Origin of the sequence: Nocardia sp. NPDC050712 (assembly GCF_040654295.1) — a bacterium.
Classification (GTDB): Bacteria; Actinomycetota; Actinomycetes; order Mycobacteriales; family Mycobacteriaceae; genus Nocardia.
This window is the reverse complement of record NZ_JBFAHT010000002.1, coordinates 1,297,113-1,522,060: the sequence shown is the minus strand read 5'-3', so window position 1 is coordinate 1,522,060 and position 224,948 is coordinate 1,297,113. Positions and strand designations below refer to the sequence as shown.

Below are 224,948 nucleotides of genomic sequence, written 5' to 3'. Positions count from 1 at the left end.
GCCGGGACCAGCCAGTTCAGCAGGGCGTCCACGGTCGCGCTGATCGCCGCGCCCAGCACACCGGCCAGATCGAACACCGCCAGCAGTGCTTCGCGCACGGTGTCGAAGATCGCCGAGAGCATCGCATCGACGGTGGACTGCAGGATCGCCAGCACCCCGGCGGCGGTGCGCGCGACCATGGCGAAGGTGTCGAACATGGTCACGAACACCAGCCCGCGCAGCAGCAATGCTTGGCGCAGCAGGAATTTCAGGGTTTCGGCCACGGCCAGGCGGATGTCGGGCAGGCGCGCGAGCAGCCACGAGATCGACCCGATCACCTCCGGCAGCGCCAGGATCAGCCCGTCCACCAGCCGTGACAGCGCGGTCAGGGTGGCGGTGGCGCTGTCGAGCAGACGCAGCCAGGCACCGCCCTCGACGGTGCCGGGCAGCACCGAGGTCTGCGCGGCCTGTTCGGGGCGACCGGCGGCGACGAAGAACAGGCCGGCCAGCGCCTCGATCGCCTTGGTGATCGCGCCGAGTTGCGTGGTCAGGGTGCTGCCGCCGACCGGTTGACCGCGCGCGCCCGCGGTGGCGTCCTCGATCCGGTCGCCGCCGCGCAGGTTGAGCAGGCCCAGGATGTTCTCCACCCGCACCGCGATGTCGTGGATGGTGGGCAGTGCGGAAATGATCGACAGCGACCCCAGGGTGCCTCCGATCAGGCCGCCGGGAATGTTGCCGATCAACCGGCCGACACCGCCGAGCAGGCCCTCGAGGAAGTCACCGAAGCCGCCGCCGGGGGCCAGGTCGGAGAGGTTGACCACGTGCACCTTCAGCGCGCCGTCGAACAGCGGCGGTTCCCCGAAGCGGGGCCCGGCCGCGATCACCGAGGTGAAGGTGAACGTCGCGTACTGCGAGGTCGAACGCTCGATGTCCTCCAAAGCCCGTCGCGCGAAACGGGTTTGGGTGAGCAGCAGCCCCATTTGGGTGAGCAGGGTCTCCTCGTTCATCGCCCGCCTCCCGCCGTGGCCAGTTCGCGCACGCGCTGGTGGCCGGTCCGGTAGGCGGCCAGGACCGCGCCGCCGAACTGCTCGGCGATCTCCTCGGCGAGCGCGGCGTCCAGCGGGGTGCCCGCCGCGGCGCGCAGGGTCAGGCGCGGCATCCGCACCCGGCCCAGCAGTGCGCGTTTGCGCAGGAGGTGCGGGGAGGTCGGGGTGAGCTCGAAGGTGAGTTCGCTGCCCTGGGCCAGCTGGGCCCGGTAGGTGGCGGCCAGGTGCCCGACGTAGGCGGGGATGGCCTCGCCGACGAGCAGGAAACCGCCCGTGGCGAGCCAGGTTTCGAACGCCTTGGCCAAAGCCTCCTGCGGGTGCCGGGCGACGGCGCGGCGCTGCTCGTCGACCTCGGGGCCGTAGAACGCCTCGGCCAGCGCATCGGCTTGCGGGCCCAGCGCGGCCAGGCGGCCCTTCTCGTCTACCTTCGCCGCACGAGCGGCCTCCCCCGCGAACTGATCGGACAGGGTGTTCAGATTGCGGAAGGTGCGCCGGAAGACCTTCGCGCCCGCGAGCCGTGCGGCGTGCTCGATCCGGGTGACGCCGTCGAGGAGCTGTTGCTTGCGCCCGCCGCCGAACACGGTCTCGGCCAGGTCGGGGAATTCCGAACGGAAGTTCAGCGGCGCGGCCTCGGCCATGATCGGCAGCGCGGTGCCGGATCCGCCGCTGGTGAACAGGGCGTCCACCAGCCGCCGGGTGCGCCCGATCTGGCGTTCGCCGTATTCGAGTTTGTCGGTGAGCAGGTCGATGCCCGGCACCGTGCGGCGCAGGTCGTCGATCGCGCCCTGGGCGGCGTTGAGCATGTCGTGCAGTTCGTCGCGTTTGCCGGTGTCGACCGCGGTGCCGGTGTCGTCGAGCAGATCGTCGAGGCTCAGCGCCGGCACCAGCACCGCCCAGCCGCCGAGTTTGGCGCGCAGCAGATCGCCGAGCCCGATCGCGGTGATCGCGCCCAGCAGCACCGGAATCCCGCGCAGCAGCCGCAGCACGTCACGCAGGAACAGGCCGAGCTCGACCACGAATTCGCGCACGCCCCCGGCGAAGCCGGTGCCGTAGGCGCGGTAGAACTTCAGCTGGAACTCGAGGTGCGCGCCGAGCACCGCGCCCAGCGCCCCCACCAGGGCGACCCCGCGGGCGGCCAGGCGGGTGCCGCCACCGAACGCGAACTCGAACACCGCCCCGCGCAGGTGATACACGTGATGTTCGGCGCGCCGGAAGCCGTCGAGCACCGATTTACGCAGTGCCAGCGCGCCTTCGGTGAGCAGCCATTCGATCAGCTTGGGCAGCGACCCGACGAGCACCAGCGCGCCCAGGGTTTCGCGGGCCAGCGCGTCGGCGGTCTCGGCCAGGGTGCGCCCGACCGGGGGCGCGTCCACCGCCACCGGACCGAGCACCCGGGTGATCCTGTCCGGCACCGCAATACCGAGTGCCGCCAAAGTTCCCCGCAACTGCCCGGCCAGCCGCCGCACCGCGCCGCTGGTGGTCGCGGCCTCGGCCAGCACTTGGAACGCCAGCGCCATCAGGCCCGCCAGATCACCGGCGGTGCGGGCGCGCGGATCGAACATCGCCGGCGTCGGTACCCGGAATCGGCGCACCGAGGCCTGTAGGTCGGCGAGCGCACGGTTCGCGGCCGTGGCGAAACGCGCGATCGCGGTCTCCTGGCTGCCGGCGCGCAGCGGATCGATCGCCCGCCCCAGCCCGTCCAGGAACCCCAGCCCTCCCGCCCCGAGATGATCCAGCAGGGACCGCTGCGGTGTCGCCGGGGCCAGCGTCCCCCGCTGCCCCGGCGGCAGCCACAGCGACAACGCCCCGTTGTAGAACCGCACGATCGGAAACCCCTCGGTCGCCCGATCCACCAGCCGCGCCGCCTCCAACCGCCGCGTCAACGCCGCCTCGATCGCCCGCTGCGCCGGGCCCACCCGCAGTTGCGCGGCGAACGCGGCAGCGAATTTGCTGGCGACAGAAGCGAAGTCGATGGGCATGTCACTGCCCTCCCGCTGGTATCGCATAGGAGCGCTGTCGCAGCCGTTCCAGCACGAGGTCCTGAAAATTGCGGACCTCGGTGAGGTTCGCGCCGGGCACGCGCAGGCGCAGGGTGTGCACGATCGGGCGCAGGTCTTCGGAATCGGGAAGGTCGAGGACCGGTAGTTCTTCGGGGTCGACCAGGCCCGGGATGGTGAGCCCGCGCAGTTCCGGCGGAAGTACGCGGCCGATGATCAGGGCGAAGGCTTCGCGGAAGCGGGTGATCTGGGTGGGGTCCAGGTCCCACAGGGCGTTCGCGCCGAGCAGGCCGGTGGCCAGTTCGGCGCGTTCGGGGTCGAAGATGCTGGGGCGCTTGCGGGTGGCGGCGAGCGCGGCGCGGGCGCCGGGGCCCAGCGCCAGGGGTGCGTCGTCGCCGGGGAGTCGGGCGAGTTCGTCGGCTTCGGCTTGCAGGGCGGGCCAGGTGAGCGCGGGCAGGGTGTCGCCGCCGTACTTCTGTTTCAGCGTCTTCTTGTCCGGCGCGGACGGCAGCGGCGGGAAGGGCCGCAGCGGGCGCGGGAGGGGCAGGGCGGGGATCGAGAGAGCCGGCGGTTTGGGTGGGCCGATCTTGCGGGGTGCGGCGAACGCGAGCTCGACCAGCGCCAGTTCCTTGCCCAGTGCGGCGAAGACCCGCACGATCGGATGCTCCAGGAACAACTTGCCGACGAATTCGCCTGCCGTGTCCAGGAATTCGCTGCCCTGGACACTGACCGCGGCGGCGATCCCGGTCACCGCGGCCACCAGCACGCTCAGCTGCGCGTCCACCGTGCGCCCGACCCGGCGCAGTTGCCCGCGCACCACCGTCATCGTGTGCTCCACGATCCGCACCAGCGACCCCTCCCCGGTGCTCAGCTCCTCGCCCTGGCGCACCATGCCCGCGACGACTTCCCCGAGCGCGGCGAACACCGCGGCCCCCAGCCGCGCGATCCCGGCCATCATCCGCGCCGCCGGTTCGAGCACCGGCGCGATCTTGACCACCAGCACCGCCACCGCCCCCAGCAATTGCGCGAGCAACCCGGCCAACCGGTCACCGAGGTCGAGTATTTTGGCCAGCAACGGGTTTCGCACCTCGCCGCGTGGCCCGCCCAGCTGTTCCAGCAGCGCCACCGACCCGTTCATCAACCGGGCCAGCGCCCCGAACAGGTCGAACACCGCGCGGATCTCGCGCCGGTCACCCAGCGCCGCCGCCAGCGCGAAACCGGCACCGGCCGCCAGCAATCCGCCGCCGACGAGGATCCCGGTCCCGACCGGCGCGGCGCGCATCCCGAACCCGAGCAGAAACGGCAGCACGATCCAGGCCAGCGCCGCCAGCAACACACTGAGACTGAACGCACTGAACCGCAGCAGCACACTGACACCGGCGATCATGCCCGCCGGGCTGAGCAGCATCCCGCCGATCATCCCGGCCACCCCGGCCAGCGGTTCGGTCAGATTCGGGCCGCCCCGCGATACCGGCACCGCGCGCTGCGCGGCCAGGAACTGGGTGTTCAACGCCCCGAAATTGGTGATGTGCGCGCGCAAGGCCAGCCCCTGCATCGGCAGCCGCCGCCCGAACCAGTGCAGCAGGAACGCGCTGCGGGCGCGCTCCACGATCAGCGTCTCGCGCCCGGCGATGTCGGCCCACGGCGCCAGCGCCGCCGCCGTCGCGCGCAGCGCGGCGGTGACCTTCTGCAGCAGCAAACCCAGCGGCATCCGCGGTTCCTCCTTCCCTCAGTCGGTGCGGGCGGCTTCGATGCGGGCGTTCTCCCGTTCGATCTGCGCGATCAGCAACTCCACGTAGGCGCGGCGCTCGTCGGTGGACATCCCCATCAGCTCCGACCAAGCCCAGTGCAGGTGGTAGCCGAGGAAGAACACCTCCTGGCGCAGCCCCTCCAGGCTCAGTCCATGGCTAAAAAATTGGTCAGGTCCAAGGTGGCGCGCAGTTCGTGCCCGCAGGCCGGGCAGTCCAGTTCCCGGATCAGGTCGATACCGGGTGCGTTGTCGTTGAACGCCTTGTCGATCAGGCGCCGATCGGTCAGCGTCAGATCGGCCAGGATCTTCGGGCCCATCGCCTCGAGGCGATGCTTGGGCAGATCACCCAGCGACCGCAGGCACCGCGAGAGCAACGCGTTCTTGCCCAGGGAGGCGTTCTTACGCATCTGCGGGGCGGCCGCGGTCTCGTCCTCCCCGCGCGCCATGCGCATGGTCAGCGCGGTGTGCACGCTGCCGTCGCGATCGAGGTAGCCGTCGAGCAGTTCCACCACGATGTCCTCGGGCGGTTCCTCGCCCGGCACCCTCCGCACCGGCAGTGCGTCCAGATCCTCGAGCTGTTCGAAGCGGTCCCCGCACGCCGGGCAGGTGTAGGAGGCGGGCAGTTCCGGGCCGAAGGTGAAGCTGCGCAACCGGATCAGCAGGAAGTTGCGATCCACCGAATACATCGCCTCGATATCGGCGCGCCGCACCGGATTCAGCTCACCGAGCCCGGTCAGGCAGCTGTGCAGCAGCGCGGTGACCAGCCGGCCGCCGTTGCGCTGATTGGCCGGATCGGCCAGCAGCGCCTCGTCGCGCCCGGTCATCTTGCGCAGCGTCGCGGTCCGGTGCACCCGGCCCTGATCGTCGAGGTAGCCGACCGGCAGCGTCACCTCGATCTCGCGCACCCCGCTCCGGCCCGGGGCCGGTCCGATCTCCATGGTTGTCATCGGGTTCTCCTTCCGCGGGTCAGCCGACCCGCTCCAGTCCCTCGTGCTCGAGCACGATCGTCTGCAGCAGCAAATTGGTCGACCCCGCCTCCAGATCGGAGAACTTCGACGACTTCACCCACGCGTTGTAGAAGGCGAAGGTCAGCACGTCCTCCCCGAAATGACGTTTGATGATCATCCCGTTCTTGCGGATCGCCGAACCGCCCTGCTGCCGGGCGCTCAGGTTGAACGTCGCCCGGAACCACTCCCGGAACTTCTTGTCCTCCGGGCTGCCGTCGACGCGGCGCTCGATGGTCAGCGGCTCGAATTTCACCTTCGAGGCGGCCAGCTTGTAGACGTGCATGGTGCCGCCGTCGGGCTGCTCGATGGTGTCGATCTCGCCCTCGCTGAGCCCGGAAACCTTACTGACGCCCGGACTTTCCTTCCCGTCGATGACGAAGACGAACTCGTTGGCCCGATAGCCCTCGTAGAAATCACCCACTTGCGGCATGGCTGCTGCTCCTCACTCTCATGCTTCGCTGACGGTCGCGCCGCTGGGCTGCTGGCCACAGACGAGCACGATGGTCTCCGCGGGCCGCGACGGATAGAAATAGACCTCGACGGTCAACTTGCCCTGCTCGACCTGGTCGGGCGGATTGTTGTTGGCGTCGACGATCACCGTGAAGGTCTGCTCCGGGGAGCCGGTGCCGAACGCGCCTTGGCGCCACAAACCCATCAGGAACGGGCTCACGGTGCCGAATTTCACTGTGGTCCACAGTGATTCACGATTCGGCTCCTGGCGCACCGAACGCAGGCTCGCGCGCAGGCTGGACTTGACGTAGTTGAACAGCAGCCGCACGTTGACATAGCGCCAGCGCGGATCGTCGGACAGGGTGCGCGAGGAATCGATCACGATGCCCGCGCGCGGGATCGGGCGGATGCCGTTGACGCCGCCCTCGACCGCCAGCTGGGTGTGATCGGCGTCGGAATAGTGGGTTTCGGTGTCGAGCACCCCGAGCAGATTCGCCTCGTCCCCGGCCGGCGCCTTCCACACCCCGCGCGTGTTCTCGGTGCGCGCGAACACCCCGAGCACATGCCCGACCGGCGGAATACTGATCCGTGGATTGCCGCCCAGCCCGATCGGATCCGGCACGACCAGCCACGGGTGATACAGCGCCCCATAGGATTTCTTGGTCTTCAGCTTCTGCCCGAACGCGATCGCGTCCTCGCCGCGCGGCACCGCGCCGACGTACATGGCATCACCGCGCTGCTCGCAATAGGCCAGCCCCGCCAGCGCCACCACCACCTCGGTGCTCTCGGTGCACAGCAGCTGAATGTCGTAGGGGGAGAACGCCGAGAGCCCGGTGCCCTTGGCTTCCTCGCCCTTGAAATCACCGGCCTTCGGTTTGCCGTCCGAGCCCCCGGCCAGCGGATACCACTTCTCGGCGGGGCGTTTACGGTTGGCGGCCTCGACATCGTCGAACTGCACCAGTTTCGACCCGGTCAGCGGATGGTCGAGCACCCGCGAGGCGTAGTTGGGCAGGCTCGGTTCCAGGGTCAGCCCCGCGAAGGTCTCCACCACGTGCGCGCTGTCGGCGCCCCCGTCGGCGACCAGGACGTCGAATTCCACCTTCGCCACCACCACGGCGCTGTGATCGGTGAAATCGGCCAGGTTGGTCATCGCCGGGGTCCAGTTGACCGCGCCGGTGCGGTGATCGATCGCGCTGATGGCGTGCGGACCGGCCGCGGTCACCGAGCCCGCCGTGATCACGATGTGCTCCCCGAGCGCGAAATCGCCCGGGGCGGCCAGTTTCGACCCGGACGCGGTCAGCGGCTCGACGGTGCCCGGTTTCGGGTTCGCCATGGTGGTGAAGCCGGCCTTGGGATGGTCGGCGGTGATCTGCAAGCTCGTGCCCGACCCGGCCGGCACCGCCTCCCCGGTCGAGGTGAGCACGATCTTGGCGCTCGCCCCCGAGCCCTCCGTGCTCGCCCGCAACCGGGTGGTGCGCCGGTTGATCGCGTCCGCGATCTCCTTGGCCTTGGCTTTGGTCTTGTCCGCGAAATCCTCGGCGAAGAACGCGATTTCGGTCGCGGCGGTCGCGTCGTCGACCTTGACCAGCAGCTTCGGGGCATCGGTCATGTCGACGGTGGCCGCGCCCAGGGCATTGCCGGTCACGGTCGCGGGCTGGTTCTCCAGCAGCGGGCTCGACGCCGAGGAACTGTGCCGGATCCGCACCGCCAACCGGCGGCCCCACGCGCCCGGATCCGGTTGCCCGCGAAAGCCCGCGCTCACCGCGCCCACCTTCGTGTTCGCGGCATCGGTCAGATCCACACTGGCCGGTTTGGCCCCGACCGCGTTGTCCCCGTCCACGACGCGGCTGACATAGGCGGTCTGCCCGCCGTTGTCGAAGAACCCCTTCACCAGGTAGGCGCCCAGCCCGCCGGGGAAGTAGCCGCCGAAGCGTTCGACGAACTGCGGGTAATTGCTGATCCGCTGCGGCTGATGCGGGACGCCGCGCTCGGTGAGCACGGCGAACCCCGCCACCGATACCGCGGCGCCGGTCACCGACGGCGCGGTCGCGCCGTCGACCTCGACCACATTGACACCGATATTGAAGGCCATCACTACTCTCCTGAATTCTTGGTGCGGGAGGCGTTCACGACACCTCCAGGTGATCGGCGTCCAGCACTAGGTCGCGGACCTGCCAATCCAGCAGCGCGATCCGGGCCCGGGCACGGGTCCCGACCCGGTACCGCAGCACCGGCTCACCCGCCACGGCGGCGGAATCCGGTGCCTCACAGCGCAACTCGACCGGCATCGGCACGCCCGCGAACATCAGCTCGCCGCGCCCGCCCAGCCGGTCCAGCACGGCTTCGAGCAGTAGGGCCTCCTCGGCGCGCGAGCCCGCGACCGCGCGCACCTCGTAGTCCAGGTCGTAGGGGTCGCCCGCGGCGACCAGGCGCAGCTGATCGGCACGGAAATCTCGCGCCACCCGCGTGCTGTCCACGCGCTGGCGGGCATGGCGCACACCGGAATGCAGAATGTCGAGCGCGGGCGCGGGCGGCACCGCCTCGGCGGCCGTGCGGACCCGCGCGGCCACGGGGGTGGCCCCGAGCGCCACCCCGGCCAGCACCGCCGCCAGCGCGGCGTCGGCATCGGCCAGCAGTTGCGGGCGGACCGCGACGATCCCGTCCAGCCGGGCGGTGAACGGCGCTTCCACACAGCGGAATTGGATTCGCGAGAGGTTCTTCGCGATCACCGAGGGCAGATCCTCGATGCCGCAGACCACCGTCTCCCAGGTGGCCGCCGCGCGCACCGGAACGAATCGGTGCCAGGTATTGGCCGGGTCATCCGGCGCCAGCGCCGCCGAACCCAGGCGCAGCTCCAGGAAGAAGCCGCGCCCCGGCGGGCCCGCGGAGCGGTTGGCGCGCACCGAGAACCGCAACTCCGAACAGTCCGAGACATCGCGCGCGGGCAGGTCCCGGCGCAGCAGATGCCCGGTCGCGGCGGCGCTCGCGGTGAGCAGCACGCAGCGCGGATCGGTGCCGGTGGGCCCGCGCTGGGGCGCGTCGGCGATCGTCAGCGCGGTCGAGGCGCTGCCGTCGGCGGCCACCGCCGACCAGGCGGTGGCGTCGTTCATGGTGTCCAGCACGACCAGACTCATGGCCGGACACCGAGATCAGCCGAAGGGTTGGGCATGGGGTCACTGTGGCAGCGAGGTCGTCACCCAGCTGTCACGTGCGCGTTCGACCGACCTCGTCCGGGAAATGGCGGGCCGCGATGCCGTCGAACAGCAGCGCCAGGCTGTCCTCGAAGAGCCGGTCGAGATCGATGTCGAGCCCGGTCGTGCCGGTGTCGAAGACCTGGACCAGCATCGGATAGGTCACCGGGTCCACCAGCGCCGCCACCTGCTCGGCCGTGGCCCGCAAACCCAGCGGTCTGCGTTCGGAGGTGACCAGCAGCGCCAGCCCCTGCACCAGGCTCGACACCGACAGGCACACCGTCAGCACGGTTTCGCGCGACATCCCCGGGCGGTACACCGCCGCGAACGGACGTTCCAGGGAGTCCAGCAGCGTCGGGCCGACCGGCGGGCGGGTCTGGGCCAGCACCGGCAGCATCCAGGGATGCCGGCGATAGAGCTGCCATTCACCGCGCGCCTCGTAGGCCAGGCCCGCCCGCCAGCCCGCCGAACCCGGTGGCGGCGGGGCGATCTCGGCCAGCGTCAACTCCGCCATCTCGGCCAGCAGGGTGTCGCGGTCCGGAAAATGCCGGTACAGCGCCGCGGTCGCGACCCCGAGCTCGGTGGCCAGGCGCCGCATCGACAGCCCTTCCAGACCTTCCCGATCGGCCAGCGCGACGGCCGCGCGCACGATCGCCACGGTCGTCAGCCGCCGCGGCGCGCTACGGCGCGGCGGCGCGGCCTGCCGCCGGGCCCGATAGGCCCGGGCCTGACACGAGCGCGAACAGTAGCGCCGCCGCCGCCCGCGCACCGGATGCGCTACCCGCTCCCCGCACACCGCGCACGCGGCCGCCTCCATTTTCGTCACGACATCCAGTGTGACGAAATTGTCGTAACTCCGTCGGCCTCGGCCTACCTTGGGCTCACGAAGACACCGTTCACCTCGGGAGGTTGCAGATGACTACACAGCTCACGGTCCGCCGCGCGGCACTGGACGAATTCGACACACTGGCGCCGGTGTTCGCCGAAGCCAGCGCCGACGAGGAGGTCTTCAGCTGGATCGTGCGCGACCACCCCGACATCGCCGAGCTGTACCGAACCCAGCACGCACCGGGCATGCTCGAACAGGCGCTACGCGAGGACGAGGTGTGGGTCGCGGGCGACGGCGAACAGACCTGGGCGGTCTCGCTGTGGCAGACGGTGCGCGACCGCAACCGGCTCGAACGCGAAGCCGCCGAGATGCGCACCCTCTACGAGCAGGCGCCCGTCGCCCCGATGCGCCGGCTGCGCGCACTCACCGCGATCCTCGAACAGACCCACCCCGCCGAATACCCGCACCGCTATCTCCAGGTGATCGCGACCCTGCCGCAGCATCGCGGCAAAGGCGCCGGCGCCGCCATCGTCAGCGAACGCGCCAAAGCCGCCGCCGACGCCGGGCTGCCCGCCTACCTGGAGGCCAGCACCGAACGGTCCGCGCGGCTCTACGCCCGCTGCGGGTTCGTCATCGAGGGAGATCCGATCCAGCTTCCCGAGGACGGTCCGCTGCTGCGCCCCATGTGGTTCCGCGGCTGAACGCCGGTACCCGGCCACTCGCCTGCGGCGGGTGGCCGGTCGTGCGCGCACCCGCGAGCAACGCCGTCAACTGCGGGGACGGCGGCACCCCGAGTTCACGCAGGATCAAGCGGCGGAACACCCCGAAAGCCCGCCGCGCCTCCCCCACGTTGCCCTCGGCCAGATGCGCCTCGATCAAGACCCGCTGCGCGCTCTCCCGGATCGGATCCGCGCCCACCGCCAGCATCGCCGCGTCCACGCCCTCGGCGTAGCGGCCCGCCAGGCAGAACTGCCGGCTCAGACTCTCCAGCGCGTGCAGCACCCGATGACGCAGGCGTTCGCGCTCGAAGATCGCCCAGTCGTCATACCAGCCGGGCAGCAGATCCAGCGCCTCGTCCAGGCACGGGTCCACCGTCAGATCCCGCTGCTGGGCCGCGCCCTGGATCAACCGGCAGGCCCACGCGTTGACCAGGTGCACGTCCACCGCGACATCGGCGCGCAGGCTCAGCGCCATCTGATCGCAGATCACCAGATCCAGTCCCGCCGCGCGTAATCGCCACAGCACCGAACGCAGATTGCCCGAGGCCCGCTTCTCCTCGACCACCGGCCACAGCAGACCCGCCGCGCACGGGCGCTCCACCCGCCCCGGGCGCAGCGCGAGCAGGGCCAGCAATCGTTTGCTGCCCTCGGGTACCTCGTGGCGTTCCGCACCGACCGTCACATACGGCCCACCGAACAAATGCAGTTGCGAAGCAACGCGATTCAGCTCGCTCCGCTGGCTCAGCGTGTCCATGGCATCCGCTCACCGTCCAGGCGTAGTACGGGCAAACGGTACTGCGCAACCGTCACGGCGACGTCACCGCCCGTGCGTGTCGTCATACCGTTCCAATGACCATCTGCCGACAGTCTCCGCCGCCCGCACCACCGCGAGCACGAGTAGCCCGGTACCCGAAAAATCGGTCGATAACGCCGCGGTGACGCGAGGTGGGCGACCCTGGACCGATGAGGCCACACAAGCCCCCATTAGGCCTGTGTCTGGTTCGGATCGAACCCCAGCCACCACACATGCTGATCACCGTCATCACCGACTACAACGGTGTCCCCGACCCCGCACACCGCACCCAGTACCTCGACGACATCGACGGCGCCCTCGCCGCCATCCGCGCCTTCCTGCTCGCCTTCGGAGCCCCCGCCCCGGACCGATGACCGCCCGCCGGCAGCGACCGATCGGCCCGGGACACCGGGTCAGGCGCCGGATTCCACCGGCAGCCCCGCCGCCGCCCAATCCGCGATACCGGCACGGTAGGCCCGCACATTGCCGTAGCCGAGCGCCTGCAACTTCACCGCGACGTTCTCGCTGTTGCGGCACACCTCGTTCGAGCAGTAGGTGACGATCGCCGCGTCCCGATCCGGAAGCACCTGGGCCGCAAGGGCTTCCACATCGGCCTCGACCAGGATCCGCGCGCCGGGCAGGTGCGCCTTCGCGTAGTAGGCCGGGCCGAGGGTGTCCAGCACCGTCACCGAGCCGGATTCGATCGCCTCGGCCAGTTCGGCGCGGGTGATGACAGTAACCATGAGAGTTCCTTCCAGACAGCACATTCGATTTTATGTGCGTGCGCACGCTATTATATATGTGCGCACGCACGCAAGTCGAGTACGATCGCGCCATGGCCGCCACCCCGACCCAGCACCGCCGCGCCGACCGCGCCTGGTCGGCGCTGCTCCGCGTGCACGCCCACCTCGTCCCCCAGATCGACACCGACCTCCAACGCGCCGCCGGCCTGCCCCTGGCCTGGTACGACGTCCTGCTCGAACTCGACGGCGCCGGCCCCCTGCGCATGACCGACCTCGGCAACCGCGTCGTCCTCAGCCGCACCCGCGTCAGCCGCCTGGTCACCGAAATGCAAGACGCCGGCCTCGTCGCCCGTCGCCCCAACCCCGAAGACGCCCGCTCCGCCTTCGTCGACTGCACCGACACCGGCCGCCAGCACTTGCGCCGCGCCGCGCCGCACTACCGCGACAGCATCGCCACCCACCTCGCTGCCCGCCTCGACGCCACCGAACTCGACGCCCTCGCAACCATCCTCACCAAACTGCTCGGCCCCACCGACCTCCCCATGCCACAGCCCTAGCTCAGCGCCGGTCGGTACCTTTGGTGGGATGCACAACGGCGCCACGGCATTCCAGACACCCCGTCCCCCGAGAATCGGCGGAGCCCACTGATGTTCGCGCACTGGGGCGCGCTCGTCTCGCGACTCCGGTTCCTGGTCCTGGCCCTGGTCAGCGCCGCCCTGCTCGCCCTCGGCGCCTACGGCTCCGACCTCGGTGACCACCTCAGCTCCGGCGGCATGTTCGACAACACCTCCGAATCCGCCGAAGCCGCGCGCCTGGCCGACCAAGCCTTCGGCCGCAGCCACGAATTCGACGTCGCCGTCCTCTACACCGCACCCGCCGGAAAAACCGTCGACGACCCGCAATTCAGCGCCGCCGCCATCGACAGCCTCAACCAGCTCCCGCGCCGGCACCCCGGCGAAATCTCCGGCATCAACGCCGCCTACTGGCCCGCCGTCACCGCCAAAGTCACCGGCGCCGCCGCGACCACCCCCGACAAAACCCGCGCCATCGCGCTGATCGCCCTGCACGGCGACAACGACACCGACATCATGCGCAGCTACCGCAACGTCAAGGACGCCTTCACCATCCCCGGCCTCGACGTCCAAGTCGCCGGACTGCAACCACTCGCCGGAACCCTCAACGACAAGATGGCCGAAGACATCCACCGCGTCGAGATCCTCGCCCTGCCCGCGGTGGCACTGCTGCTGTTCTTCATCTTCGGCGGCATCGTCGCGGCCGCACTACCACTCATCGTCGGCGGGCTCACCATGATCGGGGCCAACGGCGTCGTCCGCTTCGTCGCCACCTTCACCGAGGTGAACTCCTTCGTCGAACCGATCGTCACCATGATCGGCCTCGGCCTGGCCATCGACTACGGCCTGTTCATCGTCAGCCGATTCCGCGAAGAACTCGCCGCCGGCCACGACACCCCCGACGCCGTGCGCCGCACCGTCATGACCGCCGGACGCACCGTCGCCTTCTCCGCGACCATGATCATCGCCAGCCTCGGCGGCATGCTGCTCTTCCCACAGGCCTTCCTCAAATCCATGGCCTACGGCGCCATCGCCACCGTCTCCCTGGCCGCACTCACCGCCATCACCATCCTGCCCGCGATGCTTGCCATCCTCGGCCCGCGCGTCGACCTGCTCGGATTCAAGCGATCCCGCACCACCCGCAGCGCCGACAACGGACTCTGGGAGCGCTCCACCGCCTGGGTGATGCGCCACCCGCGCAAACTCGCCGTCCCCCTGTGCCTGCTGCTGCTCTTCCTGACCGTCCCCGTCGGCAACCTCATCTTCGGCGGCTTCAGCGAACGCTATCTGCCCCCGGACAATCCGACCCGCCTCGCCCAGGAAGCCATCGACACCAGCTTCGACCAGAAACGCTCCGACCCACTCGAACTCGTCTTCGTCTCCGGCAATTCCCTCGCCATCGGGTCGGTAGTCAAGCAGGCCAACGCCGCCCCCGGACTGACCGACGGCTTCAAGATCCCCTCCCGATCCACCACACAGAAAGACGTCTACCGCACCAGCGCACTGCTCGTCGACTCCGACCAAGCCGGCACAACCATCGACTACCTGCGCCGCATGGACGTCCCGGACGACGTCACCATGCTCGTCGGCGGCATGCCCGCCATGCAGAAGGACAGCATCGACGCACTGCTGTACCGCATTCCGGTGATGATCGCCCTGGTCCTGTTCCTCACCACCGTGCTGATGTTCCTCACCTTCGGCTCCCTGATCCTGCCGATCAAGGCCGCGCTCATGAGCGCCCTCGGCCTCGGCTCCACCCTCGGCATCCTCACCTGGATCTTCGTCGACGGCCACCTCGCGGGCCTGCTCAACTTCACCCCGCAACCCATCCAGTCGAACATGCTCGTGCTCATCATCGCGATCATCTACGGGCTCTCCACCGACTACGAGGTCTTCCTCATCTCCCGCATGGTCGAAGCCCGCGCCCTCGGCGCCAGCACCAGCGAGGCCATCCGCATCGGCACCGCGCAGACCGGAAACATCATCACCGCCGCCGCCCTCATCCTGCTCGTCGTCACCGGCGCGTTCGCCTTCTCGGACCTGGTGATGATGCAGTACATCGCCTTCGGCATGATCGCGGCACTGTTCATCGACGCCACCCTGCTGCGCATGCTGCTGGTACCGGCCGTCATGCAACTGCTCGGCGACCGCTGCTGGTGGGCCCCGGCCTGGATGCAGCGCATCCAGCGCCGCATCGGGCTCGGCGAACCCGTCCTCGACGATCCCTCGACCGGCGAAAACGGTTCTCCCAGCCGCACTGCGGGGTACGCTCGCGCCAGATAACACGCGGAGTCACCACGGCCACTGGACCGAAGGACCACCGATGAAATCGCATCCCGGCGCACCCAGCCAGCTCGACGCCGAATACGCCGATCCCACCGCGCTGCGCGTGCGGATCGAAACCCACCGGCGCTTCTCCGAACATCCGCACGACCCGCAGGCCGACGTCCTAGCCGCCATCGACCTCGCCGGCACCGAATACCTGGCCGACATCGGCTGCGGCGACGCCCGATTCCTCGCGAGCCTGGCCGAGGCCGGTCATCAGGGCCCACTCGTCGGCGTCGACACCGCCGCCACCATGGTCGCCGCCGCCGCGATCATTCCCGGCGTGCGCGGCATTCTCGCCGACGCCACCCGGATGCCGTTCGAGGACAACACCTTCGACATTCTCACCGCCCGCCACATGCTGTACCACGTGCCCGAACCGGCGGCCGCGCTCACCGAATTCCGGCGCACCACCAAACCCGGCGGCACCGTCGTGCTCGTGGTCAACCGGCCCGGAAACACCCCGCGCATTCGCGAACTCATCACCGCGCACGCCGCCACTTACGGGATCGATCCCACCACCGCGCCCCCGTACACGGTCGACTCCGAAAGCCTTCCGCCGCTGCTGGAAGCGGCCTTCGGTACCGCGCAGCTGCTGTACCGCGACAACGCGCTCGTCTTCGAGACACCCGAGCCGCTGATCCGGTTCGCCGAGTCGTTGTTCACCTTCGACGGGATCACTCCGGGTCATCCGGCTCGCCCGGCGATACTCACCGATCTCACGGCCGATATCGAGGACTGGTTCAGGTATCACCCGGGTGAGGCGTGGCGGGATCCCAAGGGATACCTGGTCGCTACCAGCAAGGTCGCTGTCTGATCAAAGTTATTGGTTCGTATCAGCGGACTTGAGTGTTTGTGTGGAGTCTCCCCGTGTGGTGGTTCTAAGGTGATCAGATATGTGCGTAGATGCGCATATCTACCTACCAGGATGTTTTATAGCAGCCAGAAGTCGTTCATTCCAACTGGATTCATGCGCGGCAAAGCTGTTCCAGCGCATAGATCTACGGCAGCTCGAGAGTCCCCCGGCCTGCACACACCGGATGGCCCGCCCGCCGGTCCCCCACTATCGGCCGTACGACCCACCCTCCGCACCTCCACCCCCACCGACTCGTGCCCATGCACAATTGCCCCATCGATCCACGCCCAATTCGGACGTTCGACCAGTTAGGCTGCCGGACAAGTGAACCCGGGCCGCCGGACGCGCGCCCGAGCAACGAATTCCGCAGGAGACACATGCGCTCGCTCAGCCGCCGCCAGGCCTTGGCCGCCCTGTCCGCTACCGCCGCCACGCTGGCGGTCGGCGCCACCGCGCAGGCCAGGCCGGCGCCGCCCGAGCAGCTCGCTCCCCTGGGCTCCGACTTCCTGTGGGGCGTCGCGGCCTCCGGCTACCAGGCCGAAGGGCATGCGCCGGACAGCAACTGGGCCCGCTACGTGGCAGCGGGGAAGACCGAGGATCCGTACCTGGAGTCGATCGACTTCTACAGCCGCTATCGCTCCGACATCCAGCTGGCCGCGGATCTCGGGGTGACGGTGTACCGGATGGGCATCGAGTGGGCGCGGGTGCAGCCCGCCCCGGGCGAGTGGGACGAGGACGGATTCCGCTTCTACGACAACGTGATCGCCACCATCAAGGCCGCGGGCATGCGGCCGATGCTGACCCTGGACCACTGGGTGTACCCGGGCTGGGAGGTCGATCGCGGCGGCTGGGCCAACCCCGGCATGGTGCAGGACTGGCTGACCAACGCGCGCCGGGTTGTGGACCGGTATGCCCCCGCCGACCCACTGTGGGTGACGTTCAACGAGCCCGCGATGTACGTCATCAACGAGACCCGGCACGGTGGCATCGCCGTGACCGAGGCGCCCGCGATGAACGAGCGCCTGGCCCAGTCGCACAACGCCATCTACGACTACATCCACCAGGTGCAGCCCGGCGCGATGGTGACCAGCAACGTCGCCTACATCCCGGCGGCCGACGATCTCGTCAGCGGCGCCATGATGTCGCGCATCGCGCACAAACTGGACTACATCGGGATCGACTACTACTACGGCATCTCCCCCGACACCCTCACCAGCGGCTTCAGCTTCGACGAGCTCTGGAAGAACTCCTTGCAGCCCGAAGGCATCTACTACGCGCTCCAGCATTACGCGCGGGCCTTCCCCGGCAAGCCGCTCTACATCGTCGAGAACGGCATGCCCACCGAGAACGGCCACCCGCGCGCAGACGGCTACTCCCGCGCCGACCTGCTGCGCGACACCGTCTACTGGTTGCAGCGCGCCAAGGCAGACGGCATCAACCTGATCGGCTACAACTACTGGAGCCTGACCGACAACTACGAGTGGGGTTCCTACACACCACGTTTCGGCCTCTACACCGTGGACGTGCTGACCGATCCGTCGCTCACCCGCAAACCCACCGACGCCGTGCCCGCCTACGCCGCGATCACCCGCGCGGGCGGCGTCCCCGCCGCCTACCGCCCGACCCGCGCACCCAAGGCCTGCTCCTTCGTGGACGCGCCCGCAAGCTGCACCGACCCGGTGACCGTCCCGGAATAACCCGTCGGGCGTCGACCCGGTCACGATCCCCGGACGGCACGTGAATCGGAGCGCCCCAGGCGGTTTCGCGCGCTAGGCTCGCCCCATCTACCTGGGGAGGATAGATGGCGAACAGCAGCGGCCCGCTCGGGGTGATCCGGCAAGCCGGTATCGCGGCCCTCATCGCCGGCGTCCTCTGGCTCGCCATCGCCCTCTTCGCCGCCAACGCCGACCCGGCGGCGACCCCCGAATGCGACGGCATGCGCATGGTTCCCGGCGACAAGTGCATCGTCTCCGGCGGCAGCGGCGACAGCTACACCTACGAGTCGAAACTCTCCGATCAGCGCGAGGGCAAGGCACGCGGCGAGCAGCAGCTGCCCTACGCCGTCGCGCTGACCGGCGTCGGGGCCGTCGTCTATACCGGTGCGCTGGCCGGCAAACTCCGCACGCTGGTCAGCCGCTAGCTCACCAGCCGGGGTTGCCGCCGATCGGGATGTTGACCCAGCTCGGCCGGTTCGGGTCGAGTTCGAGGTGCTGCGGCTTCAATTCGCTGGCGTTCAGCAAGGGCCGCAAAGGAAGTCCGCGGGGGGCGTTGAGGGCGAAGACGTCGATGCGGAGGCGGTGGCCGGGTTGCAGGACGCCGTCGGTGGCGGCGAGACCGATGTCGACGGCGGTCGGCTCACCGGGGACGAGTGGGGTGCGGGTGGCCAGGGTCAGGATCGGGTAGGGATCGGTGTAGTCGCCGTTCGGTGATCGTGTGGCCTTGGCTTCGTCGACCGCGCGCAGCGAGGCCTGGAGTTGGCCGCTGGTCCAGACGGTGGAGCGGCCATCAGGGGCGACGTCGTTGACGGTGACCGCCCAGTACCCGTCGGTGGCGTCCAGCACGGTGTTCAGGTGTACCGCGATCGGACCCGAGATCGCGGTCGGTTCGGCCACGGGAGCGCTGGTGAAGGTGAGCCCGTTGAGTTCGTTGATGCGATTGTCCTTGGCGCACACATCGAGTACCGCCGTGCCGCCGGCGGTCCCGGTGGCGGCGTCGCGCGAGCACAGACCGGTCAGGCCGGGGGCGACGGTCAGGCGGGCGGCGGCGCCGGGCTCGGCGCTCAGCGAGCCGTCGTGCACGCTGCGCGCGGTGCCGGAGATCGCGGGATCGAAGTACAGGCGCCGGTAATCCATTCCGGGGCGCGGGAATTCGGTGGTGCTGGTCCAGGCGCCGCCCTGCTGCCAGAGCGTGACGTCGGCATAGTCGTCGATGCCGTTGTCGATGCCTTTGAGCCACTTGTCGAACCAGGCGCGCTGCAGCACGTCCAGGCGCGGCGGGGCGCCCGGCGCACCCATGCCGCTGGCGGTGGTCAGGTGATAGGTGTCCCCCATGACCAGCTTCTTCTGCCCCGCGGGCACATTCACCGCGTTGAACACCTGCGGTGAGCTGTAGGTGAAGATGTCGTGCCAGCCGCCGTAGACGAAGGTCGGAATATCGATGCGGTCGGGGTGGCCGAGCCAGTCGGTGCGGATCGCGGAGGTGTCGTCGACGATGTCGAGCAGGACATCGGGCAGCTCTTCGATGGTCGGCACCGTCAGCGCGGCGAGCAGCACGTTGAAGAAGGTGAGCGGGTCGGCGGCCCGGTCGGCCAGCCAGCGCGCGTCGAAGGTGCCGTTCAGCAGCGATTGCACGTTCGGCACCAGCTTGGTGCCGTTGACCGCCATCAGCCACAGCGGCAGGAATCCGACGCCGATGCCGCCGCCGGTGGCGGCGATGTCGCGCAGCAGGTCGCTGCCCGGCACGACGGGGAAGATCGCTTTCAGCGCCGCGGGTCTGCGCTCGGCGGTCTGCAATTGGTTGATCGCCGAGTAGGACACTCCGGTCATGCCGATGCTGCCGTTCGACCAGGGCTGACGCGCGGCCCAGTCGACCACCTCGACCCCGTCGAGCTGCTCGCGCTCCCCGAATACCTGCCACCTGCCCTGTGAGAAGCCGGTACCGCGGACGTCCACGACCACCTGGGTGTAGCCGGACCGCACCAGATTCCGGTCGACGCTGAAGGTCCGGGCCAGGCCGGCGGGCAGCGCCTTGGTGACCTCGGTGAGCCCGCCCAGGCCGAGCCCGGACAGGTCGAAGTCGCGCATCGCGCCCAGCAGCGCGTCGCTCAGGACCGGGATGCTCATCGCCGAATCGGCGAGATTGCTGATGAGCTTCGAGTAGGGGGTCAGGTTGACGATGGTGGGTGTCGGCTCGGTGATGGGCTGCCCCGAGGCGTCGGCGGGCCGGTACACGTTGCCCTCGAGCACGGTGCCGTCGCTCATCGTGACGGGGACGTCCCATTCCACGAAGACGTTCGGATACGCCTGTGGCCCAGTATGTGTCGCGGTCCACTGGGCGCCGAGCGCGCCGCCGTCCGGCATCGCCTGCCCGGTCTGTGCCGTCACCAGGCCGGTGCTGACCGCGATGACCGTCACCACCGAGGTGGTGACGGCACGCAGGAGACGCCGTCGTCTGCTCATGAGTTCCCCGCTCGATTCGGCGTCCACTGCGACGCCGTTTGGCTACTGGCGAGTAGGGTAATGCCGATCACTATCATGGGCAATAGTGCGTTGTGTCACCGCACAATTCGATTGTGAGCTCGCATCAAGGTTGGGCCACAGCACAATTCAGGGCCGGAAGCCGAGCATGTCGAGCAGCGCGGCCATTTGGAGCTCGAACAGCTCGTCGCGATCGGCGAAGGTTCCGCCGCCGTACATGTCGAAGACGTCGCCGCTGACCAAGCCGAACAGCGACGCCCACAGCGTCACCCCGCGGGTGACCAGCCAGTCCGGCAGGTCGAGCCCGAACTCGCGGCGAATGACCTCGAAACTGCCCGAGAGCGCGCCGGATACCACCGGCAGCGGGTCGGGCGCGGTGAGCAGGCCGCGCTCGTAGGCCTGCCCGAACAGGGCCTGCATGGTGACGATGACCCGGGTGCCGGGCATCATCGTCTGCTCGGCGGGCGCGTCGTAGCCGGGTACCGGCGTGCCGAAAAGCAGCCCGTACCTTGCCGGTTCGGCCAGCGCCCAGGTGCGCACGGCACGGGCCAGGACCAGCAAGCGCTCCCGCGGCTCGTCGGGCGCGCCCACGAGGGCCGCGTCCACCGCGTCGCCGAGCGCGTTGTAGCCGTCGATCACCAGCAGGGTCAGCAGTTCGTCGCGGCTGCGCACGTAGCGGTAGACCGCCGAGGACACCACGCCCAGGTCGCGGGCCACCGCGCGCAGCGACAGGGCGGCCGCGCCGTCGCTGGCCAGATGCGCACGCCCGATCCGGACGATGTCTTCCATGGTCTGGGCGCGAGCGCGGGCGCGGGGTGTCGTGGGCATACAGACACCGTGCAATAAATGGAGAGCATTGTCAACATTAGCGAGCACCGCTCTTGACACGAGTCCGAATCCGGGGCAAGCTGGGCACAGCAGAGAGCGGTGCTCTCGAAAACTGAAAAGGGCCGTGGGCCCGCGAAAGGATCATGATGTCGGACCTGCATATCGTCACCGGAGCCGGGCCTGTCGGCCAGACCATCGCCGAGCAGCTGGCCGCCGCCGGTCAGCAGGTCCGGGTGCTCACCCGGTCCGGCAGCGGCCCGGACCATCCCCGCATCGAACGCCGCGCGGTGGATATCGGCCGGCCCGAACAGCTTTCGGGTGAATTCGCGGACGCGGCGGCGGTGTACCACTGCGCGGGCGCCTCGCGCTACGCCGCGCAGGCCTGGCGGGCCGAGCTGATTCCCGCGCAGCAGTCGGTGCTCGACGAGGCGGGCAAGACCGGCACCGTGGTCGTGATCGCGGAGAACCTCTATTCCTACGGTCGCGTCGACCGCCCGATCACCGAGGACATGCCGCGCGAGGCCGAAGGCGGCAAGCCCGGAGTCCGCACGGAGCTGGTGCGTGCCCGGGAAGCCCACACGACTCCCACCGTCAGTGTCGGCGCCGCCGACTTCCTCGGCCCCTACGTGCGCAACTCGATGTCCGGCGAGCAGATCTTCGCCCCGATCCTGGCCGGGAAGAAGGCCAAGGCGCTCGGCCGCCTGGATCAGCCGCACTCGTTCACCTATGTCCCCGACCTCGCGGCGGCCATGATCCGCGCGGCCGCCGACCCGGCGCTGTGGAACAGCTTTCTGCACGCCCCGACCGCGCCGCCGGTCACCCAGCGCGAGCTGATCGACCTGATCGGCGACGCGGCCGGCCTGCCGAAGCCCGGCGTGGCGGCCCTCGGCCCGGGCCTGTTGCGGGCCCTCGGCCTGGTCAGCCCGCAAATGCGCGAATTCGCCGAGATGAGCTACCAGGGCGCCGCGCCGTTCGTGCTGGATTCCAGCGCCAGCGCGCGGCGACTCGACCTGCGTCCCACCCCTCTTGACGAAGCCGTGGCCGTCACCGTCAACTGGTGGAAAACCCGAGCGTGAGCCGCACCACTACTGGAGAGTAGTGTTACCGACAGTCACAGAAGACCGGCATCGAGGGAGTTCTGCACATGGACCAGCGGGCGACGGATTTCGACGTACTCATCGTCGGCTCCGGATTCGGCGGCAGCGTCACCGCATTGCGGTTGGTCGAGAAGGGCTACAAGGTCGGCGTGCTCGAAGCCGGCCAGCGCTTCGCCGATGACGAGCTGCCCAAGACCAGCTGGGATCTGCGCAAGTTCCTCTGGGCGCCCGCCCTGGGCTGCTACGGCATCCAGCGCATCCACCTGCTGCGCGATGTGCTCATCCTCGGCGGCGCGGGCGTCGGCGGCGGCTCGCTGAACTACGCCAACACCCTGTACGTCCCGCCGGAGCCGTTCTTCCGGGACGCGCAGTGGCGCGAGATCACCGACTGGCGCGAGGAGCTCACCCCGTACTACGAGCAGGCGCAGAAGATGCTCGGCGTGGTGCGCAACCCGCACATGACCCCGGCCGACGAGGTGTTCAAGAAGGTCGCCGACGACCTGGGCGTCGGCCACACCTTCGTGCAGACTCCGGTCGGCGTCTTCTTCGGTGAGCCCGGTCAGAAGGCCGCCGACCCGTACTTCGGCGGCGTCGGCCCCGAGCGCACCGGCTGCGTCGAGTGTGGCGACTGCATGGTCGGCTGCAAGTTCGGCGCCAAGAACACCCTGGTGAAGAACTACCTGTATCTCGCGGAAAAGGCGGGCGCGCAGGTCGTTCCGATGACCACCGTGTCCGGGATCCGCCCGCTGCCGGACGGCACCTGGGATGTCAGCACCGTCCGCACCGGCGCCTGGGTCCGCAAGCAGCCCAAGACCTACACCGCCGAGCACGTGGTGCTCGCCGCCGGCACCCGCGGCACCCAGCAACTGCTGTTCGCCATGCGCGACAAGGGTGTACTGCCGCAGCTCTCCGATCGGCTCGGTGTGCTCACCCGCACCAACTCCGAGTCGATCGTCGGCGCGGCCACCAAGAAGGTGACGCCGGGCGTCGATTTCACCAAGGGCGTCGCGATCACCTCCTCGATCCACCCCACCCCCGACACCCACATCGAGCCGGTGCGCTACGGCAAGGGCTCCAACGCCATGGGCCTGCTGCAGACCCTGATGGTCGACGGCGGCGGCCGCATTCCGCGCTGGCTGCGCTTCCTGCTGCTGGTGCTGCGCCGCCCGCTGGATCTGTTCCGCTTCCTGTCCACCCGGAACTGGAGCGAGCGCACCATCATCTCGCTGGTCATGCAGCACCTGGACAACTCGATCACCACCTACACCAAGCGCGGCCTGTTCGGGCGCAAGCTGACCTCGAAACAGGGCCACGGCGAACCGAACCCGACCTGGATCCCGGCCGGCAACGAGGTGACCCGCAAGGTCGCCGAGCAGATCGGCGGCATCGCCGGCGGTAGCTGGGGCGAGATCTTCAACATCCCGCTCACCGCGCACTTCCTGGGCGGCGCGGCGATCGGCGCGGACGCCGAGCACGGTGTCATCGACGGCTACCACCGCGTCTACGGCTACCCGACGCTCAGTGTCGTCGACGGCGCGGCGGTCTCGGCGAACCTGGGCGTGAACCCGTCGCTGACCATCACCGCGCAGGCCGAGCGCGCCGCCGCGTACTGGCCGAACAAGGGCGAGCAGGACACCCGGCCCGCGCCGGGGCAGGGCTACCAGCGGATCGCGCCCGTCGCGCCCAAGCAGCCGGTGGTGCCCGCGGGCGCGCCGGCGGCGTTGCAGCTGCCGATCGTCGAGATCCGCAACACCGGGCAGAACGCCACCGCCTGAGCGCCACAAAGCATTCGGGGATAGCAGTCGATTCTGCTATCCCCGTTTTGCTGTCTCGCACTTATCGAATAGCTATCGCGAATCGAGTTGCAGTAGGGTCCGATTTGCCGCATGCGTCCGAATGCGGTGGAACGGAGTGTGGAGAGCGTGTCGCGTGTCGCGAAGATCGTCGCCCTCGCCGCGGCGGGGGTGATCGGCCTGCTGCCCGGGGCCGCACCCGCCCTGGCGCAGGAATCACCTGGCGGCCAGAACAATCCGGAGTACGCGCCGACGATGCTGGTGCTCGACGCGTCCGGGTCCATGCTGGCCGCCGATCCCGGTGGCGGCACCAAGATGGACGCCGCGAAGAACGCGGTCCGCAGCTTCGTGGGCGCCGCGCCCGAGGCATCGAAGGTCGGACTCACGGTGTACGGCACCGGGACCGGGTCCACCGATGCCGAGAAGGCCGCGGGCTGTAAGGATGTGACGCAGCTACAGGCCGCGCAGACCATCGACAAGGCGGCGCTCACCGCTGCCGTCGACGGGATCGTGCCCAGCGGTTTCACTCCGATCGGCGCATCGCTGCGCAAGGCCGCGGAGTCGCTGCCCAAGGAGGGGCCGAGTTCGATCGTGCTCGTCTCCGACGGACTGGACACCTGCTCGCCGCCCGACCCGTGCGAGGTCGCCAAGGAACTGAGCAAGCAGGGCCACCAGATCGTCATGCACGCCATCGGTTTCGGCGTCGACAACGCTTCGCGCTCGCAGCTGACCTGCATCGCGCAAACCACCGGCGGCACCTACACCGACGCCGCCGACGGCGCGACCCTGGAACAGGTGCTCCCCCGCGTCAGCGCCACGGCGCTGCGGACCTACGCACCGGCGGGCACCCGGGTCGAAGGCACCCCGCGCTATCGCGACGCGCCGGCGCTCGTGCCCGGCCAGTACCTCGACGTGCTGGCGCAGAAGTCCAAGCGCTACTACGCCGTCGACATTCCCGAGGGCTCGACCGCCTACTTCAGCGGCACCGTGTCCTTCGCTCGGCGCGACGGCTCGGCGTCGTTCAGCAACAACCGGCTAGACCTGCGCGTGTACGGCGCCGACGGCCACGACTGCAACGTGTACGAGAACGAGCTGGCAACCCGCACCAGCGACGGTGTCGCGCTGACCGTCGGCAGCGTGTTCACCAAGGCCGCCGAGCCGAAGACCGGCAGCCCGAGCACCGACCGGTGCCGCGGCGGCGGTCGCTACTACTTCACCTTGGAGTGGGCGCACGTCGGGGAGAACTCACCCGAACAGCTCACCTTGGAGATGAATGTCGGCCTGGAATCCGGGGTTTCCGATCCCGGCCCGCCGCCCGCGCAGACCGCGCCCGTCGACTTCACGACACCGCCCGGCCCGGTGCGGCCCACGGTCGGCGGCGGCTCGTTCAACGTCGCCACCACGCTCCCCGGTTCGGGCATCTACTCCGACACCATGCAGCGCGGCGAATTCGTGTTCTACAAGGTGAAACTGGACTGGGGTCAGGGCCTGGCCTACCGGGTGCACTTCGCCGAAACGGGGACACGCGGCAGCGCTTACACCTCGAATATCGCCACCACGCTTTACACCCCGTTCCGGACCGAGGTCGATGACGACACCTCTGCCTACACCGGCACCGAGAAGGTCTTGCCGTCGAACGACCCCGCCGTCGCCACCATCCCGATCCGCTACCGCAACCGCGATGCCGATGTGGTGAAGGTCCGCGAGCAATCGGTGCCGGGCTGGTACTACATCGCAGTCAAGCTCAGCCCCGGTAGCGAACCCGAGCGGGCGCGCACCGCGCCGGTGCCGATCGAGGTCGAGATCGCTGTGACCGGCAACGCCGAGCCGGGTCCGACCTACCAGGCCGCGCGGGCCGAAACATTCGGTGGCAGTGGGAAACCGGCGGCCCAGGAACCGGTTGCCCCCGCGAGCGAGTCCACAGGGATCTCGCCGCTGGTGTTGGCCGCCGGAGGTGCCGTGGTCATTCTGGTGGTGGGCGGTCTGCTGCTCACACTGATGCTGCGACGGCGCAGGTAGACACAACAAAAATACTCTTTACCCGATTACGGCGGGCCCCAAACATAAATCCGCCGAGGCCATTCGGGCGCCACCGACTATTCCAAAGCTTTAATGCCGAGGCAATGTGAAATACTTTCCGAAGTTAATATTTATCCGGAGATAAATACAAACCGCGCAGCCTTATCCGTGGACTGCGGGCTTTTCACAGGGATAGTTCCAAATCGAACCAAAACGAATGCGAACCGGCTATATTTCAGATCTCTTCGGTTTCAACTCGAGATCCGAGTAGAAGCCATTGCTTCACTATTGGAGATAGATATGCGATATACCGCATCCGTGCTTGTTCGTGCCGGCGTTGTAGCTCCGGTGGCGCTTGCCACGCTCTTCTGTTTCACCACGCCCGCGAATGCCGCCACGGTCAACGTCAACATGAGTTGCCGCGGCACGATCTTCGGCATCGGCCAGACTTCGAGCATGGCCACCTCGGTCACCGGCACCGCCCCGGGCTCGGTGGCGGCCGGCTCCGCCGTGGCCATCACGCTCGCCGCGGGCTCGTCCACGGTGCCCAGTTCGGCCTCGGGCTTCACCGTGACCAACATCAGCAATCTGAAGACCACCTTCCCGGCTCCCACCAATTCGACGGTGGTCTCGGCGACCGTCTCCGGCGGGACCGTTCCCGGCACGGTGGCCGTCACGGGTGGGAATGTCGTTCTCACCGTGCCGGGCCCGATCCCCGGCGGCACCACCTTCACCCCGCCGGCGGTGACCATCAACGTCACCGCCGGCGCCGCCGGCACCCCGATCACGACCAAATACGCCGGTACCAGCCATGCCAACCCCGGCATGACCATGACGACCAAGGTGGCCATCGTCGGCAATGTCGCGACGGCCTGCTTCCCGGATCCGTCGCCGACCTTGACCACCACCACCGTGGTCTGACGCCTTCGCCGGTCACCACGACGTAACCGTCGACGCTGACCGAATATGGCAAGTGGCTGGACTGAGCCGTTACCCGCGGCTCAGTCCGGCCACCGGTCACCGTGTCATACAGTGCATGTCCGGCCGCTGCGGGCGGTGACTCCTGTTGAGAGGTTTCATGTTTCGACAGTTCGAGGATGGAAGGCCGTGCGACCGACATCAACCGACCCGGCTCCGATCGCGCTGAAGCTCAGAAGGGCTTTGGAGTTGCACCACGGGACCGTGGACGACCTGGCCCGTGAGGCGATTCGATTGCTCGGCGTCAACGCGACCGACCGGCGCGCGCTGGAAATCGTCCTCCTCGCGAACGAGGAGCCCACGACACCCGGAATGCTGGCCGACCAACTGGGCCTCACGGCCGGTGGCACCACGATCATGCTCAACCGGCTCGAAAAACACGGCTACATCGTCCGCTCCTTACACCCCACCGATCGCCGCCGCGTGATCGTGGTGGCCACCGATCTCGCCGCCCGACGCGTGCGGAGACTCATCGCACCCCTGCTCGAAGAGGCCTACACGATGATGGTGAGCGGATACGAGCCCGCCGAACTCGAAATGATCGCGAGCTTTCTCGGCAGGGTGAGCGAACTGCAACGTGGCCACCGGGTGCGGCTCCGCGAAATGGGCCCTTATCCGCCGCCCCTACCGCCGGACAGCTGAGGCCTTCCGAGGCCTGCGGCTAGCCGGCGAGGAGTTCCGGGTGATAGGTGCGCCGATGGTCGAGCCACGGTTCCCCGCGGTCCTGCTCCGACATCGCCAGCAGCGTGCGGAGTTTCGTCCACGCGTCCTCGTCGACCGGGGTGTAGATCTGCACCCACGCGCCCGGGACCGACGGCAACGACATCGAGGTGACGAACATGTCGAGATCACCGACCGCCAGATTGCGCACGGACTTGACCCGGCTGATCGGCACCGCCACATCGTTGCGAGCCCACAACTTCGCGAAATCCGTGCTCTTGGTGCACAGTTCGCTGATGAACTCCTGCCAGCTCGGGTCGGCGAGGTTCTTGGCGTAGGCGCCGCGCAGGTAGGCGACCATCCGACGCAGATCATCCCAGCTGTGGTGGTAGGCGTTGCAACACTTGGGCGTCAGGAACACCCGCTTGGCGATGTTGACATCGGCCATCACGTCACCGACCGCGCGGATGGGGCACAGCGACTCGTAGGAATCGTTGTAGGCCAGCAGGTCGTAGCGGGCGCTGAGCAGAACTGCCGGTAGCGGGTGCAAGTGGTCCAGAATGACCTGAAGTTCCTCGGGCAGACCGGTTTCGGTGTGCGGGCTCGGAACCGTCGGCACGCCCGCGAGCCGGTAGACGTGCGAGCGCTCGGCCGCGTCCAAGCCCAGCGTGCGCGCCACCGCGTCCAAAACCTGGACGCTGACATTGATTTCGCGCCCCTGCTCCAACCACGTGTACCAGGTGACCCCCACCCCGGACAGCTGCGCGACCTCCTCCCGCCGCAACCCGGGCGTGCGCCGCCGCGGCCCCGGCGGAAGCCCGACATCCTCCGGAGCGATACGAGCGCGGCGCGATTTCAAGAAGGTGCCCAACTCGTTTCGCTGCGCCTTACCCAGCGCCCGCGCGTCTGCCACTGTCGTCACCCTCCGATAGTCGCCGATAACCGAAGGCTTATCCAGGTGCTGCCAGTATTAGTTTTAGCGAGCTCCTGTTACCAGTGGCACGCGGGTCGAGATGGAGGTCATCGCGCGCCCGCTCCGCGGGTTCAGCTGACGAGGGTCAGGAACTCTTCGAGGCTGAGCTTGCGGTCCCCGTTCAGATCCGCCTTGTCCACGATCGCCAGCGCGGCCTTCTTGGCGTCTTCGGTCGAGAACCCGTACGCCTCAACGGCCTGCACGTACTCCTCGAGGGTGATGAAGCCGTCACTGTTCGCATCGACCTTCACGAATACCGCCTTGGCCTCGGCAACAGTAAACCCGCCCATAACCCACTCCTTCGTTCACATCCGACAACCGAAATAGCCATCGAAGTATCGCACCCGCCCTCGGCCGGAGGTTTTCGACGGTCGGCCGCGGGGTTGCGGGCGCCGTTCGCCGACGCTAGCCTCAGTGCACACTTGTTCACTGAATGTCCCGGCGTCCAGTGCGCCGCCGGTCTCCGCGCCCGGCAGCTATGGTTGCCCGGCAAGTGCGGCGGTCGACCATCTGTCGCGGCCCGGTCCGGGCACTCGCAGCCTTCGACACGAGAGAGCCGGAAAGGGCAGAGCATGCTGCGGAGCAACGACCCACTCACGGCGGCGCCCTGGGGTTCACGACTGCTCGGCCGCGAAGACGAAGCCGCGGGCACTCGCCGGCTCCGCATCCAAGTGCTGTTGACGCTGCCGATCGTGCTGGCGAACCTGGCCGGCGTATTCGTGTCGATCACGTTGATCGGTTTCGTGCTGCCCGGGCCGTCGGTATTCACCGAGAAGCTCATCCTGGTCGATGCCGTCGCCGCGCCGGTCTACGCCGTGGTCGCGGTGGTGATCGGCGTCTGGTGGGGCACCGCGCGCGGTTTGGGCGCGCTGGGCTGGGCGCTGGACTCCGACGCGGTGCCGACCGAGCGACAGCAGGCCGCCGCCGCGGCGGTCCCCCGGCGGCTGGTGCGGATGCAGGCGGTGCTGTGGTTCGGCGGAGTGCTCGTGCTCACCCTGCTGGCCGGACTCGCCGACCCCCGGCTGATCCTCAAGGTCGCGTTCGGCATCACCCTCAGCGCGGTCGTGGTGTGCGCGAGCACCTATCTGATCATCGAATTCGCGCTGCGGCCGGTGACCTCGCGGGTTCTGTCGGCTCGAGCTTCGCGCTCCCCCACCGGAATCGGCGTTTTCGGGCGATCGCTGCTGATGTGGCTGGTCGGTTCGGGCCTGCCGGTGGCCGGACTGATGGTGCTGGCCGTGCTCGCCCTGTGCACCGACGAGGTGAGCACGGCCCGTTTGGCGGTGTGCGTCCTGTCGCTGGGCGGCGCGGCGCTGCTGATCGGCTCGCTGCTGATGATCCAGACGCTGGCCGCCGCCGTCGCCCCGATCAACGGTGTGCGCCGCGCCATGCGCGAGGTGGAGAAGGGCGAATTCGACCTGGAGCTCGCGGTCTACGACGGCACCGAACTGGGCGAACTGCAGAGCGGTTTCAACAACATGGTCCGCGGTTTGCGCGAACGCGAGGAGATCCGGGACCTGTTCGGCCGGCACGTCGGGCGCGAGGTCGCCAACGCCGCGCTGACCGGCAACGCGCAACTGGGCGGTATCGAAGTCGAAGCGGCAGCGCTGTTCATCGACATCGTCGGCTCCACCACCATGGCCGCGTCCATGCCCGCACCCGAGATGGTGGCCATTCTCAATCGCTTCTTCGGCGTGGTGGTGGACGAGGTGGAACGCCACGGCGGCCTGCTCAACAAGTTCGAAGGCGACGCGGCCCTGGCCGTATTCGGCACGCCCGCACCGCTTCCCGACGCGGCGGGCGCCGCCCTGGCGTGCGGCCGCGCGATCCGCGCCCGGCTCGACACCGACGGCACGGATTTCGTGGCGGCCATCGGCATCGCCGAAGGACGGGTCGTAGCGGGCAATGTCGGCGCGCGGCAGCGCTATGAATTCACGGTGATCGGTGACGCGGTCAACGAAGCCGCCCGGCTCTGCGAACTGGCGAAGCAGGACTCCCTACTGCTCACCTCGGACAAGACGGTCACCGCGGCCGATCCCACCGAGGCCGAGCACTGGCAGCTGGGTGAATCGGTGGAACTGCGCGGCCGGCTGACCCCGACCCGCCTGGCCCGCCTGGCCTCACCCGACAACTGAGCGGCGTGGCCGAAGCCGCTGACGGCCCCTCCAGACCTGCACTCCAGCTCCTGTGACCCACCTAACATGTTACACGACATATATGTCGTGTAACTTATCAAGCATGAGCAACGCACACCCCACCCTGGTTCTCATCCCCTGCTTCTCCGGCGCCCCTTGGAGCGCCGACCAACTCGCCCCCTACGGCGACCTGCCGGTGCGCACCCTGCGCCTGCCCGAAGGCATCTCCGACATGGAGACCTACGCCGATCACGTCGCCGCCGCCGTGGCCGACCTCGACGACTACGTCCTCATCGGTGATTCCTTCGGCGCGAACATCGCCCTCGCACTTGCCGTGCGGCAGCCCGCGGGCCTGCGGGCGCTGGTCATGTCGGGTGGTTTCGCCGCCAACCCGCTGTCCTCACCGGCGTGGAAGGCCCTGATGCGCACCATGGGCAAAGCGCGCGGAGCCGCGTACCGGCAGCTCGTGTTGCGCACCCACGCCCACCGCCTCGCCTCGCCCTACGACGGCGAAGGCCAAATCCCCTGGAGCGAGGCACGGAGCCGAAAAGTGTTCCTGGACAACACCCCCGCCGCCTCCTTCGGCGCGCGAGTCGTCGCGGCGCTGAACGCCGACTACGTCGACGCCCTCCCCCGCGTGCAGGTGCCCACGCTGATCATCACCCCCGCCCACGACGAACTCATCGGCGAGGACGCCGCGGCCATCATGCGCGCGGGCATCCCCGACGCGCGGGAAGTGGTGCTGCCGCGCACGGGCCACATGTTCCGGTTCTCCCACCCCACCACCTACGCTGTCGCGGTACAGAATTTCCTGACCGAGACGGAGCCCGCCGATGCGACGCGCTGAACACCTGCGGTTCGCGATCCTGGCCGCGCAACGCGAAGGCAACAGGCTGCTCGCCCAGTCCCTCAAACCGCTCGGCGTCACCCCCGCCCAGGCCGAGGTGCTGCGCCTACTGCAACAGCGAGGGCCGCTCTCGCTCAACGGAATCGGGCAGCTGCTCGTGTGTGAGAGCGGCAGCAGCCCCAGCCGGCTCGTCGACCGCGTCGTCGGCCTCGGACTGGTCGACCGCCGCACCGCCGCCGAGGACCGCCGCCACGTGGAACTGACCCTCACCCCCGAAGGTGAGCGGGTCGCGACCGCGATCGCCGGGGTCGAACACGGCCTCTACGCCACGCTCGACACCGTCGCCGCGGATCACGACACCGACGCCCTGCTCGGTTTCCTGCACGCCTTCGTCGACCACCTGCCCTCCGGGGAAGCACTGGCCCGGCGCCTCGACGAGGAATAGGCCGCACGAACCACGACGATCGTCAGTTCAGTTTCGAGGTAGCGCACGCGGCAGGGTGAGGGCGACTGCCGCTGTCACCGCGATACCGCACCCGCCCGCCGCGATAAGTGTCGTGGGCGCATCGGTGGCATCCAGGAGCAGGCCGCCTCCGACGTAGGACGCCGCGGCGGCAATACCGATGGCGCCGTACAGATTCCCGAAGACGCGGCCGAGCATCCCCGCCGGCACGATGCGTTGCAGCAGTGTGCTCGACGCGATGTCCATAGCCGCGATACCGATCCCGCGCACGGCCTGCACGGAGAAGGCCGCGGCTACCGACCAGGCGAGGCCGGTGAGCAGGTTGCCCGCGCTGCTGACGAAGAAACCGCCGATCAGCAGCACGGTCAGCGACACCCTGGTGCCGACGCGTCCGACGAGCGCATAGCCGATCAGCAGGCCCACACCCACCGCGCCGAGCAGCAGCCCGACCGCGGAATCATCGGAGTCCAGTGTGTCTTTCGCCAGGAGGACCAGGGCGACGTCGTCGACACCGTTGCAGGCGACGACCGCGCAGAAGCCGAGGCAGATGATGCGAAGGGCAGGGGTGCGCCCGATATATCCGAGCCCCGTCTTCGCTTGGGCGAGCAGCGATTCCTGGACGCCTTCGACGCGCTCCGGTGGCATCGGGCGAAGCGCGAACAACACCGCCGCGGACAACAGAAACGACGCGGCGTCGACGAAGAGCACGCCGCGGATGCCGAGGAACGGCAGCAGGGCGGCCGCGAGCAGCGGGCCGAAGGCTTCGGCGGCGTTGGCGCCGAAGCCGATCGCCGAGTTGGCCACCGGGAGATCTTTGTCGGCGACCAGTGCCGGGACCGCGGAGCGCGAGGCGGGCATGAAGATATTCGCCGCGATGGCGCGCGCGGCGACCAAGCAGAGCAGGAGCGGCAATGCCGGCAAGGACAGCGCGATGAGCAGGACCAGCGCACCCTGCGCGAGTTCGCAGCCGATCATCACCCGGCGCCGGTCGAAGCGGTCGCTGATGGCGCCCGCGATGGGGCTCAGCAGGGATGGCACGAAATCACCGACCAGCAGCAACAGCGCGACGGCGAGGGCCTGGCCGGTGGTGTTCGCGACGTGCAGCATGAGCGCGACCAGGCTCAGCGAGTCGCCGGCGTAGGACACGATCCTCGCGGTGAACAGCGCGCTGAGCGGTCGATTGGACCGCAGCAGACGCAGCGCCCCGGCGGTGTGCTCGTCGTTCGCCGCGGAAGTCGGCATGGTCGGACTCCACCTCGGCCGCACAGGATCACACTGGACCGGTCTGTCCAATGCGCAGGCGATTCATCGTGCCGAACCCGCCGGACCCGCGCAACAGAAATACCGACGGGCCGCGTTCGACAGGAACCGCAACTCGCGCATAATCTTCTACCTCGCTGCGGGTGTGGGTTTACAGAGGGAAGTTGTCGATGGGTTTGTTGGAGGGGTTGTTCGGCTCCAAGCGCAGGCGGTTCGGGGAGCAGGCGCTGGGCATGGTGCGAGCACAGCATCGGGTGGCATCGGCGGAGCTCGACGCGACGGATTTCGTGGTCAGTTACGCCACGCACGACGGGGAGCGCGGGCGGATGAGCCTCGAGACGGTCTTCGCGCGGTGTGCGGACGTCCCGGCCGAACAAGCCCGGCGGATGCTGTTCGACTTCGTCGCTCTGCCGACGACCGCCGACAATCAGCCGGGCCGGCCGCAGGGCTGGGCGAGCGCCGCCGCGCGGTTGCGGCCGCTGATCCGACAGGCGGGCCAGCTCGACCGGCGCGCGGAGGGTCTGCGGATCGCCGACCACACGCTGTGGCGGCCGCTGTTGCCCTGCTTGATCGAGACGGTCGTCATCGACGACCACACCTCCATGCAGTCCGCGGACCCCGGCCTGCTCGACGAGTGGGGTGTGGACGTCGAGACCGTTTTCACGGCCGCGCGCGCCAATCTGGCGGAACTGGCGATGGATACGCTCGGCGGCTACGACCCGGGTGCCAAGGCCGGAGTACTGCACATTCCGGATGCCAGTGGTGATCTGTATGCGGGCTCGCTGCCGCTGGTGCAGGGATGGTTGGCCGGGATCGGCGCGAAAGCTGGTGCGCGCCCGATCGTTTTCGTGGCCCAGAACACGGGCGTGCTGGTCGGCGCGGAATTCTCGCCCGAGCATGTGCTGCATCTACTGCGCACCGCGCGGCAGCTGTTCGACGATGCGGTGCGCGAAGTTTCACCGGTGCCGTACACGCTGGACGAGCACGGTCGGCTCGTGCCCTACCGGGTGCCGCGAGATCACCTGGCCTGGCGCGAGATTCGAGCCGCGGAGTCGACGCTGGCCGCGCGCGTGTACAGCCAGCAGTACGAGCATCTGCGGGCGGATCTGGATGCGGGCCGAACCGGCGATTTCGCCGCGCAGCTCACCCACATCAGTAAGAACGGCGTCGAAACGACATATGCGGCGTGGACCGACACGGTGCCGACGCTGCTGCCGCGCGCGAACAACGTCAGCCTGACCAACGCCGACACCGGCGCGACCTTTTTCGTGCCGTGGCAAACACTCGCCACCGCAACCGATTTGGAACCCGTCGAGGGAATCCACCCACCCCGCTACCGCGTCCGGTTCCACCCCGACACCGAGGTCATGACACGCCTGCGCGCCGCGCAGAAGATCGACTAGTACGGTGCAGACGTCCCACCGCGTGGCCGTAAGGAGCCCAGAGCCGTGACCGACAACGTAGCGTCCGCGCCCAGCGCCAAGGATTCCAGCGCCCCTCGGATGGGAGCGTTCACCGACGCGGTGCTCGCGATCGCGAGCACCCTGCTGGTCATCGAAATCAAACGCCCGGAGGGCGCGGAGCTGGCCGGCCCACACGCCCTGGCCGAATTCCTCTGGGACGAGAAGGCGTCGTTCGTCGCCTTCGTGCTGGCGTTCTTCCTGCTGTGGTCGGTGTGGCGCAGGCACCACCACTTCATCGACGAGATCGACCGGCTGGACCGGGCGACCGCCGCCGCGCACGCACCGCTGCTGCTGTTCGCCGCCTTCCTGCCCTTCCCGACCGCGGTCTTCGGGCACGCCGCCGACAACAAACTCGCCGCCTGCCTCTTCGCCGCGAGCGCGGCAGCGCTGTTCGGCTCCGAGGCGGTGATGAAGGAATTCGCTTGGCGGCGTGCGATATTGCGCCCCGGGGTCGATCCGCAGAAGATCCGGATCAGCGCGAACGCGTCGGCCTCGGTCACGCTGGTGTTCGTCGTGACGGCCGGGTTGGTGTGGGTCGCACCGTGGATATGGCTGATCTGGTTCCTCGCTCCCCTGGCCGCGACCGCGGGTGGGAAGCTGCTCGATCGTTTGCGGCCCGCAGTCCCCGCGCGGATACGCGAGCGCCAGGCAGAGCGGTAACACCACCGGCGTTCAGCCGGTGCCAGAAGCATTCGGGCCGTTGGTCTTCCGACGACTGGAACCCGAGCGCCGATTGTTCGCTATTTAGCTATAGTGCTAAAGTGCGAACATGACCGAGAGTGATCCCTCCGAGGAAGCGGGAGTGTTCCGCGCACTGGCCGATTCGACGCGCCGCCAGATCTTGGAGGACCTCCGCGCCGGCGAGCTGACCGCGGGCGACATCGCCGCCAGATTCCCGATCAGTGGCCCCTCGATCTCCCGGCACCTGGGCGTGCTCAAGGCCGCCGGGCTGGTCCGGGAGCGGCGCGAGGCCAACCGAATCTTCTACTCGCTGGTCGAGGAGCGGCTCGCGTTGTGCGTCGGCAGGTTCCTGAGCACGGTCTGCCCCGAGCAGGTCATCGTCAGACAGCGCAGAGCCCGCAAGACCAAGAACGGGGAACCCGGATGAAACCGCCACGGATGTCCAGCGTCGTCGAGCGACGCCTGCTGGTGAACTACCGAATCGACCCCGAGATCGCCGCGAGCCAGATGCCGCCGACGATGCGGCCCCAACTCGTCAACGGTTGGGCGGTCGCCGGTATCTGCCTGATCCGCCTCGGACAGTTCCGCCCCAGCGCGCTACCCCGCTGGGTCGGGCTGCGCACCGAGAACGCGGCGCATCGCATCGCGGTCGAGTGGGATGGCCCGCACGGACAGTCGACCGGTGTGTATATCGCGCGTCGCGACAGCGGCTCGCTGATCAACGTCCTGGCCGGCGGGCGGCTCTTTCCGGGTGAGCACAACGCCGCGAAGTTCGACGTCCGCGAAACAGCGCAGGACCTGCACGTCGCCTACCGCACCCGGGACGAAACCATCTCCGTCAGTGTGGATGTCCGGACCACCGAGCGATTCCAAGGCAGCGAACTGTTCGCCGATCTGGCCCAGGCCTCGGATTTCTTCCGGCAGGGCGCGGCCGGATTCTCGGCCACGCGCGGCGGCCACCGCCTGGACGGGCTCGAACTCCGAACAGACGCCTGGCAGGTCGAGCCCGTCGATATCCAATCGGTTCGGTCCACGATCTTCGACGACCCGGACCGGTTCCCACCGGGCAGCGCGGCACTCGACTGCGCGCTGCTGATGCGGCAGGTGCCGGTGACCTGGCGCCCCCTGCAACCGCTGCACGCCGTCGCCGGTGGCAACCACCCGTAGTCAGCGGGCTGCGTGCCAGGCCCGCGTCTGCTGGTCCACGATGTCCACCAGCCGATCCAATCCGTAATTCATGTCGAGCAGATGGGTGTCGAACAGCGGCAGCTCGTTGACCGGCTCCGCGACCGAGAACTGCAGGCGATAGCGCTGATATCCATTGGTGTTCTGACACTGCCCGCCACCGCGGCCCACACTGGTGGTCCAGGTCGACGCCGAGGTCGGTGGGCTCGCGGGCAGTGTGGTGTACCCCAGGAGCACCGCGATGATCCCGAAGGAGTACGGATCGCTGGGCACCGTGACCCCGACGGGACCGCTGTCGCCACTCAGCACGGCCGGATCGGTGCAGGCAACCCGATAGCCGGGCCCGTTCGGAAGCCCCGCCGCATGCGAGAGCAAGTCCAGTTCACTGTTGCCGAACAGTGACGGCAAACCGATCAGGTCGGTGGAATATGCTGCGACACACCCGAATTCGCCCTGCCCGGTGCAGACCGGAATATTGGCGAAGTCACCACCGGTGGTCGAGCCCACCGCCGTGGTGACATTGCCGCCCAGCAGCAACGCACCGGCCAGCCGCGCGCGCTGTTCCGGATTCGGATCGATCTGCTCGCGCAGCAATTTGCGCAGCATCAGCGTGCCCTGGGAATGGGACAGGAAGACCACCGGTCGTCCGCCGTTGTCGCGGGCGAGGTAGTCGTTCCACGCGGCAAGCACATCGGCGTAACCGACGTCGAGGAGCTGGTTGGCCACCGTCAGCCCAACCGGCATACCCAGTAGCGGCACCTGCCGGTAGACCGGCGCGAAGACCCGGCACACGTTCGAGAAACGGGCGGCCTGGTAGCGGGCGATGGACTGCACCTCCGGCGCGGCGACCCGATCCGCCGAGAGCGCCACCTGATCACTCACCGTGGGATAGACGTAGAAGCAGTCCACCTGCTTGTCGGACTCCGGCGGTTGCGCGGGGACAGTGACCGCTCCGGAGGCCAGATCGGTGGTGTCGGAGGGCAGATCACACGGATCCCCCTCGAGCTCGGGTGCGCACAGCCACGTCGTGGCGGGCCCCGGCGCCGCCGCCGCGGGCACCGGCGCAAGCACCGTGACAACACTCGCCGCGGTGGCGAAAACCGTTGCCGCAGCGCGCTTCACCCATCGGCTCCGCACCGCTGGCAGGGCTGTCTTCGTCCTCATCATGCTCCTGAATTCGGCCCGGCCCCGCATCAGAGGCCGCTAGGCTGCGGTAGAGCCTACAAATGATTTGCAGTGCCGATGATCGGTATCGCAAATAAAGTGAAAGCGGTTGATGTGGAACAGGAGTTGCTGGTTCCGGAATCGGTAGCCCGGAACCCAGGGTGTGTGCTGATCAAGCTGGGCCAGGTCATCTATCAGCGCACCGAACAGCGCCTGGCCGAGATCGGTCTACGCACTCGCCACTACACGCTGCTCAACGTCCTGGACGCGAACGGGCCCATGGCCCAACAAGAACTGAGTCGCCGCGCCGGCATCGACCCCACCACCGTGGTCGCCTGCATCGACAACCTCGAAAACGCGAAGCTGGCGGTGCGCACCCGCGACCGCACCGACCGCCGCCGCTCCCTCGTCACCCTCACCGAGGCAGGCACCGCGGCCTTGGCCCAGGCCCACGCGCTCCTCGACGATCTCGACCGCGAGAACTTCGCCGACCTCACCGAAACCCAGGCCCGAGACCTGACCCACCTGCTGACCCTGCTCAATCGAGGCGCGGCACTCACCGGCACGGCTCGGTAATGCGTAGCCGTCCCCCGACCCGCTACGCGATTCCAGCGACATGCGCGGCCCAAAACCTCTGGCAACAGACCTCGCTCGACTGTCGGTGGCTGCCGATACATTGACCCCAAGTCGATCGTCACCATCGAGCTTGACTCGAACACCGAGGAGTACCTGTGAACGCCCCCACCGGCTTGACCAACGTCGTCTACCCAGCAGCCGACCTGGATGCCAGCGTGGCGGTTTTCACGGAGTTGCTCGGCGTCGACCCCGTGTTCCGCACCGAGGACTACGCGATGTTCGCGATCGGTATCGCGCTGTCGTCCAAACCGTGGGTGCACCATCCGCTGCCCTTCTGGACGGTAAGTGATATCGCGGCAACGCATGCGGCGCTGGTGGCCGGCGGCGCCACAGCGATGGGCGAAATCGCCGACGGGTCACTCGCCGAGATCGGAACCGCACCTGTCGTCAATGGCGATGCTGTGACCGGCATCGTCGACATGCCCGGCGGCCGCTTGGCAGTGCTGAAAGCCGTCGACGGAAATCTGATCGCCCTCAATCAGCCGGTTGGCTGGTAGCTTTCATCGGCTCTGGGCGGCAACTGTAGCGGCGGGGCGCAGATAATTCGGCGGCAGCCGAATTCGGTTGAACGGCCCCGAGCACCCCGCTACCGTGAAGGCAAGGGATCGGACACGGGGGACTCTTGACTTCATCGTATGGCGCTATCCGCAGTGGGGCGATGTCACTATGAAATGGCCTTGGGGGCAACGGGATTCGAGGCCGTCGCAGCAATATACGGGGTGGGCGTCAGGGCCCGCTCCGGCCAACCCGCAGGAGCATGCGCACCAACAACTTTCGATGATCGAATCGTTTCTGGAGCAGGCCGACCAGAGTGCTGTGCAGCGGGCACAGGACCGGGTGTCGGCCGACCTCGCAGGGGCCGCTGCGTTCTACCCGGATCAGGCGATACGGGTACTTCGCATGGCCATACGCCGGTTGGCGGTTACCGAAACCGACGTGCAGCGTGTCCTCGGCAGCTGGCTGCACCGGCCCGATCCCGATTCGTTCGCGCGAACCTGGATCATCGCCGAGGAGCTGATGCGGGCCCCCTCAGGGAATTCCACGCCCTCCGAATTGTGCGTGTGGTGCGCCACCACACTGCGGGCCGGAGGTTCCGGCGATTTCGTCGCATTCCGTTCCCTCGCAAAGGAACACCTGGCACGGCTGGTAGACGACGATTTCGAGAAGCTCGCATTCGCCGGCGGCGGGTCGGTGATCTGGCAGGTGCTCTACGCGCTCGGGCCCGGCAGTCGCAGCGATTGGCTGCGCCTGATGAGTGATCGTGCCGCCGCACGGGGCGAGAAGGATGTCGCACGACGCCGCCACCAGCTGGCCGACCGGTTCACCCCGGAGCCGGACCGCAATCGGCTCGTCGGGCACCGCCGAGCCGAGTCCCGCGATAGCGGCATCTTCTTCGGCGCCGGAGGTGGGGCCGGCAGCCGAGGCACGGTGGCCGGTATCGGAATAGGTTCCACCGACACACCTTTCGGCTTTCATCCGACGGATCCGACACAGCCACCCGGTGCGCATCTGCCTCCGACGGGTTCGAGACCGATCGGCTTCACCCCGGTCATCCGCGAGCCCGCGACCCCGCCCCCACCGGCACCGCCCGACTTCGACACGATCACTCGGCTGATCCTGCGCGCTGTCGCCGACCTCATGCAGGGCCGAGGCCCAACCGATCTGACAGAACCGCTGCGGCATGCGACCGATCCCGACCAGCGTCGCACCTTGATTTTCCTCAGCGCGCTCGCGGACCTGCGTGCAGGCGAACTCGACCGAGCACGAACTACGCTCCGCAAGGTGCTCGCCGGCCCGGCGGAGGCGGACACCCGCGATCTGGTGGCGAATGCACACCTCATCGTCGGCCTCCTCGACGCAGACGTCGAACAAGTCGCGGCGGGTCTACGCCTGCTCTTCGACCAGCATGGCGACAGCTGGGCAGACAACTCCCTACTGGACCCGGAAACGATGCGAAGAACCCTCGTTTCGGCCGCACCGCAGAAGCTGGCGGAACTGGCCGAAGCTTCCGAGCTCGTGCTGCTTGCCCGAGAGGGCGGCGCCAACGCCCTCTGTCTACAGTCGGCTCGCAGCCTGCTCGCGAAAGCCGCCTGCGCAGTACATGGTTCGGACAACGAGGTGGCGGGCGAACTACTCGCGCAAGCGATCCAGATCGTCGAGCGGGTGAGCGGCGCCCGAGCCGAGGAGCCCGACCTCGCCGAGCCGCTGCACCTGCTGCATCTGGCACAGCAACGCCGCACTGCTGGCGAGCCCGCGGCGCCGAGCCCGGAGCCGGACGTCGAGCCACCCGAACTGCACTATGACCGCCTGCCACTGGTACTGCCGAGCAGTCTCATCGACGATCCGGAATCGACGCCGCCCAGCGCTCTCCCCTGAGGGCTATCCAACATCGGCATCGGGCTTCGACCAGCACGTGGACCTCAGTGCCGGCCTCGATCGGCACGCCGCGCCGATCGGCCGACATTTCTGGATGCCAAGCCCGGCATCTGCCCCTGACCGGCGGACGAATGACCTCACACAGGCCCGCCGAGCGGCGGATGCTCGAGCACCCGGGGCTTGTACTCGACCAACTGAATGCTGCCATCGAAGGTGCGGTGCTCGATCATCTCGAGGGCAACGTCCGGATAGCCGTCGTAGATGCGTTCGGAGCCGGTGGCGCCGGTGATCACCGGGAACATCACAACGCGGAATCGGTCGACGAGCCCGGCTCGAAGCAGGGACCGGCACAGGCTCAGGCTGCCGATCGTGCTGAGGAGCCCCGAGCCTTCCGACTTCATGGCGCGCACCGCCTCGACGGCGTCGCCGCGGACGAGCGTGGAGTTGGCCCACGTCAGCGGCTCCTCGAGCGAGGAGGAGAACACCACCTTGGACGCTTTGGTGAGCCCGTCGACCGACGCTTCTTCTTCCGGCCTGAACTCGTCTTGGCCGTCCGGCACCGCACCGGCTGCGAAGCCCGACATCAGGCGGTAGGTGTTCGCGCCCATCAGCTGCGTGGACTCGGGCTGTTCGCCGAGCCAGGCGAGGTACTCCGGGCCCTCGAGCCCCCAGAATCCGGGCCATCCCTCGCCCGACGCGTAGCCGTCGAGTGAGGTGATGAAGTCGACGAGAAGTTCTGACATGGCAGTGTCCTTTCCTCGGGTGTCACAAGCTTCGACCGGTTGGGAGCCGCAAACTCATCGGCCGCGCCGTGGGTGACTAGAAACGTTTGATGTTGCAGCCGATCCTCTCGACCGAGCAAGGTCGGAGGCGGCGTGGTTAGTGCTGCTGGTCGAGGAGTGTCGAGGCGCGGACCGTGCCGACGGCCGGCTCCCCCGGGGCGATGGGCCACGAGATCGAGACATCTCGATCTGCGTTGCCGACCTGACCGCAGGACCACAACCACCAACCAAAGCTGACGTTTCAAGCAGGCACCTCGCCGTCGCCGGGACTGCCTCAGTTCGGCAAGAGCGCGCACCGCCAGCGCTCTGCCCGTTGACTTTCCGCGATATCCGGTATTGACACGTCCGACGACGTCACGTCGTCGCGCCGGGCCGGTCGCATCCTCCCGTCCCGGAATAGGTGACCACGCCCTTCAGACCTGCACAATCGGCACCAAATCTCGTTGAAGGACAAGGAATCTCATGGCGCCCCAGCGTCTACTGGCGTGGATGCCGCCCCCGGTTTGTTAGCGTTCCTACCGGATCGAATTGCTCTATCGAAGGAGACAAGACGTGCACAAGCTGCTTTTTGCCGCCGCAGTCGCCGCCGCGCTGAGCCTGACCGCGTGCGGCAATGACACCTCGACTGCTGAACCCGCTGCCTCCTCGACTGCCTCGCCGAGTAAGTCCGCCAAGTCCACCAGTACGTCGGCCACCTCGTCGAGCGCGGCGGCTGCCGGCGGCGCGATCCTCATCGACCCCGATGGCAACGTGTGGGATCGGGCCCGGACCGTCACCGAAGCCGCCGAGATGGCGAAGTCGATCAAAGCGGCCGGGGAAACCCTCGACGCGAGCTTCTGCGAGCAGAGCTACACCGAGGGCATCGCGGGCGGTGGCCAGTTCCCTTCCGGCAAGCAGGCATGGCTCGACGCCTGCCAGGAGGGAGTGCGTCAGGCAGGCTAGATCGGCATAAGCGTATGTCGGCTCCTTGCTGATGCCGCCGAACGATCCGATATGACCGGCGCCGTCATGTCGAGCGGTGCGATTCCCGGACGCGGACCGGGTCCGGGGGCGGTGCCGCGCTCGCGGGTTTGACCCCGCGTCCGGCAAAACGGCGCATGATCGGCACATCCAGCCAGTGATAGATCGCCGCCGCCAGCACCACCGACACCACCATGCTCAACAGCGCGAAACCGGCCCAGCCGAGCATGCCGAACTGTCTGCCGCCGATGAGATACCGGGTGATGACCACCATCACCGGCAACTGGATCAGATAGAAGGCGAAGGAGACATTACCCAGCCAGACCAGGCGCGGCCCCGAGGTCAAGCCCCGGATTCCGGCGAGGTCCCGGGCGGCCAGCGTGGCCACCACCGCAGCCATGGGTGCCAGCATCAGCGCGGACATCTTGTAGTTGACCGGCACCACCCAGGTGGCGGCATAGGACACGGCCAGCACCAGCAGCGGCAGCACGAGACGGGTGTTGCGCCAGCGCCCTTCGAGCACCATGCGGGCCGCCAGCACGCCCAGGAAGAACTCCGGCAGCCGTGAGGCGGGGAAGTTGTAGCTGAGCCAATAAGCCAGGGACACCGGGATATCGGGCTGCTGGAACCACACCGGCGCGGCATGCAGTTCGTAGAACGGCGAGTTGTCTCCCGGAACCAGCCGGGGCACAAAGGTGTTCGCGATCCCCTTGGGTCCGGGCACCCACAGGTAGTAGGCGGTGTGCAGGGCCAGGATGAACAACAGCAGCAGGCCCATGGCCAGCAGCAGCCGCTGCGTGGGGATGCGCCGGATCAACGGCAGCAGGATCGGAAAGCTCAGGTAGAAGAGCACTTCCGCGGCCAGCGACCAGGCCGGGACGTTCAGGCCGCCGAGTGTGGTCGACTTGGGTACCCAGGTGTGCACCAGCAGCAGGTTCGGCACCCATACCACCGCGCGTGCGAGCGGCACGCTCGCCACGACGATGAAAGCCCCCGCTGCCAGCAGATGAGTCGGATAGATCTTCAGCACCCGCCGGCGATAGAACCCGCGCACCGACATGCCGGGCCGGAACGACCAGTAGATGATGAAGCCGGACAGCAGGAAGAAGAACGTCACCCCCGCCGCGCCGAGCTGCATGGGAATCCACTGGTGGATGGTCCGGAACAGCTCGGATTTCTGGAACGGATAGACCGGCAGGAACGCCATGGCGTGCACGATGAACACCGCGCCGGCCGCCCACCACCGGGCACCGGTCAGTGACGGCAGCGCCGTGCGGTCCCGATCGGCCGGTGTGGCAGCCGGTTCCGGAGCTCGCGCGGCGGCGTCCGGATCACCGGAGGCGGTAATACTCATCGATGTCCATATCGGTCATACAGCCCGCGGGCCATCACCGCGTCACCCTCGGCGGAAGGATGGAACGGCAAGCCGTCCAAATCCGCGCGCGGATCGGCGAGCCCGTTCATCCACGGTTCGGCCGAGCACAGTCCGTGCCCGGCGGTCAGCGCGCGCGAGTCGAAGAAATCGATGCCGAGAATCCCGGCCGCGTCCCGCTGAGCCCGGTCGAGGGCGTCGAAGTATTCGGCCAGGGCCCGGGCGCGCGGTTGCACGAACGGCGCCACGCCGAATACGTTGAGGCACACGGTGTCCGAGCCCGGCGGGATCAGCTCCGAGTACCCGACCAGCACGATGCGCGCCTGTGGCGCGTAGTACTTGATGTAGGTGACGACATTGCGTACCCGCTCGGCATATGCCGCACCGGTCACCCCTCGGTAGTCGGGGATCCGCGCCTGTTCGACGGCATCGATATCGCACCCGCGCAGCATGTCGAATACGCACAGCTGCAAAGATTTCCACAGCGTGGTCTCGTTGGCGCCCCAGATATCGTTCATGCCGATCTGAATCGTCACCAGTTCCGTGCGCGGACCGAAGGCACCGGCCTGGTCCGCGACCTTGGCTTCGCCGCCGAGGCTGTAGCCCCTGCCGACGCCGATGGACGCGCCCGGACAGGAGGCGTCGACGAATTCCGGGGTGCCCGCCACCCGCAGCAGCCTGCTGAGCTGGTTCGGCCAGGAGGTGGGGCGATGCACGCACTGGACTTCCTCGGAGAGGAAGTCCCAGGCGTTCGCACTGAACGAATCACCCAGAACCACTAACGCTTTCCCGGGCGCGGGCTCCGCCGCCGCGGCACCGGAGCCGGTCACCGATGACGCGACGGCTACCACCAGCGCACACATCCATCGCCCGCTGCTACCGAACATGTACGTCTCGTCTCTCAGTAGCCGGCACGCGGATCGAATTCGGGTGCGTCCAGGGTGGGCGGAGCGGGCGGAGCGGGCGGAGCGGACTGCTGGGTCCGGGGCGCGGGGGCGGCCGTTTCCACCGGCGCGGGGGCAGCCGTTTCTACCGGCGCGGCGGGTGCGGGTGCTGCGGGCGCGGGCGCTTCGGCGGGTTGCGGAACAGCCGCAGGGGCGCTGGTTACTGCCGAACTTGGTTGGGAAACAGTCGCACTCACCGGCGGAGCCGGACTGGGTGTGGTCGCCGAAGGCGTGGCATCACTACCGGATTCAGCACCGCCACCGCAGGCCACCGGCCCGGTGATCAGCACGAATCCGCCGAGTATCGCCACCGCCGCACGCTTGGCGTACGCACCTGGAAATCTGGAATTCAAGTCAACCCTCATATTTGAAGCACATGCCTTTCCCTTTCGTGGAGTCTACTGGCGGTCACCGAGCCCGGCTCGCACCATGAGGCCCCGAATTTCATGGGCTGCACACAGTTTCGCGCGATCACGGATGGGCGGAGCCACCAGCTGAGCCTGCACCAGCAGACCACGGTGAAGCGCTCCGGTTAGTCGTGGTGATGCCGCAGGGAAAGATTTGACGAAGGCCACTGCGCGCCCCAAGGACCACGTGGTCGACGAGCACCATAGCGGCCGGTGCCAGTCCCAATTCGTTGGCATTCTTTATGTTTCGGCCCTGGTCACGACATCCGCCGCGAACCGCGCCACTTTCTCGCCCGGCGATCACCCGGCGGTATGCACTACCGGGTGATCGCCGTTCGGATCAGCCGATACCCGGGATGCTCGGGAAACCGGGGATACCGGCGCTACCGCTCGACGGCTTGCCGCAGGTGGGGTTCTGGTCGACGTCGACGATCTGGGTGAAAGTGGCGTCGCCGGTAGGTGACTCCTGCGCGAGGATCTTGTGCTGGCCCCTCGTGCCCGGCTTCCAGGTGGTGGTCGCCTTCCCGGAGGCGTCGACCGCCGGGGTATCCGGCTGGAAGGTGTCCCGAGTGCTGAAACCATTGGCATCGGCGTCGAAGAACGACACCGCCGTACCCGGCTGCGCGGTCGCGGTGATGGTGTACGAGCAGCCCGCAGCGTTCGGCACGATCTCGAGGTTGGTTACCGCGGCACCGGCCTGCGGCGCGCCGAGCGCCACCGCGCAGGTCACGGCGCCGAGCGCCGCGAGCACGAGACCTGGCCGGTTTGTGACAGTCACAGTAAAAACCTTCTTCCGCAATGCATTTCCCGATAATTGACCGTGCCAGCATGCCCACATCGGAACGACGGCCCACAAGCCCATGAACTCGAGTGCTTGACACGATCGGGCGCCGCTAAATATCCGCGTCGGTTACCCGAACTGCCCGCTAGAGCGGGATCGGACATCGAGTCATGAGCCCGGCAACCCGCGCGCGCCAATCATCGGGCGATCCGCGCCAACTCGGGCACGCACCCACCCAGCCACAACCCGCTGTCGCATACTCGCTATGCCCCATCGCAATCATGGCCGCCCCGGTGGCCTCGCTCGAGACCGGCGCCGAAGGAGATCCATGAGAAACACAACAACGTTCGCGCTAGCCGTGATCGTCGGCGCGGTAGTGGGCTCGACCGGATTCGGCACGGCGACAGCAGATCCGGGCAACGGCCACGGCCTGTGCCTGGACGTCAACTCGGAACTCGCCCACAACGCCATCGCGAGTCTGGCGTCGGCGCCGGACGGAGCCTCGTGGAACATCATCGGCAGCGGCACCGAACCGATCTCGGCCGGCTGCGCGGGCGTCCTGTCCTACATCACGGTGGAGTGGAACGGAATTCACCCCGGCACCCACATCCTGCACTTCACCGAGGCCCGCTACCTCGGCACCTCCTCCGCCAAGCCCTACGCCTACACCGAGGTGCTCGGCCGCACCCGCGACAGCGTCTCGGTCCAGTACCGCTGGGCCAACGCCGACGACCCGCTGTGCTGCCCCCAGGGCGGCCCCACCGTGGTCACCTTCACCCTCGCCAATGGCCAGGTCACCGCGAACGGGCAGTTCCCGCCGACCAACTGATCACGCCCGGACGTTTTCGGCGATTCCCTCGCTGAATTACGCACGGCATTCGGCAGATCAGTGCGTTCGTCAGCCGGCGCCGCCGTCCTCGGGATCGCGCTCCGCGGCATTTCAGTGCGTTCGACCTGGATCGACCTCAGACTGGTCTGACAGGAATTTCAAGACCAAGCCGCGCAGCTCTGGAACTTGCGCGCCGCCCTTCTCGGCGATCATCGCATCCGCTCGCTGGGCAATGCCTCGCACTTTAGCCAAGACCTCGGCCGAATCTGACCATCGTTCCTCAGGCAGCCGGAGCACCGCCCACAACAGGTCACCCGGATAAAAGTGACCGGCGGCAAGCGGATTCGCCTCCAGCTGATCAAGCGCTCGAGACAGTATTGCCGTGGTTCCAACGTTCTGCGACAACATGATTCGCAGTCCCTCGATATCCAGTTCTCCGATTGGAACCTGCCGCATCCGGTGGACTGTCCGGACCAGGTACGTGTCCTCCGGGGCGACTGCCGGCCAAACATCACCCTCGATGTCCTGCACCGATTGTGAGAACTCTTCGCTGCCAGCCACGCTTTTCACCGCTCTCATTTCAATGGCACTGCTCGTTCATGTGAAGCTTCGAGGCTGTCAGGACCTGCCCTACAGTAATAGTCACCATTCTGGTCCGACGCCCGTCGTTGACACGCAAATCGGCAGATCAGTGCGTTCTTCGGCCGACGCCGCTGCCCTGTGGGATCGCGCTCCGCGGCATTTCCGTGCGTCAGTCAATCAGGTCACGCAGCGCGTCAACAACAATCTCGGGCCGCTCCTCTGGCAGGAAGTGGCCGCACGCCACTGTGGCAGTGCGGAGATCCTGTGCCCATCGAGTCCAGATCGCCAGGGGATCGAATGGAAGAACGACCTCGCCCGGATCTTGCCAGAGAGCAGCCACGGGCATAGCCAGACGGCGACCGGATCGGCGATCGGATTCATCGTGGACATTGTCGATGAATGCGCTTGCCCGGTAGTCGGCACAGACGGCATGGATGGCGGCGGGGTCGCGGGCGGCGGCGAGGTACGCGGTGCGGATGTCGGCGGGAATCGCGTCGGGCATCTTCGTCCAGCCGTCGAGGAAGTGCCCGAAGAACAGATCGGGGTCGGCTTGGATCAAGCGCTCGGCCAGATCGTTCGGTTGCGCGAGCAGGTAGAGGTGGAACGCGAAAATGCCGGCGGTCCCGTGCAGCGCGGCCCAGAGTTCCGCCGCCGGAAGCACATCGAGGATTGCGAGATGGCTGATTGCCTGTGGATGGTCCAGCCCGGCACGAAACGCGACCAATCCACCTCGATCGTGTCCAGCAAGGGCGAATCGACTGTGGCCGAGTGATCGCATGAGTTCGACGATGTCGGCCGCCATCGTGCGTTTGGAGTAGGTGTCACCATTCGGGTCATCGGCCGGCTTGTCGCTGTCGCCGTAGCCGCGCAGATCGGGGCAGATCACCTGATGATCTCTGGCGAGATCGGTGGCGACGTGCCGCCAGGCCAGGTGTGTTTGCGGGAAGCCGTGCAAGAGTACGACCGGGGTGCCGGAACCGGCCATGGCGACGTTGAGGCTGACAGCACCGGCCGGCACCCGGTCGTAGGTGAACCCAGCGATTCTGTTGCGCATGGCCGGACGGTAATCGACGGCACCGACAGTCCTGCGCGAAAGATCCAGTGCCCGAACGATTCGCTCGATGAAATACGATGTCGGACTGCTGGATTAACGTGAGCGGGGTGACGCTCGACGATAACCGACAGCTCCCTGCCGCACTGGCCGCCGCGTTGGCCACCGATTTCGACTACGACGGCGGGAACGGCGTCGACTTCGAGCCCTATGCAACCTTTCTCTCCGCTGCGGACACCACGGACTGGTGGCAGTCGTGGACCGGCAACGCAGAACTGCGTGGAGACGATTTCCGCGTCTTCGGTCAGGACGGCACGGGCGGATATGCGGCGATCTGGCTGGTCCGGGCGGCGCTCCCCCTCACTGATCAGCCCATCGTGTTCCTCGGCTCCGAAGGCGAGACGGCCGTGCTAGCCCACGATCTGGACGATTTTCTCTGGTTGCTCGCCGCCGGATTCGGGCCCTACGAGGCAACCGAGTACGGGCCGGAGTGGGCCCCGGCTCCCAACCCCCACCTGGTGGCCGTCGCGGAGCGCTTCGCGCCCGACCGGCGTCAGCCGGGAGCGGCCGTGATCGAACGAGCCGTCGCGGAGTATCCCGACTTCGGCGACAGGATCATGGGGCTGTGCCACTGAGCCGGCGCCCAGTCTCCAACGTTCACCACTGGATCCCGTGCGAGGACCAAGCCGCCAACCCGCGTGGGGTCCCGCACAAGACGGCCCGACCCGGATCTGCGTCTCCGACGCCAACGCTCAAATCATCAGAGTCTGGCCGAACACCCGCACATCCAGATGATGCAATAGCTGAACCGCGACGATCGGTGCGGGTTCGGGCGGGCACCCACCCCAGACTGCCCGAGCGCCTAACTGTGGAATCTGGTTGTCTCGCAGAGGTTCGCGCGGGCAACTCTGGCACGATTGACCGGCGCCGAGACGATCTCGTACCCGAAGGAAACACCGAAGAGCACCTTGCCGTCGTTGCTCGACGCGGCCATCCCGGCGGATACCGAGTCACCGTCACAGGCCAGGGCCTCCCTCGACACCACGTAATCGGCAGTGCGTTCACGATCAGCCGACGAGCAACGCTTCAGATGCCACCCCGATCGGGTAGGACACGTAGGTGTCGAGAGCCGTTTCGCAGCACGGGGCACTGCCAATCACGGCGTAAGTTGTTGGGAAACAGTCGATAACACCGAGGGGATGCTGTGACGTTACGCGAACGGTCTGAGCAGAAGACGCTGGATACCGCACTGGTCTACGGCGAACCGTCCCAAACGCCGGAGGGGTCCACGATCATTACGGTGTCGGCCTTCAGCGATACCGCAGCGCGGCCGGTCGGGATATTCGTCGTGCACGGCGGCCAGGTGACATGGAAGGCGGCCGAGGATCGGATCGGGTTGATCCAGGCACGGACCGGTCTGATCGCGGCGACGGTGGGGACGGTTACCGGGCTGCTGGCCGCGGCCTTCGTGACGGGTGCGCTTCTGCGCCGACCGCCGTGGCCGGACATCCGGACGACACTGCTGAGCGGATCGCCCGTAAAGCCCTGGTGACGTCGCGACCGGCCCCCTGCAGAGCGGGGAATTGGCCGATGCAATGCCTAGCGTCAGCGCCTCGGCCCGCGCGGTCGACCGATCCGACCAGGGAACGACGACACCGGACGGGTCGAGCAGGGTACCTAGTCAGGACTGTCAAGAAGGTGGCGAACCAGACTCAGCCGGGGTTCGCGGGGTCGCTGACCCCGGGTAGGCCGACAATGCCGGGCTCGACCAGTGACACCGAGTCCTCTTGTGGCAGATGCGACATCATGACCGGATAGCGCACCAGTCTGGCACTACTGAAGGCGATGTCGCGGACATGCGTGAATTCCGACCACAGCAGCCTGCCGCCCTCGAGTGACCGCAGCGGGCGAACCCGCCGCCGCACCTGTTCCAGTTCCGCCTCGGTCGCCCGCCGGCGGAGCCCCGCTCGGCCGTACAGCCGCACACTTGGCGCCGCGGTGAAGCGGCCCACCAGTAGTGAACGGAACCAGAACAGCGGCCCGCGATCGACCGACATCAGACACACAGCCGGGTTCGCATCGAGATTGCGTGCCAGCGCCGATGTGTACTGGTCGAAATAGAACCCCGTGCAGTCTTCCCGGAAGAAGACCGTCCCCACCGGCGTGATGTTCGGAACGCCATCGCTGTCCACCGACGCGATCGCGAAGTGCCCGGTTGATTTTCGTCCCCGATCCAAGATCTCGCGGACGAAACCCCAACGCTCATCGACGGTTGTCATCGCGCCCCCTGGCGCACAGGACCACCAAGCCCTCCCCTATTGGCCCTTCAACGCTCGATCGGCACGGCTGACGAAGGTCGCGGTGGTGAAAGTGCCGATGGCGAGAACGACCATCACAATCTTCGCGGGCCACGGCCCTTCGATGATGGCGCCCACCGCCCCCAGCAGGACGAGGCCGACCGTGGCGACCAACATCGTCATCGCCCTGGTCGTTCCGTTGATCTCGCCGCGCAGAATCCGCCGCGACGCCATGAGCAGGCTGAGGCCGGGAATCCCGGGCAACAGCGCGACCACGCAGACGACGATCAGGTACTCGGGATTGACCAGCCCGGACACCACCAGTCCGGCCGAACAGGCCAAAAGCGCGATACCCAAAGCGATTCCGGCGGCTCCGGCACGGCGGGTCAAGCGCCGAACCGCCGGCTGGTTCGCGTAGGGCGACTGCACGCCCGCCCGCGCCGCATCGATCTGAGACATTCGAAACCCCCCGTGTGACAGTTGAAATGGCGGGCGAAGACGGCTTTCCGCATCTCGTGCCGACTGTCCGAATCCCCCGGCCGGTAGGCTACCGCCCACCATCACCCGCGATCAACCCGACACCGAATACATCTGCCAGAAGGTCCAGACCCACTGTCGTGCTGGGCAATTGCGACGCGCTCGTCCGTGTTCTATTGCGCTGCGGACGACTAACTCCCACCCGAGCCAGCGATTGGATGCACTCCCCCACCCCCGGCGCGGGAATTTCGCGCTCCGGTCCCAGGTTGACCACCCCGGAACCCATCGCGCGCAGCGGCGGCCGGAGCAGTCCGCCGGAAGGACCGGGATATGAAGTTCGCAGTCAGCTACAGCAGTGCCCACTTCGGTGGTGACCCCGACCGGATCATCGCCTACGCGCGCCACGCGGAGGCGTGCGGATTCGAGGGCCTCTACCTTCCCGAGCACCTTGTTCTCTACCCCGGCGCGAAGCTGCACAACTTCGAGGTACCACCCACGCTGCCGTTCCTCGACCCGCTCGACACCCTCTCCTACGTCGCCGCCGCTACCGAACGGCTGCTACTCGGTACCGGGGTGCTGTTGTTGCCGTACCGGCATCCGGTGGTCCTGGCCAAGCAGTTGGCGACCATCGATGTGCTATCGAAGGGCCGGATGCGGTTGCTGACAATAGGATTGGGCAACCTTCCCGAGGAAGCCGCGGCGGCGGGAGTCGATTACCGCACGCGCGGACGACGTGCCGACGAAGCGATCGACGTGCTGCGTCTGCTGTGGTCCGGTAACGAGGAAGGCGTCAGTTTCCAGGGCGAATTCTTCGCCTTCGACAACCTCGTGCAATTTCCCAAGCCCTACCAGGACACCACACTGCCCATCCACATCGGCGGATCCAGTCCTGCGGCCGCCCGCCGCACCGGGTTGCGTGGTGACGGATATTTCGCGGGCGGCGCATTGGTCCCGCAGGAACGCGCGGTGCAGTGGAAACTGGCACGCGCGACCGCCGAGGACGCCGGCCGAAACCCCGATAGCCTCGAATACACTCGATGGAGCGGAATCGACATGACCGACGAGCGGCTCGAAGCCTTTGCCGCACAAGGTGTTACCCGCGTCGTCGTCAGCGCCACGGCACCGGATCCGGACGAACAACACGACGAACTGTCACGATTCGCCGAACACTTCATCCACCAAGAGTCGTGATCTACGCGCCTGGGCCAGGGGCCTCTGTCACCACCACTGAATGAGGCGATCACCGAGGAATTCCAGCGAGTGCAGATGGTGGTACTTCGCGGGCACCGATCCATACGTCGTCGGTATCGCGAGCGGGCACGAGAAGACGCAACTGCGCCCCGGTGCCATCGACAGTGTCGGCGGCATCCGGGGCGCGGAAGGGTGAATCAGCCCAGGTCCGGGTGGCCGACCCACTCGACAATCGTCCAGCCCTTCTGCGGGCTGCCCTTGAGGACGACGCGGCCGCCGTTGCGTAGCGGATCGGCGCTGAGTTTGCTCGGGTCGGCGTTGTCGGCGTTCATCATCGACCAGAACATGATGGTGGCGGCGTGCGAGAAGACCACCGGGTTGCTGCAGTTGCGGCGCTGCACATCGACCAGGGCCTGATCAACGCGGCCGTCGAACTCGTTGCCATCGATGGAGCCTGGAATCCGTGCGCTCAGGTCGCCGGAAAGCCACTTGATCGGTGCCTTCAGGTATCCCGACATCGCCTGGGCCTCCGGGGTGCCCTCGTACTCGCCTGCCTCGATCTCCCGGAAACCGGGCTGAATGTCGAGGCTCAGGTTGCGCTTGGCGACGGTCGGTGCCGCAGTCTGCTCGGTACGCACCATGTTGGACGCGAAGGCGCAGTCGAACTTCTTGTCGGCCAGCTGGACGGCCAGATTATCCGCCTGTGTGCGGCCGCGCGCGGTCAGATCGGGTCCGGGCACCTTGGTGTCGATCAGGCCGGAGGTGTTTCCGAGGGACTCGGCATGGCGCACCAGGGTGACGACCATTTCGCCGCTGCCGCCGGAACCGCTGCCGGCACTGCCGGAGCCGATTTCAGCGGACGCGACGCCCGCGGTAGCGGTTGTGGCCGCGACCGCGGTCGCCATTACCGCAATGGACAGTCGAAGAGATCGGATTCGCATGGGTGGGAATGCCTTTCATCGTGTGAACGCCACTTCAGGTATGCCGAAGAACCGGAAGTTGGAGTGTCGCGTCTCACAAAAGCAGCTATCTGCCCGAATCGAGTACGGCATATCCCAGTCATCGGGATCTTCCGCGTTCCGGACCGCGCGCAGGCGAATCCGCCGGTAGCGGAGCCGCGCGCGGCAACTATCCTCTACTTCGGCCGAACGAATCAGAGTGAAACACCATGGGTAGCTTCGGAAACACCATCGGCATCGAGCAAGCGACCTCGGAAAGCATGCTCGCAACCGCGCGGCGCTTATCGAGACCGTGCGCGGGCTATCCGACACGTCGCGTCGCTGACGGCGCCGATCCCGTTGATCGAGCATGCCGCCGCCGCGGAACGGATCCGGTTCCAACGCTCGTGGGCGGGGCCCGGTAGTCAAGCGGATGGCGACCCGCCAAACGATGAGCCGCATCGGTGGCCTCGAAAATTCTGTGGGCCAATGAGAGCGAGCGGCTGACCCGGCACTGCCGGAATGCGCGACTACAGCGCCGGATCAGTCCCACCAGCGTCATCAACTTCGATAACGGACGTTGCCCGCGTTCCGTGACGCTGGTGTCAGCGGGTGGTCAGCGACTTACCTGGACGACCTTGCAGCGTCACTGCGCGCTTGTCATCCTTGGCCCAAGAGTACGAACCCGGCTTGCGCGCCTCGTCCGTCAGCGCTTTGACGGTGTGCTTGCAGATGAATTCCTTAAGCTTCGCTCCAGGGCGTCCACCGAGGTACAGCTTCTTCGCTGTGTCGTCCTTGTCGGCGAACTGGAAGATCCCGGCGTGGCGGCCCAGGCTGATGCACTGGCCGGCGAAGCCGAGGTTGATCGGTGCCGGTTCTTCCTCGGCCATCCGGCTGAGGATGGTGTCGGCGGCGTGCGCTCCCAACGGGCCCGCGGCCTGGCAGCTCATTCGAAAGGGCAGGTTCGATGGGGCGACCGAGTCGCCCGCGGCAAGAATGCGTTGATCGTCGATGCTGGTCAGGGTCTCGTCGGTGAGCAGGCGGCCCAGCGAGTCGGTGCGCAGTCCGCTGCGGGTAGCCAGGTCGGGCACTCCGAAGCCCACGGACCAGATGGTCAGCGCGCTCGGCAGCGAGGTGCCGTCGGCGAGGTGCACCGCGTCGTGAGTCACCGAGGTCACCTTCGCCGCGGGGCCCTCCACCATGGTCACACCGAGTTTGGTCATCCGCTTGACCACCGCGCGGCGGCCCTTCGGGTGCAAGTAGGGCCCGAGCAGGTCGCCGCAGATCAGGGTCACGGTGCGGCCCGCCTCGGCCAGTTCGGCAGCGGCTTCGATGCCGGTCGGGCCCGACCCGACGACGGTGACCGCCGCTGTCGCCGGGGTGGCGTCGAGAATCGTCCGAAGGCGCTGCGCCTCTTCGATGGTGGCGATCGGGTAAGCGAACTCGGCTGCTCCTGGTACCTGCGAGTCGGCGCTGCCGCTGCCTACCGCGTAGATCAGATAGTCGTAGTTCACGGTGCGGTGCGCCGCCAAGGTCAAGCGCCGGTTGTCGGGGTCGATCTCGATGACCATGTCAACAACGAGGCGCACACTCGGCGCCAGGACATCGGCATAACCGACGACCGCGTCGTCATTGCCGACTACCAACTGGTGCAAGCGGATCCGCTCGACGAAGGTGGCGCGCGGGTTGATCAGTGTCACGCTGACGTTGTCACGCCGGCTCAGGCGGTTGGCGGCCATCACGCCTGCGTATCCGCCGCCGATCACGACTACATCGGTGTTCATGGTGTTCTCCTTTGTTGCATGAAGTTCGGGCGTAGGACTCGGCGTGCCCGAGTCCCGGGGCAGTGCTTGCCGCATGTCACCGCGGGCCTGGTCCGACCCGAGCCTCGAGCAGCGAACGCACGAACCGCAGGTGTGACGGCAGCGATCGATCCCATACCGCTCGCGCAGCCGGGTCGTGAAACTGGACGAAAGTCGCCAGCAGAACACCCTTTTCGCTGCGGCGGAAGAGCAATTGCCCTTCGAAATCGAAGGTGGACTCCGCCTGCAACAGGACGTAATCAGGGCCGGTGTGCGCGATCGACCACCCCGCGATGGTGTGCGCGGCGCCGACCGGGGCCAAGCTCAGTGCGATGACCTTCCAGGCCCGCTCGAGCGTCACTCGCACCTCGGCGGGCACGTCCTCCAGGATTGCCCGAGCCCATTGCTCTGCCGAATGATCGGCGGAGCGGTCGGTGCGCAACAGGTGTGCGTCGCTGTGACCGATGTCGGCCAATGTGCTGAAGGCAAGCATTTCGGTGTCGACGTCCACGGCGTCGACGCTCGACTGCTCAGCCTCGGCGTACTTCTCACTCGCTTTGAGGCGCGTCATATGTCATCCCATCGATCGTGCTCTTCGGCGACCGGCCGCCGGTTCTCCAATAGATACAGGACAGTACTGTATCTATCTGAGATGATGTAATCAATAGCCCCCACAACTGATTGGTTGACTGCCCGATGGCCCCTCCGGTGCGCACTCCCCGTCAGGCATGGATCGATGCCGCCTTGGCGATATTGTCCGTCTCCGGGCCGGAGGCGATCCGCGTCGAAACCCTTGCCGCGGACCTAGGCGTCACCAGGGGCGGGTTCTATCGGCAGTTCGCCGGCCGGCAGGAGTTGCTCGATGCCGTCCTCGACACCTGGGAGCATCGCAGCATCGACGAGGTCCTACAGCGCCTCGACAACGAGGGCGGCGACGCCAAGAGCAAAGTCCGCAAGGCGGGCAGGTTGACCCTCTCGAAGGAGCTACTGCCCATCGATATGGCCGTTCGGGAATGGGCCCGCCGCGAACCCGCCGTCGCAACCCGGCTCGAGCGCGTCGACAACAGCCGGATGGACTATCTACGCGAACTCATCGGAACGCTGCACAGCGACCCGCGCGACGTCGAGGCCCGCAGCATGCTCGCCTTCTCCTTGATGATCGCCGACTACCTCATTGCCGCCGACCATCGAACGGGCACTCGCACCGAAATCATCCAGAGCGCCTCCCGCCTGATTCTGGGTGACTGAGTTTCCTCCGCACATCGGCGGATGCGCAGAATGTCTTACGCTGATAGATAGACGTTCTGCGGCTCGGTCCGACGAGCGAACGGCCCCTGATGCACTAGTCGGGCTTGGAGTCCCATCTCGGCAGAAAGACGCTTGTCCAGGGATGGCCGCAACCGAAACGCCCGCTTGGCGCGGCTGCCTGCGCTGTTCCCCGATTATCAGGAATCCGGGGCGGGATCTGCGGTCCACAAGAAAAGATAGACCGCCAGCAGCCACGGAAACAGCGCGACCGCGAGGACGAGCGGCGTCAACATACCTGCACCGAAAGCCACTCTGCCGTGCCATATCGCTGCCGCGACGGCGCCGACTCCGAGGGTCCAGCTCACGACAGGCGCGGCACCGAGAACTCCCAACCAGAGCCAATAGCCGGCGCGGATCGCACGGTGCCCGACCAATGCGACCATGCGCCTGCCCGTCAGCACCGCGAGCGGACCACCGAATTGGATGCCGATGCCCGCCAGCACCACCAGTATTGGGACTGCGCCTACCAAAAATCCCACCCCGAAGTCCTTCATCCCCTGAGAATCACACGTGTCATCGAGTACGTCGAGGTAACCCCGCCAAGTCCGTACACCCGGCTCCGCAAGGCCGACTCACCGAACGGCACAGTGCACCCACATTCGGCAGGTCAGTGCGTTTCGTCGGCCGGCACTGCGGCTCTCACGATCGCGCGCTCTGCGGCATGAGCGGATGTGCCGCTCGGGGGCTGATAACAGCACCCAAGAGGCTCACCAGCCGGACCGAGCTCATTATGAGCCGATGACCTCAGTCGTCGTCGCTACTGCGCGGAAAGTCGCAGTAAATCTCACCGTTGGCCGGATTGTGGTACGCCATAGTCCCTGGCCCGCAACTCCTCTTGACCCACGATCCGTTCACGCATTGCAGAAAGTCACGACTGGTCCCGGACGGGGCCAGCAACTTGAAAGTGCCCGGATGGCATCGAGCTACGGCATCGTCATCAGCAAGCTCGGACATGGATCAACCTCTTCTGTGATGGAAACCTTTGTCGTACAAGATGTTCCCAGAGCAAACCTGATCTCGTGTGCGAACGCGGTCTCGTAAGTCACTCGGCTCGTTGATCTTCCGCCCACCCGCTCAGGCCGCTTCCGAACGCGCGGGTCGTGGCAGTAGCGTGCATTCGGCCACCGCCTGCCGGGTGATGGCGGCTTCGCCCTCATGAGCGGACCAGCGAGCAAACCAGGCAGTATGTGCCCTGTTCAGGGGCTTGCACCTGTGGCCCGGCATCCGCAGGCTCAGACCACGAGCTACAAGAATCGTCTGATGGCCCGAACCTCACATACCGGCATTTCGCTCCGTCGCGCTTTCATCGGCACCTCGGCGTGGTTCACCGCCGCGCTGGTCGTCGCATCGGCCGCCCACGCTGCCCCGCACAACGCATGCCCTGATACCGAGTCCTGGCCCATCCGTTCGGTCTCGGTCTCGAGCTGTGCGCCCGAGGCCAGCGAATGCGAGATGCGGAAGGGTGCAGATATCCACCTGGAGATCGGCTTCCACGCCGCCGAGAAGGCGAGGAAGATCCAAGCATCCGTGGAGGCACTCACCGACGGAAAGACAGTCTCGCTGCCCCACACTGATCCGAATGTGTGTTCGGTGCTCGGCTGCCCGCTGCGTCCGGGCACCGATTACACCTACCACACCAACTTTTATGTTTCGCCTACCTATCCCACAACAAAGACCACTCTGCGACTCAAGTTCACTGACGCCAAGGGAAAGACCCTCGTTTGCACCCATATACCGGCCGCGTTCTCAGAGCCTCAATAGGTAGTGACTCCTGACCTGTTCCGAGGCAGGGGTATTCCACCCGTCATCAGGCCGCGGCATCGTGGGTCCGGGGTTCAACCCGCACTGGTAAGCGACTCCGATGCCACCGCCTCGTCCCGCAGGAGACGCCACCAAAACATCGCATAATCGGCAGAACAGTGCCACTCAGCCGGCCGCAGCTTGGCCGGTTCTCTCAGCGCGCACAGCGGCATTTGCGTGCGTTTTTGCGCACTGGGGATGCTGGCCGCTGGCAGGTGGACAACGCCAGCGACCAGCACCCGGTCAGTGGGCCGCGGAGCATGCCGAGCCACCCGGAATCAAACCTCCGCAACGGTTACAGCGGAACGAAACGAGCCGTGCGGGCTCCTTCGAGGAAGGCATCCCACTCCGCGGCAGTGAAGACCAGCACGGGGGCGGCATCGTCGTCGCGAGTGTTGAATACCGCGATCGACCCATCGGGCAGAGCCCCGAATGCCACACAGTTACCGTCCGGCCCGCTGGCGGCAGCCTTGAACACCGCGACCCCGGCCAGGCTCTTTTTCAGCATCATCACCAATCTCCTTCACCATCAAAGTGTTTCCACACGCCAAGCACCGGCGAGGAGTCGGCTGGGCTGCCTCGTCGTGCGGAATTTGAGCGACAGAATCCACCGGGGTCTTGAGTGGAAGGTAGGAACCGGATCGAGCACCGCGTCGCCCGAGCCGACCTGACGCTCAGGGTAACCATCCAGCGAACCCTCACGGCGTGGCGTGTGCAGGCACGCCGAACCCCGGCTACCGTGGGCGCCGGGTAGTCGCGCCTCTTAGTTGCGTGAGGAGCGCCAGCAGAAGATGTCGGTCACTTGCTGGGGTTGATCACGTTCCACATGGCGGGCAGGCAACGCATCCAGCAATGCCTTCTGCCACTGGGTCACGGTCAACGTGGCGTGCCAGCCGGCGCGAGCCGAGGAGGTGCGATCCTCGAGTGCCGCCAGCATCACGTGTTCGACTCGTAGCTGCCGGTTCCCGGCCGAGTTCGCGATGTCCACCGCTCGCTGCAGCACATGCTCGAGCTCGGCGGTGATCCATCCTTCGACACGGGTAGGCGGCTCCGGTGGCCCGGAATCCGGGGATACCGAGTTATTGGTGGGGGGAGGTGCGGTCGTTGTCACTGTCGCCTCCGGGCTCGTGGGGTGTGATCGAGATGGCTCGCCGGGGGCTAGGGCAAGAGTGATGCAGAGCCGATGCAGTGAAATCGACTGGCTAGCTCTATGATTCATCATTGTCCGTCCGCGCCGCCAGAATTTCTACAAACAAACCGCAAGGCCGCGCGACAAGGCGATTAAGCAGACCGTTCCCCCACTTTGCCCGCGGATGCGGACTCGTTAAAGCTCCGGCCTCCATCCGTACCCCCGCCTCAACACGACCGCTCATCGGCATGATGGTGCGTTCAGTCTGCCCCGGATGGCCACGGCCAGTTGATCTTTGATCGCCAAGCGCTGGCCGGTTCGGTCAGCGTGGTCAGCGGGACTACAGGGCATTTGGTGAAGCGGGTCGGCCGTCTGGTCATGGCAACTGAGCACCCCGTGGCATGGGGTGCCGCAGCCGGGCACGCGGCCAGCTGTGTCCGAGCGCCGGTCACTGTTCTGGCACGCGTGCACCATCGACCTGCAGTCGGATCAGATGCGGGACCAGGACCTTCAGCGATCCATGTTCAGTGCGGTGGTTTCAGCGAGTTCGTGCCGCAACATCACAACCTGGTTGTCGAATGTGCGTGATTCGACCAGACGCAATGCCTGGCGCAGTTTCACGTCGGTGAAGACCGGCTTGCCGCCTCCGAGCAGGACTGGGTGGACGAGGATCCGGTACTCATCGATCAGGCCGAGCCGGGTGAGGTTCGACGCCATGTCCGAGCCACCGAAGATGATCAGCGTCTTGTCCTCCTCGTTCTTGATCGCCGCGAGTTCGTCCGGACTGTTCACCACGCGGGTGTTCCAGTCGGCCGAACGCAGCGACCGTGACATGACGACTTTCGGCTTGGCCACCCATATCGGCGCGTACTCCAAATCGTGCGGATGATCAGAAATCTCCGCAGCCTTGGGCCAGTACGACGACATCATGTCCCAAACAACCCTCCCGTACAGGAATTCGTCCGCCTCCGCGCTGGCTGCACGGCTGTATTCGCTCAGTTCGGGATCCATGATCGGCCAGTCGAACTCGCCGTTCGGCCCCTCGATAAAGCCGTCCAGCGACTGGTTGATGAAATGGATGATTCTGCCCATCTGTCTTACCTCGCATCATCGGTGTGTGTCGAAATCGGTTGTGGCAGTGCCTGGAACCGACCTGGCGCTGATCGCCGGGTCGACGTACACACGTTCGTCGGGCTGGCTGACACCGAGCTGACACACACCTGACACGACGCTGACCCCGGTCACACGGTCCCAGGATTGACATCCGCCATTCGGCAGATCCGGATGTTCTGAACACAGCGACTCTGGCCCGCCGGCCACCACTTAGTGGCCGGCTCGCTCAGCGCGAACAGCGGCAGATGCGGACGTACTGCAGCAGCGCTCACGGCGGCGGGATTGGGATACTGGTCGAGTGAATACGCTCGATGGCGAAAAGCCGGTTCTCGTCATTGATGGCTCGCTCTTCAATGACTACGACGGGTTCGCTCGGGCGTTTTCGGCGCTGCTCAACGACTGGACATGGAACAAGAACCTCGATGCGTTCAATGACATCCTCCGGGGTGGTTTCGGCACTCCGGAGAGCGGTTTCGTTCTTCGATGGCTACATTCCGACAGGTCACGTCAGGCGCTGGGCTGGTCCGAGACGGTCATGTACCTGGAAGGTGTCCTTCAACGCTGCCATCCGACGAACCGTGAGCGTGTCAGGGCGGAAATCGAGGCTGCCCGGCGTCAGGAAGGGCAGACACTCTTCGACCTCCTGGTGGAGGTCGTCCAGAGACATGGTCCGGGTGGGAACGAATCGGAGGACGGCATCGACCTCGAACTGATCTGAGTTCGTACGGTAAACCGCTTCTCGCTCATCGGCATGTGCGTGTGTTGAGTCTTCATGTGCCCGAGGCCATGTAGGCGGCCAGGACGTAGTTCGGGTGGCGGTCGAGGTTGGTGCGGGCACGGTCGTAGCGCCTCGTGGTCCGCGGGTCAGCGTGCCGGGCTGCGATTTGAACATCGCGTAGGTCGACTCCGGCATCGAGCATGGTCGTGACGAAGGTATGGCGCAGCATGTGCGGGTGCATGTGTGGCAGGCGCATCGGTGACTGCTTGGCCAGGTGCCGCAATCGTCTCGTGGCGCAGTGGCGATCCATTCGGCGCCCTTGGGTGTTGAGCAGGAGCGGTCCCCGGGCACGGTCGCCAGCGGCGCGGTCGATCGCTCGCCCGACCGCCGGCGGGAGCGGAATCAACGCGAGTTTGGAGCCCTTGCCGATGACCCGCAGGACGCGGTGGCCGTGTTCCTCCCCGACATCGTCGACGTCGGACTTGCATGCCTCGAAGATCCGTAACCCGAGCAGTCCGAGCGTCGTTGTCAGCGCGAAGTCGAACGGGTTGGTCGAGTCGCGTGCCGCGGTGAGCAGGGCTTCGAACTGGAGATGTGAAAGTCCCAGTGTCGGTGACTCGTTCGGTACTCGGGGTCGGCGGACGTACTCGGCCGGTGAGTGGTCGATTACTCCGTCGATCACGCAGGTGCGGTAGAAGCCTGAGAGGACCGCGGCGCGGCGGGCGACGGTGGAGGGTTTGAAACGGCGGATCTCCTGCATCCATCGCACATACCGTTCGACCTCGGCTCGGGCCACCAGCAGCGGTAGGAGTTGGTGTTCGGCGCACCATTGGAAGTACAGGCGTAGGTCCGATCCGCAGTGGATCCGGGAGCTTCCGGTGAACCGGCCGAGATAGGCCGCGCAGGCCAGCCGCAACACGAGATCGTCACCAGCGAAGGCGACGTCGATATCGGATGAAGTACCCATACTCCACGATGCCCACCGGACCCGGGAGACCAAAAGACTTCAGCCCCGACCGATTGCGGTCGGGGCTGAGGCTGAGCGAAGGGCTACTCGGCGGCTTCGGTGAGGTCGACGACCGCCGCGCCGGCGGCGTTGCTCTGCACCCGGCGGGCGCGTAAACGCTTGTTCGACAGGGGAACGACCCGCAGCGAACCTCACGCCCGGGTGCCGTCCTCGTTGTATCGCACCAGCTGCCCGTCCTGGTCGTACCACTGTCCCGCTTGGTAGGTCCAGCCCTCGAACTCCGTGCCCTCGTGGTCGTCGGAGAACTTCCCCCCGAACCCGGGGGTAGTGCCTTCAGGAGCCGGGCCAGCGGCGCTACGCGCGGCCCCGAACTGCTCGAACATCCGCTCGGCGTTGGCGATTTCTTCTGACGAGGGGATCAGACCGAGCTTTTTTGCTTCGTCGTCGCTGTAGAAGATCTGGCCACCAAATTTTTCTGGCATGGTTCCTCCTAGATTTCTGCCATTTTGATCACGGTCCGGCCCGTCACCGGATCGATGGTCTTGCTGTGGACGAAGAAGTTCGTTCCGGAGTGGAACAGCACTTCGTCCGGGGTGCCGTACTGGCTCATGTCCTTTCCGGTCTTCGAGATCAGCTGGAACTCGACGTTCGATGACTCGACCAGCAGATCGTTCGACCCTGCCGGGTTCCTGGATGCGGAGGTGAACCCGAGTTCTTGGACCGGTTTGTCCGGCTCGTAGCGGGCCAGTTCCTCCGGGGTGCGGCGCGTGTGGCGCACCAGCGGGCCTTCGTGGGTGGGAAGTTTGTTCATCGCCTGGTTCAGGGCATCGACATCACGCTGCTGCTGCGGAGTGAGGTTCTCGCCTCGACGCAGCATCCCGCTCAGGCTCTTGCCCTGGGCGTCGGAGGCGCCGCGCCGCAGGATCTCCTGGTCGATATCGGTCAGCTGATTCCACGACGAGGGCCGTGTCCGGGTCTTGGATAGTTCCTCGATCCGCTGCATCTCGGATTTGTGCTTGGAGAAGTCTTGGGTGCTGCGCACCCCTTTGTTCAGGTTCCGGCTCGACCGCCACGCGTCGATCATCTCCAGGATCGGTTTCGAGTACCGCTTCACGATCAACGCCGCACCGGCCACTCCGGCGGCGACACTGACCCCGAAGGTCACCCAGGAGCTGGCGATCGAGATCGCCGCGTTGATCGCCATCTCCGTGGCGAACGCTTGAGCCATGCCGGTGAGCTGGGAAACGAGCTTGGCGCGTAGGTCATCGAGGGCGTCACGATGATCCTGGCACGAGGCTGCCAGATCTTCGAACGTCTTGGTGATTGCCTCCGCCGAAGCCTTCAGCGCGCGCAGATCCTCATCGATGGAGGAGCTCTCGGGTGTGGAACAGGCCTCGAACGCGCGCGCGACGGCCTCGATCGCCACTGGGAAGTTTGTCGTGGCCTCCAGCGAGGCGATCTTGGTCCACGCGTCGCGGGCGCCGTCGAGTTTGTCGCGGTCCCCGTCCGGGACGATGATGTTGAGCTGTTCGAGCAACCCGATCCCGGAATCGACCAGGCCCTGACCGGGGCCACCGGCCGCAGGCGGGGGTAGTAGGCAGTGCGATACCGCCAGTTGCGGCACAGAGGGTTTCTCCGGTGCCGCGCCAGCGTTGAGGGTCGCGGCGTGCTCGGCGATGGCGTGGTTGTAGCCCATCTCGGCCAGGATGGCGCCGTAGTTGTGCACGGCTGTGGCGGTGGAGGACACCAGTTGCAACGTATCGATGATGCGCTGGTCGTATGAGCTGGCCCATATCTCCCCGTCGGAGTGGGTGCCGGCCATGTCGCCGAACCCCGACAGGGCCGACAAGGATTTGTCGATCGCCGACCACCACGCTCTCGACCAGTCGAGCAGGGCCTTGGCTCCGCTGTAGTACACGTCGACGTCGACGTCGACCCCGGTGGTCACGCCCCGCTACCTCGGCCCAGCATTCGCAGATTCGCCGCCGACGCTTCGGTGTAGGCGGTGCGCGCGGTTGCCGCGGCCGAGCGCATGGTTTCGATCCCCTCCTGCACCGACTGCGCCGCCTTGACCCACTGCTGGTGTGCCTGGGCCTGTTTATCGGCCGCCTCGCCGTTCCAGCTCTGTTGCACCGTCGCGATACGTTCATCGACCTCCCGCAGAGAATCGACCAGGAACCCGTGCAGGGTCGTGATCCTGGCCGTCACCTCGTCCAGGTGGGTGAGATCGACCTGATACCGCATATCTTTCCCTCTTCGCTGTCGTGGGTGCCGGTTCGTGTTCAGCTCACCGGCGGAAGGCTTAAAGAACCGAATTGGCCAGCGTTGGATTGATCAGCGGCGGTGAGGGTTTCGCTGACCACACCCAGCAGTTCGGCCATTTCCGACAATGCTTCCAAGGTCTGGATCGCGCCCAGGCGGGTTTCCTCCCATCCCGCGAGGTACGCAGTGGCCGCACCGCCGGTCCATGTCGACATCAACCCCGCGACCTCGCTATCGGCCGAGCGCAGACCGGACACCAGCTCCTGCGCGACCGCCTGCACGTAGCGGCCGGCGTCGGAGACGTGCTCGGGCACAACCTCGAAAGATTCCTGCGATGGCATCGTCATATGGTTCTCTCGCCTCACCCTCATCGCGTAGGTCTTCGATCAATTAGACGCACCAGCGTCTGCGCGGGTTCCTCCACCCCCACAAACTCGGTCGTCGGATGCCTTTCGTTGTTGTTTCGGAGGCCACCGCCGTCGGGCGAGCACACGATATGCGGCCTTTGCATGCGTTCGCGGCGGTACGAGGCCCAGCCACACAGTCGAGCGCTCCGCGGCATTTCAGTGCGTTCGCCGGTGGTGTGGGGCGTTGGTGAAGAATCCGACTCTGCGGTTCTCGTAGCTGTCCGAATCGATCTCGATGAAAGCCACGGTCAGCAGCAGTGGCATCGAGGCCGCCACTTAAACCAGACCGCGTTTCTCGCGTTCAGCTTCGACCAGTTCCTCCAGGACTTCCTCCGGGTCCACCGCAAACCCGCTGTCGTCCAGGGCGTCGAAGTCCTGGGTACTCAGCGGCAGGCCGAGTTCGGCGAGCTCGATGGCCAGCCGCGTGAACGCGATTCGCTCGTCAGGCTCGTCCTGGAAACGCGCCTGCGCGGCAGCAACTCCCTCGGCCAGGCTGAAGCCGGCCAATCTCCAAAAAGTGAATTCGGTGTCCAGCATTATGACGCGCCAGCCCTGGTTTACGGGCTCGTCGGGGTGGAGCCAGTACCCGACCCATCCCTTGTCCCCTTTCGCCACGAGCTTGAGGTACCGGGCCAACTCGGCGGCTCCGGCGTTGTCGGCCTGCGTCTCCGGGTGGGCGAGATCCTCTTCGCGCATATAGCTGGTATCCAGGAGTGGGTTGGCTTCTCCCGCCTCGAAGAAGTCGAGGTCGAGAAGGTCGCCGAAATCGGTGCGACCTTCCCACTGAGCCACCAGCAGCAGTCGCAGATCGTCGGGTACCGGTCGGCCATCCAACCGCTCGCGGGAAAACTCAGCGAGCCGTGCGTCGAACATGTGCCCCTCTTCAGAGTTGAAACGAGATCCTCGCTTCAACGTAACAGCGGTCTCCGACAAGGCACGCAGAGCGCCGGAAACCACAGCGTGACAACCGATCTGTGTCCTCGGAGTCAAGAGCATCGCGCACACATGTCAGTTCGGGTCGCCCTGAAATCGGCATGATGGTGCGTTATCCGGCGGCGTGCGGTGCCAGTTCGAAACCCTCGGCTCGCGGCAGTTGGGTACGTTCGCGCCCGCTCTGCCACCGATATCCGATTGATCTCGGCAAATCCCGCCGTCAAAGATGACTTGATGCAGGGCATACGTTTCGTGCGGCGACTGGACGGGCTGACCTACGAGTTCGTCCGAGACGAAGACGCACACGGCTTCCCGTCGTACAAGCGAGTCGACCTCGACGTCCGGTGTCTGCGCCTCCCCGATTTCGGATGGGCAGTGCGCACGGCGGAGGGCGCGATATCGAGTCGTCCGTTCGATGATGCCGGGTGGGGAGAATCTCCGCCCGAAGGAGTCTGGGTGAGCTTCAAGGGAAATCGCTCGTACGTCTACGACCTGGTCTACTTCGGCACTCCCGCCGCATCGGGTTCCGAACCTGTACAAGAGCAGCCCCCGCCCGAACTGCCGGCACCGACACGGTGTCAGCCGACCCGATGGCTGGTTCGAACGACCTTGTAAGCGGCATGTGAGTGCGTTCGCGCCGGGCGTGCGCGGTGACCGTCACGCGTTCCAGAAACCGATGAGATCCTTGCCGCTTGTTCGCGATTCACGCAGCCAAACCAGGATGGGCTCGCCGTAACCGTCGAGATAGTCGGGGTCCTCCGCAAGTCTTTGCTCCAAACCATGGCCCAGGATTTCGATGCACTCCTCCGCGCTCAGATGTCCCCACCCGTTGTCTTCGGAGACACTGAGACTCTCGGCCAAGGCCGGTGCGTTCGGAAATGGATCCTCGTTGTCCATGCTGCTGGCCAGTGTTTCGATAACGGAGGGCAGTCCCTCGTCCCACATCTCGAACTCCACACCGCTATATCCCGGACCAGCGAGTTCTTCGCAAATCAGCTGCAGCGCTTCACCGTAATGCGCAGCGTGCTCCTCCTCGAACGGGCCGCCCGCGAGTATCTTTCGCAGCGCTTCCTTGTTCCGCTCGACATGATCGTCCTGATCGTCTCGCTCGAAGCCCAGCAAGAGAACTTCTGGCTCGCTGGTAAGGATCTGGTCGAGGAGCTTCTCGTCCGCGGAGCCGACTACGGCTGTTAGATCTGCCAGATTCAGAAGGTACACAGTCAAAGTGCTCGACACGACACAAATGCTAACCAGGCACACCGACATTGGGGATCGACGAGCTTAGATGGCCGCCCCGTTCGGCCCTTGCCTGCCCGTCAGGGCTCGGATTCAATACAACGGTGGATGAGGCACGGCTTCAGGGGGACCAAGCGGCGCGCCTGTCCGCCCTCACGGCGCTCTACGCAGCGGCAATGCAACGGGACAGCGCCGTGCAGGCCGGGGTGGTGGCCGTGTACACCATCGTCTTCGCCTTCACCGGCGTCATGATCACCGCGATAGCCAACCACCCCCTGACGTTCCAGGGTTTCCGAGTGGCTCTCGTGCCGCTACCGATCTGGGTGCTCGTGACCTTGGCTGTGGTGATGAGCAAAGCGGCGACCCTCAATCAGCGCCGGCTGGAGCACCTCCAGTCCCGGCTGGACGCGATCGCGGGCGTCGATCGCCACGCGTTCGACACCATCGGTGGCCGCGGGGCGTGGGGCCTGGTCGGCGCCGGAATGCTGGTGGTGCTCGCACCGTGCGCGCTCCTGCCTGGGCTGACGATCTACTGCCTCGTGCGCGCGGCCGCGGCAGGCTGGGGCTGGCTGCCCTGCGCCGTGCTGTACACGATTTTCGCCGTCATCCTCTGGTCCGCCGCCCTTGCCGGACGCTCTCGTCCGCCGGACCCGCAGCCCGCGACGAAAACCCGGCCACGGCCGGGTGCCAAGCATCACTGAGTCCGGAAACGGAATTCCCCGGCCGGAAGCACGAATTTCGGTTGGGGCCGAATCAGTGCGTTCGTCGGCCCGCGCCGCGGTCCTCGAACTCGCGCGGATCGCGGCAATACAGTGCGTCGTCAGGACTGCTCTGCAAGGTCACTCCCGTCCTCACCGGCTAGTGCCTGTGCCACGGGTGATCGGATCAGATAGATCGCGGCGGAGTAGACGTCATCGTTTGCCAAGTCGGTGTCGGTCCAGTCCCATCCCGCTCCGATCAATAACCCACCTTCCTCGCTGTCTGCTCCTCGAAAACCCCAGATGAGAGGGTGACGCTCTCCTGCCTGCGCACGGAAGTGAGCAGGCAGGAGTGCATACTTTCAAGCCCCCACAATGTCCATACGCGCTCGCCGGATCCACAAACGGCCCCAACCCGGAGTTGCGCTGAGCCCGCACGGGGTGCCGCCTCGTCTCGTCACCTCCGTTCCGGGCGGGCGGAGTATGCTGTGGAACTACGAGGCATCCTCAATTATGCTGTGGCACTTATAGTTCTGCTGGCCATGAGTAGCCGGCTCGGCTCTGCGAACAAAGGACCACCATGAAGGCACGCGATGCGGAGAGATACCGGTGGCACCGGTTGGTCGCTGCGCTGACCACGGTCGCCGCGGTCGCGAGCCTGGTCGGATGCGGGACGGACACCCCGCCCAGTACGCAGCCGGGGTCGCCGTCGGCCAGTGTGACCTCGGCCGAACCCAGCCCGTCGCCGCGGGCGGAGCCGACTCCAGGATCGCTGCTGATCGTGATGGACTCATCCGGGTCGATGAACGAGTCGCTCCCGACGGGCGGAACGCGGTTGGACGCGGCGAAGAACGCGCTGCGGCAGCTGGTCGGTGACCTGCCGGAGGATGCGCGTGCCGGGTTACGAGTGTTCGGCGACAAGGTTCCCAATACCGATCGCGAACGAGGTTGCCGTGACACGACTTTGATCGCACCGGTCGCACCGCTGGACCGCCAGTCGATGCTGTCGGCGATCGATGGATATCAGGCGACCGGTTTCACGCCGATCGGCTACTCGCTACGCGAAGCCGCGAGCGATCTGCCCAAAGACGGACCGCGGAGCATCATCCTGGTCACCGACGGGGAGGACACCTGCGCACCGCCGGACCCGTGCGAGACCGTGCGGGACCTGAAGCGAGAAGGCTTCGACGTGACGGTACACACTGTCGGTTTCGCATTGAGCGACAACAAAATCGCGAGGGACCAGCTTTCGTGCATCGCCACGACCACCGGCGGCGAATTCCACGACGTCACGGACGGGCTCGATCGCACCCTGATCGATATCGCGACCCGGCAGATGCGCGCCTTCCGCGCGCAAGGACAGCCGCTGGCAGGCAAATTCACCCAGCGCGAGGCGAACACCGGCACACTGGGGACGCGCTACGTCGACACGATCCAAATGGGCGACCGGCACTACTATCGGTTTCCCGTTCCTCCTGGCAGCCGGATCGGCGCGACGGTATACACCGCGGCAGAGCCCGACGCCCCATCGAGCGTTCTGCTGTGCTTGACCGCCTCGTTGGTCGACGCCGGGGGCGGATCGATCTCCTCCGGCCCCGGCGGCGGCGACAACGCCTACAACTCCCAGGTCGACAGCGTCGCACCGAAGATCATCAATGCCGCGGAGGTGTGGCTTTCCATCGCCGCGAGCAGCTGCCGCGGCGCCGGTCGCGGCGAATGGAAGTTCCGGGTCGAGTTCACCGTGGATACCCCGACGCGACAGGCGAATACCCCGAAAGTGACGCAGCCGCCGATCGAGGGGGCGCCGGTCCCACGCGACGCCGCCACCGGCACCGTCGGCCTACGCCACACCGACACCATCATCAGCGGCGAGGCCAACTACTACCGCTTCGAGGTCAAACCCGGGGAGACGGTCGGCGCGAACGTCCTCACCATGGGAAACCCCAAAAAAGGGCGATCCTCGGTTCTCTGTGTGACGGCGTCGCTCGTCGATGAGAACGACAACGCGTACCAGCGCAGCAGCGGTGCGGGTGAAGATACCGACGAGAACCAGGTCGACGACATCGCGCCGGTCGCGGTGAACGCCGATCAGGTCTGGCTGAAGATCGATGCGGACGACTGCCGGAATGGTGGTGACAGCTCGATCAGTTTCCCCGTCGAATTCACCGTGCGATAACGGACGAGCGCGAATAGCCCTGAGCGGAACGGGCACTACCGCCCTTTCGGTCGTTGAGCTCGATAGCCGAGCCGCGCGCCGGCTGACCAAGGATTGTCAGATTTGTTGATTCTCTTGGTGTTTCAATACCGGGGAACTGTGAGACGACAGTATCGCGCCCAAGGGATCGGGTCCTGGCACATCAAGCCGGCCCGGCGGGCCCTCGCACTGGTAGCACCCCTCCGGACGCTTGCGCACGCGCTGCTCGACGCCCGGTGATACGCACTCTCATCGACATGAGCGCGCCTTGTCGGCGCCCGTTGCGTGACCGCTTCGCTCAGCGGCAGAAGCGGATGTTCGAGGGCTGCCGTAGTTGAGCGGGGCGGTGATGATTTGGCGCGCAAAGGAACTCAGATTTTGCACGTGAACGGAGAGCGTTCAGGCGCATCCGCTACTGCCGTGTTAGCGTCGGGCACGTGGGGACAACAACGCAGCGAACCGACTCCGGCGGCGCGGCCGCATACGACTCGATCGCCAAGGCCTACGCCGAGGAGAACGCGACGAGCCTCCTCAACGAGTACTACAACCGGCCTGCGATCCGGAACCTGCTCGGCGACGTGACGGGCAGGCATGTACTGGACGCTGGGTGCGGCTCCGGTCCCACGCTCGTCGACCTCATCGAAGGCGGAGCGACTGCGGTCGGAATCGACGGCAGTCAGGCCCTGATCGACATCGCCGCCGACCGAGTTGGCGGCGCCGCAGAGCTACACGTCGGGGACTTGGCTGCCCCTCTTCCATTCGGCGACAACACATTCGACGACATCGTCTGCTCCCTCGCGCTGCACTACCTCGAAGACTGGCCCTCCCCGCTGGCGGAGATGCGCCGCGTGCTCAAGCCCGGAGGCCGCTTGATCCTCTCGGTGGAGCACCCGCTGGTCATATGGTTCACGCAACGTCAGGCCGGGGAAACCACCAACTACTTCGCCACGCGCCGACGCAAGGTGACCGATATGGCCGGGCAGACCGCAGACCTCACATTCTGGGATCGGTCCTTGTCTACGATGTTCCAGACATTCTTCGACAGCGGATTCCGCATCACCCGCGTCGAGGAACCGGCACCTGCCCCGGAAGCGATGGAGCTGTTCCCCGAGTTCTTCCAGGACCGCGAGGATCCGAGGTTCCTGGCCTTCCTGTTCCTGGTGTTGGAGGCCTAACTCCTGCTCTGTCGAATTCAGCCAGGGATATCACCACGCGGCTCGGTTTCTCGACCAGGGAACCCACCCGGCCGTGGGTCACCGCAGCAATTGTGAGCCCACCATCTTGCCGCGCTCCATCCGGGCCGATGGGAACGGAGACAGCTCGCGCGAGGCGACCAGGTAGTGCGGGATCATCACGGCGGCAGGTCCGCACCCCGGCTACGCCCCCACGGACAACCGGCCGCGCCGATGCCCTCGAATCGGCTTGTGCGTGCGCTGGGAAGCCATCTCGGCCAAGATATCCGGACGGCTGGCCCGGATACGCCGAGTCCACATCTCGTCCGGATCGACCGAGACGGTCGCATCGCCGACCAGCCGCACCTGCTTGTTCGGCCGTTCGCCGTCGGCTCGCAGCTCTTCCCCGACGTCGATCACCAACCCACCTTGGGATTCCGCATGATCCTGCCCAGATGCGGGCGGCCTGGATAACTTGTCAGGTAAATATGCCCGTTCTGCCACAAGAACCCAATCGGGGTGACGTGCGAGTCGATCGTCGACAGATGCGCGCCGACATCCAGACCCGGCAACTCCCCGATCTCGGAGACTTCCCGGGTCGGCCCTACACGCCGGCATCTGCCGACAGTTGCCCGCTTGGGTGGCGCTTTTCGAGTTCGGTGAGCCGCTCCAATGCCGTGGCGCAGTCGATGTCGAGTTCGCTCAGTAGTTGGATTACCGGGTCCGGCGGCTGTAGTGACAGCAGGGCGCGCAGCAAATGGTTCGGTGCTCGACGTCTGGTCTTGATTCCGGTGGCGTCGACGGCAAGGCGCAGCGCGGCCCAGGCATTCGAGCTGAAACTGTTGCGGCCCAAGTGTATCCGGCGCGGCTGTAGGTCCAGGGTTTCCATTCCATGGCGATCGAGTTCGAGGCCCAGGGCGGCCAAGGCAGTCTGGTCGAGCATGTCGAGGGCCTGGTAGTCCGATGCTCGATAGTCGACCGGACGCGGGAGGCGCGTTCGTGGTCAGCGCGGGCTGAGGAACAGGGTTTGGACGCCGCGGCCGAGAGGGCCCTTTTCGTCGAACAGCCGCGATTCGGCCAGTCCGACGCCGCTGCGGTCGGGATAGGTGGCCGCATCCAGGCACACCCACTCGCCGGCCGGTTCGCGGTGCAGAATCACGGTGAGATCGGTATTGATGAAAAGGTATCTATCCCAGTCCAATACCGCGCTGACACCGTTGCCGGAGTCAGCGGCGGCGAGGGTTCGCTCCAGCGGGCTCGCAGTGGTACCCGCGACGATCGGGTAGCGCAGGCGGATCCAGCACACTGCTGGACCGGGTTCATCGAAAGCGCCTGTGACGAAGCGGTATTCGATGCCCGTGTGAAATCCGACTTCTTGGGTGGAGGGGAACGGTTCGACCCGGGCCGCGTCGGGGCCCGGTCGTGTGCCCGTCGGCAATATCTCGACGGGCAGTTCCAGTTCCGGTTCGGCCTGCCGTAGTCGCCAGGCATTCGCCTTCAGCACCGGGCCCTGCTCGGTACTCAGTGTGGCTTCGATGAGCTCGACGCTTCGGCCTGGGCGGGTGACTCGCACCTCCGCGGTCAGTGGAGCGATCGGCACCGGGCCGAGGATCTCGACCGCGACCCGGCCCACGCGGAACCCCTCGCGCGGCTCGCATCGCTCGATGACGTGCCCGAGCAGTGCTGACGGCGGGCCCGCATGCTGTGCGTGCGGCGACCAGGGCCCGCGGGTCAGCTCGGTGGAATGAAACCGATTCGGGTCCTCGGAGTCCGGCAGATAGAAGGCATCCATAGTGTTGCGAGCGTACTGGGCTTGCGTTGCCCCGGCCCTCACCCCCGCAGGCGCGCACAACGTTCAGCGCGTGATCGGGATCAGTTCGAATCCGAGGCCCGACTCCGGCCGGAAACACAACCCGCATTCGGTCCGCCAGCGCGGTGAAAATTCTTTCGACCACCGCGATGAGTTTTCCGGACCACCCCCGTCCTTACTGACGAACACGCCACCAACCCGGCGCGACCGACCCAGAAGGAACACCCCATGACCACCATCACCGCCACCCCCACCACCACCAGCCCCGGCAAGATCCGCAACCGCGTCCTGTGGACCCTGCAGATCGTGCTCGGCCTGTTCTTCCTCATCGCCTCCGGCGGCCCGAAACTCCTCATCCCCCACACCCTGATGGAAAACAACACCACCGCCTTCTCCATCCCCTTGGCGCTGCTGATCTTCATCGGCCTCGCCGAAGTCGCCGGCGGCATCGGACTCATGGTGCCCCGCCTGACCGCCGCCGCCGCGACCGGCCTGGCGATCCTCACCTTCCTCGCCGCCGGCTACAACGCCTTCCTCGCCGGAAGCCCGAAACTGGCCCCGTTCGCGCTGGTGCTCACCGCGATCTTCGCCTGGATCGCCTACGAACGCCGGGCCACGCTCACCACCCTGCGCACGCTGATCCAGCGATGACCCACGCATAACACCCGGCTACCGGCGGCACCCCAGCCACCGGTAGCCGCGTTGTGCGTTACACGGGGCGGTCCGGTCGGGTTGGTCGGACCGCCCCCATCGGAGTCGCGGGGCGGGCGTCATGGGGTCGGGCCGCCCACCCCGCGACCCTCCGAATCATGTGTTGCCAGTGGTTGTTTCGCGCGCGGAGGGTTCGCGTCCACTTGTCGCTCGTCCACCGAGCCGATACAGGATGCTCAACGCGGCAGTCGATTGCCAGGCGTTGACTTCCCGGCGATGCGTTCGGCCCCACCCCTTGTATCTGAACCTGACGTCAGATACAAAGCTAGGTGAAGCCGCCCGCGTGACGGCAGACCGAGACCGAGCATCGCGCGTCGGGCGCACACCGCCGTCGCGTGAAAACGCGAACCGCCATTGACCTCACTGCGCTGACCCGAAAGGAGTCCCACCTGTGGACTCGATCGCCGACATCCGCGAGCACACTCATTCGGATCTCGCCGCCGCGCTGAAGACCATGCCGCGACGTCCCGGATTCTTCGACGATCTGAGCGCCACCCGCTCCCTCTTCGACACCCTGCTTACCGCCGTGCCGGTCGACACGTCGCGAGTCGAGGTGCGAACACTGGACATCGACGGACCCGACGGCAACCTCATCCCCATCGGCCTCTATCGACCGCGGGGGGCGATCGGGTCACGACCCGCCATTCTGTATCTCCACGGTGGCGCCTTCGCGTTCGGTCGCAGCAAACCAGGCGGTGATCATGTCGCCATCGCGCTCGCCGAACAGGTTGGCGCGGTGGTGGTTTCGGTCTCGTATCGCCTGGCGCCGGAGGATCCGTACCCGGCCGGCATCGAGGACTGCTACCAGGCGCTGACCTGGGCCGCGGCGCACGCGGCCGAACTCGGGATCGATCCCGATCGCATCGCCGTCACCGGTCAATCCGCAGGCGGTGGACTGACCGCCGCGGTTGCGCTCATGGCCCGTGATCGCGGTGGACCCGCCATCGTCTACCAATCGCTCTATGCGCCGACCTTGGACGACCGCGGTATCACCGTCTCCGCCGGCCGCATCACCGACCGACGCGTCCTCAACACCTACGATCTCGCCGATATCTACGACCACTATCTTCCCGACCGCGACCACGTTCCCGCCTACGCCGCACCCGCCCGTGCCACTGATTTATCCGGGCTCCCACCGGCTTTCGTTCTTGTCTGCGAACTAGACCCACTACGCGACGAGGGTCTCGACTACGCACAGCGCCTCATCGACGCCGGCGTCCCCGTCACCGTGCATCACATCCCAGGCGCTTGGCACATCTTCGAAGCAAACGCGCCGACCTCGCCTCTGGCGCTGTCCAGCATCGGCCTCTGGCTCACCCACCTGGCGACCGCGCTCGACCTTCCACCGACACCGACGCGGCCGCTGATGCCGCCGCTGAGCCTTTGGGCGAAAATGCGACTCGGCGTCAAGTTGCTCGCCATCCGACGACGAATGCTGGCAACTGCCAGCGATTAGCTTCGTCGCGAATTCTCGACGACTCAGTCTTTTGCTTCGCGAACGTCCGTCCCGTGCTCAGCGAACGACTTGAAGTCCTGCATGTGTTGTCGTGACTGCTTGATGAAGACACCGCGCATGAAAGGAGCCGCCAATCGAATCAGGCCGTTGAACCGGTACTCGTTCTCGCTCACCCAGAGTGTGCTCGCCGTGCCGGTTTCCGTAATCTGCTCGCGCGCGGCGCTCCACATGCCTGCGGCGACGATCTCACGGTCGAAGTGGACGACGCGGTCCGACGGGATTCCGTGCAGGTTCTCCGGTTCCCGGCGCGTGACGGTCTCGGTGCACTCCATAGTTCGCCCTCCCGACTGGAACACGACCCTCGACTCGGTACCAACCTGCCCGTCCGCACCACGTAGCGGCTCGTGCAGTACCAAGCCTCGCAGCCACTTCGGCCGGTGCACGGGGTCACTGAGTAGTTGAACGACCTTCTCCCGGGGCAGTGCGATCTCAATCGAAACGCTGTACTTCACGTGGAGTTCTCCAGGTTCCTCAGTGGAAGGCAACGCGCCGGTCGGCGTCTGTGGTGCCGCCTCGCGCAGTTCGACGCTACTGACTCCGCCGTGAAATCGTAACCGGCAGCGGCAATCCAGCATGGTGCTCGCAAAGTACCTATAGATGACTGATTCGGCACCCCCTCCACGAGCCATAACGTAGTTCTCGACACCGAGGAACACCAGCTCGAGCCCCTGGAGGAGCCCCATCATGCCTACTTTCCAGACCACCACCGACGGCACCACCCTGGCCTACGAGGACTACGGCACCGGCGCCCCGATCCTGTTCGTCGCCGGCTGGTCGCTGCACAGCGACATGTGGGAATACCAGCTCCACTACTTCCTCGACCGCGGCTACCGATGCATCCTGGTGGACCGCCGCGGCCACGGGCGTTCCGATCGCCCGTCGACGGGCTACGACGTGGACACTCGCGCCGACGACGTCGCCGCACTGATCGAGCACCTGGACCTGCGCGACCTCACACTCGTGGCGCATTCCGGCGGTGGCGGCGAGGTGGTGCGCTATCTGACCCGCCACGGTGCCGACCGCGTCGAACGCGTCGTATTGCTCGCTCCCGCAGTGCCGTTCATGATGCAGACCGCGGACAACCCGGTGGGCGTCCCCCTGGAAGCCCTGGAGAACACCCTGCGGCTACTGCGCTCTGACCGGCCCAAATGGTTCGCCGACCGCGCCCAGGGCTACTTCGCGACCCACCTGCGCGCCGCGGTCTCCCAGGCGATGATCGACGAGGAGATGCGGCGCTGCCTGTCTGCCTCCCCCTACGCCACCGTGGTTATGCAACGTGAACTGTTCCACTCCGACCACCGCGCCGACGTAGCCGCCCTGCCGGTGCCCACCCTGTTCCTGCACGGTCGAGCCGATCAGTCGATCCCGATCGAGATCTCCAGCCGCCAGGCGGTCCAGCTGACCGACCGCGCCGTCCTGAAGGAGTACCCCGACGCCGGACACGGTCTCTACCTGACCCACGCGGCAGAGGTGAACGCTGAGATTCTCGCGTTCATCAAAGGATGAGCACGCGAGTCCGGCTCGGCGTTCCTCGAGCAGCACGTCTGGTGAAAGCGCGACACCGAGTTCGATTGCAGGGCCGGTCATTCGCGTAGCTTCATTCTCTGCGCGCCGTCCTGGCGCCGCGGTCGTTGTACAGTTCCGGAGGCGCTTTCGAGTGCTGTCTTGTCTGTCATAGGGGAATGGATTTGCCGTGAGCACTCATCAGCCGACCGAGCCGGGCCAGGCGGCGCACGACGATGATCCTTTGGTACCCATCCCGATGCCCGCGCTCATCGCCCTGCTGATTGGCCGCGAAGACGACAAGGGCGAGGCATTGACAGAGGACGAGGCACTCGACGTACGCGATAACGCCCTCTACATGATGATGCCACTCTCGGACCAGCGAGAGTTGGATCGGTCGCGTGGATATCGCGACATCGACCCATACAACCTCTGGCAAGAATGGTGCGCCTTCAAAACTGGCCAGGACCCCTTCACCCTCGCCGACGATCACCTCTGATTGCGCCCTCGGCGGATACCGGCCGTGGTGGCACACCGAGAATTTCGTTCCGGTCCAGGTCGCGAGGACACTGTCATCGACAGAAGCGCGTTCGGCTGGCATCAGATACCCATGGTTGATTGATCTTCCGGGGTACGGAGCTGGCCGCTTCGGACCGCGCTCTGCGGCTGGAATGCTCGCGCCCCGGACGCTTTCCGCCGGGAGAGTGTCACCGCGCCAACACTCGCTCAGTGATGGCGCGGATCCCTCGTGATCAGCCGAGAGCCGCGGTGATCTTGGCGGCCATCGCCACCACCGCAGGGCTCGGCGCACCCTTGGCGAACTGGGCAGCCTCGACCGCGACCAGCACGGTGCTGCGGAAGTTGTCGACCTCGGCCGGGTACTGCTGGGCGAGCAGGTCCACCGCGGCGGTCAGGGCGGGCAAGACCTGCTCGGCGAGTTCGGCGACGTTCTTACCGGGCAGGGCAATGTCTTTGGACTTCACCGAGAGCACATGCCCGGTCAGCCCAGTCGCCGAGGTCAGCGCGATCGAACCCTGGCTGATGGCCTTGTGTGGGGCGCCGGCGGCGGCCAGCAGGGCGACCGAGCCGTAGGCGGCGGTCCGCAGGGCGCTCTTGTCCTGGTCGTTAAGGGTGATGGCGATGGTGCTCATGTCGTGTACTCCTCGGTTATGGCTCCGGGTGTCGGTGCCGTTTTCTTCGATGTACACACAGTGGCCGGGTCGGCTGACACCGCCCTGACACCCGGCTGACACACCCACTGACACCGAGATCAGCCCCGCCACCGCCGATCAACGTTCCAATGGCCGGCAACCGAAAGATCAACTGGCCGATTGAAAACTGTTCGGTTGGTTAATCGGCGGAGTGTGCTCACTATCGAATCTGCGGAATCGTTGAAAGACCAGCGCGACGCCCGCGTCGTACGCCTGCTGGACACGGCGATGGCGGCGGCCTTCGCGCTCGGTCTGTTCTGGATCTCGCACTCGCTGACCATCGCCGTCGCGGGCGCGTGCGTGTTGTCGACCGGACTCTGGGTGACCACCTGGTTCCTCGGCAAGCACCCCGCGCAAGACAACGACGCAGCTCTGCTGGCCGAGGACGCCGTCGCATAGCCGGTGGCCGCCCTGGATCAGGTATCCGGCAGAGGGCGAGCAGGTGACCGGATCGGGCGCAGCTGTTAGATCCACCCGGAGGTGGGCAGTTCTGTGCATATAGCTCTCAGGAGGAACAGATGCTCACACTCGGTGTAATCGGCTGGATCGTTATCGGTGGTCTGGCCGGATGGATTGCCAGCAAGCTGATGAGGACCGACGCGCAGATGGGCATCCTGCTCAACATCGTCGTCGGAATCGTCGGGGGTCTGATCGGCGGGTTCTTGTTGCGGGGATTCGGAACCGAGGTCGCGGGTCGCGGACTGTTGTTCAGCTTCCTGACTTGCCTTATCGGGGCGATCATCCTGCTGTTCATCGTTCGGTTGGCCACCCGGCGGACGACTCGATCGCGATAGTCGATCCGGTCGGCGGGCGACCGATGAAGCCGCACCGCCCGCAATTGGCCGACGTTCTGAGCCTCGCACTTTCACGTCCGCCGGACGCTGCGGGTGGCCTTTTCTCGCCGCGCGGTCGGCGGATTTCAGTAAGTTGGGACGAGCGTCACGCGCGGCGCATGAATGCCATCGTGTAGTTGACCTTCTCGATGTTGCGGTCGACCACGCTGACCAGCTGCCAGCCCTGCGATTCGAGCAGCTCGATACCGTTGACCAGGTGAATGACCGGTTCGAAAATCGCACGCTCATAACCGGCCGATCCAAACACGAAGCCGCCGGATTGAGGTGAGCTCAGTACGATGTTCCGGCGTGGGTAGGACCGCAGGTCTACCACACCGTTCAGCACGGCGATCACATCGAAAACAGGTCCAGGCGCAGGAGCATTCACGTCTCCATCGTCCCGGATACCCTGCGGTTCCGCCGGTCTCGCTGCAATCACCACGGCGATACCGTGTGTTCGCCGACCAGGCGGCCCGCTCGGCAGAGGCTCGCCGACAAGAAATCCCGCCGGCCTGACTACGGGAGCCGCCGAAGCCTCGTTGCCTGACCTACGGGTTCCGGTCCAGCTGCCGCAGTGGCCATTTCAACTCCTGAAGGGCGGGTTCGCTGAAGCGACTAGGCAACTCGGCGCTGTCGATTCGGGGCGGGCAATGCGGATCACGCGGTGTCCGCGACGCGTTCGCGGACCAGCAATCCAAACGTAGAGTAAACACTCTAATCATCGGGACCGCGACCGCGACTAGGAGCGCAGCACAGCCCGCACGGCATGGAACAGATGCCGCCGGCGTTCCCCCGCGCCGACCGCGGTCGCGGTGACCTCCTCATCGCTGAAGACCACGACGAGGACGGCTTGGGCATACAACACCCGGAACGCCGTATCGGCGGCCTCGGGAGTGCAACCGGCGCGCTCGACGAGCAACTGGGCGACCGCGGCGGCAGCACTGCGGCTGGTGTCGGTGCCGCGCGCACGTAACGCCGGATCGTCGTAGCTGGTGATCATGAACGCCTGGAAAAGCTTGCGGTGCGCCTCAAAGATGTCGAGAAATGCGTCTACCAGTCGCGTTACAAGCGTGTCGAGGTCAGGAGAATCCCAGATCGGACCGCTGCGAGACGTCCACGTGGATTCGACCCCAGAGAGGAAACGGGCTTGGGCCGCGATCAGCAGGCCGTGCCGGTCGCCAAAGCGGTGATAGAGCGAACCGTTGGACGACCCCGAGAGTTTGCTGACGGCGGTAATGGTCAGCCCCCGCACCCCGTCGCGGCTCAGGATTTCCAGTGCCGCGTCGAGCATCTTGTCCGTCGAGTCTTGGCTGCGAGCCTGCTTCGGCCGACGCATGCCTTCCGTCGATGCGGCCATCAACTCCTCGTTTCCGGCGTCCTGTATGAGCTTCCCATGCCGCACCGAATGCTAGTACAGTCCAAAATTAGAGCGCACTCTCTAGTTTAGGAGCGAGATGAGGAATACCGACATGATCCGGTTCACGGACGCGAAGGCACCCGAGGAGGGCGGTTACCCCGGCTTCAGTCCCCGCAGCTGGATGCGCGACGGCATCCGTCACGAAACAGATGTCGCGGTCACCCTGCGCGACGGCGTGCGGATCTATGTCGACATCTGCCGTCCTGACGCCGAGGAGCGGGTTCCCGTCCTCCTCGCCTACGGCCCCTACGGCAAACACAACGGCTTTCCCCCGATCCTGGGCGCCGGCGCAGATATCGAGCCACCCCTACCGCAAGGGTCACGGTTCGAAGCCCCGGTTCCTCAGTACTGGGTTCCTCGCGGATACGCCCTGCTTTTCGCCGACCCCCGCGGAACCTGGGGCTCGGAAGGAGATGCCACCTTCTTCAGCAGACAGGAAGCCCAGGACGGTCACGATCTCGTGGAATGGGCCGGAACTCAGCCATGGAGCAACGGCAAGGTGGGCATGAGCGGGGTTTCCTACCTCGCGATCACCCAGTACTCGGTTGCCGCGACGCGACCACCACACCTGGCCGCGATCAACCCCTTCGACGGCATTCTCGACCAGTACCGCGAGGCGGTCTTCCACGGTGGCATCCCCGAAACCCAGTTCTCCCCCCACCTGCTCAACGAGTTGATGGGCTACGGCCGCGGCAAGGTCGAAGACGTCGTCGCCGAGTTGTTCGAACACCTGCTGCACGACGAGCTATGGGCAGACAAGGACATCCCCGTCGAGCAGATCGAAGTGCCGGCGTATTTTGTCAGTTCGGTCGGCAACCACGGCCTCCACACCCGAGGCACTCTCGATGCCTACCTGCGCGCGGGTTCGGCCCAGAAGTGGCTAGATGTTCACGGCCGCAAGGAATGGCGCTACTACTACAGCCCCGACACCGTCGAGCGCCAGCGAGCATTCTTCGACCACTTCTTGAAAGGAATCGACACCGGCCTCGAACAATGGCCACCGGTGCGAGTCGAGTATCGCGACCGCACCGAGGTCGGCCCGGTCCGCGCCGAGACGCAGTGGCCCCCCGAAGCCGTCGAGTCGACTCCCTTTCACCTCGACGCCGCCACCGGCACCCTCGTCGAGTACACCCCCGAACCCGCCAGTGCTTCCTACGACCCGACCCGCTCACCGGCGAATCCCCGGCTGCACGCGGGCGAGGAAAGGATCTCGTTCGACCTCACCTTCGACCGGATGACCGACCTGGCCGGCTATGCCTCATTGCGGCTGTGGGCAGAATCTCCCGGCGCGACCGACATGGACGTGTTCGTCCTTCTGGAGAAGATCGACAGTGCGGGCAACGTCGTGCACTTCCCGTGTTTCGCCTACCTCGACGACGGGCCGGTAGCGCTCGGATGGATGCGTGCGAGCCGACGCGAACTCGACCCGTACCTGTCCACTCTGGAGCGGCCCGTGCAAGCGCACCAGCGCGACCTACCGCTGCCCGACGAGCCGGTGGCCCTGGACATCGAAATCTGGCCGTTCACAGCCCATTTCAACCCCGGTGAGCGACTTCGTCTCCATATCGCCGGTGCCGACATCTACCGCTGGTCCCCGGAGCACCTCGTTCAAGGCCACGACCTGCTCAACAACACTGCCACCCACATCATCCACACCGGCACGGGCCGGGATTCGATGCTGCGCTTGCCCGTACGCAAGTCGTAGCGAGGCTCAGCGAAGCGAGTGGACAGCGCCCGCGAGCAGCCACCCACTCTGTTGCGCTCAACAGGTCCGTACGCCACCAAAACCTATGGAGGTCACCATGCCAATCGTGAACGTCAACTTCAGCGTCGATGGAATCGATGTCGCTGCCGTTCTGACGCTGCCCGAGAACTCCAGCGCTCAGCCCACGCCTGCTGTCCTCACGGGGCCGGGTTTCGCCGGGGTGAAGGAGATGCTCATCCCCGCTTATAGCCACGACTTCGCCCGACACGGAATCGCGTCGCTGGTCTTCGACTACCCCGGATTCGGAGCCAGCGCGGGTACACCACGCCAGCACGTCGACCCGGCCCAGCAACTTCGCACGTTCCGAGCCGCGCTCGATCTGCTCTCCCACGATCCGCGAATCGACCCGGATCGCATCGGGGTCTGGGGCACCAGCATGTCCGGCGGCCATGCTCTGATCGTGGGTGCCACCGACTCACGCATCAAGGCGGTGGCAGCGATCATCCCGTTTATCCACCTCACCCCCACCTCCAACGTACGGCTGCTCCCAACGCTGGTCAGCGACAAACTGTGCCGTCTCGCCGGACGCCCTGGATTGACCATCCCGGTGGCAGGCCACCCCGGTGAGCTCGCCGCCATGAACTCCGACGGCGCCTACGCATGGGCACAGGAGATGGCGGCCGACGCCCCGCGCTACCGCAATCAAGTCACCGTCGCGTCCCTGCCGCGCATGCTGCGCTGGTCTACTGCCAAGGCCGCAGGTCGAATCGAGGTTCCGGTTCTGGCGGTTTTGGCCGAGTCCGACACGATCACACCGCCCGACCGCGTGCGTGCAGCGCTACGGGACGTGGATCAGGTGCAGTACCTCACCTATCCCGAGTCCCATTTCGAGTTGTTCACCGTCCACGGCCCCGCAGTGCGCAGCGAAACGGTGAAATGGTTGTCCGCCCAACTGCTTTGATGCACCCAGACCTCGGTAGCGCCCCCAGGCCACGTTGAGTATTGGTCCTGTCCGCGGAGTCGAGAGCCGGGTGCGCCCGCACAGGCCGGTTCAAGACGCGCGGGTCGCGGCAGTAGCGGATGTCCGCAAGCCGCGCCCGTGCACTCGGTACCCGTATGAGCAGCATTTCCGGACGTGCTCTTCTCGCCCTTGGTTTCGTGTCCGTCTCATCGAGGCCGGGAACCAAGGGATAGGACCGATGACCACATCGGCGCTGGGTTTTGTTCCGCCGTCAGCGATCTCGACTCATCGGCGCCGAGGGCGGAGCGCACGCAGCAACGTTCGTGGACTCATTGCAATAGGCACGATCAGCGGGACCGGATCGAAGTGGGCGACCCTTCGACGCACCCTGTCACCATCGAGGGTAATCCGGTCTACGGCAACCCATTCCACGTTCCGCCGACCGATCACGGCGTGCAACCGCACCTCGATGAACAGCACTTCATCGCGATCGGCCCAGCTGAGCACCTCGCCACGCAGATCGGGAACGATCGCGAACGTACGAGACAACCACCGGGCGACCTGCGCGTGCCCGACGAGGTTGCGACTGAACGGCTGAATCAGCTCTACATCGGGGTGGACCAGGGCGATCAGGCGTTCGGGAGTCGGCTCGGCCCAGGCGTCGGCGAAACGGGTCACGAACGCCTCGGCAGACGCGGTGATGTCGTTGGACATGATCTGTTGCTCCTCCACTTGTTGCCGGCATCTCGGCGCTGGTCCGTATCGTGGCCGACATGGCCTCGTCGGCGCTGTCAGGAACGTGCCCTCCGCCCCAGCCGTTGGTCGTGTGGCTGCGGATGGGCCACGTGGTCAGCCTGGGCCCCTCGATGGAGCTGGATACCCATTCCAGCGCGCTGGCCTGTCTCGGGGTCGGGGTGCAGGGCCCCTTCACGGTCCGGTCGGACGGGCATCCGGATGTCACCGCACGGAGCTTCCTGTTCCGAGCACGCAAGCCGCACAACATAGTTCGGAGTGCGGGCCGCCTGCTGTTCTGCTACTTCGATCCGACCTCTGCGGCGATGACGCGCAGCCTCGGGGGCATGCTTCGCACCGTCCACGGATGCGCGGTCGATCACCACCGCGAGGCGGAGCTCATCGCGCTGTGCGAGCACCCCCACCTCGGCGTCGAGAATGTGCTGGAACTGGCGAGCATTCCTGCAGCCGCACCTCGCGACATCCGAATTGCCAAGGCGGCAAGTGTCATTCGAGCCGACCCGGCCGCTGCGCACCGCGCGGCGAAGCTGGCCGCTGAGGTGGGTTTGTCGCAGTCCTATTTCCTGCGGCAGTTCTCCGAGCAAACCGGAACCAGTTTCCGGCGCTACATACAATGGGCGCGGATATTGCGCGCTGCCCAGGGACATATCTCGGGGCACGACGCCACCAGGTGCGCCGCCGACGCGGGATTCGCCACACCCTCACATTTCACCGACACGTTCCACCGCATGTTCGGGTTCACCCCCACCGCTTTGGTGCGCGCGGGCGCGCAAATACATGTCGAGCCGCGTGAGGTTCAGCAAGGAATTCGTGCTTGCTCCTGACGTAGCGTCAGGCCATAGCGTCGGCGATACCGGCGCGAGGTGCGGCGGTGGAAGCGAGACGCGAACGGATGAACAAGCCAGGAACTGGGCAGGTGTGGAAGGTCGGTGAGCTCGCGACGGAGATCGGATTGACGGTCCGGACGTTGCATCACTACGACCGCGTCGGATTGGTTCGTCCGGCCGGGCGGACCAGTGCCGGGCATCGGCTCTATACCGAAGCCGATGTTCAGCACCTGTATCAGGTGGTGGCCTTGCGTCAGTTGGGCCTGGGATTGGACCAGATCGCGAACGTGCTCGCGGGCACGGTGGCAACGGCACAGGTGCTGGCCGCGCATCGCGATTTTCTGGCTGCTCAGGTATCCGAAGCGCAAGCCCTGCACGCCCTGGTGGCCACACTTGCGACAACGGCGCAGAACCGGCCCGACCTCTCCGCGAATCGCTTCCTGGAACTGATCAGGAGGACTGTCATGGTCGACGACACGGTCAAGCGATATTTCACGCACGAGCAATTGGCACAGCTCGCGCACCGCCGGGAACACTCCGGCGAGCCCCATATCGAACAGGTCGAAACCGGGTGGGGCGAATTGATCCCGCAGGTCGACGCGGCAATCGAAGCCGGGCTGGATCCGGCATCACCGCAGGCTCAGCAGCTGGCGGCGCGGTGGATGCAGTTGCTGGAAGAGTTCCACGGTGGTGATGCCGGGCTGCGCGACAGTTTGTATCGGATGCAGGCCGAGAACGCGGAACAAATCCAGAACGAGTCCCGCGGACCGTCACCGGCCCAGATCGATTTCATCAAGGTGGCGAACGCTTCCCGCGGACAGTGATGCCCTCGATCGAGGGACCGGCTGTGTAGCCCGCCTTCGTGCGCCGACTGGTGGCGCGGGGACAGCCCCCGCCACCAGCCTTCGGAATCGACTCGGCAATCCGACTGCGGCGGGATCCTGCCCGGATTAGGTCAACCAGTCACCGCATCCGATGAGCGGTACTGCTCGGTGTAACTGCGCACCACCATCGCCGAGCGCAAACGCCACAGCCCGGCGGCCGTGGTGGGGTCACAGCCGGTGATCAGATGGATCCGTTTGAGCCGGTAGTCGAGTGTATTGGGGTGCACATGCAGCTGACCGGCTGTGCGCTGCCGGTTGAAATCGGTGGCCAGGTGCACCGACAGGGTCTGTAGCAGTTCTGGATGGTCGTCGAGGGGTTCGAGTAAGGCGCGCAACACATCTCGGGCCGGTCCGGGACGAGTGAGCTGAAAATACAGACCCAGATCGCTGATCCGATACATTCCCGGGGTGATCCGCAGCGACATCGCCGTGTCGAGCAGTTCGTGAGCCTGCTTACCGGCCGCGGGAAGATCGGCGGGCTCGGCGACGACTGCCACGGCGATCATCGACGGCGCCAGTTCGCTGACCAGAGCGCCGAGTTCAGCATCTTCGACCAAATCGTGTGGGATCAGCAACGTGCCGCCGTCCTCGCCGATGATGGACAAGGCGCGCGTACCGCAGCGCTCGGTCAGCGCCGCGTCGATGCGGACGGCGAGCGTCGGCGTCGCGGTGTCGCGAGTCCTCGGTCGCGTGAATCCCACGGCCACCAGGTGGTAGCGGGCACTGATGGCGATACCGCAGTGGCGGGCAAGCGGGCCCGCGAGTTCGCCCCGGAGCAAGGCCACGGCGAGGTTGCGGGTCGCGGCGTGGTGGGAGTTGGTGGGCGCCGGGAGTTGTCGGGTGTAGGCGCGGGTGAGGCGGACGTGCAGCGACTCCAGAATGTCCAGATGCCGCCGCATCACCCCCGCGTCGGCTTCGGTCAGCGCTTCCCGTAGGTACGCGCGGTCGGAGCCCGAGCGGTAACCCTGATGCACCAACTGTTGCAGCCGGTCCAACCCCAAGCCCAGCTTCGCCCACTGCCGCGCGCAACGCTCGAGGGCGGCCATCCGATCGCTGACATCAGCCCCCCGATGGCCCAGTAACGCCAGTTCCGAGCCGGCGCGCATGGCATCGACGGCGAGATCGCCGGGGTCGCACGAAGTGACGGTGTCCTCGGAGCCGAAGGCGCCGCGCGAGGACCGCGCCGCACGGGATCGAACGGGACTGCTCATATTCCTGGCCTACCTTTCCCGCCGTTCCTCCGAACTTAGTGTTACCGGCGGTTGCCGGAACCATAGCGCGTCAGTGAACGCTTGTACACTGAATCGGACACTGGGCCGCTGGGGCGACGCACATGAGCACGCACTGCCGGCGGCCCGAAGTCGCTCGGCCCGTTGATCTTCCGCGAACCAGCGCTGACTCCTCGAGCCGTCTCAATGCCGCGCTCTCGGCCGGGAATCCGCGTGATTGCTACCAGCCTTCGCGGCCACTGCTGGAGGCCGAGTCTCACTGATTTCCGACGAAGTATCAGTCGACCTGGTCGGCGTGAACGCGGCTACTGTCGGCATGCTTCGCCCGTAGTGCGACTCGCCGCGGGCCGCACAGCGTTCGCGGGTTCGCGCGGTGCGGCGGGGCTGTGAAACCTGCTCCTCTTGTGGCGGTGTGACTCAGCTCAGCGCGCATCGCTGGAGGCAGCCGTCGGGTGCGTAGACGCGAGCGGTAATGAAATAGTGCGTACTACCGCCGCGGTAAATCGCGACGGATGCTGACCACATGAGCATTCTCAGCGTTTCCGATTACACGGCGTTCCCGCCTGATCCGCACAATCACAAGCCGAACTCACGCTATTCGCTGGTGATAGACCCGGCTCGGCCGGATGGTGCGTACGTCAAGGATTTGGTACTCAACTTCGAGGAGTTGGCTGCCGGTGAGATCATTCCGGTCCATCTGCATACCAACGAGGAGGTGCTCATCGTTGACGAGGGCGAGGCGGAGGCGTTCTACGACGGAGAGTGGCATCGCGTAGGCCCGGGCTCCGTCATCCTGGTGCCGGCCGGGACCGCGCACGGATTTCGGAACACCTCCGGTGGCATGGTGCGGCTCCATGCTGTGTTCGCCGGCCATGTCCTCGGCACGCAACTGCTGGAACGCAGCCCCGCGCCGGGCACCGAGGATCTTCCACTGCCACCGCCGGCGATCATCGACTTCCGCGAGCTGCTCAGCTGAGATCCGGCCGGCGGGCATCGAATGCGGCTCGCGCAGCGTCGATCTCGTCGATCCGGTCTTCGGCCCAGTTCACCAGACGACCGAGCTCGTCGAGCAGCGAGTGCCCGAGCGGAGTCAGGGCATAGTCGACCCTGGCGGGCAGGACCGGATAGCTGGTTCTGGACACTATCCCGTCACGTTCCAGGTCGCGCAGCGTCACCGACAACATTCGGTGGCTGATGCCGTGGACGCCGCGGCGGAGTTGTCCGAACCGTTTCGTCTCCTCGCTGAGCTGACCGATTACCGCGAGGGACCACTTGGAGCCGATCCGGTCGAGGATTTCTCGCGCACGGCAGGCCGCGAGGGTATGTCCGGCAGGAGTTTCCGCGCTCACGGCGGCATCACGGGGAGATCGGCCGGTCCGGCATGGTTCCAGGCTATCTCTCCCCCGGTCGACCCGCAGTCCGAGACGTCTCGAGGTCGAGCGAACAGGACCTCAGTCCATGTTCTGGCCTACTGCGCGCAACACCTCCGAGAGCCACACCAAGTGGTACCCGACCACTTGATCCGGGTCTGCCCGTAGGTCTGTGAGATGCTCCCACGACCACGAGAGTTGGCCCAGCGTCAGGTCGGTGGGCGTCTTGGCGGTGTCGTACAACTCGTCCTGCGGAATCGACCAGAAGTAGTCCTGATCCAATCGAACGGTGTCGCCGTCGGTGGCAGCCTCGATGTGCTCCATGAGCAGGTCGAAGGACCTGCGCAGCTCGGAGAGGGATACGTGCAGTTGCCATTCGGTCATGAGGACGATCATCCTCGGATCCCAGCGAGCGGTTACAAGGCGAGCATTGCGACAGCGACCTGGTCGGCTGCGGCGGTTGGCAGGGCGGTACCCATGTCGTCGAGGACGAGCAGTCGCGCTCCAGGGATTTCGGCGGCGAGGGCCTCGCCGTTGCCGACCGGGAAGAACGGGTCTGCGCGACCGTGCAGCACGAGCGTGGGCAGGTCGAGTGTGCCGAGCCTGGCACGCCAGCGTGGGGCGCAGTTGATCCGGGAGAACACCATGCCGAGCTGGTTCGCCTGGTGGACAGCGGGATCGCTGGACGGTGTTCGGTCCCAGATCCGGGCCGCGGTCGCTCGCGCATCCTCCGGATCGTTGCCCATTGGCAAAGCCCCCGCGGCGACGAATGCCGTGACGGCGTCTCGTTCGGTCCAGTCCGGTTGCGGGCGGGAGAACAGCGTGTTCAGGAGTGTGGGGTCGTGGTCGGGCAGGTCCTCGTCGACCGGGCCTGGCGCCACCGGCCGGGTGCCGACGAGGGTCAGTGCGGAGAACACGTTCGGGTGGTCCAGGGCGGCGACCTGGGCGACCATTCCGCCGACGCCGACGCCGGCGAGATGGGCGGTTCCGGCTCCGAGCACGTCGACCAGTGCGGCCGCGTCGGCGGCGAGATCCCTCAGGTCGTAGGCGGGGTTTTCCGGGTCGAGGGTCGTCGAGGCGCCGGAGTCCCGCAGGTCGTAGCGGACTACGCGCCGCCCGCCCGAGGCGAGCCGCTCGCACAGCACGTCGGGCCAGGACAACATTGTGGTGCCGCCGGCCAGCAGGATCAGCGGATCGGTGTCGCGGCCGAAGGTCTCGATGCCGAGGTCTACACCGTTCGCCCGTACCGAGGTCGTGTCCGATCGAACCGGTCGCGTCATACCTGGACTCCTATCTGTCGATATACCTACAAGTATCGACGGCGGATTCACCCGGAAGTCATCGGTCCGGCCGAGATCGTGTCTGCGCTCGGCCGGAATTCGGCGTGCGTGCTTCCGCCTGTCTCTAGATCGCAACACCGGCGCACTGGGGGTTCGCCCAGCGGTCGGCTGACGACAATGACGGAGTGACGACTTCGGACAAGCACCCAGGCTGGATGGTAGCTCCGACCCGCGTGCAACATTCCGAAGCCGCGGCTCTGCTTCGGGATTACTACGTCGATGTCGCCGACCGCTACCGGCTTCTGCATCTGGGACGCCGATCGACACCGGCCGAAATCGACCGAGAGCTCACCGCTGACTCCGCCGACGACTTGATCCCACCCCGCGGCCTGTTGCTTCTCGGCCGGTACGACGGCGAACCTGCCGCGTGCGCTGGTTTCCGCGTGCTCGGCAACGCTGTCGTCGAACTGACTCGAGTGTTCGTCCGGCAGCAATGGCGCGGAACCGGCGGCGGACGCCACCTGCTGATTGCGGTGGAAACGGCCGCCTCCGCTCTCGGCGCCACCCAGGTTGTTCTCGATACCCGATTGGATCTGGTCGAGGCCCGCGCCCTGTACCGCCGACATGGCTATGCCGAGATCCCGGCGTATAGCAATGGCGACTACGCCGAAATTTGGTATGGCAAGAGCCTGAGCTGATCTCGGGCGCACCGACTCGATTCGGCGCGATCTGTCGAATCTTCGGCAGGTGGTGCGACCAGCACAGTTTTGCGCCCGCGAGGTAGCGGACTTCTCCAACTGTCGCCGATCGGTCGACCGCAATCCGCGTGTGCTCAAGACGCACATCACTTCTCGGAATCGGTGATCACCTGACCGGGACCGGGTCGGTCTGAGAAAGTCGCCTTATGAAGATCGGTGTCGCACTTCCGCAGATGGCTCCCGGCTACGGGCCGGGTACAACGCTCGACTGGGCCCGGCGCATCGACGCGGGCCCGTTTTCGAGTGTCTCGGTGGGCGAGCGGGTGACGTTCGCGAATCCGGAGATGGTCGCGACGCTGGGTGCGTGTGCCGCGGTTACCGAGCGGGTGCAGGTCCTGGCGAATCTGTGGGTGCTGCCGCAGCACGCGATGGCGATGGTGGCCCAGCAGATCGGCACTCTCGACCAGCTCGCGAACGGCCGTCTCGAGGTGGCTGTGGGGGTCGGCGGGCGGGAGCACGATTATCGGGCTCTGGGAGCTGATTTCAAGGGGCGGCATCAGCAGCTCGACGACAAGGTCGCGGAGCTGAAGTCGCTGCTTGCCGGCGAGCCGCCGTTCGAGGGCGCGGATCCGGTCGGGCCGGCGTGTGTGCAGCCGGGTGGGCCGATCATTCTCGCCGGTGCGATGGGGCCGAAGGCGATGCGGCGGGCGGCGCGGTGGGCCGATGGCGTCTCCGGCTTCAGTATTCCTGGCGATGCCCAGGAGATCGCCAAGGCGGGGGCGCTGGCCGACCAGTGCTGGGCCGAGGCCGGTCGGACCACGGTCCCGCGCAAGGTCAGCGGCTGCTTCACCGCCCTGGGCGTGACCGATGCGGCGGCGGCGCTGCACGCCTTCACCGCTCGCTATCTCGGCTTCCTCGGACCGGAGCTGGCCGGAATGGTCGCCGCCTCGGCGCGGGCGTCGAGCCCCGAGGTGCTCGCCGAGATTCTCGACGGCGCGGAGAAGGCCGGGTGTGACGAGTTCATCCTGGTCCCGGCCGTCACCGACCTGAACTTCCTCGAGGTGGCGACCGAGGTGGTGGCCGCACGGTCTTGATGTGCGTCTCGTAGCTCTCGATCGCTGGGCGGCGTGCGGTGGCGCTGCGGCTCGTCAGTTCGTTTGACGAAGTCCGTCTAGCTCGGTCAGTCCTCGACGCCGTAGGTCGTGAAGGCGTATATCCCCGGGCAGCGCTCCTCGACCTTTGCCGCCACCCTCGCGCCCTCCTGTTCCCAGCTGTGTTCCACGTTGGCTCGGACTTCCTTGGGCATGCCGACATAGACGTAAGAGGAGTACAGCAGGATGCCCATCGCCCGCTCCTCTTCTTCGTCGTAGCCATAACTCGACGGTTTCACCGGATGACCCTCGCCATCGGTCATTTTCAAGCCCAGACAGGCGGCTCGAACAAGCGCGAGCACCGTCGACTGCTCCTGCTCCGGCAGGTCCGCGCCGTCCTTCCTGGAGACGAAAAGCGCTGGGCCATAAGCGGACATGGATACCTGCCGATCAACTCCGCATTGAATCAGATCGAGCCCCTCCCCTGCCTTCTCCCACTAGAGGATCGGCAGCAGGTCGTCGGTGTTCGGGTATCGACCGTTCTCCAATCGGAACAGATAGATCCGGAGGTCGTTCGCGAGATCGGTTGCCAAGTAGGCGAGGAAGTCTCGCACTCCCGCTGCGGCATCGATGTCCTGGGCGTCGGCCCCTTCCTTGGCGTACTCGGCGAGCAGCTCGGCAAGGTGTTCTTCGACTTTGCCGCGATTTCCCCACCACGCCCGGACTGCGGCGGGTGTCCACCGTGCGTCTCCATCGCAGGCGTAACCGGCGTAGGGGTCGTCGTTTGCCGCTTCCAGCAGACAATCGACCTCTGCGGGTGAGCGCGGCTGACGGTAGACGAACTCGTTGTAGTACGGGCCGCCGTAGAGCACGTTGTGCGGCGCGTGCACCCTTCCGGTCCAGCAGTTATCGGTTTGGCCGGTATAGAAGGGGCCCGGCACGTTCATCCAGTGCGTCGCGACCGCCCACCATTCTCGAACCTTCCCGCTACGCTGCAACCCGGGCAGGTGAAAGATCAAGGGGTACAGCATTCGTCGCCATCTGCCCGCCCCCAATGCCGAGGTTGTGAGGTCACAAGCTTGATCAACGATGTGCACAAGGACGCCGTCATCCGCGCCGGTGATCGCTACACCGCGTTCGCGAATGCGTTGTCGGCATTACTGGGGACGGGTCCGCTCGATGACATCGTCGTGGACTACGCCGGGTCGAAGGTGCCGTTGCCGGAGCTGGCGTCGGTGGACACCAAGGGCCCGATCTCGTTGATCGCCGATTTCGACGGTGCGGCCTGTGACGCGATTCGACATGCTGTCGTGGGGGCCGGGTTTCAGGTTCGCGTGTCCGGCGGGATCATCAGAGTCACTGCGCCGCAACTGAATCCGCGAGAGCAGATCGCGCGGATCGAGGAGCACGCCCAGCAGGCCCGCGCCGAGGTGCACCATCTCTATGAGCACCTGACCGAGCAATGCCGCCTGCTGGTGGCCGACGGCACCTTCACCGAGGACGAGGAACGCCGCACGCGCTCGGCGGTGCGCCACCTGACCGATGCGACGATCAGCAACATCGATCTCGCCGCGACACGGTTCAAGGCGATGGCGCAGGGGGATCGGCGGGTGCCGTCGGACGACGCCGACGACTGGGACCTCACCGGATTCGCCCAAACCTATGACGGCTATGCGGCATTCGATGACGACCCGGTCGAAGTCGGCCGCGCGGTCCAGCACGTGCGGCGGTTGTGGGATCGGACCGGCTTGCTGTCGAACGATCTGACCCTGCTGCGTACCTGCCTGTTCCTCGAGGTGAAAGCCGATCGCGGCGATGGCCAGCCGTTGAGCGAGCAGCCTTTCGTGCGCGCCCTGGTCACCCGGATCAGGGACGTCTCAGGCGGTGCCGCGCCGTGGAGCGGTCCGTAGTCGGTCAGTCCTTGCGCAGCCGATAGCGCAGGTGGGTGACGCGTTCACCGGCGATGATCTCCGGGTTGTCGAAGAGGTAGGGCCCGCCGGTGGCCTTGTCGAAGAACGGCACACCGTCGCCGAGGATCACCGGGACGAGGTCGAGGTGGACCTCGTCGAGGAGTCCGAGTTCGAGGCATTGCTTGGCGATGGTGCCGCCGTTGACGCCGACGTTCTTGCCGTCGGCGATGACCTTCGCCTGTTTGATCGCGTCCGGCAGGTTGTCGACGAAGGTGAACGGGGCGCCGGGGTGGGCGGCGATCCATTCGGTGGGGGTGTTGTGGGTGACTACGACGATGGGCTTGTTCATGGGGTGGACGCCACCCCAGCCGTCGGTCATATCGAAGAGCCGGCGGCCGACGACGTAGACGCCCGCCTTGTCGACGGCCTCGACGAGCGCGGCGTGATCGACCTCGGTCGGGTGGAACGGGATTTCGGGGTGGGTGCTGGCGTATTCGACGTCGCCGGCGGTGTACCAGGCGAAGAGGTGCTCGAAGCCGCTTTCTTCCGGGCCTGCGATGTAGCCGTCCAGGGAAACGCTGGCGTCGGCGGTGACCTTCGGCATGAAGGGGTCCTATCTCTCGCTTTCGGGGTCAGAGATAGTGACGGAACGAAAGGACAGTATTCATCGCGGCGCCTGGAAGCCGCCGATCTTCTGCTCGAGCAGTTCGGCCAGCCGCAACGGGGTGCGGTCCTCGAACATCGGGCCGATGAGCTGCACGCCCACCGGCAAACCCTCGGGCGACCGGCCCGCGGGGATGGCGGTGGCGGGCAGGCCGGGCATGGTCGCCGCGCCGGCCCAGACGAGCTGGTCGAAGTACGGGTACGCGACGCCGTCGATGTCGATCTGCCGGTTCTCCAGACTCCCGCTGTGGTCGTGCGGGAAGGCGGGGGTGGGCGTGATGGGGCACACCACGACATCGAATTCGGCGAAGAGCTGCCGCCAGCCGCGACGGTGGAGTTCACGTGTGTTGTTGGCCTCGACCCAGCCGCGGTGACTGAGCACCATGCCGCGTAGTCGCGCCGCGTCCAGACTGTGGTCTTCCGCGCTCAGGCCGGCAGCCTGGGTTTGCAGCTGTTCGTACATATCAAGGGGAAGCCCGGCGGCGGCGTTCGACACCATCAGCTGCATGTAGACCGTCGCGGCTTCGCTCGGATCGGGCAGTAGCGGACTGTGGGTTTCGACGCGGGCGCCCGCGTCGACGAGCGCTGCCGCGACCCGGCGCACGCCCGCCCGGACCGCCGAACCGGTCGCGATGAGCGGATGGTCCTCGAGGATCAGGACGCGGAAGTCGGCCAGGCGTTCGTGGCGCGCGGGCGGCAGTGCGGCGGTGTAGGCGATGCCGTGGGTCAGCGGGTCGGGTCCGGCCATCACATCGAGCAACAGGGTGAGGTCGCGGGCGGTGCGGGCCATCGGGCCGACGACGGCGAGGTCGAGGTCGATCGGCACGGCCGGGGCGGGCGGGGCGACCATGCCGCGGGTCGGCGCGAGCCCGAGGGTCGGCTTGTGCGCGTAGATGCCACAGAAATGTGCGGGGGTGCGCAGTGAACCGGCGAGGTCCGAGCCGATGGACAGGGCGCCGAATCCGGACGCCAGGGCCGCGGCCGAACCGCCGGACGACCCACCCGAGGTACGGTCGTGATCCCACGGATTGTTGGTGGTGCCGTAGATCTCGTTGAAGCTCTGGATATCTCGCAGTGTCACCGGCACATTGGTCTTTCCGAGGATCACCGCGCCCGCGTCCTTCAGCCGCGACACCTGCACCGCGTCCTCGGTCGGCACATAGTCCGTGTGCTGCGGTATGCCCCAGGTCGTGGGCAGCCCGGCCATGTCGTAGGACTCTTTGACCGTCACCGGAATACCGAGTAGCGGCCGGTCCTCGCCGCGAGCGCGCGCCTGGTCGGCGGCGCGGGCGGCGGCCCGGGCATTGTCGAAGTCGGGTACGCAGATCGCGTTGATCGCCTTGTCGTCGCGCTCGATGCGAGCGATCGCCTCGTCGGTGAGTTCTACCGAGGTCACCGCACCGGCACGCAGCGCCGCCAGCAGTTCTTCGGCCGATTCGAAGTTCGATTTCATGAATTCGACGTTATGGGCCTGCCGGATAGGACATAAAACGCCGCTTCGCACAATGGAAAGTCGAACGGGGTCGCCCGCACCGGCGATGTCGCGCACACAATTCGTCATCGCCCCAGGTCATGGCAGGTGCAGTAGCCGCTGCGTTCGGCGCGAGCCATGAAAGGAAGTTTCGCACAACGGGATAGATGTCTCGCCGTCGGAAATTCGGTAGCAGGTCCGGTGCGCGGGTGGTCAGACTCGCAGCCGTGGCGATAGCGGAAGAGTCCGGGCGGGTATCGATTCGAGCGCGGGCGACCGGATGGAGTTTGATCTCGTGGGTCTTGTTCGCCAGTTCTGGCCCGTTGGCCAAGGCGGTGCTGGTTTCGGGCTGGTCGCCGGCGGCGGTGACTTCGGTGCGGATCACGCTGGCGGCGGGGCTTCTGGTGCCGGTGGTGGCGGTGCTGCGGCCGCGGGCACTGCGGTTCCGCGGTGCCGACCTGTGGCTGCTGCTCGGCTACGGCGTGCTCGGGGTGGCCGGGGTGCAGCTGCTGTTCTTCGTTGCGGTGGCCCGGATTCCGGTCGGTGTGGCGATGGTGCTGGTCAATCTCGCGCCCGCGCTGGTCGCCCTGTGGGTGCAGTTCGTGCGGGGCACGCGGCTGAGCGGGCCGGTGTGGCTGGGCATCGCTTTGGCGGGGGCGGGGTTGATTCTGGTCGCCCAGGTGTGGCGGGGCGCCCAGCTGGATGTGGTCGGTGTTGCCGCCGGGCTGGGCGCGGCGATCTGCTCGGCCGGGTACTTCCTGCTCGGCGAGCACGGGGCGAGCAGGCACGACCCGGTCGGGTTGACCGCGGCCGGGTTGGCGATCGGCGCGGTGGTGATGGCGGTGTTCACCCCGCCGTGGACGCTGCCCGCGGAACTGCTCACGGCGCCCGCGGTTTTGGCTGCTGTGCGGGCGCCGGTGTGGCAGGTGCTTGTGGTGCTGGCGGTGGCCTGCACCGTGGTGCCCTACCTGGCCGGGATGCGGGCGATGCGCGATCTGCCCGCGGCGCTGGCTTGCGTGCTGGCGGTGGTCGAGCCGCTTGTGGCAGCGGTGGTGGCCTGGTTGCTGCTGGGCCAGGGGCTCGGGCTGATGCAGATAGCGGGGGCGGTGATCATGGTGAGCGGTGCGATTCTGGTGCAGCTGAGCATGCCCGATCCTGCTCTTCCGGACCGACCGCGAGCGTCGCGGTGAGTCAGCCTCGCAGGGTGGCGATGGCCTTCTCGATGCGCCGCTGGCGTGTTTCGGGCTTCTTCGCGCTCTCGATGGCGTGCACGTGCTCGCGTTTACGGCTGTGGGCGAGCTTGTCGTAAGCGGCGCGGGCGGCGGGGTCGGCATCCAAGGCCTCGGCGAAGTCGGGCGGCTCGACGACGACGCGGGGCTCGGTGTCGAGTTCGACCTCGACCTCGATTTCCTCGCCGATCTCGACGCCCGCGGCCTGCCGGTTGGCGTGGCTGAGGCCGAGCAGGTGCCGGCCGCGCATGAGGGCGATCCGGCTCTTCCAGGAGTGGCCGTTGATGGTGATCGTCACCGGCGGCCGGGCGCCCGCACCGAGGGCGGTAACCACCGCGGGCGGGACTTCCAGGCCGCGCATGGGCTCGGGCGGCTCGACGTGGGTCCGGAATTTCATGCTCGTTCTCCTCGGATTCGGTTGGTGGACGCGATGATTCAGCGATCTTGGAGCAGACCGAGGATGTTGCCGTCGGGGTCGCGGACCTCGGCCACCCGGCGGCCGTTGCCGACATCGCGCAGGGCCTGCTGCATCGTGGCGCCGGCACCGGTCAGCTCGGCCAGCTTGGCCTCGATATCGGACACCTCCCAGTAGATGACGGGTGTGGTGATGGCCTGCGGGCCGCCGTCGGGCACCAGCCCGATGTGGTGCCCGTCGAGGTCGAAACCTACGTAATAGGTGCCTTCGATCTGCGGCGGCACGCCGAGCAGGGCGGTGTAGACGGCCGTGGCCGTGGCCAGGTCGGAGACGGGGTGCAGCACGGTCTTGATGCCCTTGGTCACGGTCATGGATGCTCCTGGAATCGTCGTGTTCGCGCTGTTCGGTATGGGTAATACGCTATTTCCGGTGCGGCGCCGCGCCATCCGTGGTGACCACGGAACGCGCCACGGAGAAAGCGCACCGCGGTGCTCCCGTGCGAGTGAAATGACTGTGCGTGAGAATGTGGGTGTGTCGAAGTCGAAGCTGGCCCCCGGGATCTCGGATCGTGAGGCCGAGGTGCTCGCCCTGGTAGGGCAACACCGCAGCAATGCCGAGATCGCCGCGCAGTTGTTCATTTCCGTGCGCACCGTGGAGACGCACGTGTCCTCGTTGCTGCGCAAGGTCGGCGTTGCCGACCGGCGGGCGCTGGCCGGGCGGGCGGCGGAGTTCGAGCCGGCCGAGGACAGTGGTGCGGCGGCAGCCGTACTGCCCGCGCCGCTGACCTCGTTCGTCGGCCGCGCCCGGGAACGCGACGCGCTGGGCGAGGCCGTGCGGTCGCATCGGCAGGTGACCGCGCTGGGGCCCGGCGGTGTCGGCAAGACGCGGCTGACCCTGGCCGTCACCGCGGACCTCGCCGGTGAATTCACCGGCGGCGCATGGTTTGTGGACTTGGTGCCGGTGACCGATCCGGCGATGGTCGGGGCCGCGGTGGCCCGGGCGCTGGGGCTCGGCGAGCAGCAGGGGCGCACGCTCGACGAGTCGGTGTCGGCCGCGCTCGGTGAGCGCCGGGTGCTGCTGGTGCTCGACAACTGTGAGCATCTGCTCGACGGGGTGGTGCCGTTCATCGAGCACCTGCTGGTGAACTGCCCGAACGTGACGGTCCTGACCACCAGCCGCGCGCGGCTCATGGTGCCGTTCGAGCAGGTCTTCACGGTGCCGCCGCTGGCGCTCGGCGACGACGCCGTGGCGTTGTTCCTGGATCGGGCCGCGGCGCTGGGCTGGCCGGTGGACGCCGAGCAGTCGGCTCGGGTGCACGAGATCTGCGGCCGGCTGGACGGGCTGGCGCTGGCCATCGAATTAGCGGCCGCCCGGCTGCCCACGCTGGGTCTCGACGGGCTCAGCGCGAGCCTCGCGGATCCGTTGCGGCTGTTGGTCGGTGGCCGACGGGCCGACGAACGGCATCGGTCCGTGCGGGCCATGCTGGACTGGAGCCAAGCGCTACTGACCGACGAGGACCGCTGCGTGCTGCGGCGGATCGCGGTGTTCGCCGCGCCGTTCACCGCGACCGCCGCGATGGCGGTGGCGGGATCGGGGGCCTTGGACGCGATGGCGGTTGCCGACGGGTTGGCTCGGCTCACCGAGCAGAGCCTGCTGACCGTGGTGCCCTCCCCGCGCGGCACCCGGTACCGGGCGTTGGAGACTATTCGCCAGTACGAGCGCGAAGAACTGGCGACGGCGGGTGAGCTCGACGAATTCCTTGCGCGGCATTTGAATTGGTGTGCGACGACCGCCGGTGAACTGATCGCCGATCCGGCGGCGGCTACTCGCGACTGGCAGGCCGCGTTCGACGCCGTCGCCGACGATATGCGCGCCGCGCTGACCTGGGCGGCGGTGCTGCCCGAGCGGCGGGGTGACGCGCATGAGTTGGCGATGTCGTTGGCGCAGTTGACGTTCACGCGCAACCTGATCGCCGAGTCGCAGCGGCGCTATGAACAGGCGGCGGCGTTGACCGATGACCCGGTCGCGGCTGCCGCGGGGTTGCGGCGGGCCGCGGAGGTGGCCGGATGCCGGATGCGGGGTGAGGAGATGTATCGCCTCTACCGTGCTGCCGCTGAAACCGTCCGCAGTGCAGGCGATTCCGCGGCGGCGGCGCGGGATCTCGCTACTGCGGCGATCACCGTCTACCGGATGTCCGATACCTTCGCGCAGCCGGTTGCTGCGGGTGAGGCCGCGGCGCTGTTGGCCGAGGCGCGCGGGCTTGCCGGTGCGGACCCGGCCGCGCTTGCCGCCGTGGCGCTTGCCGAGTGCGGTGTGCTCGCTGACCTCGCCGTCGACCGAGGAGGACGCGAGGGCCTAGAGCCGGGCCAGTCGGAAATCGCCGCGCCCGAAGCGAACATGTCCACCGACGTGGCACGAATCGAGGAGCAGGAAACGCCTGCCACGGTAGCGATTTCGCTCGCGCAACGGGCGGTGGAACTGGCCGAGCGCACCGGCGACCCGCTCGCCCGCAGCGCCGCCCTGGACGCTCTCGCCGCGGCGCAATGCTGGGCCGGGGATATCTTCGCCACCGCCGCGACCACTCATCGGCGCGTCGCCCTGCTGGCCGCCATGCCGCACACGCCGGCCAGCGCCCTCGAACACGTCAACGCGTTGTCCGAGGCGGCCGAGATCGGTATCGGGGTCGGCGACCTGCGCGGTTCCCGCCGCTTCGCCGAACAGCTGCGTGATCTGCCGTTGCTGGCCGAGCGCGGGGATTTCGCCAGCTCCGCGCTCTTGGTCGCGGATGCCCTGGCGGGCAATCTGGACGAAGTACTCACCGGCAGTGGACGATTCATCGATGCCCGGGACCGTGCCGGTCGTTCCTCCGCCCCCGGGCTCGCTCCCGCCGCCGCGGCCGTCGCGATGGCACACGGTCTGCGCGGTGACGATGCCACGCGGGCCGAGTGGCTGGCCCTCGTGGACAGCCTCGGTGGCACCGCCGACCAGCAGTCCGCCTACCGTGCCGTTTTCGAGGCTATCGTGCTGCTCGACCGTGGCCGGCCCGATCAGGCGCTGGCCGAATTGGCTGCCGAGCCGGAGGCGTTGGACGAGCAGGACATCTGGATTTGGCGGCACTGGTATGTCGCTCTGCGGGCGGAAGCCGCTGTCCTGGCCGGCCATCCGGGTGCGCGCGTCTTCGTTGCCGCGGCTCGGACGACGGTGTCCGGCAACCCGATTGCCGGTGCGATCGTCGAGCGGGCTGCTGCCCTGCTCGAGGACGACCGTGGCCGGCTTCCTGCCCTCGCGACCGAATTCGAACGCGCCCACTGCCCCTACCAGTCCACCCGGACGTTGGCCTTCGTCGCCGATGACGGGGCCTGACCGAGTGGCTCAGGCCGACGCTTCCCACACGTACCCATCCGGATCGGTGAACGACCCCAAGCTGCTGTCCAAGACCAGGCGATGCGACCCGCTGCCCTCCAAAGCAACCCCCGCCTCCTTGGCCGCGGCCTTACGCGGGTACAACGCCAGAGTCACCGGCGAGCCCGGGTTCGAGAACTCGGCGTACTTACCACCGAAACTCTTCGACACCGTCATCCCCCGCTCGACCAGGAACGCCTTGCTGGCCTTCACATCCGCCACCCCCTGCAACAGCACCAGGTCCTCGATCTCCCGGGTGAAGGGGCCCTCGTCCTTCTTCTTCGACGTCGCGATCTTCCAGATCGTGCCCTCCGGCGCCTGGACCACCGCGCTGTAACCCCACAGGCTCTTCTTCGCGGGCTTGAGAATCGCGAATCCGGCCTCGACCGCGGTCCCGACCAAACTGTCCACCGTCGAAGGCTGCGAAACCACCAGCGAGAGAATGAATCCCCGGAACCCGGTGCTCGGCGCCTGGGAGGCCCGGAACCCGAGCCGCTCCCCCAACCCGAACGCGGTCTCGTAGATCGCGGCGGACGCTTCGGGGTCGGTCACCTCGAGGTGAATGTTGATATCGGTGCTGTTCTTCGTGTTGATTTCCATGCTCATAACGGTAGGCACGGGACCTGCTGGTCACATCCGTGCCGACCACCGAACCCACCACTGAGACCCGGTCGGTAGATCACCGCCCGACCACGCAGACCTCGCCCTGCCACCGCATCTTCTGCGCCGGGAATGTCCTTGGGGCACAATAAATCCAGCCGGGCCAGTGAGAGGGGTCGTGCCATCACCCTTCGGATTTGGCTGAGTAGTGCCGGGGCGGCAAGTACGCAGATCATGCGGTTGTTGCGGTCGAACCCGGAAGGGGTCGATGTTGTTTTCTATGCCAGCAATATCGACCCGGAAGCAGTGGCGTTGTCGGCGTGTGATGTGGCGGTGGTCGAGCCGCGGCATGTCGGGGATGCGGAGTACGCCGCATTCGCGCTGGATGTGTGTCGCAGGTACGGGATCGATGTGCTGATTCCGTTGCGGCGGCTCGATGCGCTGGCCGGCGTCGCGGCGGAGTTCGCGGCAATTGGGACGGCGCTGATGTGTTCGCCGGAAGCGGCTGTGCGGGCGTTGATCAACAAGGCTCGGACTTACGAACTCGCTGGCGCGGCCGGGCTTCCGGTGCCGCCGTGGCGGTTGGTGTCCGATCCGGAGGGGCTGTATGCGGCGGTCGGGGAGTTGTCGCGCACCGATGAGAAGCTGTGCCTGAAGCCCAATGGGGAATTCTCCGCGTTCGGGTTCCGGATTCTGGATGACCGCCCGTTCACGCTCGGGAGCCTGTTCGGGCCGTCCCAGCCGACGGTGTCGGTCGAGGCGGTCGCCCAGGCGCTGCGGCTGGCGGGCGAGCAGGGCGATTGGGTGCCCGAGTTGCTGGTGATGCCGTATCTCGACGGACCGGAGATCAGCATCGACTGCCTGTCGTCGGCCAGTGGTGAACTGCTGGTGAGCGTTCCGCGCGCCAAACAGGGCCGCTTCCGCACCCTGCTCGACGATCCCACGCTGGCCGATATCGCGCGCTTGCTGGTCAAACACTTCGAGTTGCGATACTTGACCAACGTCCAGCTGCGCCGATATCACGGCGAACCGGTTCTGCTGGAGGCCAATCCACGCCCCGCGGCGGGGATTTTCCAAACCGCCTTCGCGGGGGTGAACCTGCCGTGGGCCGCGGTCCGGCTGCTGTTGCACGGCGATGCGGGGTTGAGTGACCAGCTCCGGCTGGGCGGGCGGCTCGCCGTGGCGGAAGCGGTCATGGAGGTACCGTCGGGCCCGTTCGTCGCCGAGCATTAGCCACGCCCCGGGCGCGGCGGCAAGGCGTGTCGGCTGCCGTCGCAGCGACATTCGGGTTGACCCGGGTGCCCTGAGTGATGATCTTCAGCTATGGAAACCACGACAATGATCCGTCGGATGCTGTCGGTATCCGCGGCAGCCTGCGCGCTGGCCCTGCTCGCCACCCCGGCCGACGCCGCCCCACCCAGCACCGGGGAGGGTTTCGACTGTTCCGGTCTGGCCGACGGGAACTATCCCGACCCCAACGCGAACACCCACTACGTCGCCTGCGTCGCGCAGACCTATGCGTATTCGATGGTGTGCGCGAGCAACCACGACGGGAACCCGCTGTACTACATCGCCAACAGTGGCCCCGATCCGGCCACGAGTCGCTGCGACTACCCCGAGGTCGCAGCCATCCAGACGCCGTCGCTGACCGCGGGCACCGCGAAGATCGGGGGCGATCCACGGGTGGTGCAGGGCTTGACCGCCACCGTGCTCAACGACGGCCAGCGTTTGCGGGGAGCGTGGGTGGAGTTCACCGATGCCGAGGGTGCCGTACTGTGCGGGGCTTTCACGCGGGCGGACGGCGTCGCGCGCTGCGACAGTGCCCCGTTACCGACCGACGCGGCGGTCTTGGCCAAGGGATACACCGCGACCTACGCCGGCGGCGGCGATCCAGAGGTGGGCTGGCAGCCTGCTTCCGGGACGGGTTCGATCACCGTGTGAGCACCCGCTTATCCGGGTGCTGCCAGTACTAGTTTTATTGGGCTCCTGTTACCGGTGTCGAAACCGGAGCACGCTGCAATACATGACACAGACTTTGCCGACGCAGGTGGCGCCGGCGCCACCCCCAGCCCCCGCGGTGGTGCCCGCGCTGGATCCACGCCGCACCTTCGCCATTCTCGCCGTCATCCTCACCGGGCAGTTCATGGCGGTGCTCGATTCCTCCATCGTCAATGTCGCGATTCCCTCGATCCGGGGCGACCTGAACACCACTGGTTCGGCGCTGCAGTTGATCGTGGCCGGGTATGTGATCGCCTACGCCGTGCTGCTGGTGACGGGTGCGCGGCTCGGTGATCGGTTCGGGCAGCGCCGGGCGTTCGTCGCCGGGCTCGCGCTGTTCACGCTCGCCTCGCTGGCCTGCGGGCTGGCGTGGAACGAGGCCTCGCTCATCGTGTTCCGGTTCATCCAGGGTGTGGGCGCCGCGGCGATGGTGCCGCAGGTGATGACCCTGATCCAGCGCACGTTCACCGGCACGGCCCGGGCGAAGGCGCTGAGCATGTACTCGGCGATCATCTCCGGTGGCGTGGTGGTCGGGCAGGTGCTCGGTGGGCTGATCGTGAACCTCGACCTGTTCGACAGCGGCTGGCGCGGGGTGTTCCTGGTGAACGTGCCGATCGGGCTCGTGCTGCTGGTGCTCGCGCCGCGGGTGCTGCCCACCGGCGGGCCGCGCTTCCCGCGCAAGGTGGACGTGCCCGGGCTGGTGACGCTCACCGTCTCCGTGCTGCTGCTGGTGTTGCCGCTGGTGCTGGGACACGAGCAGGACTGGCCGGTGTGGACGTGGATTCTGCTGGGCGCCAGCGTGTTCGGGTTCGCCGGGTTCGCGCTGATCGAACGGTGGGTGGCGGGGCGCGGTGGTGCGCCGCTGTTCGCGCAGCGGGCGCTGCGGGCGCCGGGGCTGCTGCTGACGGCGGCGACGCTGTTCGTCATCATGTCGACCTTCGGCGGCTGGATGTTCGTGATGGCGATCCACTTGCAGAGCACGCTGGGATACAGCGCGCTGCACGCGGGGCTGCTGTTCATTCCGATGGGATTGACCTTCGCGCTGGCCAGCCTGCGCTGGGATCGTATTCCGGCGCGGTTCCACGCCGCGATGATTCCGGGCGGGCTGGTGCTGGCCGCGGTGTCGATGGTGGCCCTTGGTCTGCTGCTGCGCGACGGCAGTGACTTCGGTCCGGTGGGCTGGATTCTGTTCGGGCTCATGGGTGTCGGCAACGGCTTGGCCTTCAGCCCGCTGATGACGCGCACCCTGGCCAAGGTGCCGCTGGAGCTGGCGGCCGACGCGAGCGGAATCCTGGTCACCAACGTTCAGCTCGGTGTCGTGGTAGGGATCGCGGTGTTCGGCACGGTGTTCCTGAGCCTGGCCGGGGCGACGACCCTGTCGGCGGCGCACGCACTGGGCGGGACGGCCGTCGCGGAAGGGATCGTGGTGCTCGTCGCGGCCGCGCTGGGAGCGCGTGCGGCGCGCTGACGGGCATTCTCCTGCCCCCAGGACCCAGCCGCTCCCGCCCGGGAGGCTGGGTCCTTCGGCTACCCGGTGACCCCCGGCAGCCCCGCGAACAACAGTTGAAACACCTTCGGCGCGTTCGGCACCAACGCCGTCGACGGCGTGAACGGCCGGCCCTGATTGGTATCGGTGACCAGGTAATCCGAATGCATGCCCTCGATATGCTCGAGCACCCCGTGACAGCTCGGCCCGCCGGTGGCGTTCACTTTCGGCAGATCGTCGGGATACCGGTAGGGCGGCGAACCGAATTGGAAGCTGGCCCGGAAGATCGCCCCCGGCTTGATGCCGCCGACGAACCCGTCGGCCAGCGGCAGCGTCTCGGCCAGGCTGGTGATCACGCAGTGCAGCACGGGGGCGTAGCGCCCCAGCAGCACGGTGGTGGGGCGCAGCAGGTCCAAGGCGGTCGTGAGTCGCTGCTCGTTCTCGCGCAGGACCGCGCCGCTGGACCCGGCCAGGCCGATCAGGTTGACCAGCACCGCGTCCAGATCGGCCTGCTGATCGACGATCGTGGCACTGGTGGCGACCGCGTTCGCCGCGGTCCGCAGCAGATCGCCGACGGTGTCGGCATACAGGTTCGTCACTTCCGCGGCAGCCGCCAGATCGCGGCGCAGGGCGGGCAGGCTCGGATTGAGTTCGCGCAGATAGGCATCCGACCGCGCGAGCAGGTCGCCGAGCTTCTCCCCGCGCCCCTCGAGCGCCGCGCCGAGGGCGGCGAGGGTGGCGTTCAGATGCACCGGATCGACCTTGGCCAGCAATTCCGACAGATGCTCGAAGACGGTATTGAGCTCGACGGTCACCGAGTCCGCCCGCAGCACCGCACCCGGGCGCAAAGACTCACGCGAGGGTCGTTCCGGTGTCACGAAGTTGACGAATTTCGCGCCGAACACGGTGGTCGAGCGAATGTCCACGCGCGCGTTCCCGGGCACCAGCCGCACCTGGTCCGGATCCAGATCCAGTCGTAGCCGCACTCCCCCGTCGACTCGTTCCACGGCGGCCACCCGGCCGATCTCCACCCCTCGGAATGCCACCTTCGCATCGGGATTGAGCACCAGCCCGCTGCGCGCTGTCTCCACGGTGACGCGCACGGTCGAAGTGAACCGCCCCGAATACATCGCCAGCACCACCACGACGAGCGTGACGAGGGTGAGCACCAGGGCCGCGCCCGCGATCTTCAAGCGAAGCAACTGCCAGGTGACGCGCGCGAACTCGCGCCACACGTTCGGATCTGTCTCGGACCGCGCTGTCGAACCCATCGGCTCCCCTGGTGAATCACCTTGCCCGCCAATCGGACCCATAGTACTGTCCAGACAGGTGTCCATCTGTCGTTTCGGACAGTCTTACCGGGAGGATTCCCATGACCCTGGTCAAACCCCGCCGGGTTTCCCTACGTGACGCGTCCGGGCCGGAGCCCGAGCACGGCCACCTAGACGAATTCCGCGCGGACCCGATCGGCCTGATGCGCCGCGTACGCGCGGAATGCGGCAATGTCGGCGCCTTCGACCTCGCGGGCAAGCGGGTCATCCTGCTCTCCGGGGCCGAGGCGAACGAGTTCTTCTTCCGCTCCGGCGACGAGGATCTGGATCAGGGCGCGGCCTATCCGTTCATGAAGCCGATCTTCGGCGACGGCGTGGTGTTCGACGCCAGCCCCGAACGCCGCAAGGAGATGCTGCACAACTCGGCCCTGCGCGCCGAGCAGATGCGCGGGCACGCGGCGACCATCGCCCGCGAGGTCGAGCAGATGCTCGAAAACTGGGGCGAGGAGGGCGAAATCGACCTGCTCGACTTCTTCGCCGAGCTGACCATCTACACCTCCTCGGCCTGCCTGATCGGCACCAAGTTCCGCAACCAGCTCGACGGCCGCTTCGCCCGGCTCTATCACGACCTCGAACGCGGCACCGACGCGCTCGCCTACGTCGACCCCTACGCCCCGATCGAGAGCTTCCGCCGCCGCGACGCCGCGCGCGTCGAGCTGGTCGCCCTGGTGCAGGAGATCATGGACGGGCGCAAAGCCGCGCCGCCCGCGGGCAAGGCGGATCGGGACATGCTCGACATCCTGGTCTCGGTGCCGGGCGAGGACGGCGCGCCGCGCTTCAGCGCCAGCGAGATCACCGGCATCTTCATCTCGATGATGTTCGCCGGTCACCACACCACCTCCGGCACCGCGGCCTGGACGGTGATCGAGCTGCTGCGCCATCCTGAGCTGCTGCACACGGTGGTCACCGAGCTCGACGAGCTCTACGCCGACGGCTCCGACATCAGCTTCGGGGCGCTACGCCAGATCCCGAATCTGGAGGCGACGCTGAAGGAGACGCTGCGCCTGCACCCGCCGCTGATCATCCTGATGCGGGTGGCGCGCGGCGAGTTCGAGGTGTGCGGGCATCGGATCGAGACGGGCGATCTGGTCGCCGCGACGCCGGCGGTCTCGAACCGGATCGCCGAGGACTTCCCCGAACCCGAGGCCTTCGATCCGGCCCGCTACATCGATCCGAATCAGGCGGATCTGGTCAACCGGTGGACCTGGATTCCGTTCGGGGCCGGCCGGCATCGCTGCGTGGGGGCGGCGTTCGCGCTCATGCAGCTCAAGGCGATCTTCTCGATCCTGCTGCGGGACTGGGAGTTCGAGATGGCCCAGCCCTCCGAGAGCTACCGCAACGATCATTCGAAGATGGTCGTGCAGCTCGCGCAACCTTGCACCGTGCGCTATCGCCGCCGGAAATAACCGCGGTCAGGCCCGGCGCAGGGCGGCTTCGATCAGGTCGGTGAGCGGCGGCCACGGGAAGGTGGGCCGGCTGGTGCGCAGGGACACGATGCCGTGCAGCGCGAGCCAGATGTCGATGGCCGCGAGCTCGGGCCGCGCCACCCCGGCCTGCTCGACCGCCGCCACCAAGCGCTGGAAGACCTGCAACCCCGGGACTTCCGGCGCGGTGGCGAAGGACAGGGTGGTGCCGAAGAGCACGCGGTAGTGCCCCGGGTTGTCCAGCCCGAAGCGGCAGTACGCCGCGCAGCAGGCGCGCAGCGCCGCCTCGGGGTCGGCGGCGGCGCTCATCGCGCGCGCCAGTTCGTCGTCGAGCCGCTCGAATCGGTGCGCCACCAGCGCCCGCAACAGGTCGTCCCAGTCGGTGAAATGCCGGTAGATCGACGGTGCCGCGATCCCGGCCTCGCGGGCGACCGCGCGCAGGGTCACCGCGTCGGCGCTGCCCGCGGCTTCCACCAAACGCGCTGCGGCGTCCAGCAATTCGTCACGCAGCCGGGCGCCTTCCCCCCGGGCGTTGCGCTGCCGCGTCATGAGTCTCTCCTCCACCCCATGGTCACCACCGTCACCCGCGTCACCCACTCCTGCGTTCTGCTCGACTTCGACGGGCGCCACGTCCTCACCGACCCCTGGTTCTCCGAGAAGCCGGGCTACCGGCGGGGCGAGCCGCTGGCCTGCACCCCCACCGAGCTACCCGCGCTGACCGCCGTGATCGCCAGTCATGATCACTACGACCACTTCGACGTCGACACCTTCGCCGCCTACCCGGACAAGGCGGTGCCGTTCATCGTCAAGCGCGGCATGGGCGCCAAGGCGCGAAAAGCGGGATTCACCAATGTCTCCGAGGTCGAACCGTGGGAGGACACGGTGGTGGACGGCATACGAATCACCGCCGCGCCCGCACAGCACGGCGTCCCCGAGATCACCTACGTCCTGCAAAGCGCCGGCACCACCGTGTTCTTCGGAGCCGACACACTGCGGATCCCGGAACTCGACGAGCTGCGAACCCGATTCGGCCACCTCGACCTGGCCCTGGTCCCGATCAACGGTCTCTCCATCAAGCCCGCGTTCAACCGCCGCGTCGTGATGAACGCCGAGGAGGCCGCGCGGCTCTGCGGGGTGCTGCGGCCCGGCATCGCCGTGCCCATCCACTACGCCTTCACCGCGGGCCGCCTGCGCGACACCCTGTTCCTCGGCTACGACGGCACCCCGGAACGCTTCCGGAGCGCCGCGGCCGAGCACGCGCCCGGCACCACGGTCCACGTCCTGGCGCCGGGCGAACCGCTGACCCTGCCTACTCGTAGCGGACTTGCCAGCTCTTGATGCCGTTGATCCAGCCCGAGCGCAGCCGCACCGGCTCGGCCAGCTCGGTCAGGTCGGGCATGACCTCGGCGATGGCGTTGAACATCAGGTCGATCTCCAGCCGGGCCAGGTTCGCGCCGACGCAGTAGTGCGCGCCGGTGCCGCCGAAGCCGACGTGCGGATTGGGATCGCGGGTGATGTCGAAGGTGAATGGGTCGGTGAACGCGTCCTCGTCGAAATTCGCCGAGCTGTAGAACAAGCCGAGCCGGTCCCCCGCCTTGATCCGCGCGCCGCCGAGTTCGACGTCCGCGGTGGCGGTGCGCTGGAAGGCGTTCACCGGCGTGGCCCAGCGCACGATCTCGTCGGCCGCGGTCTTCGGACGTTCGGCCCGGTAGCGCGCCCATTGCTCGGGATGGTCGACGAAGGCTTTCATCCCGTGCGTGATGGCATTGCGTGTCGTCTCGTTGCCCGCGATCGCCAAAAGCACCACGAAGAAGCCGAATTCGTCGGACCCGAGCGCCTCCCCGTCGAGACCGTCGTTCACCAGGGTGCTGACGATGTCCCCGACCGGGCAGGCCCGCCGCTGCTCGGCCATGTTCCAGGCGTAACCGATGATCTCGGCGAAGGCCGCGTTCGTGTCCCCGTATTCCGGGTCGTCGTAGTTCAGCGTCGCGTTCGACCAGTCGAACAGCTTGCGCCGATCCACCTCGGGCACCCCGAGTAACTCCGCGATCGCTTGCAGCGGCAGCTCACAGGCGACCTGCTGCACGAAATCGCCACCGCCGGACTGTTTGGCGGCGTGCACGATCCGGGCGGCGCGTTCGGTCAGCGCCGCCCGCAGCCCCTCCACCGCGCGCGGCGTGAAGCCCTTGGACACGATCCTTCGGGTCTTGGAGTGCTTGGGCGGGTCCATGTTCACCAGCAGCGCGCCGGTGAGTTCCATCTGCTCCGGCGTGGTCTCGTTGGGCAGCCGGATGATCGCGCCCTTGCGCTGGGCCGAGTACAGATCCGCGTTGCGCGAGATCTCCTTGATGTCCTCGTGCCGGCTCACCACCCAGAAACCGCCGTCGCGGAAACCGCCGGAGGTCTCGTCGGGCTGGGCGTTCCACCACACCGGCGCGGTGCGGCGCAGCAGCGCGAATTCCTCGACGGGACTGCGCTGCTCCCACAGCTCGGGGTCGGTGAAATCGAAACCGGCCGGAAAAGACGGAGCCGCCATGGCTGCCTCCTTCATAGAGCCCGGCGCGCACGGCTCAGCGCAAACGAGTTCGACGCATGAGGCGCAGCGACGCCAGGGTGATCTTCAACTGTTTCTGGTAGGGCATGCCGGCACGCGAGGCCATGACCTGGCGTTTCTGCACGCCGATATTGATGGTGTCGGTGTACTTGAGCAGACCGTGGTCACCGTGGCGGCTGCCGACACCGGAATTCTTGACGCCGCCGGACGGGGTGGCCTTCGCCGCGTAGGTGGCGACGAAACCATCGTTGATATTGATGTTCCCGGCCTGCAACTGGGCCGCGATGCGCTTGGCGCGGGCCAGGTCCGCGCTCCACACGCTGGCGTTCAGGCCGTAGTCGGTGTCGTTGGCCAGCCGGATGGCTTCCTGCTCGTCGGCGAACTTGTAGACCGCGGCGACCGGGCCGAAGGTCTCCAGGGTGGCGTGGGTCATCTCCGGGGTGACATCGGCGAGCACGGTCGCCTCGTAGAAGGCGGGCCCGATGTCCGGGCGCGGCTTCCCGCCGGTCAGCACGGTCGCGCCTTTGGCGCGCGCGTCCTCGATATGGGCGGCCACCCGCTCCATGTGCTGAACCGACACCAATGACCCGAACTCGGGGGTGTAGTCGTAACTGGCGCCGATCCCGGCGTTCAATCCGTCGGCGGCTGCGACGAAGCGGCGCACGAACTCGTCGTAGCGGCTCTCGTGCACGTAGATCCGCTCGATATGCATGCAGGCCTGACCGGAGTTCGCGAACACCGCGAAGGTGGCACCGGCGATCACCTCGTCGAGGTCGGCGTCGGCGCACACGATCAGCGGGTTCTTACCGCCCAGTTCCAGGCTGCACTCGATGAGGTTGCGGCCCGCGCCCGCGCCGACGACGCGCCCGGTGGCGGTCGAACCGGTGAACATGACGAAGTCGGCGTTGTCGATCAGCGTCGGCCCGACGTCGGGACCCTCCCCGCACACCACCTGGAACAGTCCCGCCGGCAGTCCGGCCCGGTACAGCAGCTCCACGCCGAACAGCGCGCACAGCGCGGTCTTGTTGTCCGGCTTGAGCACCACGGCGTTTCCGGCGATCAGCGCGGGCACCGAATCCGAGAGCGCGATGGCGAACGGGAAGTTCCACGGCGCGATCACCGCGACCACGCCCTTGGGGCGATGCTCCTCGATCGAGCTGGTGATCACCGGCATCGCACCGCCACGGCGCGTGGGGCGCAGCAGTTTGCGCGCGGTCTTGAGGTAGTGGCTGATCACCATCGGCACGTCGCACGATTCCTCGACGGCCATCCGGCGGGCCTTGCCGCAGCCGATCTGGATCAGGTCGGCGGTGGTCTCGCACTCGGCGAGCAGCAGTTCGTGGGCGCGCTCGAACACCGCGAGCCGGCGGCGCACCGGCCAGGCGGCCCATTCGGCCTGCGCGGCCCGGGCCTGGGAGTAGGCGGCGGTGATGTCCTCCGGGCCGGACTGCGGCAGCGCGCCGACGACCGCGCCGGTGTAGACCTCGGTCATCGCATACGGTGCGGCGTCGCTCGCGGCGACCATGGCGGTCAGCCGGTCGATCAGCGCGGGGGTGATCCGCGCGGGCAGGGTGGCGTGGGTTTCGGTGGCGCTCATGAGACCACGTTATCCCCGGGCCGACCAGCGGGGCCGACACTCGATCCGGCCACCAGATACGTCGGCTCGTGCTGCGCCGCAAAGTCTTTGGCCCAGCGATAGTCGGGTTTTCCGCTCGGCGACCGGAGCACCTGATCGGCCAGCCAGACCTGTCGCGGCACCTTGTAGCCGGCGAGGTGTTTGCGCACATGGGCTTCCAGATCCCCGAATTCCACCGGTTCCGACGCCGAGACCACCGCCGCGACCTGCTGACCCCAGCGCTCGTGCGGCACCCCGATCACCACGGCGTCATAGATCGCCTCGTGCGCCTTCACCACGGCCTCGACCTCTTCGACGAACACCTTCTCCCCGCCGGTGTTGACGACCATGTTGCCGCGCCCGAGCAGGGTGATGGTGCCGTCGGACTCCTTGCGCGCCCGGTCGTCGGTGATGACCATGCGTGCGCCGTCGACGGTCTTGAACAGCTTGTCGCTCTTGGCCGGATCCTTGTAGTAGCCCAGCGGGACCGCGCCGGTCTTGGCCAGCCAGCCCTCCTCGTCGGGCCCGACCGGCCGACCGGCGTCGTCGACGACGACCGCGCCGCGCCCGGTCTGCACCCGCGGGCCGCGCCCGGGATTGTCGTCCTTCTGCGCGAAACCGATTCCGCCGAAACCGGTTTCGGAGGAGCCGATGGAATCGGTGACGACCGTCGAGGGGAACAGTTCCAGCAGTGTGTTCTTCACCGACTGCGACAGCAGCGCGGCCCCGGATCCGATGGCCAGCAGCGAGGAGTCGACCGGGCGCACCCGGTAGGCGTCGATCAGCGGCCGGGCCATGGCGTCGCCGGTGATGACCAGCACCTGCGGTTTCCGGGCCACCACCACCTCCCAGACCCGCCGCGGGTCGAACTTCGGCTCGAAGACCACCGCGTTGCCCGACCACAGCGCGGTGAAGGTGGGCATCATGGCGGCGGCGTGGATGAGCGGCGGCAGCACGAACCAGGTGGCCTGGGGATTCCCCGCGCCGACCCGGGACTGCTGGTATTCGTCGGCGACGGGCTCGTTGGTGTAGAAGTCGATGCCGCCGCCCAGGACGCGCCACATGTCTTCCTGTCGCCACATCACGCCCTTGGGCAGGCCGGTGGTGCCGCCGGTATACATCATGAACAGGTCGTCGGGGCTGCGCGGGCCGAAGTCACGGTCCGGGGAGCCGGCGGCCAGGGCCTCGGCGAAAGGCGTGACGCCGCCTGTGCTTTCGCCGACCACGAGCAGCTCGCGCAGCGAGGGCACCTGCGGGGCGGCCGCGTGCACCGCCTCGGCGTAGGTGTCGTGGTAGACCAGTGCCTCCAGGTCGGCGTTGTCGTAGACGTAGCGCAGTTCGTCCGCCCCGTAGCGGTAGTTGATGTTGATCGGCACCGCCCGGATCTTGAAGCAGGCGATCAGGGTCTCCAGGGTGGCGATGCCGTTGTGCATCTGGAAGCCGACGTGGCTGCCGGTGCGCACCCCCACCGAGGCGAGGTAGTGCGCCAGCCGGTTGGCGTTCGCGTCGAGTTCGGCGAAGGTGACCTGGCGGTCGCCCTCGGCCACGGCCACCCGGTCCCCCATGGTGTCGGCGGAGTGCTCGTAGAGGTCGGCGAAATTGTTGGCCATGGATCGTCCTTGTCTTGCGTTCTACACCACGGTGAGCGGCAGTGGGATGCCGCGATCGGCGAAGGCGAAGCCCGCGCCCTTGCTGAAGCGGGTGATCGCCACCTCGGTCGCCTCCCGGAAAGGCTGTGCGGCCAAGGCGATCTCGGCGCTCCACCCGGACCGGTCGGCCGCCACGGCGCGCACATAGGAGCGCGGGTTCACCCCGCGGGCCATCGCCTCGAGCGGCGCCAGGTGGTCGGCGTCGAGCAGGGCGGGCCAGACGCCGTCGGCGACCGCGCCGCTGTCGCGCGGCAGGCGCACGGACACCGAATCGGCGGTCTCGGTGATCTCGATGCCGGTGTAGGGCAGCGGATTCCACGCCGGATGTAATCGCAGCACCGTCGCCAGCGCCGCGGGGTCGTCGTCGAGATCGAGGGCGGCGCGCAGGCGTTCGGAGGTGATCCCGGCGATGCCGGCGAACTGTTTGCGGCCGATGTCGGCGGCCTGGTCGGTGCGGGCGCGCACGGCGATCAGGAAGCCGAGGGTCAGCAGATGATGCTGTAGGCACACCTCGTCGGCCATCCGGACCAGCGCCGATTTCGAGAAGTCGTCGAACCGCAGGTCGCTCAGCAGCGGGCCCGCGTAGTCGGACTGCCCCTCGTCGGCGGGGTCGATGTCGGGCAAGTCCAGCAGCGCCGCGGCCGAGTTCGCGACCAGCTCGGAGTTCGGCGGGACCGGGGGCGGCACGTGCGACGGATCGATCGTCACGGTCCAGGCGCACATCGGATGCCGGTCGGCGGGGGTGCGCGGCGGCCGGTGGATCGGCCGGACCTGTGCGTACGGGTTGGTCGCCAGCGCGGTCGCGTCGAAGGTGGGGTCCTCCACGTCGTGGCACATGGCGACGACGAACTCCGGGCCCATCGGCTCCACGTCCAGCAGCGCGCCGCAGTGGTCGAGCCAGAACTCGCCGTGGTCGTGATCCTCGACCCGGTACCGGAAGTCCATGAACTGCGGTGGCGCGCCGATGTCGAGTTGCAGGCCTTTGAAGATGGTGTCCACGCCGTCGCCCTCGATGCGCAGCGCGCGGCGCATCCGCCGGGTGTAGACCGGGCTGGCCACCTGCCACTCCTCGATGGCCACCGCGGTCATGCCCGGGCGGCCGAACGCGCCGATGCAGTGCGCCATCCCGGAGCGGTCGATGAGGTGCCCGCACAGCAGTAGCTCGGGCAGCAACCGGGCCAGGGTGGCCCGGTCGAGCTGATCGAAAGCGCTCACCACAGCGACGCCGGCGCCTCGCCGACCTTGTACCAGCCCGGCAGCGGGCCCGAGACCGAGCGCTGGATGCGCTGCTGCATGCCCTCCGACAGCGCGTTGTGCTGGATCATCTCCACGAACATCGCCGAGACGTTGCCGAAGTCGAAGAAGTCGCGCTGCCAAGACCATTGGTAGTCGCCGCCGTAGCGGAACCAGCTGCCGCCGATGCCCTGCGGTGAATAGTGGGTGCCGTCCGCACGGGTGCGCTCGCTGATCTGCTTCCAGAAGCCGATGACCGTCCCGTTGCCCTCGTCGACGACGAAGTCCTGGTACGGGTAGGTCCAGCCTTCGAGCCCCTGCATTTCCTGCCCGAGTGCCAGCTCGCGGATCTCGGCGCGGCCCACCGCCATGAATTCCTGGGTGGGCCCGTAGTTCCAGCCGTACGTGGCGTCCTCGGTGTACATCTCGGCGAGCGGTTTCCAGTCGCCCTTCTCCTCGCAGCGCTGGTTCTCCAGCACCCAGCGGCGCACCATGTCGTCGAGTTCGGTGCGGGGGTATCCGGTCATCACCGGGCTCCTTCGGTTCGGTTCTCGGTCACGATCGAGAGCGCTTGGGTGGGGCAGTAGCGGACGGCGCGCTGCACGTCGGCGGAATCGACAGCGGGGTCGGCGATTTCGACCTTGCCGCGCTTGGGCACGGAGAAGACCTCGGGCGCCTCGTCCTGGCACACCGCGTGCCCCTGGCACAGGTCGAGGTCGGCGATGATCCGCGATGCCTCGGTCATGGCCGCTCCTGCCGCAGCGGGGCCTCCGGCTGTACTTCCACCAGCACCAGATGCGCTCCGCGCGGGGCGCCGACCACGGCGAGGACGGCGGCCGCGAGGTCTTGCGGGCGCAGCATGTACGCGTGCCGGGCGAAGCCCCACTCTTTCCAGGATTCCAGCATCGGGCCGACCACCTCGGGGGTCGAGTTCATGCCCATGCCGGTCAAGGTCGGGCCGGGGCGGACCAGGGAGGCCCGCACGCCGGTGCCTTCGAGTTCCATCCGCAATTGCAGGGCCATCGCCTCGAGGCCGGCCTTGGCCGCGCTGTAGGCGCCGGTCTGCGGGCGGGGTTCGGGGGCGCAATCGGAGCTGATCAGCACGAAATCGCCGCGCTGCCGGTCGACCATGCCCGGCAGGACCCGATGCGCGAGCCGGTGCGCCCCGCCCAGGTGCACGCCGATCTGGTGCAGGAACCGTTCCGGGTCCATCTCGTGTACCGGGCCGAACTCGATATCGCCCGCCCCGGAGACCAGGATCTCGGTCGGTCCCAGTTCCCGCTCGGCGGCGCTGACGAATTCCTCGACCGATGCGGCGTCGGTGACATCGAGCCGGTGCGCGAAAGCCGTACCGCCGTCGGCGGTTATCTTCTCCGCGAGCTCCTGGCACTTGTCCACGCGGCGGGCGCCGAGGGCCACCGGGTGCCCGAGTTCGGCGAGCGCGACCGCGGTGGCGGCCCCGATCCCGGAGGAGGCGCCGGCGACGATCGCGGGACGACGCTCCGGGTTGGGTTCGAAACGGGGCATTTACTTGACCTCCACGGTGATGGGGAGTTTCGCGAAACCGCGGACATTGCTGGAGTGCACGCGCTCGATCCCGGCGTCGACGACCTCGTAATCGCGGACCCGCGCGGCGAATTCGCGCAACGCGACGGTGGCTTCCAGCCGAGCCAGATGCGCGCCGAGGCAGAAGTGCACGCCCGCACCGAAACTCGCGAGCGCCGCCTTGTCGGTGCGTTCGATGTGGAAGTCGTCGCCGTCGGCGAAGACGTCGGGATCGCGGTTGGCCGAACCGATCAGCAGCAGCACCTTCGACCCGGCGGGGATGGTGCCGTAGGGGTAGTCGAGGTCGGTGGTGGCGGTGCGGGCCAGGATCTGGCTGGAGGTGTCGTAGCGCAGGGTCTCCTCGACCCAGTCCGAGACCAGGTGGTCGTCGGCGGCGACCTTGGCGTACTCCCCCGGGTTCTTCGCGCCCCAGTAGAGCGCGTTGCCCAGGAGTTTGGTGGTGGTCTCGTTGCCCGCGACCACCATCAGGAACATGAAGCCGATGATCTCCTCCTCGGTGAGGCGGTCGCCGTCGGTTTCGGCGCTGAGCAGCGCGGAGGTCAGGTCGTCGGCCGGGGCGCGGCGGCGCGCGGCGACCATGTCGGCGTAGTAGCCGATCAGGGTCATCGAGGCCTTGGCCGCGGCCATCGGGATGTCCAGGACGCCGTCCTCACGGTGCACGACCAGGTCGGCCAGGCGGCGGATCTCGGCGCGGTCGGCGGCGGGCACGCCCATCAGCTCCGAGATCACGTCCATCGGGAGTTTGCCCGCGACCTCGTCGATCCAGTCGAAGCCGCCGCTGGCGAGCGCGGGCTCCAAGTAGGACAGCGTGAGTTCCTGGATCCGGTCGCCCATTTCGGCCACCCGCTTGGGCGTGAAGCCCTTGAAGACCAGCCGCCGCAGGCGGAGGTGGCGCGGGTCGTCCATCGCCAGGAACGACATCACCCGGTGCGCGTGCGGGCCGTAGGCCGCCGGGTCCAGGGAGACGCCGTTGGCGCTGGACAGGCGCGTCGCGTCGCGAAAACCGTTGGTGACGTCGGCATGCCGGGACAACGCCCAGAAGCCCAGTTCCCGGTTGTGATAGAGCGGCGCCTCGGTGCGCAGGCGCTGGTAGGTCGGGTAGGGATCCTCGTGGAAACGGTAGTCGTACGGGTCGAAGATCAGCGGCTCCACGGACGCGGTGGTCATCGCGCACACTCCTCGTTCGAGAACGTGTTCTCGCTTCTCGGCAGGGTCGAACCGCCAGTGGGAGACACATAGCTGGACATGTGTCTGGACGGTACCAGCGGCGCTTGTCTTCGACAACGATTCAACCGGATTTCGTTGGCCCATCAAGGTGAATGCCAGAATCCGTACGGTGGACTCCACCGCGAACACACACCCCATCAGGCGCGGCATCGATTCCGAGAGATCGGCCATCTAGGTGAAACTGGTTCTTGCCCCGCAAATCGACTCCGGACTATATTCCGTACACGTGTCCAGACAGGATCGGAGCATCAGATGACCAGCCTCCTCCCACCCGGTGGGGCGCCAATGCTGATCGGCGGCAAGCTGATCGACGGCGGCAACGGCGTATTCGCCACGATCAACCCCGCCACCGAGGAGGTGCTCGGCCACGCCGCCGACGCGAACGCCGCCGACCTCGACGCCGCGATCACCGCCGCGCGCACGGCGTTCGACGACACCGACTGGTCCCGCGATCACGCCTTCCGCGCGCACTGCCTGCGCCAGCTGCGCACCGCGCTGCAGGCGAATATCGAAGAGCTGCGCGCGATCACCATCGCCGAGGCCGGCGCACCGTTGATGTTCACCCGCGGCCCGCAGCTGGAGGGCCCCATCGCGGACCTGGAGTACGCGGCCGGACTCGCCGAAAGCTACAGCTGGGACACCGATCTCGGCACCGCCACCCCGATGGGCATCAGCAGCCATCGGGTGCTGCGCCGCGAGGCGGTCGGCGTGGTCGGGGCGATCACGCCGTGGAACTTCCCGCACCAGATCAACTTCGCCAAGCTCGGGCCCGCGCTCGCCGCCGGCAACACCCTCGTGCTCAAGCCCGCGCCCGACACCCCGTGGTGCGCGGCGGCGGTCGGCGCGATCATCGCCGAGCACACCGACATCCCGGCCGGCGTGGTGAACATCGTGACCTCGGCCAATCACGCCCTGGGGTCGATGCTGACCGAGGACGCGCGGGTCGACCTGATCAGCTTCACCGGGTCCACCCAGACCGGCCGCGCGGTCATGCGCGGCGCGGCCGCGAACCTGAAGAAGACCTTCCTCGAACTCGGCGGCAAGTCCGCGGCCATCGTCCTGGACGACGCCGATCTCGCTGCCGCCGTAGGCATTACGGCGTTCTCGGTGAGCGTGCACGCGGGCCAGGGGTGCGCGCTCAGCACCCGGCTGCTGGTGCCGCGCGCGTCCTACGAGCAGGCCCTGGAGATCGCCGCCGGCACCCTGCGGGGCATCAAGCCCGGCGACCCGAACTCCCCCGGCACGGTGTGCGGGCCGCTGATCTCCGAGCGCCAGCGCACCCGGGTCGAGCGCTACCTGCAGATCGCGCGCGACGAGGGCGGTCGCATCGTGGTAGGCGGCGGACGGCCCGCGGACCAGGACCGCGGCTACTTCATCGAACCCACCCTGATCGCCGACGTCCCGAACAGCGCCACGGTGGCCCGCGAGGAGATCTTCGGACCGGTGCTGGTCGTCATCCCGCACGACGGCGACGACGACGCCATCCGCATCGCCAACGACTCCCCCTACGGCCTGTCCGGCTCGGTGTGGGGCGCCGATCCCGCGCGGCTGCGCCACGTCACCGATCGCGTGCGCACCGGAACGCTCAGCGTCAACGGCGGCGTCTGGTACTCCGCCGACGCCCCGTTCGGCGGCTACAAGCAGTCCGGGATCGGCCGCGAGATGGGTGTCGCCGGCTTCGAGGAATACCTGGAAACCAAGCTGATCTCGACAGCAGGATAGAGGAGATTGTGATGGCCCGTTTCACGGGAAGATCCGCCATCGTCACCGGCGCCGCGCAAGGCATCGGCGCCGCCTACGCCGCCGCGCTGGCCGCCGAGGGCGCGAAAGTCGTTGTCGCCGATCTCAATACCGAGCGGGGACAGGCGACCGCGGAGAAGATAACCGCCGATGGCGGCACCGCGGTGTTCGCCCACGTCGACGTCGCCGATCCCGGCTCCGCCAAGGAGCTCGCGGCGTTCACCGTCGCCGAATTCGGCGGGATCGACCACGTGGTCAACAACGCCGCCATCTACGGCGACATGAAACTCAACCTGCTACTGACCGTGGACTGGGACTACTACAAGAAGTTCATGTCGGTGAACATGGACGGCGCGCTCAATGTGACCCGCGCGGTGTGGCCGCACATGCGCAAGAAGGGCGGGTCCATCGTCAACCAGTCCTCCACCGCGGCCTGGACCTACTCGAGCTTCTACGGCCTGGCCAAGGTCGGAGTGAACGGCCTGACCCAGCAGCTGGCCTTCGAACTGGGCGGCAACAACATTCGGATCAACGCCATCGCCCCCGGCCCGATCGACACCGAGGCGACCAAGGCCGTCACCCCCGAGCAGATCGTCACCGACATGGTCAGCCGGTTGCCGCTCAAGCGCATGGGCACACCCCAGGATCTGGTCGGCGCCTGCCTGTATCTGCTCTCCGACGAGGCGAGCTGGGTGACCGGTCAGATCTTCAATATCGACGGCGGACAGGTGTTCCGGGCATGACGGATCGGATCGGGTTCATCGGCCTGGGCAATATGGGCGCGCCCATGGCCGAACGCCTGCTGGCCTGGCCGGGCGGGCTCACCGTCAGCGATATGCGCGCCGAGGCGATGCGGCCGTACGTGGATTCCGGTGCGGCGAGCGCGTTCTCCGCCGCGCAGGTCGCCGAGCAGTGCCAGGTCATCTCGATCGTGGTGGTCGACGACGCGCAGGTGCGCGCGGTGCTCACCGGACCCGACGGCGTGCTCGAGACCGCCAAGCCGGGCACCGTCGTAGCGGTGCACTCCACCATCAGCGACCGCACCGCCGAGCAGCTGGGCGCCGAATGCGCCTCGCGGGACGTGGAATTCGTGGACGCGCCGATCAGCGGGGGCGCTCCCGGCGCGGCTGGTGGGCGGCTCGCGGTCATGGTCGGCGGCAGCGAGGCCGCGTTCCAGCGGGTCCGGGAACCGTTCGGCACGTTCGCGGACCTGCTCGTGCACGCCGGACCGGTCGGCGCGGGCACGCGAATGAAGCTGGCGCGCAACCTCTTGCACTTCATCGCGTTCACCGCCACCACCGAGGCCCAGCGGCTTGCCGAGGCCGCCGGGCTCGACATCACCGACCTCGGCAAGGTGGTCCGGCATTCCGACGCCGTCACCGGCGGCCCGGGAGCGATCATGTTGCGCGACACCACCGCGCCGATCGCCGACGGCGACTTCTGGCTGCCGATCCTGCGGCACGTCCGCGACCTCGGCGAGAAAGACCTCACCCTGGCCCTGGAGCTGGCCGGACGGCTCGACGTCCCGCTGCCACTGGCCGCACTCGCCCTCGACCACCTCGGGCCCGGCCTGGGCGTCGGCAAGGGACCTGATACGAAGGGAACTGTATGAGCGACAACGGAACCGGCGACTCGGTGCGCCAGCGTGGCCTGGCCAAGATGGCCGAGGTCTACGGCACCGAATTCCAGGACTACCCCGGCGAGCACTTCGCGATGACCGCCGACCACCTCTTCGCCGAGGTCTGGTCCCGCGACGGACTCAGCATCCGCGATCGCCGCCTACTACTGCTGGGCGCGCTCACGGCGCAGAACCTGATCGACACCGCCGGCATCCAGATCGGCGCGGCCCTGCGCAACAAGGAACTCACCGAGGCCGAGCTGCACGAGATCGCGCTGTTCCTCTGCCACTACGTGGGCTGGCCCAGCGGGACGAAACTCGACATTCTGGTGGGAACGATCGTGGCCCAGCAGAAGAAGGCCGCACGCAAAGAACAGTCCGAGAAGTAAGGATTCACCGAACATGGCCGACACCACCACCCTTCGCCCGTTGCGCGCCGCCGAGGTCACCGACTGGGACCACCACGCCGACGTGGTGATCGCCGGCTACGGCATCGCCGGCGTCTGCGCCGCCATCGAGGCGGCCCGCGCCGGAGCCGACGTGCTGATCCTGGAGCGCACCGGCGGCTGGGGTGGTGCGGCCGCGATGGCCGGCGGGTTCATCTATCTCGGCGGCGGCACACCGCTGCAACAGGCGCTCGGGTTCGAAGACAGCCCCGAGAACATGGAGAAGTTCCTGCTCGCCGCGATCGGCGCGGGCGCCGACAAAGCCAAGATCGCCGACTACTGTCGCGGCAGCGTCGAGCACTACAACTGGCTCGTCGCCGCCGGAGTGCCGTTCCGCGAATCGTTCTGGGGCGAGCCGGGCTGGGAGCCGCCGCACGACCAGGGCCTGATGTACTCCGGCGGAGAAAACTCCGCGCCGTTCAACGCGCTCGCGACACCCGCGCCGCGCGGGCACGTCCCGCAGTACGCCGAGAAGAAGATCGGGCAGCGCAGCGGCGGCTACATGCTGATGAAGCCGCTCGCCGAAACCGCCGAATCCCTCGGCGTGCGTGCGCAATACGACACCCGCATCCGGCGGCTCGTCGTCGACGACACCGGCCGGGTAGTGGGCGTGCTGGCCACCCAGTTCGGCAAGGAGGTCACCGTCCGCGCCGAGCGCGGCGTGGTCCTGGCCACCGGCAGCTTCGCCTACCACCAGCAGATGATCGAGGACTACGCGCCACGGCTGATCGGCCGCCCCGCCGCCGCCATCGAGGAACACGACGGCATCGGCATCCGGCTCGCCCAGGCCCTCGGCGCGGACCTCGCGCACATGGACGCCACCGAGGTCGCCTTCTTCGGTGACCCGCAGTTGCTGGCGCGCGGCATCCTCGTCAACGGCCGCGGGCAGCGCTACGTCCCCGAGGACACCTACGGCGGGCGGATCGGCCAGCTCACCCTGATGCAGCAGGACAACCAGGCCTACCTCGTCATCGACGAGGCCTCCTACGAGGCGGGCCTGGCCACGGTCACCGCGACCCCGTTCTTCCGGCAGCCGCCGAAGTGGGCCGCCGAGACCGTCGCCGAACTCGAATCCGACATGGGGCTGCCCGAGCTGTCGTTGCAGTCCACCGTCGACACCTACAACCTGCACGCCGCCCAGGGCACCGACCCGGTGCTCGGCAAGAAGCCGGAATGGGTTCGCCCCCTGACCGGTTCGCTCGCCGCCTTCGACATGCGCAACTTCACCGCGGGATTCACCCTCGGCGGGCTGCGCACCGATCTCGACTCCCGCGTCCTGCACGTCACCGGCGAACCGATCCCGGGCCTGTTCGCCGCGGGCCGCTGCACCTCGGGCATCGCCACCGGCGGCTATGTCAGCGGGGCGTCGCTGGGCGACGGCAGCTTCTACGGGCGGCGCGCGGGCGTCGCCGTTGCCAAGAATTGACCGAGTAGGATCTAGACACATGTCCGAAGCGCAGTCCATCGACGGTACGCCCCTCATCATGGAGGCGACGCGTCGCCGCCTCACCGGTAAGCAGGCCGACACCGTCGACAAGCTGACGCGCTCGGCCGTGGAAGTGCTTGCCCGCGAAGGGTTCGCGGGCATGACCATTCGTCTGGTAGCGGCCGCCGCCGGCGTCGGCACGGCGACGGCCTACACCTACTTCTCCTCCAAGGAACACCTGGTCGCCGAGATCTTCTGGCGCCGCCTGGTGTCCAATCCCTCACCCGCCAGCGAAGATCCGGATCCGGCGGTCCGGGTCGTCGCCGAACTGCGCACCATCGCCATGCTCGTCGCCGATGAGCAGGAACTGTCCGGGGCGGTCACCAGCGCGTTGCTCGGCCGCGATCCCGATGTGGAGCATTTGCGCACCCGGATCGGGGCCGAGATTCGCAAGCGGCTGATCCGGGCCTTGGGGCCGGAACCGGATCTGGACGTCGTCGAGTCGCTGGAGCTGATCTACGCCGGGGCGCTGGTGCGGGCGGGTATGGGGTACGCGTCGTATTCCGAGATCGCCGATCTGATCGAGAAGTCCGCGTTGCAGATCCTGCGGTAGGGCTAGCGCCCACCCGCGACATCGATGAATGTGCCGGTCACATAGGAAGCTTGCTCGGACAGCAGCCATACGATGGCCTCGGCGACCTCCTCGGGCCGACCGCCGCGGCCCATCGGCAGCGTCGGCGCCATGCGATCGACCCGGCCGGGTTCGCCGCCGTCCGCGTGCATTTCGGTGTAGATGAAGCCGGGGCGCACGGAGTTCACCCGGATTCCTTCCCCCGCGACCTCCAGTGCGAGCCCGCGGGTGAAGGTGTCGAGTGCACCCTTGCTCGCCGCGTAATCGACGTACTCCCCCGGTGATCCGAGACGGGCCGCGGCCGAGGACACATTCACGATCGCGCCGCCCGCGCCCCCGTGCGCCGTCGACATCCGCCGTACCGCGTTGCGCGCGCACAGCATCGGCGCGATCACGTTCACCGCCATCACTCGACGCAGACGCTCCACGTCGAGTTCCTCGGCGCGGCACTGCTTCTCCAGGATCGCGGCATTGTTCACCAGACCGGTCACCGGACCGAACTCCGCGTCGACCGTCGCGAACAATCGCTCGATGTCCTCGGGCTCGGCCATATCGGCGCGCACCGGCAGCGCTACCCCGCCGCCGGCCATGATCGTGGCGCAGACCGTCGCCGCGGACTCCGCATCCTGCCGATAGGTCAAACACACCCGTTCCCCGCGCCGCCCCAACTCCAGCGCTACCGCCGCCCCGATCCCCCGGCTACCTCCGGTAACCAGCACGCACCCCACACTCACACCTCCGCATCAGCCGACGATCCGCCGTCACGCTACCCCGCGAACTCCGCAGGGCTACCAGACGTTCGGAACGGACAGTGGCAGCTACTCGGCCGCCGCCTCTCCTGCTCGAGGCCGTTTTTGAAAGTTCCGGTTCAGCGCAGTTGCGTGCCGATAAGGTACTCACATGCATTGATGCGCATAGGGCAATTTCAGCATCTTATGTAAGCATGCCACAGCACGACCTCCTGCCCGTTCGAGAGGCAATTGAATTCGAGGGCAACCAAATTGGGGCCGCAAGAAGTGCGCGATCGATGTCACCACAGTCTGCAACCCACCCAATCCCTCCCCTAGCGCTACAAGGGTCATCCGGAAATGTTGGCGGTGATCCTTCGCCAGTCCCCTCCCCTGGTTCCGACGATCGCGCGACTCGGACGCTGCGCTGACCGAGCAGATCGTGCCGACGCCCTTGCAACGCCACCTCGGCTACGCCGAACAGTCCGGCGGCATCGCAACGTCCAGATCGCGCAGGCGAATCGGATCAACACGCCCAGTGGCGCAAGCCCCTGAAACAGCCGGGCAGGCGACGACCAGATTTGGCACGGCGGTCGCCATGTCCCGTCCGAACAGCCAGTCGACTACGTTGAGCGGTCCAGCAAAACCGCGACGTCCAGCTCGCGGAGGCGAATCGGATCAACACATCCAGCGGGACAAGCACATAGAACAGCCGGGCAGGCGACGACCGGATCTGGCACGGCTGTTCGCCGTGTCCCGCTCGAACAGCCAGTCGACTACGTTGAACGGTCCGGCAAAACCGCGATATCCAGGTCGTGGAGGCGGATCGGGTCGGCGATGACCTCGTAGGCGGCGACTCGGTCACCGGTGATGGTCATCCGCAGAGCGAGGGCAAGTTTGCCGTGCGGTGCGACGAGGATCCCGACTGCGCCGTCGACCAGGGCGATCGCGGCGAATTGCGAACGGCGCTGCAAGACAACGGTTTCCCCCGCAACAGCCTGGGCGCCGCGGATCACCACGGCCATGCCGGCGGGGAGGGCGGCGGGGTCGGCAGTTCGGACGACGTCGGGCGCCAGGACTGCCAGCAGGGCGGCGAGATCGCCTTCGCGCGCGGCAGCCAGAAACGCTTCGACGATCTCGCGCTGCCTGCCGAGTTCGGCTGCGGCTTCGCCTCCGGCGCGCACCCTGGCACCGCTCGCGAGCTGCTCGGTGTTGGCAGGGGTGCCGGATCCGCCTCCGGCGCGCACCCTGTCGCGGCCCGCGAGTGTCTCGGCGGTGGCAGAGGTGCCAGATTCGACTTCGGCGCGCACCTTGTCGCGGCCCGCGAGCTTCTTGGTGGTGGCAGAGGTGCCAGATTCGCCTCCGGCGCGCACCCTGGCACCGCTCGTGAGCTGCTCGGCGGTGGCAGAGGTGCCGGATCCGCCTCCGGCGCGCACCCTGGCGCGGCTCGCGAGCTTCTTGGTGGTGGCGGTGGTGCGGCCGACGACGGGTGCGATCTCGTCGAAGGGGACGGCGAACATGTCGTGCAGGACGAAGGCGACGCGCTCGTCGGGGCCGAGGGTGTCGAGCACCACGAGCAGGGCGCGGCCGACCGAATCGATCAGCACCGCTTCGTGTTCGGGGTCGCTGTCGGCGACCGTGTCGATGAACTCCAGGGGATCTTCCCGGCGTGAGGTGCGGGTGCGCAGCAGATCCAGGCAGATCCGCGACACCACCGTCGTGAGCCAGCCGTCCAGATTCTCGATGTCCGAGGTGTCGGACTTGGCGAGCCGCAGCCACGCCTCCTGTACCGCGTCCTCGGCTTCGGCCGCGGAGCCGAGCATCCGGTAGGCGACGGCCCGCAAGTGCGCGCGGCGGTCCTCGAAACGCCGCGCCAGCAATTCCTGCCCGCTCACCTGTCACCTATCGCCGCCGGGATCCGTCAAGTCGGTAGCGGCCGCCGCTCGGCCGCCTTCACCATCCCAGATGCCTAGCGCACCGACCAAGGAGGGTAACCCTCATGCACACCGTCTACCTCGTCTGCACCGTCGTCGCCGCCGTGTTCGCCGCGGCGGCCGCACTGGTGGATGTGGTTCGCGCCGAATGGGTCCGGACCAACATGAAGCAGTACGGCATCCCCGAATGGACCCTGTATCCCCTGGCCGCGATCAAGGCGGTCGGCGCGCTCGGCCTGCTCGTCGGCCTGGCGATTCCCCCACTGGCACTGGCCGCCGCGCTCGGCCTCACCATCTACTTCCTCCTAGCGGTAGCCACCATCCTGCGCGCCCGCTGCTACTCCGACCTCGCCTACCCCATGCCGTACCTGCTCACCGCCGCCGCCTCCGCCGCCCTGTTCGCCGTGTAACTGTCCAACCAAGATCAGCCGGAGCTGATGGCGCCTTCCCAGCCGATGCCGCCATCAGTTCCGGCTGATCATGGCGGCATTCCCCCGCGGGCGTCGAGGGCTGTGCGGGTGCGGGTCAGGATGGTGTGGGGGCGATGGCGCAGCATTTCGGCGCTGCCTCGGATGGTGTGCCAGTCGAGTTCGGGGAGGAGGCTGTGGCGATCGATATCGCGGATGCGCTGGGCGGAGTCGGACCGTGCCGCACGCCGTCGTATTCGATTGCCACGCAGTCCCGCTCCCAGCCGAGGGCCAGGCGCGCGACGAACCTCGGTACTCGCGTATCCGCTGCCGTACCTGCTCGCCGCCGCGGCTTCGGTCGCGCTGTTCGCCGCCCCCTCGCGGGTCGATTTGCAGAAACCCGGGCGTTGCGGTTCGGCGGGCTCGTATGTTGGGGAGGCGCGGTGCGGATGGGAGTCAGGCTATGACCACGGGTGAGCTATCGGCGGATTATGTGATCGTGGGGGCCGGGTCGGCGGGGGCGGTGCTGGCGAACCGGCTCAGCGCCGACCTGGGGATCCAGGTGGTATTGCTGGAGGCGGGGCCGCCGGACAAGAACAAGTATGCCCATATTCCGGCGGCGTTCTCGAAACTGTTTCGCTCCGAAGTGGATTGGGATTATCTGACCGAGCCGCAGCCGGAGCTGGACCACCGGCAGATCTACTGGCCGCGCGGCAAGATGTTCGGCGGGTCGTCGTCGATGAACGCGATGATGTGGGTGCGCGGGTTCCGGGCCGACTACGACGAGTGGGGGTTGCTGGCCGGCGACGAGTGGGGGTTCGGGGCGGCGATCGAGCAGTTCCGGCGCATCGAGAGCGTGCAGGACGCGCAATATCCGGACGAAGGGGCGACCGGGCCGCTGCATGTATCCAAGCAGCGCAGCCCGCGCGCGTCGACCGCGGCGTACCTGGCGGCGGTACAGGAAGCCGGGTACGCGGTGGAGTCTCCGAACCGGCCGCAGCCCGACGGGTTCAGCCAGACCATGGTGACCCAGCGCCGCGGCCGCCGCTGGAGCACCGCGGACGCGTATCTGAAACCGGCGATGAAGCGGCGCAACCTCACGGTGGTGTCCGAGGCGCTGGCCACCCGGGTGCTCTTCGACGGCAAGCGCGCGGTGGGCGTCGAATACCGGCACGGCGGCACGACCACGACGGTGCGCGCGCGCCGCGAGGTGGTGCTGTGCGGCGGCGCGATCAACAGCCCGCAGCTGCTGATGCTCTCGGGCGTCGGGGACATGGTCGAACTCGGCACCCACGGCGTCCCCACCGTGCAGCACAACTCCGAGGTGGGCGCGAACCTGCAGGATCATCTGGTCGCCGGGATCGGCTATCACGTCGGCACCGATTCCCTCTTCGACGCCGAAAAGCCTAGGCAGCTGGTCGATTACCTGGTGCGGCACCGCGGCATGCTCACCTCCAACGTCGCCGAGGCGTACGGCTTCGTGCGGTCGCGCCCGGATCTGGAGCTCCCCGATCTGGAGCTGATCTACGCGCCCGCTCCGTTCTTCCACGAGGGACTACAGGAGCCGACCGGGCACGGAGTGATCCTGGCGACCGTACTGCTGCGCCCCTACAGCCGCGGCCGAATCGGTTTGGCCGCAGCCGATCCCACCACCAAACCGGTGATCGACCCCGGCTACCTCACCGACAGCGAGGGCGCGGACCGTGCCGCGCTACTGGCGGGGCTGCGGGTGTGCGCGAACCTCGCCGCGACACCGGCGCTGAAGGCGGTGCTCGGTCCGCTGATCTACCCGCCCGAGGCACCGGCCGAGCTCGAGGACACGCTCGCGCTGGCGCTCAACGGCTACTCGCACACGCTCTACCACCCGGTCGGCACCTGCCGCATGGGCACCGACCCGGCCAGCGTGGTCGATCCGCACCTGAAAGTCCGTGGAGTGGAAGGGCTCCGGGTCGCCGACGCCTCGGTGATGCCGCTGCTGATCCGCGGCCACACCCACGCCCCGAGCGTCTTCGTCGGCGAACAGGCCGCCAAATTCCTGCTCGCCGACGCCGGCTGACCGACGACAGCGCGCTACAGCGCGGGCACCCGGTCGAAGCCGATGGGCGGCGTCGGTGTCGGGCGTGAGTGCAGCACCGGGCGGAAGTCGGGCAGCGCCGTGAGCACGTCGACGTTGCGCGCGGCATAGCAGCGCACGCGCGGTAGCGCTTGGGCGACTTCGGCGCGCTCGACCGGCTCGGCATCGACGAAGGCGATGGTCTCGAGCGGCAGGCCCAGTGTTTGCGCGACCCGGATGATCGCGGAAGATTTTCGGCCCCAGCCGATCTCGACGGCGGCGAACATATCGTGCAGGCCGTGCCGATAGAGCGCGTCCAGGGTGAGGGCCCGATCGCTGCGACTGGCCACGGCATGCCAGATGCCGCGATCGCTCAGTGCGCGCAAGGTACGCAGCGCGTCCGGCTTCGGCATGGTGCCCGTGGCATCGCAGACGACGCCGTCCCACAACGTGTTGTCCAGTTCCCAGACAAGACATCTCAGAGCCGGTCGCATACGCCTGCCCCTATCCGTTCGTAGCACCACTCCGCTTCCCACCTTGCGCGCCCAGCACATATCCGGCAAGCCCCCGGTTTTCGGGGTGCCGGCCCTCCGAGGGCGATACTACCGGTACCGGCACGGTAACGGTCGAGTCGAAACCACCGACCGAACCCGCCTAATTCGAATTTCCTGTGCACCGTCACAATTTCGCCTGGTCGGTGGCTATCCGATTGCACATTGCGTGCGGAATCGATCCGTTGCACGTCCGCTACGGTTAGTGTGAATGCGCCACACAGCAATTTCGGGGGTGGAAGGAAGTCGCCAATGACCGTCGACAGTTCGGCTCGCCCGAGCCTTACCTTGTCGGGCAAACCGATGTCGTCCTCTCTCAAGGACGTGCGCTCACTCTCGCGCCAGATGGTCGGCCACTTCGTGGAAAACGTGGTGCCGTGCGGAACCCTGCCCGGTGACGCCATCAGCGGCGATGTCACCACGATCACCCGGGTCTGCCTGGAATTCGCGGTGAGCATGCTCGACGGGGTCGATATACCCGCCAAGCTCGCACGGCTGCAGGAAGCCGCCGCGGGCTGGGCTCGCGAGGGGGTGCCGATCGACACCATCCACCACTCGATCCACGAGGGCTTCAAGATCGGCCTGGAGCTGGTGGTGTCCAGCGCGACGCTCAAGGACTACGACAACCTGGTCGACGGCGCCAAGATGGTGCTGGAGATGCTGGACCAGATCACCTCGGCCATCTCGGTCGCCTACGTGCGCGAACTGCGCTCGGTGGTGAGCGAGCACCACACCGCCGTGCACACGCTGACCTCGGCGCTGCTGGGCGGGCACAGCACCTCGACCATGGCCCGCGAGTGCGGCATCACCGTCGCCGCGTCCTACGACGTGGTGGCGGTGGCGATTCCGCCGCACCGCGAGGAGACCAACCCGGCGGTGGACAGCCAAGTCGTGGCCCGGCGCAAACTGCGGCGGGTGCAGGCCGAACTCGCCACCCGCTGCCGCAACCACGCGCTGTCGCTGCTCAGCATCGACGGCGGCACGGTCCTGATCCCGGCCGGCATGTTCGACAGCGCCGAACTCGACGCGCTGGTGGTGCAGCTCTCGCACGCCGCGCAGGTCGGCATCACCGCGACCCTGGTGCAGGCGACGCCGGATCAGATCCCCGACGCCGCGGACCAGGCGCACGAACTGCTGGACATGGTGCAGCGCCTGCAAGCCGTCGCGGGGCTCTACCGCTTCGACGAGCTGGCGCTGGAGTACCAGCTGACCCGCCCGGGCCCGGGCCGGGAGTACCTCGGTTCGCTACTGAACCCGCTCGACGAGCACCCCGAGTTGCTGGAGACCCTGCAACGCCACATCGCCAACAACCTCAACCGCCAGCGCACGGCCCGGGTGCTGCACGTGCACACCAACACCGTCGACTACCGGCTCAAGCGCATCGCCCAGCTCACCGGTTTCGATCCGGCCCAGCCCTCCGGGCTGTGGTATCTGCGCTCGGCGCTGGTGGCTCGGTCCTACCGGACGGGCTAGCCCGGCAGTCCGAGTCCGCGCGCCAGCACCGGCCACGAATCCTTCAGCGCCTGTTGCCAATAGCCCCAGGAGTGCGTGCCGGTGGGCTGGAAGTCGTAGGTCGCGGGGATGCCGAGGCCGTCGAGTTTGGTGCGCAGGTTCTGGGTGCACCAATTGACCGCGGCCTCGATCACGCCGCCCAGCAGCAGCTGGTTGACGAAACCGCGCGGGCCCGGCTGCATGTGGCTGCCGTTGTAGACGTCGTACATGCCCGGCACGCCGGTGCCGGTGGAGAGGTAGAGCTCGAGCCCGCGCAACTGATCGGCGTGCAGGTAGGGGTCGTTGGCGGCCCACATCGGGTCGTCCGGGGGTCCGTACATGTTGACGGTATCGCCGCCGCCCCAGCTCTCCACGGCGAGCTTGATGAATTCGCGCCCGATCGGGTCGCTGGTCTGCGCGCACCCGCTGTAGGCGGCGACCGCGCGGTACAGCCCGGGCTTGGCGATCGGCAACTGCAGCACCGCGGTGCCCGAGGTCGACAGTCCCGCAATGGCATTCACGCCGGTGGCGCCGAGTTCGGCGTCGATCAGCGGGGGCAGCTCCTCGGTGAGGAAGGTCTTCCACATGTTGGTCCCGAGCCGGGGGTCCGGCGCGCGCCAGTCGGTGTAGTAGCTCCACTTGCCGCCGACCGGCTGCACCACGTTCACCTGCTTGCCGGCCAGGAAGGCAAGGGCGTCGGTGTTCTTCTGCCAGGTGGCCGAATCCAGGCCGCCGCCACCGCCGTTGAGCAGATACAGCGTGGGGCTGGGCACCGAGCGGTCGGCGGGCCGCTGCACGTCGACCATGATGTCCTGGCGCATGGCCGCGGAGTAGACCCGCAACTGCACGGTGCGCTCGTCCTTGGGCCAGGAACCGGTGATCGCGGGCCGGTCCGGCGCGGCGGCGGCGGGCGGCGCCGCCACCAGCGACGCGGCCAGCACCGCGCAGACCTGCACCCAGGTGCGTAGCTTCATCGGATACTCCTCGTGAGCGGGTCGATAGTTTTCTCGGATTGCGGTGCGAGAGCGGGTTCGAGCCCCGGCGAAAGACCGGGTTTCCGCCATCGAATAATGGTGAGCAAGAATTCCGGTGACGACCGGCGGAGCCGACAGTACCGATTACGCGCGACATTCACCGCGCGGTTGCCCGAGCTTCTCGAGGCACACAGATAAGGCCGCCGCCGACTTGTGAAATACCACTGTCCGCGGCGCGGAATGCCGGATGAACGCGAACATCCGGCAATTTGGTGTCCTTCACAGTCCGACCCGGTCATCGCTGTGTACTGCCAAGACCTTGCGGCGCAGAGGTTCTCGGGCCCTCCCGCCGTGCGTAACGTGAGCCAGATTCGGCAGCCCCGGCGGTCTCGTGGGCGGCCATCCAACTCGGCTCGACGTCAGCGCAGAGTTGCTGAATTCCCAGTGCCCGAGTTCGGAAGGACCGTCGTGTCGGACATCGCTGTTGTGGGTATCGGTTGCCGTTTTGCCGGTGGTATCGAATCACCCGAAAGTTTCTGGCAGTTCGTCGTCGGCAAACAGGACGCGGCCGGCGATATCCCGGCGAACCGCCGGCATTACCACGCCGCGGATCCGCGGGAGTTCGACCCCGGCTTCTTCGGTATCTCCCCGCGCGCGGCGGCCGAGCTGGACCCGCGGCAGCGGCTGCTGCTGGAGGTGACCTGGGAGGCACTCGATGACGCGGGCATCGCCGGCCGGGCCGCGCGCACACCCGTCGGCGTCTACGTCGGCGGCTGCACGGTCGACCGGTCGGTGATCGACATGATGCGTCCCGCCGGCACCGTCGCCACCGCGTGCTCGTCGCCGCTGGCCGCGCTGCATCTGGCCGGTCAGGCCCTGGCGAACGGCGACTACTCGGTGGTGCTGGCGGGCGGTGTGAACACCGGCTACGGCCGCGGCGGCGGGATGGTCGCGCTCGAGCGGCTCGACGACGCGGTGCGCCACGGCGACCGGGTCTACGCGGTCGTCGAGGCGACCGGATCCGACCAGGACGGGCCCGACGCCGACGCACAGGCGCTGGCCCGGGAGGTGTGCGCCCGCGCGGGCCGCTCCCCCGACACCCTCTCCTATACCGAAGCCGCCTCCGGCGTCGCCGGTGTGATCAAGGCCGCGCTGGCCGTCCAGCACCGCATCATCCCGCCGCGAGGCCGGCTCGGCGCGACACCCCTCGCCGCGAACGTCGCCCGGATGACCATCGCCGTCAACGGTTTCGGCTACGCCGGCACCAGCGCGCACGCCATTCTGGCGGAATACCGGCCGGAGCCGAGCGCCGTCACCGAGCCGCCCCGGCACTACGGCGTGCTGCCGCTGTCCGCGCGCAGCGCGTCGGCGGTGCGCGCGATGGCGGGCCGCTTCGCCGACCTGCTGACCGCGGGCGCCGATCCCGGCCGCTTGGCCGAGGCCGCGTGGACGCGGATGGCCCAGCACCCGTTCCGCGCCGGCGTGCTGCTCGGCGGTTCCGGCGACATGGTCCGGGAACTCCGGCGTTTCGCCGCCGGCGCGGGCCCCGACGCCACCCGCACCGTCGCACATCGCACCGCGGAACCGGTCTTCGTGTTCTCCGGCATGGGCCCGCAGTGGTGGGGCATGGCGCGTGAACTCCTCGGTGCCGAAGGCGCTTTCGCCGAGACCGCCCGCGCGATCGACGCCGAGTTCCAGGCGGTGGCCGGGTGGTCGCCGCTCGCGGAATTGCTGATGCGGGCTGAGGTCGATTCCGGGGTGAGCGCCACCGAGATCGCCGAGTCCGCCAACTTCCTGGTCCAGGTCGCCCTGGTCGCCGAGCTGGCCGAGCTCGGGATCCGGCCGGCCGCGCTCGTCGGCCACGGCGTCGGCGAGGTGTCCGCGGCCTACGTCAGCGGGGTGCTCACCCTGCCCGAGGCCGTGCGGGTGGCCTGTCACCGCGCCCGCTCGCAGACCACGACGGACGGCATGCCCGCGGCCGAACTCGGCGAGCCGACGCCGCGGCGTCCGCGAATCCCGCTGTACTCCACGGTTACCGGGGCGCTCGTCACCGAGGGCGAGTGGGATGCCGACTACTGGTGTGCCCACCTCCGCCGGCCGATCCGCTTCGCCGACGCCGTCACCGCGCTGATCGGCGCGGGCAGCCGCGTGTTCCTCGAGGTCGGCCCGCACCCGGTGCTCTCGGGCACTATCCGCGAACTCCTGCTGGCCGCGGGCGAAACCGGCGCCACGGTGGCCACGCTGGACCGCACGCGGCCCGACAACGAGAGCCTGCGCGAGACACTGGCGGGCCTCTACGGCGCCGGAGTCCTCGACTTCGACGCGCTCTTCCCGCCCGGCCGCCCGCCGACAGCACACCAGCCGCTGCCGCGCTACCCGTGGCAGCGCACCCGATTGCCCGCTCCCCTACCGCTTTTCGAGCAGCGTTCGCACGGCGGCCGCGCGCTGCTCGGCGACCCGGATCGGGTGGGCTGGACGCGCTGATGGCGGTGGAATTCGGTGCGCGCACGGTGCGCGTCACCCCCGGCCGCCACCGCGCGGCCGACCGGCTGCCGCCGTTCGCCTGGGGTGAGGTCGCGACGATCACCGCCGTGGCCGGGGTGCTGTTGTTCGCGCGCCTGGACCGCTACGACTACGGCGGCGACGAACTCTACTTCCTCGGCGCGGGCCGGCATCCGGCCGTGAGCTACGCCGATCAGGGACCCGGGGTGCCGCTGCTGGCCGCGCTGGCCGAGCACCTGGCGCCGAACGACACGGTGGCGCTGCGGCTTCCGGCGCTGCTGATGACGCTGATCGCGGTCGTGCTGAGCGCCCTGATCGCCCGCGAGCTGCGCGGCGGCCGGGGCGCGCAGACCCTGGCCGCGCTCGCCTACGCGGTGACGCCGGCGGCGGTCCTGCAAGCCGCGATGCTGAGCACCTACTGTTTCGCCGCCACCCTCGCCGCGCTGATCAGCTGGCTGTTCATCCGCTGGGTGCGCACGCACAGCGACCACCTGCTGGTGCTGGCCGGTATCGTGGCCGCACTGGATTTCCAGGTCGAATGGCCGGCCCTGCTCGTCTGGGCCGCCTTCGCCCTGGGCTTCGCCCTGCTCGGGCCGCGGCAGATCTTCACCCGACCGGCCTGGTGGATCGGGACCGGACTGCTCGCCGTCTCCGTCGTTCCGGCCGCGCTGTGGCAGCACGCCAACGACTGGCCGCAGCTGGCGATGGGCGCGCTGATCCGGGACCAGCGGGACCTGGCGAGCATGCCGTGGGAGATCGTGCTGCTGACCGGCCCGATGGGCGTGCTGCTGCTGGCGGGCATGTGGGCGGGGTTCCGGTCACCGCGGCTGCTGCCCTACCGTTTCCTGATCCCGGTGGTGGTCATCGGGGTGGCCGGAGTGCTCGGCGGCTGCCTGCGGCCCGCGCACACGGTATCCGCGTTTCCCGGGCTGTTCGCCGCGGGCGCGGTCTACCTCGCGCACGTGCGGTTGCCGCGCCGGCTGCGCACCGCCGGTGTCGCCCTGACCGCCGTCGCCACGGCGATCTGTGTGGGGGCGGTCCTCGGGCTACCCCGGCCACAGTCCGAACTGCGCCAGCCCACCGATCGGTACGCGCGATTCGACTGGCGCAGCCGCGTTTTCGGGCCCGGCGGATGGGACGACCTGCTCACGGGCGTCGACGCCGCCTATCGCCGGGTGCCGATGGACCAGCTGCCCGGCCTGGTGCTGGTCACCCAGAACTATTGGCAGGCAGCGGCACTGGACCACTACGGTCCCCCGGTGGGCTTTCCCGCGGTGTACAGCCCGCACCGCGGCTACGCCTACTTCGAGCCGCCACCGGACGCCGGCACCACCGTCCTCTACATCGGCACCGAGCGCCCGCAGGTCGCCCTGGGCATCGACTTCGCCGAGACCGTCGAGCTGGCCCGGATCGACAAGTGGTTCGGCTATCCGGGCGTGAATCAGCATGTCGCGGTGTGGAAATGCCGCTATCCCAGCACGCCCTGGTCGGCCGCGTGGCCGGGCCTGCGCCGGCTCTAGGTCACTCGCCGAGCGCGGAGGCGAACAGGGGCCAGGAGTTGTGCAGGTCCTGCTGCCAGTATCCCCAGGAGTGCGTGCCGGTCGGCCGCACGTCGAAGGTCGCCGGGATCGCCAGCTCCGCGAACCGATCCCGCAGTTGCTCGGTGCAGCGCAGCGCCACCGCGTCCAGCGTCCCGCCGAGCACCACCTGATCGGCGAGTTTGATCGGGTCCGACCCGACCCCCGGCGCGCCGAAGGCATCCAGCGGTCCGGGCAGGCCGGACCCGGTCGAAACGTAGATGGTGAGGCCACGCAGCCGCTCGGCGTGCAGATAGGGATCGTTCGCGGCCCAGGCCGGATCGCCGGGTGGGCCCCACATGTTCAGCGCGTTGCCGCGCCGGACCGCGACCACGGTCTCGATCAGCGCCCGGCCGCGCGGGTCGCTGGTCCGGACGCACCCGCTGTAGGACCCGATCGCGCGGTACAGCCCCGGCTCGGCCAGCGCGAGCCGGAAGCCCGCGCCGCTGGCCATCGACAGTCCCGCGACGGCGTTCGCGCCGGTGCCGCCGAAGGCGGTGTCCACGATCGGCGGTAGTTCGCGGGTCAGGAAGGTCGTCCAGCGCTGCCGCCCGAGCACCGGGTCGTCGGTCAGCCAGTCGGCATAGAAGCTGCCCTGGCCCCCGATCGGGATGACCACGGTGACCTGCTTGCCGAGGAAGTACTGTGCCGCATCGGTTTTGGTGAGCCAGTTGCTGCCGTCGGTCCAGCGGTCGGAATCGGTGCCCCCGTCGATACCGTTGAGCAGATACAGCACCGGCGCGGGCCGCGCCGGGTCGGCGGCCGGCAGCACCGCCACCGGCACCGCCAGCCCCATGGCCGCCGAGTACACGGTCAGGTCGACCACCCGGCCGGCGCCCTGCGCCGCGGCCATCAGGTGGGACCCGTCGGGCGCCGGGCGCGCAGACGAAAAAGCCCGCGCCGGAAGCGGTTCGGGGGCCGGAGCCGCGATCCCGGAGCCGGGCGAGCAGACAAGCAGGGCAATCGAAACCACAGCGACGGCAACGGCCCGCATCGGCTCCTCCTAAGATCAGAAACGAAAATACGCCGGAACCCCACCGAGCGGGGGAACTTGTGCGGAGTCCGCTCGGTGGGGGCCGGCTGTCAGTGCGTCAGAGCGAGCCACCACCTCCGATCAGCCACGGATTGAAGGTGCAGACCAGCTGCGGATGACCCACCGGGTCCAGGGCCCGCAGCGCGATGGACAGCGCCCGTGGCGAATACATGAACGTCAGGTGGTCGGACACATCCTGCTCGCATCCGTCCTGCAAGGTGATGTTGTTGACCGTCGCACCCGGTCCCGCCTTGATGAACGTCAGCTCGTAGGGGTTGGTGACCTCGTCGTAGCGGGTGCCGACGACCGTGTAGTCCACCCCCGGAACGGTGTCGCCGTTCGCGTTGAGCTGGTTGACGAAATCCGAGCCGATGGTCTGCTGGATGCCCGCGTGCCCGACGAAGATCTCGATGAACCCGAGCACGTCGATGCCGAGGTTGTTGACCGCGCGGCCGAGTGCGCCGATACCGTCCAAGCTGGTGCCGTGGTGCGTGGCGCCGAAGGTGACGAGGTTCTTCACCTTGGCCGCACCGCCGTCGAACTTGGTGTACCAGTTCGACATCGAGCCGCCCTGCGAGTGCGCGACGATATCGACCTCGTCCGACCCGGTCGCGGCCAGCACCCGGTCCACGAAGGTGGCCAGCTGCTTGGACGAATCCTGGATGTAGCCGGTGCCCATGACGCCGGGCAGCACCGAGCCCAGGCCGCCGCCCTCGAGCAGGTTGGAGCGCCCGTAGTTGAAGGTGAACACGCAGAAGCCCGCGTCCTTCATCGGTTGCCCCATGAAGGCGAAGCCGTTGTAGGCGTTCATCCAGGTGCCGTGCACCGCGACCACCGGTCGCGGATGCTCCGCGGTCGGCTTGCAGTTCCAGTCGTTGGTGCCCGGCGGCGCGACGTCGGGATTGGCCAGGCCGTAGCCGAACGCGGCCAGCCACGAGGTCTGGGGCGGGCCGTAACCGACTGTGTCGCTGGCATATCCACCGGCCGAACCGGAGCTGGACCCGGAACCGCCGTAGCAGTCACCGGAGCCGTTGCCCGAGCCGGTGCCGGACCCGGAATTGCACGAGGAGCCGGTGCCGGAACCGGAATCGGCGACGGGCTGCACCTTCAGACCTGCCCGGATGTAATCGGCCAGGGTCTGCTCGGTGGGTGCGGGCGCCGGCTCGGCTTGCGCCGGAACCCCGGCAAAGCTCATGGCGAGGACGGAAACGCCCAGCACCACCGCGGCACCGGTCCCTTTCCAACGGGCCGAGCGGCCGCAGGTACTTCGTTTCATGACTAGCCTTCCTGTAATCGGCAGTGCCAGCACCCGCCGTGCCGGTGGCGAACACTGAGACTGCGCAGAACGCTAGAACCGAAGGATCCGGAAAACGACGTGACAGATCGGTGTCTGGACACCTCACGAAAAGCCTCGAACCGAAACAGGGATCGGGCACAGTGCCGGTCTGAAGCACCGTTTCTCCGAATGTGCGGGTAGTCCCAAAACGGCCCACTCGCAACGGTGAATACTCCCCATATCCGAAAAAGCAGGGCCGACTTCACGCTGTCCGGGGCAATCATGGGTCAAGTAATTCCAGACAGTGACGGCCACTCGGTGGCTAATCAACGGAGATTGCCATGCTCGACTCGAAAACCCTGCGCAGCCACCCCGCGCTGTGCGCCGCCGCCGGCCTGGCCGGCGCTACCGCGGTACTGCTGAGCGCCCCGGCCGCGGTGGCCGGGAACTCCGGTTCCGCCATCACCGAGCCCGCGCCGGCCACCACGACGCAGCTCGGTTTCCGCGGCCCCGGCACCGCGATCGTCGTGCTCGGCTACGGCCTGCTGCCCGACGGCGCGATGCGGCCGGAACTCGTCGCCCGCCTGCACACCGGATTCGTGCAGGCCCTGCTCGCACCGGCCGCGCCGATCATCGTGACCGGCGGAAATCCGCGCAACGGCGTCACCGAGGCGGGCGCGATGGCGCAGTGGCTGGTGACGCACGGCATTCCGGCCGAACGGATCCACCTGGACCCCGACGCCACCTGCACCGTGGAGAACGCCGCCTACTCGGCCCGGATCATGCGTGAGATCGGCGCGCTGGACGCGGTGGTGGTCACCTCCGCCGACCACATCGACCGCGCGGCGGGTGACTTCGTCGCGGCCGGCGTCGCGGTGAGCGGCACCCTCACCCCCGAGCAGATCCCGCTGCTCGCGCTGCCCTTCGGCCCGGCCTGAGTCAGGAGCAAATCATGAGTGATCTCGCCGCCGCATTCGCACACGCGGGCGCGCCCGTCACCCTGCGGAACTTCCCCGCAGCCAGCTACCAGGTGACCCGGGAACGTATTCGCGAATTCGCGCTCGCCGTCCACGATTTCCATCCGGCGCATTGGCGCGACAGCGCCGCGGCCGCGCTCGGTTTCCCCGCGCTCATCGCGCCGCCGACTTTCGGATCGGTAATTGTCACCCGAGCCCAGCGCGAAATTCTGGACTCCCTGGTGCCCGGTTACGATCCCGATCGCATTCTGCACGCGGACCAGGTACTGGACCCGGTACGGCCATTGGTGGCGGGCGATCGCCTGACCTGCCGCGCCTTTTTCGAATCGTTCCGGCATTTCGCGGCCTACGACGTGCTCGCGATCAAGACCGTGCTCACCGATCAGCGCGGCGCGGTGGTGCAGACCGGCTCCACCGCGCTGCTGGCCCGCACCGACGACGGGGCGCCGCGTCCGGCCCGGCAGGCCGTGCTGAGCGCGGTGCGCCCGGCCACCCTGGCCCGGCCGGTCTCGCTCCGGATGCCGCGCACGACAGTCGATTTCGATGCCCTCACGGTCGGCTCCGAATTGCCGCCACAGGTCATCGATCTCGCCCGCTCCGACCTGAACCGGTATGCCCGGGTGCTCGGCGCACCCGATGACCGCCCCGCCGTGATCGCGCCCGGCATGCTCAAGCTCGGGCTGGCGGCGGGATATCTGAGCGCCTGGTCCGGCGATCCGTCCGCGGTGCTGCGGTTCCGCGCCCAGTTCGCGCACTACACCCACGCCCTGCGGGTCGCACCGGCCCAGCCCTGCCCGATCGAATTCCGCGGGCGGGTGACCTCGATGGACGTCCGCCGCCGCAAGGCCACGGTGGCACTCGACGCGCGGGCCGAGGGCCGCCGGCTGTTCGGCTACGCGGCGGCGGAGATGCGTTTCCCCGCGCTGGGGCTATAGGCCCAGCGCGGTGGCCAGCACCTGCCAGGCCCGGGGCAGCTGCGCCTCGAAGTCCGGCCAGGTGTGCATGCCCGCGGGCGAATACTCTACGGTGGCCGGGATTTCCAGCTCGTGCAGGCGGCCCGCGAAACGCTCGGTGCACTGGCGGGCGCCGGCCTCGAGCGCGGTGCCGCCGCCCGCGGTGCGCAGCGCCTCGGCGATCGACGGCGAATTGGCGATGGTGACCAGATCCGCCGCGGTCGGCGCGCCGGTGGCGGCCGAGAGGTAGATCGCGGTACCGCGCAGCCGTTCGGCGCCGAGCAGCGAATCGTGCTCCGCCCACTCGGGGGAATTCGGTGGACCCCAGAGGTTTTCGACGTTGCCGCCGCGCGAGGCCACGGTGATCGTGGTGACGGCGTGCCCGAGCGGATCGGCGGTGGAGTAGCAGCCGCTCATCCCGGCGACCGCCCGATACAGGCCCGGGTGGCGCTGGGTGAGCATCATCGCGGCCTGCGCGCCCATGGACACGCCCGCGATCGCGCGCTTCCCGTCCGAGCGCAGCAGCGACTCCACGATGGGCGGCAATTCCTCGGTGAGGAAGGTTTCCCACCGGTTCAGCCCGAGCGCGGCGTCGTGGCGCACCCAATCCGAATACATGCTGCCGGTACCGCCGCTGGTCAGCACCACGTCCACGGGCTTGTCGGCGAAGAACTCCGCCGCACCACCCTTGGTGATCCAGCCGGAGGTGGGATCGCCGTCGACGCCGTCGAGCAGATACAGCACCGGGCGCGGGCCCTCGCCACTGCCGCGCAGCACGTCGACGGTGATCTCGCGCCGCATCGCCGCCGAGGCGATGTGCAGGCGCTCGCGGCGCGGGCCCACCGGTTCGGTGCGCAGCAGGCCGGTGCGGGTCATCTTGGGGTCGACCGGTGGCGGCGGGGTGGCCGGCTGGTCCACCAGCGGATTGTTCGGCTCGGCGGGGGCCTGGGCGAGCACGGGCGCGGCGGCGACCGCGGCGATGGCTGCGATCGCCGCGGCGGCTCTGGGTAGTCGTCTGTTCATAAGGTGACGGCGGACCGCTGCTTCTCCCGGGCCAGAGCGCGATCGCGCTGTTCTTCGAACCGGGTCGCCTTGAGGTCCAGCTCTTCCAGGTAGGCGTGCAGTTCGTCGCGCGCCCGCTCGCCGTCCGCGGTCAAGTCGTTGCGCTCGAAGACATTCCAGGCGCGCAGCACCGGCCGGAGCACCACATCCAGATGCTGGCGCAGATCGTAGATGCCGTTCTTGGCCAGCAGCACGGCGTTGCGCCGGAAGTTGGGCTGGGTGAGCCCGGGCATCTGGAAGCGCGTGACGATATCGGTGATCGCGCGCAGCATCTCGTTCGGCGACAGCTCCAGCGCGGCGGCGCTGAGGTTCCGATAGAAGATCATATGCAGGTTTTCGTCGGCGGCGATGCGCTGCAGCATAGCTTCGGCGATGGGTTCACCGCAGGCGGTTCCGGTATTGCGATGACTGATGCGAGTCGCCAACTCCTGCAAGGTGACATAGGCGACCGAGCGGAGAAACTGCGGCCCTTTCACGGGTTTCGCGACACCGGTGGTCATGTGCGCCATCCGGGCCGCTTCCAACGCCACCGGATCGACCGCGCGCGTCACCACCAGATAGTCCCGCATGACGATCGCATGACGATTCTCCTCGGCGGTCCAGCGACCCACCCAGGTACCCCAGACCCCGTCGAGGGAAAACGATTCCGAGATCTCCCGGTGATAGGACGGCAGATTGTCCTCGGTGAGCAGATTCGTCACCATCGCGATGCGCGCCACCTCCGACAGCTGCGATTGCTCCGGTTCCCAGTCGATTCCACCGAGCGCCGCGAAATTGCGCCCGTCGTCCCAGGGTACATAGTCGTGCGGGTTCCAGGCCTTGGCCTTGCGCACATGGTCCTCGAGCAGGCGTTCGGCGGACGGCTCTAGTTCGCGCAGAATATCCAGATCGGTCAAGCTGCTCGGCACTGGTAACTCCTTTATCCCCCGGGGCTTTCGAGGTGGATCCGAGATTAGGCCGAATCGGACCCACCACCGCCCGATCGCCGCCGGAATCAGGCATCTCACCAGCCGCAACCCGCCGCGTTGGGCGGAATCACAAGCACATCACGGCAATTCGGGGCCGGGCCATTCGGGCGAATGACACAATGACGACGCAGCGCCGGCCGCGCAACCCGGCGCTGCGCCACGGACAGGTTAAGCCCGCCGGCGAGCAGCCGGCGAAATTCCGTGGCAAGACCTCACAGAATCGGCCCGGCCCTGTGAGGTTGCACTACCGGATCGCCCGATCGCCTGTGGCGTACCCCCACCCACCGATAGCATCGAGCGCTGCACCTGGGCTACGGTCGACCCGGCCGCGGCACCGGCAGCCATGATGAGTTCGAAGGGCTACACAGAGCACATGAGCGTTACTCGCGACAAGCTGGATCACCTCCGGGACACCCTGGAGCTCGCTGCCGAACCGGCGGGCGAGACCGGCCTCGCGAAACGCAAGGCCAAGGGCATACCCAGCGCTCGCGAACGGGTGCAGATGCTGCTGGATCCCGGCACGTTCCTCGAGCTCGGCGCGCTGGTGCGCAAGCCCGGCGGCGGCGAGGCCATGTACGGCGACGGCGTGGTCACCGGCCGGGGCTACATCGACGGCCGCCCGGTCGTGGTGATCTCGCACGATCAGACCGTCTACGGCGGCTCGGTCAGCGAGATGTTCGGCCGCAAGGTCGGCGCCGCCATGGAGTTCGCCTTCAACAACGCCTGCCCCGTGGTCTGCATCAACGACTCCGGCGGCGCCCGCATCCAGGACGGCGTCACCTCGCTGGCCTGGTACGCGACCATGTGCCGGTGGCAGGAGGACCTGTCCGGCTACGTACCGATGGTCGCGATCATGCTGGGCAAGTGCGCGGCCGGCTCGGTGTACGGGCCCATCAACATGGACGTGCTCGTGGCCACCACCGACTCCTACATGTTCGTGACCGGCCCGGAGGTGATCAAGGCCGTCACCGGCTCGGTGGTCACCGCCGAGGAGCTCGGCGGCGCCGAGGCCCTGCAGACCAACGGCACCGTGCACCACGTCGCCGCGAACGAGCAGGCCGCCTTCGCGTGGGCCCGGGACTACCTGAGCTACCTGCCCAGCAGCTGCCTGGAGCAGGCGCCGCTGATCAATCCCGGGCTCGAACCCGAGCTGACCGACTCCGACCGCGAGCTGGACCGGTTCATGCCGGACTCGGACAAGGTCGGCTACGACATGCACGACCTGCTGCTGCGCATCTTCGACGACGGCGCCTTCCACGAGCTCGGCGCCGGCAGCGCGCAGAACCTCATCACCGGCTTCGCCCGGGTCGACGGGCGCCCGGTCGGCGTGGTCGCCAATCAGCCACTGGTGCTGGGCGGCGCGCTGGACGCGGCCTGCTCGGACAAGGCCGCGCATTTCATCCGGCTGTGCGACGCCTTCGGCGTGCCGCTGATCTACGTGGTCGACACCCCCGGCGTGCTGCCGGGCGTCGACGAGGAACGCAACCACGTCATCAAGCGCGGCGGCCGGATGTTCCGGGCACTGATCGAGGCGACCGTGCCGATCGTGACCATCGTGACCCGCAAGGCCTACGGCGGCGGCTACGCGGTGATGGGCTGCAAGCAGCTCGGCGCGGACTTCAGTTTCGCCTGGCCGACCGCGCGCCTGGCGGTGATGGGCGCCGAGTCCATGGTCAGCATCGTGGGCCGCAAGCAGCTGGCCGTGACCCCGCCCGAGCAGCGCCCCGCGGTGCGCGCCCAGATGATCGACTTCTACAACGCCACCGTCGCCACGCCGTGGACGGCGGCCGAGCGCGGCTACATCGACGCGGTCATCGAACCGTCGCAGACCCGGCTCGAGATCCGCAAGGCGCTGCGGCTGCTGCGCGACAAGGACGCCACCCGCAAGCCGAATCCGCGCAAGCACAATCTGTTTCCGATGTAACGAGTTGTGGTGTCTCACAACCTGCGCGCACACCCGGTGATGCGATCTCCGAGATCGCCCCGCCGGGCCGTCGAATCCGTTGCGGTTGGCCTACTTTCGTAGGTGAGCCCGGTCCTTCGTTCGCCGCGTAGGGGCCGGGCCGGTGGCGGGTCCGCCGCGGTTGTTCCCTACCCAATACTCGGCCGGACCCGCCACACCCCCGGATCCCGTTGTCGCTTTTCACCATTCGCCCGATTCCGCGTTGTGACACCGACGAATCCCACTGTGACCCAGCGCACAAAAGGTTAAAAACGCCTACTGTCGAAATATGAGTGAAGGCGACGAGCCGGCCACGGTCGTCAGGGAGATTCTGAACTACTTCGGCAAGTGCCCGGCCTGCGGGTATCCGGCGCGCGCGACCGAGGTCAGCGCCCCGTCGGTGCGCACCGGCGAGGTCGTGGTGACCATCTCGGCCACCTGCGACCTACCCTGCGGCTGGTCCGGGGTGGTGCCGCGCACCATCATGACGCGAAGATGAACGGCGGTGCCTAGCACTCCGTGCTCGCGGGCACCCCACGCAGCCGCTCGTCGAGCCAGGCCACCGCCTCCGGATAACCCAGCACCGCACCGACTATGTGCTCACCGAACACGCTGCGATAGACCGCGTTCGCTCCGAGCGCGCATTGCTCGTGATACAGATTGCGCGCCCCCTCCGCCGGGATCCAGAACTCCTGCTCGCCGTTGTAGATATACAGCGGCACAGCGGATTTCAGGCCCTCCATGCGCGTCACCCGATAGATCTCGGCCGCGAAGTCCGAGTTCAGCGGGTCCGGGAAGTTGGCCGCGATGTCCATCGGCAGCATGAAGATCCCGGCGGCGCCGAAGACGCTGCCGCACGTGTCCTTCAGCGGTGAGGTAGCGACCCACTGCGCGAAATTGTTCATCCGGCCGAGAATCTCGGGACGCTCGCGGGCCACCCCCAGGGTGGCACCGATGAACACTCCCGAGGCCAGGTTGGCGTTCATGCTGCGCGCCAGGATCTCGTAATCGGCGGGCACCCCGCCCAGCGCCGCGCCGACGACCACACCGGCGAGCTCCGGCGCGTACTCCGACAGCAACTTCACCGCGCCGTGCGTGGCGATGGCGCCGCCGGAGTAGCCCAGCATGCCGAACACGCTGCCGTCGAACCCCGGCAGGCCGCCGCGCACGGCCCGGATGCTGTCGAGGATGGCGTGCCCGGCGACATAGGGTTCCGCGTAGGCCATCCACGGGCCCTGATGGTCCGGGATCAGGGCCGCGTAGCCGCGCAGCAGCGCCAATTGCGTTGTCGGCGGCAGATAGTCGGTCACGCTGATCTCGGCGGCCAGGCCGTGCGCCAGGCTGTAGCCGGGCGTGCAGTCGCGGCCCAGGCCGTCGATCGGCAGATTGTTCACCGCCACCGGCCGATCCCCCGGCCCGGTCCAGGCGCCGTGCGGAATCACCAGGGTCGCGGTGGCGAAGGACGGCCGTCCGTGCGCGTCGGTGGTGCGGTACTTCAGCAGCAGCGCCTGCCGGAACGGCACCAGCACCAGCACGCCGGCGGTAGCGGTGACATCGCGGACCTCGATCACCTCGCCCGGCGCGTAGGCGTCCAGGCCGGCGGGCCAGGCGTCGAACATGGGATCGCCGACGTTACTGGGCAGGGTCGCCTGCCACAGCGCCGCCAAACCCGGTGCGCCACCCGCGGATTCGACCAGCTCGGGAGCGTTCGGGTGCGGTTCCGGATTGATCGGCGGCGGCGGGATGACCTGATCGATCCACTGCTGGATGCCGGGCAGCACCCCGCCGGACAGATCGGGTATCGGGGGCTGGGCCGAGGCCGGAGCGGCGAAGAGCGGGCAGAGCAACAGCGCTGCGAAAAGCAGTGCGCGCGAGGATCTCATGGCACAGGCCCCTGGGTGCGACGACGATGTCTCCTGCACCCCGAAACGACGCGGCCTTCGGATTCTGTCGGTGCCAGCCCCCCGAAATGCCCCTGCGGAACCGGGCACAGGACACTCAGGCTAGCGGGGCCGGCCCGGCGAAATGTCCGTTTACACCCCGGTTGACGGCGTCATGACGCCGAATCGCAACAATGGCACGCGAATCCCACACGTGACGAACGGGATTCGCGTGCCTTGTTGCGGTGATGACTCAGCAGTTGCTCGGTGCGGGCTCCCCTCGGAAACGGGCGTCCAGCCAGCCCAGCGCCTGCGGGATACCCAGGACCGCCGCGGTCAGGTGGTCGGGTACCGGAATCTGCTCGGCCTGCACCCGCACCCCGGCGGCGCACCAGTGCCGGTTGGTGTTCACGATCGCGTCCACCGGGACCAGGCCGTCGATCGGCGAATGCCATTCGAACACCGGCATTGTCGGTGCCCCGTCGTAGAGCTCGAGGCTGTTCTCCTCCACCACCGCGCGCGCGTCGGCGTCGTTGATCATCGACGTCGTCTTCGCGAAGTCGATGGCGCCGCGCCCGGCGCCGGTGGCGATGATGTCGTTGGTGCAGCTGTTGGCGATCGCCGCCCGGGCGGCCAGGCCGCGATCGTTGAGCTGTTCGCTGAGCGGGAACCGGGTCGGGTATTCGCGCTCCAGCCCGAGCCCGGCGGCCAGCGCCAGCCCGAACACCGGATGCGAGCCCAGGCCCAGGCCCTCCATCATCTTCACCAGGTTCATCGGCACACCGCCCATCGCCGCGCCGGCGATCTCCAGCTCGGGGGCGTACCTCGGTTGCAGCGCCGAGGCCCACGCGGTGGCCATGCCGCCGCCGGAGTAGCCGATCATCGTCGTCGGGCTCTTGGCGACCCGCAGCTCCTGTACGTTCTTCGCCGCGCGGATGCCGTCCAGGGTGATCTGGCCGCCGAGTTTGGCCGCGCCGTAGGCGAATTGCGGGCCCAGATGGTCGGGCAGCGCCACCGTCCAGCCACGCTGCAGCAGTACGTTCCAGCCCGGGGCCTCCCGCACGACCAGGTTCGGGTCCTTGGTGTAGAGCACCCGCGAGACCGAGCATTCCGAGCCGAGGCCGTTGATGATGTGCTGGAACGAGAGCAGCGGGCCGTCGGGCTGGTGCGAGCGCGGTGTCAGCACCGTCGTCGTGGCCGCGATCGGATCGCCCTCGGAGCTGGTCGACCGGAACCGCACCAGCGTGACGGTGGTATCCGGGAAGATCGCCAGCGGCGGCATGGCGCGCACCCCGAGCACGTCACCGGGCTCCTTGGCCGCCAGATCCGGCGGATTCGCGTAGAACGGGTCCGGATCGGGCTCCGGATACAGCGGTGAACCGTGCGCGCCCGCCGTACCGGCGAGCACCATCATCACACCCAATGCCATCGCGCCCACCACTCGCGACAGTCCCCTTGTTTTCGAACGTAGGGCATCACCCATCGACGTAAGCCTCTCCCTGATCCAACGTTCGTGATCATCTTCGAACAGTCTTGCCGCCGAGCGGCAGGGGCGGGGGCGAATATGTTGGTAATTCACAAGTTTGGCGGTTCCGGCCTGTGCTCTCGGACCACCCGGTCTCGGAACAGTCTCCTATTGACACGAGACAACCTGGTCACGGCCGGTCCAGGACGCGGTGCAGAAACGCCAGCGCGTCCGGGAACGCCTGCCGGGCCGCGTCCAGATGTCCACCCGGGTAGACACCGACCTCGAGATCCGCTCCGGCCAGCCGCAATTCGGCGACCAGCTTGGCGCTCAGCGGTGCGGGCACCTCCAGATCGGCCAGCCCCTGCCCGATGAACAAGGGGCGGGTGTGCCCCTGCACGGGAATCCGCAGCATCGCCGACACGGCCGCGAGCAAACGCGGATCCAGCAGTGGCTTGGTCAGCATGTCCCCGATGGCGACCGTGCGGACCTGCTCGTCGGCCTCGTTCACGCAGGTGTTCTCGACCACCTCCAGTACCGCCTGGCCCACGGGGGTCAGATAGCTGTCGACATCGAGTTCGGGTGCGGTCGCGCGCAATCCGGCCACGATCATCGCGAAGTAGGCGGTGGTGATGCGCAGCGGCAGCCGCGGCACCCACGGCCCCAGCAGGGGCGCGACCAGTTCCAGGTTCGACGGCGGCCCGGTCGCCGCGGCGCCGCGCAGCTGCAACTCCGGCGCATCGGCTGGGGCGAGGTGCGCGGCGAACAACGCGGTCTGCCCGCCCTGCGACTGCCCGAGCACCGCCCACCGGGTGCTCAGCCCCGGCGCCACGCCACGGGCCGCCCGGACGCCGTCGATCACGCTGCGCGCCTGTGACGGGCCATCCAGGTAGGGGTGCGTGCCCGGCGTCCCGAGGCCGACGTAATCGGAGATCACCACGGCGTAGCCCGCGCCCAGCAACGCCGGATACACCTCGTTGAGGTAGTAGTCGCGCGGCGACAGGGTGAACGCGCACTGATCGGCGATGCCGACGCTGCCGTGCGCGTACGCCACCACCGGCCACCCGCCCGGCGGGGGCGGGCCCGGCGGCAGGTAGACCATCGCGGTGCTCTGCATCGGCCCGCGCGGGCCGCGCGACCAATAGGTGAGCCGCTGCGCCACCGCGGCGCCCGCTGGTCGCACCCGCTCCGGGGCATCGGCCACCTCGGTCACCAGGCCCGGCGCGGTGGCTTCCGCCGCCGTTACCGGGGCCGGGGCGACGGCGAGCGCGAGCACCACGCCCGCCGCGACCGTCATCATTCGAGTCCGCATCACCGCATGACTATTGCCACGCGCGGTGCGGATGGGCAAGACACCACAATCGGTGGCGGCATCCCGGTGGCTACGCTCGAGTGGACCGAGAAGAAAGGTCCACCGTGCCGAATCACCCCTGGCCGCGCCTCGCCGCGCTCGCGTGTGCCCTCACGCTGGCCGGTTGCGGCTCCGACGCGCAGCCGGCGCTCGCCCCGGCACCGGCCACCACCACGGCCACTACCCCACCCCCGACGCGCACACCCACCGTCGCGCCGACACCCACCGTCGACCCGTACGCCGGCGTCGCCCTCATCGAGCGCACCGCGTGGACCGAAAACGTCGACGGGGCGCGCCTGCTCGTCCTCCCCTCACCCGCTGGCCGCCAGACCAGCTACCCGGGCTCGGACGCGCGGGCCTGGCAGGAGGTGGTCGCGGCCGCGCCGGCCGCCGACGCACCGGGCATGCGTGACCAATTCGTCTGCCACTGGGTCTGGGCGCGGCTGGTGCAGCCGAACAAGCCGAGCTGGAATCTCGAACCCTGGCGCCCCGCCGTCGGTTATCAAGCCACCGTCGATGCCTCTTGCAATCCGGGCGGGCCGGAACGGTGAAATTAACTCGAAATTAGCCTTCTCTCGCGGCGTCAAGACCGATTGGCGCGCTACCTCGAACAATGGCCCCGAACCGCCCCTCGGATTGCGGAAACCAGCTCTGACGGCGCAGATTCCGGCCTGCTAGGCAAGGCCATGGGCCGCTCGGTAACGAATTCACAATAGAGTCGCGAGCAGGTCAACCAAACCACCCGGTCGGGACTTCGCAAGAAGTCGCTAGAATCATGAAAAGCACACAGTGCGAATGCAATCGATAGTGCAGATGTACTTGCATCTGAAAGGCCGCCAGCCCTAAACTCAACTCGCAGGGCTTTACAGGGGACAACCAGGGGAGGCCGCGTGAGCGAGCCGATGGTCCAGTTGCCAAAGGTTTGCTGCCGCCAGACCAGAGGGGCGTTCGAATGAACCAACCACACTACGGCGGCCGGCTCGGCTTCGCCGATGCCGCATTGGCCGCACAGCCAGCGAACGGTACAACAATGAGTACAACCTCGGCCCGTAGCGGCCACCGAAAAGCAGCGCACTCCCGCGACACCGCCATGGCGTTCGTCATCGACGCCGTCGAGTCCACCGGCGCGGCCACCAGGAACGATTTCGATATCGATCGGATCGTTTCCACGGCACACGCCATGGCCGACGACTGGGATATGAACATCCTGCAGCCGTCGACGTTCTGGCGCATCGCCTCCATCTATATCAAGCAGTAGCGGTACCGGCTGCCGCAGCGGACGCCAATACCGCTGTGCCGCAGTACCCATCGGGTCCACCGGCGCCCGCCCTCTCGCCACCACGGCGGCCCGGTTCCGGATCCAGCGTGACGCGCCCCGCTCCGGCGGGTGCCGCGGCCGATTCGCTTGGGATAGCGGGCAATTCACCCCGCCTGCGTTCCCGGCCTCCCGCCACCCCCGGCCAGGCCAGCGAATCCGCCCGTCACCGTGACGAATTCGACCCAGGCCTCAGTGCACACTCGGGCTCAGACAACAACAGTGCGGGCGACCGAATCGGTCGCCCGCACTGTTGCGTTTGTACGGCTTGCGTGGTCTCGAGGAGGTGACGGCGCGCGTTACAGGTCGGCCGAGTAGTGCGTGATCAGCTCGATGGACTTGTCCGGCGGCAGCGACTGCACGCTCAGGCGGTCCATCACCGTCAGATACATCTCGAGATCCTGCCGGCGGTCCAGATACAGGGCGCTGGTGAGGTGTTCGAGGTAGACGATGTCGGGCAGCTCGCGCTCGGAGAAGCGCAGAATGCTGAACGAACTGCCCGCGGCGGCGTGCTCGCCGGCCGCGTACGGCAGCACCTGGACGGTGACGTTCGGCAGCGCCGCGAGCTTGCACAGGTGCCGCATCTGATCGCGATGCACACCCGGGCCGCCGACCGGCCGATGCAGTGCGGCCTCGTCTATCACGGCCCACAGCACCGGCGGATCCACGCGGTACAGCAATTCCTGGCGATGCTGTCGCACGGCGACGCGGCGATCGGTGTCGGCGTCGTCGCTACCGAGCGACAGCACTGCCCGCGCATAGTCGGGCGTCTGCAGCAGCCCCGGCACCAAATGCGCCTCGTAGGTACGGATCTTGCTGGCTGCCTGCTCCAAGCCGAGGTAGGTGCCGAACCACGACGGCAGCAGGTCACTGTAGCGATGCCACCAGCCGGGCTCGTTCGCCCGCCTGGCCAGATCCAGGAAGCGCTCACGTTCGTCGGGATCGGTGATCCCGTAGAGCGTCAGCAGATCCCGGATGTCACGTTCTTTGAAGCCGGTGCGGCCCAACTCGAGACGACTGATCTTGGCGTGCGATCCACGGATCGCGTCGCCTGCGGCCTCGCGGGTGATGCGTTTACTCTCCCGGAGCTTTCGTAATTGCCCGCCCAGCGCGATCCGAAGCACAGTCGGACCGCGTTCGGCGACAACCGATTGCACACGACCGTCGTCATCGGGTTCTGCGATCATGGAGTTCGTCTCCGATACTCGAGGTTGCCCACCAGTGTGTCACAAAAGCGTCGTCGAGAGACACACCGCACCGACCGCAATGTTACCGCTCAGCAAGTCAGATCGTCGAATTCTCCCGCCTTCGCGCCGCGGACGAACGCGTCGATCTCCGGACGGGTGTAGAAGATCATCGCACCCTCGGGGTCGCGCGAATTGCGCATGGCCACCAGGCCACCGGTGGCCTGCGCCAGTTCGACGCAGTTGCCGCCGCTGGGGCCGCTGAACGAACTCTTCCGCCAAGCAGTTTCGATCTTGTGTGTGGTGGTGTCGGACATTTCCCCACTCCTCGGTTCCGCAGTGTAGAGATCCTTAGAAGGCCGGTTTTGCATCTGCACTCTCAAATGTTCTTGCATTTGCACCGACATTCGAACGGTAGCACGAAGTTCACCATGCCGCACAAGGATTTTCGTACCTACTGGTCGGCTTTTTAGAAGTCATTTCCGACACGCCCGGGAAAGGCGTGTTCAGCTCGGCCAAGCGGTCTGCTTTGGGATGCCGAATCTTGTACTGTCACAGTGCACGTGGGATACACCAGCCATTCGCGGCGGCCGTGCGCGGCGCGCCGCGGTGAACATCGCTCGCTGAGGAGTACAGCCGTCATGCCTGATGATCACGCCCCAATGATCCGGACCGACATTCCGCATTCCGCACGGATCTGGAACTACTGGATGGGGGGTAAGGACTATTACGAGATCGATCGCGTCGCCGGCGACGCCGGACTCGAAGTAGACCCTGACATCAGCACCATGGCCGTGCAGTCCCGGCAGTTCCTCATTCGCGCGGTGCAGTACCTGGCCCGGGAGCACGGGATCACGCAGTTCCTCGACATCGGCACCGGCCTGCCCACCATGCAGAACACCCACGAGGTGGCCCAAAGCGTCACGCCCACAGCGCGAATCGTCTACGTCGACAACGACCCGCTGGTCCTCACGCACGCGCGCGCGCTACTGACCAGCACCACCGCCGAGGGCGTCACCACCTACATCGACGCCGACTACCACGACCCCGAGCGGATCATCGCCGACGCCAAGAACGTGCTCAACTTCGAGGAGCCGATCGGCGTCATGTTCATGGGCGTCCTCGGCCACGCCCGCACCTACGAGGACCTGCGGCGGATCGTCGATACCGTGCTGGCGGCCGTGCCCTCGAACAGCTATCTGGTCATGTGGGACGGCACCGACGACTCCAAGTCCTATGTGGCGCTGTGCCAGAACTACGGGGAAACCGGCGGAACGCCCTATGTCCCGCGGCCGCAGGAGCAGATCCGCGCGGTGTTCGACGGGCTGGAATTGGTCGATCCCGGATTCGTCTCCATTACCCAGTGGCGCGCCGATTCGACCGACATCGGCGAGATCCGTCCGATTTCCGCCTACGGTGCGGTGGCACGCAAACCCTGAATTCCGCTCACCGAGACAGTTCCGACCAACTGGTCGGAACTGTCTTTTCTTATGTGCCAGTAAATGTTCGGCGGATCTGGTCGAGTGTGCAAATGTACTTGCATCTGCAAGGTGCAGACGCATAAACTCGAACGCAGTTACCGGGGAGGTACGCAGGGAGTTCGCGCCGGCGTCGCCACACACATACACCTCCCCATTCGCAGAGGCGAGGGTGGTCGACATGAACCAGGCATTCCGAACTCCTCACCGGGTCGCTACCGGCCTGCGCGCCCGGGTCACCGCCGACGATTTCGGTGCCGAATGCGGCGACGAACCCGGCACTCTCACCTACCGCCGGGCCCGCGAGATCCTCTTTTCCCACGAGGTACACGGCCCGCAGTGCCGGCAGTGGCTGGCCGCCGCCGCCTACCTGTCCGCGGGGCTGGACGACGAATAGCCCCGAAATCGCCTGGTGCCCTTGACAACCGATAGCCAGGGCCGATCCGGCCGAATCGGGTCCCACACAGTGGATTCGCGGCCCCTCGATCTCACTGAAGCTTCCCCGCGTTCATAACTTTTTCGTATAGTGATGCAACGATTCGGACGCGGTTCTATTACGTCCGATGTGGCATTGGAAGCGACACCTATGACCTTCTCCGCGTTGGACCTGACCACCGAACTACCCACTGGGGCATTGGAGATCGGCGGCCGGCCTGCCTCGGACCCGTTGCAGAACACCGATCGGGTGGCATCGCGAATGGTCGGCTACTTCGCCACCTGTATGGCGCCGTGCCGCACCCTGCCCGGCGAGCAACTACGCGGCGACGTCACCAAACTGACCCGCAGTGTGCTCACGCTGGCCGCCGAGATGTTCGACCGCCGCGCCGTCCCCGACAGCGAACGCCTGACCGAGGTGCGCGAGGCCGCGACCCAATGGGCCAGGGAGGCAGTGCCGCTGGGCACCATCCTGCGCGCCTATCACGAGGGCATCCGGATCGCCCTCGGCCTGGTCACGGCCCAGGCCAAGGCCGACGACGTCGAGGAACTACTCGTCGCCACCGACCTGATGCTCGAACTGCTCGAGGCCATCACGGTCGCGGTCTCCGACGCCTACGTCGACGAGCAGCACCTGGTCGCCCGCGAACATCAAACCGCCGCACAGACACTGGCCTCGGCCCTGCTCAGCGGGCGCGGCAGCTCCGCGCTGGCGCGCCAGGCCGGGATGCCGGTCGCCGAGTCCTACCATGTGGTGGCCCTGTCGGTGCCCCAGCATCCGGACGAGCGCGACCCGCGGGTGGCCTCCGAGGTCGCCGCCCGGCGCAAGCTGCGCCGCATCCAGTCCGCGCTGGCCACGGTGTTCGACTCCCGTGCGCTGACACTGCTGTCCACCAAGGGCGGCACCCTGCTCATCCCGAACGACGCCGACGGGCCCGCGCCCACCTCCGAGACGCTGGAAAAGCTCGCGCAGGCCGCCGAAGTCCCGTTGACGGCCACCCTGGTCACCAGCGACACCGACCAGATTCCCGACGCCGCCGATCAGGCGCACGAGCTGCTGAACCTGGTGCGGGTGGGCGGCCGCTCCCCCGGCCTCTACCAAATGGCCGACCTCGCCGTGGAATACCAGCTGACCCGCGGCGGCCCGGCCACCCGGCGCATCGCCACCATCCTGGATCCGCTGGACGCGCACCCCGAGCTCTTCGACACCATGCGCGCCTACCTGGGCAACGACATGAACCGCCAGCTGACCGCGCGTCAGCTCTATGTGCACCCCAATACCGTCGACTACCGGCTGCGGCGCATCGCCCAGCTCACCTCCATCGACCTGGCCACCTCCGCGGGCATCTCGCAGGCCTCGATCGCGCTGCTGGCCCGCGACCTCGATCGCACGGTCGCACGGCGCCTTTAAGCATTCGCGCGAATCTGTTGTGCAGTCGATGCGCGGAACACCGGGTGCCGCCGGGCCGGACGCGAGATCCTGAAATCCCCGGCATCTGGAGGAAATGATGCGCATAGCGGAGATCTTGCGACGCAAGGGTAATGACGTCACCACGGTGACACCGGAGACCACGGTACGCGGCCTGCTCGGCGTTCTGGCTCAGCTCAACATCGGCGCGGTGGTGGTCTCCCCCGACGACGCCGCGATCGCGGGCATCGTGTCCGAACGCGATGTGGTGCGCCGGCTGCACGAGCTCGGCGCGGAGGTGCTCGACAGCCCGGTGTCGGCGATCATGACCCACCAGGTCCGCACCTGCTCGCCGGACGACCGCGTCGACGGACTGCGCAAAACCATGACCGAGCATCGGATCCGGCACGTGCCGGTGGTGCAGGACGACCGGCTGATCGGCATCGTCAGCATCGGCGACGTGATCAAGAGCGCGATCTCCGAGCTCGCGACCGAGCGTCAGCAACTGACCGAATACATCCAGGGCAGGTACTGACGCCGGCGCCGGGTCAGTACTGTTCGCCGCCACCCATGTCGGCCGAGAGCCAGTGCTCGGGGCGCAGGTACACCGTCACCATCGCCCCGAAGGCCTCGGCCGCCTTCAGGTATCCGTCGACCTGCTCGGCGGGCAGGTAGCGCGCGGCGACCTCGCGGTGCTGCTCGTCGGTCGTCTCGGCGATGCGCAGGATCGGGCCTTCCACCGACACGTAGCGCACGGTCGGCTCGACCCGCTGCGCCATCAGGCTGAAACGGCCCGCCGAGCGCAGGCGCCGGATCTTCTCCGATTCCGCGCCGGTGACCAGCCAGAGTTCACCGCCGGGCCGGTACTGATACCAGATCGGCACGGTGAGCGGGCCCCGGCCCGGGTCGGCGGCCACCGCGAGGGCGCCGATATGCGGCTGGGCGAGAAACTCTTGGCGTTCTGCGAGGTTCAGCGGCATCACCCCAGGCTAGTCATGAAAGTTCTTGTCCACCAGAAACCTTCGAACGCGTGTCGCGGAGTGCGTATCGTGGGTTGGGTCCCAGCGCATCCTGTGAAGGGAGCGTTCGTTGCCCCCATCCGCGCCCGCCCGAGCGCCCCATGTCCCCGAGTCGGTCCGCGCGCTGTTCCCGGCGCTGGCCGAGTCCAGCGCGGTCTATCTCGACAGCGCGGCCACCACTCAGAAGCCGCTCCCGGTGATCGAGACCATCCAGCGCTATCACGCCTCGCGCACCGCCAACGCCGGCCGCGGCACCTATCCGTGGGCCACCGGCCTCAGCAGCAGGCTGGCCCGGGTGCGCACGCGGGCCGCGGCGTTCCTCGGCGCGCAGCACCCCGACGAGGTCGTCTTCACCGGCGGCGCCACCGCCGCGCTCAACGCGGTCGCCCTGTCCTGGGGGCTGGCCGAACTCGCCGACGGCGACCAGATCCTCTACAACCCGCGCGATCACGCCTCCAATGTCTATCCCTGGCACCACCTGCGCCAGGTGCTGGCCCGGTTCGGCCGCCACATCGACCTCGTCGGCTACCGCAGCACCGAGACCGGCGAGGCCGACACCGCCGATATCCTGGCCAAGCTCACCCCGCGCACCCGGCTGATCACCACCAGCCACCTGCACCACGTGTTCGGCGGCCTGACCACCCTCGAGGAGCTGCGCGGCCGGATCGATCCGGAGGTGCTGCTCTGCTTCGACTGCAGTCAGAGCGGCGGGCATCTGCCGGTGGACGTCACCGCGCTCGGCGCGGACTTCGCGGTGTTCGCCGCGCACAAGATGTTCGGCGCGCCCGGCACCGGCATCCTCTACTGCCACCGCCGGGTGCATGATCGGCTGCTGCCATTCCTGCCCGGCGGCAACTCCGGGGTACGGCTCGGCGCCGACGGGCTGGCCCCGGCCGCCATGCCGGAGCTGCTGGAGGGCGGCACCCAGAACATTCCGGGCATCCTGGCCCTCGGCAGCGCGCTCGAGGTGCTCGAGTCCTTCGATATGACGGTCGTGGCCGCGCACAACCGCGAACTGACGCTGCGCCTGATCGACGGATTGCGCCGGGTGCGCGGCTGCGAGTTCCTGCCGGGGCCCGCGCACGCGTCCTGCGCGGTCGGCTACGGCATCGTCTCCTTCACCCTGCCCGGCATCACCGCCACCGATCTGGGTTTCGTGCTCAGCGAGCTCGGTTTCCTGGTGCGCACCGGGCTGCACTGCACGTCCTCGGAATTCGATGCCGATTCCGTACGGGTCAGCACGCACATCTACAACACCGTCGACGAGATCGACCGGTTCACCGCGTGCGTCGAGACGATTGCCGAGGAGGTTTCGTGAGTGCCGAGGTGTCACGCTACGACCGGCGGGCCGCGTCCCGCGTGCTGGCCGGTCTGGCCCAGCCCGGACTGTTCGAGGCCCGCCTGCCGGTGCCCGACCAGCTCCGCATCGAATACGCCGGTACCGCGTTGCAGACGGAGCCGAACAGTCACCTGACCTTCTCCCAGCGGCTGTATCTGGAGCGGTTCATGCGCCCGTGCCGCAGCTATCAGGTCACCAGTGCCACGCACCGGATCACCTGGACCGACAGCAGCGGTGTGCCCAACACCGGCCACTACCGTGCGGACGGGCTGGGCCCGATCATGCCGATCGCCACCCGCGAGGCCACGCTGCTGCTGTGGCAGGCCGTGGCGGCCAATACCGAACTGGCCCAGCGGATCAGCGCGCTCGGGCCGCGCGAGCACGCCGTGCTGGCCGGTACCACCACCGATCACGACCCGCTGGAGATCTTCCGCGTCGGTATCGAGGCGACCGGGCGGGCGCTGGCCCAGCACGCGCTGCTGGCCCGGCAGACGCCGTATCGCAGCGCGGCCGAGTTCGCGCACGGCATGCACGATTCCGGCATCTTCGCCGCGGTGGCCACCCGCTGGTACTGGGAGCTACAGGCCTCCACCTATCGGCGCGGGATGATCCCGGTGACCCTGGCGGCCCAGCCCGACGGCACCGTGCGCTACACCGCCGAGACGGTGGCGACCCTGCGCGCGATGAAGGACACCACCATCGACGAGGCGCACATGGTGATGCGCCGGGCGACCAGCGCCGAGGGGCTCTCGGTGCCCGAGGCGATCGCGAAGTACCACGAGGACCTCGATCTCATCTCCCGCCAGTACGCGCTACTGCCCGCGGGCACCCGCCCGGCCTGCCTGGCCGCCATGCCGCACCAGCTCGACGGCGCGCACTACAGCCTGCTGCCGCTGGTGGTGGACCAGTTCGTCACGGTGTTCACCCAGCTCGCCGCGCGCTGCGTGCTCGTCGAGGTGCCCCTGGACCCGGCCGACGAGCTCACCGCCGACGGCCCGGCCACCGCCGAGGACCAGGTCTTCTACGTGCCGGACATGAACTGTAAGCACTGCGTGCGCACCATCACCGGCGTGCTGGAGAACATGGGCATCAAGGTCGCCGAGATCGACCTGATCAGCAAGCGGGTCGTGGCCGAGTTCCGCAGTCCGCGCAACCGGGCCCGCGCGTTCGAGGCCATTCGCGACGGCGGCTACAACCCGGTGGGCGAACGCCCCGCGCAGCACCCGACGGAATCCACGGTATGACCGGTCCGCCCGCGCTCCCGCCGAAGATCCACCCGCTGGTCCGGGCCTTCCTCGACAGGCGCGACACCGTGGACGACACCCTCGCGCGGTTCGGCTCCCCGGTGCACCTGGTGTTCCCGCAGGTCTATACCGAGAACCTGAAGCGGCTGCGCGCGGTCTTGGAGGCGCAGCTGCCGCGCCATCGAATCTGCTACGCGCACAAGGTGAATCGGTCGCGGGCGTTCGTCCGCACCGCCGAGCACGCGGGCGCGTCGGTCGATGTCGCGTCCCCGCGGGAGCTGGCCAGCGCGGTCGGCGCGGGGTTCGCGACGACGCGTATCGAGGCCACCGGCCCCAAGGGCGAGGAGTTCCTGCGCGAGCTGATCGAGTGCGGCGCGACCGTCAATGTGGACAACCTGTGGGAGCTGGCACGCGTCGCCGAGCTGGCCGGTGCGAACACAAAAGTTCCCGTGCTGCTGCGGGTTTCGGATTTTCCGGGCACGCCGGTGAGCCGGTTCGGGGTCCCGCTGCCGCATCTGGACCGGGCCTTCGAACTGCTCACCGCGCACCGCGACCGGATTGCCCTGCTGGGCTTCGCTTTTCACATCGACTCCGGCGAGACCACCGAACGTGTGCGTGCCATCGAGGCCTGCCTGGCGCTGATCGAGCAGGCCTATGGTCACGGCCTGAGCCCGACGGTGCTCGACATCGGCGGCGGCTTCCGGCAGGTGTTCACCGCCGACGCCACCGCCTTCGACGGCTATGTGCACGCCCTGCGCGAGGCGCTGCTGGGCCGGGGCGAGCCGATGACCTGGTCGAACAACACCTTCGGCTATCACCTCGACAACGGCGCGGTGCACGGCACGCCGGTCTTCCACAAGTACGCCAATACTGTTGCGGCCCATCACATGCTGGCCGATGTCCTGGCCGCGCCGCTGGAGCGGCACGGCGGGCGCACGGTCGCCCGGGTCGCCGCCGACAACCTGCTCGAGCTCTGGATCGAGCCCGGCAAGGCGCTGGTCGACCATGCCGGGATCACGGTGGCGCGCGTGGTGTTCGTCAAGGAGCTCGCCGACGGCACCGTGCTGGTGCACCTCGATCTGAGCCGGGATTCGGTGACACCGGCCGACCAGGAGGTGATGGTCGATCCGGTGCTGCTCTCGAGCGGCGCACCCGAATCCGGCCCCGTCGGTGTGTATTTCGCGGGCCGGCTGTGCCTGGAACGCGACATGATCACCAATCACAAGGTCTGGCTGCCCACGCGCCCGCAGCCCGGCGATCCGGTCATCTTCCCCAATACCGCCGCCTATCACTCCGACCTCTCGGCCGCCCCGGCCTCGATGCATCCGCTGCCCGACAAACTCGCGGTGGTGTTGCGGGCGGGCACCTTTCAGGTGTGCCGAGACAGCGACTACGAGCCGGCGCGCGGCGCGCCGCCGCCGCAGCGGCGCGTCCCCCCGCGCGCGCCCCGGGTGCCGCAACCTCCGAGTGGACGGCAGGCGCCCCGACGGCCCACCGGTGCCCCGTAATGCGCTACGACCACATCACCGACCTGATCGGTAACACGCCACTGCTGCGCCTCGACCCCGCCGTGCACCGGCTCGCGGGTGTGGAGCTGTACGCGAAACTGGAGTCGCACAACCCGTTCGGCTCGGTCAAGGATCGGGTGGCCTGGGCGATGATCCGCGATGAAGTGGATCGGCTGACGGCCGGCGGGCAACGCCTGATCGAGGCCTCCAGCGGCAATACCGCCAAGGCGCTGCGCGTGCTCGGCGCGCTGCACGGCGTCGGGTTGCGCGCGGTGACCAACCGTATCCGGGTCACCGAGGTGCGCGACCTGTTGCAGCTGCTCGGCACCGAGATCGTGGAACTGCCGGGGCTGTCCGAATGCCCGGACCCGACGACGCCCAACGATGTCTACTCGGTGATCGAAGCGACCATGGCCGCCGAGCCCGGCGCCTTCCACCACCCCTCGCAATACACCAACGAGAAGAACGTCGAGGCACACTGCCAGGGCACGGGGCGCGAAATCCACGAGGACCTGGCCGCGGCCGGCATCGGCCGCGTCGACTATCTCATCGGCGGCCTGGGCACCACCGGCTCCAGCCGCGGCGCGGCCACCTTCCTGCGCAAGCACAATCCCGAATTGCGTACCGTCGCCGTGGTTTCCGAGCGCTCCGACTTCATTCCGGGCATCCGCTCGGAAACCGAGATGTGGGATGTCGGCCTGTTCCAGCCCGACTTCTACGATGACATCGTCGCCGTCGAGGCCGGACGCGCGGTGGACGCGACCATGGCACTGATCACCGGCTACGGCGTACTGGCCGGGCCCACCAGCGGCGCCGCCTATGCCGCGACCCTGGAAACGCTGGGGGCACTGGATCTTTCCGAGCGCACGGAACCGCTCGTCGCGGTCGTCATCGTCTGCGACCGGCTCGAGCCCTACCTGTCCTATATCAAGAAGCGCCGCCCCGAACTGTTCGGCCGCACCGACCGCCGCCCGCCCGCAACCGCCGCGGAACTGGCCGCCGTGGCCGCCCTGACACCGGAACAGCTCGCCGAACTCGACGCCACCGGCCGGCCCGTCATCGTCGACACCCGCGGCGCCATGGCCTATCGGATCGGACATGTACCGGGGGCGTTGAACATTCGCGACGATCAACTCGACGACATGCTGGCCCAGGGCATCCCGTTCCCGCGGTCGCGCCCGGTGGTGTTCGTCTGCCCGGTCGGTGAGGTCTCGCGCCGGTTCGCCGCGCTCGCCCGCCGCGACGGCTACGACGCGGCGAATCTCGAGGGCGGCATCACCGCCTGGCGCGATGCCGGACTGCCGTTGGAAAGCGGTGCCTGACCGGGACTTTCGCGCGCGTTTCCCGCGTGTCCCGGCGCTTATGCGCGGACACTATAACTGTCGAGTCCCCCGAAGCCAGGGGGTCTACGGGGGACCTGTCCAACCCTCCTGGCGCGAGAGGATGATCCGGCATGTTCGGTTCCAAGCGCACAGCGGCAACGGCGGCAACCACTTTCGGCGCCATGGCGGCCGCCCTGGTCATGACCGCCCCTTCGGCACCGGCCTGGGTCACCGGGATCAGCGTCGCCCCGGGCCTCAGCTTCGGGACGTCGACCACCTACGGCACCAGTTGCCCGTACACGGTCACCGCCAACGCCACCTGGGGCGACTACGTCTACTTCTACGACTACAACGGCGGCGTGTTCAGCCCGACCGGCCCGCTGTGGGTCGGCGCGTCCGGCTCGGTCACCGCGCAGTGGACGCCGTACGTGCGCGGTAGCCACACCCTGGTCGCGTGGGGTCAGCACAACCAGCAGACCACCACGGTGACCGTCGGCTCCGGTACCAACGTCGGCTTCGGCTGCGTCGTCCTGCCCTGAGACGCCGCACCCCCCGGACCCGCATCTGCCCCGGTGATGCGGGTCCTGGACGGCGGGGGCATTACTGTAGTGCGGTGCAAACAGGCCAGGAACCAGCCGAGGGCGGGCCCCGCATCTGGGGTGGGACGACGCTCAACGAGCGACGGGAGGCGCGCCGCGCCACGTTGCTGGAGGCCGCGCTGGACCTGATCGGCGAATCCGGCGCCGCCGGTGTCACCATGCGCGCGGTGTGCCGCCGCGCCAATCTCACCGACCGCTACTTCTACGAGAGCTTCGGCAGCCGCGACGAACTCCTGGACGTGCTCTACCGCCAGGTCGCCGACGAATTCCTCGGGCCCATGACCTCTTTCGCCGAGGTCAACGATCCGGCCGCCGATCGCGAACTCTCCGACGTCCTGGTCGACAAGGTGCTCGAGGATCCGCGCAAATCCCGGCTGTTCCTGGTCGAGCCGTACTCCAGTACCGGCCTGGGCCAGACCACCATCGCGGTGATGCCCGCCTTCACCCGCCTGATCCAGGATCACCTGTTCGCCTACATCGAGGATCCGGTGCGCCGCCGCCTGGCCGCGGTCACCATGGCCAGCGGCAACGCGGGCATGTTCTCGGCCTGGCTGAACGGCTCGCTGCGCGCCACCCGCGAGCAGATCGTCGACCACATCGTCGCGACCATCACCGTCTACCGGGCGATCTACAAGTAATTCCGGGTTGCATTCGTTTCGCATCCGGGGTTAACTGTCAGGCGCAAGGTGCCAATCGTTCGCTGAGGCTCCTTCACGGATATAGGCCAGCGACCCCGAACGTCGAGAGACGCCCCGGGTCAGGACAGGTCTCCCCGGCTTAAGGGGTGATCCCGATTGGCTCCCAGCTCGGCTGGGTTCACGCCGTGAAGTGCCAAAGGTCTTACGAGGAGCGGGCCTCACCGGCGGGTTTGCCGGATTCCCCCGCAGTGCTCTGCAACGATCAGTCCTGGGCGTGCGCTGCGGCGCGCGCGAAACAGTTCGAAGGAGGTGAGCCGGATGTCCGGCGGTAATAGTCCGAGTTATCAGTTAGCCAGCTATTCGCTCGGCGTCACCTCAATGGCAGAAATCGGCACGGGAAGCCGCCCGTAATCGCTGTTCGATGGTGCGCTGGACTCAGTTCAGGAGTGCGTGATGTCAACAGTAGAGATGATCATCCGGCTGTGCGCCGGCGTCGGCCTCGGCGCCGCGATCGGCTTCGAACGCCAATACCGGGCCCGGGAGGCGGGCCTGCGCACCAACGCGCTCGTGGCCGCCGGATCCACGCTGTTCGTGCTGCTGTCGGCGCACGGCTTCGACGGCAACGACGCCGACCCCACCCGGGTCGCCGCCCAGATCGTCTCCGGCATCGGCTTCCTCGGCGCGGGCGTCATCATCCGCGACGGATTGAACGTGCGCGGCCTCAATACCGCTGCGACACTGTGGTGTTCGGCCGCGGTGGGTGCGCTGGCCGGAGCCGGGATGCTGGACACGGCGGCCATCGGCACCGTCGCGATCGTCGCGGTCAACATCGCGCTGCGCGCCGCCGGCCGGGCCGTGGACAAGCGGCCCGACACCCGCGAGGAACAGCCCGCCACCTATGTCTTCACCGCGGTCACCGACGACGAGCACGAGGCGCACGTGCGCGCGCTGCTGGTGCATTCGCTGACCCGCACCGACTTCCGGCTCGTCTCGGTCTCCAGCGCCAATACCGGCGTGCCCGGCCGGGTGGAGGTGCGCGCCGAACTCACCGGTGATCGCCGCGACGACCGGCAGATGGAATCGGCGGTCAGTCGGCTGAGCCTGGAGCCCTCGGTGACCAGCGCGGGCTGGCAGGTCGACGTCGACAACGTGGCGGGACGGTCCTAGCCATGACCGCCTTCGGCTCCTACCCCACCCGCGACGCGGCACTGGACCGGCCGCGCAGCCCGCTCGCCGACGCGGTCGTCTTCGCCGGCGCGGCCGTCCTGGTCTGGGCGCTGGTCCGGATCGCCGGCACCGTCGACGTGCCGTTCGGCGAAACCACCGCGCCCGCGGCGATTTCCACCGATCCGGGCCAGCTGCCGTACTACGCGGCCCGCTCGCTGCTCCGGATGTTCCTCGCGCTGGCGGCCTCGATCGTGTTCACCTTCGTCTTCGCGACCGCGGCGGCGCGGCTGCGCCGGGCCCGCGCGGTGCTGCTGCCCGCCTTCGACATCCTGCAATCGATCCCGGTGCTGGGCTTCCTGTCCTTCACCGTGACGGGGTTCATCGCGCTGTTCCCGGGCTCGCAACTCGGCCTGGAATCGGCGTCGATCTTCGCCATCTTCACCGCCCAGGTGTGGAACATGGCGTTCAGTTTCTACGCCAGTCTCAGCGCCCAGCCGCCCGAGCTCGACGAGGCCGCCCGGGCCCTGAGACTGTCCCGCTGGCAACGGTTCTGGCGGCTGGACGTGCCCAGCGGCATGATCCCGCTGGTCTGGAACGGCATGATGAGTTTCGGCGGCAGCTGGTTCTTCCTGGTGGCCTCCGAGGCGATCTCGGTGCACAACCGCGAGTACGCGCTGCCCGGCATCGGCTCCTACGTGGCCGCCGCGACCGCCGAACAGGACCTGCCCGAGGTGCTGCTCGCCGTGGGCGTGATGGTCGTCCTGGTGATCGGCGTGAACTTCCTGTTCTGGCGGCCGATCACGGCCTGGGCCGAACGCTTCCGGATGGGCGAGTCCAAGGGCGCGGAGGCGCCGCGCAGCCTGGTGCTGAACCTGGTGCGCCGCTCGCACATTCCCGCTCTGCTCGGGCGCCTGTTCGGCCCGCTGGTCGCGCCGCTGGACCGGGCGATGAGCGTGTTCGGGCTGGCCGAGTATCCGCTGCACGGCTCGGCGGCTCGCCGCCGCCTGGGCGACTGGGTGTTCGGCACGCTGGTCACCGCCGCGGTCGCCTACGGCGGCTATCAGGTGCTGCGATACATCGCGGACAGCACCGGCTTCGGCGAGGTCGCGCACGCGTTCGGGCTCGGCTTGCTGACCCTGCTGCGGGTGCTGGTGCTGGTGGTCCTGGCCTCGATCGTCTGGGTGCCCATCGGCGTGTGGATCGGCTTGAACCCCAAGGTGTCCCGGCTCGCCCAGCCGGTCGTGCAGGTGCTCGCCAGCTTCCCGGCCAACTTCCTGTTCCCCTTGGTCACCGCCGTGCTCGTGGCCACCGGCATCAGCCTGAACTGGGCCAGCATCCTGCTGATGGCGCTCGGCTCGCAGTGGTACATCCTGTTCAACGTGATCGCCGGCGCCAGCGCCGTGCCCAACGATCTGCGCGAGGCCGCCACCAGCCTGCGGCTGCCGCGAAAACTGTGGTGGCGCAAGCTGATCCTGCCCGCCATCTTCCCCAGCTATGTCACCGGCGGCCTCACCGCGGCGGGCGGGGCGTGGAACGCCTCCATCGTCTCCGAGATCGTCGAATACGGCCCCACCACCCTGGTCGCGACCGGCCTCGGCGCCTACATCGCCCAGGCCACCAGCGCCGGCGATTCGCCGCGCGTGCTCATCGGCATCCTCGTCATGAGCGTCTACGTGGTCCTGATCAACCGGCTGCTCTGGCGCCGCCTCTACGCCCTGGCCGAACGGCGGTACGCGCTGTGACCCGAGAACTTCCGACAGGAGATCAACCGATGACCACCTCCGACGTACTGCTCGACGTCCAAGGCGTGAGCAAGTCCTTCACCGGTACCGCGGGCGACGAACTGCGCGTGCTGGACCGCATCGATCTGCAATTGCGCGAGGGCGAGGTCGTCGCGCTGCTGGGCCGATCGGGCTCCGGCAAGTCCACCCTGCTGCGCATCATCGCCGGCTTGATCGGGCCCACCGCGGGCACGGTGCGCTACCGCGGCGCGGCGCTCAACGGCGCCAATCCCGGTGCGGCGCTGGTTTTCCAATCCTTCGCCCTGATGCCGTGGCTGACCGTGCAGGACAATGTCGAACTCGGCCTGGCCGCCCGCAACGTGGCACCGGCCGAGCGCAGCCGCCGCGCCCTGGCCGCGATCGACATGATCGGGCTCGACGGCTTCGAAAGCGCCTACCCCAAGGAGCTTTCCGGCGGCATGCGCCAGCGCGTCGGCTTCGCCCGCGCCCTGGTGCTCGAGCCCGATCTGCTGCTCATGGACGAGCCGTTCTCCGCGCTGGACGTGCTGACCGCCGAGAACCTGCGCACCGAACTCGTGCGCCTGTGGGCCGGTGACGCGTTCCCGTCCAAGGCGGTCTGCCTGGTCACCCACAACATCGAGGAGGCCGTGCTGCTGGCCGATCGGGTGCTGGTGCTCGGCGCCAACCCCGGGCGGATCATCGCCGAGATCGCGATCGAGCAGCCGCGCCCGCGCGACAAGCGTGCCGCGTCCTTCGACGCCCTGGTCGACCAGATCTACGGCCTGCTGACCGGGCGCGACACCGAACCCGTCGCGCCGGCGCCGGATACCGCCACACCCACCGCGCGGCCGCTGCCCGATGCCTCGCCCGGCGGGCTGGCCGGACTGGTCGAACTCGTCTACGCCGCGGGCCGCCGGGCCGACCTGCCCGACATCGCCGACGAGCTCAATTTCGAGCTCGACGACCTGTTTCCGCTGGTGGACGCGGCCGAGCTGCTCGGGCTGGCCACCGTCGAGGCCGGCGATGTCGAACTCACCGAGATCGGCGCCCGGTTCACCACCGCCGACATCCAGGAGTCCAAGCGGATCTTCGCCGAGCAGGCCCGCCACCGCGCACCCCTGGTCCGGACCATCTGCAAGGGCCTGGCGGGCAGCCGCGACGGCTCGCTCAAGGCGAGCTTCTTCCTGGACCTGCTGCGGCGGGGCTTCTCCCCCGCCGACGCGCGCCGCCAGCTCGACCTGGCCATCGACTGGGGCCGCTACGCCGAGCTCTACGACTACGACAAGGACAACGACCAGATCACCGCCGACCCGGCGGCCGAGGTCTATCAGGCCGTGCGCGGCGCCTGGACCGCGTGAACGGTTTGTTGACAGCCTGCCAATAGTGGTGGACCCTAGGTCCTGGACCGGCATCGAGGCCGGACGGTCGAGCAGAAGGATCGAGCACAATGGCACGCGCGGTGTGGAGTGACGACGAGGTCGAAGCGGTACGCGAACTCGCCCGGACGTTCTTCGAGAAGGAAGTCGTCCCGCACGAGGAGAAGTTCGTCGCACAGGGCCATCCGGACCGTCACCTGTACAACCGGGCCGGCGAGCTGGGTCTGCTCTGCGCGTCCATCCCGGCCGAATACGGCGGGGGCGGCGGCACTTTCGCGCACGAGGCGGCGGTCATCGAGGCCCAGACCGTGGCCGGTGACGGCGCGCTCGGCATGTCGGTGCACAGCGGCATCATCGCGCCCTACCTGCACCACTTCGGCTCCGAGGAACTCAAGCGGCGGGTGCTGCCCAAGGCGGCCAGCGGCGAGATGGTGCTGTCGATCGGCATGACCGAACCCAGCACCGGCTCGGACCTGCAAGCCATCAAGACCCGCGCGGTGCGCGAAGGCGACGAGTATGTCATCACCGGCTCAAAGATCTTCATCTCCAACGGCTGGCTGTGCGACGGCATCATCATCGCCGCCAAGACCGACCCCGCCAAGGGCGCGGCCGGCGTCTCGCTGATCTTCGCCGAGGTCGGCGACGACACCCCCGGATTCAAGCGCGGGCGCATCCTGAGCAAGATCGGCGGCAAGGGGCAGGACACCGCCGAGCTGTTCTTCGACGGGCTGCGCGTGCCGGCCGGCAACCTGCTCGGGCCGGCCGAGGGCCAGGGCTTCTATCAGATGATGCAGATGCTGGCCCAGGAGCGCCTGGTCACCGGCATCCTCGCGGTCACCATGATGGAGAAGGCCGTCGCGCTCACCGTCGAATACACCAAAGGCCGTGAGGCTTTCGGTAAGCCGCTGTTCGCCATGCAGAACACCAAGTTCGAACTGGCCGAGTGCGCGACCATCGCCAAGATCAGCCGGGTTTTCCTGGACGACTGCATCGACAAGCATCTGCGCGGCGAACTCGATATCCCCACCGCGGCCATGTCGAAGTACTGGCTGACAGACCAACTCGGTATCGTTGTCGACCGCTGCCTGCAACTGTTCGGCGGCTACGGCTACATGACGGAGTACCCCATTTCGCAGCTCTACACCGGCGCCCGCGTGCTGCGCATCCTCGCGGGCAGCAACGAGGTCATGAAGGATCTCATTGCCCGAGCGCTCTGACACCTCCGGCGCGAGCGCGACGGTGCCCGCCGACGGCACCGTCGCCGTGTCGCGCCGCCGTCGCCTCGAACCCGACGAGCGCCGTGCCCAGATCCTGGCCTGCGCCATCGACATGTTCGGCGAACGGCCCTACGCGGCGGTGTCGACCGCCGAGCTGGCCCAGCGCGCCGGTGTGGCCCGCGGCCTGATCAACCACTACTTCGGCAACAAGCGCGATCTCTACCTGGCCGTGGTGCGCCGCATGGTGACCCTGCCGCGCCCCGACGCGATGATCGTGCCCAGCGGCACCGATGCCGAACGGGTGCAGGCGAGCGTGCGCTGGCTGCTGGACACCATCTCCGAGCACGGCAGCACCTGGGTGAAGGTGACCAGCCACGAAGGCGTCGGCAACGACCCCGAGGTGCAGCAGATCCTGGACGAGGCCGACGACGCCGCGGCCGAGCGCATGCTCGTGATGGTCGGCCTGGCCGATTCGGCACACAGTGCACAGTTGCAGGCGCTGGTGCGCGGCTACGGCGGGCTGGTCAAGGTGGCCGGGCGGGAATGGATCGTGCGCGGCACGCTCGATCGGCCGCAGGTGCACGAGTTGCTCGCGGACATGCTGATGACCCTGGTCACCGTGACGATGCCCAAGATCGATCGCACCTGAGAATTACCGGTAGGACTGCCAGTTCTGCCGGTACCGCGCCTGCGTCGCGTTGTAGCGCCCGGACTGGCGCGCGACCGGCGGGTGACCGAGCCGGTCGTGCTCGACCTCCATCCGGCCGTGGCGGCGGTGCTCCATGGTGAGCACGGCGAGCCCGGCCAGCCACAGCGCCACCGCGATGATCGCGCTCATGATCGCCCAGCCTTCATAGCCGTATCCCGCCGCGGTGAGCGCGCACGCGACCGCCACGATGCCCAGCGCACAGAGAATCACGCCGGGAACGTTGTGGCTATCGCCCAGAAACTCACCCGCCTGCGCCTGCCAGCGCTGGCCTTTCAGCTGGTCTTCTTCCTCCTCATAACTGCGATCACCCCACATGGCAACCTCCTACGGGATATGGCAAATGAGCGGCAACCTCAGGTTATGCCCGAACGCCACTCCGCGCCCGGTTTCCGGCAGCTCTTACCGAGTTCGTTATTTCCCGCTTCCCGTGAACTCGTTGCCCCGGGCACCTATTGTGGTTCGAAATCGGGGCGGGGTTCGGTTAGCCCGAGGCACCTGCGCGAGAGATACATGCGAGAGGGACCTTGATGGCACGCACACAAGAGTGGCAGCGCGAGCGCCGGCGGCAAGAGCTACCCGCGGAGGACCGCTGGGAGCGCGAGCAGCAGGAGCGGGCCGAGGGGCGCTGGCCGCAGGTGCAGGCCGAGGACCTGGAATTCGGCGAGGAACGCAAGCCGGTCGTCAATCCGTACGCGATCGTCGCACTCGTCGCGGCGCTGCTGCTGTTGTTCCCGGTGGCGATCGTCTTCGGCATGATCGCCTACACGCATCCCAAGGGTAAGAGCATGGCGACCTTCGCCCTGCTGCTCGGATTCGCGGAGGCCGCGGCCATCGCCGGCCTGTTCCTGATGTCGGGAAACGCGTTACAGGACTTGGTGTCCGGCTCCGAGAGCACGGTCACCACCTCGGCGATGGCCTCCGCGCAGGGCAGCGCCGTGCCGCAGAGCACCGCGGCCCCGACGACCGCCGCGCCCACCACCACCGAGGCGAGCGCCCCGGCCAGCACGACCGCCGCGGTGCGCAAGGGCGCGGGCTGCTCGGAGGCACAGGCCGGGCTGATCGGCGCCGGCGGTGACGGCGGCACGCTGCTGTGTCTGGCCAAATCCGGCAAGTACGAGTGGTCGGGCCCCTACAACGTGGGCACCGGCCGCTTCACCGAGGGCGAGCCCTGCCAGCCCTCGATCGCCAAGACCGGGCGCAGCGCCGAGGGCCGCGCGCTGGTCTGCGAGGCGGGCGACGACAGCGGGTCCTGGACCCGCTGGACCTCCTAGGTCGGCTTCTTCGCCTTGCTCGGCTGCACCCGGGGCGGTTCGTTCGGCATCTTCGGATAGACCGGCGGCCACGGCGCGTCCATCAGCCCGGCGGCCAGATCGCGTTCGGACATCTCCAGCAGCGGCGCCAGCGACTGCGGCTTGCGATCAGCCCACGGGTCACCCAGTTCGGCCAGCCGGGCGGGCACCGTCGCGATGGTCAGTTCCTCGGGCACCACGGCGTCGAGATCGGCCCAGGCCAGCGGCGTGGACACCTGCGCGCCGACCTTGGGCCGCACGCACCACGCGCCGAACACGGTGCGGTGCGGCGCGTTCTGGTTGAAGTCGACGAAGACGCGGTTGCCGCGCTCCTCTTTCCACCAGGCCGCGGTGATCCGGTCGGTGTGCCGGCGCTCGAGTTCGCGGGCCAGCGCCACGGCGGCCGCGCGCACCTGGTAGCCGTCCCACGACGGTTCCAGCAGGGCGTAGATGTGCAGGCCGCGCGAGCCCGAGGTCTTGACCCGGGAGTCGATGCCGAGTTCGGCCAGCAGGTCGCGGGTGCACACGGCGGCGTACTTCAGATCGTCCAGGGTGATGCCGGGCGAGGGATCCAGATCGATGCGCAGTTCGTCGGTGACGCCGGTGGGCGGCAATTCCGTTCCGGCGGCGTCGAAGACGGGCGCGGCGGTGCTGTGGGCCGCCGCGTCCGCGTGCGTGGGCCAGACGTGGAAACCCAGGCAGCCCTGGTTCACCGCCCACAGGATGTGGGCCAGATCGTGCGCGACGAGCGCGTCGCTGGTGGTGCCGTTGGGTGTGGACACCTCCACGGTGTGCAGCCAGTCCGGCGCGGTCTTGGGCACGCGCTTCTGGAACCAGGATTTGCCGGACGCCCCGTCGGGATAGCGTTCCAGCAGCAGCGGCCGGTCGCGCACCACACCGAGGAACGGCTCGGCGACCGCCTGGTAGTAGCGCACCAGATCCAGCTTGGTCTCTTCCCGTTTGGTGAAATAGACCTTGTCGGGATTGCTGATCGTGACGGTGCGGCCGTCGGTCTCGATGTCGATGGACGCGCTCATTTTCCCGCCTCGCGAGCTTCGCTGAAGATGGCGCTCAACTCGGCCGGTGCGACCTCTTCGAGCTGGGCGTAGGTGCACGATTCCGGGGTGCGGTCGGTGCGGAAGCGAACCAGCCGGCCGCCGTGGCGCAGCCGCCCCGACTGCACGTGCTCGTAGCGGACCTCGGCGACCAGTTCGGTGCGCAGCGCCTCCCAGGACAGATCTTTGCCGCCGGTCCAGCGGCTCACCCCGCCGGGCATCTTGCCGTCGGCCTTGGCCTGGGCTGCCATATCCGCCCACTCGCGCCACGGGTGATTCGCTAAAGCGTTCTCGCGCAAGGGCTTCAGCTCGTCGACCAGTTCGGCGCGCCGGGCCTTGGTGAAACTGCTCGCCACCCCGACGTGATGCAGCCGGCCGTCCTCGTCGAACAAGCCGAGCAGCAGTGAACCCACGCCCTCGCCGTCTTTGTGCCAGCGGAAGCCGGCCACCACGCAGTCGGCGGTGCGCACGTGCTTGACCTTGAGCATCACCCGCTTGTCCTGCAGGTAGACCTCGTCGTCGGCCTTGACCATCACGCCGTCGAAGCCCGCGCCCTCGAACCGGGTGAACCAATCCTCGGCCACGGCCGGATCCTGGGTGATCGGCGTCAGGTGCACCCGCGCCGGTTCGGTCTCGAGGATGGTCTCCAGCAGCCGCCTGCGCTCGCGGAAGGGCTCCTCGGTCAGATCCTTGTCGCCGAGGGCGAGCAGGTCGAAGGCGACGAAGCTGGCGGGCGTCTCGACCGCGAGCTTGGCGACCCGGGACGCGGCCGGATGCAACCGGTTCTGCAGGGTGTCGAAATCCAGGCCCTCCTCGGTGACCATCACGATTTCACCGTCGACCACGCATTTGTCGGGCAGCGCCTGCTTGAGCAGCTCGGCGACCTCGGGGAAATAGCGGGTGAGCGGGCGGTCGTTGCGGGAACCGAGTTCGACCTCGTCACCGTCGCGGAACACGATGCAGCGGAAACCGTCCCATTTCGGCTCGTAGCTCAGGCCCGGGCCGGGCGGTACCGACGGCGCCGACTTGGACAACATCGGCTTCACAGGGGGCATCACCGGCAGGTCCACGCGCTCCTCCTCGGATTCGGTGCGTCATCACCCATGTCGACGTCGTAGCCGGCGCACATTCATCGGTGCCTTCGGCTCGATCGTAGGTGGCGGGTCCGACACCTGGCCCCGGATCCGGCCCGCCGGGCCCGGCAAATCTGAAGAAAAGTCTATTACCAGCAGTTATGCCCACAACGCGAGAACGTGGCTACCCTGGATTGCGGCATTACTCCAGAACTCGTCGACAGGCGCGGCAACGCGCGGAGAGGTGGTTCGGAATGGCGAAGCACAACAAGCCGGGAATGTTCGGCAAGGCGCTGCGCGCCCTGGCGCTCACCGGCATCGCGGCGGCGATCACGAAATTCGTGCAGAAGCGGCAGGCGGATCAACGCGCCAGCGAACGGCAGGCCTATTCGCGGGCCGCTACCGCCGCCTCGCACTGACCCCGGGCAGCACGGCTCAGTCCAGCCAGCCGTGCTGATCGGCGAAGGCGGTCAATCGATCCCGGATGGTGAGGATCTCCCCCGCGGTCAACGCGGGGCTTGCGTCCAGCAGCAGCTCGGTGATCAGGCGTTTGTGTTCGGCGGCAGTCAGACCCCCGGTGACCGCGCGGTCTTTTTTATGGCGGGGAGCGGGCGTATTCGACTGGCCACCCACGGCGCTCAGATTGATCGCCTTCGGCCCCCGGTCGCCCTCGGTGACGTCGAATTCGAATACCCGGCCCTGCCGTAGCTCGTCTTCGTCCAGGCCGATGTCGTTCACGTGCACGAATACATCCGGGCCGCCGTCTTCCGGCCGGATGAACCCGAAACCCCGAGAACTGTCGAACGACACCAATTTCCCGATGGACACCAAAACACCCGCTCCTCGCCGCCGTAACTACCCGGACACTTTAGCTCCGTTTCTCCTCATCGGAGTTCGAAAGCGCCTTTTGCAGCGAGTTGAAGACGGTCAATCCCTGACCGACCATTCCGTTCACCATTTCGCTGACGCCGTCCGGCCCGTTCAGCACCGTCAGATTGGCGTTGGAAAGCCCCAGCGAGGCCTGCTTCACGATTTCCGGCAACTGCTCGATGAGCAGCTGATCCAGCGCGATCCGATTGTTGGACGCGGCCGCCTCGGCCTGGATCCGGGTGCGATCGGCTTCGGCGACCGCCAGAATCCGCACCCGCTCGGCCTCGGCCAAGGCCGGTTTCACGATTTCGGTCTGCAACTGCTGCTCACGCAATTCCGCTTCCTTGCGCGCCTGCGTGGCCTTGGCGATGAGCACCTCCTGCAGCGCGATGGCCTGGGCCAGCGGCCCCGCCTGCGCGGCTTCGGCATTCGCCTTGTCGATATCGCGCTGGAACTCGGCTTTCAGCACCGCGGTCTCGCGCGAGTATTCGGCCTGCCGGCGCAGTGACTCCTGCTCGGCCTCGGCGGCGCGCTGCGCGGCCTGGGCCTGGGCGATCTGCGCGTCCCGCTGCACGGCGGCGTTGTGCGGCGCGGCCAGGGCGTTGATGTAGCCGAGGTTGCCGTCGTCGATGGACTGGATCTGGAACGAATCCACCCACAGGCCGATATTGCCCATCTCCACCTTGGAGGCGATGAGCACCTCGTCGGCGAGCTTCTGCCGCTCGCGGATGATCTCCTCGACCGTCATCGAGCCGACGATGGAACGCAGATGACCGGAGAAGATGCGGCCGGTCAGCACCGACATCTCCTGTTCCTGCTCGGACAGGAAGCGCTGGGCCGCGTTCACGATCGAGGTGGTGTCGTTGGCGACCTTGAACGCGATCACCGCGCGCACATCGAGCTGGATCGCCTGCTTGGTGACGCAGCGCTCCTTGATCTCGGACTCGAACATCGCCAGCGACAGATAGCGCACCTTGCGGAACAACGGCACCACCCACAGGCCGCGCCCGATGATCACCCGAAACGGCGCGTTGTCCTTGACCTTGGCGCCGCTGACCAGCATCGCCTCGTCCGGATCCGGCACGTGATAGCCCAGCACCCAAGTCTCCCTTATATTTCCGGATTCGAACCCAGCTCGATCCAGGGCACTACGTCGACGATGCGCCCCGGGTTCACCGAAATGATCAGCACCGTGGCGCCGGCCGCGATCGGCTCGGTCGCCCGCGCTATGTACAGTTCCGTTCCCCCGCGAATCGCCACCAGGACCTCACCCAGCATCCCGGCTCCCCGGATCGGCGATGTCAGCGTACCCGTCAAACCCGCCACGGGGTCGTTCATCGCACTGAACTCCTCGAATCGACACCAAACTGCCAGCGTACGTGCGCCGCAGCGGTTTCCGATACGGGATCGCGCGAGGAACTCGACCGGCGGTTCAGCCGGGTGCGCGGTCCGCCGCGGCCAGCGCGGCCAGGATCGGGGTGTCCGGGTCCGCCGCGATGCCCTGGCGCCGCAGGAACCCGTCGATCAGGCCCCAGACGAATTCGCCTGCCCGCTCGACGAATTCGGCGGTGTGCTCGGGCGCGGGACGGCCGGTGTCGCCCAGCCACAGATCGGTGACCGCCACCACGACGCCGACCACGGCGCGGGCCAGATAGTCGATGCCCGAGGAATCGATCGACAGCGATTCGGCGATCTCGCGGGCCTGCGCGGAGAACCGGCTCGCGGCCGCGCGGCCCAGATCGAATTGCAGCACCGAACCGTCGGACCGGGTGGTGACCTGTGCCTGCCCCAGGAATCGGAAGACGTTGGGGTGGGCCAGGATGCTGTCGGCGTAGGCGGTGAGCACGCGACCCAGGGCGACCCGGGGCGGCTGCAGGATCAGGGTGAGGTCGCTGCCCGCGGCGGTGGCCGCGGACTTGGCGACGCGATTGCCGATCTCGGTGTACAGGTCGGCCTTGTCGGCGAATTGGCGGTACAGCCGCGGCTTGGTGATGCGGGCCTCGCGGGCGATGTCGTCCATGCTCGGGCGCGGTCCGTCGCGGTCGATCACGCGGATCGCGGCGTCGACGATCTCCGCGCGCGTGATGGTGCTCGGCGCGGAGCGGTCGGTGGAGCGGGGCACGTCCGGAGCATACACGTACCGGCAGTACGCAACCTGTCCCCAACTGCCGCCCGCAGGTCCAGCGCGTGATCCAGGTCATAGGGCTGGACCAGGTTTTCCCTTGCCTCCGGGGAATACGTACTGTCAGTATCAACGAACGTACCGGCGGTACGATATCGACCGCACCGGCTCTTCGATCGAGGCAAGAACATGAGCGACCGCACCGAGCAGACCCGTCCCAGCGCCCCGCGAGCAGCCACCGCGGCGCCGGGTGCCCCGCGCCGGAGCCGGGTGCCCGCCGACGGCGGCGACCTCGCCGTCTTCGAATGGGGCGATCCCGCGGGGGAACCGCTGGTCCTCGTGCACGGCCTCTCCGATACCCACCTGGTGTGGGCCGAGGTCGCGACGCTGCTCGCCGACGGCTTCCGGGTCATCGGCTACGACGTACGCGGGCACGGCCGCTCATCGAAACCACAAGCCCTGCGGGACTACCGGCTCGATCGGCTGGCCGCGGACTTCTTCGCGGTGCTCGACGCGGTCAGCCCCGATCGGCCGGTGCACGTGTGCGGGCACGGCTGGGGCGCGGTGCAGGCCTGGGAAGCGGTCTGCGACGAACGCGCCAATACCCGGATCGCCTCGTTCACCGCGATCTCCGGCCCCAACCTCGACCATGTCGGAACAACGCTGCGCGAGTTGGTCTCCGAGCCGTCGCGCGCCGCCCAGCTGGTCACCGACCGCAAGTTCTGGCGGCACGGCCCCGCCACCGCGCAGACCGCCGCCCGGCGGCTGGCCTACCCGCCGCGGGCGCGGACCTGGCTGATCGAACGACTCGGCGGCATCCCCCGCGCCCACGCGCCGATCGCCCGCACCGTGGGCTCCGATCTCGTCGCGGGGCTGCGGATCGCGCACGTCAACCTGGCCCATCATCTGCTGCGGCCGCGGGTGCGCCGGACCGCGGTGCCGGTGCAGCTGGTCGTCGACACCACCGACGTGCTGGTGCCGCCGTTCCTCTACTACGGCAGCGCGCGCTGGGTGGATCGCCTGTGGCGGTTCGGGATTCCGGCGGATCACTGGCTGCCCTCGACCGAACCGCTGCTGGTCGCCGAGGCGATCGCCAACTTCATCGACGACCTGCGCGCCGGCTCCTCCGCCTAGCACCACCCCACCTCCAGAAAGCGAACGCGTATGTCCGACGCAGCACAGACGCTCGCGAAAACCCTCGGCGCTCCCCTGCCGGCGGAATTCGACAGCCTCACAGAGGCCGACCTCACCGCCCTCGACGGCCTGCTGCGCGGCGCGCTCGCGGGTCGCGCAGCACGGCTCGAAGCCGCCACCGAGACCTCGTTGCAGCTGATCCCGCGGCTGCTGCGCCCGGCCGTGAAGAAGGTGCTCGGACTGTGACGCGAGCACTGCTGGTCCGGGCCGAGACCATCAAACTGGCGCGGCTGCTGGACATCTCGGATCCCGCGCGGCTGGATTTCCTGAGCGGGCTCTCCCCCGAGGCGATCCGCGCCTTCCGAGAGCGGGCCACCGATCTGCTCTTCGACCGCGACGCCCGGCGCATGCAAGGGGTCGCCGCCGCGGCCGAACTGGTGCCGACGGCGATCAGCGCGAAGGCCGCCGAGCGCGCCTTCGGCCCGGTGCTGTGCGCGGCGGTCGCGGGGTCGGTGAAACCGGCGCAGGCGGTGGCGATCGCCAAGGCGCTGCCCGCGAAGTTCCTCGCCGAGACCGCGGTGCGGCTGGATCCGCGCCGCACCGCCGCCGTCATCGCCGAGGTACCGCCGCGGCTGGTGGCCCAGGTCGCCAAGGAGCTGTTCGCGCGCGGCGATCACGTCACCATGGGGCGGTTCGTCGGGGTGGTGCCCGAGCCGTCGATGCGGGCCGCGCTGCCGGAGGCCTCCGATGCCGACCTGCTGCGGATCGGGTTCCTGCTCGAGGACAAGTCGAGGATGGACACCCTGCTCGGCATCGTCGAGGACCGGATTCCGGGTGTCATCCGCGCGGCCTACGAACAGGGGCTGTGGGCCGAGGCGATCGATCTGCTGGGCACCGTCAACGCGACGAACCGGGTGAAGATCGCCGATGTCGCGGTGGGCTTGGGCACGGAGGTGCTCGGTGCGCTGCTCGCAGCGGTCCGGGACCTGAACGCGTGGGCGACGCTGATCCCGATCGCGCAGGCGCAGGACCCGGCCGAGCGGGTTCGGGTGCTCGAGATCGTCGCCGGGATGGCCGACCTGGACGGCTTCCTCGCCGCGCTGACCCCGCAGACGCCGAGCGCGGTCTGGCAGTCGCTGATAGAGGTCCGCGCGCAGATTCCGCCCGCACTGGCCGAGCGGCTGGCCGCGCGCGCCGAGGCCTGCGCGCACGCCACGGTCGCCGACGACCTGCGCGCCGCCTGAGGCAGCCGGAGCCGGTGGCCGACCGGCTCCGGGTGACCCAGGTCATGCGCGCGAGGCTTGGTGGTGCCCGGGCTGGGGGTCACGCGGGCGGGTTTGCGAGAATAGAGGCTCGATTGCCCAGCTCACGAAGGACTCCTCTACCCGCGATGGCCGAAAGCAGTATCGATTCCACCGAGCTCGCGACCTGTCTGCGGGTGCTCGAACAAGCCGGGCAGCTGGACAAGGACCATCCGGATTCGCTCGAGGTGCAGCGCGCGGTCGGGCATATGTTCAAAAAGCTCAAGCAGCGCCGCCGAACCGCGGCCCGCGCGGCCGTGTCCGAGGCCGACCGCGCCGTGGTCGCCGCCACCGCGACCGGTTCGCCGAGCCGGATCGACGACGAGACGGCCGGCATCCCGATCAGCTCGAACGCCCGGGGCGCGAGCGCGGGCGAACTCGTCCGGGCCCGGCCCTGCTACATCTGCAAGGCGCGCTACACCCGGGTGGACGCGTTCTACCACCAGCTCTGCCCGGACTGCGCGGCCGACAGCCACGCGAAACGCGACGCGCGCACCGACCTGTCGGGCAAGCGCGCCCTGCTGACCGGCGGCCGCGCCAAGATCGGCATGTACATCGCGCTGCGCCTGCTGCGCGACGGCGCGCACACCACCATCACCACCCGCTTCCCCAACGACGCCATCCGCCGTTTCGCCGCCATGGACGACAGCGCGGACTGGATGCACCGGCTGCGCATCGTCGGCATCGACCTGCGCGACCCCGCCCAGGTGGTGGCCCTGGCCGACGACGTCGCCGCCCAAGGCCCGCTCGACATCCTGATCAACAACGCCGCCCAGACCGTGCGCCGCTCGGCGGGCGCCTACTCCGCGCTGGTGGACGCCGAGAGCGGCCCGCTGCCGGTCGGCACGCTGCCGGAGATGGTGAGCTTCGGCAAGACCATGCAGGCGCATCCGACCGCGCTCACCGCCTCGCTCGCCCCGACGCTGACCGCCGCCGATGTCGCCGAGCTCGCGCTCGTCGCGGGTTCGGCCACCCCGGAACGGATTTCGGCCGGTATCGCGATCGACGCGGGCGGGCTGGTGCCCGATCTCGCGCACACCAACAGCTGGGTGCAGACCGTCGGCGAGGTCGATCCGACCGAACTGCTCGAGGTGCAGCTGTGCAACTCGGTCGCCCCGTTCATCCTGGTGTCGCGGCTGCGCCCGGCGATGGCCGCGGCACCCGCGCGGCGCAAGTACATCGTCAATGTCTCGGCCATGGAGGGCCAGTTCTCCCGCGCCTACAAGGGGCCGGGGCACCCGCACACCAATATGGCCAAGGCCGCGCTGAACATGCTGACCCGCACCAGCGCCCACGAGCTGCTCGAGGAAGACGGCATCCTGATGACCGCCGTCGACACCGGCTGGATCACCGACGAGCGTCCGCACTACACCAAGATGCGCCTGGCCGAGGAGGGCTTCCACGCGCCGCTGGATCTGGTGGACGGGGCGGCCCGCGTCTACGACCCGATCGTGCAGGGCGAGAACGGCAACGACCTGTTCGGCTGCTTCCTCAAGGACTACCGGCCCTCGCCCTGGTGAATCGCGCCTAAGCTGGTGCTGTGCTGTACCGGCTGTTGGCCGACGCCACCGCGGCCGCCCACTTCGCGTTCGTGGGCTATGTGGTGGTGGGCGGTTTCCTGGCGTGGCGGTGGCCACGCACCCTCTGGCTGCACCTGCTCGCGGTCGGGTGGGGCTTCGGCACGGTGCTGATCGGGTTCGACTGCCCGCTCACCGATCTGGAGAACTGGGCCCGGCGGCAGGCCGGGGACGCCGGACTGCCGCCGAGCGGGTTCATCGACCACTATCTCACCGGGGTCATCTACCCGGATCAGGCCGTGAATCTGGTGCGGGTGCTGGTGGCCACGCTCGTTGTGGCGTCGTGGGTCGGATACCTGCTGCGACTGCGCGCGGCCAGAGCCGCGGTGGGTTCAGCCGGTCACTGATCGCGTTGCGGCACTGGTCATCCCAGTGTCTCGGCGACGACCTTCGCCACCGCGGCGGACTGCTCGTCCAGATAGAAATGCCCGCCCGGGAAGGTGTGCAGGCCGTACCCACCCGTGGTGAAATCCCGCCACTGCGTCGCCTGCTCCGGCGTCGTGGTCGGATCGGCCGTGCTCACCAGTACCTCGATGGCACAGGTCAGCGGGTCGGCCGCACGGTGGACGTAGGTCTCCACGGCCCGGTAGTCGGTGCGCACGGTCGGCAGGATCAGTTCGGCCAGACTCGGTTCGGCGCGCAGGATCGCCACCGAGGCGGGGTCGTTGGCGAGCCGTTCCAGGTCGCCGATCAGCGCGTCGTCCGAACCCAGGTGGTAGCGGCCGGGTTCGGCGTAGGTCGGCGCCGGACGGCCGGAGACGAACAGGGTGCGCAACCGCTGACCGCCGCGTTCGAGCCGGACAGCCGTCTCGTAGGCCACCGTCGCGCCCATGCTGTGCCCGAACAGCGACAGGCCGGCCAGGGGCGCCTGCCGAAGTAGTTCCGCCGCAATCCGATCCGCGAGTTCGTGCAGGTCACCGATGGCCGGGTCGCCGACCCGGTCCTGGCGGCCCGGGGGTTGTACCGCCACCACGGCGACGCCGGAACCGAACTGGCGGGCCAACTCTCGATACGCGGTCGCCGAACCTCCGCCCGGCGGAAAGCAAACCAGCTGATGGCGCGGTGCCGGATCGGCGCGCAACACCCGCAGCCAGTCCGTGCCGGTGATCGCCTTGTCCACGTCCCTGTCCTCCTGTTCACGAAAGTAACACGCAAGCATTTCACCAACCCACGACAAACGCGCGGCACGACTAGTGTCGACCAGGTGATCGCGCATGCACGACTGGTCCACGACTACGAAACCGGAATCGGGGTACCCGGCTCCCCTATCGCTTCCGCACCCGATCCCGGCAGCAATCTCGCTGCGACACTTCCGGTCTGGGGTCTGGCCGCCGGATCGGTGGCCGCGCTGACCGCGGCCGCCAACCGGCACCGGCAGGCGAACCGGCTGGCGCCGGTCTCGCACCGGATCGATCCGATGCGGATCAACGCCGCTTTCCGCAGCGACCAATTATTACGGGTGGACGGCCGCCAGGTCCCGATGTTCGGTGACCTGTCCGGATTCTTCCCCACCTTCGACGGCTGGGTCCGCACCCACGCCAACTATCCGCACCACCGCACCCGGCTCCTAGCGGCCCTCGGGCTACCGCCGGAGGCGCCGGAGGACCTCGCCGTGGCCATGCTGGCCATGACGCGCGCCGCCGACATCGAGGACAACGCGGCCGCGGTCGGCGCCATCGCGGTGCGGGTCCGCACCGAAGAAGAATGGGCGATGGAACCCCAGGCGCAGGCCGCCGCCGCGGGCCCGCTGGTCGCGATCGAGCCGCGCACCGACCGCGCCGCGCCGCGCTACCGCTCCGATCCGACGCCGTTCCAACCTCTCCGGGGTGTGCGGGTGCTGGATCTGACGCGGGTGATCGCCGGACCGGTCGCGACCCGGGCGCTGGCGCTGCTCGGCGCGGAAGTGCTGCGGATCGATCCGCCGCAGCTGCCCGAGATCCCGTGGCAGTTCCTGGATACCTGCCAGGGCAAGCGCTCCACCCTGCTGGACGTGCGCTCCGAGTGGGCCGCCTTCGACGAACTCCTGGCCTCGGCCGACGTGCTGGTGACCGGATACCGGCCGGGCGCGCTGGAACGCGCCGGGCTCAACACCGAGGTCCGGCCCGGCCTGATCCACGGCCGGATCAGTGCCTGGGGCGAGGCCAGCCCGTGGGGTGAGCGCCGCGGCTTCGACAGCATCGTGCAGGCGGCCACCGGCATCTCGATCATCGAGGGCGCGCCCTCGGTGCCGGGTTCGCTGCCCGCGCAGGCTCTGGATCACGCCTCGGGGTACCTGCTGGCCGCCGGGATCATCGACGCGCTGGTGGCCCGGGTCTTCGACGGCGTCGGTCGCGATGTGCGGGTTTCCCTGGCCCGCACCGCGTCCTGGCTGCTCTCGGCCCCCGATCGGTCCCCCGCGCATTCCGGCCCGACGCCACCCAGCCCGGCGGCCGCCGTCTATCGCGGCAACACCATCACCGCCGCGCCCGCACTGGCCGAATACCCCGACTACCTGTGGGCCGCACCCGAATACGGTGGCGACGAACCCGCCTGGCCGGTCTACAGCCGCTGACCTCCACCCCCGCGGGCCGGAAATTGCTTTGCGGATCTTGCCGGGGGGCGATGAGATGGTGGTCCGGAGTTCGTCAGTACTTGCGTGAGCCTCAGTAACGCGCCGGAGGGAAGCCTCGTGTCCACCACCAGCGATCGAACCATGCTCGCGCCCCGGGCGGGACGCACCGAATGGATCGGGCTGGCGGTGCTCGCGCTGGCGTGCCTGGTCTACGCGATGGACATGACGGTGCTGCACCTGGCGGTTCCGATGATCAGTTCGGACCTGCGGCCGACCAGTGCGCAATTGCTGTGGATCATCGATATCTACGGCTTCATGGTGGCCGGGCTGCTGATCACCATGGGCACGCTCGGTGATCGGGTCGGGCGCCGGCGCATGCTGCTGATCGGGGCGGCGCTGTTCACCGTGGTGTCGATCGTGGCGGCCTTCGCGCCGAGCGCGGAGACCCTGATCGTGTGCCGGGCGCTGCTGGGCATCGCCGGGGCGACGGTCGCGCCGTCGACCCTGTCGTTGATCTTCAACATGTTCCGGGACAAACGGCAGCGCTCGGTCGCCGTCGGCGTCTGGGTGGGCGCGTATTCGACCGGCGGCGCGGTGGGCCCGATCTTCGGCGGATTCCTGCTCCAGAACTTCTGGTGGGGCTCGGTGTTCCTGCTCGCGGTGCCGGTGATGGTGCTGCTGCTGGTCCTGGGGCCCAAGGTACTGCCCGAATTCCGCGACGAGGACGCGGGCAAGCTCGATCCGATCAGCGCGGCGCTGTGCGTGACGGCGATGATCGTGCTGGTCTTCGGCATGAAGACGATCGCGCAGGACGGCCTGAGCGGGACCGCGGTCGGCGCGCTGCTCGGCGGCGCCGCGATCGGCGCGCTGTTCGTGCGCCGCCAGCTCACCAGCGCGGATCCGATGCTGGATCTGCGGCTGTTCCGGTTGAGCACCTTCCGGATCGCGTTGCTGATCAACATGATCGGGATCTTCGTCGCGTTCGGGTACTTCCTGTTCGTCGCCCAGTATTTCCAGCTGGTGCTGGGGCTGTCGCCGCTGGCGACCGGCCTGGTGATGGCGCCCTCGGGCCTCGGGTTCATCGTCGGCTCCCAGCTGACCCCGCGCCTGGTGCGGGTGGTGCGGCCCGCCTACCTGATCGGTGCCGGCATGGCGCTGGCCGGTATCGGTCTGCTGATGATGACGCTGCTGACCGCGGACGGCGGCTACGGCCTGGCGCTGGCCGCGTCGGTGGTGTGCTCGCTGGGCCTGGCGCCGGTGTTCGGCATCACCACCGAGATCATCGTGGGCTCGGCGCCGCCCGAGCAGGCCGGCGCGGCCTCGGGGGTGTCGGAGACCGGCGCCGAACTCGGCGGCGCGCTGGGCATCTCGATCCTGGGCAGCATCAGCATCGCGATCTACCGCGGTGATCTGACGACGACGCTGCCGGCGGACCTGCCCGCCGACGCGGCGCGCTCGGCCCGCGACACGCTCGGCGCGGCCGTCGAGGTGGCCGCCGGAGTGCCCGGCGCACTGGGCGATTCGGTGCTCCACGCGGCACGCGACGCATTCTTGCACGGTGTGCACATCACCGCCGGGATCGCCGGTATCGCGTCCCTGCTGATCGCGGCGCTCGCTTTTCGCAAGCTCTGGTCACTGCCGCCCGGCGATTACAGCGGCGAGGACGACTGAGCGGGCCGCGCTATTCCGGGGCCAGCGCCGTCATCGCCGCGACCAGGCGCGCACCCGGAGGCATGGCCTGGCCGTCGCTGATCATCCAGAGGATCGACAGGCCCTGGGTCAGCGAAAAGTACAGGGCGGCCACGTCGTCGGCCTGCTCGGCGGTCAGCTGCGGGTGCGTCTCGAGCAGGGACCGCGCGATATCGAGGTAGGCGCCGGGCAGGCTCTCGGCCATGAACGCCTGCGATTCGGCCGAGCGGGCCACGCGCAGCATGTTCTCCATGCTGGCCAGCATCGCCTCGCGATTGTCGGCGAAGACCGCGGGCAGGCCGTCCACCATGGTCGTGAACGCCTCGGTCAGCGGGCGGCCCGCCGTCTCCCGGATGAGCGCCTCCATCGCGTCGCCGATGCCGGTGCCGAGCGCTTCGGCGAGCGCCTCGGTGACCAGGCGGTCCTTGGAGCCGAAGTGATAGCCGATGGCCGCCAGGCTCACCCCGGCCGCGGCCGCGATATCGCGCGCGGTGGTCTTCGCGACCCCGCGCTCCATGATCGCCTTGCGCGCGCCCGCCAGTAGATCTTCACGGTTTCCCATGCGTTCACCTTACAACACGTCTAAGACGATTGTCCAAGACGTACGTTCTATACCGGGCCGTGCGGACGGCGGCGGGCCCGTGGTTAGGCTCGAGGGGTGCGGCAGAAGATCATCGCGGATGTCGATACCGGGATCGACGATTCCCTGGCCCTGCTCTACCTGCTGGCCTCCCCCGAGGCGGAGCTCATCGGCATCGCCTCCACCGCGGGGAATGTGCCCGCCGCGCAGGTCGCCGCGAACAATCTGGCCTGGCTGGACCTGTGCCGGGCCCCCGAGATCGAGGTCGCGCTCGGCGCACCCGACCCGGTCGCGATTCCGTTGCGCACCACCGAGGACACGCACGGGCCGCAGGGCGTCGGCTACGCCGTGCTGCCGGAATCCGCACGGCCACTGTCGGATCGCCCGGCCGCGCAGCTCTGGGTCGACCTCGCGCGGGCGCATCCCGGCGAGATCGTCGGCCTGTGCACCGGCCCGCTGACCAATCTCGCCCTGGCCCTGCGCATCGAACCCGAGCTGCCGCGCCTGCTGCGCCGCCTGGTGATCATGGGCGGCGCGTTCAACCATCCGGGCAACACCACCCCGACCAACGAGTGGAACATCCACGTCGACCCGGAGGCGGCCAAGGAGGTGTTCGACGCGTTCAGCGCGGCGCCGGCCCGCCCGATCGTGTGCGCGCTCGACATCACCGAGACCATCGAGATGCGCCCGCACCACCTCGCGCTGCTGGCCGAGCGCGCGGGGAGCAGCCCGGAGCCGGTCGCCGAGACCGACCCCGCCGGGACCCGTTCGGCGGCGTCGAACCCGATCGTGCGGCACGTCAGTGACGCGGTCCGGTTCTACTTCGAATTCCATCGGCTCTACAACCAGGGCTACCTGGCGCACATGCATGACCCGTTCGCCGCCGCCGTCGCGCTGGATCCGGCGCTGGCCGTGCTCCGGCCCGCGACCGTCGACGTGGAGCTGACCGGGACGCTCACCCGCGCCACCACCGTCGCGGACTGGGCGGGTATGTGGGGCCGGGAACCCAACGCCGACATCGTGATCGGCACCGACCAGGAGCTGTTCTTCGACCGGCTCGTCATCCGGGTGGGCGATCTGGCCCGGGCGCTCTATCCCGCCGAGGAGGCCCGGTGAGCACCGACAGCTATCTCGCCGATCTCCGCGCCCGCCTGGGCGTGCCCGGATTCGTGGATGTGCATACCCATTTCATGCCCGAGCAGGTCATGCGCAAGGTGTGGGCGTACTTCGACGCCGCGGGGCCGCTGACCGGGCGGGAATGGCCGATCACCTACCGTGACGACGAGCAGGTGCGGCTGAAGACGTTGCGTGGCTTCGGTGTTCGCGCGTTCACCGCACTGGTGTATCCACACAAGCCGGACATGGCGGCCTGGCTCAACGAGTGGACCGCCGACTTCGCCGCCCGCACCCCCGACTGCCTGCACACCGCCACTTTCTTCCCCGAGCACGGCGTGGACTCCTACGTGGAGGCGGCGGTCGAGGCCGGCGCGCGCGTGTTCAAGGTGCACATCCAGGTCGGCGATTTCCATCCCGGTGATCCGCTGTTGCACCCGGTGTGGGGCCTGCTCGAGGAGGCCGGGATCCTCGTGGTGATCCACTGCGGTTCCGGCCCCGCGCCCGGCGCGTTCACCGGTCCGGAACCGATCGCCGCACTGCTGCACCGCTTCCCACGCCTGCGCCTGATCATCGCGCACATGGGCAACCCCGAGTACTCGGACTTCCTGGACCTGGCACAGCGCTACGAGGGCGTGCACCTGGACACCACCATGGTCTGGACCGATTTCAGCGAACAGGACGCGCCCTACCCCGTCGCCGAGCATCCCCGTCTGCTCGAGCTCAGCGAGCGCGTCCTGTTCGGCAGCGACTTCCCCAACATCCCCTACCCCTACGCTCACCAGGTGTTCGCCCTGGAACGCCTCGGGCTGGGCGACGCCTGGCTGCGTAACGTGCTGCACGACAACGGCGCCCGGCTGTTCGCGCTCGACTGAGCTGCCTCGGGACGGCCGATCTCACGGCGCCGGCGGGACGCCCAGGTTGCGGGACAGGCCGCTGGCGCGCAGGACGCGGCGGGCGATGGCGGCGCGGATCGATTCGTCGGTGCCGATGATGCGGACGTGGCGGCGGGCGCGGGTGATCGCGGTGTAGAGGAGTTCGCGGGTGAGCAGGGTGGACTCCGGTTCCGGGAGCACCACCGAGACGGTGTCGTACTGACTGCCCTGGCTGCGGTGGATGGTCATCGCGAAGACCGTGACCACGGCCGGGAATTGGGTGGGGTGCACCAGGTACGGTTCGCTGCCGCGCTGCAAGGCGGCGCGCAGCGAGCCGTCGGGCAGGCGGACGATGACGCCGGTGTCGCCGTTGTAGATGCGGGCCTCGTGGTCGTTGGCCGTGACCAGCAGCGGCTGGCCGGGATACCAAGGGGCCAGGTGCGATTCGGGGCCCGCGCCCCCGGCCGCCGCCCAGTCCGCGGCCATCCGGTCCCAGCGTTCGACGCCGAACGGGCCCTGGCGGTGGGCACACAGCAGGCGGTGCGACTCCAGCGCGGCCAGCGCGCCGGCCGCGTCGCCGTCGAGCGCGGCCCCGGTGACCGCGTGCGCGGCGGCCACCACATCGGCGCGCACCGGCTTGATGTCTTCCGGTGTGCTCAACGACAATTCGGGGCCGCCCGCGCGCAGCAGCTCGAGCGCGGTGTCGGCGTCACCGGCGCGGACCGCGACCGCGAGGTCGGCGATCTTGCCACCGAAACGCCGCCCGCGGGTCAGGCGGACGATGCCGCCGCGCAGGCGTTTACGCTCCAACGCGGTCAGCGATTCCGCGTGCGGCTCCGCCGATTCCACGCCGAGCACCTGCTCCAGGATCGGATTCGGCGCGCCCGCGACGGGTCCCGCGACTAGGTCGGCGAGTACGGCGCCCGCGTCCACCGAGGCCAGCTGGTCGGGGTCGCCGACCAGGACCAGGCGGGTGTCCGGGCGCAGCGCCGCGAGCAGGCTGCTCATCATGGTCAGCGACACCATGGAGGTCTCGTCGACCACGATCACGTCGTAGGGCAGGCGGTTGAACTCGTGGTACTTGAAGCGGGTGCTGCGGCTGCGCTGCCAGCCCAGCAAGCGGTGCAGCGTGGAGGCGGTGAGTTCCGGCAGCCCGAGCGGTCCGGCCTGCTCCCGCACGGCTTCCTGGAGTCGCGCGGCGGCCTTGCCGGTCGGCGCGGCCAGCGCGATACGCAGCGCGGGCAGTTTGGGATTGGCCTTCTGATGGGTGTCCAGCAGGGCCAGGATGCGCGCGATCGTGTGTGTCTTGCCGGTGCCCGGTCCACCGGCGACCACGGTCGTCCAGTGCGTGGCGGCCAGGGCGGCGGCCAGGCGCTGCCGGTCCGGCGCGACACCGGCGGGCCCGTCGAACAGCCGGTCCAGTTCCTGCCGCACGTAAGCCGGATCGACCACCGGATGACTCTCCGACCGCTCGGTCAGCACCCGCCGGATCGTCTGCTCCTGCTGGAAATACCGATCCAGATACAGCAGCGGGCCGCCGTCGCGATCGCCCGGCACCAGCCGCAGCGGCCGCAACGGGCCGGCCTGCCCGCCGACCACCAGCGGACTCGCCTGCAACGCGCCCACCACGGCCTCGAGGTCGGGCCACGGCAGCGTCGCGGGATCGACGCCGGTGCCCGCGTCCCAGCGCTCGTCGGCGTCCACGCCGATCTCGCGCATGCGATCCAGCTCCAGGCAGACCGACCCCGACCGCACCGCGCGCACCGCCAGCGCGGCCGCGAACAGCACCGGCTCGGACTCCTCGCGCCCGAGCCGCCCCAGCCGCACCGCGACATGCACGTCGGCCGCGGACAGCACGCCCGCCTCGTTGAAGGTGCGCAGCAGTCCGGTGCCGCGCTGGGCCAATTGAATAGCGGTCATACGGTTCGCCCCTCGCCTGCGAGCAGATCGGACAGCGCAAGGATCAGTGCCGCGGGCGGGGTCCAGTCGAAGACGCCGCGGCCGGGTGGGGTGTCGGGGCCGATCATGCCGCGCACGAACAGGTAGCAGCAGCCGCCCAGGTGGATTTCCGGGTCGTAGCCGGGCAGGCGCCAGCGCAGGTAGCGGTGCAGGGCAACCGAATACAGCAGCGCCTGCAAGGGGTAGTGCGAGCGCTGCATCTCGGCGGACATGCGGTCGCGGGTGTAGTGGTCGACGGTGAGGTCGCCGATGCCGAGGCGGTTCGTCTTGTAGTCGACGATCAGGAAACGGGGTGCGGCCCCCGGAGTGTCGGTGACCCGTAGGACCGCGTCGATACTGCCGGTCAGGTAGCCGCGCAGGGGAACGTCGTCCAGCGCCGCCAATTGATCGGCGTAGGGCGCGAATTCGTCGCCGGGCGGCAGGTGCTCGCGCAGCAGGCCCGCGATCTGACGCAGGGTGGCGGTGTGCGCCGCCGGGGTGTCCCCGCCGGACAACGGCAGCTCGAAGTCGAGTTCGTTGAGCTGGTCGCGGCCGGAAATATCGGCGAGGCAACCGAATCCGAGCGGGCTGCGCAGCACCGCAAGCAGCGCGGTGCCGAGCACGGCCGGATCGATCTCGGCCATCAGCTCCTCGATCGCGGCGCGGGAGCGGGCGTGCACCTCGGCGGCGAGATCGGCGACATCGCGGTCGATCAGCTCCAGCACGCCGTGCACCAGGGTGCCGAACTCCGCGCCGTAGGGCAGGTCGTTCATCAACGACGGTGCCGCGGTGGGCAGTTCGGTGTCGTCGAGCAGCGGGGTGGCGGGTTCGTCGGCGGCGCCGTGCTCGTCCTCCGGCTCGGCGCCCGCGACCAGGTCGTGCGCGCCCGCGGTGAGGGCGGAGTAGGAGGTGCGCCGCCACTGCTGGTCCAGGGTGCGGGCGAAGTGCGCGGCGGCGAGGTCCCCGGTCACCGGTTCGGTGCGGACGCGGCGGAGTTCGACCGCCTCGGCGGTGTCGACGCCGGTGACCGAGATCGCCTCCGGCGCGGACCCGGCCCAGGCCGAGATGCGTTGCACCGCCTCGGTGTCGGCGGGCACCGAGGCCCGGTTCGGGACGATGTCGCCACCGTCGGGACGGCCCAGGATCATCCGGTGCAGCGGGGCCGCCGCCGTGGTGATCGCGGGCGCCCACCAGGCGACGACCTGGCACATGGCCCGGGTCAGCGCCACGTAGAGCAGGCGCAGTTCCTCCCCGGCCTCCTCGGACTCGCTGCGCTGCTTGCGCTCGGCGAAACCGGGGGCCTCCTGGCCGCCGACGTCGAGCACGCGGGCGCCGGTGTCGTCGTGATACAGCAGCGTCGCCGGATACGGATTCTTCGCGCTGTCCCAGGCGAACGGCAGGAACACGATCGGGAATTCCAGGCCCTTGCTGGCGTGCACGGTCGCGATCTGCACCGCCGCGGCATCGCGGTCCAGGCGGCGGCTGCGGTCGGCGACGGTGCCCGAGGCCGGGTCGCGCACCCGATCGGTGAGCCAGCGGGTCAGCGCGGTCAAGCCCAGTCCCTCGGTGAGCGCCACCTGATCCAGCAGCTGCGCGATATGCCGCAGGTCGGTGAGTTCCCGCTCACCGTTCTCCACGGTGAGCAGGCGTTGCGCCAGTTGCGTTTCCGCGGACAGCTTTTCGAAAACGGCGGCGAACCCCGCGCGCAGGAACATCCGGCCGGCGTCCCGCAGCTGCGCGCTGACCCGCCCGACCAGATCCGCGCCGCCGCTGTCGATCTCGGCTGCGGTCACCCCGAACAGCGGCGTGCACGCGGCCAGGCGAACCCGATCGGAGCGGTGCGGCTGTTCCAGCGCGCGCAGCACCCACAGCCAGTCGGTGGCGCTGCCCGTGGCGAACACACTCGTGCCGCCGGCCAGCACCGAGGCGACGGCGACCTTGTCCAAAGCCGTACGCACCACATCGATCTGGGAGCGGGTGCGCACGAGGACCGCGATGTCGCCGGGGCCGATCGGGCGGCGCGGCGCCGATGTCCCGCCCGCATCCGGCTCGGGATCGGCCGCCGCCACCTGGTGGTCGGCGATCGTCGTCTCGGATTCGAGCAGGCGCACGATATCGGCGGCGAGGTCCTCCGCGACCTTGGCGCGCAACCGGCCGACCGCCGGAAAATTGGACTTGTTGAGCGGCCCCGCACCGGTGCGCGGCAGGCAGCGCAGCCGCAACGGCGTGATGAGGTCGGCAGGGCCGGACAGCCGCGTCCACGGGCGCGTCGCCGCGACCGGGTAGACGCTGATCTCCTTGTGCCCCAAGGCCGCTCCGCCGTGCAGGTGGTCCAGCGCGGCGAGCAGCCCGGCGTCGCTGCGCCAGTTGGTGTCGAGTTCGCAGCGGTGCTCGGCGTGCGCGACGGCGTCGAGGTAGCTGAGCACCTCCGCGCCGCGGAAGGCGTAGATGGCCTGCTTCGGATCGCCGACGAGCACCATCGTGGTGTGGCCGTGGAAGGCCAGGCGCAGGATGTCCCACTGCAGCGGATCGGTGTCCTGGAACTCGTCGACCAGGGCCACGCGGTATCGGTCGCGGATGCGAGCGCAGGCGCGCGGGCCGTGCTCCGGGTCGGCGAGCACCTCGTGCAGCAGGACCAGCAGGTCGTCGAAGTCGCGCAGTCCGGCCAGCCGCTTGCGGCGCTCGGTCTCGGCGCGCACGGCGGCGGCGAAGGCGACCCGCTGCCCGGCCGCGCCGTCACCCTCGGGCGCCAGGCGGGCGTGCCGGTCCCGGACCGCGGCCAGCGCCAGTGTGTGCGCCTCCTTCAGCGTGAACGGCGGTTCGGTCCGCGCGTACCGGTTCAGGTACAGGTCGTCGGCGACGGTCAGCACGACCTCGTCGACGGTTTCGACCAGCCGGGCGCCCGGATCGTGTTCGCCCGCCAGGCCGAGTTCGTCGAGCATCCGCTGGCAGAAACTGTGCGTCGTGACGATGGTGCCCGCGTCGAAATCCGACAGCGCGACCAGCAGCCGCTCCCGGCGCGCCCGCACCTCGTCCGCGTCCGCCTGTGCCAGATGCCGGACCAGCTCGTCGCTGTGCGCCCGCGCCAGCTCGGCGTCGGCCAGCGCCGCCGCCACCACCACGAACCGCTCCCGGGCCCGCTCGCGCAACTCCTGCGTCGCCGCCCGGCTGAAGGTCACCAGCAGCAGCTGCGAGACATCGATCCCCACCTCGGCCACGTACCGCACGGCCAGCCCGACGATGGCGTGCGTCTTCCCGGTCCCCGCGCTGGCTTCCAGCACGGTGGTCCCGCTCGGCAACTCCCCGAACGCGTCGAACCGTCCGGGCTCGGCCAGCTCCTCCCCCGCGATCGCCCAGTCCTGCACGGTCACCGGCGCCACCCCGAATCCCACATACCCAGACCCACTTCCACCTCGGGAGCCCCTCGATCGAATCACCTGTCCCCCGGCCGATCCGGTACCCGCGTCCGCGTGTCCCTGTTGATCATGCCCACCGCACGCCCGCTCATGGCTGGCCCTGCGTTTCGGCGTTCAGGAGCGGGGTCCAGAGGCGGCGGGCGAGAGCGCCGAAGTGGCTGGTCTCGGCGGCTTCGCCCGCCGGTGCGGGGATGGACATGAGATCGTCGAGACGCGGGGCGGGGCCCCAGATGTAGCGGAGGTGGCGGTCGGTGTGGTCGCCGAAGGCGCCGGGACCGTTGGGCCCGCCGTTGAATTCGCGTTCCGCCGAGGCGAAGGCTTCCTCGACCGAGGAGCCGCGGAAGCGGCGATCGGCGTAGGCGGCGGTCGCGGTCGCGGTGATCGGCAGCGGCTCGCACAGGCCCGCGTCACGAAGTTTGACGAGATCGCGCAGCGTGGTCACAGCGGCAGGCCGGTCGGGGGCGGTGAGGATCGAACGCCAAGCGGGGCGGTGGAATTGGCCGCGGCCGGTGGTGACGGCGCGCCAGGAGCGATCCTCGGTGGCGGCCAGGGCCAGCAGCGAAACCCAGGCGGCGATACGGTGTTTCGGGGCCAGGCGGGAGAACGTGGTGCGCACCAGGGTTTCGCCGCGCACCTCGGGAACGGTGCCGGTGAGCCGGCGGCCGCCGCCCAGATCGATGGCGATATCGACGGCGCGCGCCGGGCTCTGGTACTCCGGCAGGGACGCGCGCACCAGCTTGTCGACGGTGTGCTCGATCTCGTCCAGCACGGCGCCGCCCAGGCCGAACGGCGGCAGCGTGCCGCGCCGCCACTCCGCGGCCCGCAGACCGGACGGGTCGACGCCGGTGAGGCGGGCGGTCAGCATGCGTTCGCCCAGTTCCCATTTCGCGAGACCGTCGAGCTCGATGGGGAGGCGGTCGGCGATGTCCTCGTCGTGCTCGGGGACGCGCAGGCCGAGCCGCTGCCACAGGAACGCGCGGAGCGGATGCTCGGCGAAGGAGATCAGATCGGCCAGCGCCACGTCACCGAATTCGGGGGCGGGCAGCGGCTCGGGCAGGAAGGCGGGGCGGGGCTGCGGCGGCGCGGCCGCGGCCACGGCACCCGCCAGCGCCGCGGTGTCGAAGCTGAACGGCTTGTCCGCGTGGAAGTTCCGGCGATCGAAGCTCTGCAGCGGATGGCGGATCACCACCGCGTCGGCGGCTTCGCCCAGGTAGCCGCGCACGGCGTCGAGCACCTCGGCGACGGGGATCGCGGGCGGGCGCTTACTGCCGGTGACCGGGTCCGCGCCGGTGTGGAACAGCAGCAGCCGGTCCTGTGCCGCCATGATCGCGTCCAGCAGCAACTGCCGGTCCTCGCTGCGCGGATCGCGCTCGCCCAGGAGCGGATCGCGGGCCAGCACATCGTCGCCGTCGACGCCGCCGGCCCGCGGGAAGACATCGTCGTCGAGACCGAGCAGCACGACCACCCGGTGCGGCACCGACCGCATCGGCGTCATCGTGGCGACGGTCAGCTCGCCGGTCCGGAAATTGGCGCGGGTCGGGCGCGCGGCGAGCCGATTCCCCAGCAGCACACCGACATCCGGCAGGCGCAGTTGCACGTCCCCGGCGTGCTCGGTGGCCGCGGTGAGTTCGCGGCGGGCCTCGGCGCGGATCCAGGCGTCGCGTTCCGGGACGTCGGTGAGCAGGTCGAGCGCCCGGGCCAGCACCGCCGCCCACTCGCTGGCCGGGCGCGGGCCGCGCAGGTCACGCAGGCACACCGCGAGCCGGTCCACGAACTCGGCGAAACGGCCCGCCAGATCGACGTCACCGGAATCCACATCGCCCAGCGGCAACGCCAAATCCAGCCAGTCGTCGGCGGATTCGTCGGCGGTGACGCCGAGCAGGATCCGATCCACGGCCGCGTTCAAGGTGTTCTGCGCGAAATCCGCGAGCCCGAACGCCTGCCGCTGCCGCTGCCCGATCCCCCACCGCGCCCCCGACTCGGCCGCCCACTCGCGCAGCCGCTCGATCGCGTCGTCGTCGAAACCACAACGGCGGCGCACGGTTTCGGAGGCGGCCAGATCCAGCACCTGGGTGACGGTGACCCGCCCGTCGGCCAGCTCCAGCAGCGTCGCGATCACCGCCAGCATCGGATTGGTGACCCCGCGCCCGCGATCGGCCAGCCGCACCCGCAGCAGATGCGCGGGATGCGCCGAATCCCGGATCCCCTCCACCGGTCCAGTCGCCCCGAACGCCGCCCGTACCAGCGGTGCGTACGCCTCCACCTCGGGACACATGATCAGCACATCCCGCGGCTCCAGCGTCGAATCCGCCGCGAACAACCCGAGCAGGCACTCGCGCAGCACCTCCACCTGCCGCGTCGGCCCATGACACGCGTGCACCTCGACGCTGCCGTCGGCCACCCGGGCGCCGGGCGCGGGCGGCCAGCGGTCATCGCGAATCCCCGCTTGCAGGGCCGCCAGCAGCGTCGTTCCCTGCCCGCGCACGCCGGACGACGCCGATCCCGCGGCGGGCAGGCCCGGCAAGTCCAGCTGCTCCACTCCCGCGTCGGGTGAATCCGGCTGCGCCGCAGCGACATCAGGCCCCAGCTCAATGGGCGAGTCCAGTACCCCGGCACCGCCGTGCAGACGCTGCTGCAATTCGCGCACATCACGCGCGAGCCCGGCGAGCAGCGGGTGCCGGACCGCAGTGGTGGTGGAGTCTGTTAGGCGGGAGGCGGCCGGGGGCAGCTGGGCGAGCGTCGACCACATCGCGGGGCTGGGGTGTGCGAGCCAGAGGTGTACGTCGCGGGCTTCGCCGAGGGCGGACAGGACCGCGAGCTGGTCGGCGGGCAGGCGGGTGACGCCGAAGACGGAAAGGCGTTGCGGGAGTGCGACGGACGCGGGCTCGGCACGCAAGCGCGCGCAGACCGCGTCGAGCCGTTCGGCCGGGCTGGGCGCACCCAGTTCGGCGCGCAGGCGGCGCCACAGGGCGGGCTGCCACAGCAGATCGCCGGGAACGGGATGGCCGGCGCCGTCGGTATCCGAACCGGCCGCCCAGTCCGTGATGAGGGCCGGGCGTTGGGCCGCGTAGCTGTCGAACAGGGCCGCGAGCCGGGCGGCGGTGGCGTAGCGCCGGCCCACCCTGTGGTCACGACCGGTCGGTTCGGTCGAACCGAGGTGCCGGGCCAGTACCGCACACCACGGCTCCGGCAGCGCCGCGTCGATCACCCGCAGCAGCGTCCACACCACACGCTCGGACGCCCACGGATCGTCTTCGGGCCGCACCCCACCGGCAGCGGCGAGCACCTCGGTCACCAGCGCGGCCGACGACGGGAACCGGATATTGGCCGCGATGCCATCCGCCGAGCCGGACCGCGCCACCCCCAGCACCGTCGAGAGCCGTTGCGTCAACCAACGTTCCACGCCTTTGGCCGGCACCGCCACCACTTCCGCGGCGAACGGATCATCCAGGGGCGCCGCCAACAGCGCGGCGAGCGAATCGGCCAGGGTGTCGGCGCGCTCGGCACGATGGAGGTGCAGCGGCATTGGTTGTTTATACGCCAGCGACTGTTCCGCAACCGCACCGCCCCCACGCCGAGCGAGTGAATTAAGCCACACGCGAACGTTTTTCTCGGCCGCGTCACGGTGGATCGCGCGAATCGGTGTGCGACAGTGCTCAACCGGGGAGGACGGGAAGCTGGATCGAAAGGCTGGTTCGCGTCAATGGCAGCGAAGGTGATTCCCCTGGTTCCGAGAGCCGGATTCACAGTCCGCCGCGTCGGTGATCGCTGGGAGTTGGTCAACTCGTGTTTCTACGGTCGCGCCGTGGTCTTACAGACCTGGCCCCGGGACCGGCACACCGAGGCTTTCGAGCACTGCTACCGCCTCAACGGCCGCACGGTCGAGGAGCTGCTGGCGGCCTTCCGCTGAATTGGACTCGGCCCGAATCGGATTCCGAAATCGCCGGCGTCGTGAATAACACAGCGGCGCGCCGAGCTCAAGACGTGCGTCCTGGCGGGTGATGTGCCAATGTGTTCCCTCGTGCGTTACCCCTTGGCCGGCACCGGTGCCCTTCCCCGCGTGGCCGCATCCGCTTGTGTCCTCGCCGCCGCGGCGGTCCTCATCCCCACCGCGCCCGCGCTGGCGCCCAAGGCGGACGCCGCGCCCCCGGCGCTCACCCGCGTACTCCCCGGTTTCGACGCCGATCTGAGCAACCGGATCGACCGCGTCGACGCCTACCTGAAGTCCCGCCCGGGCGTCACCGGCTACATCGTCCGCGATCGCGTGAGCGGCGGCGTCTACGCCAACGAGCACGCCGAGAACGCGGTGTGGACGGCCTCCACCATCAAGCTCGCCATCGCGGTGGACCTGCTCAATCGCGCCCGGGTCGGCGCGATCGCGCTGGGCCCGGACGATCGCGGCCTGATGGAATCGATGCTGGCGACCTCCAACGACGCCGCCACCGACGTGCTCTGGCAGAAGTACTCCGGTTTCGACCGGATGGCCTTCAACAACGCCTTCCGCGCCAACGGCATGGTGAGCCTGGTCCCGCAGCCGACCAACACCGCGCTGTTCCCGGACTGGTCGTTCCAGAAGTGCACCGTCGCCGACCTGGATCGCCTGATGGACTACGCGCTCACCAAGCTGCACCCCGACGACCGCGCCTACCTGCTGGATCGGATGCGCTCGGTCGATTACAACCAGCACTGGGGCGTCTGGGGCGCGGGCGAGAAGATGCGCCCGGGCCTGAAGAACGGCTGGTCCGCCGAGCAGGGCGGCTGGGTGGTCAACTCGGTCGGCTTCGCCGGCCCGGACGAGCGCTACACCCTCGCGATCATGAGTTCGCTGGGCGCGGACGGCGGCTACACCGAGGGCGCCGACACCGACACCAAGGTCGCGGAGATGCTGCTCAAGGGGCGTTGATCCGGCGCCGCAAGGTCACCGGGGCGTCGTCGCGCGGGAACGGAATCGTGGTGAATCCCCACGGCATCCGATAGTCCGCGGGCAACCGCCACTCATACGCCCGCACCATTTCGGCGAGCAGGGTCTTCACCTCGAGCGTGCCGAAGTGCATGCCGATGCATTTGTGCGCGCCGGCCCCGAACGGCACCCACGCCAGCCGATGCGATTTGTCCTCGCGCCGGTGCGGGGCGAACCGTTCGGGGTCGAAAATCTCGGGCCGGGTCCACAGTTCCGGGAGCAGATGGTTGACCTGGTATGCCAGGTCGACCGGGGTGCCCGCGGGAATGTAGTGCCCGAGGATCTCGGTGTCGCGGACCGCGCGGCGCACGAAACCGGGCACCGGCGGCATCAGCCGCAGGCTCTCCTTGATCACCAGGTCCAGATCGGTCATCCGGTCCAGCCCGGCGATGCTCGTTTCCGCGTCCGCGGCCAGCGCCTCGGCGCGCACCCGCTCCTGCCATTCCGGGTGTTTACCCAGGTAGTAGGCGACAGCGGTGGCGGTCGTCGTGGTGGTGTCGTGCGCGGCCATGATCAGGAAGATCATGTGGTTGACCACGTCGGCGTCGCTGAACACCGCACCGTCCTCGCTGCGCGCGTGGCACAGCCCGGAGAAGAAATCGGAGTCGTCGCCGCGCCGCTTCTCGGGCAGCATGTCGGTGAAGTACCGCTCGAGCACCTTGCGCCCGCGCAGCCCGGCCCGCCAGCGCCCGCCGGGCACCGAGTGCCGGATCGTGGCCAGCCCGGCGTGCGTGCACGCGATGAACGCGTCGGTGAGCTCGCGCCGGCGCGAGCCGACGTCGACGGCCATGAACGTCTCCCCCGCGATCTCCAAGGTCAGGTCCTTGATCGTCGGGTAGAGCGGCACGGTGGCGCTGCGATCACCCGATGGCACCCACTGCGTAATTGCACTGCGTGCAACCGGAGCGAAGGCACGCAGATGCGATTCCAGGTGGTCGCGGGTGAACGCCTGCTGCATGATCCGCCGATGGAACATGTGCTCGTCGAATTCGAGCAGTAGCAGCCCGCGCCCGAAGAACGGCTCGATGAAGTAGTTCCAGCCCTGCCCGAAATCCCGGCGCCTGATGCCCAGGACCTGGTCGATCGCCTCGGGACCGGTGACCAGCACCCGTTCCACGCCCAGCGAGCGCGACATCGACACCGGCCCGTAACGCCGGTGCCGCTCCATCATTTCGGCCGGGCCCCAGCGCAGATAGTGCAACGCCCGCCCCAGGTAGGGCAGCCCGATATCGCCGTGCACCGCGGTCGCGGTACTCGCCGGCGGCGGGGACGCCAGCACGCGGGGGCGCTCCGGAATTCGGCGCAGCACCCGGTCGATCACATGTTCGCCCGGGATATCGATCAGGGCGGAGTTCTCGGAGACACGAGCGTCGGCAACCATGTCAAACCTCCAGGAACGAGGGTGTTCATCGTATTCTTTTCGGGCAACCGGCGGATCGGGTTCACCCACACCGCCACGCCGGAAAACGGATCTCGTCGTGCCGGTCCGAAACACGCCGACTACGGTTGAACTCGGTCAGTGAACGTTCGCGGGGGACGAACCCCAGGTCTTCGAGGAGCAACGGCGATGAGCACTAAAGCTGTCGAGAACCGTCGTCACAAGGTGGTGGTGATCGGTTCGGGGTTCGGTGGCCTGTTCGGCACCAAGCACCTCAAGCGCGCCGACGTCGACGTCACCCTGATCTCCAAGACCTCCACCCACCTGTTCCAGCCGCTGCTGTACCAGGTGGCCACCGGCATCCTGTCGGTCGGTGAGATCGCCCCGGCCACCCGCCTGGTGCTGCGCAAGCAGCGCAACGCGCAGGTGCTGCTCGGCGACGTCATCGACATCGACCTGGCGAACAAGACCGTCACCTCGCTGCTGCTGAACCAGGAGACGGTCACCCCGTTCGACAGCCTGATCGTGGCGACCGGCGCGCAGCAGTCCTACTTCGGCAACGACCGGTTCGCCACCTACGCGCCCGGCATGAAGACCATCGACGACGCGCTCGAACTCCGCGGCCGCATCCTCGGCGCGTTCGAGGGCGCCGAACTGGCGACCTCGCAGGAGATGCGGGACCGGCTGCTCACCTTCACGGTGATCGGCGCCGGCCCCACCGGCGTCGAATTGGCCGGGCAGATCGCCGAACTCGCCGACCGCACGCTCGAGGGCACCTTCCGCAACATCGACCCGCGCGACGCCCGGGTCATCCTGGTCGAGGGCGCGGGCGCGGTGCTCGGCCCGATGGGGCCCAAGCTCGGCGGCCAGGCCCAGCGCAAGCTGGAGAAGATGGGCGTGGAGATCCAGCTCAACGCCATGGTCACCGATATCGACGCGCACGGCGTGACGGTCAAGGATTCCGACGGCACCATCCGGCGCATCGAGTCCTCCACCAAGGTCTGGTCGGCGGGCGTGCAGGGCAGCCCGCTGGGCAAGATGCTCGCCGAGCGCTCCGCGGGCACCCAGGTGGACCGGGCCGGGCGGGTCGTCGTCGAGCCCGACCTCACCATCAAGGGCCACCCCAACGTCTTCGTGGTGGGCGACCTGATGTCGGTGCCCGATGTCCCCGGTATGGCGCAGGGCGCGATCCAGGGCGCCACCTACGCCGCCAAGGCGATCAAGGCGGGACTGAAGGGCGCACGGCCCGAGGACCGCAAGCCGTTCAAGTACTTCAACAAGGGCTCGATGGCGACGATCTCGCGGTTCAACGCCGTGTGCCAGGTCGGCAAGCTGGAGTTCGGCGGGTTCCTGGCCTGGCTGGCCTGGCTGGGCCTGCACCTGTACTACCTGGTCGGCTACCGCAGTCGCCTGATCACCGTCATCCAGTGGTTCGTGTCCTTCCTCGGCCGCACCCGCGGGCAGATGGCGGCCACCGAGCAGTGGGTGTTCGCCCGGCTCGCGCTCGAACAGGTCAACGCCGACGAGGAAGAAAAAGACGAGCTCGCCGCCGCGCTGGGCGCGCCCCCCGGCAACGGCCGGGCACCCGGCCGCGCGACCGCCGAGCAACAAGCCGGCTAGATCGTCCGCACTCGGGCATCCACCCTCCCTGTCCGCATGCCGGGCAGGGAGGTTATTTTTTGGCTATCGCAAGATGTGCCCCGGCGACCAAGATCGCTTGAGGCATCAGCTAATTCGGAGCAATACGCATGTTCCGGACTTCCTCGAAGATCGACCAATCCGGCACGGGCACGGGTCCGAATGTGGGACGTCGAACTTGCATTTCATTGAGGAAAGGAAGTTGATGCCCACAGGAAAGCACAGGGCTCCTACCCCGCAGCGCAACACGGTCGGCACGGTCGTCGCCGCCGGCGCGGGCACACTGGTGCTCGCGCTCGTCGGAACCGGCACCGCGAACGCCGATCCGGCCGAGTCCGCCAAGGTCTCGGAGAACGCGCAGTGGCCCGCGGCCGATATCCCCAACGCGGCGCCCTACGAGGGTCTGAACATCCCGGACAACACCCACAGCTCGCTGCAGTGGTCGCGTCCGGCGCCGGACAAGAAGTACCTCGCGCCGGTCGGCGTGCTGCACCCGCCGGTGCCGGTGGCCCCCGTGCCGCCGATCGCGCCGCCGCCCGGGCAGTTCCGCTTCGGTGATGTCACCGTGCCGGCGCCGGATTGGATCGACAAGGAACAGTCGATCCAGATCAACGACACCTCGGCCACGACCGAGGCGAATCTGGCGACGTTCCTGGATTCGGTCGGTATGGAGCGCAGCCGGTCGGACCGGATCGCCGGACAGGCCGTCGGCACCGCCGCCCTGGGCGCGGCCGCGGCCGCGGCTTCGGCCGCGCCGTTCGCGCTGACCTCCGCGGTGGTCGGCGGCGCGGTCGGGCTGGTGCTCGGCTTGCCGCTCGTGCCGGTCGGCATCGTCGCGGGGCCCATGCTGGGTGCGGCCGCCGGTGCGGCCATGATCACGGTCCCGGCCGCGATCGTCGGCGCGGCCGCCGGTGGCGTCGTCGGCGCGGTGAACGCGTACAACGCGCCGTCGCGGGTCGTCGGGGACTGAGCTCGTCCCGGTTCGGCAAGTGACCCGGAAGGTGGTGGCCCGACAACGGTGTCGGACCACCACCTTCCCGGTCCGCGAGACCGATTCGCGCAAAACCGAAATGTGAAACACCAATGTTCGTTACTGTGCCGCTACCCAGTCGAGAACGGGTAGATAGGGAACACAGCATGAACGCACAGACGAACGGCGCGCGCCGAGTCACTATGGGACTCACCGCATTCGGCGCCATGGCCGCCACCATGGTGCTGCTCGCGCCGCAGGCCGGCGCCTGGGTCGGCGACCTCGAGGTATCCGGCAAGGATCACAAGGCGGGCTGCTCGTACACGCTCACCGCGTCCGTCGAGGTCGACCGCCTGAGCACGGTGAAATTCACCGACAACGGCGCCGATCTGCCCGGCAGCCCGGTGGCGCCTTCGGTCCTCAGCAACAAGGTCACCCTCAAGTGGACCCCGCAAACAGCGGGCGCACACAAGCTGGAGGCCCGCCAGCTCCTCATCTCCGACTCGATCACCGTGCAGGTGGCGGCCTCGAGCGGGTCCGGCAGCAGCGGGTGCGGCGGCGGTCTCGGCGGGCTGATCCCCAGCCTTTCCGGCTAACCGGCCAGTTCCTCGAAATCTGGAAGCCGTTCGGCCCGAGCCTGTTTCGGACCGAACGGCTTCGGCGTTCCCCGACCCGTCCGGGCCGCGTCGTGCTCGACCGCCCAGTCGGCCAGCGCCGACAGCCGATCCAGCAGCGTCACCCCCGACGGCGTCAGCCGGTATTCGACGGTCGGCGGCACCGTCGGATGGACCGTTCGATCGACCAGCCCGTCGGTCTCCAGGAGCCGCAGGGTGCGCGTGAGCATCCGGCGGCTGATGCCCTCGATGGCCCGGTGCAGCTCGTTGTAGCGGTAGGTGCGCGCGCCCAGCAGGACCAGCACCACCAGCGTCCATTTGTCGCCGATCCGGTGCAGCAGCTGCCCGACGGGGCAGTCGGCCAGTTCGTCGGCGGGCACCGGATCCGGCAGACCGTAAGCCGACAGGGCGGGAACATCGAGGTGCCTATCGGGCATAAAAGTGCCTTCTTTCGTTCCGGCGCAAGGCGATCCAGGGTGAATGGGTCACTACGGAAAGCATAGGGAGAACGGCGTGCCGAAATCAGTGGTCATCACCGGCGGTACCCGCGGGATGGGCCGCGCCACCGCACTGCGCCGGCTGGCGCGCGGCGATACCGTCACCGTCCTCGGGAGCGACGCCACCGCGGGCGCGGCGCTGCTCGCGTCGGCGGACGATCCGAACCTTCGATTCGTCCAAGCGGATCTGTCGTCCATCGACGAGATCCGCGGCGCGGCGCACCAGATCGCCGAAAACCACCAGGCCGTAGACGCTTTGGCGCTGTTCGCGAACCGTCTGAGCGCGCGGCGCACCGTCACCGCCGACGGACTCGAGTCCACCTTCGCGCTGTACTACCTGAGCCGCTACCTCATGGCCCGGTATCTGCAACCGCTGCTGGACCGGAGCCCGAACCCGGTGATCATCAACGTCGCCGGCGTCGGCAACACCGCCGGCGCGATCCAGTGGGACGACCCGCAGCTGTCCCAGCGCTACGGCGTGGTTCGCGCGCAACTCCAAGCCGGACGCGCCAACGACCTGGCGGGCGTCGCCTACGCCCAACTCGACCACAGCGCCCGCTACGTCCTCTACCACCCCGGATTCACCCGCACCGGCAGCAACGGACACCCGAACCCTTTGGTACGCGCCACAATCAGCACCCTGGCCCGATTCTTCGCCCGCCCCGTCGAAGACGCCATCGCGCCGATCGTCGAGTGGATCGACCACCCGCCGTCGGCGGCACTCACCGCGATCGATCGCGGCAAGGTCGTCCCGGCAACGCTGGCCACGCTCGACCCCGGGGATGCGGCCAGGCTCGCGGCCTACACCGAGGAGCTGATGTCTACCCGGCAGCCCTCGGGCTAGACCGTCTGCGCCGCCAACGCGCGACCGATGTGGGTGCGCAGGGATCCGCCCGCGGCCAGGGGTAGCAGAACACCGTCCAGTCCGATCGACTCGGCGGCGCGGTCGTCCGGGTAGACCAGCTCGCTGTCCAGCGCGCGCGGCGCGGAAATCACGTCTTCGGTGGCCGAGCCGGAGCCCAGCTGCAACCGGTGCCGCAGGAGCGGGATATCGCCGGCGTCGGCGATCAGGTCGCCGTGCCACTCGCCGCTGTCCTCGCCGGTGCGCCCGATCTGGACGCGTTCCCGGATGCGGATCCGCGCGTCCGCCGCGAGCCGCACGGTGGTGCGGGCGTGGTGCCGGGCACCACCCGCGACGATGGTCGGTTCGGGGTCGAAGTCCAGTTCCGCGCCCGCGCCGATCTCGAAATACCAGTGCGCCGCGGACAGCGGTGTCGCGGCGCTGGGCAGCGCGATGGTCGCCGCGACCGATCGCACCGTCAGCCGCGCACCCGCGCCGACGACGATGCGGATGTCGAGTTCGTCCCCGCCGAGCGGTGTCGCGGCGGTACCGATCATGTGCACCGTATCCACGCCCGTGCGGCGGGCGGACAGCCCGCCGACGGCGTGGATCTCCGGCAGCGACCCGACGGCCGCCACGATGCGTAACTCAGTGCGCAACTGCGGAATCGGATGCGTGCGAGTCGGCGTGCGCGATCACCCGCAGTTGCTCGCGCACCCAGGCCAGCACCTCGGTGGCGGCCGGGTCGTCGGTGAGCGAGATCAGCGCGGTGGGCCGGCCCTCGCGGACCTTGGCGGCGTCGCGTTCCATCACGCCGAGGTCCGCGCCGACCAGCGGCGCGAGATCGGTCTTGTTGACCACCAGCAGATCCGAGAACGTGACGCCGGGGCCGCCCTTGCGCGGTACCTTGTCGCCGCCGGCCACGTCGACCACGAAGATCTGCACGTCGATCAGCCCGGAGGAGAAGGTCGCGGTCAGGTTGTCGCCGCCGGATTCCACCAGGATCAGATCCAGCGGCGGGTTCGCGGCGATCAGGTCGTCGATGGCGTCCAGGTTCGCGGTGATGTCGTCGCGGATGGCGGTGTGCGGGCAGCCGCCGGTCTGCACCGCGGTGATCCGCTCGTCCGGCAGCACGGCGTGGCGGCGCAGGAAGTCGGCGTCCTCGGTGGTGTAGATGTCGTTGGTCAGCACCGCGATGGACAACTCCTCGCGCAGCTGCCGGCACAGCGCGGCCGTGAGCGCGGTCTTCCCGGAGCCGACGGGGCCGCCGATGCCGATCCGCAGCGCCTCCCCCGGCGTGCGCTGCCGCTTGGGGCGATCATGGGAGTGATCGTGGGGTTCACCGTCGATCAGGTGCGGGGGCATGAGGGCAATCTCCTTCTCTCGGTAAACAATTCAGCTCGCGAACAGGGGCATGTCGCGGTGCACGTGCCGTTCGGCCAGCACGTCCTGCAGTGGATCCGACAGCGCGGCCAAGCCGGTGACGGCCGCCGCGGCGGTCTGGTCGCAGAGTTCGGCCAGGCGCACGGTGCACATCGCGATGGCCGCCGGATCGAGCGCGAGCAGCCGTTGCGCCGCCGTCGCGGCTCCCGTCAGCGTGGTGTAGACCACGACACCGGCGATCTCCCGCGGCCCGACGCCGCAGGCCGCGCCGACCGCGCCGAACACCGTGGACAGATGCGGCCGCGCCCCCACGGCGGCCCAGTCCTGTTCCGGCCACAGCTGTTTCGCCAAGCGCAGCAGCCCGCGGCCCTGGGCCCGGGACGCGGCGCGCGCGGCGGGTGACGGCGTCCGGGCATCGGCTTCCAGTTCGGCGTGCCCCACCGTGAGCGCACCGGCGCATACCGCGGCCGCCAGCGACGCGGCCACCAGACCCGAGGTCCGGACCCGGCGCCGCAGATACAACTCGACCGTCGCCACGTCGCGCACCAGGCCCGACGCGACGGCTTCCTCGACGCCCCCGGAGTGCACGTGCCCGCCGATCGGCAGCCGCGAGTCAGCGAGGGCAAATAACATCGCCAAACTCTCCGCGGAACTCTTGTGCACCGACCGATCTTATGCTCCGGCGTGTCGCTTCCGCGCGCCGGGCACCCGGGGTGCGCTACACCCGGCCGCGCCGGAAGGCGCGTTCCATGAAGCGAGCGGCCTGGGCCCGGCTCAGGTCGGACCAGGCCTGGAACGGGGCCTGCCACCACGGGGCGATCTCGCGGGGACGGGCGGTGACGGCGTGGCAGACGAGATCGGCGGCTTCCTCGACGGTGAGGCCGGGGATATTGCTGAAGTCGGTCGGGGCGCTCATCCGGGTGTGCACCAGGGGCATGTAGATCGAGGTGGTGGTGACGCCGTCCCCGGCGATTTCGGTCGCGACGGTGCGCAGCCAGGTGTCGAAGGCGCCCTTGGAGGCGCCGTAGGCGGACCAGCGCGGGGTGGGCGGCATGAGCAGACCCCAGGTGGCCACGTTGACGATGTGCCCCTGCTTGCGGTCGCGCATGTGCGGGAGCAGGGTCAGCAGCAGCCGCACCGGGCCGAGGTAGTTGATGTCGATGGTGCGGGTGAAATCATGGAAGCGGTCATAGGATTCGTCGATCGGGCGGCGGATCGACTTGCCCGCGTTGTTGACCACGACATCGATGTGGCCGTGCTCGGTGAGCAGGTCGCGGGCGAGCTGTTCGACGGCGTCGAAGTCGGTGAGATCGGCGGGATAGGCGTGCGCGGTGCCGCCCTCGGCACGGATATCCGCGGCGACCTGGGTCAGATCCTCGGTCGAGCGCGCCACCAGCAGCACGATCGCTCCGGCCGCGCCGAGCCGGCGCGCGCTGGCCTTGCCGATGCCGTGTGAGGCGCCGGTCACCAGGACGACGCGTCCGGATACCGCGTCGTGCAGCGCTTTTTCCCGCGGGCGTGAGGTCGGGTATAGGAGGCGGGTGGCGACCCGCTCGGCGAGCGGTCGCCCGTTCGCAGTGGGCTGCGTCTCAGTCACCCGTCAAATGTATTGCGCCGTGCGTGTTTTTACCTGCCGCATCGGGTAGAAAAACGGGCAGCGCAACACCGCGGCCCCGGGGAGGATCGATCCATGACATCGCGAGACGGCCAGGTTTCGATCGCCGGGTGGATCGGGCGAGTGATCGCCGTGGTGGTGCTGATTCCACTGCGATTGCTGTGGGAGGGCCTGAAAGCGCTCGGCCGCGCGCTCGCCGCGGTGCTGGCCTTCGTCGTCGAGAAGCTCCTGGCCCCCGGCGCACAGTTTGTCTGGGACTGGGTGATCCGGCCGGTATGGCTGTTCTTCAAGGACTTCCTGTGGGGCTGGCTGGTACAGCACGTGCTGTGGGGGCTGGTGCTCACCCCGATCCTCGCGCTGCTCCTCGACTACTTCCTGCGCCCCCTGCGCCGCGCGCTCGAGGACTGGCTCTGGCGGCGGGTGCTGCGGCCCGCCGCGCAGTGGCTGTTCCGGTGGGTGCTGGCGCCCGTCGGCCGGGCGATCGCCTGGCTCGGGTATCAGCTCACGCGATGGGTGATCGTCTGGCCACTGACCCAGCTGTGGCGCTGGGTGCTGCATCCGCTCTGGAAAGCGTTGCGCGCCACGCTGATCTACGCTTGGCGGCTCACGGCTGTCATCGTGGGTGTGCTGGTCGTCATCCCCTGCCGGTTCGTCTACCGCACGGTGCTGCGCCCGATCGTCGCCGGGGTGGCCGCGACCTGGCGATTCCTCGTAGTGCGACCGGCGCGCTGGCTGCACGCCACCGTCATCACCCCGATGAACCGCTGGGCCGCCGACCTCATGGCCGCGGTCTTCGGCCGCTGATCAGTGCGCGTGCGCGTCGGCCAGCACGGTGTTCTTGCGCAGCGCCACCCGCGCCACGACCGCCATCGCCAGCAGAATCAGCGCACCCGCCGTGGTGGCGAAATGCATGCCGTGCACGAAGGATTCGCGGGCGCTCTCGACCAGCACCGGATCGTCGGCCGACCGATGCAGGGTCTCGCCGAGGGTGTCGGCGTAGTCACCGCCGTTGCGGAAGACCAGCGCCGCCAGCGATCCCAGCAGCGACAGGCCTAGCGCGTTGCCGAGTTCGAAGCTGGTCTCGGAGATGCCGACCGCCGACCCCGCGCGCTCCGGCGGCACCGAGGACACCGCGACATCGGAGACGAGCGTGAACGCCAGGCCGTACCCGATACCGGCGATGGTGGATCCGGCGACGTACCAGCCGACACCGCCGTGCACGCCGACGCCGAGCAGCATCAGGTTGCCCAGCGCCGCCAGCAGCAGCGCCAGCACGAAGGTCGCCCGGACCCCGATCTGTCGGCCCAGCCGGGCGCCGGTCATCGAGAAGACGAACACCGCCACCGCGCTCGGAATGCCGAGCAACGCCGCCGCGAGCGGGTCGCGACCGGTCACCGATTGCAGGTACACGCTGGTCAGATAGCCCATCGCGGCCAGCGACATCATGCCGGTCAGGCTGGACCCGATCGCCACGCTGAACGCGGGCCGGGTGAACAGCTTCAGATCCAGCAGCGGTTCCTTCAGATGGGTCTGCCGGCGCACGAACAGGGTCAGCAGGACCACGCCGACCAGGGCCGGCACCAGCGCCTCGGGATCGATGCCCTCGGCCGCGACATGCTTGACCGCGTAGATCAGCGGCAGGATGCCGCCGATGGACAGCACCACGCTGGGCAGATCCAACGGGCCCAGTGCCCGGGAGCGATGCTCGGGCAGCAGGAACGGCCCGGCGGCCAGCAGCACCAGCAGCACCGGGATATTGATCAGGAACACCGAACCCCACCAGAAGTGGTGCAGCAGTAGCCCGCCGATGATCGGCCCGACTGCGGAACCGCCCGCGAAGAACGCCGTCCACACGCCGATCGCGGCCCCGCGCTGCCGCACATCGGGGAACAGGCTGGAGATCAGCGCCAGGCTCGACGGCAGCAGCGTCGCGCCGCCGATGCCCATCAGCGCCCGCGCGGCGATGAGCACCGCGGCGCTCGGCGCGAAGGCCGCCAGTACCGAGGCGAGGCCGAACATGGCCGCGCCGGCCAGCAGGATATTGCGTCTGCCGATGCGGTCGCCGAGATTGCCCATCGTGATGAGCAGGCCGGCGAGCATGAAGCCGTAGATGTCGAGGATCCACAGGGCCTGGGTGGCGGAGGGGTCCAGGTCGACGGTCAGCGTGGGCATCGCCAGGAACAGCACCGAGACGTCCATCGACACCAGCAGGACCGGTAGCAGCAATACCGCCAGCCCGAGCCACGCTCGCCGCGTGCCGGCGGGCGACTGCACCTGTGTCATCGAAGGATCCTCTCGCTGCTCGCGTACGGCGTACGCACGACCAAGGGTACAGTGTACGCATGCGGCCCCGGAACGAAAAGGCAGACATGGGATGACCGAGCCGAAACTGACCCGCGCCGCGATTGTGGACACCGCGATCGCACTCGCCGACACCGAGGGCGTGGACGCCGTCTCCATGCGGCGCATCGCCGATCGGATGAGCGTCGGAGCGATGTCGCTGTATCGGCACGTGGCGAACAAGGACGAACTGATCGCCCTGATGACCGACGAGGTCGCCCGGCGCAACCCCTACCCGCCCACCGCGGGCCAGGACTGGACCTGGCGCGACCGGGTCCGCATCGCCGCCGAGATCGACTGGGCGCTCTACCAGCAGCATCCGTGGGTGCTGCTGACCTTCGCGATGCCGCGCTACAGCTTCGGCCCGCACGGGCTGGCCTGCCTGGCCTGGCTGGTCGAGGGCTTCCGCGAGCTCGACGTCAGCCCGCGCACGGCGATGCAGATGTCGTTCTCGGTCTGGAACTACATCTCCGGCGCCACCCTGCCGCACATCAGCTCGGACCTGCTGGAGCGCAAGAAGATTCAGCCCGAGGAGACCAACGGGTTGCGCGCCCTGCTGGAGGGCAGCCCGACCACGCCGGTGCCGCCCGCGCTCGCGGAGCTGGTCGGCGCCGGCGTCAGCGACCTGACGCAGGAGGATCTGCTCTACGCCGGCTTGGCCGCGCTCTGTGACGGATTCGAGGCCCGCGTCCGCCAGGCTTGACCCCAACCTCCGTTGAGGTTGCACAGTTGGCCCATGCACGCGATCCGGCTTCACGCCTTCGGCCCCGCCGAGAACCTCCGCTACGAATCCGTTCCCGATCCGGCACCCGGCCCCGGGCAGGTACGCATCGCCGTGGCGGCGGCCGGAGTTCACCTCATCGACACCGCGATTCGGCAAGGGCTGCCGGGCCCCTACCCCACACCCGAGCTACCGACCACCCCCGGGCGCGAGGTCGCCGGAACGGTGGAAGCGCTTGGGGCAGAAGTCGATCCGGCGTGGCTGGGTAAGCACGTCGTGGTCCACCTCGGCACGGCGCCCGGTGGCTACGCCGCCCTCGCCGTCACGGATTCGGCTCGGCTGCACGAGATTCCGGCGAATCTCGACCCCGCCGAAGCCGTCGCCATGATCGGCACCGGCCGCACCACGCTGGGGATTCTCCAGTTCACCGAGCTCGGGCCGGACAGCGTGGCCCTGGTCACCGCCGCGGCCGGTGGGATCGGGACACTGCTGGTCCAGTACGCGAAGAACGCGGGCGCCTACGTCATCGGTCTCGCGGGCGGCAGCGAGAAGACGGCCCGGGTCACCGCCAACGGCGCCGACCTCGCCGTCGACTACCTGCGACCGGGGTGGCCCGAACTGGTGCGCGCGCACCGTCCCACCGTCGTCTTCGACGGGGTCGGCGGCGAAACCGCCCGGGCCGCAGTCGATCTGCTCGGCAAAGGCGGGCAGCACCTGATCTACGGATTCCCCGGCGGGCCGGTCACCACCTCCCCGCAGGAGCAGGACGAGCGCGGCATCACCTCACAGCTCGTGCTCGGACCGCCGATGCTGCAGCGCGCCGGGGGCGATCTCCGGGTGCTCGAGGATCGGTCGCTGGCCGAGGCCGCGGCCGGTCGGCTGCTGCCCGCGGTCCAGCGGTTCCCGCTCGCGGACGCGGCGGCGGCCCACCGCGCCCTCGAGACCCGGGCGACCATGGGCAAGGTCGTCCTGGTGCCGTGAACTAGGCCACGACGAGCGCGTAGGCGAACCCGTCCCAGCCCTTCGACCCCACGGTCTGCAACACGGTCGCTTCCAAACGCGGTTCCGCGGACAGCAATTCGACGACCTCGCGACTGCCGCGGATCGCGGGGTCGGTGGAGGTCGCGTCGGCGAGCCCGCCCTGGCGGACCACATTGTCGACGATGATCACCGAGCCGGGGCGGGTCAGCCGCAGCGCCCACTGCACGTAGTTCGGATTGTTGACCTTGTCGGCGTCGAGGAACACCAGATCGAACGGCTCCGGCTGCTCCTCGGCCAGCACGGGCAGGCTCTCCAGAGCGGCGCCGACCCGGATCTCGACGCGGTCACCGACCCCGGCGCGATCCAGGTTCGCCCGCGCCACCTCGGCATGGCGCGGTTCGTACTCCAGGGTCAGCACCTGCCCGGCCTTGCCGACCGCGCGCGCCAGCCACACCGTGCTGTATCCGCCCAGCGTGCCGACCTCGAGCACCCGCCGCACGCCCGCCGACCGGGCCAGCAGATACAGGAACTTGCCCTGCGGCGCGGAGACATCGATGGCGGGCAGCCCCGCCTTCGCGTTCTCCGCCAGCACCGCCGCGGTCTCCGGATCCCGCACCAACTGCTCTCCGAGGTAGCTGTCGACCTCGGCCCATTCCGCACTAGTCATGCCGGCCAGTCTGCCACCGGAACCGTGGATTCCGCCGCCGCGACGAGGGCACCGATCTGTTCGGCGAACACCGGCCACAGCTCACGCGGCAGGCTGTGCCCCATCCCCTCGAGCACGACCAGTGCCGCGTCCGGGATCGCCTCGGCGGTCGCGCGGCCGCCGCTGCTGTCGAAGATGCGGTCGGCGGTGCCGTGCAGCACCAAGGCCGGCACGTCCAGTGCTCGCAACCGCGCGGTCCGGTCGCCGGAGGCCAGCACGGCGACCGCCTGGCGCATCATGCCGGTGAAGTCGACGCCGCGGTCGAACACCCGGCCCGCGTGCGCGCGCACCGCGGCCTCGTCGAAGGCGAACCCGGGCGACCCCGAGGCTCGCTTGGTCAGCACCGACCACTCTTGGTAAGCCGCACGATCCGCGGGCGGCGGGCCCGCCTGACCGAACGCGCCCGGATCCGATTGCCCCACAGCCGGATTGCCCGTAGTCGACATGATCGAGGTCAGCGACCGCACCCGCCGCGGAAACTCGATCGCGATCGTCTGCGCGATCATTCCGCCCATGGACGCGCCCACCAGGTGCGCGCTGTCGATCCCGAGCACGTCGAGCAGGCCGACGGTGTCGGCGGCCATGTCGGACAGGGTGTAGGCCGCCGAGGACACGTCGCCCGCCATCGCCGCCATGATGTCCGGTTGCGGCGCGTCGCGAACATGCGTCGACCGCCCGGTATCGCGGCTGTCGAACCGGATCACCTGCAATCCACGGCCGACCAGTTGCTCGCACAATCCGTCCGGCCAGTCGATCAGCTGCCCCGCCGCGCCCATGATCAGCACCACCGGTGGATCGCCCGGATCGCCGAGCCGCTCGTAGGCGATCTCGATACCCGCCGGGCCCACTCCGAACGCCTTCCGCTCCGTCATCCCGCCCTTGCCTTTCTCCGGCCCGATCGGGCTCAGGCCAGCGATTATGGACCCCGAGCGGGCCCTTGTGGCAAGCCCACCTCGCCGGGTTATGGTGAAAGGGGACAGAGCATCCCGGAGCCGACGGCAAACCTGTGGCATATTCACCGCCATGCGCCTCGGAATGCTCGCTCTCACCGCCGCGTTCGCCGTCCTGCCGCTGGCCGGATGCACCGCTGATCAGCACGCGAGCGATGCCACCGCCACCACTACTCCCGCCGCCGAGCGGTTCGAGATCGAAGTGGCCGACCAGGAGGTGCCCTGCACCGGCGTCGCGCCCATGCGATGCCTGCAGGTGCGCAAGGATTCGCAGGCGCCGTGGGAGCTGCACTACTTCGGAATCGAGGGCTTCGACTATCAGCCCGGGTTCACCTATCGCCTGCTCGTCGAACAGCGGCCGTGGGTGAACCCGCCGGCCGACGCGCCCTCATCCACGTGGCATCTGGTGACGGTGATCGCCAAGAACCCGACTTCCTGAATCGCCTTCGCCCGCGGCGCGGGAATGCTAGGTTCGCCAAAAGCGGAACCAATGCGTCTCACTTATGGATGCTCAACGTGGAGCGGAGTAACAGGATGAACACCAGTCGGAAGCTGTGGATATCGATGACAGCGGGGCTGTTGAGCGTGCTGCCAACAGTTTTCGCGCCCACGGCCACCGCGACGCCGGCCGACGGTGGCGCCGAGTACGTCGCACTCGGCGACTCGGGCGCGGCCACGACGGGCGTCCAGAAGTTCGACACCGGAGCTCCCCTGCTCTGCGCCCGGTCGACGGCCAACACCCCGAAACTGATCGCCGCGGACCTCGGCCTCCACCTGGACGACCGCACCTGCAGCTCGGCGAAGATCAAAGATCTCACCACCTCCCAGGGCGCCGGTATCGCACCACAATTCGACGCCCTCGGCCCGAATACCCGACTGGTGACCGTGCACATCGGCGCCAACGACACCAACGCGACCCGCTACATCCTCGCCTGCCACTCCGGCGGCGCACAGCCCTGCGGCGAACCCGCCTGGGACCGCGACATCGACGCCATCGCCGACGCCTACGCCACCGCCCTGCGCCAGATCACCACCCTCGCCCCCAACGCCAAAATCTTCGTCGACGGCTGGCCCCTCTACATCCGCGACGGCGGCTGCCCCGCCCTCGTCGGCCTGCGCCCCGCCGACGCCGCCACCGTCCAACGCGCCTTCGACCGCCTCAACACCGTCGTAGCCGCCGGCGCCCGCACCACCGGCGCCACCTACATCGACACCCGCCCTCGCTCCACCGGCCACGACATGTGCGCCCCCGAAGGCACCCGCTGGTTCGACCCCATCCTCGCCACCGAAACCCTGCTCCCCTACCACCCCACCCTCACCGGCATGCGCGGCATCGCCGACATTGTCGTGGACGGGATCCGCGCAGCGGGGTGACACCGATCCCCTAGGCGCCCGGGAAGCTCGTGGATATCGCCCACGCGGGTTGGTTCTCTGGCACAGGCGAGATCGGCTTGTGCGGTTCGGGTTTCGGGGGCCGGCAAGCGGGTCGGATCCTTCGCGGCGACGGCCGAGAGGCTGCCCGGGTCCACCTGGTGAGTTCCTCCGCCGGCCGGGAAGCTCGGAGCTGCCGACGTTGCCGGGGTAGTTCTCCGGTGCAGGCGAGACCGGCTGGCACGGGTCAGGTCTCGGCTAGACGCGAGGGTGGTAGGCGGGGTCGGATTCTTCGCGGTGGGAATCGACGGTGATGGCCAAGAGGCGGTCCAGGTCGGCCTGGAGGATGGGGCGGTCGGCCGGGGTGGCTTTGAGGGTGCCGGTGGTGCGGACCATGTAGCGGCCGTCCGGGTAGTCCATGATGTGGAAGCCGCGGGAGGGGGCGGGGCGGTTGTCCCAGGCGGGGCCCGCGTAGACGGCGACGTGGATGATCGCGCCGCGGGGGCGTTCGAAGAAGCGGGCGGCGAGTTTGCGCGGGGAGACGGGGGCGTCGTCGTGGAAGGCGGAGAAGGGGCCGTCCTCGTCGAGGTCGTGGCGGGAGACCTCGAGGCCTTCGCCCGTGCCGCGCGGTGTGTTCGGCAGTTGCGCGAGCACGCGGCGGGAAATCTCGTGTGCGGGAACCATTGTCATGCGGATCTTGCCGCCGCGGTCGGGGGCGTCGGTCGGTTCCTGCGTCAGCAGTACCGCGTGCTGGTAGTGCACCGCCGCGTGCACGCGCAGCTTATCCCTGCCGAGTTTGCCGGCGAGCTCGATGCGCGCCTCTGGTTCCGCGAGGATCCGTAGCGCGCCGAACATGGTTTCGTCGAAATGCTTGTGCAGTGCGGCGGCTTCGGCCTTCCATGCCTTGTCGTATTCGGCGATCGTGGCGGCGGTCGAACGGTATTGCAGCGGGTACGGCAGCACATCGCGGTCGGCCGCGCGCCACAGGACCTTGAAGGCCAGCGGAGAGAAAGTCCAGTCGCGCTTGGTCATTCGCCGATCACCGGCGGGACCGTCTTCACGCGATGCTCCGGGTCCAAGCCGGTCAGGATCTCACCGTTCTCCTGGTTGATCAGGTAATCCTTGGTCTGGTGTTCCTTCTCGTCGTCACCCTGATTGCGGGCGCCACCCATCCCGCCCATACCCGGCATTCCCTGGGAGCCGGCGCGCGCGGCGGTGGTGCGGTTCGTTCCCGAGGCGGCGGCTGCTGCTCCCGGAGCGCCCGAAACCGACCTTCCGGCACCCGGATTGGCGGATTTGGGGGTGCCGGAGCCGGGAGTGCCGGACAGTCCCGAGCCGGGAATGCCGGAGCCCGGCACACCGGAGCGCGGGACGTTCGAACCGGGCACGTTGGTGTTGGGGGCGTTTGTGCCGGGCACGTTGGTGTTGGGGGCGTTGGTGTTGGGGGCGTTGGTGCCGGGCACGTTGGAGCCCGGGGCATTGGAACCGGGGACGCCCGTGCTCAGCTTCGGGTCGCTCGACTTCGGCGTCTCCGCTGTGGCCGGGACCGTCGAAGACGGGGTGGTCGGCGCATCGGTCGTCGCCGGTTTCGTCGCAGGGTCGTTCGAATTCACGGGTGAAGTGCCGGGATCCGCGGACGGTGGCTGAACCGTCTCCGGTCGATCCTCGGACTTCGGCTTCTCGGTATCGGACGGGACCGTCGGACCATCGGACGGGGTCACCGGGTTCACCGTCGGCTTCTTCGGCTCCTGCGGCACCTGCGCGGGATCCTGCTGCACCGGGTTGTACGGCTTGGGCACCAGCGGCACCTTGTCGTCCGCTTCCTTGACCGCCGGATAGAAGACGTTCTTGACGATATTCTCCGCCGCGGACTGATACGACTCCTCACGGTGATCGTTCAGCTTCCACGTGGGCCCCGGGACCCAACTAGCGATATTGCTGGTCAAAGAGGTGTCGGGGGCCTGCTGTACATTCGGCTTGGTGATGTCGATGGCCGAGCGGACCAGCTTCACCTTCTCCGAGACCAGTGCCACCGAGTCGATCAGGGTGCTGGACTTCTTGACGTATTCGGTGATGCCGGTAGCGGCCGAATTCGCCGCCTCGCCTTGCCATTTGGACTCGATCGCCCTGGTCATCTCCAAGCCGAAGTTGACGAACCCGTCGTTGAGCTTGTTGCGGAGGCCCTCCCAACGCTCGTGAAGCGACTTGACCACATCCGGCTTCATATCCTGCACCCGCTCGTACAGGTCGTCCATCGTTTCCGGATTTGCGTAGGCGCTATCCGGCACCGTCGAGCTTTGGAACTCCAAGCCGGCCCCGCCCACTAGCTCCTGAATTCGGTTTCGCGCCTGCGTAGCCTCCGGACTCTCGTCCTTGCCGACGTCCGGAGGGCCCGATTTGCTTGACTCCCACAACGCCGCCGCAATGCCGGCAAACAATAGTCCCACGTTTGTCCCCCGATCAGTTCAGTAACTTGTCTTGCTCGGCAGCGTTGACTGTGTCTTGAGCTTCGTACTTGTCAACGGAAACCTGGATCGTGTCACGGATGAGCTCAAGCACGGCGATGTGTTCTTTCAGAGCGGTGTCGACGTCCCCGTCACCACCGATTGCCTTCATTCCCAGCATCTTTTCGAGCAGCCGCGCGCAGTCGAATTTTCCAAAGCCCGAAACTGTTCTGAGCTGATTCAGATCCCGGCGAGCTTCGGTATAGAGGTCGATTTGGCGATTGCAGGCGTCCCGACATTCCTTGGCGACAGAACTATCCAGATACAGTCGACCCGACTTCGCTTCATCGGCTAAGTAGCGCCAACGCGAGACTTGTTCATTCAAAGCGGTCATGGTCAACTCTCAATTCAGCCCGGAAGGATCGGTGCAAGAATCTCAGCGGCTGCAAGCGTCCGGTTACAAGGTGGGACTTGGCGGCTCTTGGTAGAGATGTTGAATGAAGACACTTGGACAGAACCGCCCTGGGCTGTCGGGAAGACCAGATCGCACACCTCGTCATCGTCATAGGAGGCGCTACGGAAGGTGAACCCTGCGCGGCCCCCCACAGTGACAGGAGTGAAGTCGATGTTGTCCTGCTTCTTCTTGATCTCGTCGACCGTCCGAATGGTTGCCCAGATGCCCAGGTCGTAGTTGAACGGATGCTCTGGGTCATGCCACGAACAGACCTTCCACCCTGGCTCTTCAACTCCTGCAACCCCAGATTTTTTCGATCCCGGATCCACGCCGATCTGCTTCAAAACGGCATCAGAGACCTGCGTGCACGGGTCCCACAGCGCCCCGGCCGCCGACGTATCCGTACTCGGCTCCGGCTTCCCTTTCGTCTCCGTCCCGCACCCGGAGACCACCAGCACCACCCCGGCCAGCGCCGCTACCGCCGCTGTCGTCCGTCGTCCCACCATGCCTCCAGTCCAGCGCGTCAGAGTTGCCCCATAGTCTAGGACGCACTCCAGCGTCCCCCGGTTCCCTATTCCAGCCAGGATTTGCGCTGGAAGTACAGATCGTCGTCGTCGGGCTCGTCTGGGCTGACGGTGTGGTCGCGGTCCGGTTTGCGGGTGCCGGATTCTGGGTGGGGTGGGGTTGCCGGTGTGTAGGTGGTGGGCGGGGGTTCGAAGGTGGCCGGCTCGGGGGTGGAGAGTTCGGGGAACTGCTGGGCGTATTGGCCGATGATCGCTTCGCCCGCGGCGTCGGTGCCGACCGCGTCGTGCACCAGCTCGGTGACTCGCGCCCGGAGTTTCGCTTGGGCGCGGTGGGTGCACGCCATCAGTTCCGCGGCGAGGGCGGCGGGTTCCATGCCGCGGGCGGCGCTACCGAGCTGGATGTCGGTGGTGACTCCGTTCGCGTCGACCGTCACGCTGACTCGGCTGCCCGCCGAGGTCTCGGTCACCGACACCTCGGCCATCCGCCCGTGCAGGTCCTGGTACTTCTGCGCTTTCACCTGGAGATCGTCGGCCCACCGGCTCATCTCCTCGGCGGCCTGAGCCGGATCGTTCACCACCACTGCCCTCCCCTTCCACCCGGCGCGTCCTTGCCGGCAAAATCTGCACCTTACCGAGCAATTTCGACTACCCGCAACGCGGCGAACGCGGCCTCTCCACGCTTCCCCTGCGGCACACAACCTGCGGTTTCGACTGTCCGACAAGCTACTTCGGCGGCAGCCGATCCAATATCTCGCGCAGCAGGGCGGTGTGCCCATTCAGTACCGCGGTGTGCTTCGCCTGCACGTCTTTGATCTCCGAGACATTGCCCCGCAGCTCAGAGACATCGCCCCGCAGCTCAGAGATATCGCCCCGCAGCTCAGAGATATCGGCATGCAACAGCCCGAACTCTTCGAGAACCTTCCCGTGATTCTCCTCGATCTTGCGCCGCAACCCGGGCACGTCGGCCCGCTCGAACGCCTCCTCGAACGCGGTCATCCGCTCCTCGACGCTGGCCATCGGCTCCCCTTCTCCCGGTCTCGGACCGCACCCCAGCGGCCCGCACGCAACTCGAACAGGAGAGCGACTTTACGCCGATAGCCATTCGGCATCAATAGCTTTCACCGCCGAATCAGAACAGGAAATACCGCTGCGCCATCGGGAGTTCGGTGGCGGGCTGCTCGGTCCAGACCTCACCGTCGATGCGGACGGTGAAGGTGTCGGGGTCGACCTCGATGTGGGGCATGGCGTCGTTGTGGGGCATGTCGGTTTTGGTGACGCCGCGAACGTTTCTGACCGGGGCCAGTTTCCGGCGCAGGTTCAGGCGGTCGGCGAGACCGTCCTCGATGGCGTGTTCGGAGACGAAGTGCAGGGAGGTCGCCGCGGCGGCGACCGGGGCGGCGCCGAACATGGGGCGCGGCAGGACCGGTTGCGGGGTGGGGATGGAGGCGTTGGCGTCGCCCATCGCGGCCCAGGCGATCATGCCGCCCTTGAGGACGGCGTGCGGGCGCACACCGAAGAACGCCGGTTCCCACAGCACGAGGTCGGCGAGTTTGCCGACCTCGACGGAGCCGACCTCGTGGTCCAGTCCGTGCGCGATGGCCGGGGCGATGGTGTATTTCGAGATGTAGCGCTGCACGCGGGCGTTGTCGGCGCCGTTGTCGCCGGGCAGGGCGCCGCGCCGCTTCTTCATCACGTGCGCGGTCTGCCAGGTCCGCATGACGACCTCGCCGATGCGGCCCATGGCCTGGGAGTCGCTGCCGATCATGGAGATGGCGCCGAGATCGTGCAGCAGGTCCTCGGCGGCGATGGTCGAAGGCCGGATGCGGCTTTCGGCGAAGGCCAGGTCCTCGGGGATGGCGGCGCTGAGGTGGTGGCACACCATGAGCATGTCGAGGTGTTCGTCGAGGGTGTTGACGGTGTGCGGCCGGGTGGGATTGGTGGAGCTGGGCAGCACGTTGAGATACGAAGCGACGGTGATGATGTCGGGTGCGTGGCCGCCGCCCGCGCCTTCGGTGTGATAGGCGTGGATGCCGCGTCCGGCGATCGCGCCGAGGGTGTCCTCGACGAATCCGGCCTCGTTCAAAGTATCCGAGTGCAGCGCTACCTGAACGCCGCTGGCGTCGGCCACCCGCAGGCAGGCGTCGATCGCCGCTGGAGTGGAGCCCCAGTCCTCGTGCAGCTTGAATCCGGCCGCGCCGCCGCGCAATTGCTCCCACATGGAGTCGGCGCTGACGGTGTTGCCCTTGCCGAGCAGCACGATGTTCATCGGCCAGCCGTCGAGGGCCTCCAGCATCCGGGCCAGATGCCAGGAGCCGGGCGTGACGGTGGTGGCCTTGCTGCCCTCGGCGGGGCCGGTGCCGCCGCCGATCAGGGTGGTGATGCCGCCGCCGAGAGCTTCCTCCATCAGCTGCGGGCAGATGAAGTGCACGTGGCAGTCGATGGCGCCGGCGGTGACGATCCGGCCGTTGCCCGCGATGATCTCGGTGGACGGGCCGACCACCAGTTCCGGATGCACCCCGGACATGGTGTCGGGATTGCCAGCCTTGCCGATGCCGCAGATGCGACCGTCGCGAATGCCGAGGTCCGCCTTGATGATTCCCCAGTGATCGACGATCACCACACCGGTGATGACGGTGTCGGGGGCACCGTCGGCGCGGGTGGCGCGGGACTGGCCCATCGATTCGCGCAGCACTTTGCCGCCGCCGAAGACGGCCTCCTCCCCCGCGAGACCCGGCCCGCCGGAGCGATCTTCGGTGATCTCGATCAGCAGATCAGTGTCCGCCAAGCGGATTCGGTCACCGGTGGTGGGCCCGAACAGTTCGGCGTATCGGGCACGGCTCAGTTCGGTCATGTCCTACTCCGTCGAATCCAGGTGACCGGGCGGGGTCAGGCTGATGCCGTGCACCTGCCGGGCGCCACCCAGCGGCACCAGCGAAACCCGCTGCGCCAAACCGGGTTCGAAGCGCACCGCGGTGCCGGCGGGGATGTCGAGCCGATGTCCGTGCGCGGCGGCGCGGTCGAACTCCAGCGCGGCGTTGGACTGCGGGAAATGCACGTGGCTGCCGACCTGCACCGGGCGGTCGCCGGTGTTGACGACCTCCAGGGCAACACGCTCGGCGCCCGCGTTCAGCTCGATAGTGCCTTCGGCACAGAAATATTCACCGGGAATCACGACTATCCGATCGGATGATGGACGGTGACGAGCTTGGTGCCGTCCGGGAACGTGGCTTCGACCTGCACGTCGTGGATCATCTCGGGGACGCCGGTCATCACATCGTCGCGGGTCAGCACCGAGCGCCCCGTGGACATGAGTTCGGCGACCGTGCGACCGTCGCGCGCGCCTTCGAGCACGTGGTCGGTGATCAGCGCCACGGCCTCGGGATGATTCAGCTTGAGCCCCCGCCCCTGCCGCCGGCGTGCCAATTCGGCCGCGTAACTCAACAGCAGGCGTTCCTGCTCGTGCGGCGACAAACGCATTCGGGCTCCTCACCGAGTCGCGGGCCGGGTCGACGGTCATTGTGGCACGGCCCGCGTTACCTGCATGTTTCGGCGATGTTGCGCCGCACGTCAGCGGAAATCCGCCGGGGTCAGTCGCGCTTGGGCAGATTCTGCAGCCGCACCTGGCCGCGCGCGATCACCCGATCCTGCTCGTCGGTGACGACGACCTGCCACAGCTGCTGGAGCCGACCACGGTGGATCGGGGTGGCCTCGGCCGAGAGCGTGCCGTCGGTGGCGGCACGCAGGAAGTCGGTGTTGTTGTTGACGCCGACGACGTTGCCCTTGTCGCCGTACCAGAACTGCCCGCCCGTGCTGGCCAGCGATTCGATGACGGTGCACAGCACGCCACCGTTCTGGATTCCGGCCGGCTGGTAGAGGTGCGGCTTGACAGCCCACTCGCCGCACACCCGGTCGGGGCCGACCTCGGTGAAGCGCAGGCCGATCAGATCGGTGAACGTGCCCTCGCTGTATTTGGTCATCATCTCGGGCGAGAGTTCGCTGATCGACGTGGGTGCGAGCGAGGCGGATTCGGCGGGTTGCTCTGTCATGAGAGAGAGCCTAAAACCTGACCATTCGGTACACGCAGCAGCCCATGCATTCAATAGATACAGAGCGGCGGGCCCCACCCGAAGGTGAAGCCCGCCGCGGCAAGGAACGGGGGGTCAACCGCAGCCCTCGGGACCCCGGCTCGATCCGAACGCCGAAATCGAGTATAGGTCAGGCTTACCTAACTTGGCAAGCGCGCCGTCTGAATCCAGTTGTTCGAGGGCACCACCGAGAGGCTGCGGCGCACCGGCAACCCGCGGTCCTCCAGCGCCAGCAGCAGGCCCTGACTGCGCCGGGCGGCGTCGACCGGACTGGTGCGGGCGAGTTCGGGCACGTAAGTGCTTGCCCCCACAATGGATTCACCGACCAGCGCCCAGAACCGGCGCACGCCCAGCCCGGAGCACCGCGTCAGCGTGTGCTGGATCGACGTCAGCGAGGAGGCACAGCGATGCGCCAGCCATACGTACATGGCGGGCTCGCACGGGAACGCCACCACGCCGGGCTCACCGGCCAGCGGATCACCGTCGAGCACGCGAATCGTGATGTCCGCCAAGCCCGCCCAGTCGATGCCGCCGTCGTTGTCGTTGTGGATCCAGATGTTCTCCAGCCCCGGATCCCAGGCCCGCCCCTCGGCCACCAGCAACGCGCTGACCCGCCCGATCACCGCGTGGATCAGCGCTGTCGCAACGACTTCCGCCGCGATGTCGGCGTTGATCATCTCCGCGGCGTGACGCCGGTACATCAGCTCGATGCGGCCCTCGCCCAGCCCGTCGGACAGCTTCCACCAGCGCCGCTTGCCCTGATCAGCCATGTCGGCAACGGCGTAGACGCGCGGATGATCCGGTTGCAGGGCGCGCAATCGGGTACAGGCGCGGTCGAATTGCTGCTGCGAGCGGATGGTCATGGGCTCGAGCATCGAACCTCCTCGGGGTCGGCTCCGTTGTCAGTCGACACTGAACATAGGTTAGCCTTACCAGACCTAGCAAGCTCGAGTTTTGAATCAGTCAGGAGAAGTTCGACCCAGTGACACCCCTAGGCACGATCCGGCGACGCCGCCTGGTCGGACTTCTCCTCGGCGCCGCGCTGCTCGTGCTCGCGGTGCTCGCCAGCATCGCCATCGGCACCCGGTCCTTGTCCCCCGGTACCGTTCTCGATGCGCTGGATCACGCGCTGAGCTGCGCGAACGGCCCGTTCCAGTGCCCCGCGGCGTCGACCGCGGAGGAGATCGTGCGCGAACTCCGCCTGCCCCGCACCGGCCTCGCGCTGGTCTGCGGCATGGCACTGGGCATCACCGGCGCGCTGATCCAGGGCTACACCCGCAACCCGCTGTCGGACGCCGGGCTGCTCGGATTGAACTCCGGCGCGGCCTTTCTCGCGGCGCTGAGCAGCTACCTGTTCGCCTTCACCGGACCACAGCAGTACATCTGGTTCGCTTTCGCGGGCGCTCTGATCGCCGGGGTAGTGGTCTTCGGAGCGTCCTCCGTCGGCGGCGGCAAGGCCAGTCCGCTGAGCCTGGTGCTGGCCGGGGCGGCGGTGGCGGCTTTCCTGCAAGCGATGACGAATGCCGTTGTGCTGCTGGATGCCACGGCGCTGGACACCTACCGCTTCTGGGTGGTCGGCGACGTGGCCGGCCGCGACGCCGCGGTGTTCTGGCAGGTGCTGCCGTTCCTGGCGCTCGGACTGCTCCTCGCGCTCGTCGCCGGCCCCGGCCTGAACCTGCTGACCCTCGGCGACGACGTGGCCCGCGGACTCGGCGTGGACATCGGGCGCAGCCGGGCGCTGGGGCTGGCCGCGGTCGTGCTGCTGTGCGGGGCGGCCACCGCCGCGATCGGCCCGATCGTGTTCCTCGGACTGATCGTCCCGCATCTCGCGCGCATGCTGACCGGACCGGATTACCGCTGGCTGATCCCCTATTCGGGACTCTTCGGCGCGCTGCTGCTGCTGGTCGCCGACGTCGCGGGCCGGGTCGTCAACCGGCCGGGCGAACTCCAGGTCGGGGTTATGCTCGCAGCTATCGGTGCGCCGTTCTTCATCGCCTATGTGCGCCGCCGGAAGCTGGTGAGCTTGTGACCGTCACCGATCGAGCTGTGCTGCACAAGGTCCGGCCCGCCGTGCGGATCGGGCCGGTCTCGCTGGTGTGGCGTCCGGCGATGGCCGCGATCGTCCTGGTGCTGGCGGTGCTGGTGTTCGCCGCGTTCTGCTGGGATGTCGCGCAAGGTGATTCGCAGATCCCGCTGAGCCGCGTGCTCGACGTCCTGACCGGCGGCGGCACCCGCTCGCAGCGGTTCATCATCCTGGAATCGCGACTGCCGCGGGCACTCACCGCGGTCCTCGTCGGTGCGGCCCTGGGGATTTCCGGCGCGCTCACCCAGTCGATCCTGCACAACCCGCTGGCCAGCCCCGACATGCTCGGCATCACCACCGGCGCCAGCGTCGGCGCGGTCGCCGTGATCGTCGGCACCGGCGCGACAACGGGTTTCGCGGCCAGCGTCGGCGCGCCCCTGGCCGCGCTCGCCTGCGGCCTGCTCACCGCCGCGCTGATCTATCTACTGGCCTGGGGCCGTAGCCGCACCGGCGACAGCGGCGCGACCGGCCTGCGCCTGGTGCTCATCGGCATCGGTGTGAACGCGGTCATGGTGGCCCTGCTCACCTGGCTGGTCGCCCGCGCCACCCTGGTCGACGCGATGCGCGCCCAGCAGTGGCTGACCGGCTCGCTCAACTCCGTCGACAAGTCCAAACTGCTCCCGACCACCCTGGCGCTGGCCTTGGTCATCGTCGTGGCGCTGGTCTCGGCGCGCACCCTGGCCGCGTTGCGCCTGGGCACCGAGACCACCCGGGTGCTGGGCGTGCGGATCCAGACCCAGCAGGCGCTGCTGATCGGCGCGGCCGTGGTCGCGGCCTCGGTGGCGACCGCCGCGATCGGGCCGATCTCGTTCGTGGCGCTGGCCGCGCCGCAGATCGCGCGCCGGCTGCTGCGCACGCCGGGCGAACCGCTCATAGGCTCCGCGCTCATCGGCGCACTCGGTGTGGTGGCCGCGGATGTAGCCTCGCGGACGCTGTTCCCGGTCGACCTGCCCGCCGGCATCGTCACCGCCGCGTTCGGCGGACCGTTCCTGTTGTATCTGCTCGTGCGTATGAATCGGAAGGCGACTCTGTCATGACCACCCCGAAGGCCGATCACCGACTAGCCGCCGAAGAGGTCACCCTCGGCTACGGCGACCGCGTCATCGTCGACGGGCTCACCCTCGAGATTCCGGCCGGCGTCGTCACCACCGTCATCGGGCCCAACGGCTGCGGCAAGTCGACACTGCTGCGCTCGCTGGGCCGGTTGCTCAAGCCGCAGCAGGGCCGGGTCGTGCTGGACGGCAAGGCGATCTCGTCGATGAAGACCAAGGATGTGGCGCGGGTCGTCGGCATGCTGCCGCAGACTCCGGTCGCGCCCGAGGGCCTGACCGTCGCCGATCTCGTTGCCCGCGGCCGGCATCCGCATCAGTCCTGGCTCCGGCAGTGGTCGGCCACCGACGAGGCCGAGGTGCTGACCGCGCTGGAGCAGACCGGCATCGCCGATCTCGCCGATCGCCCGCTCGACGAGCTCTCCGGCGGTCAGCGCCAGCGCGCCTGGATCTCGATGGCGCTCGCCCAGGGCACCGACATCCTGCTGCTCGACGAGCCGACCACCTACCTCGATCTCGCGCACTCGCTGGAGGTGCTCGACCTGGTCGACCGGCTGCACGACGACATGGGCCGCACCGTGGTGATGGTGCTGCACGATCTGAACCTGGCCATCCGCTACAGCGATCACCTGATCGTCATGCGCGGCGGGCAGATCATCGCGCAGGGTCCGCCGTCGGACATCATCAATGCCGAGTTGTTGCGGGAAGTGTTCGGGCTCAGCGCGACCGTGCTGGAGGATCCGGTGTCGGGACGTCCTATGATCGTGCCCATCGGGACCCGGCATGTGCTGGCGTCCACCGACGCACAGTAATACTGTCGCCGTCGAGCCGTGACGAATCCCACACAGCAATCGGTCAGTTACGACATCGTGTAGTACGCAATTGTGTCGTTGTGTCCGTAAACTCGAGGGATGGCAGGACTTGGTGAACTCGAGAAAGCGGTCATGGACCAGCTGTGGTCCAGCGACGAACCGCAAACGGTACGGCAGGTGCACGAGGCATTGGCCGCACGTCGTGAGCTCGCCTACACCACGGTGATGACCGTGCTACAGCGTCTGGCGAAGAAGAACCTGGTGGTTCAGCGGCGCGACGATCGCGCACATCGGTACGCACCCGTGCACACGCGCGACGAACTCGTCGCGAGCCTGATGTTCGACGCGTTGCAGCAGGCCGAGGAAAAGGGCAGCCGCGCAGCCGCACTCGTGCACTTCGTCGAACAGGTCGGACGTGACGAAGCCGACGCGTTGCGCGAGGCACTCGCTAAGCTCGAGGACAACGAGGGGCGCTAGACTCCCTCGCGTCCAGGCCCCACAACGCAGTGAGCTGAGTCGATGAACGCAACCGCGCCGGTATTCGCCGGACTCGCATTGCTTCTCGCGGGGCCTGCTCCAGCTCTCTTGAGCCGCGCGACCTGGCCCTATCGGACCCCGCGCGCGGCACTCGTGTTGTGGCAGGCGATCGCGCTGGCCGCGGTGCTCTCCGCCTTCGGTTCCGGCTTGGCCATCGCCTCGGAATTGCTGGTGCCCGGCCCGGACGGCAGGCCGACCACCTCGCCCACCCGGGAGATCGACGCGCTCGGGTTGCCGCTGTGGCTGGCCTACGTGACGGTGTTCGCGCTGACCCTGCTGGTCGGCGCGCGGCTCATCTTCTCCGTGGTGCGGGTCGGCGTGCACACCCGGCGCCGGCGCAACCGGCACCGGATGCTCGTCGATCTGCTGGATCAGAGCGGCCCGCATCGGCGCGCCGCCGACATCCGGGTGCTGGCCGCCACCGAACCCATCGCCTACTGCCTGCCCGGCCTGCGCCAGCGCGTCGTGCTCAGCGAAGGCACGCTGACCAGCCTCGACGACGCCGAGGTCACCGCGATCGTCAGCCACGAGCGCTCGCATCTGCGGGCCCGGCACGATCTGGTGCTCGAGGCCTTCACCGCCGTGCACGAGGCCTTTCCCCGGGTGGTGCGCTCCAAGGCCGCGCTCGGCTCGGTGAAGCTGCTCATCGAATTGCTCGCCGACGATTCCGCGGTCAAGGTCACCGGCCCCAAGCCGCTGGCCCGCGCGCTCGTCGCCTGCGCCAAGTCCACCGCGCCGCAGGGCGCGCTCGCCGCGGGCGGGCCCACCACCCTGATCCGCATCCAGCGCCTGAGCGGGCAGATCGGTGATCTACGTCTCGCCTCGGCCGCCTACCTGGGCTCCGCCGCAATCCTGGTGGTGCCGACGATGGCCGTCGCGGTACCCTGGTTGGTCGAGATCGGTCGGCTCTTCCGGAGCTGAGCCGGCCTCGATCAGTTCGATCGGCTCTCCACGTTCGGCTGGACAACGTACCGCCGCCCGACCCCGATCTCTTTATCGACCACGAGTGCCCGGCAAGCGGCGCACCGTGCGGTGAACCTCGCCCCGTGTTCACCGACTCCGAACAGTGCGAGTTGCGCTGAACACGAAAGGCACCACTTGACCCCCTCGACTCCTGCTGCCGCCACGGCCCCCGCCGTGACCTTCGCGGAGCTGGGCCTACCCGCCGTGCTCGTGCAAACGTTGCGCCGCAACGGCATCGAGGCCCCCTTCCCGATCCAGGCCGCCACCTGCCGCGACGCGCTGGCCGGCAAGGATGTCCTGGGCCGCGGCCCGACCGGCTCGGGCAAGACCCTGGCCTTCGGCCTGCCGATGCTGACCCTGCTGGCGAACAACGCCGGCGCCAAGCCCGGCCGCCCGCGCGGCCTGGTGCTGGTCCCCACCCGCGAGCTGGCCACCCAGATCGAACGCGCCCTGGACGAACCGGCGCTCTCGCTCGGCCTGCGGGTCGCCTCCGTCGTCGGCGGTGCGCCGATCAAGCGCCAGGCCGACCGCCTCGCGCGCGGCGTCGACCTGCTCATCGCCACCCCCGGCCGCCTGGAAGACCTGATCAAGCAGCGTTCCGCGGATCTGTCCGACGTGCGCATCACCGCGCTCGACGAGGCCGACCACATGGCCGACATGGGCTTTCTGCCCCAGGTCACCAAGCTGCTCGACCGGACCCCGAAAGACGGTCAGCGCCTGCTGTTCTCGGCCACCCTGGACGGTGATGTCGACAAGCTGGTCAAGAAGTACCTGCGCTCCCCCGTCACGCACTCCACCGCGCCGCCGTCGGCCTCCATCGCGACCATGTCG

General features: G+C 68.1%; 227 protein-coding genes and 1 riboswitch (2 of these 228 cut by a window edge). Of the genes, 113 read left to right on the top strand and 114 right to left on the bottom strand.

The features are described from left to right. The 9 genes from AB0H76_RS17920 to AB0H76_RS17880 form a co-directional block, all read right to left on the bottom strand. Positions 1-986: the 5' portion of a hypothetical protein gene (locus AB0H76_RS17920; RefSeq protein WP_357324573.1), read on the bottom strand. Its footprint begins 901 nt before the window's first position; 986 of the gene's 1,887 nt are visible here — the first part of the coding sequence; the start codon lies at positions 984-986; its stop codon lies beyond the left edge, outside the window. Next, positions 983-3,004, bottom strand: a complete 2,022-nt coding sequence (locus AB0H76_RS17915) for a hypothetical protein (RefSeq protein ID WP_357324570.1) — start codon at positions 3,002-3,004, stop codon at positions 983-985. The genes AB0H76_RS17920 and AB0H76_RS17915 overlap by 4 nt, the downstream gene beginning before the upstream one ends. 1 nt (position 3,005) lies before the next feature. Beyond that, positions 3,006-4,733, bottom strand: coding sequence for a hypothetical protein (locus AB0H76_RS17910; protein WP_357324567.1), 1,728 nt, complete (start codon positions 4,731-4,733; stop codon positions 3,006-3,008). A gap of 18 nt (positions 4,734-4,751) precedes the next feature. Further along, the gene (locus tag AB0H76_RS17905; RefSeq protein ID WP_357324564.1) at positions 4,752-4,895 is read right to left on the bottom strand and encodes a hypothetical protein; all 144 of its coding nucleotides are present in this window, start codon (positions 4,893-4,895) and stop codon (positions 4,752-4,754) included. 23 nt (positions 4,896-4,918) lie between these two features. After that, a complete protein-coding gene (locus AB0H76_RS17900) occupies positions 4,919-5,719 on the bottom strand; it encodes a hypothetical protein (RefSeq protein WP_357324561.1) in 801 nt (266 codons plus the stop codon). A 19-nt stretch (positions 5,720-5,738) separates the two neighbouring features. Further along, positions 5,739-6,209 carry a phage tail protein gene (locus tag AB0H76_RS17895; protein ID WP_357324559.1) on the bottom strand — a complete coding sequence of 157 codons (471 nt, stop codon included), beginning with the start codon at positions 6,207-6,209 and terminating at the stop codon, positions 5,739-5,741. A gap of 18 nt (positions 6,210-6,227) precedes the next feature. Further along, positions 6,228-8,321 (bottom strand): phage tail sheath C-terminal domain-containing protein, encoded by a 2,094-nt coding sequence (locus AB0H76_RS17890; protein WP_357324556.1) that lies wholly within the window; start codon positions 8,319-8,321, stop codon positions 6,228-6,230. Positions 8,322-8,355: 34 nt separating this feature from the next. Then, positions 8,356-9,363: a hypothetical protein gene (locus AB0H76_RS17885; RefSeq protein ID WP_357324551.1), complete on the bottom strand. Its 1,008-nt coding sequence runs from the start codon at positions 9,361-9,363 to the stop codon at positions 8,356-8,358. 70 nt (positions 9,364-9,433) lie between these two features. Next, positions 9,434-10,237, bottom strand: coding sequence for a TetR/AcrR family transcriptional regulator (locus AB0H76_RS17880; protein WP_357326229.1), 804 nt, complete (start codon positions 10,235-10,237; stop codon positions 9,434-9,436). Between the two features lie 98 nt (positions 10,238-10,335). Here AB0H76_RS17880 and AB0H76_RS17875 point away from each other — a divergent pair, with 98 nt between their 5' ends. Beyond that, positions 10,336-10,950, top strand: coding sequence for a GNAT family N-acetyltransferase (locus AB0H76_RS17875; RefSeq protein WP_357324548.1), 615 nt, complete (start codon positions 10,336-10,338; stop codon positions 10,948-10,950). Here the strand turns inward: AB0H76_RS17875 and AB0H76_RS17870 are convergent. Further along, positions 10,880-11,722, bottom strand: coding sequence for a BTAD domain-containing putative transcriptional regulator (locus tag AB0H76_RS17870; protein ID WP_357324545.1), 843 nt, complete (start codon positions 11,720-11,722; stop codon positions 10,880-10,882). The two genes, AB0H76_RS17875 and AB0H76_RS17870, sit on opposite strands and share 71 nt — an antisense overlap. A gap of 272 nt (positions 11,723-11,994) precedes the next feature. Here AB0H76_RS17870 and AB0H76_RS17865 point away from each other — a divergent pair, with 272 nt between their 5' ends. Then, a complete protein-coding gene (locus AB0H76_RS17865; RefSeq protein ID WP_357324542.1) occupies positions 11,995-12,135 on the top strand; it encodes a hypothetical protein in 141 nt (46 codons plus the stop codon). A gap of 39 nt (positions 12,136-12,174) precedes the next feature. On the opposite strand, the gene AB0H76_RS17860 is transcribed toward AB0H76_RS17865, so the two are convergent. Continuing rightward, positions 12,175-12,504 carry a rhodanese-like domain-containing protein gene (locus AB0H76_RS17860; protein WP_357324539.1) on the bottom strand — a complete coding sequence of 110 codons (330 nt, stop codon included), beginning with the start codon at positions 12,502-12,504 and terminating at the stop codon, positions 12,175-12,177. Positions 12,505-12,596: 92 nt separating this feature from the next. On the opposite strand from AB0H76_RS17860, the gene AB0H76_RS17855 reads away from it, so the two are divergent. The 5 genes from AB0H76_RS17855 (at position 12,597) to AB0H76_RS17835 (ending at position 18,397) form a co-directional block, all read left to right on the top strand. Further along, a complete protein-coding gene (locus tag AB0H76_RS17855) occupies positions 12,597-13,061 on the top strand; it encodes a MarR family winged helix-turn-helix transcriptional regulator (RefSeq protein WP_357324536.1) in 465 nt (154 codons plus the stop codon). A gap of 90 nt (positions 13,062-13,151) precedes the next feature. Next, positions 13,152-15,359, top strand: a complete 2,208-nt coding sequence (locus AB0H76_RS17850) for an MMPL family transporter (RefSeq protein WP_357324533.1) — start codon at positions 13,152-13,154, stop codon at positions 15,357-15,359. Between the two features lie 40 nt (positions 15,360-15,399). Beyond that, entirely contained in the window at positions 15,400-16,218 is an 819-nt protein-coding gene (locus AB0H76_RS17845) for a class I SAM-dependent methyltransferase (RefSeq protein ID WP_357324530.1), read from the top strand. 416 nt (positions 16,219-16,634) lie between these two features. Then, on the top strand, positions 16,635-17,954 hold the full coding sequence (locus tag AB0H76_RS17840) for a family 1 glycosylhydrolase (RefSeq protein ID WP_357324527.1): 1,320 nt from the start codon (positions 16,635-16,637) through the stop codon (positions 17,952-17,954). A 104-nt stretch (positions 17,955-18,058) separates the two neighbouring features. Then, the gene (locus AB0H76_RS17835) at positions 18,059-18,397 is read left to right on the top strand and encodes a hypothetical protein (protein WP_357324524.1); all 339 of its coding nucleotides are present in this window, start codon (positions 18,059-18,061) and stop codon (positions 18,395-18,397) included. Position 18,398: 1 nt separating this feature from the next. Here AB0H76_RS17835 and AB0H76_RS17830 read toward each other — a convergent pair whose 3' ends face one another. After that, the gene (locus AB0H76_RS17830; RefSeq protein WP_357324522.1) at positions 18,399-20,435 is read right to left on the bottom strand and encodes a CocE/NonD family hydrolase; all 2,037 of its coding nucleotides are present in this window, start codon (positions 20,433-20,435) and stop codon (positions 18,399-18,401) included. 147 nt (positions 20,436-20,582) lie between these two features. Next, complete coding sequence (locus AB0H76_RS17825) at positions 20,583-21,281, bottom strand: WHG domain-containing protein (RefSeq protein WP_357324519.1); 699 nt, start codon at positions 21,279-21,281, stop codon at positions 20,583-20,585. 146 nt (positions 21,282-21,427) lie between these two features. On the opposite strand from AB0H76_RS17825, the gene AB0H76_RS17820 reads away from it, so the two are divergent. From AB0H76_RS17820 to AB0H76_RS17800, 5 genes are all read left to right on the top strand, one after another. Continuing rightward, entirely contained in the window at positions 21,428-22,357 is a 930-nt protein-coding gene (locus tag AB0H76_RS17820; RefSeq protein ID WP_357324516.1) for an NAD-dependent epimerase/dehydratase family protein, read from the top strand. Positions 22,358-22,425: 68 nt separating this feature from the next. Further along, positions 22,426-24,153, top strand: coding sequence for a GMC family oxidoreductase (locus tag AB0H76_RS17815; RefSeq protein WP_357324513.1), 1,728 nt, complete (start codon positions 22,426-22,428; stop codon positions 24,151-24,153). A gap of 147 nt (positions 24,154-24,300) precedes the next feature. Then, positions 24,301-26,190 (top strand): VWA domain-containing protein, encoded by a 1,890-nt coding sequence (locus AB0H76_RS17810; RefSeq protein ID WP_357324511.1) that lies wholly within the window; start codon positions 24,301-24,303, stop codon positions 26,188-26,190. A gap of 318 nt (positions 26,191-26,508) precedes the next feature. Beyond that, on the top strand, positions 26,509-27,111 hold the full coding sequence (locus AB0H76_RS17805) for a hypothetical protein (RefSeq protein ID WP_357324509.1): 603 nt from the start codon (positions 26,509-26,511) through the stop codon (positions 27,109-27,111). A gap of 186 nt (positions 27,112-27,297) precedes the next feature. Continuing rightward, positions 27,298-27,810, top strand: a complete 513-nt coding sequence (locus AB0H76_RS17800) for a MarR family transcriptional regulator (protein ID WP_357324506.1) — start codon at positions 27,298-27,300, stop codon at positions 27,808-27,810. Between the two features lie 19 nt (positions 27,811-27,829). On the opposite strand, the gene AB0H76_RS17795 is transcribed toward AB0H76_RS17800, so the two are convergent. Next, on the bottom strand, positions 27,830-28,750 hold the full coding sequence (locus AB0H76_RS17795; protein WP_357324503.1) for a helix-turn-helix transcriptional regulator: 921 nt from the start codon (positions 28,748-28,750) through the stop codon (positions 27,830-27,832). A 122-nt stretch (positions 28,751-28,872) separates the two neighbouring features. Next, the gene (locus AB0H76_RS17790; protein ID WP_357324500.1) at positions 28,873-29,091 is read right to left on the bottom strand and encodes an EF-hand domain-containing protein; all 219 of its coding nucleotides are present in this window, start codon (positions 29,089-29,091) and stop codon (positions 28,873-28,875) included. Between the two features lie 282 nt (positions 29,092-29,373). Here AB0H76_RS17790 and AB0H76_RS17785 point away from each other — a divergent pair, with 282 nt between their 5' ends. The 3 genes from AB0H76_RS17785 (at position 29,374) to AB0H76_RS17775 (ending at position 32,228) form a co-directional block, all read left to right on the top strand. Continuing rightward, positions 29,374-30,936 (top strand): adenylate/guanylate cyclase domain-containing protein, encoded by a 1,563-nt coding sequence (locus AB0H76_RS17785; protein WP_357324497.1) that lies wholly within the window; start codon positions 29,374-29,376, stop codon positions 30,934-30,936. Positions 30,937-31,039: 103 nt separating this feature from the next. After that, positions 31,040-31,783, top strand: coding sequence for an alpha/beta hydrolase (locus tag AB0H76_RS17780; protein ID WP_357324494.1), 744 nt, complete (start codon positions 31,040-31,042; stop codon positions 31,781-31,783). Next, positions 31,770-32,228 carry a MarR family transcriptional regulator gene (locus AB0H76_RS17775; protein WP_357324491.1) on the top strand — a complete coding sequence of 153 codons (459 nt, stop codon included), beginning with the start codon at positions 31,770-31,772 and terminating at the stop codon, positions 32,226-32,228. The genes AB0H76_RS17780 and AB0H76_RS17775 overlap by 14 nt, the downstream gene beginning before the upstream one ends. Positions 32,229-32,255: 27 nt before the next feature. Here AB0H76_RS17775 and AB0H76_RS17770 read toward each other — a convergent pair whose 3' ends face one another. Then, complete coding sequence (locus AB0H76_RS17770) at positions 32,256-33,488, bottom strand: MFS transporter (RefSeq protein ID WP_357324488.1); 1,233 nt, start codon at positions 33,486-33,488, stop codon at positions 32,256-32,258. A 188-nt stretch (positions 33,489-33,676) separates the two neighbouring features. Between AB0H76_RS17770 and AB0H76_RS17765 the strand changes: the two genes are divergently transcribed. The 4 genes from AB0H76_RS17765 (at position 33,677) to AB0H76_RS17750 (ending at position 36,817) form a co-directional block, all read left to right on the top strand. Beyond that, positions 33,677-34,909: a hypothetical protein gene (locus tag AB0H76_RS17765; protein WP_357324485.1), complete on the top strand. Its 1,233-nt coding sequence runs from the start codon at positions 33,677-33,679 to the stop codon at positions 34,907-34,909. Positions 34,910-34,954: 45 nt separating this feature from the next. Next, on the top strand, positions 34,955-35,629 hold the full coding sequence (locus AB0H76_RS17760) for a TMEM175 family protein (RefSeq protein ID WP_357324482.1): 675 nt from the start codon (positions 34,955-34,957) through the stop codon (positions 35,627-35,629). 109 nt (positions 35,630-35,738) lie between these two features. After that, positions 35,739-36,077: a metalloregulator ArsR/SmtB family transcription factor gene (locus AB0H76_RS17755; protein WP_357324479.1), complete on the top strand. Its 339-nt coding sequence runs from the start codon at positions 35,739-35,741 to the stop codon at positions 36,075-36,077. Next, positions 36,074-36,817 (top strand): DUF2071 domain-containing protein, encoded by a 744-nt coding sequence (locus AB0H76_RS17750; protein WP_357324476.1) that lies wholly within the window; start codon positions 36,074-36,076, stop codon positions 36,815-36,817. The genes AB0H76_RS17755 and AB0H76_RS17750 overlap by 4 nt, the downstream gene beginning before the upstream one ends. Here AB0H76_RS17750 and AB0H76_RS17745 read toward each other — a convergent pair whose 3' ends face one another. Then, complete coding sequence (locus AB0H76_RS17745) at positions 36,818-37,957, bottom strand: DUF3089 domain-containing protein (protein ID WP_357324473.1); 1,140 nt, start codon at positions 37,955-37,957, stop codon at positions 36,818-36,820. A 141-nt stretch (positions 37,958-38,098) separates the two neighbouring features. On the opposite strand from AB0H76_RS17745, the gene AB0H76_RS17740 reads away from it, so the two are divergent. The 3 genes from AB0H76_RS17740 (at position 38,099) to AB0H76_RS17730 (ending at position 41,011) form a co-directional block, all read left to right on the top strand. Beyond that, positions 38,099-38,575: a MarR family winged helix-turn-helix transcriptional regulator gene (locus tag AB0H76_RS17740; protein ID WP_357324470.1), complete on the top strand. Its 477-nt coding sequence runs from the start codon at positions 38,099-38,101 to the stop codon at positions 38,573-38,575. A 155-nt stretch (positions 38,576-38,730) separates the two neighbouring features. Beyond that, positions 38,731-39,132: a VOC family protein gene (locus AB0H76_RS17735; protein WP_357324468.1), complete on the top strand. Its 402-nt coding sequence runs from the start codon at positions 38,731-38,733 to the stop codon at positions 39,130-39,132. Positions 39,133-39,412: 280 nt separating this feature from the next. Beyond that, a complete protein-coding gene (locus AB0H76_RS17730; RefSeq protein WP_357324465.1) occupies positions 39,413-41,011 on the top strand; it encodes a hypothetical protein in 1,599 nt (532 codons plus the stop codon). A gap of 137 nt (positions 41,012-41,148) precedes the next feature. Here the strand turns inward: AB0H76_RS17730 and AB0H76_RS17725 are convergent, their stop codons facing one another. Further along, positions 41,149-41,754: a dihydrofolate reductase family protein gene (locus tag AB0H76_RS17725; protein WP_357324462.1), complete on the bottom strand. Its 606-nt coding sequence runs from the start codon at positions 41,752-41,754 to the stop codon at positions 41,149-41,151. A gap of 591 nt (positions 41,755-42,345) precedes the next feature. Here AB0H76_RS17725 and AB0H76_RS17720 point away from each other — a divergent pair. Further along, on the top strand, positions 42,346-42,735 hold the full coding sequence (locus AB0H76_RS17720) for a hypothetical protein (RefSeq protein WP_357324459.1): 390 nt from the start codon (positions 42,346-42,348) through the stop codon (positions 42,733-42,735). 64 nt (positions 42,736-42,799) lie between these two features. Here the strand turns inward: AB0H76_RS17720 and AB0H76_RS17715 are convergent, their stop codons facing one another. From AB0H76_RS17715 to AB0H76_RS17705, 3 genes are all read right to left on the bottom strand, one after another. Then, positions 42,800-44,107 carry an acyltransferase gene (locus AB0H76_RS17715; RefSeq protein WP_357324456.1) on the bottom strand — a complete coding sequence of 436 codons (1,308 nt, stop codon included), beginning with the start codon at positions 44,105-44,107 and terminating at the stop codon, positions 42,800-42,802. Then, positions 44,104-45,012: an SGNH/GDSL hydrolase family protein gene (locus AB0H76_RS17710; RefSeq protein ID WP_357324454.1), complete on the bottom strand. Its 909-nt coding sequence runs from the start codon at positions 45,010-45,012 to the stop codon at positions 44,104-44,106. Before AB0H76_RS17710 ends, AB0H76_RS17715 begins: the two co-directional genes overlap by 4 nt. Before the next feature lie 804 nt (positions 45,013-45,816). After that, positions 45,817-46,254: a hypothetical protein gene (locus AB0H76_RS17705; protein WP_357324451.1), complete on the bottom strand. Its 438-nt coding sequence runs from the start codon at positions 46,252-46,254 to the stop codon at positions 45,817-45,819. A 331-nt stretch (positions 46,255-46,585) separates the two neighbouring features. Between AB0H76_RS17705 and AB0H76_RS17700 the strand changes: the two genes are divergently transcribed. Next, a complete protein-coding gene (locus tag AB0H76_RS17700) occupies positions 46,586-47,086 on the top strand; it encodes an LppP/LprE family lipoprotein (RefSeq protein WP_357324448.1) in 501 nt (166 codons plus the stop codon). Positions 47,087-47,197: 111 nt separating this feature from the next. On the opposite strand, the gene AB0H76_RS17695 is transcribed toward AB0H76_RS17700, so the two are convergent. Together AB0H76_RS17695 and AB0H76_RS17690 are read right to left on the bottom strand one after the other, a co-directional pair. Next, complete coding sequence (locus tag AB0H76_RS17695) at positions 47,198-47,647, bottom strand: contact-dependent growth inhibition system immunity protein (RefSeq protein WP_357324445.1); 450 nt, start codon at positions 47,645-47,647, stop codon at positions 47,198-47,200. Positions 47,648-47,837: 190 nt separating this feature from the next. Continuing rightward, positions 47,838-48,722: an alpha/beta hydrolase gene (locus AB0H76_RS17690; RefSeq protein ID WP_357324441.1), complete on the bottom strand. Its 885-nt coding sequence runs from the start codon at positions 48,720-48,722 to the stop codon at positions 47,838-47,840. Between the two features lie 107 nt (positions 48,723-48,829). On the opposite strand from AB0H76_RS17690, the gene AB0H76_RS17685 reads away from it, so the two are divergent. Next, complete coding sequence (locus AB0H76_RS17685) at positions 48,830-49,354, top strand: hypothetical protein (RefSeq protein ID WP_357324438.1); 525 nt, start codon at positions 48,830-48,832, stop codon at positions 49,352-49,354. A 569-nt stretch (positions 49,355-49,923) separates the two neighbouring features. Beyond that, positions 49,924-50,271 carry a hypothetical protein gene (locus AB0H76_RS17680; RefSeq protein ID WP_357324435.1) on the top strand — a complete coding sequence of 116 codons (348 nt, stop codon included), beginning with the start codon at positions 49,924-49,926 and terminating at the stop codon, positions 50,269-50,271. Between the two features lie 160 nt (positions 50,272-50,431). Here AB0H76_RS17680 and AB0H76_RS17675 read toward each other — a convergent pair whose 3' ends face one another. Both AB0H76_RS17675 and AB0H76_RS17670 read right to left on the bottom strand, forming a co-directional pair. After that, complete coding sequence (locus AB0H76_RS17675; RefSeq protein ID WP_357324432.1) at positions 50,432-50,998, bottom strand: pyridoxamine 5'-phosphate oxidase family protein; 567 nt, start codon at positions 50,996-50,998, stop codon at positions 50,432-50,434. Positions 50,999-51,034: 36 nt separating this feature from the next. Next, positions 51,035-51,406 (bottom strand): hypothetical protein, encoded by a 372-nt coding sequence (locus AB0H76_RS17670; RefSeq protein WP_357324429.1) that lies wholly within the window; start codon positions 51,404-51,406, stop codon positions 51,035-51,037. A 417-nt stretch (positions 51,407-51,823) separates the two neighbouring features. Between AB0H76_RS17670 and AB0H76_RS17665 the strand changes: the two genes are divergently transcribed. Then, positions 51,824-52,684: a TIGR03619 family F420-dependent LLM class oxidoreductase gene (locus AB0H76_RS17665; protein ID WP_357324426.1), complete on the top strand. Its 861-nt coding sequence runs from the start codon at positions 51,824-51,826 to the stop codon at positions 52,682-52,684. Positions 52,685-52,881: 197 nt separating this feature from the next. Here the strand turns inward: AB0H76_RS17665 and AB0H76_RS17660 are convergent, their stop codons facing one another. The 3 genes from AB0H76_RS17660 to AB0H76_RS17650 all read right to left on the bottom strand — a co-directional run bounded on the left by AB0H76_RS17660 (position 52,882) and on the right by AB0H76_RS17650 (position 55,995). Then, complete coding sequence (locus AB0H76_RS17660; protein WP_357324423.1) at positions 52,882-53,589, bottom strand: histidine phosphatase family protein; 708 nt, start codon at positions 53,587-53,589, stop codon at positions 52,882-52,884. 638 nt (positions 53,590-54,227) lie between these two features. Beyond that, positions 54,228-55,406, bottom strand: a complete 1,179-nt coding sequence (locus AB0H76_RS17655) for an FAD-dependent oxidoreductase (RefSeq protein WP_357324420.1) — start codon at positions 55,404-55,406, stop codon at positions 54,228-54,230. 76 nt (positions 55,407-55,482) lie between these two features. Continuing rightward, the gene (locus AB0H76_RS17650; protein WP_357324417.1) at positions 55,483-55,995 is read right to left on the bottom strand and encodes a hypothetical protein; all 513 of its coding nucleotides are present in this window, start codon (positions 55,993-55,995) and stop codon (positions 55,483-55,485) included. A 125-nt stretch (positions 55,996-56,120) separates the two neighbouring features. Between AB0H76_RS17650 and AB0H76_RS17645 the strand changes: the two genes are divergently transcribed. Continuing rightward, the gene (locus tag AB0H76_RS17645; protein WP_357324414.1) at positions 56,121-56,672 is read left to right on the top strand and encodes a TetR/AcrR family transcriptional regulator; all 552 of its coding nucleotides are present in this window, start codon (positions 56,121-56,123) and stop codon (positions 56,670-56,672) included. 197 nt (positions 56,673-56,869) lie between these two features. Here AB0H76_RS17645 and AB0H76_RS17640 read toward each other — a convergent pair whose 3' ends face one another. Then, the gene (locus tag AB0H76_RS17640; RefSeq protein ID WP_357324411.1) at positions 56,870-57,226 is read right to left on the bottom strand and encodes a hypothetical protein; all 357 of its coding nucleotides are present in this window, start codon (positions 57,224-57,226) and stop codon (positions 56,870-56,872) included. Positions 57,227-57,992: 766 nt separating this feature from the next. Between AB0H76_RS17640 and AB0H76_RS17635 the strand changes: the two genes are divergently transcribed. Further along, positions 57,993-58,493, top strand: coding sequence for an ML domain-containing protein (locus AB0H76_RS17635; RefSeq protein ID WP_357324408.1), 501 nt, complete (start codon positions 57,993-57,995; stop codon positions 58,491-58,493). A gap of 334 nt (positions 58,494-58,827) precedes the next feature. Here AB0H76_RS17635 and AB0H76_RS17630 read toward each other — a convergent pair whose 3' ends face one another. From AB0H76_RS17630 to AB0H76_RS17620, 3 genes are all read right to left on the bottom strand, one after another. Then, positions 58,828-59,043 (bottom strand): DUF397 domain-containing protein, encoded by a 216-nt coding sequence (locus AB0H76_RS17630; protein WP_357324405.1) that lies wholly within the window; start codon positions 59,041-59,043, stop codon positions 58,828-58,830. Between the two features lie 252 nt (positions 59,044-59,295). Next, positions 59,296-59,643, bottom strand: a complete 348-nt coding sequence (locus tag AB0H76_RS17625) for a Clp protease N-terminal domain-containing protein (RefSeq protein WP_357324402.1) — start codon at positions 59,641-59,643, stop codon at positions 59,296-59,298. A gap of 528 nt (positions 59,644-60,171) precedes the next feature. After that, positions 60,172-60,753 (bottom strand): dihydrofolate reductase family protein, encoded by a 582-nt coding sequence (locus AB0H76_RS17620; RefSeq protein WP_357324399.1) that lies wholly within the window; start codon positions 60,751-60,753, stop codon positions 60,172-60,174. Positions 60,754-61,072: 319 nt separating this feature from the next. On the opposite strand from AB0H76_RS17620, the gene AB0H76_RS17615 reads away from it, so the two are divergent. Continuing rightward, on the top strand, positions 61,073-61,492 hold the full coding sequence (locus AB0H76_RS17615; RefSeq protein WP_357324396.1) for a barstar family protein: 420 nt from the start codon (positions 61,073-61,075) through the stop codon (positions 61,490-61,492). 52 nt (positions 61,493-61,544) lie between these two features. Here AB0H76_RS17615 and AB0H76_RS17610 read toward each other — a convergent pair whose 3' ends face one another. The 7 genes from AB0H76_RS17610 to AB0H76_RS17580 all read right to left on the bottom strand — a co-directional run bounded on the left by AB0H76_RS17610 (position 61,545) and on the right by AB0H76_RS17580 (position 67,297). Further along, positions 61,545-62,459 (bottom strand): tyrosine-type recombinase/integrase, encoded by a 915-nt coding sequence (locus AB0H76_RS17610; RefSeq protein WP_357324394.1) that lies wholly within the window; start codon positions 62,457-62,459, stop codon positions 61,545-61,547. Between the two features lie 191 nt (positions 62,460-62,650). After that, positions 62,651-62,941 carry a hypothetical protein gene (locus tag AB0H76_RS17605; protein ID WP_357324391.1) on the bottom strand — a complete coding sequence of 97 codons (291 nt, stop codon included), beginning with the start codon at positions 62,939-62,941 and terminating at the stop codon, positions 62,651-62,653. 8 nt (positions 62,942-62,949) lie between these two features. Beyond that, a complete protein-coding gene (locus AB0H76_RS17600; protein ID WP_357324388.1) occupies positions 62,950-64,407 on the bottom strand; it encodes a hypothetical protein in 1,458 nt (485 codons plus the stop codon). After that, positions 64,404-64,703 (bottom strand): WXG100 family type VII secretion target, encoded by a 300-nt coding sequence (locus AB0H76_RS17595; RefSeq protein WP_357324385.1) that lies wholly within the window; start codon positions 64,701-64,703, stop codon positions 64,404-64,406. Before AB0H76_RS17595 ends, AB0H76_RS17600 begins: the two co-directional genes overlap by 4 nt. Positions 64,704-64,741: 38 nt before the next feature. Further along, positions 64,742-65,062: a WXG100 family type VII secretion target gene (locus AB0H76_RS17590; RefSeq protein ID WP_357324382.1), complete on the bottom strand. Its 321-nt coding sequence runs from the start codon at positions 65,060-65,062 to the stop codon at positions 64,742-64,744. A gap of 342 nt (positions 65,063-65,404) precedes the next feature. Further along, on the bottom strand, positions 65,405-66,001 hold the full coding sequence (locus AB0H76_RS17585; RefSeq protein WP_357324379.1) for a hypothetical protein: 597 nt from the start codon (positions 65,999-66,001) through the stop codon (positions 65,405-65,407). A 717-nt stretch (positions 66,002-66,718) separates the two neighbouring features. After that, complete coding sequence (locus tag AB0H76_RS17580) at positions 66,719-67,297, bottom strand: hypothetical protein (RefSeq protein ID WP_357324375.1); 579 nt, start codon at positions 67,295-67,297, stop codon at positions 66,719-66,721. 176 nt (positions 67,298-67,473) lie between these two features. On the opposite strand from AB0H76_RS17580, the gene AB0H76_RS17575 reads away from it, so the two are divergent. The 3 genes from AB0H76_RS17575 to AB0H76_RS17565 all read left to right on the top strand — a co-directional run bounded on the left by AB0H76_RS17575 (position 67,474) and on the right by AB0H76_RS17565 (position 71,364). After that, a complete protein-coding gene (locus AB0H76_RS17575) occupies positions 67,474-67,998 on the top strand; it encodes a hypothetical protein (protein WP_357324371.1) in 525 nt (174 codons plus the stop codon). 577 nt (positions 67,999-68,575) lie between these two features. Then, on the top strand, positions 68,576-70,171 hold the full coding sequence (locus tag AB0H76_RS17570) for a VWA domain-containing protein (RefSeq protein ID WP_357324369.1): 1,596 nt from the start codon (positions 68,576-68,578) through the stop codon (positions 70,169-70,171). 455 nt (positions 70,172-70,626) lie between these two features. Continuing rightward, positions 70,627-71,364, top strand: coding sequence for a class I SAM-dependent methyltransferase (locus tag AB0H76_RS17565; protein WP_357324366.1), 738 nt, complete (start codon positions 70,627-70,629; stop codon positions 71,362-71,364). Between the two features lie 201 nt (positions 71,365-71,565). Here AB0H76_RS17565 and AB0H76_RS17560 read toward each other — a convergent pair whose 3' ends face one another. From AB0H76_RS17560 to AB0H76_RS17550, 3 genes are all read right to left on the bottom strand, one after another. Continuing rightward, positions 71,566-71,781: a hypothetical protein gene (locus tag AB0H76_RS17560; RefSeq protein WP_357324363.1), complete on the bottom strand. Its 216-nt coding sequence runs from the start codon at positions 71,779-71,781 to the stop codon at positions 71,566-71,568. Positions 71,782-71,965: 184 nt separating this feature from the next. Next, positions 71,966-72,304: a hypothetical protein gene (locus AB0H76_RS17555; protein WP_357324360.1), complete on the bottom strand. Its 339-nt coding sequence runs from the start codon at positions 72,302-72,304 to the stop codon at positions 71,966-71,968. Positions 72,305-72,364: 60 nt separating this feature from the next. Then, positions 72,365-73,153 (bottom strand): thioesterase family protein, encoded by a 789-nt coding sequence (locus tag AB0H76_RS17550; RefSeq protein ID WP_357324357.1) that lies wholly within the window; start codon positions 73,151-73,153, stop codon positions 72,365-72,367. Between the two features lie 246 nt (positions 73,154-73,399). On the opposite strand from AB0H76_RS17550, the gene AB0H76_RS17545 reads away from it, so the two are divergent. Both AB0H76_RS17545 and AB0H76_RS17540 read left to right on the top strand, forming a co-directional pair. Beyond that, positions 73,400-73,822 carry a DoxX family protein gene (locus tag AB0H76_RS17545; protein WP_357324354.1) on the top strand — a complete coding sequence of 141 codons (423 nt, stop codon included), beginning with the start codon at positions 73,400-73,402 and terminating at the stop codon, positions 73,820-73,822. Between the two features lie 451 nt (positions 73,823-74,273). Then, the gene (locus tag AB0H76_RS17540) at positions 74,274-75,338 is read left to right on the top strand and encodes an alpha/beta hydrolase (RefSeq protein ID WP_357324351.1); all 1,065 of its coding nucleotides are present in this window, start codon (positions 74,274-74,276) and stop codon (positions 75,336-75,338) included. Positions 75,339-75,361: 23 nt separating this feature from the next. Here the strand turns inward: AB0H76_RS17540 and AB0H76_RS17535 are convergent, their stop codons facing one another. Then, a complete protein-coding gene (locus AB0H76_RS17535; RefSeq protein ID WP_357324348.1) occupies positions 75,362-76,105 on the bottom strand; it encodes an SRPBCC family protein in 744 nt (247 codons plus the stop codon). On the opposite strand from AB0H76_RS17535, the gene AB0H76_RS17530 reads away from it, so the two are divergent. Continuing rightward, positions 76,083-76,904 (top strand): alpha/beta hydrolase, encoded by an 822-nt coding sequence (locus AB0H76_RS17530; protein ID WP_357324346.1) that lies wholly within the window; start codon positions 76,083-76,085, stop codon positions 76,902-76,904. The two genes, AB0H76_RS17535 and AB0H76_RS17530, sit on opposite strands and share 23 nt — an antisense overlap. A gap of 187 nt (positions 76,905-77,091) precedes the next feature. Further along, the gene (locus AB0H76_RS17525) at positions 77,092-77,400 is read left to right on the top strand and encodes a hypothetical protein (RefSeq protein ID WP_357324343.1); all 309 of its coding nucleotides are present in this window, start codon (positions 77,092-77,094) and stop codon (positions 77,398-77,400) included. A 253-nt stretch (positions 77,401-77,653) separates the two neighbouring features. On the opposite strand, the gene AB0H76_RS17520 is transcribed toward AB0H76_RS17525, so the two are convergent. Continuing rightward, positions 77,654-78,052, bottom strand: coding sequence for a hypothetical protein (locus AB0H76_RS17520; protein ID WP_357324340.1), 399 nt, complete (start codon positions 78,050-78,052; stop codon positions 77,654-77,656). A 213-nt stretch (positions 78,053-78,265) separates the two neighbouring features. On the opposite strand from AB0H76_RS17520, the gene AB0H76_RS17515 reads away from it, so the two are divergent. Together AB0H76_RS17515 and AB0H76_RS17510 are read left to right on the top strand one after the other, a co-directional pair. Next, positions 78,266-78,511, top strand: coding sequence for a hypothetical protein (locus AB0H76_RS17515; protein WP_357324337.1), 246 nt, complete (start codon positions 78,266-78,268; stop codon positions 78,509-78,511). 119 nt (positions 78,512-78,630) lie between these two features. Then, a complete protein-coding gene (locus AB0H76_RS17510) occupies positions 78,631-78,906 on the top strand; it encodes a GlsB/YeaQ/YmgE family stress response membrane protein (protein WP_357324335.1) in 276 nt (91 codons plus the stop codon). A gap of 145 nt (positions 78,907-79,051) precedes the next feature. Here AB0H76_RS17510 and AB0H76_RS17505 read toward each other — a convergent pair whose 3' ends face one another. Together AB0H76_RS17505 and AB0H76_RS17500 are read right to left on the bottom strand one after the other, a co-directional pair. Next, complete coding sequence (locus AB0H76_RS17505) at positions 79,052-79,333, bottom strand: hypothetical protein (protein WP_357324332.1); 282 nt, start codon at positions 79,331-79,333, stop codon at positions 79,052-79,054. A 351-nt stretch (positions 79,334-79,684) separates the two neighbouring features. Further along, entirely contained in the window at positions 79,685-80,302 is a 618-nt protein-coding gene (locus AB0H76_RS17500; RefSeq protein ID WP_357324329.1) for a TetR/AcrR family transcriptional regulator, read from the bottom strand. Positions 80,303-80,483: 181 nt separating this feature from the next. Here AB0H76_RS17500 and AB0H76_RS17495 point away from each other — a divergent pair, with 181 nt between their 5' ends. Next, positions 80,484-82,067, top strand: coding sequence for a CocE/NonD family hydrolase (locus AB0H76_RS17495; RefSeq protein WP_357324326.1), 1,584 nt, complete (start codon positions 80,484-80,486; stop codon positions 82,065-82,067). 106 nt (positions 82,068-82,173) lie between these two features. Further along, positions 82,174-83,028 (top strand): alpha/beta fold hydrolase, encoded by an 855-nt coding sequence (locus AB0H76_RS17490; RefSeq protein WP_357324323.1) that lies wholly within the window; start codon positions 82,174-82,176, stop codon positions 83,026-83,028. A gap of 285 nt (positions 83,029-83,313) precedes the next feature. On the opposite strand, the gene AB0H76_RS17485 is transcribed toward AB0H76_RS17490, so the two are convergent. Next, the gene (locus tag AB0H76_RS17485; protein ID WP_357324320.1) at positions 83,314-83,742 is read right to left on the bottom strand and encodes a nuclear transport factor 2 family protein; all 429 of its coding nucleotides are present in this window, start codon (positions 83,740-83,742) and stop codon (positions 83,314-83,316) included. A 59-nt stretch (positions 83,743-83,801) separates the two neighbouring features. Here AB0H76_RS17485 and AB0H76_RS17480 point away from each other — a divergent pair, with 59 nt between their 5' ends. Both AB0H76_RS17480 and AB0H76_RS17475 read left to right on the top strand, forming a co-directional pair. Beyond that, complete coding sequence (locus tag AB0H76_RS17480; protein ID WP_357324317.1) at positions 83,802-84,605, top strand: helix-turn-helix domain-containing protein; 804 nt, start codon at positions 83,802-83,804, stop codon at positions 84,603-84,605. Positions 84,606-84,652: 47 nt separating this feature from the next. Next, complete coding sequence (locus tag AB0H76_RS17475) at positions 84,653-85,432, top strand: MerR family transcriptional regulator (RefSeq protein WP_357324314.1); 780 nt, start codon at positions 84,653-84,655, stop codon at positions 85,430-85,432. Positions 85,433-85,563: 131 nt separating this feature from the next. Here AB0H76_RS17475 and AB0H76_RS17470 read toward each other — a convergent pair whose 3' ends face one another. After that, a complete protein-coding gene (locus tag AB0H76_RS17470) occupies positions 85,564-86,703 on the bottom strand; it encodes a helix-turn-helix domain-containing protein (RefSeq protein WP_357324311.1) in 1,140 nt (379 codons plus the stop codon). A 541-nt stretch (positions 86,704-87,244) separates the two neighbouring features. Between AB0H76_RS17470 and AB0H76_RS17465 the strand changes: the two genes are divergently transcribed. Beyond that, positions 87,245-87,697 (top strand): cupin domain-containing protein, encoded by a 453-nt coding sequence (locus AB0H76_RS17465; protein ID WP_357324309.1) that lies wholly within the window; start codon positions 87,245-87,247, stop codon positions 87,695-87,697. Here AB0H76_RS17465 and AB0H76_RS17460 read toward each other — a convergent pair. The 3 genes from AB0H76_RS17460 to AB0H76_RS17450 all read right to left on the bottom strand — a co-directional run bounded on the left by AB0H76_RS17460 (position 87,690) and on the right by AB0H76_RS17450 (position 89,371). Beyond that, entirely contained in the window at positions 87,690-88,070 is a 381-nt protein-coding gene (locus AB0H76_RS17460) for a helix-turn-helix domain-containing protein (protein ID WP_357324306.1), read from the bottom strand. The two genes, AB0H76_RS17465 and AB0H76_RS17460, sit on opposite strands and share 8 nt — an antisense overlap. Before the next feature lie 102 nt (positions 88,071-88,172). Further along, on the bottom strand, positions 88,173-88,475 hold the full coding sequence (locus AB0H76_RS17455; RefSeq protein WP_357324303.1) for a hypothetical protein: 303 nt from the start codon (positions 88,473-88,475) through the stop codon (positions 88,173-88,175). 32 nt (positions 88,476-88,507) lie between these two features. Continuing rightward, entirely contained in the window at positions 88,508-89,371 is an 864-nt protein-coding gene (locus AB0H76_RS17450; protein ID WP_357324300.1) for an alpha/beta hydrolase, read from the bottom strand. A 185-nt stretch (positions 89,372-89,556) separates the two neighbouring features. Between AB0H76_RS17450 and AB0H76_RS17445 the strand changes: the two genes are divergently transcribed. Together AB0H76_RS17445 and AB0H76_RS17440 are read left to right on the top strand one after the other, a co-directional pair. Then, positions 89,557-90,069, top strand: coding sequence for a GNAT family N-acetyltransferase (locus AB0H76_RS17445; RefSeq protein ID WP_357324297.1), 513 nt, complete (start codon positions 89,557-89,559; stop codon positions 90,067-90,069). Between the two features lie 206 nt (positions 90,070-90,275). Beyond that, positions 90,276-91,163, top strand: coding sequence for an LLM class flavin-dependent oxidoreductase (locus tag AB0H76_RS17440; RefSeq protein WP_357324294.1), 888 nt, complete (start codon positions 90,276-90,278; stop codon positions 91,161-91,163). 86 nt (positions 91,164-91,249) lie between these two features. Here AB0H76_RS17440 and AB0H76_RS17435 read toward each other — a convergent pair whose 3' ends face one another. Both AB0H76_RS17435 and AB0H76_RS17430 read right to left on the bottom strand, forming a co-directional pair. After that, positions 91,250-91,597 carry a hypothetical protein gene (locus tag AB0H76_RS17435; RefSeq protein ID WP_357324291.1) on the bottom strand — a complete coding sequence of 116 codons (348 nt, stop codon included), beginning with the start codon at positions 91,595-91,597 and terminating at the stop codon, positions 91,250-91,252. 60 nt (positions 91,598-91,657) lie between these two features. Next, positions 91,658-92,257 (bottom strand): ferredoxin, encoded by a 600-nt coding sequence (locus tag AB0H76_RS17430; RefSeq protein ID WP_357324288.1) that lies wholly within the window; start codon positions 92,255-92,257, stop codon positions 91,658-91,660. Between AB0H76_RS17430 and AB0H76_RS17425 the strand changes: the two genes are divergently transcribed. Continuing rightward, positions 92,252-93,070, top strand: a complete 819-nt coding sequence (locus AB0H76_RS17425; protein ID WP_357324285.1) for a ribosome recycling factor — start codon at positions 92,252-92,254, stop codon at positions 93,068-93,070. The two genes, AB0H76_RS17430 and AB0H76_RS17425, sit on opposite strands and share 6 nt — an antisense overlap. Positions 93,071-93,074: 4 nt before the next feature. On the opposite strand, the gene AB0H76_RS17420 is transcribed toward AB0H76_RS17425, so the two are convergent. Both AB0H76_RS17420 and AB0H76_RS17415 read right to left on the bottom strand, forming a co-directional pair. Continuing rightward, entirely contained in the window at positions 93,075-93,674 is a 600-nt protein-coding gene (locus AB0H76_RS17420) for a dihydrofolate reductase family protein (protein WP_357324282.1), read from the bottom strand. A 60-nt stretch (positions 93,675-93,734) separates the two neighbouring features. Then, entirely contained in the window at positions 93,735-95,186 is a 1,452-nt protein-coding gene (locus AB0H76_RS17415; protein ID WP_357324279.1) for an amidase, read from the bottom strand. A 245-nt stretch (positions 95,187-95,431) separates the two neighbouring features. On the opposite strand from AB0H76_RS17415, the gene AB0H76_RS17410 reads away from it, so the two are divergent. Next, positions 95,432-96,394, top strand: a complete 963-nt coding sequence (locus AB0H76_RS17410) for an EamA family transporter (protein ID WP_357324276.1) — start codon at positions 95,432-95,434, stop codon at positions 96,392-96,394. A gap of 1 nt (position 96,395) precedes the next feature. On the opposite strand, the gene AB0H76_RS17405 is transcribed toward AB0H76_RS17410, so the two are convergent. Both AB0H76_RS17405 and AB0H76_RS17400 read right to left on the bottom strand, forming a co-directional pair. Beyond that, positions 96,396-96,830 carry a YdeI/OmpD-associated family protein gene (locus AB0H76_RS17405; protein ID WP_357324273.1) on the bottom strand — a complete coding sequence of 145 codons (435 nt, stop codon included), beginning with the start codon at positions 96,828-96,830 and terminating at the stop codon, positions 96,396-96,398. Positions 96,831-96,868: 38 nt separating this feature from the next. Next, positions 96,869-97,219, bottom strand: coding sequence for a VOC family protein (locus AB0H76_RS17400; RefSeq protein WP_357324270.1), 351 nt, complete (start codon positions 97,217-97,219; stop codon positions 96,869-96,871). Between the two features lie 160 nt (positions 97,220-97,379). On the opposite strand from AB0H76_RS17400, the gene AB0H76_RS17395 reads away from it, so the two are divergent. Then, positions 97,380-100,211: a LuxR C-terminal-related transcriptional regulator gene (locus AB0H76_RS17395; protein WP_357324267.1), complete on the top strand. Its 2,832-nt coding sequence runs from the start codon at positions 97,380-97,382 to the stop codon at positions 100,209-100,211. 9 nt (positions 100,212-100,220) lie between these two features. On the opposite strand, the gene AB0H76_RS17390 is transcribed toward AB0H76_RS17395, so the two are convergent. Beyond that, positions 100,221-100,850 carry a glyoxalase gene (locus AB0H76_RS17390; protein WP_357324264.1) on the bottom strand — a complete coding sequence of 210 codons (630 nt, stop codon included), beginning with the start codon at positions 100,848-100,850 and terminating at the stop codon, positions 100,221-100,223. 138 nt (positions 100,851-100,988) lie between these two features. Here AB0H76_RS17390 and AB0H76_RS17385 point away from each other — a divergent pair, with 138 nt between their 5' ends. From AB0H76_RS17385 to AB0H76_RS17375, 3 genes are all read left to right on the top strand, one after another. After that, entirely contained in the window at positions 100,989-102,083 is a 1,095-nt protein-coding gene (locus AB0H76_RS17385; RefSeq protein ID WP_357324262.1) for an ATP-grasp domain-containing protein, read from the top strand. Between the two features lie 117 nt (positions 102,084-102,200). After that, a complete protein-coding gene (locus AB0H76_RS17380; protein WP_357324259.1) occupies positions 102,201-102,791 on the top strand; it encodes a carbohydrate-binding module family 14 protein in 591 nt (196 codons plus the stop codon). An 82-nt stretch (positions 102,792-102,873) separates the two neighbouring features. Further along, positions 102,874-104,316 (top strand): MFS transporter, encoded by a 1,443-nt coding sequence (locus AB0H76_RS17375; RefSeq protein ID WP_357324256.1) that lies wholly within the window; start codon positions 102,874-102,876, stop codon positions 104,314-104,316. Positions 104,317-104,375: 59 nt separating this feature from the next. Here AB0H76_RS17375 and AB0H76_RS17370 read toward each other — a convergent pair whose 3' ends face one another. Beyond that, a complete protein-coding gene (locus tag AB0H76_RS17370; RefSeq protein WP_357324252.1) occupies positions 104,376-105,605 on the bottom strand; it encodes an MCE family protein in 1,230 nt (409 codons plus the stop codon). Positions 105,606-105,706: 101 nt separating this feature from the next. Between AB0H76_RS17370 and AB0H76_RS17365 the strand changes: the two genes are divergently transcribed. Beyond that, positions 105,707-107,071: a cytochrome P450 gene (locus tag AB0H76_RS17365; protein ID WP_357324250.1), complete on the top strand. Its 1,365-nt coding sequence runs from the start codon at positions 105,707-105,709 to the stop codon at positions 107,069-107,071. A 6-nt stretch (positions 107,072-107,077) separates the two neighbouring features. Here the strand turns inward: AB0H76_RS17365 and AB0H76_RS17360 are convergent, their stop codons facing one another. Then, positions 107,078-107,638: a TetR/AcrR family transcriptional regulator gene (locus AB0H76_RS17360; RefSeq protein ID WP_357324248.1), complete on the bottom strand. Its 561-nt coding sequence runs from the start codon at positions 107,636-107,638 to the stop codon at positions 107,078-107,080. Positions 107,639-107,656: 18 nt separating this feature from the next. On the opposite strand from AB0H76_RS17360, the gene AB0H76_RS17355 reads away from it, so the two are divergent. After that, positions 107,657-108,427, top strand: a complete 771-nt coding sequence (locus tag AB0H76_RS17355) for an MBL fold metallo-hydrolase (protein ID WP_357324246.1) — start codon at positions 107,657-107,659, stop codon at positions 108,425-108,427. Here the strand turns inward: AB0H76_RS17355 and AB0H76_RS17350 are convergent. From AB0H76_RS17350 to AB0H76_RS17315, 8 genes are read right to left on the bottom strand one after another with little or no spacing between them, the layout of a single operon-like run. Further along, positions 108,399-109,625 (bottom strand): cytochrome P450, encoded by a 1,227-nt coding sequence (locus AB0H76_RS17350; RefSeq protein ID WP_357324243.1) that lies wholly within the window; start codon positions 109,623-109,625, stop codon positions 108,399-108,401. The genes AB0H76_RS17355 and AB0H76_RS17350 overlap by 29 nt on opposite strands. Before the next feature lie 34 nt (positions 109,626-109,659). After that, positions 109,660-111,240, bottom strand: coding sequence for a succinic semialdehyde dehydrogenase (locus AB0H76_RS17345; RefSeq protein ID WP_357324240.1), 1,581 nt, complete (start codon positions 111,238-111,240; stop codon positions 109,660-109,662). Beyond that, positions 111,237-112,868 carry an acyl-CoA synthetase gene (locus tag AB0H76_RS17340; protein ID WP_357324237.1) on the bottom strand — a complete coding sequence of 544 codons (1,632 nt, stop codon included), beginning with the start codon at positions 112,866-112,868 and terminating at the stop codon, positions 111,237-111,239. Before AB0H76_RS17340 ends, AB0H76_RS17345 begins: the two co-directional genes overlap by 4 nt. Before the next feature lie 21 nt (positions 112,869-112,889). After that, positions 112,890-114,122 (bottom strand): hypothetical protein, encoded by a 1,233-nt coding sequence (locus AB0H76_RS17335; protein WP_357324234.1) that lies wholly within the window; start codon positions 114,120-114,122, stop codon positions 112,890-112,892. Then, a complete protein-coding gene (locus AB0H76_RS17330) occupies positions 114,119-114,667 on the bottom strand; it encodes a nuclear transport factor 2 family protein (protein WP_357324231.1) in 549 nt (182 codons plus the stop codon). The genes AB0H76_RS17335 and AB0H76_RS17330 overlap by 4 nt, the downstream gene beginning before the upstream one ends. Then, positions 114,667-114,885 (bottom strand): ferredoxin, encoded by a 219-nt coding sequence (locus tag AB0H76_RS17325; RefSeq protein WP_357324228.1) that lies wholly within the window; start codon positions 114,883-114,885, stop codon positions 114,667-114,669. The genes AB0H76_RS17330 and AB0H76_RS17325 overlap by 1 nt, the downstream gene beginning before the upstream one ends. Then, positions 114,882-115,667 carry an SDR family oxidoreductase gene (locus tag AB0H76_RS17320; RefSeq protein WP_357324225.1) on the bottom strand — a complete coding sequence of 262 codons (786 nt, stop codon included), beginning with the start codon at positions 115,665-115,667 and terminating at the stop codon, positions 114,882-114,884. The genes AB0H76_RS17325 and AB0H76_RS17320 overlap by 4 nt, the downstream gene beginning before the upstream one ends. Next, the gene (locus AB0H76_RS17315) at positions 115,668-116,873 is read right to left on the bottom strand and encodes a cytochrome P450 (RefSeq protein WP_357324222.1); all 1,206 of its coding nucleotides are present in this window, start codon (positions 116,871-116,873) and stop codon (positions 115,668-115,670) included. Between the two features lie 312 nt (positions 116,874-117,185). On the opposite strand from AB0H76_RS17315, the gene AB0H76_RS17310 reads away from it, so the two are divergent. From AB0H76_RS17310 to AB0H76_RS17285, 6 genes are read left to right on the top strand one after another with little or no spacing between them, the layout of a single operon-like run. Then, positions 117,186-118,655, top strand: a complete 1,470-nt coding sequence (locus tag AB0H76_RS17310; RefSeq protein ID WP_357324218.1) for an aldehyde dehydrogenase — start codon at positions 117,186-117,188, stop codon at positions 118,653-118,655. A gap of 11 nt (positions 118,656-118,666) precedes the next feature. Next, positions 118,667-119,416, top strand: coding sequence for an SDR family oxidoreductase (locus AB0H76_RS17305; RefSeq protein WP_357324216.1), 750 nt, complete (start codon positions 118,667-118,669; stop codon positions 119,414-119,416). Next, positions 119,413-120,285 (top strand): NAD(P)-dependent oxidoreductase, encoded by an 873-nt coding sequence (locus tag AB0H76_RS17300; RefSeq protein ID WP_357324213.1) that lies wholly within the window; start codon positions 119,413-119,415, stop codon positions 120,283-120,285. The genes AB0H76_RS17305 and AB0H76_RS17300 overlap by 4 nt, the downstream gene beginning before the upstream one ends. Further along, positions 120,282-120,680, top strand: coding sequence for a carboxymuconolactone decarboxylase family protein (locus AB0H76_RS17295; RefSeq protein WP_357324210.1), 399 nt, complete (start codon positions 120,282-120,284; stop codon positions 120,678-120,680). The genes AB0H76_RS17300 and AB0H76_RS17295 overlap by 4 nt, the downstream gene beginning before the upstream one ends. 13 nt (positions 120,681-120,693) lie before the next feature. Then, on the top strand, positions 120,694-122,163 hold the full coding sequence (locus AB0H76_RS17290) for an FAD-dependent oxidoreductase (RefSeq protein ID WP_357324207.1): 1,470 nt from the start codon (positions 120,694-120,696) through the stop codon (positions 122,161-122,163). 19 nt (positions 122,164-122,182) lie between these two features. Further along, a complete protein-coding gene (locus tag AB0H76_RS17285; RefSeq protein WP_357324204.1) occupies positions 122,183-122,776 on the top strand; it encodes a TetR family transcriptional regulator in 594 nt (197 codons plus the stop codon). Between the two features lie 2 nt (positions 122,777-122,778). On the opposite strand, the gene AB0H76_RS17280 is transcribed toward AB0H76_RS17285, so the two are convergent. Both AB0H76_RS17280 and AB0H76_RS17275 read right to left on the bottom strand, forming a co-directional pair. Next, on the bottom strand, positions 122,779-123,522 hold the full coding sequence (locus AB0H76_RS17280; protein ID WP_357326226.1) for an SDR family oxidoreductase: 744 nt from the start codon (positions 123,520-123,522) through the stop codon (positions 122,779-122,781). Between the two features lie 776 nt (positions 123,523-124,298). Next, positions 124,299-125,417 (bottom strand): sigma-70 family RNA polymerase sigma factor, encoded by a 1,119-nt coding sequence (locus AB0H76_RS17275; protein ID WP_357324201.1) that lies wholly within the window; start codon positions 125,415-125,417, stop codon positions 124,299-124,301. Positions 125,418-125,521: 104 nt separating this feature from the next. Between AB0H76_RS17275 and AB0H76_RS17270 the strand changes: the two genes are divergently transcribed. Continuing rightward, entirely contained in the window at positions 125,522-125,866 is a 345-nt protein-coding gene (locus AB0H76_RS17270) for a DoxX family protein (protein ID WP_357324198.1), read from the top strand. Between the two features lie 460 nt (positions 125,867-126,326). Next, positions 126,327-127,919, top strand: a complete 1,593-nt coding sequence (locus AB0H76_RS17265) for a GMC family oxidoreductase N-terminal domain-containing protein (protein ID WP_357324195.1) — start codon at positions 126,327-126,329, stop codon at positions 127,917-127,919. A 14-nt stretch (positions 127,920-127,933) separates the two neighbouring features. On the opposite strand, the gene AB0H76_RS17260 is transcribed toward AB0H76_RS17265, so the two are convergent. Then, on the bottom strand, positions 127,934-128,410 hold the full coding sequence (locus tag AB0H76_RS17260; protein ID WP_357324192.1) for a hypothetical protein: 477 nt from the start codon (positions 128,408-128,410) through the stop codon (positions 127,934-127,936). Between the two features lie 309 nt (positions 128,411-128,719). Here AB0H76_RS17260 and AB0H76_RS17255 point away from each other — a divergent pair, with 309 nt between their 5' ends. Beyond that, positions 128,720-129,940: a helix-turn-helix domain-containing protein gene (locus tag AB0H76_RS17255; RefSeq protein ID WP_357324189.1), complete on the top strand. Its 1,221-nt coding sequence runs from the start codon at positions 128,720-128,722 to the stop codon at positions 129,938-129,940. Here the strand turns inward: AB0H76_RS17255 and AB0H76_RS17250 are convergent. Further along, positions 129,937-130,932 carry an alpha/beta hydrolase family protein gene (locus AB0H76_RS17250; protein ID WP_357324186.1) on the bottom strand — a complete coding sequence of 332 codons (996 nt, stop codon included), beginning with the start codon at positions 130,930-130,932 and terminating at the stop codon, positions 129,937-129,939. The genes AB0H76_RS17255 and AB0H76_RS17250 overlap by 4 nt on opposite strands. Positions 130,933-131,400: 468 nt before the next feature. Between AB0H76_RS17250 and AB0H76_RS17245 the strand changes: the two genes are divergently transcribed. Both AB0H76_RS17245 and AB0H76_RS17240 read left to right on the top strand, forming a co-directional pair. Beyond that, positions 131,401-133,416: a type I polyketide synthase gene (locus tag AB0H76_RS17245; RefSeq protein WP_357324183.1), complete on the top strand. Its 2,016-nt coding sequence runs from the start codon at positions 131,401-131,403 to the stop codon at positions 133,414-133,416. Further along, positions 133,416-134,954: a glycosyltransferase family 39 protein gene (locus tag AB0H76_RS17240; RefSeq protein WP_357324182.1), complete on the top strand. Its 1,539-nt coding sequence runs from the start codon at positions 133,416-133,418 to the stop codon at positions 134,952-134,954. The genes AB0H76_RS17245 and AB0H76_RS17240 overlap by 1 nt, the downstream gene beginning before the upstream one ends. A gap of 1 nt (position 134,955) precedes the next feature. On the opposite strand, the gene AB0H76_RS17235 is transcribed toward AB0H76_RS17240, so the two are convergent. After that, complete coding sequence (locus AB0H76_RS17235; protein WP_357324179.1) at positions 134,956-136,005, bottom strand: alpha/beta hydrolase family protein; 1,050 nt, start codon at positions 136,003-136,005, stop codon at positions 134,956-134,958. A 97-nt stretch (positions 136,006-136,102) separates the two neighbouring features. Then, entirely contained in the window at positions 136,103-137,320 is a 1,218-nt protein-coding gene (locus AB0H76_RS17230) for an alpha/beta fold hydrolase (protein ID WP_357324176.1), read from the bottom strand. A gap of 341 nt (positions 137,321-137,661) precedes the next feature. Between AB0H76_RS17230 and AB0H76_RS17225 the strand changes: the two genes are divergently transcribed. Continuing rightward, complete coding sequence (locus AB0H76_RS17225; protein ID WP_357324173.1) at positions 137,662-138,258, top strand: YdcF family protein; 597 nt, start codon at positions 137,662-137,664, stop codon at positions 138,256-138,258. Positions 138,259-138,272: 14 nt separating this feature from the next. Beyond that, on the top strand, positions 138,273-139,232 hold the full coding sequence (locus tag AB0H76_RS17220; protein ID WP_357324170.1) for a MaoC family dehydratase N-terminal domain-containing protein: 960 nt from the start codon (positions 138,273-138,275) through the stop codon (positions 139,230-139,232). Here AB0H76_RS17220 and AB0H76_RS17215 read toward each other — a convergent pair. Both AB0H76_RS17215 and AB0H76_RS17210 read right to left on the bottom strand, forming a co-directional pair. Continuing rightward, a complete protein-coding gene (locus tag AB0H76_RS17215) occupies positions 139,227-140,273 on the bottom strand; it encodes an alpha/beta hydrolase family protein (protein WP_357324167.1) in 1,047 nt (348 codons plus the stop codon). The two genes, AB0H76_RS17220 and AB0H76_RS17215, sit on opposite strands and share 6 nt — an antisense overlap. Then, positions 140,270-141,220 carry an acyl-ACP desaturase gene (locus AB0H76_RS17210; RefSeq protein ID WP_357324164.1) on the bottom strand — a complete coding sequence of 317 codons (951 nt, stop codon included), beginning with the start codon at positions 141,218-141,220 and terminating at the stop codon, positions 140,270-140,272. Before AB0H76_RS17210 ends, AB0H76_RS17215 begins: the two co-directional genes overlap by 4 nt. A gap of 433 nt (positions 141,221-141,653) precedes the next feature. On the opposite strand from AB0H76_RS17210, the gene AB0H76_RS17205 reads away from it, so the two are divergent. Next, positions 141,654-143,204: an acyl-CoA carboxylase subunit beta gene (locus tag AB0H76_RS17205; RefSeq protein ID WP_357324162.1), complete on the top strand. Its 1,551-nt coding sequence runs from the start codon at positions 141,654-141,656 to the stop codon at positions 143,202-143,204. A 307-nt stretch (positions 143,205-143,511) separates the two neighbouring features. Further along, a complete protein-coding gene (locus AB0H76_RS17200) occupies positions 143,512-143,721 on the top strand; it encodes a hypothetical protein (RefSeq protein WP_357324159.1) in 210 nt (69 codons plus the stop codon). Between the two features lie 10 nt (positions 143,722-143,731). Here AB0H76_RS17200 and AB0H76_RS17195 read toward each other — a convergent pair whose 3' ends face one another. The 3 genes from AB0H76_RS17195 to AB0H76_RS17185 all read right to left on the bottom strand — a co-directional run bounded on the left by AB0H76_RS17195 (position 143,732) and on the right by AB0H76_RS17185 (position 147,879). After that, positions 143,732-145,105 carry a lipase family protein gene (locus AB0H76_RS17195; protein ID WP_357324156.1) on the bottom strand — a complete coding sequence of 458 codons (1,374 nt, stop codon included), beginning with the start codon at positions 145,103-145,105 and terminating at the stop codon, positions 143,732-143,734. 250 nt (positions 145,106-145,355) lie between these two features. Further along, positions 145,356-146,531, bottom strand: coding sequence for a lipase family protein (locus tag AB0H76_RS17190; protein WP_357324153.1), 1,176 nt, complete (start codon positions 146,529-146,531; stop codon positions 145,356-145,358). Positions 146,532-146,757: 226 nt separating this feature from the next. Next, complete coding sequence (locus tag AB0H76_RS17185; protein WP_357324152.1) at positions 146,758-147,879, bottom strand: lipase family protein; 1,122 nt, start codon at positions 147,877-147,879, stop codon at positions 146,758-146,760. A gap of 104 nt (positions 147,880-147,983) precedes the next feature. Here AB0H76_RS17185 and AB0H76_RS17180 point away from each other — a divergent pair, with 104 nt between their 5' ends. Both AB0H76_RS17180 and AB0H76_RS17175 read left to right on the top strand, forming a co-directional pair. Next, positions 147,984-148,469, top strand: a complete 486-nt coding sequence (locus AB0H76_RS17180) for a DUF2599 domain-containing protein (RefSeq protein WP_357324149.1) — start codon at positions 147,984-147,986, stop codon at positions 148,467-148,469. Between the two features lie 479 nt (positions 148,470-148,948). Next, the gene (locus AB0H76_RS17175; protein ID WP_357324146.1) at positions 148,949-149,176 is read left to right on the top strand and encodes a hypothetical protein; all 228 of its coding nucleotides are present in this window, start codon (positions 148,949-148,951) and stop codon (positions 149,174-149,176) included. Between the two features lie 356 nt (positions 149,177-149,532). Here AB0H76_RS17175 and AB0H76_RS17170 read toward each other — a convergent pair whose 3' ends face one another. Both AB0H76_RS17170 and AB0H76_RS17165 read right to left on the bottom strand, forming a co-directional pair. Next, positions 149,533-150,420, bottom strand: coding sequence for a helix-turn-helix transcriptional regulator (locus tag AB0H76_RS17170; RefSeq protein WP_357324144.1), 888 nt, complete (start codon positions 150,418-150,420; stop codon positions 149,533-149,535). An 89-nt stretch (positions 150,421-150,509) separates the two neighbouring features. Continuing rightward, the gene (locus AB0H76_RS17165; protein ID WP_357324141.1) at positions 150,510-150,734 is read right to left on the bottom strand and encodes a DUF397 domain-containing protein; all 225 of its coding nucleotides are present in this window, start codon (positions 150,732-150,734) and stop codon (positions 150,510-150,512) included. A 324-nt stretch (positions 150,735-151,058) separates the two neighbouring features. Between AB0H76_RS17165 and AB0H76_RS17160 the strand changes: the two genes are divergently transcribed. The 4 genes from AB0H76_RS17160 (at position 151,059) to AB0H76_RS17145 (ending at position 154,273) form a co-directional block, all read left to right on the top strand. Next, positions 151,059-151,856, top strand: coding sequence for an SAM-dependent methyltransferase (locus AB0H76_RS17160; RefSeq protein ID WP_357324138.1), 798 nt, complete (start codon positions 151,059-151,061; stop codon positions 151,854-151,856). Positions 151,857-152,076: 220 nt separating this feature from the next. Beyond that, on the top strand, positions 152,077-152,292 hold the full coding sequence (locus AB0H76_RS17155; RefSeq protein WP_357324135.1) for a hypothetical protein: 216 nt from the start codon (positions 152,077-152,079) through the stop codon (positions 152,290-152,292). A 189-nt stretch (positions 152,293-152,481) separates the two neighbouring features. After that, positions 152,482-153,741 (top strand): helix-turn-helix domain-containing protein, encoded by a 1,260-nt coding sequence (locus AB0H76_RS17150; RefSeq protein WP_357324132.1) that lies wholly within the window; start codon positions 152,482-152,484, stop codon positions 153,739-153,741. A 97-nt stretch (positions 153,742-153,838) separates the two neighbouring features. Then, positions 153,839-154,273, top strand: coding sequence for a CBS domain-containing protein (locus tag AB0H76_RS17145; RefSeq protein ID WP_357324129.1), 435 nt, complete (start codon positions 153,839-153,841; stop codon positions 154,271-154,273). A gap of 13 nt (positions 154,274-154,286) precedes the next feature. Here the strand turns inward: AB0H76_RS17145 and AB0H76_RS17140 are convergent, their stop codons facing one another. Continuing rightward, a complete protein-coding gene (locus AB0H76_RS17140; RefSeq protein ID WP_357324127.1) occupies positions 154,287-154,718 on the bottom strand; it encodes a pyridoxamine 5'-phosphate oxidase family protein in 432 nt (143 codons plus the stop codon). Between the two features lie 109 nt (positions 154,719-154,827). Here AB0H76_RS17140 and AB0H76_RS17135 point away from each other — a divergent pair, with 109 nt between their 5' ends. From AB0H76_RS17135 to AB0H76_RS17085, 11 genes are all read left to right on the top strand, one after another. Continuing rightward, positions 154,828-156,075, top strand: coding sequence for an aminotransferase class V-fold PLP-dependent enzyme (locus AB0H76_RS17135; RefSeq protein WP_357324124.1), 1,248 nt, complete (start codon positions 154,828-154,830; stop codon positions 156,073-156,075). After that, complete coding sequence (locus AB0H76_RS17130; protein WP_357324121.1) at positions 156,072-157,340, top strand: heavy-metal-associated domain-containing protein; 1,269 nt, start codon at positions 156,072-156,074, stop codon at positions 157,338-157,340. The genes AB0H76_RS17135 and AB0H76_RS17130 overlap by 4 nt, the downstream gene beginning before the upstream one ends. Further along, positions 157,337-158,848 (top strand): decarboxylase, encoded by a 1,512-nt coding sequence (locus AB0H76_RS17125; protein WP_357324119.1) that lies wholly within the window; start codon positions 157,337-157,339, stop codon positions 158,846-158,848. Before AB0H76_RS17130 ends, AB0H76_RS17125 begins: the two co-directional genes overlap by 4 nt. Next, entirely contained in the window at positions 158,848-160,170 is a 1,323-nt protein-coding gene (locus AB0H76_RS17120) for a pyridoxal-phosphate dependent enzyme (RefSeq protein ID WP_357324116.1), read from the top strand. The genes AB0H76_RS17125 and AB0H76_RS17120 overlap by 1 nt, the downstream gene beginning before the upstream one ends. Positions 160,171-160,301: 131 nt before the next feature. Then, positions 160,302-160,709, top strand: a complete 408-nt coding sequence (locus AB0H76_RS17115) for a hypothetical protein (protein WP_357324113.1) — start codon at positions 160,302-160,304, stop codon at positions 160,707-160,709. A gap of 74 nt (positions 160,710-160,783) precedes the next feature. Next, on the top strand, positions 160,784-161,407 hold the full coding sequence (locus tag AB0H76_RS17110; protein ID WP_357324110.1) for a TetR/AcrR family transcriptional regulator: 624 nt from the start codon (positions 160,784-160,786) through the stop codon (positions 161,405-161,407). Positions 161,408-161,454: 47 nt separating this feature from the next. Beyond that, positions 161,455-161,626, top strand: a riboswitch (M-box (ykoK) riboswitch). 234 nt (positions 161,627-161,860) lie between these two features. Continuing rightward, complete coding sequence (locus AB0H76_RS17105; protein ID WP_357324107.1) at positions 161,861-162,574, top strand: MgtC/SapB family protein; 714 nt, start codon at positions 161,861-161,863, stop codon at positions 162,572-162,574. A 2-nt stretch (positions 162,575-162,576) separates the two neighbouring features. Continuing rightward, entirely contained in the window at positions 162,577-164,316 is a 1,740-nt protein-coding gene (locus tag AB0H76_RS17100) for an ABC transporter permease subunit (RefSeq protein WP_357324105.1), read from the top strand. Between the two features lie 29 nt (positions 164,317-164,345). Continuing rightward, positions 164,346-165,674 carry a nitrate/sulfonate/bicarbonate ABC transporter ATP-binding protein gene (locus AB0H76_RS17095; protein ID WP_357324102.1) on the top strand — a complete coding sequence of 443 codons (1,329 nt, stop codon included), beginning with the start codon at positions 164,346-164,348 and terminating at the stop codon, positions 165,672-165,674. A gap of 89 nt (positions 165,675-165,763) precedes the next feature. Continuing rightward, positions 165,764-166,909 carry an acyl-CoA dehydrogenase family protein gene (locus AB0H76_RS17090; protein ID WP_357324100.1) on the top strand — a complete coding sequence of 382 codons (1,146 nt, stop codon included), beginning with the start codon at positions 165,764-165,766 and terminating at the stop codon, positions 166,907-166,909. Between the two features lie 22 nt (positions 166,910-166,931). Then, a complete protein-coding gene (locus tag AB0H76_RS17085; RefSeq protein ID WP_357326223.1) occupies positions 166,932-167,558 on the top strand; it encodes a TetR/AcrR family transcriptional regulator in 627 nt (208 codons plus the stop codon). Between the two features lie 3 nt (positions 167,559-167,561). Here AB0H76_RS17085 and AB0H76_RS17080 read toward each other — a convergent pair whose 3' ends face one another. Then, on the bottom strand, positions 167,562-167,933 hold the full coding sequence (locus AB0H76_RS17080; RefSeq protein WP_357324097.1) for a hypothetical protein: 372 nt from the start codon (positions 167,931-167,933) through the stop codon (positions 167,562-167,564). A gap of 212 nt (positions 167,934-168,145) precedes the next feature. Here AB0H76_RS17080 and AB0H76_RS17075 point away from each other — a divergent pair, with 212 nt between their 5' ends. Next, entirely contained in the window at positions 168,146-168,889 is a 744-nt protein-coding gene (locus AB0H76_RS17075) for a hypothetical protein (protein WP_357324094.1), read from the top strand. Here AB0H76_RS17075 and AB0H76_RS17070 read toward each other — a convergent pair. Both AB0H76_RS17070 and AB0H76_RS17065 read right to left on the bottom strand, forming a co-directional pair. After that, positions 168,886-169,944, bottom strand: coding sequence for an ATP-dependent DNA ligase (locus AB0H76_RS17070; protein ID WP_357324091.1), 1,059 nt, complete (start codon positions 169,942-169,944; stop codon positions 168,886-168,888). The two genes, AB0H76_RS17075 and AB0H76_RS17070, sit on opposite strands and share 4 nt — an antisense overlap. Further along, positions 169,941-171,032, bottom strand: coding sequence for an ATP-dependent DNA ligase (locus tag AB0H76_RS17065; RefSeq protein ID WP_357324088.1), 1,092 nt, complete (start codon positions 171,030-171,032; stop codon positions 169,941-169,943). The genes AB0H76_RS17070 and AB0H76_RS17065 overlap by 4 nt, the downstream gene beginning before the upstream one ends. A 257-nt stretch (positions 171,033-171,289) precedes the next feature. On the opposite strand from AB0H76_RS17065, the gene AB0H76_RS17060 reads away from it, so the two are divergent. Next, positions 171,290-171,454, top strand: a complete 165-nt coding sequence (locus AB0H76_RS17060; protein ID WP_357324086.1) for a hypothetical protein — start codon at positions 171,290-171,292, stop codon at positions 171,452-171,454. A gap of 16 nt (positions 171,455-171,470) precedes the next feature. On the opposite strand, the gene AB0H76_RS17055 is transcribed toward AB0H76_RS17060, so the two are convergent. The 4 genes from AB0H76_RS17055 to AB0H76_RS17040 all read right to left on the bottom strand — a co-directional run bounded on the left by AB0H76_RS17055 (position 171,471) and on the right by AB0H76_RS17040 (position 174,027). Continuing rightward, positions 171,471-171,866: a cold shock domain-containing protein gene (locus AB0H76_RS17055; protein WP_357324083.1), complete on the bottom strand. Its 396-nt coding sequence runs from the start codon at positions 171,864-171,866 to the stop codon at positions 171,471-171,473. Between the two features lie 37 nt (positions 171,867-171,903). Then, a complete protein-coding gene (locus AB0H76_RS17050) occupies positions 171,904-173,004 on the bottom strand; it encodes an SPFH domain-containing protein (protein ID WP_357324080.1) in 1,101 nt (366 codons plus the stop codon). An 11-nt stretch (positions 173,005-173,015) separates the two neighbouring features. Next, positions 173,016-173,243, bottom strand: coding sequence for a hypothetical protein (locus AB0H76_RS17045; protein ID WP_357324077.1), 228 nt, complete (start codon positions 173,241-173,243; stop codon positions 173,016-173,018). 94 nt (positions 173,244-173,337) lie between these two features. Next, positions 173,338-174,027, bottom strand: coding sequence for a TetR/AcrR family transcriptional regulator (locus AB0H76_RS17040; protein WP_357324074.1), 690 nt, complete (start codon positions 174,025-174,027; stop codon positions 173,338-173,340). A 189-nt stretch (positions 174,028-174,216) separates the two neighbouring features. On the opposite strand from AB0H76_RS17040, the gene AB0H76_RS17035 reads away from it, so the two are divergent. The 5 genes from AB0H76_RS17035 (at position 174,217) to AB0H76_RS17015 (ending at position 178,386) form a co-directional block, all read left to right on the top strand. Beyond that, complete coding sequence (locus AB0H76_RS17035; protein ID WP_357324071.1) at positions 174,217-175,161, top strand: alpha/beta fold hydrolase; 945 nt, start codon at positions 174,217-174,219, stop codon at positions 175,159-175,161. A 30-nt stretch (positions 175,162-175,191) separates the two neighbouring features. Beyond that, complete coding sequence (locus tag AB0H76_RS17030) at positions 175,192-175,407, top strand: hypothetical protein (protein WP_357324068.1); 216 nt, start codon at positions 175,192-175,194, stop codon at positions 175,405-175,407. Then, complete coding sequence (locus tag AB0H76_RS17025; protein ID WP_357324065.1) at positions 175,404-176,405, top strand: hypothetical protein; 1,002 nt, start codon at positions 175,404-175,406, stop codon at positions 176,403-176,405. The genes AB0H76_RS17030 and AB0H76_RS17025 overlap by 4 nt, the downstream gene beginning before the upstream one ends. A 146-nt stretch (positions 176,406-176,551) precedes the next feature. Then, complete coding sequence (locus AB0H76_RS17020) at positions 176,552-177,982, top strand: SDR family NAD(P)-dependent oxidoreductase (protein ID WP_357324062.1); 1,431 nt, start codon at positions 176,552-176,554, stop codon at positions 177,980-177,982. Positions 177,983-178,002: 20 nt separating this feature from the next. Then, positions 178,003-178,386 (top strand): DUF2784 domain-containing protein, encoded by a 384-nt coding sequence (locus AB0H76_RS17015; RefSeq protein ID WP_357324059.1) that lies wholly within the window; start codon positions 178,003-178,005, stop codon positions 178,384-178,386. Between the two features lie 17 nt (positions 178,387-178,403). Here the strand turns inward: AB0H76_RS17015 and AB0H76_RS17010 are convergent, their stop codons facing one another. Beyond that, the gene (locus AB0H76_RS17010) at positions 178,404-179,159 is read right to left on the bottom strand and encodes an alpha/beta fold hydrolase (protein ID WP_357324056.1); all 756 of its coding nucleotides are present in this window, start codon (positions 179,157-179,159) and stop codon (positions 178,404-178,406) included. A gap of 84 nt (positions 179,160-179,243) precedes the next feature. On the opposite strand from AB0H76_RS17010, the gene AB0H76_RS17005 reads away from it, so the two are divergent. Beyond that, positions 179,244-180,590, top strand: coding sequence for a CoA transferase (locus AB0H76_RS17005; RefSeq protein ID WP_357324053.1), 1,347 nt, complete (start codon positions 179,244-179,246; stop codon positions 180,588-180,590). 117 nt (positions 180,591-180,707) lie between these two features. After that, the gene (locus AB0H76_RS17000) at positions 180,708-182,261 is read left to right on the top strand and encodes an MFS transporter (protein WP_357324050.1); all 1,554 of its coding nucleotides are present in this window, start codon (positions 180,708-180,710) and stop codon (positions 182,259-182,261) included. Between the two features lie 10 nt (positions 182,262-182,271). Here AB0H76_RS17000 and AB0H76_RS16995 read toward each other — a convergent pair whose 3' ends face one another. Then, entirely contained in the window at positions 182,272-182,841 is a 570-nt protein-coding gene (locus AB0H76_RS16995) for a TetR family transcriptional regulator (protein ID WP_357324047.1), read from the bottom strand. 96 nt (positions 182,842-182,937) lie between these two features. Between AB0H76_RS16995 and AB0H76_RS16990 the strand changes: the two genes are divergently transcribed. Continuing rightward, positions 182,938-183,975, top strand: a complete 1,038-nt coding sequence (locus tag AB0H76_RS16990; protein ID WP_357324044.1) for a nucleoside hydrolase — start codon at positions 182,938-182,940, stop codon at positions 183,973-183,975. Next, positions 183,972-184,847 (top strand): amidohydrolase family protein, encoded by an 876-nt coding sequence (locus AB0H76_RS16985; RefSeq protein WP_357324040.1) that lies wholly within the window; start codon positions 183,972-183,974, stop codon positions 184,845-184,847. Before AB0H76_RS16990 ends, AB0H76_RS16985 begins: the two co-directional genes overlap by 4 nt. A gap of 21 nt (positions 184,848-184,868) precedes the next feature. Here AB0H76_RS16985 and recD read toward each other — a convergent pair whose 3' ends face one another. From recD to recC, 3 genes are all read right to left on the bottom strand, one after another. Then, on the bottom strand, positions 184,869-186,767 hold the full coding sequence (gene recD, locus AB0H76_RS16980) for an exodeoxyribonuclease V subunit alpha (protein ID WP_357324037.1): 1,899 nt from the start codon (positions 186,765-186,767) through the stop codon (positions 184,869-184,871). After that, entirely contained in the window at positions 186,764-190,120 is a 3,357-nt protein-coding gene (locus AB0H76_RS16975) for a UvrD-helicase domain-containing protein (RefSeq protein ID WP_357326220.1), read from the bottom strand. Before AB0H76_RS16975 ends, recD begins: the two co-directional genes overlap by 4 nt. A 169-nt stretch (positions 190,121-190,289) precedes the next feature. After that, positions 190,290-193,727 carry an exodeoxyribonuclease V subunit gamma gene (gene recC, locus AB0H76_RS16970; RefSeq protein WP_357324034.1) on the bottom strand — a complete coding sequence of 1,146 codons (3,438 nt, stop codon included), beginning with the start codon at positions 193,725-193,727 and terminating at the stop codon, positions 190,290-190,292. A gap of 483 nt (positions 193,728-194,210) precedes the next feature. Between recC and AB0H76_RS16965 the strand changes: the two genes are divergently transcribed. Then, on the top strand, positions 194,211-195,104 hold the full coding sequence (locus tag AB0H76_RS16965) for a tat pathway signal sequence (RefSeq protein WP_357324031.1): 894 nt from the start codon (positions 194,211-194,213) through the stop codon (positions 195,102-195,104). Here AB0H76_RS16965 and AB0H76_RS16960 read toward each other — a convergent pair. Then, a complete protein-coding gene (locus AB0H76_RS16960; RefSeq protein WP_357324028.1) occupies positions 195,091-196,542 on the bottom strand; it encodes a cytochrome P450 in 1,452 nt (483 codons plus the stop codon). The two genes, AB0H76_RS16965 and AB0H76_RS16960, sit on opposite strands and share 14 nt — an antisense overlap. 186 nt (positions 196,543-196,728) lie before the next feature. Here AB0H76_RS16960 and AB0H76_RS16955 point away from each other — a divergent pair, with 186 nt between their 5' ends. The 3 genes from AB0H76_RS16955 (at position 196,729) to AB0H76_RS16945 (ending at position 199,743) form a co-directional block, all read left to right on the top strand. Further along, positions 196,729-198,159 carry an NAD(P)/FAD-dependent oxidoreductase gene (locus AB0H76_RS16955; protein WP_357324021.1) on the top strand — a complete coding sequence of 477 codons (1,431 nt, stop codon included), beginning with the start codon at positions 196,729-196,731 and terminating at the stop codon, positions 198,157-198,159. Positions 198,160-198,382: 223 nt separating this feature from the next. After that, positions 198,383-199,147, top strand: coding sequence for a hypothetical protein (locus tag AB0H76_RS16950; RefSeq protein ID WP_357324018.1), 765 nt, complete (start codon positions 198,383-198,385; stop codon positions 199,145-199,147). Positions 199,148-199,314: 167 nt separating this feature from the next. Further along, positions 199,315-199,743 carry a hypothetical protein gene (locus AB0H76_RS16945; protein ID WP_357324016.1) on the top strand — a complete coding sequence of 143 codons (429 nt, stop codon included), beginning with the start codon at positions 199,315-199,317 and terminating at the stop codon, positions 199,741-199,743. Here the strand turns inward: AB0H76_RS16945 and AB0H76_RS16940 are convergent. Beyond that, positions 199,740-200,198 (bottom strand): helix-turn-helix domain-containing protein, encoded by a 459-nt coding sequence (locus AB0H76_RS16940; RefSeq protein ID WP_357324013.1) that lies wholly within the window; start codon positions 200,196-200,198, stop codon positions 199,740-199,742. The two genes, AB0H76_RS16945 and AB0H76_RS16940, sit on opposite strands and share 4 nt — an antisense overlap. Before the next feature lie 76 nt (positions 200,199-200,274). Here AB0H76_RS16940 and AB0H76_RS16935 point away from each other — a divergent pair, with 76 nt between their 5' ends. Continuing rightward, positions 200,275-201,102, top strand: coding sequence for an SDR family NAD(P)-dependent oxidoreductase (locus AB0H76_RS16935; protein ID WP_357324010.1), 828 nt, complete (start codon positions 200,275-200,277; stop codon positions 201,100-201,102). On the opposite strand, the gene AB0H76_RS16930 is transcribed toward AB0H76_RS16935, so the two are convergent. The 4 genes from AB0H76_RS16930 to AB0H76_RS16915 all read right to left on the bottom strand — a co-directional run bounded on the left by AB0H76_RS16930 (position 201,099) and on the right by AB0H76_RS16915 (position 204,079). Further along, positions 201,099-201,758 (bottom strand): urease accessory protein UreD, encoded by a 660-nt coding sequence (locus AB0H76_RS16930; RefSeq protein WP_357324007.1) that lies wholly within the window; start codon positions 201,756-201,758, stop codon positions 201,099-201,101. The genes AB0H76_RS16935 and AB0H76_RS16930 overlap by 4 nt on opposite strands. Continuing rightward, positions 201,748-202,464, bottom strand: a complete 717-nt coding sequence (gene ureG, locus AB0H76_RS16925; protein WP_357324004.1) for an urease accessory protein UreG — start codon at positions 202,462-202,464, stop codon at positions 201,748-201,750. The genes AB0H76_RS16930 and ureG overlap by 11 nt, the downstream gene beginning before the upstream one ends. 30 nt (positions 202,465-202,494) lie before the next feature. Then, complete coding sequence (locus AB0H76_RS16920; protein WP_357324002.1) at positions 202,495-203,115, bottom strand: urease accessory UreF family protein; 621 nt, start codon at positions 203,113-203,115, stop codon at positions 202,495-202,497. Positions 203,116-203,200: 85 nt separating this feature from the next. Then, entirely contained in the window at positions 203,201-204,079 is an 879-nt protein-coding gene (locus tag AB0H76_RS16915; RefSeq protein ID WP_357323999.1) for an SDR family NAD(P)-dependent oxidoreductase, read from the bottom strand. A gap of 93 nt (positions 204,080-204,172) precedes the next feature. Here AB0H76_RS16915 and AB0H76_RS16910 point away from each other — a divergent pair, with 93 nt between their 5' ends. Continuing rightward, positions 204,173-204,901, top strand: a complete 729-nt coding sequence (locus AB0H76_RS16910; protein ID WP_357323996.1) for a hypothetical protein — start codon at positions 204,173-204,175, stop codon at positions 204,899-204,901. Here the strand turns inward: AB0H76_RS16910 and AB0H76_RS16905 are convergent, their stop codons facing one another. Next, complete coding sequence (locus tag AB0H76_RS16905; protein WP_357323993.1) at positions 204,902-206,380, bottom strand: MFS transporter; 1,479 nt, start codon at positions 206,378-206,380, stop codon at positions 204,902-204,904. Positions 206,381-206,471: 91 nt separating this feature from the next. Here AB0H76_RS16905 and AB0H76_RS16900 point away from each other — a divergent pair, with 91 nt between their 5' ends. Both AB0H76_RS16900 and AB0H76_RS16895 read left to right on the top strand, forming a co-directional pair. After that, positions 206,472-207,140, top strand: coding sequence for a TetR/AcrR family transcriptional regulator (locus AB0H76_RS16900; RefSeq protein ID WP_357323990.1), 669 nt, complete (start codon positions 206,472-206,474; stop codon positions 207,138-207,140). Between the two features lie 33 nt (positions 207,141-207,173). After that, a complete protein-coding gene (locus AB0H76_RS16895; protein ID WP_357323989.1) occupies positions 207,174-208,139 on the top strand; it encodes a zinc-binding dehydrogenase in 966 nt (321 codons plus the stop codon). A 1-nt stretch (position 208,140) separates the two neighbouring features. On the opposite strand, the gene AB0H76_RS16890 is transcribed toward AB0H76_RS16895, so the two are convergent. Next, positions 208,141-208,806 (bottom strand): O-methyltransferase, encoded by a 666-nt coding sequence (locus tag AB0H76_RS16890; RefSeq protein ID WP_357323986.1) that lies wholly within the window; start codon positions 208,804-208,806, stop codon positions 208,141-208,143. Beyond that, positions 208,803-209,717 carry an alpha/beta hydrolase gene (locus tag AB0H76_RS16885; RefSeq protein ID WP_357323983.1) on the bottom strand — a complete coding sequence of 305 codons (915 nt, stop codon included), beginning with the start codon at positions 209,715-209,717 and terminating at the stop codon, positions 208,803-208,805. Before AB0H76_RS16885 ends, AB0H76_RS16890 begins: the two co-directional genes overlap by 4 nt. A gap of 151 nt (positions 209,718-209,868) precedes the next feature. Between AB0H76_RS16885 and AB0H76_RS16880 the strand changes: the two genes are divergently transcribed. Together AB0H76_RS16880 and AB0H76_RS16875 are read left to right on the top strand one after the other, a co-directional pair. Further along, positions 209,869-210,234 (top strand): DUF4377 domain-containing protein, encoded by a 366-nt coding sequence (locus AB0H76_RS16880; RefSeq protein WP_357323980.1) that lies wholly within the window; start codon positions 209,869-209,871, stop codon positions 210,232-210,234. A 95-nt stretch (positions 210,235-210,329) separates the two neighbouring features. Further along, the gene (locus tag AB0H76_RS16875; protein WP_357323978.1) at positions 210,330-211,169 is read left to right on the top strand and encodes an SGNH/GDSL hydrolase family protein; all 840 of its coding nucleotides are present in this window, start codon (positions 210,330-210,332) and stop codon (positions 211,167-211,169) included. 255 nt (positions 211,170-211,424) lie between these two features. Here the strand turns inward: AB0H76_RS16875 and AB0H76_RS16870 are convergent, their stop codons facing one another. The 11 genes from AB0H76_RS16870 to AB0H76_RS16820 all read right to left on the bottom strand — a co-directional run bounded on the left by AB0H76_RS16870 (position 211,425) and on the right by AB0H76_RS16820 (position 219,548). Further along, positions 211,425-212,198 carry an ESX secretion-associated protein EspG gene (locus AB0H76_RS16870; protein ID WP_357323975.1) on the bottom strand — a complete coding sequence of 258 codons (774 nt, stop codon included), beginning with the start codon at positions 212,196-212,198 and terminating at the stop codon, positions 211,425-211,427. Next, on the bottom strand, positions 212,195-213,421 hold the full coding sequence (locus tag AB0H76_RS16865) for a hypothetical protein (RefSeq protein ID WP_357323972.1): 1,227 nt from the start codon (positions 213,419-213,421) through the stop codon (positions 212,195-212,197). The genes AB0H76_RS16870 and AB0H76_RS16865 overlap by 4 nt, the downstream gene beginning before the upstream one ends. 205 nt (positions 213,422-213,626) lie before the next feature. Next, a complete protein-coding gene (locus AB0H76_RS16860; RefSeq protein WP_357323969.1) occupies positions 213,627-214,004 on the bottom strand; it encodes a hypothetical protein in 378 nt (125 codons plus the stop codon). 14 nt (positions 214,005-214,018) lie between these two features. Beyond that, positions 214,019-214,570: a DUF3558 domain-containing protein gene (locus AB0H76_RS16855; protein ID WP_357323966.1), complete on the bottom strand. Its 552-nt coding sequence runs from the start codon at positions 214,568-214,570 to the stop codon at positions 214,019-214,021. Between the two features lie 65 nt (positions 214,571-214,635). Then, the gene (locus AB0H76_RS16850; RefSeq protein ID WP_357323963.1) at positions 214,636-215,169 is read right to left on the bottom strand and encodes a YbaB/EbfC family nucleoid-associated protein; all 534 of its coding nucleotides are present in this window, start codon (positions 215,167-215,169) and stop codon (positions 214,636-214,638) included. A gap of 142 nt (positions 215,170-215,311) precedes the next feature. Further along, complete coding sequence (locus AB0H76_RS16845; RefSeq protein WP_357323960.1) at positions 215,312-215,605, bottom strand: hypothetical protein; 294 nt, start codon at positions 215,603-215,605, stop codon at positions 215,312-215,314. A 112-nt stretch (positions 215,606-215,717) separates the two neighbouring features. After that, the gene (locus AB0H76_RS16840) at positions 215,718-217,439 is read right to left on the bottom strand and encodes an urease subunit alpha (protein WP_357323957.1); all 1,722 of its coding nucleotides are present in this window, start codon (positions 217,437-217,439) and stop codon (positions 215,718-215,720) included. A 3-nt stretch (positions 217,440-217,442) separates the two neighbouring features. Then, entirely contained in the window at positions 217,443-217,760 is a 318-nt protein-coding gene (locus tag AB0H76_RS16835; protein WP_357323954.1) for an urease subunit beta, read from the bottom strand. Between the two features lie 2 nt (positions 217,761-217,762). Beyond that, entirely contained in the window at positions 217,763-218,065 is a 303-nt protein-coding gene (locus AB0H76_RS16830) for an urease subunit gamma (RefSeq protein ID WP_357323951.1), read from the bottom strand. 110 nt (positions 218,066-218,175) lie between these two features. Further along, positions 218,176-218,568 carry a PaaI family thioesterase gene (locus AB0H76_RS16825; protein ID WP_357326217.1) on the bottom strand — a complete coding sequence of 131 codons (393 nt, stop codon included), beginning with the start codon at positions 218,566-218,568 and terminating at the stop codon, positions 218,176-218,178. 245 nt (positions 218,569-218,813) lie between these two features. Next, positions 218,814-219,548, bottom strand: a complete 735-nt coding sequence (locus AB0H76_RS16820) for a hypothetical protein (RefSeq protein ID WP_357323948.1) — start codon at positions 219,546-219,548, stop codon at positions 218,814-218,816. A 107-nt stretch (positions 219,549-219,655) separates the two neighbouring features. On the opposite strand from AB0H76_RS16820, the gene AB0H76_RS16815 reads away from it, so the two are divergent. The 6 genes from AB0H76_RS16815 to AB0H76_RS16790 all read left to right on the top strand — a co-directional run. Then, a complete protein-coding gene (locus AB0H76_RS16815) occupies positions 219,656-220,702 on the top strand; it encodes an iron ABC transporter permease (protein ID WP_357323945.1) in 1,047 nt (348 codons plus the stop codon). A gap of 80 nt (positions 220,703-220,782) precedes the next feature. Next, the gene (locus AB0H76_RS16810) at positions 220,783-221,793 is read left to right on the top strand and encodes an iron chelate uptake ABC transporter family permease subunit (protein WP_357326215.1); all 1,011 of its coding nucleotides are present in this window, start codon (positions 220,783-220,785) and stop codon (positions 221,791-221,793) included. After that, the gene (locus AB0H76_RS16805; RefSeq protein ID WP_357323942.1) at positions 221,790-222,617 is read left to right on the top strand and encodes an ABC transporter ATP-binding protein; all 828 of its coding nucleotides are present in this window, start codon (positions 221,790-221,792) and stop codon (positions 222,615-222,617) included. The genes AB0H76_RS16810 and AB0H76_RS16805 overlap by 4 nt, the downstream gene beginning before the upstream one ends. Positions 222,618-222,716: 99 nt before the next feature. After that, on the top strand, positions 222,717-223,094 hold the full coding sequence (locus AB0H76_RS16800) for a BlaI/MecI/CopY family transcriptional regulator (RefSeq protein ID WP_357323939.1): 378 nt from the start codon (positions 222,717-222,719) through the stop codon (positions 223,092-223,094). 42 nt (positions 223,095-223,136) lie between these two features. After that, on the top strand, positions 223,137-224,075 hold the full coding sequence (locus tag AB0H76_RS16795; protein WP_357323936.1) for a M48 family metalloprotease: 939 nt from the start codon (positions 223,137-223,139) through the stop codon (positions 224,073-224,075). 216 nt (positions 224,076-224,291) lie between these two features. Then, positions 224,292-224,948, top strand: partial view of a DEAD/DEAH box helicase gene (locus AB0H76_RS16790; protein ID WP_357323933.1) — the 5' end (the start) only. It continues 951 nt past the right edge of the window; 657 of the gene's 1,608 nt are visible here — the first part of the coding sequence; it begins with the start codon at positions 224,292-224,294; its stop codon lies off the right edge, out of view.

Bases quoted from the DNA above. Each gene is read 5' to 3' on its own strand.
- AB0H76_RS17145 (WP_357324129.1), top strand. From the start codon at position 153,839: ATGCGCATAGCGGAGATCTTGCGACGCAAGGGTAATGACGTCACCACG.
- AB0H76_RS17655 (WP_357324420.1), bottom strand. From the start codon at position 55,406: ATGAACACCGATGTAGTCGTGATCGGCGGCGGATACGCAGGCGTGATG.
- AB0H76_RS17060 (WP_357324086.1), top strand. From the start codon at position 171,290: ATGGCGAAGCACAACAAGCCGGGAATGTTCGGCAAGGCGCTGCGCGCC.
- AB0H76_RS17470 (WP_357324311.1), bottom strand. From the start codon at position 86,703: ATGAGCAGTCCCGTTCGATCCCGTGCGGCGCGGTCCTCGCGCGGCGCC.
- AB0H76_RS17620 (WP_357324399.1), bottom strand. From the start codon at position 60,753: ATGGGCAGAATCATCCATTTCATCAACCAGTCGCTGGACGGCTTTATC.
- AB0H76_RS17215 (WP_357324167.1), bottom strand. From the start codon at position 140,273: ATGAACAGACGACTACCCAGAGCCGCCGCGGCGATCGCAGCCATCGCC.
- AB0H76_RS17195 (WP_357324156.1), bottom strand. From the start codon at position 145,105: ATGAGATCCTCGCGCGCACTGCTTTTCGCAGCGCTGTTGCTCTGCCCG.
- AB0H76_RS16810 (WP_357326215.1), top strand. From the start codon at position 220,783: ATGGCCGCGATCGTCCTGGTGCTGGCGGTGCTGGTGTTCGCCGCGTTC.
- AB0H76_RS17140 (WP_357324127.1), bottom strand. From the start codon at position 154,718: ATGCCGCTGAACCTCGCAGAACGCCAAGAGTTTCTCGCCCAGCCGCAT.
- AB0H76_RS16885 (WP_357323983.1), bottom strand. From the start codon at position 209,717: ATGACGGAGCGGAAGGCGTTCGGAGTGGGCCCGGCGGGTATCGAGATC.
- AB0H76_RS16960 (WP_357324028.1), bottom strand. From the start codon at position 196,542: ATGGTTGCCGACGCTCGTGTCTCCGAGAACTCCGCCCTGATCGATATC.
- AB0H76_RS17660 (WP_357324423.1), bottom strand. From the start codon at position 53,589: ATGGCGACCGCGGTCGCGGCCACAACCGCTACCGCGGGCGTCGCGTCC.
- AB0H76_RS17715 (WP_357324456.1), bottom strand. From the start codon at position 44,107: ATGAGTATTACCGCCTCCGGTGATCCGGACGCCGCCGCGCGAGCTCCG.
- AB0H76_RS17225 (WP_357324173.1), top strand. From the start codon at position 137,662: ATGCTCGACTCGAAAACCCTGCGCAGCCACCCCGCGCTGTGCGCCGCC.
- AB0H76_RS17185 (WP_357324152.1), bottom strand. From the start codon at position 147,879: ATGCGGACTCGAATGATGACGGTCGCGGCGGGCGTGGTGCTCGCGCTC.
- AB0H76_RS17240 (WP_357324182.1), top strand. From the start codon at position 133,416: ATGGCGGTGGAATTCGGTGCGCGCACGGTGCGCGTCACCCCCGGCCGC.
- AB0H76_RS17700 (WP_357324448.1), top strand. From the start codon at position 46,586: ATGAGAAACACAACAACGTTCGCGCTAGCCGTGATCGTCGGCGCGGTA.
- AB0H76_RS17465 (WP_357324309.1), top strand. From the start codon at position 87,245: ATGAGCATTCTCAGCGTTTCCGATTACACGGCGTTCCCGCCTGATCCG.
- AB0H76_RS17235 (WP_357324179.1), bottom strand. From the start codon at position 136,005: ATGCGGGCCGTTGCCGTCGCTGTGGTTTCGATTGCCCTGCTTGTCTGC.
- AB0H76_RS16965 (WP_357324031.1), top strand. From the start codon at position 194,211: ATGTGTTCCCTCGTGCGTTACCCCTTGGCCGGCACCGGTGCCCTTCCC.
- AB0H76_RS17690 (WP_357324441.1), bottom strand. From the start codon at position 48,722: ATGCGCAACAGAATCGCTGGGTTCACCTACGACCGGGTGCCGGCCGGT.
- AB0H76_RS17285 (WP_357324204.1), top strand. From the start codon at position 122,183: ATGTCCGAAGCGCAGTCCATCGACGGTACGCCCCTCATCATGGAGGCG.
- AB0H76_RS17480 (WP_357324317.1), top strand. From the start codon at position 83,802: ATGGCCTCGTCGGCGCTGTCAGGAACGTGCCCTCCGCCCCAGCCGTTG.
- AB0H76_RS17785 (WP_357324497.1), top strand. From the start codon at position 29,374: ATGCTGCGGAGCAACGACCCACTCACGGCGGCGCCCTGGGGTTCACGA.
- AB0H76_RS17330 (WP_357324231.1), bottom strand. From the start codon at position 114,667: ATGACCGGATACCCCCGCACCGAACTCGACGACATGGTGCGCCGCTGG.
- AB0H76_RS17125 (WP_357324119.1), top strand. From the start codon at position 157,337: ATGACCGGTCCGCCCGCGCTCCCGCCGAAGATCCACCCGCTGGTCCGG.
- AB0H76_RS17825 (WP_357324519.1), bottom strand. From the start codon at position 21,281: ATGCCCACGACACCCCGCGCCCGCGCTCGCGCCCAGACCATGGAAGAC.
- AB0H76_RS17260 (WP_357324192.1), bottom strand. From the start codon at position 128,410: ATGCGACCGGCTCTGAGATGTCTTGTCTGGGAACTGGACAACACGTTG.
- ureG (WP_357324004.1), bottom strand. From the start codon at position 202,464: ATGCCCCCGCACCTGATCGACGGTGAACCCCACGATCACTCCCATGAT.
- AB0H76_RS17755 (WP_357324479.1), top strand. From the start codon at position 35,739: ATGACCGAGAGTGATCCCTCCGAGGAAGCGGGAGTGTTCCGCGCACTG.
- AB0H76_RS17270 (WP_357324198.1), top strand. From the start codon at position 125,522: ATGCACACCGTCTACCTCGTCTGCACCGTCGTCGCCGCCGTGTTCGCC.
- AB0H76_RS17255 (WP_357324189.1), top strand. From the start codon at position 128,720: ATGACCGTCGACAGTTCGGCTCGCCCGAGCCTTACCTTGTCGGGCAAA.
- AB0H76_RS17370 (WP_357324252.1), bottom strand. From the start codon at position 105,605: ATGGGTTCGACAGCGCGGTCCGAGACAGATCCGAACGTGTGGCGCGAG.
- AB0H76_RS17750 (WP_357324476.1), top strand. From the start codon at position 36,074: ATGAAACCGCCACGGATGTCCAGCGTCGTCGAGCGACGCCTGCTGGTG.
- AB0H76_RS17550 (WP_357324357.1), bottom strand. From the start codon at position 73,153: ATGGATGCCTTCTATCTGCCGGACTCCGAGGACCCGAATCGGTTTCAT.
- AB0H76_RS16865 (WP_357323972.1), bottom strand. From the start codon at position 213,421: ATGGACGACCTGTACGAGCGGGTGCAGGATATGAAGCCGGATGTGGTC.
- AB0H76_RS16840 (WP_357323957.1), bottom strand. From the start codon at position 217,439: ATGACCGAACTGAGCCGTGCCCGATACGCCGAACTGTTCGGGCCCACC.
- AB0H76_RS17855 (WP_357324536.1), top strand. From the start codon at position 12,597: ATGGCCGCCACCCCGACCCAGCACCGCCGCGCCGACCGCGCCTGGTCG.
- AB0H76_RS17190 (WP_357324153.1), bottom strand. From the start codon at position 146,531: ATGGCATTGGGTGTGATGATGGTGCTCGCCGGTACGGCGGGCGCGCAC.
- AB0H76_RS17045 (WP_357324077.1), bottom strand. From the start codon at position 173,243: ATGAACGACCCCGTGGCGGGTTTGACGGGTACGCTGACATCGCCGATC.
- AB0H76_RS17325 (WP_357324228.1), bottom strand. From the start codon at position 114,885: ATGACCGAGGCATCGCGGATCATCGCCGACCTCGACCTGTGCCAGGGG.
- AB0H76_RS17390 (WP_357324264.1), bottom strand. From the start codon at position 100,850: ATGGAAATCAACACGAAGAACAGCACCGATATCAACATTCACCTCGAG.
- AB0H76_RS17020 (WP_357324062.1), top strand. From the start codon at position 176,552: ATGGCCGAAAGCAGTATCGATTCCACCGAGCTCGCGACCTGTCTGCGG.
- AB0H76_RS17300 (WP_357324213.1), top strand. From the start codon at position 119,413: ATGACGGATCGGATCGGGTTCATCGGCCTGGGCAATATGGGCGCGCCC.
- AB0H76_RS17835 (WP_357324524.1), top strand. From the start codon at position 18,059: ATGGCGAACAGCAGCGGCCCGCTCGGGGTGATCCGGCAAGCCGGTATC.
- AB0H76_RS17080 (WP_357324097.1), bottom strand. From the start codon at position 167,933: ATGTGGGGTGATCGCAGTTATGAGGAGGAAGAAGACCAGCTGAAAGGC.
- AB0H76_RS17420 (WP_357324282.1), bottom strand. From the start codon at position 93,674: ATGCCGAAGGTCACCGCCGACGCCAGCGTTTCCCTGGACGGCTACATC.
- AB0H76_RS17880 (WP_357326229.1), bottom strand. From the start codon at position 10,237: ATGGAGGCGGCCGCGTGCGCGGTGTGCGGGGAGCGGGTAGCGCATCCG.
- AB0H76_RS17875 (WP_357324548.1), top strand. From the start codon at position 10,336: ATGACTACACAGCTCACGGTCCGCCGCGCGGCACTGGACGAATTCGAC.
- AB0H76_RS16805 (WP_357323942.1), top strand. From the start codon at position 221,790: ATGACCACCCCGAAGGCCGATCACCGACTAGCCGCCGAAGAGGTCACC.
- AB0H76_RS17115 (WP_357324113.1), top strand. From the start codon at position 160,302: ATGTTCGGTTCCAAGCGCACAGCGGCAACGGCGGCAACCACTTTCGGC.
- AB0H76_RS16795 (WP_357323936.1), top strand. From the start codon at position 223,137: ATGAACGCAACCGCGCCGGTATTCGCCGGACTCGCATTGCTTCTCGCG.
- AB0H76_RS17220 (WP_357324170.1), top strand. From the start codon at position 138,273: ATGAGTGATCTCGCCGCCGCATTCGCACACGCGGGCGCGCCCGTCACC.
- AB0H76_RS16860 (WP_357323969.1), bottom strand. From the start codon at position 214,004: ATGACCGCTTTGAATGAACAAGTCTCGCGTTGGCGCTACTTAGCCGAT.
- AB0H76_RS17105 (WP_357324107.1), top strand. From the start codon at position 161,861: ATGTCAACAGTAGAGATGATCATCCGGCTGTGCGCCGGCGTCGGCCTC.
- AB0H76_RS17165 (WP_357324141.1), bottom strand. From the start codon at position 150,734: ATGTCCGACACCACCACACACAAGATCGAAACTGCTTGGCGGAAGAGT.
- AB0H76_RS17520 (WP_357324340.1), bottom strand. From the start codon at position 78,052: ATGAGCACCATCGCCATCACCCTTAACGACCAGGACAAGAGCGCCCTG.
- AB0H76_RS16870 (WP_357323975.1), bottom strand. From the start codon at position 212,198: ATGACCAAGCGCGACTGGACTTTCTCTCCGCTGGCCTTCAAGGTCCTG.
- AB0H76_RS17830 (WP_357324522.1), bottom strand. From the start codon at position 20,435: ATGAGCAGACGACGGCGTCTCCTGCGTGCCGTCACCACCTCGGTGGTG.
- AB0H76_RS16880 (WP_357323980.1), top strand. From the start codon at position 209,869: ATGCGCCTCGGAATGCTCGCTCTCACCGCCGCGTTCGCCGTCCTGCCG.
- AB0H76_RS17100 (WP_357324105.1), top strand. From the start codon at position 162,577: ATGACCGCCTTCGGCTCCTACCCCACCCGCGACGCGGCACTGGACCGG.
- AB0H76_RS17915 (WP_357324570.1), bottom strand. From the start codon at position 3,004: ATGCCCATCGACTTCGCTTCTGTCGCCAGCAAATTCGCTGCCGCGTTC.
- AB0H76_RS17155 (WP_357324135.1), top strand. From the start codon at position 152,077: ATGAACCAGGCATTCCGAACTCCTCACCGGGTCGCTACCGGCCTGCGC.
- AB0H76_RS16895 (WP_357323989.1), top strand. From the start codon at position 207,174: ATGCACGCGATCCGGCTTCACGCCTTCGGCCCCGCCGAGAACCTCCGC.
- AB0H76_RS17310 (WP_357324218.1), top strand. From the start codon at position 117,186: ATGACCAGCCTCCTCCCACCCGGTGGGGCGCCAATGCTGATCGGCGGC.
- AB0H76_RS17450 (WP_357324300.1), bottom strand. From the start codon at position 89,371: ATGACGCGACCGGTTCGATCGGACACGACCTCGGTACGGGCGAACGGT.
- AB0H76_RS16950 (WP_357324018.1), top strand. From the start codon at position 198,383: ATGCCCACAGGAAAGCACAGGGCTCCTACCCCGCAGCGCAACACGGTC.
- AB0H76_RS17850 (WP_357324533.1), top strand. From the start codon at position 13,152: ATGTTCGCGCACTGGGGCGCGCTCGTCTCGCGACTCCGGTTCCTGGTC.
- AB0H76_RS17865 (WP_357324542.1), top strand. From the start codon at position 11,995: ATGCTGATCACCGTCATCACCGACTACAACGGTGTCCCCGACCCCGCA.
- AB0H76_RS17290 (WP_357324207.1), top strand. From the start codon at position 120,694: ATGGCCGACACCACCACCCTTCGCCCGTTGCGCGCCGCCGAGGTCACC.
- AB0H76_RS17230 (WP_357324176.1), bottom strand. From the start codon at position 137,320: ATGAAACGAAGTACCTGCGGCCGCTCGGCCCGTTGGAAAGGGACCGGT.
- AB0H76_RS17205 (WP_357324162.1), top strand. From the start codon at position 141,654: ATGAGCGTTACTCGCGACAAGCTGGATCACCTCCGGGACACCCTGGAG.
- AB0H76_RS17070 (WP_357324091.1), bottom strand. From the start codon at position 169,944: ATGAGCGCGTCCATCGACATCGAGACCGACGGCCGCACCGTCACGATC.
- AB0H76_RS16955 (WP_357324021.1), top strand. From the start codon at position 196,729: ATGAGCACTAAAGCTGTCGAGAACCGTCGTCACAAGGTGGTGGTGATC.
- AB0H76_RS17485 (WP_357324320.1), bottom strand. From the start codon at position 83,742: ATGTCCAACGACATCACCGCGTCTGCCGAGGCGTTCGTGACCCGTTTC.
- AB0H76_RS17790 (WP_357324500.1), bottom strand. From the start codon at position 29,091: ATGGGCGGGTTTACTGTTGCCGAGGCCAAGGCGGTATTCGTGAAGGTC.
- AB0H76_RS16845 (WP_357323960.1), bottom strand. From the start codon at position 215,605: ATGGCCAGCGTCGAGGAGCGGATGACCGCGTTCGAGGAGGCGTTCGAG.
- AB0H76_RS17590 (WP_357324382.1), bottom strand. From the start codon at position 65,062: ATGCCATCGCAGGAATCTTTCGAGGTTGTGCCCGAGCACGTCTCCGAC.
- AB0H76_RS16905 (WP_357323993.1), bottom strand. From the start codon at position 206,380: ATGACACAGGTGCAGTCGCCCGCCGGCACGCGGCGAGCGTGGCTCGGG.
- AB0H76_RS17440 (WP_357324294.1), top strand. From the start codon at position 90,276: ATGAAGATCGGTGTCGCACTTCCGCAGATGGCTCCCGGCTACGGGCCG.
- AB0H76_RS17895 (WP_357324559.1), bottom strand. From the start codon at position 6,209: ATGCCGCAAGTGGGTGATTTCTACGAGGGCTATCGGGCCAACGAGTTC.
- recD (WP_357324037.1), bottom strand. From the start codon at position 186,767: ATGACCGCTATTCAATTGGCCCAGCGCGGCACCGGACTGCTGCGCACC.
- AB0H76_RS16910 (WP_357323996.1), top strand. From the start codon at position 204,173: ATGACATCGCGAGACGGCCAGGTTTCGATCGCCGGGTGGATCGGGCGA.
- AB0H76_RS17365 (WP_357324250.1), top strand. From the start codon at position 105,707: ATGACCCTGGTCAAACCCCGCCGGGTTTCCCTACGTGACGCGTCCGGG.
- AB0H76_RS17415 (WP_357324279.1), bottom strand. From the start codon at position 95,186: ATGAAATCGAACTTCGAATCGGCCGAAGAACTGCTGGCGGCGCTGCGT.
- AB0H76_RS17630 (WP_357324405.1), bottom strand. From the start codon at position 59,043: ATGATGCTGAAAAAGAGCCTGGCCGGGGTCGCGGTGTTCAAGGCTGCC.
- AB0H76_RS17075 (WP_357324094.1), top strand. From the start codon at position 168,146: ATGGCACGCACACAAGAGTGGCAGCGCGAGCGCCGGCGGCAAGAGCTA.
- AB0H76_RS17120 (WP_357324116.1), top strand. From the start codon at position 158,848: ATGCGCTACGACCACATCACCGACCTGATCGGTAACACGCCACTGCTG.
- AB0H76_RS17345 (WP_357324240.1), bottom strand. From the start codon at position 111,240: ATGAGCGCCACCGAAACCCACGCCACCCTGCCCGCGCGGATCACCCCC.
- AB0H76_RS17570 (WP_357324369.1), top strand. From the start codon at position 68,576: ATGAAGGCACGCGATGCGGAGAGATACCGGTGGCACCGGTTGGTCGCT.
- AB0H76_RS17160 (WP_357324138.1), top strand. From the start codon at position 151,059: ATGCCTGATGATCACGCCCCAATGATCCGGACCGACATTCCGCATTCC.
- AB0H76_RS17860 (WP_357324539.1), bottom strand. From the start codon at position 12,504: ATGGTTACTGTCATCACCCGCGCCGAACTGGCCGAGGCGATCGAATCC.
- AB0H76_RS17500 (WP_357324329.1), bottom strand. From the start codon at position 80,302: ATGGCCGCATCGACGGAAGGCATGCGTCGGCCGAAGCAGGCTCGCAGC.
- recC (WP_357324034.1), bottom strand. From the start codon at position 193,727: ATGCCGCTGCACCTCCATCGTGCCGAGCGCGCCGACACCCTGGCCGAT.
- AB0H76_RS16890 (WP_357323986.1), bottom strand. From the start codon at position 208,806: ATGACTAGTGCGGAATGGGCCGAGGTCGACAGCTACCTCGGAGAGCAG.
- AB0H76_RS17710 (WP_357324454.1), bottom strand. From the start codon at position 45,012: ATGTTCGGTAGCAGCGGGCGATGGATGTGTGCGCTGGTGGTAGCCGTC.
- AB0H76_RS16940 (WP_357324013.1), bottom strand. From the start codon at position 200,198: ATGCCCGATAGGCACCTCGATGTTCCCGCCCTGTCGGCTTACGGTCTG.
- AB0H76_RS17845 (WP_357324530.1), top strand. From the start codon at position 15,400: ATGAAATCGCATCCCGGCGCACCCAGCCAGCTCGACGCCGAATACGCC.
- AB0H76_RS17885 (WP_357324551.1), bottom strand. From the start codon at position 9,363: ATGAGTCTGGTCGTGCTGGACACCATGAACGACGCCACCGCCTGGTCG.
- AB0H76_RS17175 (WP_357324146.1), top strand. From the start codon at position 148,949: ATGAGTACAACCTCGGCCCGTAGCGGCCACCGAAAAGCAGCGCACTCC.
- AB0H76_RS17320 (WP_357324225.1), bottom strand. From the start codon at position 115,667: ATGCCCCGTTTCGAACCCAACCCGGAGCGTCGTCCCGCGATCGTCGCC.
- AB0H76_RS17725 (WP_357324462.1), bottom strand. From the start codon at position 41,754: ATGTCAGAACTTCTCGTCGACTTCATCACCTCACTCGACGGCTACGCG.
- AB0H76_RS17890 (WP_357324556.1), bottom strand. From the start codon at position 8,321: ATGGCCTTCAATATCGGTGTCAATGTGGTCGAGGTCGACGGCGCGACC.
- AB0H76_RS17870 (WP_357324545.1), bottom strand. From the start codon at position 11,722: ATGGACACGCTGAGCCAGCGGAGCGAGCTGAATCGCGTTGCTTCGCAA.
- AB0H76_RS17375 (WP_357324256.1), top strand. From the start codon at position 102,874: ATGACACAGACTTTGCCGACGCAGGTGGCGCCGGCGCCACCCCCAGCC.
- AB0H76_RS17555 (WP_357324360.1), bottom strand. From the start codon at position 72,304: ATGCTCGACCAGACTGCCTTGGCCGCCCTGGGCCTCGAACTCGATCGC.
- AB0H76_RS17775 (WP_357324491.1), top strand. From the start codon at position 31,770: ATGCGACGCGCTGAACACCTGCGGTTCGCGATCCTGGCCGCGCAACGC.
- AB0H76_RS16920 (WP_357324002.1), bottom strand. From the start codon at position 203,115: ATGTTATTTGCCCTCGCTGACTCGCGGCTGCCGATCGGCGGGCACGTG.
- AB0H76_RS17510 (WP_357324335.1), top strand. From the start codon at position 78,631: ATGCTCACACTCGGTGTAATCGGCTGGATCGTTATCGGTGGTCTGGCC.
- AB0H76_RS17315 (WP_357324222.1), bottom strand. From the start codon at position 116,873: ATGACCACCGCGTCCGTGGAGCCGCTGATCTTCGACCCGTACGACTAC.
- AB0H76_RS17605 (WP_357324391.1), bottom strand. From the start codon at position 62,941: ATGCCAGAAAAATTTGGTGGCCAGATCTTCTACAGCGACGACGAAGCA.
- AB0H76_RS17360 (WP_357324248.1), bottom strand. From the start codon at position 107,638: ATGACGCGGCAGCGCAACGCCCGGGGGGAAGGCGCCCGGCTGCGTGAC.
- AB0H76_RS17765 (WP_357324485.1), top strand. From the start codon at position 33,677: ATGGGTTTGTTGGAGGGGTTGTTCGGCTCCAAGCGCAGGCGGTTCGGG.
- AB0H76_RS16875 (WP_357323978.1), top strand. From the start codon at position 210,330: ATGAACACCAGTCGGAAGCTGTGGATATCGATGACAGCGGGGCTGTTG.
- AB0H76_RS17650 (WP_357324417.1), bottom strand. From the start codon at position 55,995: ATGACGCGCCTCAAAGCGAGTGAGAAGTACGCCGAGGCTGAGCAGTCG.
- AB0H76_RS17150 (WP_357324132.1), top strand. From the start codon at position 152,482: ATGACCTTCTCCGCGTTGGACCTGACCACCGAACTACCCACTGGGGCA.
- AB0H76_RS16825 (WP_357326217.1), bottom strand. From the start codon at position 218,568: ATGATGACCAAATACAGCGAGGGCACGTTCACCGATCTGATCGGCCTG.
- AB0H76_RS17820 (WP_357324516.1), top strand. From the start codon at position 21,428: ATGTCGGACCTGCATATCGTCACCGGAGCCGGGCCTGTCGGCCAGACC.
- AB0H76_RS17770 (WP_357324488.1), bottom strand. From the start codon at position 33,488: ATGCCGACTTCCGCGGCGAACGACGAGCACACCGCCGGGGCGCTGCGT.
- AB0H76_RS16945 (WP_357324016.1), top strand. From the start codon at position 199,315: ATGAACGCACAGACGAACGGCGCGCGCCGAGTCACTATGGGACTCACC.
- AB0H76_RS17910 (WP_357324567.1), bottom strand. From the start codon at position 4,733: ATGCCGCTGGGTTTGCTGCTGCAGAAGGTCACCGCCGCGCTGCGCGCG.
- AB0H76_RS17595 (WP_357324385.1), bottom strand. From the start codon at position 64,703: ATGCGGTATCAGGTCGATCTCACCCACCTGGACGAGGTGACGGCCAGG.
- AB0H76_RS17455 (WP_357324303.1), bottom strand. From the start codon at position 88,475: ATGACCGAATGGCAACTGCACGTATCCCTCTCCGAGCTGCGCAGGTCC.
- AB0H76_RS17405 (WP_357324273.1), bottom strand. From the start codon at position 96,830: ATGAAATTCCGGACCCACGTCGAGCCGCCCGAGCCCATGCGCGGCCTG.
- AB0H76_RS16820 (WP_357323948.1), bottom strand. From the start codon at position 219,548: ATGCTCGAGCCCATGACCATCCGCTCGCAGCAGCAATTCGACCGCGCC.
- AB0H76_RS17355 (WP_357324246.1), top strand. From the start codon at position 107,657: ATGGTCACCACCGTCACCCGCGTCACCCACTCCTGCGTTCTGCTCGAC.
- AB0H76_RS17815 (WP_357324513.1), top strand. From the start codon at position 22,426: ATGGACCAGCGGGCGACGGATTTCGACGTACTCATCGTCGGCTCCGGA.
- AB0H76_RS17495 (WP_357324326.1), top strand. From the start codon at position 80,484: ATGCGCGACGGCATCCGTCACGAAACAGATGTCGCGGTCACCCTGCGC.
- AB0H76_RS17170 (WP_357324144.1), bottom strand. From the start codon at position 150,420: ATGATCGCAGAACCCGATGACGACGGTCGTGTGCAATCGGTTGTCGCC.
- AB0H76_RS17435 (WP_357324291.1), bottom strand. From the start codon at position 91,597: ATGTCCGCTTATGGCCCAGCGCTTTTCGTCTCCAGGAAGGACGGCGCG.
- AB0H76_RS17295 (WP_357324210.1), top strand. From the start codon at position 120,282: ATGAGCGACAACGGAACCGGCGACTCGGTGCGCCAGCGTGGCCTGGCC.
- AB0H76_RS17035 (WP_357324071.1), top strand. From the start codon at position 174,217: ATGAGCGACCGCACCGAGCAGACCCGTCCCAGCGCCCCGCGAGCAGCC.
- AB0H76_RS17090 (WP_357324100.1), top strand. From the start codon at position 165,764: ATGGCACGCGCGGTGTGGAGTGACGACGAGGTCGAAGCGGTACGCGAA.
- AB0H76_RS17780 (WP_357324494.1), top strand. From the start codon at position 31,040: ATGAGCAACGCACACCCCACCCTGGTTCTCATCCCCTGCTTCTCCGGC.
- AB0H76_RS17200 (WP_357324159.1), top strand. From the start codon at position 143,512: ATGAGTGAAGGCGACGAGCCGGCCACGGTCGTCAGGGAGATTCTGAAC.
- AB0H76_RS17305 (WP_357324216.1), top strand. From the start codon at position 118,667: ATGGCCCGTTTCACGGGAAGATCCGCCATCGTCACCGGCGCCGCGCAA.
- AB0H76_RS17730 (WP_357324465.1), top strand. From the start codon at position 39,413: ATGATCGAATCGTTTCTGGAGCAGGCCGACCAGAGTGCTGTGCAGCGG.
- AB0H76_RS17610 (WP_357324394.1), bottom strand. From the start codon at position 62,459: ATGGGTACTTCATCCGATATCGACGTCGCCTTCGCTGGTGACGATCTC.
- AB0H76_RS16800 (WP_357323939.1), top strand. From the start codon at position 222,717: ATGGCAGGACTTGGTGAACTCGAGAAAGCGGTCATGGACCAGCTGTGG.
- AB0H76_RS17350 (WP_357324243.1), bottom strand. From the start codon at position 109,625: ATGGCGGCTCCGTCTTTTCCGGCCGGTTTCGATTTCACCGACCCCGAG.
- AB0H76_RS17640 (WP_357324411.1), bottom strand. From the start codon at position 57,226: ATGAAGGACTTCGGGGTGGGATTTTTGGTAGGCGCAGTCCCAATACTG.
- AB0H76_RS17645 (WP_357324414.1), top strand. From the start codon at position 56,121: ATGGCCCCTCCGGTGCGCACTCCCCGTCAGGCATGGATCGATGCCGCC.
- AB0H76_RS17095 (WP_357324102.1), top strand. From the start codon at position 164,346: ATGACCACCTCCGACGTACTGCTCGACGTCCAAGGCGTGAGCAAGTCC.
- AB0H76_RS17250 (WP_357324186.1), bottom strand. From the start codon at position 130,932: ATGAAGCTACGCACCTGGGTGCAGGTCTGCGCGGTGCTGGCCGCGTCG.
- AB0H76_RS17585 (WP_357324379.1), bottom strand. From the start codon at position 66,001: ATGTTCGACGCACGGCTCGCTGAGTTTTCCCGCGAGCGGTTGGATGGC.
- AB0H76_RS17900 (WP_357324561.1), bottom strand. From the start codon at position 5,719: ATGACAACCATGGAGATCGGACCGGCCCCGGGCCGGAGCGGGGTGCGC.
- AB0H76_RS17400 (WP_357324270.1), bottom strand. From the start codon at position 97,219: ATGACCGTGACCAAGGGCATCAAGACCGTGCTGCACCCCGTCTCCGAC.
- AB0H76_RS16830 (WP_357323951.1), bottom strand. From the start codon at position 218,065: ATGCGTTTGTCGCCGCACGAGCAGGAACGCCTGCTGTTGAGTTACGCG.
- AB0H76_RS17340 (WP_357324237.1), bottom strand. From the start codon at position 112,868: ATGGCCAACAATTTCGCCGACCTCTACGAGCACTCCGCCGACACCATG.
- AB0H76_RS16995 (WP_357324047.1), bottom strand. From the start codon at position 182,841: ATGGGAAACCGTGAAGATCTACTGGCGGGCGCGCGCAAGGCGATCATG.
- AB0H76_RS17030 (WP_357324068.1), top strand. From the start codon at position 175,192: ATGTCCGACGCAGCACAGACGCTCGCGAAAACCCTCGGCGCTCCCCTG.
- AB0H76_RS17840 (WP_357324527.1), top strand. From the start codon at position 16,635: ATGCGCTCGCTCAGCCGCCGCCAGGCCTTGGCCGCCCTGTCCGCTACC.
- AB0H76_RS17380 (WP_357324259.1), top strand. From the start codon at position 102,201: ATGCTGTCGGTATCCGCGGCAGCCTGCGCGCTGGCCCTGCTCGCCACC.
- AB0H76_RS17530 (WP_357324346.1), top strand. From the start codon at position 76,083: ATGCCTACTTTCCAGACCACCACCGACGGCACCACCCTGGCCTACGAG.
- AB0H76_RS17265 (WP_357324195.1), top strand. From the start codon at position 126,327: ATGACCACGGGTGAGCTATCGGCGGATTATGTGATCGTGGGGGCCGGG.
- AB0H76_RS16855 (WP_357323966.1), bottom strand. From the start codon at position 214,570: ATGGTGGGACGACGGACGACAGCGGCGGTAGCGGCGCTGGCCGGGGTG.
- AB0H76_RS17635 (WP_357324408.1), top strand. From the start codon at position 57,993: ATGGCCCGAACCTCACATACCGGCATTTCGCTCCGTCGCGCTTTCATC.
- AB0H76_RS17665 (WP_357324426.1), top strand. From the start codon at position 51,824: ATGAAGTTCGCAGTCAGCTACAGCAGTGCCCACTTCGGTGGTGACCCC.
- AB0H76_RS17545 (WP_357324354.1), top strand. From the start codon at position 73,400: ATGACCACCATCACCGCCACCCCCACCACCACCAGCCCCGGCAAGATC.
- AB0H76_RS17575 (WP_357324371.1), top strand. From the start codon at position 67,474: ATGCAACGGGACAGCGCCGTGCAGGCCGGGGTGGTGGCCGTGTACACC.
- AB0H76_RS16900 (WP_357323990.1), top strand. From the start codon at position 206,472: ATGACCGAGCCGAAACTGACCCGCGCCGCGATTGTGGACACCGCGATC.
- AB0H76_RS17675 (WP_357324432.1), bottom strand. From the start codon at position 50,998: ATGACAACCGTCGATGAGCGTTGGGGTTTCGTCCGCGAGATCTTGGAT.